The sequence below is a fragment of the Amycolatopsis arida genome (assembly GCF_900115565.1).
In the GTDB taxonomy this organism is placed as follows: Bacteria; Actinomycetota; Actinomycetes; order Mycobacteriales; family Pseudonocardiaceae; genus Yuhushiella; species Yuhushiella arida.
Genome location: NZ_FOWW01000003.1, coordinates 392,500 through 617,816 on the forward strand (window position 1 = coordinate 392,500; position 225,317 = coordinate 617,816).

The 225,317-nt window shown below is 72.2% G+C and carries 218 protein-coding genes and 1 tRNA gene (2 of these 219 only partly in view); 109 read left to right on the forward strand and 110 right to left on the reverse strand.

Annotated elements, in window-relative coordinates; translation table 11 throughout:
* From BM051_RS11315 to BM051_RS11350, 8 genes are all read right to left on the reverse strand, one after another.
* Positions 1-1,984: the 5' portion of an MFS transporter gene (locus tag BM051_RS11315; RefSeq protein ID WP_092530027.1), read on the reverse strand. It extends 548 nt beyond the left edge of the window; only the first 1,984 of its 2,532 coding nucleotides appear in the window; its start codon is at positions 1,982-1,984; its stop codon lies off the left edge, out of view.
* Complete coding sequence (locus tag BM051_RS11320; protein WP_092530028.1) at positions 1,981-2,514, reverse strand: MarR family winged helix-turn-helix transcriptional regulator; 534 nt, start codon at positions 2,512-2,514, stop codon at positions 1,981-1,983. The genes BM051_RS11315 and BM051_RS11320 overlap by 4 nt, the downstream gene beginning before the upstream one ends.
* Positions 2,515-3,679: 1,165 nt before the next feature.
* On the reverse strand, positions 3,680-4,426 hold the full coding sequence (locus BM051_RS11325) for an SDR family oxidoreductase (protein WP_092530029.1): 747 nt from the start codon (positions 4,424-4,426) through the stop codon (positions 3,680-3,682).
* Positions 4,423-5,058 (reverse strand): nucleoside/nucleotide kinase family protein, encoded by a 636-nt coding sequence (locus tag BM051_RS11330; protein WP_092530030.1) that lies wholly within the window; start codon positions 5,056-5,058, stop codon positions 4,423-4,425. The genes BM051_RS11325 and BM051_RS11330 overlap by 4 nt, the downstream gene beginning before the upstream one ends.
* The gene (locus tag BM051_RS11335) at positions 5,055-5,891 is read right to left on the reverse strand and encodes a PfkB family carbohydrate kinase (protein ID WP_092530031.1); all 837 of its coding nucleotides are present in this window, start codon (positions 5,889-5,891) and stop codon (positions 5,055-5,057) included. The genes BM051_RS11330 and BM051_RS11335 overlap by 4 nt, the downstream gene beginning before the upstream one ends.
* Positions 5,888-6,715 (reverse strand): ATP-binding cassette domain-containing protein, encoded by an 828-nt coding sequence (locus BM051_RS11340; RefSeq protein ID WP_092530032.1) that lies wholly within the window; start codon positions 6,713-6,715, stop codon positions 5,888-5,890. The genes BM051_RS11335 and BM051_RS11340 overlap by 4 nt, the downstream gene beginning before the upstream one ends.
* Entirely contained in the window at positions 6,712-7,695 is a 984-nt protein-coding gene (locus tag BM051_RS11345; protein ID WP_092530033.1) for an ABC transporter permease, read from the reverse strand. The genes BM051_RS11340 and BM051_RS11345 overlap by 4 nt, the downstream gene beginning before the upstream one ends.
* A complete protein-coding gene (locus BM051_RS11350; protein WP_092530034.1) occupies positions 7,692-8,699 on the reverse strand; it encodes a substrate-binding domain-containing protein in 1,008 nt (335 codons plus the stop codon). Before BM051_RS11350 ends, BM051_RS11345 begins: the two co-directional genes overlap by 4 nt.
* A 112-nt stretch (positions 8,700-8,811) precedes the next feature.
* On the opposite strand from BM051_RS11350, the gene BM051_RS11355 reads away from it, so the two are divergent.
* A complete protein-coding gene (locus BM051_RS11355) occupies positions 8,812-9,861 on the forward strand; it encodes a LacI family DNA-binding transcriptional regulator (protein WP_092530035.1) in 1,050 nt (349 codons plus the stop codon).
* A gap of 150 nt (positions 9,862-10,011) precedes the next feature.
* Positions 10,012-10,857 carry a substrate-binding domain-containing protein gene (locus BM051_RS11360; protein ID WP_092530036.1) on the forward strand — a complete coding sequence of 282 codons (846 nt, stop codon included), beginning with the start codon at positions 10,012-10,014 and terminating at the stop codon, positions 10,855-10,857.
* A gap of 831 nt (positions 10,858-11,688) precedes the next feature.
* Here BM051_RS11360 and BM051_RS11365 read toward each other — a convergent pair.
* From BM051_RS11365 to BM051_RS11420, 13 genes are all read right to left on the reverse strand, one after another.
* Positions 11,689-12,726 carry a glycoside hydrolase family 76 protein gene (locus tag BM051_RS11365; protein ID WP_092530037.1) on the reverse strand — a complete coding sequence of 346 codons (1,038 nt, stop codon included), beginning with the start codon at positions 12,724-12,726 and terminating at the stop codon, positions 11,689-11,691.
* 122 nt (positions 12,727-12,848) lie between these two features.
* Positions 12,849-13,502 carry a TrmH family RNA methyltransferase gene (locus BM051_RS11370; protein WP_092530038.1) on the reverse strand — a complete coding sequence of 218 codons (654 nt, stop codon included), beginning with the start codon at positions 13,500-13,502 and terminating at the stop codon, positions 12,849-12,851.
* Between the two features lie 98 nt (positions 13,503-13,600).
* The gene (locus tag BM051_RS11375) at positions 13,601-13,990 is read right to left on the reverse strand and encodes a DUF2784 domain-containing protein (protein WP_092530039.1); all 390 of its coding nucleotides are present in this window, start codon (positions 13,988-13,990) and stop codon (positions 13,601-13,603) included.
* Positions 13,991-14,981: 991 nt separating this feature from the next.
* A complete protein-coding gene (locus BM051_RS11385; RefSeq protein ID WP_092530041.1) occupies positions 14,982-15,551 on the reverse strand; it encodes an alkaline shock response membrane anchor protein AmaP in 570 nt (189 codons plus the stop codon).
* A complete protein-coding gene (locus BM051_RS11390) occupies positions 15,548-16,078 on the reverse strand; it encodes a DUF6286 domain-containing protein (protein WP_092530042.1) in 531 nt (176 codons plus the stop codon). The genes BM051_RS11385 and BM051_RS11390 overlap by 4 nt, the downstream gene beginning before the upstream one ends.
* Entirely contained in the window at positions 16,075-16,452 is a 378-nt protein-coding gene (locus BM051_RS11395; RefSeq protein ID WP_092530043.1) for an Asp23/Gls24 family envelope stress response protein, read from the reverse strand. Before BM051_RS11395 ends, BM051_RS11390 begins: the two co-directional genes overlap by 4 nt.
* Positions 16,449-16,637, reverse strand: a complete 189-nt coding sequence (locus BM051_RS11400; RefSeq protein ID WP_092530044.1) for a hypothetical protein — start codon at positions 16,635-16,637, stop codon at positions 16,449-16,451. The genes BM051_RS11395 and BM051_RS11400 overlap by 4 nt, the downstream gene beginning before the upstream one ends.
* 52 nt (positions 16,638-16,689) lie before the next feature.
* The gene (locus BM051_RS11405) at positions 16,690-17,142 is read right to left on the reverse strand and encodes an Asp23/Gls24 family envelope stress response protein (protein WP_092530045.1); all 453 of its coding nucleotides are present in this window, start codon (positions 17,140-17,142) and stop codon (positions 16,690-16,692) included.
* Between the two features lie 105 nt (positions 17,143-17,247).
* A complete protein-coding gene (locus BM051_RS28995; protein ID WP_166677669.1) occupies positions 17,248-17,400 on the reverse strand; it encodes a hypothetical protein in 153 nt (50 codons plus the stop codon).
* Between the two features lie 125 nt (positions 17,401-17,525).
* Positions 17,526-17,663 (reverse strand): hypothetical protein, encoded by a 138-nt coding sequence (locus BM051_RS28445; protein ID WP_166677668.1) that lies wholly within the window; start codon positions 17,661-17,663, stop codon positions 17,526-17,528.
* On the reverse strand, positions 17,660-17,899 hold the full coding sequence (locus BM051_RS11410) for an RNA polymerase sigma factor (protein WP_092530046.1): 240 nt from the start codon (positions 17,897-17,899) through the stop codon (positions 17,660-17,662). Before BM051_RS11410 ends, BM051_RS28445 begins: the two co-directional genes overlap by 4 nt.
* A gap of 90 nt (positions 17,900-17,989) precedes the next feature.
* Entirely contained in the window at positions 17,990-18,553 is a 564-nt protein-coding gene (pyrE, locus tag BM051_RS11415; protein WP_092530047.1) for an orotate phosphoribosyltransferase, read from the reverse strand.
* Between the two features lie 55 nt (positions 18,554-18,608).
* The gene (locus tag BM051_RS11420) at positions 18,609-19,382 is read right to left on the reverse strand and encodes an SDR family NAD(P)-dependent oxidoreductase (RefSeq protein WP_092530048.1); all 774 of its coding nucleotides are present in this window, start codon (positions 19,380-19,382) and stop codon (positions 18,609-18,611) included.
* 116 nt (positions 19,383-19,498) lie between these two features.
* Between BM051_RS11420 and BM051_RS11425 the strand changes: the two genes are divergently transcribed.
* The gene (locus BM051_RS11425; protein ID WP_092530049.1) at positions 19,499-19,777 is read left to right on the forward strand and encodes a hypothetical protein; all 279 of its coding nucleotides are present in this window, start codon (positions 19,499-19,501) and stop codon (positions 19,775-19,777) included.
* Between the two features lie 111 nt (positions 19,778-19,888).
* Here BM051_RS11425 and BM051_RS11430 read toward each other — a convergent pair whose 3' ends face one another.
* Both BM051_RS11430 and clpB read right to left on the reverse strand, forming a co-directional pair.
* Positions 19,889-20,614 (reverse strand): type III secretion system chaperone family protein, encoded by a 726-nt coding sequence (locus BM051_RS11430; protein ID WP_092530050.1) that lies wholly within the window; start codon positions 20,612-20,614, stop codon positions 19,889-19,891.
* A 172-nt stretch (positions 20,615-20,786) separates the two neighbouring features.
* Positions 20,787-23,390 (reverse strand): ATP-dependent chaperone ClpB, encoded by a 2,604-nt coding sequence (clpB, locus tag BM051_RS11435; RefSeq protein ID WP_092530051.1) that lies wholly within the window; start codon positions 23,388-23,390, stop codon positions 20,787-20,789.
* Between the two features lie 272 nt (positions 23,391-23,662).
* Between clpB and BM051_RS11440 the strand changes: the two genes are divergently transcribed.
* The 3 genes from BM051_RS11440 (at position 23,663) to BM051_RS11450 (ending at position 27,732) form a co-directional block, all read left to right on the forward strand.
* Positions 23,663-25,270, forward strand: coding sequence for an alanine/glycine:cation symporter family protein (locus tag BM051_RS11440; protein WP_092530052.1), 1,608 nt, complete (start codon positions 23,663-23,665; stop codon positions 25,268-25,270).
* A gap of 496 nt (positions 25,271-25,766) precedes the next feature.
* On the forward strand, positions 25,767-26,942 hold the full coding sequence (locus BM051_RS11445) for a globin domain-containing protein (protein ID WP_177216915.1): 1,176 nt from the start codon (positions 25,767-25,769) through the stop codon (positions 26,940-26,942).
* Between the two features lie 40 nt (positions 26,943-26,982).
* Entirely contained in the window at positions 26,983-27,732 is a 750-nt protein-coding gene (locus BM051_RS11450) for a dienelactone hydrolase family protein (protein ID WP_092530054.1), read from the forward strand.
* Positions 27,733-27,997: 265 nt separating this feature from the next.
* Here BM051_RS11450 and BM051_RS30490 read toward each other — a convergent pair whose 3' ends face one another.
* Positions 27,998-28,189, reverse strand: a complete 192-nt coding sequence (locus tag BM051_RS30490) for a hypothetical protein (RefSeq protein ID WP_092530055.1) — start codon at positions 28,187-28,189, stop codon at positions 27,998-28,000.
* A gap of 340 nt (positions 28,190-28,529) precedes the next feature.
* On the opposite strand from BM051_RS30490, the gene BM051_RS11465 reads away from it, so the two are divergent.
* Positions 28,530-28,853, forward strand: a complete 324-nt coding sequence (locus tag BM051_RS11465) for an aminotransferase-like domain-containing protein (protein ID WP_092530057.1) — start codon at positions 28,530-28,532, stop codon at positions 28,851-28,853.
* Positions 28,854-28,905: 52 nt separating this feature from the next.
* On the opposite strand, the gene BM051_RS11470 is transcribed toward BM051_RS11465, so the two are convergent.
* The 5 genes from BM051_RS11470 to BM051_RS11490 form a co-directional block, all read right to left on the reverse strand.
* Positions 28,906-29,349, reverse strand: a complete 444-nt coding sequence (locus tag BM051_RS11470; protein WP_092530058.1) for a heat shock protein transcriptional repressor HspR — start codon at positions 29,347-29,349, stop codon at positions 28,906-28,908.
* Positions 29,349-30,530 carry a molecular chaperone DnaJ gene (dnaJ, locus tag BM051_RS11475; RefSeq protein WP_092530059.1) on the reverse strand — a complete coding sequence of 394 codons (1,182 nt, stop codon included), beginning with the start codon at positions 30,528-30,530 and terminating at the stop codon, positions 29,349-29,351. Before dnaJ ends, BM051_RS11470 begins: the two co-directional genes overlap by 1 nt.
* 32 nt (positions 30,531-30,562) lie before the next feature.
* Positions 30,563-31,234 carry a nucleotide exchange factor GrpE gene (gene grpE / locus BM051_RS11480; RefSeq protein ID WP_243859448.1) on the reverse strand — a complete coding sequence of 224 codons (672 nt, stop codon included), beginning with the start codon at positions 31,232-31,234 and terminating at the stop codon, positions 30,563-30,565.
* A 53-nt stretch (positions 31,235-31,287) separates the two neighbouring features.
* Positions 31,288-33,159 (reverse strand): molecular chaperone DnaK, encoded by a 1,872-nt coding sequence (dnaK, locus tag BM051_RS11485; protein ID WP_092530060.1) that lies wholly within the window; start codon positions 33,157-33,159, stop codon positions 31,288-31,290.
* A gap of 397 nt (positions 33,160-33,556) precedes the next feature.
* Positions 33,557-34,273, reverse strand: coding sequence for a DUF4097 family beta strand repeat-containing protein (locus BM051_RS11490; protein ID WP_092530061.1), 717 nt, complete (start codon positions 34,271-34,273; stop codon positions 33,557-33,559).
* A gap of 194 nt (positions 34,274-34,467) precedes the next feature.
* Between BM051_RS11490 and BM051_RS11495 the strand changes: the two genes are divergently transcribed.
* Positions 34,468-35,007 carry a YbhB/YbcL family Raf kinase inhibitor-like protein gene (locus BM051_RS11495; protein WP_092530062.1) on the forward strand — a complete coding sequence of 180 codons (540 nt, stop codon included), beginning with the start codon at positions 34,468-34,470 and terminating at the stop codon, positions 35,005-35,007.
* Between the two features lie 89 nt (positions 35,008-35,096).
* Here the strand turns inward: BM051_RS11495 and BM051_RS11500 are convergent, their stop codons facing one another.
* Positions 35,097-35,657 carry a TetR/AcrR family transcriptional regulator gene (locus BM051_RS11500; RefSeq protein WP_092530063.1) on the reverse strand — a complete coding sequence of 187 codons (561 nt, stop codon included), beginning with the start codon at positions 35,655-35,657 and terminating at the stop codon, positions 35,097-35,099.
* Between the two features lie 151 nt (positions 35,658-35,808).
* Between BM051_RS11500 and BM051_RS11505 the strand changes: the two genes are divergently transcribed.
* Positions 35,809-38,127 carry a (Fe-S)-binding protein gene (locus BM051_RS11505; RefSeq protein ID WP_092530064.1) on the forward strand — a complete coding sequence of 773 codons (2,319 nt, stop codon included), beginning with the start codon at positions 35,809-35,811 and terminating at the stop codon, positions 38,125-38,127.
* Between the two features lie 116 nt (positions 38,128-38,243).
* Positions 38,244-38,498 carry a PDDEXK family nuclease gene (locus BM051_RS11510; RefSeq protein WP_092530065.1) on the forward strand — a complete coding sequence of 85 codons (255 nt, stop codon included), beginning with the start codon at positions 38,244-38,246 and terminating at the stop codon, positions 38,496-38,498.
* A gap of 166 nt (positions 38,499-38,664) precedes the next feature.
* Here the strand turns inward: BM051_RS11510 and BM051_RS11515 are convergent, their stop codons facing one another.
* A complete protein-coding gene (locus BM051_RS11515) occupies positions 38,665-38,871 on the reverse strand; it encodes a hypothetical protein (protein ID WP_092530066.1) in 207 nt (68 codons plus the stop codon).
* A gap of 73 nt (positions 38,872-38,944) precedes the next feature.
* Here BM051_RS11515 and BM051_RS11520 point away from each other — a divergent pair, with 73 nt between their 5' ends.
* The 7 genes from BM051_RS11520 (at position 38,945) to BM051_RS11550 (ending at position 45,570) form a co-directional block, all read left to right on the forward strand.
* Positions 38,945-39,856 (forward strand): LysR family transcriptional regulator, encoded by a 912-nt coding sequence (locus tag BM051_RS11520; protein ID WP_092530067.1) that lies wholly within the window; start codon positions 38,945-38,947, stop codon positions 39,854-39,856.
* 62 nt (positions 39,857-39,918) lie between these two features.
* Positions 39,919-40,521 carry a TetR/AcrR family transcriptional regulator gene (locus BM051_RS11525; RefSeq protein WP_092530068.1) on the forward strand — a complete coding sequence of 201 codons (603 nt, stop codon included), beginning with the start codon at positions 39,919-39,921 and terminating at the stop codon, positions 40,519-40,521.
* Positions 40,514-42,145, forward strand: a complete 1,632-nt coding sequence (locus BM051_RS11530) for an acyl-CoA dehydrogenase family protein (RefSeq protein ID WP_092530069.1) — start codon at positions 40,514-40,516, stop codon at positions 42,143-42,145. Before BM051_RS11525 ends, BM051_RS11530 begins: the two co-directional genes overlap by 8 nt.
* Entirely contained in the window at positions 42,142-42,978 is an 837-nt protein-coding gene (locus BM051_RS11535; protein WP_092530070.1) for a crotonase/enoyl-CoA hydratase family protein, read from the forward strand. Before BM051_RS11530 ends, BM051_RS11535 begins: the two co-directional genes overlap by 4 nt.
* A 2-nt stretch (positions 42,979-42,980) precedes the next feature.
* Positions 42,981-43,742 carry a crotonase/enoyl-CoA hydratase family protein gene (locus BM051_RS11540; protein WP_092530071.1) on the forward strand — a complete coding sequence of 254 codons (762 nt, stop codon included), beginning with the start codon at positions 42,981-42,983 and terminating at the stop codon, positions 43,740-43,742.
* Positions 43,743-43,822: 80 nt separating this feature from the next.
* The gene (locus BM051_RS11545) at positions 43,823-44,434 is read left to right on the forward strand and encodes a hypothetical protein (RefSeq protein ID WP_092530072.1); all 612 of its coding nucleotides are present in this window, start codon (positions 43,823-43,825) and stop codon (positions 44,432-44,434) included.
* Entirely contained in the window at positions 44,431-45,570 is a 1,140-nt protein-coding gene (locus tag BM051_RS11550) for a helix-turn-helix domain-containing protein (protein WP_134046074.1), read from the forward strand. The genes BM051_RS11545 and BM051_RS11550 overlap by 4 nt, the downstream gene beginning before the upstream one ends.
* Here the strand turns inward: BM051_RS11550 and BM051_RS11555 are convergent.
* The 4 genes from BM051_RS11555 to BM051_RS11570 all read right to left on the reverse strand — a co-directional run bounded on the left by BM051_RS11555 (position 45,567) and on the right by BM051_RS11570 (position 48,848).
* Positions 45,567-46,337: a CAP domain-containing protein gene (locus BM051_RS11555; RefSeq protein WP_243859447.1), complete on the reverse strand. Its 771-nt coding sequence runs from the start codon at positions 46,335-46,337 to the stop codon at positions 45,567-45,569. The genes BM051_RS11550 and BM051_RS11555 overlap by 4 nt on opposite strands.
* Positions 46,338-46,448: 111 nt before the next feature.
* Positions 46,449-46,916, reverse strand: coding sequence for a MarR family winged helix-turn-helix transcriptional regulator (locus tag BM051_RS11560; RefSeq protein ID WP_092530074.1), 468 nt, complete (start codon positions 46,914-46,916; stop codon positions 46,449-46,451).
* Positions 46,917-47,008: 92 nt separating this feature from the next.
* Positions 47,009-47,596, reverse strand: a complete 588-nt coding sequence (gene dcd, locus BM051_RS11565) for a dCTP deaminase (protein ID WP_092530075.1) — start codon at positions 47,594-47,596, stop codon at positions 47,009-47,011.
* Positions 47,597-47,618: 22 nt separating this feature from the next.
* Complete coding sequence (locus BM051_RS11570; protein WP_092530076.1) at positions 47,619-48,848, reverse strand: oxygenase MpaB family protein; 1,230 nt, start codon at positions 48,846-48,848, stop codon at positions 47,619-47,621.
* 114 nt (positions 48,849-48,962) lie between these two features.
* On the opposite strand from BM051_RS11570, the gene BM051_RS11575 reads away from it, so the two are divergent.
* Positions 48,963-49,033, forward strand: a tRNA-Gly gene (locus BM051_RS11575).
* A gap of 662 nt (positions 49,034-49,695) precedes the next feature.
* Here BM051_RS11575 and BM051_RS11580 read toward each other — a convergent pair.
* Both BM051_RS11580 and BM051_RS11585 read right to left on the reverse strand, forming a co-directional pair.
* Positions 49,696-49,941: a hypothetical protein gene (locus BM051_RS11580; protein WP_092530077.1), complete on the reverse strand. Its 246-nt coding sequence runs from the start codon at positions 49,939-49,941 to the stop codon at positions 49,696-49,698.
* A gap of 10 nt (positions 49,942-49,951) precedes the next feature.
* Positions 49,952-50,644, reverse strand: coding sequence for a class I SAM-dependent DNA methyltransferase (locus BM051_RS11585; protein ID WP_177216916.1), 693 nt, complete (start codon positions 50,642-50,644; stop codon positions 49,952-49,954).
* A gap of 21 nt (positions 50,645-50,665) precedes the next feature.
* On the opposite strand from BM051_RS11585, the gene BM051_RS11590 reads away from it, so the two are divergent.
* The 3 genes from BM051_RS11590 to BM051_RS11600 all read left to right on the forward strand — a co-directional run bounded on the left by BM051_RS11590 (position 50,666) and on the right by BM051_RS11600 (position 51,728).
* A complete protein-coding gene (locus tag BM051_RS11590) occupies positions 50,666-51,127 on the forward strand; it encodes a protein-tyrosine phosphatase family protein (protein ID WP_177216917.1) in 462 nt (153 codons plus the stop codon).
* Between the two features lie 62 nt (positions 51,128-51,189).
* Positions 51,190-51,468, forward strand: a complete 279-nt coding sequence (locus tag BM051_RS11595; protein WP_243859445.1) for a type II toxin-antitoxin system Phd/YefM family antitoxin — start codon at positions 51,190-51,192, stop codon at positions 51,466-51,468.
* On the forward strand, positions 51,465-51,728 hold the full coding sequence (locus BM051_RS11600; protein ID WP_092530079.1) for a type II toxin-antitoxin system RelE family toxin: 264 nt from the start codon (positions 51,465-51,467) through the stop codon (positions 51,726-51,728). Before BM051_RS11595 ends, BM051_RS11600 begins: the two co-directional genes overlap by 4 nt.
* A 425-nt stretch (positions 51,729-52,153) precedes the next feature.
* On the opposite strand, the gene BM051_RS11610 is transcribed toward BM051_RS11600, so the two are convergent.
* The 4 genes from BM051_RS11610 to BM051_RS11625 all read right to left on the reverse strand — a co-directional run bounded on the left by BM051_RS11610 (position 52,154) and on the right by BM051_RS11625 (position 55,218).
* Complete coding sequence (locus BM051_RS11610) at positions 52,154-52,678, reverse strand: GNAT family N-acetyltransferase (protein WP_092530080.1); 525 nt, start codon at positions 52,676-52,678, stop codon at positions 52,154-52,156.
* Positions 52,672-53,184, reverse strand: coding sequence for a RidA family protein (locus BM051_RS11615; protein ID WP_243859443.1), 513 nt, complete (start codon positions 53,182-53,184; stop codon positions 52,672-52,674). Before BM051_RS11615 ends, BM051_RS11610 begins: the two co-directional genes overlap by 7 nt.
* Before the next feature lie 110 nt (positions 53,185-53,294).
* Positions 53,295-53,951 carry a response regulator gene (locus tag BM051_RS11620; RefSeq protein ID WP_092530082.1) on the reverse strand — a complete coding sequence of 219 codons (657 nt, stop codon included), beginning with the start codon at positions 53,949-53,951 and terminating at the stop codon, positions 53,295-53,297.
* A 61-nt stretch (positions 53,952-54,012) separates the two neighbouring features.
* A complete protein-coding gene (locus tag BM051_RS11625) occupies positions 54,013-55,218 on the reverse strand; it encodes a sensor histidine kinase (protein WP_424923271.1) in 1,206 nt (401 codons plus the stop codon).
* 149 nt (positions 55,219-55,367) lie between these two features.
* On the opposite strand from BM051_RS11625, the gene BM051_RS11630 reads away from it, so the two are divergent.
* From BM051_RS11630 to BM051_RS11660, 7 genes are all read left to right on the forward strand, one after another.
* Positions 55,368-56,942, forward strand: coding sequence for a dynamin family protein (locus BM051_RS11630; RefSeq protein ID WP_092530083.1), 1,575 nt, complete (start codon positions 55,368-55,370; stop codon positions 56,940-56,942).
* A gap of 2 nt (positions 56,943-56,944) precedes the next feature.
* Entirely contained in the window at positions 56,945-57,439 is a 495-nt protein-coding gene (locus BM051_RS11635) for a nucleotide exchange factor GrpE (RefSeq protein ID WP_092530084.1), read from the forward strand.
* Positions 57,440-57,497: 58 nt separating this feature from the next.
* Complete coding sequence (locus BM051_RS11640) at positions 57,498-59,348, forward strand: dynamin family protein (RefSeq protein WP_092530085.1); 1,851 nt, start codon at positions 57,498-57,500, stop codon at positions 59,346-59,348.
* A gap of 130 nt (positions 59,349-59,478) precedes the next feature.
* Positions 59,479-60,174, forward strand: a complete 696-nt coding sequence (locus BM051_RS11645; RefSeq protein ID WP_092530086.1) for a hypothetical protein — start codon at positions 59,479-59,481, stop codon at positions 60,172-60,174.
* Positions 60,175-60,568: 394 nt separating this feature from the next.
* On the forward strand, positions 60,569-62,419 hold the full coding sequence (locus BM051_RS11650) for a phosphoenolpyruvate carboxykinase (GTP) (RefSeq protein WP_092530087.1): 1,851 nt from the start codon (positions 60,569-60,571) through the stop codon (positions 62,417-62,419).
* A gap of 93 nt (positions 62,420-62,512) precedes the next feature.
* On the forward strand, positions 62,513-63,118 hold the full coding sequence (locus tag BM051_RS11655) for an ABC transporter ATP-binding protein (RefSeq protein ID WP_092530088.1): 606 nt from the start codon (positions 62,513-62,515) through the stop codon (positions 63,116-63,118).
* A gap of 103 nt (positions 63,119-63,221) precedes the next feature.
* Positions 63,222-64,427, forward strand: coding sequence for a DUF6297 family protein (locus BM051_RS11660; protein ID WP_243859441.1), 1,206 nt, complete (start codon positions 63,222-63,224; stop codon positions 64,425-64,427).
* A gap of 340 nt (positions 64,428-64,767) precedes the next feature.
* Here the strand turns inward: BM051_RS11660 and BM051_RS11665 are convergent, their stop codons facing one another.
* A complete protein-coding gene (locus tag BM051_RS11665) occupies positions 64,768-66,057 on the reverse strand; it encodes an Nramp family divalent metal transporter (protein WP_092530089.1) in 1,290 nt (429 codons plus the stop codon).
* A gap of 63 nt (positions 66,058-66,120) precedes the next feature.
* Positions 66,121-66,420, reverse strand: a complete 300-nt coding sequence (locus tag BM051_RS11670; RefSeq protein ID WP_092530090.1) for a helix-turn-helix domain-containing protein — start codon at positions 66,418-66,420, stop codon at positions 66,121-66,123.
* Positions 66,421-66,974: 554 nt separating this feature from the next.
* On the opposite strand from BM051_RS11670, the gene BM051_RS11675 reads away from it, so the two are divergent.
* The 5 genes from BM051_RS11675 to BM051_RS11695 all read left to right on the forward strand — a co-directional run bounded on the left by BM051_RS11675 (position 66,975) and on the right by BM051_RS11695 (position 70,704).
* Positions 66,975-67,517 (forward strand): SigE family RNA polymerase sigma factor, encoded by a 543-nt coding sequence (locus BM051_RS11675; RefSeq protein ID WP_092530091.1) that lies wholly within the window; start codon positions 66,975-66,977, stop codon positions 67,515-67,517.
* A 5-nt stretch (positions 67,518-67,522) separates the two neighbouring features.
* On the forward strand, positions 67,523-68,020 hold the full coding sequence (locus BM051_RS11680) for a hypothetical protein (protein WP_092530092.1): 498 nt from the start codon (positions 67,523-67,525) through the stop codon (positions 68,018-68,020).
* Positions 68,021-68,141: 121 nt separating this feature from the next.
* A complete protein-coding gene (locus tag BM051_RS11685; protein ID WP_166677665.1) occupies positions 68,142-69,797 on the forward strand; it encodes an EndoU domain-containing protein in 1,656 nt (551 codons plus the stop codon).
* Between the two features lie 7 nt (positions 69,798-69,804).
* On the forward strand, positions 69,805-70,098 hold the full coding sequence (locus BM051_RS11690; protein ID WP_092530094.1) for a MafI family immunity protein: 294 nt from the start codon (positions 69,805-69,807) through the stop codon (positions 70,096-70,098).
* 24 nt (positions 70,099-70,122) lie between these two features.
* Positions 70,123-70,704 carry an EndoU domain-containing protein gene (locus tag BM051_RS11695; protein WP_092530095.1) on the forward strand — a complete coding sequence of 194 codons (582 nt, stop codon included), beginning with the start codon at positions 70,123-70,125 and terminating at the stop codon, positions 70,702-70,704.
* Between the two features lie 63 nt (positions 70,705-70,767).
* On the opposite strand, the gene BM051_RS11700 is transcribed toward BM051_RS11695, so the two are convergent.
* On the reverse strand, positions 70,768-72,393 hold the full coding sequence (locus BM051_RS11700) for an alpha/beta hydrolase (RefSeq protein ID WP_092530096.1): 1,626 nt from the start codon (positions 72,391-72,393) through the stop codon (positions 70,768-70,770).
* 110 nt (positions 72,394-72,503) lie between these two features.
* A complete protein-coding gene (locus BM051_RS11705) occupies positions 72,504-73,358 on the reverse strand; it encodes a septum formation family protein (RefSeq protein ID WP_092530387.1) in 855 nt (284 codons plus the stop codon).
* A 151-nt stretch (positions 73,359-73,509) separates the two neighbouring features.
* Between BM051_RS11705 and BM051_RS11710 the strand changes: the two genes are divergently transcribed.
* Both BM051_RS11710 and mctP read left to right on the forward strand, forming a co-directional pair.
* The gene (locus BM051_RS11710; RefSeq protein ID WP_092530097.1) at positions 73,510-73,791 is read left to right on the forward strand and encodes a DUF3311 domain-containing protein; all 282 of its coding nucleotides are present in this window, start codon (positions 73,510-73,512) and stop codon (positions 73,789-73,791) included.
* Positions 73,791-75,425 carry a monocarboxylate uptake permease MctP gene (gene mctP, locus BM051_RS11715; protein ID WP_092530098.1) on the forward strand — a complete coding sequence of 545 codons (1,635 nt, stop codon included), beginning with the start codon at positions 73,791-73,793 and terminating at the stop codon, positions 75,423-75,425. Before BM051_RS11710 ends, mctP begins: the two co-directional genes overlap by 1 nt.
* Before the next feature lie 218 nt (positions 75,426-75,643).
* Here the strand turns inward: mctP and BM051_RS11720 are convergent, their stop codons facing one another.
* The 3 genes from BM051_RS11720 to BM051_RS11730 are packed head-to-tail and all read right to left on the reverse strand — an operon-like array spanning position 75,644 to position 77,822.
* Positions 75,644-76,216, reverse strand: a complete 573-nt coding sequence (locus BM051_RS11720) for a DUF6886 family protein (RefSeq protein WP_092530099.1) — start codon at positions 76,214-76,216, stop codon at positions 75,644-75,646.
* A gap of 2 nt (positions 76,217-76,218) precedes the next feature.
* The gene (locus BM051_RS11725; RefSeq protein ID WP_092530100.1) at positions 76,219-77,457 is read right to left on the reverse strand and encodes an RNA polymerase sigma factor; all 1,239 of its coding nucleotides are present in this window, start codon (positions 77,455-77,457) and stop codon (positions 76,219-76,221) included.
* A gap of 8 nt (positions 77,458-77,465) precedes the next feature.
* The gene (locus BM051_RS11730; RefSeq protein ID WP_092530101.1) at positions 77,466-77,822 is read right to left on the reverse strand and encodes a YciI family protein; all 357 of its coding nucleotides are present in this window, start codon (positions 77,820-77,822) and stop codon (positions 77,466-77,468) included.
* Positions 77,823-77,900: 78 nt separating this feature from the next.
* Here BM051_RS11730 and BM051_RS11735 point away from each other — a divergent pair, with 78 nt between their 5' ends.
* From BM051_RS11735 to BM051_RS11745, 3 genes are read left to right on the forward strand one after another with little or no spacing between them, the layout of a single operon-like run.
* Complete coding sequence (locus BM051_RS11735) at positions 77,901-78,206, forward strand: hypothetical protein (RefSeq protein WP_092530102.1); 306 nt, start codon at positions 77,901-77,903, stop codon at positions 78,204-78,206.
* A complete protein-coding gene (locus BM051_RS11740; protein ID WP_092530103.1) occupies positions 78,191-78,757 on the forward strand; it encodes a peroxidase-related enzyme in 567 nt (188 codons plus the stop codon). Before BM051_RS11735 ends, BM051_RS11740 begins: the two co-directional genes overlap by 16 nt.
* A 59-nt stretch (positions 78,758-78,816) precedes the next feature.
* On the forward strand, positions 78,817-79,035 hold the full coding sequence (locus BM051_RS11745; protein ID WP_092530104.1) for a DUF3072 domain-containing protein: 219 nt from the start codon (positions 78,817-78,819) through the stop codon (positions 79,033-79,035).
* A gap of 42 nt (positions 79,036-79,077) precedes the next feature.
* Here BM051_RS11745 and BM051_RS11750 read toward each other — a convergent pair whose 3' ends face one another.
* The 4 genes from BM051_RS11750 to BM051_RS11760 all read right to left on the reverse strand — a co-directional run bounded on the left by BM051_RS11750 (position 79,078) and on the right by BM051_RS11760 (position 83,246).
* A complete protein-coding gene (locus BM051_RS11750; RefSeq protein ID WP_092530105.1) occupies positions 79,078-80,001 on the reverse strand; it encodes a bifunctional helix-turn-helix transcriptional regulator/GNAT family N-acetyltransferase in 924 nt (307 codons plus the stop codon).
* A gap of 260 nt (positions 80,002-80,261) precedes the next feature.
* A complete protein-coding gene (locus BM051_RS29000) occupies positions 80,262-80,411 on the reverse strand; it encodes a hypothetical protein (RefSeq protein WP_166677664.1) in 150 nt (49 codons plus the stop codon).
* Between the two features lie 361 nt (positions 80,412-80,772).
* Positions 80,773-81,969 carry an ATP-binding protein gene (locus BM051_RS11755; RefSeq protein WP_092530106.1) on the reverse strand — a complete coding sequence of 399 codons (1,197 nt, stop codon included), beginning with the start codon at positions 81,967-81,969 and terminating at the stop codon, positions 80,773-80,775.
* Between the two features lie 521 nt (positions 81,970-82,490).
* The gene (locus BM051_RS11760; RefSeq protein WP_092530107.1) at positions 82,491-83,246 is read right to left on the reverse strand and encodes a MerR family transcriptional regulator; all 756 of its coding nucleotides are present in this window, start codon (positions 83,244-83,246) and stop codon (positions 82,491-82,493) included.
* 111 nt (positions 83,247-83,357) lie between these two features.
* On the opposite strand from BM051_RS11760, the gene BM051_RS11765 reads away from it, so the two are divergent.
* Positions 83,358-84,407: a glycerophosphodiester phosphodiesterase family protein gene (locus BM051_RS11765; RefSeq protein ID WP_092530108.1), complete on the forward strand. Its 1,050-nt coding sequence runs from the start codon at positions 83,358-83,360 to the stop codon at positions 84,405-84,407.
* Between the two features lie 119 nt (positions 84,408-84,526).
* Complete coding sequence (locus BM051_RS11770) at positions 84,527-85,111, forward strand: DoxX family membrane protein (protein WP_092530109.1); 585 nt, start codon at positions 84,527-84,529, stop codon at positions 85,109-85,111.
* Positions 85,112-85,249: 138 nt separating this feature from the next.
* On the opposite strand, the gene BM051_RS11775 is transcribed toward BM051_RS11770, so the two are convergent.
* The 3 genes from BM051_RS11775 to BM051_RS11785 all read right to left on the reverse strand — a co-directional run bounded on the left by BM051_RS11775 (position 85,250) and on the right by BM051_RS11785 (position 88,564).
* Positions 85,250-86,065: an ABC transporter permease gene (locus tag BM051_RS11775; protein WP_092530110.1), complete on the reverse strand. Its 816-nt coding sequence runs from the start codon at positions 86,063-86,065 to the stop codon at positions 85,250-85,252.
* Positions 86,062-87,039, reverse strand: a complete 978-nt coding sequence (locus tag BM051_RS11780) for an ATP-binding cassette domain-containing protein (protein ID WP_092530111.1) — start codon at positions 87,037-87,039, stop codon at positions 86,062-86,064. The genes BM051_RS11775 and BM051_RS11780 overlap by 4 nt, the downstream gene beginning before the upstream one ends.
* Before the next feature lie 157 nt (positions 87,040-87,196).
* Entirely contained in the window at positions 87,197-88,564 is a 1,368-nt protein-coding gene (locus tag BM051_RS11785) for an acetyl-CoA C-acetyltransferase (protein ID WP_092530112.1), read from the reverse strand.
* Positions 88,565-88,695: 131 nt separating this feature from the next.
* Here BM051_RS11785 and BM051_RS11790 point away from each other — a divergent pair, with 131 nt between their 5' ends.
* Together BM051_RS11790 and BM051_RS11795 are read left to right on the forward strand one after the other, a co-directional pair.
* The gene (locus BM051_RS11790) at positions 88,696-90,036 is read left to right on the forward strand and encodes a 3-oxoacyl-ACP reductase (protein ID WP_092530113.1); all 1,341 of its coding nucleotides are present in this window, start codon (positions 88,696-88,698) and stop codon (positions 90,034-90,036) included.
* Positions 90,037-90,041: 5 nt separating this feature from the next.
* On the forward strand, positions 90,042-90,920 hold the full coding sequence (locus tag BM051_RS11795) for a MaoC family dehydratase (protein ID WP_092530114.1): 879 nt from the start codon (positions 90,042-90,044) through the stop codon (positions 90,918-90,920).
* A 3-nt stretch (positions 90,921-90,923) separates the two neighbouring features.
* Here BM051_RS11795 and BM051_RS11800 read toward each other — a convergent pair whose 3' ends face one another.
* Entirely contained in the window at positions 90,924-91,580 is a 657-nt protein-coding gene (locus tag BM051_RS11800) for a TetR/AcrR family transcriptional regulator (protein ID WP_092530115.1), read from the reverse strand.
* A 120-nt stretch (positions 91,581-91,700) separates the two neighbouring features.
* On the opposite strand from BM051_RS11800, the gene BM051_RS11805 reads away from it, so the two are divergent.
* Both BM051_RS11805 and BM051_RS11810 read left to right on the forward strand, forming a co-directional pair.
* Positions 91,701-92,138: an SCP2 sterol-binding domain-containing protein gene (locus tag BM051_RS11805; RefSeq protein WP_092530116.1), complete on the forward strand. Its 438-nt coding sequence runs from the start codon at positions 91,701-91,703 to the stop codon at positions 92,136-92,138.
* A gap of 41 nt (positions 92,139-92,179) precedes the next feature.
* Positions 92,180-92,776 carry an SCP2 sterol-binding domain-containing protein gene (locus BM051_RS11810; protein WP_243859485.1) on the forward strand — a complete coding sequence of 199 codons (597 nt, stop codon included), beginning with the start codon at positions 92,180-92,182 and terminating at the stop codon, positions 92,774-92,776.
* A gap of 20 nt (positions 92,777-92,796) precedes the next feature.
* Here the strand turns inward: BM051_RS11810 and BM051_RS11815 are convergent, their stop codons facing one another.
* Positions 92,797-93,279, reverse strand: a complete 483-nt coding sequence (locus BM051_RS11815) for an FxsA family protein (RefSeq protein WP_092530389.1) — start codon at positions 93,277-93,279, stop codon at positions 92,797-92,799.
* Between the two features lie 7 nt (positions 93,280-93,286).
* On the reverse strand, positions 93,287-93,952 hold the full coding sequence (locus BM051_RS11820; protein ID WP_092530117.1) for a TetR/AcrR family transcriptional regulator: 666 nt from the start codon (positions 93,950-93,952) through the stop codon (positions 93,287-93,289).
* Positions 93,953-94,021: 69 nt separating this feature from the next.
* Between BM051_RS11820 and BM051_RS11825 the strand changes: the two genes are divergently transcribed.
* Positions 94,022-95,509: a hypothetical protein gene (locus tag BM051_RS11825; protein WP_092530118.1), complete on the forward strand. Its 1,488-nt coding sequence runs from the start codon at positions 94,022-94,024 to the stop codon at positions 95,507-95,509.
* 197 nt (positions 95,510-95,706) lie between these two features.
* Here BM051_RS11825 and BM051_RS11830 read toward each other — a convergent pair whose 3' ends face one another.
* From BM051_RS11830 to BM051_RS11840, 3 genes are read right to left on the reverse strand one after another with little or no spacing between them, the layout of a single operon-like run.
* Complete coding sequence (locus BM051_RS11830; RefSeq protein WP_092530119.1) at positions 95,707-97,110, reverse strand: dihydrolipoamide acetyltransferase family protein; 1,404 nt, start codon at positions 97,108-97,110, stop codon at positions 95,707-95,709.
* A 9-nt stretch (positions 97,111-97,119) separates the two neighbouring features.
* Complete coding sequence (locus BM051_RS11835; protein WP_092530120.1) at positions 97,120-98,154, reverse strand: alpha-ketoacid dehydrogenase subunit beta; 1,035 nt, start codon at positions 98,152-98,154, stop codon at positions 97,120-97,122.
* Positions 98,154-99,386 (reverse strand): thiamine pyrophosphate-dependent dehydrogenase E1 component subunit alpha, encoded by a 1,233-nt coding sequence (locus BM051_RS11840; protein WP_092530121.1) that lies wholly within the window; start codon positions 99,384-99,386, stop codon positions 98,154-98,156. Before BM051_RS11840 ends, BM051_RS11835 begins: the two co-directional genes overlap by 1 nt.
* A gap of 366 nt (positions 99,387-99,752) precedes the next feature.
* Here BM051_RS11840 and BM051_RS11845 point away from each other — a divergent pair, with 366 nt between their 5' ends.
* Positions 99,753-101,168: a M20/M25/M40 family metallo-hydrolase gene (locus BM051_RS11845; RefSeq protein ID WP_092530122.1), complete on the forward strand. Its 1,416-nt coding sequence runs from the start codon at positions 99,753-99,755 to the stop codon at positions 101,166-101,168.
* Between the two features lie 79 nt (positions 101,169-101,247).
* Here BM051_RS11845 and BM051_RS11850 read toward each other — a convergent pair whose 3' ends face one another.
* From BM051_RS11850 to BM051_RS11860, 3 genes are read right to left on the reverse strand one after another with little or no spacing between them, the layout of a single operon-like run.
* Entirely contained in the window at positions 101,248-102,528 is a 1,281-nt protein-coding gene (locus tag BM051_RS11850; RefSeq protein WP_243859439.1) for an ABC transporter substrate-binding protein, read from the reverse strand.
* 26 nt (positions 102,529-102,554) lie between these two features.
* Positions 102,555-103,652 (reverse strand): branched-chain amino acid ABC transporter permease, encoded by a 1,098-nt coding sequence (locus BM051_RS11855; RefSeq protein ID WP_092530123.1) that lies wholly within the window; start codon positions 103,650-103,652, stop codon positions 102,555-102,557.
* Complete coding sequence (locus tag BM051_RS11860) at positions 103,652-104,548, reverse strand: branched-chain amino acid ABC transporter permease (protein WP_092530124.1); 897 nt, start codon at positions 104,546-104,548, stop codon at positions 103,652-103,654. The genes BM051_RS11855 and BM051_RS11860 overlap by 1 nt, the downstream gene beginning before the upstream one ends.
* A gap of 98 nt (positions 104,549-104,646) precedes the next feature.
* Here BM051_RS11860 and BM051_RS11865 point away from each other — a divergent pair, with 98 nt between their 5' ends.
* The gene (locus BM051_RS11865; RefSeq protein ID WP_134046069.1) at positions 104,647-105,156 is read left to right on the forward strand and encodes a hypothetical protein; all 510 of its coding nucleotides are present in this window, start codon (positions 104,647-104,649) and stop codon (positions 105,154-105,156) included.
* Positions 105,157-106,010: 854 nt separating this feature from the next.
* On the opposite strand, the gene BM051_RS11870 is transcribed toward BM051_RS11865, so the two are convergent.
* The 3 genes from BM051_RS11870 to BM051_RS11880 are packed head-to-tail and all read right to left on the reverse strand — an operon-like array spanning position 106,011 to position 109,530.
* A complete protein-coding gene (locus tag BM051_RS11870) occupies positions 106,011-107,825 on the reverse strand; it encodes an AMP-dependent synthetase/ligase (RefSeq protein ID WP_092530126.1) in 1,815 nt (604 codons plus the stop codon).
* Positions 107,822-108,751, reverse strand: coding sequence for an ABC transporter ATP-binding protein (locus BM051_RS11875; RefSeq protein ID WP_092530127.1), 930 nt, complete (start codon positions 108,749-108,751; stop codon positions 107,822-107,824). Before BM051_RS11875 ends, BM051_RS11870 begins: the two co-directional genes overlap by 4 nt.
* Positions 108,739-109,530, reverse strand: coding sequence for an ABC transporter ATP-binding protein (locus tag BM051_RS11880; RefSeq protein WP_092530128.1), 792 nt, complete (start codon positions 109,528-109,530; stop codon positions 108,739-108,741). The genes BM051_RS11875 and BM051_RS11880 overlap by 13 nt, the downstream gene beginning before the upstream one ends.
* Positions 109,531-109,789: 259 nt before the next feature.
* Between BM051_RS11880 and BM051_RS11885 the strand changes: the two genes are divergently transcribed.
* Complete coding sequence (locus BM051_RS11885) at positions 109,790-110,890, forward strand: acyltransferase family protein (protein ID WP_092530129.1); 1,101 nt, start codon at positions 109,790-109,792, stop codon at positions 110,888-110,890.
* Positions 110,887-111,978: a sensor histidine kinase gene (locus BM051_RS11890; RefSeq protein WP_092530130.1), complete on the forward strand. Its 1,092-nt coding sequence runs from the start codon at positions 110,887-110,889 to the stop codon at positions 111,976-111,978. Before BM051_RS11885 ends, BM051_RS11890 begins: the two co-directional genes overlap by 4 nt.
* Here the strand turns inward: BM051_RS11890 and BM051_RS11895 are convergent.
* The gene (locus BM051_RS11895; protein ID WP_092530131.1) at positions 111,960-112,619 is read right to left on the reverse strand and encodes a response regulator transcription factor; all 660 of its coding nucleotides are present in this window, start codon (positions 112,617-112,619) and stop codon (positions 111,960-111,962) included. The two genes, BM051_RS11890 and BM051_RS11895, sit on opposite strands and share 19 nt — an antisense overlap.
* 58 nt (positions 112,620-112,677) lie before the next feature.
* Between BM051_RS11895 and BM051_RS11900 the strand changes: the two genes are divergently transcribed.
* A complete protein-coding gene (locus BM051_RS11900; RefSeq protein WP_243859436.1) occupies positions 112,678-114,120 on the forward strand; it encodes a M20/M25/M40 family metallo-hydrolase in 1,443 nt (480 codons plus the stop codon).
* A gap of 137 nt (positions 114,121-114,257) precedes the next feature.
* On the opposite strand, the gene BM051_RS11905 is transcribed toward BM051_RS11900, so the two are convergent.
* Positions 114,258-115,247 (reverse strand): ABC transporter substrate-binding protein, encoded by a 990-nt coding sequence (locus BM051_RS11905; RefSeq protein WP_243859434.1) that lies wholly within the window; start codon positions 115,245-115,247, stop codon positions 114,258-114,260.
* Positions 115,248-115,298: 51 nt separating this feature from the next.
* On the opposite strand from BM051_RS11905, the gene BM051_RS11910 reads away from it, so the two are divergent.
* Complete coding sequence (locus BM051_RS11910; RefSeq protein ID WP_092530133.1) at positions 115,299-116,297, forward strand: FecCD family ABC transporter permease; 999 nt, start codon at positions 115,299-115,301, stop codon at positions 116,295-116,297.
* A complete protein-coding gene (locus BM051_RS11915; protein ID WP_092530134.1) occupies positions 116,294-117,286 on the forward strand; it encodes a FecCD family ABC transporter permease in 993 nt (330 codons plus the stop codon). The genes BM051_RS11910 and BM051_RS11915 overlap by 4 nt, the downstream gene beginning before the upstream one ends.
* A 2-nt stretch (positions 117,287-117,288) precedes the next feature.
* Here BM051_RS11915 and BM051_RS11920 read toward each other — a convergent pair whose 3' ends face one another.
* Genes BM051_RS11920 through BM051_RS11940 form a run of 5 tightly spaced genes read right to left on the reverse strand, consistent with a single transcriptional unit; the run spans position 117,289 to position 122,885 of the window.
* Positions 117,289-118,179, reverse strand: a complete 891-nt coding sequence (locus BM051_RS11920; protein ID WP_243859433.1) for a transglutaminase family protein — start codon at positions 118,177-118,179, stop codon at positions 117,289-117,291.
* Complete coding sequence (locus BM051_RS11925) at positions 118,176-119,126, reverse strand: alpha-E domain-containing protein (RefSeq protein WP_092530135.1); 951 nt, start codon at positions 119,124-119,126, stop codon at positions 118,176-118,178. The genes BM051_RS11920 and BM051_RS11925 overlap by 4 nt, the downstream gene beginning before the upstream one ends.
* A 13-nt stretch (positions 119,127-119,139) precedes the next feature.
* A complete protein-coding gene (locus tag BM051_RS11930; protein ID WP_092530136.1) occupies positions 119,140-120,798 on the reverse strand; it encodes a circularly permuted type 2 ATP-grasp protein in 1,659 nt (552 codons plus the stop codon).
* Positions 120,799-120,836: 38 nt separating this feature from the next.
* On the reverse strand, positions 120,837-122,420 hold the full coding sequence (locus BM051_RS29005) for a hypothetical protein (RefSeq protein ID WP_092530137.1): 1,584 nt from the start codon (positions 122,418-122,420) through the stop codon (positions 120,837-120,839).
* A gap of 48 nt (positions 122,421-122,468) precedes the next feature.
* Positions 122,469-122,885: a hypothetical protein gene (locus BM051_RS11940; RefSeq protein WP_092530138.1), complete on the reverse strand. Its 417-nt coding sequence runs from the start codon at positions 122,883-122,885 to the stop codon at positions 122,469-122,471.
* A 213-nt stretch (positions 122,886-123,098) separates the two neighbouring features.
* On the opposite strand from BM051_RS11940, the gene BM051_RS11945 reads away from it, so the two are divergent.
* The 8 genes from BM051_RS11945 to BM051_RS11980 all read left to right on the forward strand — a co-directional run bounded on the left by BM051_RS11945 (position 123,099) and on the right by BM051_RS11980 (position 131,657).
* Positions 123,099-123,920, forward strand: coding sequence for a basic amino acid ABC transporter substrate-binding protein (locus tag BM051_RS11945; protein ID WP_092530139.1), 822 nt, complete (start codon positions 123,099-123,101; stop codon positions 123,918-123,920).
* 79 nt (positions 123,921-123,999) lie between these two features.
* Positions 124,000-124,809: an amino acid ABC transporter permease gene (locus tag BM051_RS11950; RefSeq protein ID WP_092530140.1), complete on the forward strand. Its 810-nt coding sequence runs from the start codon at positions 124,000-124,002 to the stop codon at positions 124,807-124,809.
* Positions 124,806-125,573, forward strand: coding sequence for an amino acid ABC transporter ATP-binding protein (locus tag BM051_RS11955; protein ID WP_092530141.1), 768 nt, complete (start codon positions 124,806-124,808; stop codon positions 125,571-125,573). Before BM051_RS11950 ends, BM051_RS11955 begins: the two co-directional genes overlap by 4 nt.
* Before the next feature lie 192 nt (positions 125,574-125,765).
* Complete coding sequence (locus BM051_RS11960; RefSeq protein ID WP_092530142.1) at positions 125,766-127,058, forward strand: extracellular solute-binding protein; 1,293 nt, start codon at positions 125,766-125,768, stop codon at positions 127,056-127,058.
* Positions 127,059-127,278: 220 nt separating this feature from the next.
* The gene (locus BM051_RS11965) at positions 127,279-128,166 is read left to right on the forward strand and encodes a carbohydrate ABC transporter permease (RefSeq protein ID WP_177216926.1); all 888 of its coding nucleotides are present in this window, start codon (positions 127,279-127,281) and stop codon (positions 128,164-128,166) included.
* Positions 128,163-129,005: a sugar ABC transporter permease gene (locus BM051_RS11970; RefSeq protein WP_092530144.1), complete on the forward strand. Its 843-nt coding sequence runs from the start codon at positions 128,163-128,165 to the stop codon at positions 129,003-129,005. The genes BM051_RS11965 and BM051_RS11970 overlap by 4 nt, the downstream gene beginning before the upstream one ends.
* 19 nt (positions 129,006-129,024) lie before the next feature.
* Positions 129,025-130,620 carry a glycoside hydrolase family 13 protein gene (locus BM051_RS11975; RefSeq protein WP_092530145.1) on the forward strand — a complete coding sequence of 532 codons (1,596 nt, stop codon included), beginning with the start codon at positions 129,025-129,027 and terminating at the stop codon, positions 130,618-130,620.
* The gene (locus BM051_RS11980; RefSeq protein ID WP_092530393.1) at positions 130,617-131,657 is read left to right on the forward strand and encodes a LacI family DNA-binding transcriptional regulator; all 1,041 of its coding nucleotides are present in this window, start codon (positions 130,617-130,619) and stop codon (positions 131,655-131,657) included. Before BM051_RS11975 ends, BM051_RS11980 begins: the two co-directional genes overlap by 4 nt.
* Positions 131,658-131,725: 68 nt before the next feature.
* Here the strand turns inward: BM051_RS11980 and BM051_RS11985 are convergent, their stop codons facing one another.
* From BM051_RS11985 to BM051_RS11995, 3 genes are all read right to left on the reverse strand, one after another.
* Positions 131,726-132,010: a putative quinol monooxygenase gene (locus BM051_RS11985; RefSeq protein WP_092530146.1), complete on the reverse strand. Its 285-nt coding sequence runs from the start codon at positions 132,008-132,010 to the stop codon at positions 131,726-131,728.
* A 423-nt stretch (positions 132,011-132,433) separates the two neighbouring features.
* On the reverse strand, positions 132,434-132,763 hold the full coding sequence (locus BM051_RS30335) for a DUF397 domain-containing protein (RefSeq protein ID WP_092530147.1): 330 nt from the start codon (positions 132,761-132,763) through the stop codon (positions 132,434-132,436).
* 16 nt (positions 132,764-132,779) lie between these two features.
* On the reverse strand, positions 132,780-133,613 hold the full coding sequence (locus BM051_RS11995) for a helix-turn-helix domain-containing protein (RefSeq protein ID WP_166677663.1): 834 nt from the start codon (positions 133,611-133,613) through the stop codon (positions 132,780-132,782).
* A gap of 87 nt (positions 133,614-133,700) precedes the next feature.
* Here BM051_RS11995 and BM051_RS12000 point away from each other — a divergent pair, with 87 nt between their 5' ends.
* Both BM051_RS12000 and BM051_RS12005 read left to right on the forward strand, forming a co-directional pair.
* Entirely contained in the window at positions 133,701-134,051 is a 351-nt protein-coding gene (locus BM051_RS12000) for a hypothetical protein (RefSeq protein WP_166677662.1), read from the forward strand.
* A complete protein-coding gene (locus tag BM051_RS12005; RefSeq protein WP_134046061.1) occupies positions 134,048-134,608 on the forward strand; it encodes a hypothetical protein in 561 nt (186 codons plus the stop codon). The genes BM051_RS12000 and BM051_RS12005 overlap by 4 nt, the downstream gene beginning before the upstream one ends.
* A 5-nt stretch (positions 134,609-134,613) precedes the next feature.
* On the opposite strand, the gene BM051_RS12010 is transcribed toward BM051_RS12005, so the two are convergent.
* Genes BM051_RS12010 through BM051_RS12025 form a run of 4 tightly spaced genes read right to left on the reverse strand, consistent with a single transcriptional unit; the run spans position 134,614 to position 137,675 of the window.
* Positions 134,614-135,354: an ESX secretion-associated protein EspG gene (locus BM051_RS12010; RefSeq protein WP_092530151.1), complete on the reverse strand. Its 741-nt coding sequence runs from the start codon at positions 135,352-135,354 to the stop codon at positions 134,614-134,616.
* A gap of 39 nt (positions 135,355-135,393) precedes the next feature.
* On the reverse strand, positions 135,394-136,659 hold the full coding sequence (locus tag BM051_RS12015; protein ID WP_092530152.1) for a hypothetical protein: 1,266 nt from the start codon (positions 136,657-136,659) through the stop codon (positions 135,394-135,396).
* A 1-nt stretch (position 136,660) separates the two neighbouring features.
* Positions 136,661-137,335: a DUF3558 family protein gene (locus BM051_RS12020; RefSeq protein WP_092530153.1), complete on the reverse strand. Its 675-nt coding sequence runs from the start codon at positions 137,333-137,335 to the stop codon at positions 136,661-136,663.
* The gene (locus BM051_RS12025) at positions 137,268-137,675 is read right to left on the reverse strand and encodes a hypothetical protein (protein WP_134046059.1); all 408 of its coding nucleotides are present in this window, start codon (positions 137,673-137,675) and stop codon (positions 137,268-137,270) included. Before BM051_RS12025 ends, BM051_RS12020 begins: the two co-directional genes overlap by 68 nt.
* 291 nt (positions 137,676-137,966) lie before the next feature.
* On the opposite strand from BM051_RS12025, the gene BM051_RS12030 reads away from it, so the two are divergent.
* The 7 genes from BM051_RS12030 to BM051_RS12060 all read left to right on the forward strand — a co-directional run bounded on the left by BM051_RS12030 (position 137,967) and on the right by BM051_RS12060 (position 146,427).
* On the forward strand, positions 137,967-140,330 hold the full coding sequence (locus tag BM051_RS12030) for an oxidoreductase (protein ID WP_092530394.1): 2,364 nt from the start codon (positions 137,967-137,969) through the stop codon (positions 140,328-140,330).
* Between the two features lie 330 nt (positions 140,331-140,660).
* A complete protein-coding gene (locus BM051_RS12035; RefSeq protein WP_166677660.1) occupies positions 140,661-141,140 on the forward strand; it encodes an SRPBCC family protein in 480 nt (159 codons plus the stop codon).
* Between the two features lie 94 nt (positions 141,141-141,234).
* Positions 141,235-141,417, forward strand: coding sequence for a hypothetical protein (locus tag BM051_RS12040; RefSeq protein ID WP_092530155.1), 183 nt, complete (start codon positions 141,235-141,237; stop codon positions 141,415-141,417).
* Positions 141,418-141,460: 43 nt separating this feature from the next.
* Complete coding sequence (locus tag BM051_RS12045) at positions 141,461-143,302, forward strand: NHL domain-containing thioredoxin family protein (protein WP_092530156.1); 1,842 nt, start codon at positions 141,461-141,463, stop codon at positions 143,300-143,302.
* A gap of 30 nt (positions 143,303-143,332) precedes the next feature.
* Positions 143,333-143,686: a GroES family chaperonin gene (locus BM051_RS12050; RefSeq protein ID WP_092530157.1), complete on the forward strand. Its 354-nt coding sequence runs from the start codon at positions 143,333-143,335 to the stop codon at positions 143,684-143,686.
* A gap of 21 nt (positions 143,687-143,707) precedes the next feature.
* On the forward strand, positions 143,708-145,936 hold the full coding sequence (locus tag BM051_RS12055) for a VanW family protein (protein WP_243859428.1): 2,229 nt from the start codon (positions 143,708-143,710) through the stop codon (positions 145,934-145,936).
* 95 nt (positions 145,937-146,031) lie between these two features.
* Positions 146,032-146,427: a hypothetical protein gene (locus BM051_RS12060; RefSeq protein WP_092530158.1), complete on the forward strand. Its 396-nt coding sequence runs from the start codon at positions 146,032-146,034 to the stop codon at positions 146,425-146,427.
* A 137-nt stretch (positions 146,428-146,564) separates the two neighbouring features.
* Here BM051_RS12060 and BM051_RS12065 read toward each other — a convergent pair whose 3' ends face one another.
* The 7 genes from BM051_RS12065 to BM051_RS12095 form a co-directional block, all read right to left on the reverse strand.
* A complete protein-coding gene (locus BM051_RS12065; RefSeq protein WP_092530159.1) occupies positions 146,565-146,861 on the reverse strand; it encodes a GlsB/YeaQ/YmgE family stress response membrane protein in 297 nt (98 codons plus the stop codon).
* Between the two features lie 112 nt (positions 146,862-146,973).
* The gene (locus BM051_RS12070; protein ID WP_092530160.1) at positions 146,974-147,249 is read right to left on the reverse strand and encodes a GlsB/YeaQ/YmgE family stress response membrane protein; all 276 of its coding nucleotides are present in this window, start codon (positions 147,247-147,249) and stop codon (positions 146,974-146,976) included.
* A 111-nt stretch (positions 147,250-147,360) separates the two neighbouring features.
* Positions 147,361-148,224 (reverse strand): alpha/beta fold hydrolase, encoded by an 864-nt coding sequence (locus BM051_RS12075; protein ID WP_092530161.1) that lies wholly within the window; start codon positions 148,222-148,224, stop codon positions 147,361-147,363.
* A gap of 162 nt (positions 148,225-148,386) precedes the next feature.
* On the reverse strand, positions 148,387-150,231 hold the full coding sequence (locus BM051_RS12080) for an acyl-CoA dehydrogenase (protein ID WP_092530162.1): 1,845 nt from the start codon (positions 150,229-150,231) through the stop codon (positions 148,387-148,389).
* Positions 150,232-150,376: 145 nt separating this feature from the next.
* Positions 150,377-151,228, reverse strand: coding sequence for a LuxR C-terminal-related transcriptional regulator (locus BM051_RS12085; RefSeq protein ID WP_092530163.1), 852 nt, complete (start codon positions 151,226-151,228; stop codon positions 150,377-150,379).
* A 213-nt stretch (positions 151,229-151,441) separates the two neighbouring features.
* Complete coding sequence (gene mug / locus BM051_RS12090; protein WP_092530164.1) at positions 151,442-151,987, reverse strand: G/U mismatch-specific DNA glycosylase; 546 nt, start codon at positions 151,985-151,987, stop codon at positions 151,442-151,444.
* A gap of 199 nt (positions 151,988-152,186) precedes the next feature.
* Entirely contained in the window at positions 152,187-152,918 is a 732-nt protein-coding gene (locus tag BM051_RS12095) for a VanZ family protein (RefSeq protein WP_341770786.1), read from the reverse strand.
* A gap of 223 nt (positions 152,919-153,141) precedes the next feature.
* On the opposite strand from BM051_RS12095, the gene BM051_RS12100 reads away from it, so the two are divergent.
* The 8 genes from BM051_RS12100 to trmB all read left to right on the forward strand — a co-directional run bounded on the left by BM051_RS12100 (position 153,142) and on the right by trmB (position 161,151).
* Positions 153,142-154,836 (forward strand): bifunctional metallophosphatase/5'-nucleotidase, encoded by a 1,695-nt coding sequence (locus BM051_RS12100; RefSeq protein ID WP_092530166.1) that lies wholly within the window; start codon positions 153,142-153,144, stop codon positions 154,834-154,836.
* 118 nt (positions 154,837-154,954) lie between these two features.
* Entirely contained in the window at positions 154,955-155,308 is a 354-nt protein-coding gene (locus tag BM051_RS12105) for an MmcQ/YjbR family DNA-binding protein (RefSeq protein ID WP_092530167.1), read from the forward strand.
* Between the two features lie 52 nt (positions 155,309-155,360).
* Positions 155,361-155,942, forward strand: coding sequence for a pyridoxamine 5'-phosphate oxidase family protein (locus BM051_RS12110; protein WP_092530168.1), 582 nt, complete (start codon positions 155,361-155,363; stop codon positions 155,940-155,942).
* A 72-nt stretch (positions 155,943-156,014) separates the two neighbouring features.
* The gene (locus BM051_RS12115) at positions 156,015-156,578 is read left to right on the forward strand and encodes a dihydrofolate reductase family protein (protein ID WP_092530169.1); all 564 of its coding nucleotides are present in this window, start codon (positions 156,015-156,017) and stop codon (positions 156,576-156,578) included.
* 321 nt (positions 156,579-156,899) lie between these two features.
* Positions 156,900-157,844: an ABC transporter ATP-binding protein gene (locus BM051_RS12120; RefSeq protein WP_092530397.1), complete on the forward strand. Its 945-nt coding sequence runs from the start codon at positions 156,900-156,902 to the stop codon at positions 157,842-157,844.
* 37 nt (positions 157,845-157,881) lie between these two features.
* A complete protein-coding gene (locus BM051_RS12125) occupies positions 157,882-158,637 on the forward strand; it encodes a hypothetical protein (RefSeq protein ID WP_092530170.1) in 756 nt (251 codons plus the stop codon).
* 1,257 nt (positions 158,638-159,894) lie between these two features.
* Positions 159,895-160,389 (forward strand): hypothetical protein, encoded by a 495-nt coding sequence (locus BM051_RS12130; RefSeq protein WP_177216927.1) that lies wholly within the window; start codon positions 159,895-159,897, stop codon positions 160,387-160,389.
* 33 nt (positions 160,390-160,422) lie between these two features.
* Positions 160,423-161,151, forward strand: coding sequence for a tRNA (guanosine(46)-N7)-methyltransferase TrmB (gene trmB, locus BM051_RS12135; RefSeq protein WP_092530171.1), 729 nt, complete (start codon positions 160,423-160,425; stop codon positions 161,149-161,151).
* Here the strand turns inward: trmB and BM051_RS12140 are convergent.
* From BM051_RS12140 to BM051_RS12150, 3 genes are all read right to left on the reverse strand, one after another.
* A complete protein-coding gene (locus BM051_RS12140) occupies positions 161,118-161,297 on the reverse strand; it encodes a hypothetical protein (protein WP_092530172.1) in 180 nt (59 codons plus the stop codon). The two genes, trmB and BM051_RS12140, sit on opposite strands and share 34 nt — an antisense overlap.
* Before the next feature lie 188 nt (positions 161,298-161,485).
* Positions 161,486-163,720 (reverse strand): FtsX-like permease family protein, encoded by a 2,235-nt coding sequence (locus tag BM051_RS12145; RefSeq protein ID WP_092530173.1) that lies wholly within the window; start codon positions 163,718-163,720, stop codon positions 161,486-161,488.
* Positions 163,717-164,385, reverse strand: coding sequence for an ABC transporter ATP-binding protein (locus BM051_RS12150; protein WP_092530399.1), 669 nt, complete (start codon positions 164,383-164,385; stop codon positions 163,717-163,719). Before BM051_RS12150 ends, BM051_RS12145 begins: the two co-directional genes overlap by 4 nt.
* A gap of 225 nt (positions 164,386-164,610) precedes the next feature.
* On the opposite strand from BM051_RS12150, the gene BM051_RS12155 reads away from it, so the two are divergent.
* Genes BM051_RS12155 through BM051_RS12165 form a run of 3 tightly spaced genes read left to right on the forward strand, consistent with a single transcriptional unit; the run spans position 164,611 to position 168,336 of the window.
* Positions 164,611-166,374: a sensor histidine kinase gene (locus BM051_RS12155; RefSeq protein WP_243859427.1), complete on the forward strand. Its 1,764-nt coding sequence runs from the start codon at positions 164,611-164,613 to the stop codon at positions 166,372-166,374.
* The gene (locus BM051_RS12160; RefSeq protein ID WP_092530175.1) at positions 166,371-167,021 is read left to right on the forward strand and encodes a response regulator; all 651 of its coding nucleotides are present in this window, start codon (positions 166,371-166,373) and stop codon (positions 167,019-167,021) included. The genes BM051_RS12155 and BM051_RS12160 overlap by 4 nt, the downstream gene beginning before the upstream one ends.
* Positions 167,022-167,025: 4 nt before the next feature.
* Complete coding sequence (locus BM051_RS12165) at positions 167,026-168,336, forward strand: amidohydrolase family protein (protein WP_092530176.1); 1,311 nt, start codon at positions 167,026-167,028, stop codon at positions 168,334-168,336.
* Positions 168,337-169,153: 817 nt separating this feature from the next.
* Here BM051_RS12165 and BM051_RS12170 read toward each other — a convergent pair.
* Entirely contained in the window at positions 169,154-169,870 is a 717-nt protein-coding gene (locus BM051_RS12170; RefSeq protein WP_092530177.1) for an SDR family oxidoreductase, read from the reverse strand.
* An 85-nt stretch (positions 169,871-169,955) separates the two neighbouring features.
* On the opposite strand from BM051_RS12170, the gene BM051_RS12175 reads away from it, so the two are divergent.
* On the forward strand, positions 169,956-170,345 hold the full coding sequence (locus BM051_RS12175) for a hypothetical protein (RefSeq protein ID WP_092530178.1): 390 nt from the start codon (positions 169,956-169,958) through the stop codon (positions 170,343-170,345).
* A gap of 3 nt (positions 170,346-170,348) precedes the next feature.
* On the opposite strand, the gene BM051_RS12180 is transcribed toward BM051_RS12175, so the two are convergent.
* The 6 genes from BM051_RS12180 to BM051_RS12205 all read right to left on the reverse strand — a co-directional run bounded on the left by BM051_RS12180 (position 170,349) and on the right by BM051_RS12205 (position 179,006).
* Entirely contained in the window at positions 170,349-172,433 is a 2,085-nt protein-coding gene (locus tag BM051_RS12180; RefSeq protein ID WP_092530179.1) for a PhoX family protein, read from the reverse strand.
* Between the two features lie 105 nt (positions 172,434-172,538).
* The gene (locus tag BM051_RS12185) at positions 172,539-174,596 is read right to left on the reverse strand and encodes a PhoX family protein (protein WP_243859425.1); all 2,058 of its coding nucleotides are present in this window, start codon (positions 174,594-174,596) and stop codon (positions 172,539-172,541) included.
* Positions 174,597-174,683: 87 nt separating this feature from the next.
* Complete coding sequence (locus tag BM051_RS12190; RefSeq protein WP_092530180.1) at positions 174,684-175,892, reverse strand: MFS transporter; 1,209 nt, start codon at positions 175,890-175,892, stop codon at positions 174,684-174,686.
* A gap of 850 nt (positions 175,893-176,742) precedes the next feature.
* Positions 176,743-177,183, reverse strand: coding sequence for a permease-like cell division protein FtsX (locus BM051_RS29830; protein ID WP_134046057.1), 441 nt, complete (start codon positions 177,181-177,183; stop codon positions 176,743-176,745).
* A gap of 81 nt (positions 177,184-177,264) precedes the next feature.
* Positions 177,265-178,356: an inositol-3-phosphate synthase gene (locus tag BM051_RS12200; protein ID WP_092530182.1), complete on the reverse strand. Its 1,092-nt coding sequence runs from the start codon at positions 178,354-178,356 to the stop codon at positions 177,265-177,267.
* An 11-nt stretch (positions 178,357-178,367) separates the two neighbouring features.
* Entirely contained in the window at positions 178,368-179,006 is a 639-nt protein-coding gene (locus BM051_RS12205) for a PadR family transcriptional regulator (protein ID WP_092530183.1), read from the reverse strand.
* A gap of 320 nt (positions 179,007-179,326) precedes the next feature.
* Between BM051_RS12205 and BM051_RS12210 the strand changes: the two genes are divergently transcribed.
* From BM051_RS12210 to BM051_RS12220, 3 genes are all read left to right on the forward strand, one after another.
* Positions 179,327-179,725 (forward strand): DUF5318 domain-containing protein, encoded by a 399-nt coding sequence (locus BM051_RS12210; RefSeq protein ID WP_092530401.1) that lies wholly within the window; start codon positions 179,327-179,329, stop codon positions 179,723-179,725.
* 520 nt (positions 179,726-180,245) lie between these two features.
* Complete coding sequence (locus BM051_RS12215) at positions 180,246-182,600, forward strand: transglycosylase domain-containing protein (RefSeq protein ID WP_243859483.1); 2,355 nt, start codon at positions 180,246-180,248, stop codon at positions 182,598-182,600.
* 93 nt (positions 182,601-182,693) lie between these two features.
* Entirely contained in the window at positions 182,694-184,304 is a 1,611-nt protein-coding gene (locus BM051_RS12220) for a glycosyltransferase family 87 protein (protein WP_177216918.1), read from the forward strand.
* Between the two features lie 67 nt (positions 184,305-184,371).
* Here BM051_RS12220 and BM051_RS12225 read toward each other — a convergent pair whose 3' ends face one another.
* Together BM051_RS12225 and BM051_RS12230 are read right to left on the reverse strand one after the other, a co-directional pair.
* Positions 184,372-185,715, reverse strand: a complete 1,344-nt coding sequence (locus tag BM051_RS12225) for a glycosyltransferase family 87 protein (RefSeq protein ID WP_092530185.1) — start codon at positions 185,713-185,715, stop codon at positions 184,372-184,374.
* Between the two features lie 13 nt (positions 185,716-185,728).
* The gene (locus BM051_RS12230; RefSeq protein WP_092530186.1) at positions 185,729-186,499 is read right to left on the reverse strand and encodes a deoxyribonuclease IV; all 771 of its coding nucleotides are present in this window, start codon (positions 186,497-186,499) and stop codon (positions 185,729-185,731) included.
* 121 nt (positions 186,500-186,620) lie between these two features.
* Here BM051_RS12230 and BM051_RS12235 point away from each other — a divergent pair, with 121 nt between their 5' ends.
* The 13 genes from BM051_RS12235 to BM051_RS12295 all read left to right on the forward strand — a co-directional run bounded on the left by BM051_RS12235 (position 186,621) and on the right by BM051_RS12295 (position 198,236).
* Positions 186,621-187,469, forward strand: coding sequence for a hypothetical protein (locus BM051_RS12235; RefSeq protein ID WP_134046055.1), 849 nt, complete (start codon positions 186,621-186,623; stop codon positions 187,467-187,469).
* A gap of 115 nt (positions 187,470-187,584) precedes the next feature.
* A complete protein-coding gene (locus tag BM051_RS12240; RefSeq protein ID WP_092530188.1) occupies positions 187,585-188,457 on the forward strand; it encodes a hypothetical protein in 873 nt (290 codons plus the stop codon).
* 809 nt (positions 188,458-189,266) lie between these two features.
* Positions 189,267-190,145 carry a hypothetical protein gene (locus BM051_RS12245; RefSeq protein WP_092530189.1) on the forward strand — a complete coding sequence of 293 codons (879 nt, stop codon included), beginning with the start codon at positions 189,267-189,269 and terminating at the stop codon, positions 190,143-190,145.
* Positions 190,146-190,225: 80 nt separating this feature from the next.
* Complete coding sequence (rpsF, locus tag BM051_RS12250; protein ID WP_092530190.1) at positions 190,226-190,555, forward strand: 30S ribosomal protein S6; 330 nt, start codon at positions 190,226-190,228, stop codon at positions 190,553-190,555.
* A gap of 10 nt (positions 190,556-190,565) precedes the next feature.
* A complete protein-coding gene (locus tag BM051_RS12255) occupies positions 190,566-191,057 on the forward strand; it encodes a single-stranded DNA-binding protein (protein WP_092530191.1) in 492 nt (163 codons plus the stop codon).
* Positions 191,058-191,093: 36 nt separating this feature from the next.
* Complete coding sequence (rpsR, locus tag BM051_RS12260; RefSeq protein ID WP_092530192.1) at positions 191,094-191,342, forward strand: 30S ribosomal protein S18; 249 nt, start codon at positions 191,094-191,096, stop codon at positions 191,340-191,342.
* 15 nt (positions 191,343-191,357) lie between these two features.
* Positions 191,358-191,816, forward strand: coding sequence for a 50S ribosomal protein L9 (rplI, locus tag BM051_RS12265; protein WP_092530193.1), 459 nt, complete (start codon positions 191,358-191,360; stop codon positions 191,814-191,816).
* A gap of 200 nt (positions 191,817-192,016) precedes the next feature.
* Positions 192,017-192,436 (forward strand): hypothetical protein, encoded by a 420-nt coding sequence (locus BM051_RS12270; protein WP_243859424.1) that lies wholly within the window; start codon positions 192,017-192,019, stop codon positions 192,434-192,436.
* Complete coding sequence (locus tag BM051_RS12275) at positions 192,433-193,041, forward strand: DUF3558 domain-containing protein (RefSeq protein WP_092530194.1); 609 nt, start codon at positions 192,433-192,435, stop codon at positions 193,039-193,041. The genes BM051_RS12270 and BM051_RS12275 overlap by 4 nt, the downstream gene beginning before the upstream one ends.
* A gap of 5 nt (positions 193,042-193,046) precedes the next feature.
* Positions 193,047-194,390 carry a PPE domain-containing protein gene (locus BM051_RS12280; protein WP_092530195.1) on the forward strand — a complete coding sequence of 448 codons (1,344 nt, stop codon included), beginning with the start codon at positions 193,047-193,049 and terminating at the stop codon, positions 194,388-194,390.
* 99 nt (positions 194,391-194,489) lie between these two features.
* Entirely contained in the window at positions 194,490-195,284 is a 795-nt protein-coding gene (locus BM051_RS12285) for an ESX secretion-associated protein EspG (RefSeq protein ID WP_092530196.1), read from the forward strand.
* Positions 195,285-195,967: 683 nt separating this feature from the next.
* A complete protein-coding gene (gene dnaB / locus BM051_RS12290) occupies positions 195,968-197,359 on the forward strand; it encodes a replicative DNA helicase (RefSeq protein ID WP_092530197.1) in 1,392 nt (463 codons plus the stop codon).
* Between the two features lie 361 nt (positions 197,360-197,720).
* Complete coding sequence (locus tag BM051_RS12295; RefSeq protein WP_092530198.1) at positions 197,721-198,236, forward strand: GNAT family N-acetyltransferase; 516 nt, start codon at positions 197,721-197,723, stop codon at positions 198,234-198,236.
* Positions 198,237-198,400: 164 nt separating this feature from the next.
* On the opposite strand, the gene BM051_RS12300 is transcribed toward BM051_RS12295, so the two are convergent.
* On the reverse strand, positions 198,401-198,856 hold the full coding sequence (locus tag BM051_RS12300; RefSeq protein WP_341770784.1) for a MarR family winged helix-turn-helix transcriptional regulator: 456 nt from the start codon (positions 198,854-198,856) through the stop codon (positions 198,401-198,403).
* Positions 198,857-198,923: 67 nt separating this feature from the next.
* On the opposite strand from BM051_RS12300, the gene BM051_RS12305 reads away from it, so the two are divergent.
* Together BM051_RS12305 and BM051_RS12310 are read left to right on the forward strand one after the other, a co-directional pair.
* Positions 198,924-199,400: a MarR family winged helix-turn-helix transcriptional regulator gene (locus BM051_RS12305; protein WP_092530200.1), complete on the forward strand. Its 477-nt coding sequence runs from the start codon at positions 198,924-198,926 to the stop codon at positions 199,398-199,400.
* 23 nt (positions 199,401-199,423) lie between these two features.
* Positions 199,424-200,203, forward strand: coding sequence for a dioxygenase family protein (locus BM051_RS12310; RefSeq protein ID WP_092530201.1), 780 nt, complete (start codon positions 199,424-199,426; stop codon positions 200,201-200,203).
* A 160-nt stretch (positions 200,204-200,363) separates the two neighbouring features.
* On the opposite strand, the gene BM051_RS12315 is transcribed toward BM051_RS12310, so the two are convergent.
* The gene (locus BM051_RS12315) at positions 200,364-203,276 is read right to left on the reverse strand and encodes a beta strand repeat-containing protein (protein ID WP_092530202.1); all 2,913 of its coding nucleotides are present in this window, start codon (positions 203,274-203,276) and stop codon (positions 200,364-200,366) included.
* Positions 203,277-203,478: 202 nt separating this feature from the next.
* Positions 203,479-204,609 carry a hypothetical protein gene (locus BM051_RS12320; RefSeq protein WP_134046053.1) on the reverse strand — a complete coding sequence of 377 codons (1,131 nt, stop codon included), beginning with the start codon at positions 204,607-204,609 and terminating at the stop codon, positions 203,479-203,481.
* Between the two features lie 497 nt (positions 204,610-205,106).
* On the opposite strand from BM051_RS12320, the gene BM051_RS12325 reads away from it, so the two are divergent.
* The 5 genes from BM051_RS12325 (at position 205,107) to BM051_RS12345 (ending at position 209,635) form a co-directional block, all read left to right on the forward strand.
* A complete protein-coding gene (locus tag BM051_RS12325; RefSeq protein WP_243859481.1) occupies positions 205,107-206,276 on the forward strand; it encodes an AI-2E family transporter in 1,170 nt (389 codons plus the stop codon).
* A complete protein-coding gene (macS, locus tag BM051_RS12330) occupies positions 206,273-207,442 on the forward strand; it encodes a MacS family sensor histidine kinase (protein WP_092530205.1) in 1,170 nt (389 codons plus the stop codon). The genes BM051_RS12325 and macS overlap by 4 nt, the downstream gene beginning before the upstream one ends.
* Positions 207,443-207,496: 54 nt before the next feature.
* Positions 207,497-208,153 (forward strand): response regulator, encoded by a 657-nt coding sequence (locus tag BM051_RS12335; protein ID WP_092530206.1) that lies wholly within the window; start codon positions 207,497-207,499, stop codon positions 208,151-208,153.
* Positions 208,150-208,365, forward strand: coding sequence for a hypothetical protein (locus tag BM051_RS12340; protein ID WP_092530207.1), 216 nt, complete (start codon positions 208,150-208,152; stop codon positions 208,363-208,365). Before BM051_RS12335 ends, BM051_RS12340 begins: the two co-directional genes overlap by 4 nt.
* A gap of 301 nt (positions 208,366-208,666) precedes the next feature.
* The gene (locus BM051_RS12345; RefSeq protein ID WP_425319715.1) at positions 208,667-209,635 is read left to right on the forward strand and encodes a DUF1707 SHOCT-like domain-containing protein; all 969 of its coding nucleotides are present in this window, start codon (positions 208,667-208,669) and stop codon (positions 209,633-209,635) included.
* Here BM051_RS12345 and ptsP read toward each other — a convergent pair.
* Positions 209,592-211,256 carry a phosphoenolpyruvate--protein phosphotransferase gene (gene ptsP / locus BM051_RS12350; RefSeq protein ID WP_092530208.1) on the reverse strand — a complete coding sequence of 555 codons (1,665 nt, stop codon included), beginning with the start codon at positions 211,254-211,256 and terminating at the stop codon, positions 209,592-209,594. The two genes, BM051_RS12345 and ptsP, sit on opposite strands and share 44 nt — an antisense overlap.
* Before the next feature lie 3 nt (positions 211,257-211,259).
* Positions 211,260-212,213, reverse strand: coding sequence for a ribokinase (locus BM051_RS12355; RefSeq protein ID WP_092530209.1), 954 nt, complete (start codon positions 212,211-212,213; stop codon positions 211,260-211,262).
* Positions 212,214-212,714: 501 nt separating this feature from the next.
* Here BM051_RS12355 and BM051_RS12360 point away from each other — a divergent pair.
* Together BM051_RS12360 and BM051_RS12365 are read left to right on the forward strand one after the other, a co-directional pair.
* Positions 212,715-213,059, forward strand: a complete 345-nt coding sequence (locus tag BM051_RS12360) for a hypothetical protein (RefSeq protein ID WP_092530210.1) — start codon at positions 212,715-212,717, stop codon at positions 213,057-213,059.
* Between the two features lie 45 nt (positions 213,060-213,104).
* The gene (locus tag BM051_RS12365) at positions 213,105-213,836 is read left to right on the forward strand and encodes a TetR/AcrR family transcriptional regulator (RefSeq protein ID WP_092530211.1); all 732 of its coding nucleotides are present in this window, start codon (positions 213,105-213,107) and stop codon (positions 213,834-213,836) included.
* Between the two features lie 4 nt (positions 213,837-213,840).
* Here the strand turns inward: BM051_RS12365 and leuS are convergent, their stop codons facing one another.
* Together leuS and BM051_RS12375 are read right to left on the reverse strand one after the other, a co-directional pair.
* Positions 213,841-216,693, reverse strand: a complete 2,853-nt coding sequence (gene leuS / locus BM051_RS12370; protein ID WP_092530212.1) for a leucine--tRNA ligase — start codon at positions 216,691-216,693, stop codon at positions 213,841-213,843.
* Between the two features lie 152 nt (positions 216,694-216,845).
* Positions 216,846-218,018 carry an esterase-like activity of phytase family protein gene (locus BM051_RS12375; protein ID WP_092530213.1) on the reverse strand — a complete coding sequence of 391 codons (1,173 nt, stop codon included), beginning with the start codon at positions 218,016-218,018 and terminating at the stop codon, positions 216,846-216,848.
* A gap of 182 nt (positions 218,019-218,200) precedes the next feature.
* Between BM051_RS12375 and BM051_RS12380 the strand changes: the two genes are divergently transcribed.
* Positions 218,201-218,614: an SdpI family protein gene (locus BM051_RS12380; RefSeq protein WP_092530214.1), complete on the forward strand. Its 414-nt coding sequence runs from the start codon at positions 218,201-218,203 to the stop codon at positions 218,612-218,614.
* A gap of 133 nt (positions 218,615-218,747) precedes the next feature.
* Here BM051_RS12380 and BM051_RS12385 read toward each other — a convergent pair whose 3' ends face one another.
* Complete coding sequence (locus BM051_RS12385) at positions 218,748-219,320, reverse strand: YqgE/AlgH family protein (protein ID WP_092530215.1); 573 nt, start codon at positions 219,318-219,320, stop codon at positions 218,748-218,750.
* Between the two features lie 350 nt (positions 219,321-219,670).
* Between BM051_RS12385 and BM051_RS12390 the strand changes: the two genes are divergently transcribed.
* Complete coding sequence (locus BM051_RS12390; protein WP_092530216.1) at positions 219,671-221,599, forward strand: TNT domain-containing protein; 1,929 nt, start codon at positions 219,671-219,673, stop codon at positions 221,597-221,599.
* A 157-nt stretch (positions 221,600-221,756) separates the two neighbouring features.
* Here the strand turns inward: BM051_RS12390 and BM051_RS12395 are convergent, their stop codons facing one another.
* Together BM051_RS12395 and BM051_RS12400 are read right to left on the reverse strand one after the other, a co-directional pair.
* On the reverse strand, positions 221,757-223,079 hold the full coding sequence (locus tag BM051_RS12395; RefSeq protein WP_092530217.1) for a sensor histidine kinase: 1,323 nt from the start codon (positions 223,077-223,079) through the stop codon (positions 221,757-221,759).
* A 111-nt stretch (positions 223,080-223,190) separates the two neighbouring features.
* Positions 223,191-224,681, reverse strand: a complete 1,491-nt coding sequence (locus BM051_RS12400; protein WP_424923270.1) for a CCA tRNA nucleotidyltransferase — start codon at positions 224,679-224,681, stop codon at positions 223,191-223,193.
* Between the two features lie 230 nt (positions 224,682-224,911).
* On the opposite strand from BM051_RS12400, the gene BM051_RS12405 reads away from it, so the two are divergent.
* Positions 224,912-225,317, forward strand: partial view of an NUDIX hydrolase gene (locus tag BM051_RS12405; protein WP_092530218.1) — the 5' portion only. It continues 110 nt past the right edge of the window; 406 of the gene's 516 nt are visible here — the first part of the coding sequence; the start codon lies at positions 224,912-224,914; the stop codon falls past the right edge of the window.

Consider the following 225,317-nt stretch of genomic DNA (forward strand, 5'->3'; position numbering starts at 1 on the left):
GCGTGAGGTCCACCGTGGCCGGCTGGCCGGCGATGGTGACGCTGGACGCCTCCGGCTGGTGCCCGGCGGCGGCCACGATCAGCACGTAACCGCCGGAGCCGGGGGCGGTGAGCCGGTACGTGCCGTCGGCCCGCCCGAAGCCGCGGCCGACCTGCCGGCCGTGCTGGTCGATGAGGGTCAGCGCGGCGCGGGGCACCGGGGCGCCGTCCTGCCGACGGACGTGGCCGGTGATCGGGGTGCCGGTGGCGGGCTGGTGGTCGCCGTGCCCGTTCGCCGAGGGGCGGTCACCGTTGCCGGAAGGGGCCCAGTGCCGCCCGGTCCCGACCCCGTCGGTGTTCTCGGTCCCGGCCGTCCCGTCCTCGTCGAGCAGTGCCTCGGCACCCTCGACCGGGGCGGCCGGGCCGGTGGCGGCCAGCGGGATCTCCCGCATGAACCACAGCACCACGAACGCCAGTGCCGCGACCCCGGCGCCGATGTAGAACACCGTGGTCACCGACTCGGTGAAGCCGATGAGGAACGGCTTGGCGACCTCGGTGGGCAGGTCGTTGAGGAACGACGAGTCCTGCATGATGTCGCCGCTGGCGTTCATCGCGCCGGCCGGGAGGCCCGCGTCGGCGAAGGCGCGCCCGATGTTGCCGGTGAGCGTGCTGAACAGGATCGACAGGAACACCGCCGTGCCGATCGTGCCGCCGATCTGCCGGAAGAACGTGGCCGACGCCGTGGACACGCCCATGTCGCGGCGCGGGCCGGCGTTCTGCACGGCGATGATCAGGGTCTGCATGCAGCCGCCGAGGCCGAGGCCGATCACCAGCATGAACAGCAGCGGCTGCCAGATCGGGCTGTTCCACTCGACCTGCGCGAACAACAGCATGCCGACGGTCATCAGCGCGGTGCCGACCAGCGGGAAGACCTTGTAGCGGCCGGTGCGGCCGGTGACCTGCCCGGAGATCACCGAGGCGGACATGATGCCGACCATGAGCGGCAGCATCAGCAGGCCGGACTCGGTGGGGGTGTAGCCCTGGACGATCTGCAGGTACTGCGGGATCAGCATGATCGTGCCGAACATCGCGACACCGACGATGACACCGCCGAGGATGGCGAAGCTGAACGTGGAGTTGCGGAACAACCGCAGCGGGATCAGCGCCGCGTCCCGCATGCGGGCCTCGATGGCGAGGAACAGCACCAGGCCGACCGCGCCGATGCCGTAGCAGATCAGCGCGCGGTCGGAGCCCCAGCCCCACTCGCGGCCCTGCTCGGCGATGAGCAGCAGCGGCACCAGGCAGATGACCAGGGCGAGTCCGCCCCACCAGTCGATGCGGTGGTCGTGGCGTTCGTGCGGGACGTTGAGCACCTTGGCGACGACGAACAGGGCGATCGCGCCGAGCGGGACGTTCACCAGGAACACCCAGCGCCAGCCCTCGACGGTGAGGAAGGAGTCCATGCCGGCGAAGAAGCCGCCGAGCACCGGGCCGAGCACCGTGGACGTGCCGAACACGGCGAGGAAGAAGCCCTGGTAGCGGGCGCGTTCCCGGGGCGGGACGATGTCGCCGAGGATGGTCAGCGCGAGTGACATCAGCCCGCCGGCGCCGAGGCCCTGGATCGCCCGGAAGGCGGCCAGCTGGTACATCGACTGGGCGAAGGAGGCGGCCACCGAGCCGAGCACGAAGATCGTGATGGCGGCGAGATAGAACGGCTTGCGCCCGTAGATGTCGGAGAGCTTGCCGTAGATCGGCGTGGCGATCGTGGCGGTGATCAGGTAGGCGGTGGTGATCCACGCCTGCAGGCTCAGGCCGTTGAGGTCGTCGGCGATGGTGCGGATGGCGGTGCCGACGATGGTCTGGTCGAGCGCGGCGAGGAACATGCCCGTCATCAGCCCGATCAGGATGACGACGATCTGCCGGTGGGTGAGGTTCGGTGCCGCGACGTCCGCGGGCCGGGGCGCCGGCGGGCTGCCGGCGACCGATGTGGTGGTGGTGCTGCTCACGCTTGGTGGTCCCCCTTGCAGTGCTGGTTGGTGCCCGGCGCGGCCAGCTCGGGGCTGCGCGCCTCGATGCCGGAGTTGAACCGGTCGATCAGGACGGTGAGGGTTCGGCGGTCGGCGTCCGGCCAGTCGGCGAGGAGGGTGGCCAACCAGCGGTTGCGGAGCTGGCGGTTCTCCTCGAAGACGCGGATCCCCTCCGGGGTGGGGGCGAGCAGGCTGGCCCTGCCGTCCTCCGGGTCGGCGTGGCGCTCGACCAGGCCGTGCTGGACGAGGGCGCTGCTCTGCCGGCTGATCGTGGAGATGTCGGAGTGCAGGGTCTCGGCGAGCTGGCCGGTGCGCTGGGGGCCTTCGTGGATCAGGGTGAAGAGGATCGCGAAGGCCGCGCGCTCGAGGCCGTCCGGGCCGCGCTTGGCCACCTGGGCCTTGGCCTTGGTCATCAGCCGCATGAGGCGGACGAGCTGGTGACCGAGCTCGTCGGCGGTGGCCAGCTCGGCCTCGGTGAAGTGGGCGAGACCCGTGGTGGCAGGAGTCATGGTGGCGCTTTCGGTGGGTTCGGAGCTTTGGGTAGGCAATGTCTTAATTGACGGGTACAACTAGTTGCCTACCGCAAGGATGCGCCGAGATGGTTGGTTGCGCAAGCGAAATATCTCGGTGTGTGGGCGAGGCCACCTCGGCTCGATCACCCGGGCCGGCTCGGCCCCCGCGCGCGTCGCCCGTCGCGATCACGGCCGCTCAACGGGATCCCGGGCGCAGCGGCCCCCGTTCTCACGCTTCGCCGGCAGTGGTCCCCGGGAGCCGTTCCACCGGCAGAGCCCAGCCGCTCAGTAGGGTGTCCGGGACCGTGCCACGCCACCCCACCCCGTTCGCCCGCTTCAGTGGCAGCAGCCCATCGAAGTCCCCGCCGGGAGCGCCGTCGCCGGAATCGGCAGGGAGCAGCTGCCAACGCCGCTCGACCGCGGTCCCTCGACAACGGTCCCTTTGACAACGGTCCCTGGCGCCGACCGAGGAGCCGAACCGAGCACCACCAGCACGAACACCGCTGCCACGACGGCAACTCCGCGTCTCCGCCCAGAGCGAACGCCCCCGCTGACCGAACCGACCCCCCGCCGAGCCCACCCTCCCATCGGGGGGTGTGGCCCCTGGGTTCAGTTTATCGGCCGGTGGTGACGAGATCGGCGGGAAGCGCTTGCCGCGGGGGCGCTGTCCACATCGGGCGAGCCCTGTGGACGGCATGGAAGCGGCGGGAGTTCCCTGCTGGACGGCCTCGCGGCCCGGCTCTCACGTACCCCGGCCGTCACCTACCTCGGTGAACCTCGGGACGCTCAGGGGAACTTCGGGCACCACGCCGCGGAGTCGCACGTCCCGACCGGCAGCGCCTCCCGCGCTACCGGCCCCCACCTACGGCTGGACCACCCGGCCCACTGGCGCCTGACCCAGCCCTCCGGCCCCGTCGGCGGCAAGCCACACCGCCCACCGCTGCGCGACCCAGCCCCACCGACGGCCAAAGCACACGACGTACCGCCAACGCGACCCGGCCCTACCGAGCCCCGACGACAGCTGAACCGCGCGGCCACCGCCAGCCCGAACCAGCCCCACCGACCTCGCGGACGGCCAAGCCACCCGACCCACCGCCAACGCGAGCCAGCCCTACCGACCCCAGCGACAGCTGAACCACACGGCCGGCAACCCGAGCCAGCCCTACCGGCCCCCACCGACGGTGAGGACACTGCCGACGGCGTACGACGCCGCGTCGGACAGCAGCCACAACACCGCCTCGGCGATCTCCTCCGGGCGGCCGGCGCGGCCGAGCGGGATCGACGGCGCCAGCCGGCGCGGCCGGTCCGGCATCCCGGCCGCCGCGTGCAGCCCGGTCTCCACCGTCCCCGGCGCGACCGCGTTGACCCGCACGCCCTCCCGGGCCACCTCGTGCGCCAGCCCCACGGTCAACGTCTCCACAGCCGCCTTGCTCGCCGCGTAGTGCACCCACTCCCCGGCCGAGCCGGTGCGCGCCGCGGTCGACGACACGTTCACGATCGCCCCACCGGCGCCTCCGTACCGGGTGGACATCAGCCGCACCGCCTCCCGCGCGCACAGGAACACCCCGACCACGTTCACGTCGAGCACCCGGCGCACCGTCCCCACCGCCTGCTCGTCGAGCCGGCCCGGGGTGTCGCCGGTGATCGCCGCGTTGTTCACCAGCCCGGTGAGCGGCCCCAGCTCCGCGGCCGCGGCGAACAGCGCCCGCACGTCGTCCTCACCGGACACGTCGGCGCGTACCGCGACCGCCCGGCCGCCCCGCTCGCATACCCGCGCGACCACCGACCACGCGGCGGCCGCGTCGGCGGCGTAGTTCACCACCACCGCGTACCCGCGCGCCGCCGCGAGCTCGCACACCGCGGCGCCGATTCCCCTGCCGCCGCCGGTGACGATCAGGACCTCGGTCACAGCGAGAAGTTCGCCAGTTGCATGTCGGTCACCACCAGGTCCGCCCGCTCGGCGGTGGTGGCGATCAGGTCGGCGTTGCGTTGGTCGGACCCCAGCGCCCGCTGCTGCGCCTCCACCAGCGAGCGCCCGTAGTGCCGGTGCCGGGTGACCAGCCGCTCCAACCGTTCCTCCTCGTCCGGGGCCAGGTACCACACCTCGTCGAGCAGCGACCGCAGCCGGCTCCACGGCTCGGTGTCCAGCAGCAGATAGTTGCCCTCGGTGATGACCACCTGCACCTCGGGCGGCACCGGCACCGCGCCGGCGATCGGCTCCTCGATCTCCCGGCGGAACTCCGGCGCGTACACCGTCTCGGTGCCCTCGCGCAGCCGGCGCACCAGGTGTACGTAGCCGTGCGCGTCGAAGGTGTCCGGCGCGCCCTTGCGGTCGGTCCGGCCGAGCCGGGCCAGCTCCACCTGCGCCAGGTGGAAGCCGTCCATGCCCACCACCGCCGTCCTGGTCCCGAGGCCCTCGGCGATCCGCCAGGCCAACGTCGTCTTCCCCGACGCGGGCGCGCCGACGATGCCGAGCACCGTGCGCCTTTCCTTGGCGGCCAGCGCTTCCGCCCTGCGCAGCAGGTCGTCGAAGGACGTCATCTCACTCCCATCCTCGCCCGGACCGGGCGGATCCAACTTCTCGGCCCGACGTGCCGCACCCGCTCCGCGGCCACCTCGTTGGCGAACGCGATCAGCTCCGGCACCGGCAGCCGCGACACCCCAGCGACCAGGGCACCATGCCACACGTCTCCCGCCGCCAGGGTGTCGCGCGCCTCGACGGCCGGCACCGGCACCTCGCCCGCGCCGGTGGCCGTGCGCCAGCGCACCGGCTCCGGCCCCGCGGTGGTGATCACCGTCGGCACCGCGTCCAGCGCACCGTCGGGCGCGGTGAAGTGCGCCGAGCAGGCCGCGATGTCGACCAGTGGCAGCAGCCGGGCGAGCACCGGCTTCCAGCTGCCCGCGTCGAGCACGACCGGCAGGCCACTGGCCCGCGCCGCCTCGGCCACGGCCAGCGCGAGATCCGGGTGGTGCCCGTCGACCAGCACCGCCCGCACTCCGTCCAGGTCCGGCCGGACCCGCACCGCCGGCATCGCCGCGGCGTTGTGCGACACCACGGTCCGCTCGCCGTCCCGCTCGCGCACGGCGACCGCGCTCACCGCGGGCGGGTCCGGGTGGTCCGGCGCGGCGTCGACCACGGTGACGCCGCACGCGTCGAGGTCGGCGCGGGCCAGTCCGGCGAGCGGGTGCGCGCCGAGCACGGTCAGCAACCGCGCCCGCTCGCCCAGCGCGGCCACCGTCACCGCCGCGTTGGTCGCCGGCCCACCCGCCGCCACCGCCACCGACGTGGACTGCGCCTTCTCCCCGGGCGCCGGCAGCTCGACCACCCGCTGCACGACGTCCACAGTGCACAGTCCGGCCAGCAGCACGCTCATGGCGACAGTCCGGTGTGGACCGCGGAGGCCACCTCCTCCACGGTGCCGTCCTCGGTGAGCCGGAGCGCACCGGTGATCAGGCCAACCACCTGGTTCATGGTGTGCGTCCGCGGCGAGACCACGGCGACCCGGCGGCCCAGCCGGTGCACGTGGATCCGGTCGGCGATCTCGAACACGTGCGGCATGTTGTGGCTGATCAGCACCACCGGCAGGCCGCGGCCGCGGATCCGGTCGATCAGCGCCAGCACCTTGCCCGCCTCGGCCACACCCAGCGCCGCGGTCGGCTCGTCCATGATCACCGCCTTGCTGCCGAACGCCGCGGCGCGGGCCACCGCGACGCCCTGCCGTTGCCCGCCGGACAGCGTCTCCACCGGCTGGGTGATCGACTTGACCTTGATGCCGAGCTCGTCCAGCACGCGCTGCGCCTCCGCGCGCATCCGCCCGGCGTCCAGCGTGCGGAACCACCGGCCGAACGGCCCCCCGCGCCGCCGCTCCCTGCCGAGGAACATGTTCGACGCGATGTCCAGCGCCGGGGCCACCGCCAGATCCTGGTACACCGTCTCGATCCCGAACCGGCGCGCGTCCAGCGGGCCGCGGAAGTGCACCGCGCGGCCGTCCACCCGGACTTCCCCCGCGTCCGGCACCAGCGCCCCGGACAGCGCCTTGATCAGGCTCGACTTGCCGGCGCCGTTGTCGCCGACCACGGCGAGCACCTCACCGGGCAGTAGGTCGAAGTCGGCGCCGTCGAGGGCGGTCACCCGGCCGTAGCGCTTGACCAGCCCACGGGCGGACAGCACGGGCTCGGGCGGGTCCGTTTCGGTCACGACGTCCTCCTCGCGAACCGGTCGAGCGCCACCGCGGCGATCACCAACGCGCCGGTGGCGACGTCCTGGTACAGCGCGTCCACGCCGAGCTGGGTCAGCCCGGAGCGCAGCACCGCCACGATCAGCGCCCCCATCATCGTGCCCAGCACGGAGCCGCGGCCGCCGAACAGGCTGGTGCCGCCGAGCACCACCGCCGTGATCGACTCCAGGTTGCCGAGCTGGTAGGCGTTCGGGTCCGCGTTGGGCACCCGGCCGAGCGCCTGCCACGCGGCGATGCCGTAGACGAGGCCGGCGACGACGTAGACCGACAGCACGGTGCGCTTGACCTTGATGCCGGACAGCCGCGCCGACTCCGGCGCGTTGCCCACCGCGTAGACGTGCTTGCCCCACGCCGTGCGGGTGAGCGCGTACCACATGCCCAGGTACATCAGCAGCGCGAGCGTCATCCCGTAGGTGACCTCGATGCCGCCGAACAGATAGCGCCGCGTGCCCAACCAGGTGAGCAGCTCGTCGGCCACCGGCACCGCCTCGCCGCCGGCGTAGATGCGGCCCGCCGCGGCGAGGATCGTGAGCATGCCCAGCGTGACGATGAACGGGGGCAGCCGCACCCGCGTCACCAGCGACCCCACCACCGCGCCGATCACCACGGCCGCCGCGATTCCGACCAGCAGCGCGAAGAGTCCGCTCGTGCCGCCGGCGGCGAGCTTGGCCATGATCAGCGTCGCGAGCACCATGGCCGCGGCATTGGCGAGGTCGATGCCGGCGGTGAGGATGATCAGCGTCTGCCCCAGCGCCAGCGTGCCGATCACCAGGGACTGCTGCACCACCAGCGACAGGTTGTCGAGGTTGAGGAACGTGTCGGTGGACAGTGAGAAGACGACGATCGCGGCGAGCAGCGCCAGCGCCGGGCCGACCGCCGGCGCGCGCAGGAAGAACTCGCCGACGCTCGGCCGGTCCTCGAGGGTGGTGGTCGTGGTCACGCGTCCCCCCAGCAGTGCTCGAGCCCCCACGCGGTGTCCTGGCTCTCCACCCCCGGCACGGGCCGGTCGGTGATCACCACCGATCCCGTGTCGATGAAGCCGGACGGCTTGGCGCCGGTCCGCCCGTACTCCACCGCCGCGGCGACGCCCTGCTCGGCCATCTTCGCCGGGAACTGCATCACCGTGGCGTCGAACATCCCGTCCCGCACGTTGCGCACGCCCTCGCAACCACCGTCGATCGAGCCCATCACCACCTGGTCGGTCAACCCGCGCCCGCGCAGCGCGGCGTGCGCGCCACGAGCGGTCGGCTCGTTCATCGTGTACACGGCGTTGACGTCGGTGGTTCGCTGCAGCAGGTTCTCCACCTTCTGCTGGGCGGTGTGCTGGTCCCCGTTGGCCGGCTCCCTGCCGCGGATCGCCGGGTCGCCGTCGGTGAGCCCGATGCCCTCCAGGAAGCCGTTGTGCCGGAACGTGTCGACGGTGCTTCCGGGCGTTCCGTCGATCATGAACAACCTGGCCGGGGTCGCGCCGAGGGCGGCCCTGACGTAGGCACCCTGCTTGCGGCCGGCCTCGAGGTTGTTGGTGGCGATCGTGGCGTCGACCGCGTCGGCCGGCTCGGTGGCGGTGTCCAGCGCGAGGACCAGGATGCCGGCCCCGCGCGCCCGGTCGATCGCGTCGAGCACGCCGGTCGACGAGCTCGGGGTGATCAGGATGGTGTCCACGCCTCGCTGCATCAGGTTCTCGATGGCGCGCACCTGGCCGTCGTTGTCGCCGTCGAACTGGCCGGCGAGCGCGGTGAGCTCCGCGCCGTGCGCGGCCGCGGCGGCACTCGCGGCGTCTCGCAGGGAGATGAAGAAGGGATTGGTGTCGGTCTTGGTGACCAGCCCGATCGTGACCGGACCGTCCCCGGCGCCGGTGCTGCCGCCCCAGTGCCGCTCGACCGTGCAGCCCGTGCCGAGCACCGTCAGCAGGACGGCGCCGATGGCCAGACCCCGGATTCGCATCACGTCCTCCGCGACGAGGATCGGTCAAGGATGTCGGGGACGGTAGCTCCGGCTATGCTGCGCCCGCAATCGTTTGCGCAAACGCTTGCGCTGTCGCTGGTGGAGGTGCTCCGTGCCACGGTCCCGATCGTCCCGACCGACCCAGCGGGACATCGCGGAGCTGGCCGGTGTCTCGATCACCACGGTCTCGCACGTGGTGAACGGGACGCGCGGGGTCGCACCGGAGACCAGGGCGGCCGTGCTCGCGGCGATCGAGCGGACCGGGTACACCGGCGACGTCATCGCCCGCTCGCTGGTCACCGGGGGCACCCGGTCGATCGGCGTGGCCATCTCGCTGCTGGCCAACCCGTACTTCGCGGTGCTGATGCAGGCCATCGAGCGGGAGGCCGCGGCGGCCGGGTACACGGTGTTGCTGGCCGACACGCACGAGACGGTCACCACCGAGCAGGCGACGGTGCGCGCGCTGCGGGCGCGCCGGGTGGAGGGGCTGCTGCTCACCCCCGCGCCCGGCGACGGCGCCGTGATCAGCGAGCTGGTGTCGCTGGGAATGCCGGTGGTGCTGGTCGACCGGCTCACCACGCGGACCGACGTCGACCAGGTGGGCGCGGAGAACATCCAGGCCACGTCGGCGCTGACCGAGCACCTCGCGCGGCTCGGGCACCGGCGGATCGGGCTGGTGTCCGGGGCGCCGGGACTGACCACCAGCGAGGAGCGGGTGCTCGGGTACCGGCTCGGGCTGGGGCGCGGCGGGCGGAGCTGGGCGGCCGAGTTGGTGGCCTGCGGGCACTCCGCGCGCGACGGCGGGGCGGCCGCGCTGGCGGCGTTGCTCGACCTGCCCGACCCGCCGTCGGGCGTGGTGGTGGCCAACGACGTGATGATGGTCGGGGTGCTGCACGAGGCGCGGCGGCGCGGGCTGCGGGTGGGGCGGGACCTCGCGGTCGTCGGCTACGACGACGTGGAGTGGGCCGACCTGGTGGATCCGCCGCTGACAACGATGGCCCAGCCGGTGGAGGAGATCGGGCGGCGCGCGGTGCGGCTGCTGCTCGCCCGGATCGCCGACCCCGAGCGGGAGCCGGAGACGGTGCGACTGCCGCCGGCGTTGCGGCACCGGGAGTCGTGCGGGTGCCCGCCGGCGCTCCCGTCCGAAATGTCACCCAATTAGTTGAATCTGGCACGATCTACGCTTTACCCGGCAGGATGTCACTCGAATCGGGGCTACCGTCTCTCGTCGACCGCTTCACGAAAGAGGCCGCCCCGGCCGCGCGATCGCGGTCGGGCGCGATATCGCAACGAGTACCGAGGGCCGAGGAAGATGACCGCACTGTCGGACGTGTTCCCCCTGTGGGGGGCACCCGTCACCCATCGGTTCGGACTGGCGATGGCGATGGACACCACTCCGTACTCGGCTGACCTGCGGCATGCGATCGAGCAGTCGGCCGCCGCGGCGGGCTGCGCGGTGACGTGCACCGACACCGGGCACCGGGTCGCGGACGAGCGGGCGGCGGTGCGCGCCCTGCTGGCGCAGGGCATCGACGGGCTGCTGCTCACCCCGACCGCGGGGGACGACGGAGTGATCAACGAGCTGGTGCAGCTGGGGACGCCGACGGTGCTGGTGGACCGGATGTCCGCGCGAGGTGACGTGGACCAGGTGGGCGCGGAGAACATCGACGCGACCGGGGAGCTGGTGCGGCACCTGGCCGAGCACGGGCACCGGCGGATCGGGTTCGTCGCCGGGCTGCCGGGAGTGGCCACGGAGGACGAGCGCGCGTTGGGGTTCCGGCTCGGGATGGCGCAGGCGGGGCTGCGGTGGAACGCGGACCTGGTGGCGTGCGGGAAGTGCACCGCGGGCGGGGCGGCCGAGGCGGTGGGGCAGCTGCTCGACCGACCGGCCGCGCCGACGGCGCTGGTGGTGGCCGGGCAGACGATGATGGTCGGGGCGCGGTACGAGCTGCACCGGCGGGGGTTGCCGGACTTCCCCGTGGTCGGGTACGGGGAGCTGACGTGGACCCGGGACGTGACCGTGATGGCGCCGCCGGTCACCGAGATCGGCCGGCGGGCGGTGGATTTGCTCCTGGCGCGGATCGCCCACCCCGAGCGGCCGCCGAGGGCCGTCCGCCTCGCGCCCCGCCTGCTGTGCGCCGCTTCCTGCGGCTGCTGAGGCCGTGCGCGTTCTCCCGACCCGCTCGACCGCTACGGCTCAGCCACTCCTGGGTTGAGCCCCGACCGGCACGGAACCGAGCGGTCGTCACCCGAGCCGAACTCCGTCCACGGCGCGCCTCGAACGTCGACCGTCACGCACCAGCGCCACCGCTCACCAAGCCATCGCGCACCAAGGTCGCCGGAACCAGGGCCGCTGAACCCAGGGCCGCTGAACCCACGCTCCTGGGCAGCGAGCTCACTGGAACACGCCGCGAAGCAAGACCGCCGACCACCGACCGCCGACCGCCGACTGCCGGGCACCGGGCACCGGGCACCGGGCACCGGGCACCGGGCACCGGGCACCGGAGAACGCGAAATCTCGTCACGATTGTCGGCCACCGGTGGGGACGGCCCCACCCACTCCGGGGTTCCGGGTCCCAGTTCCAGTCTATCCGGGGTGGGGCGTGGAAACGGGGGGCGACGGAATCTGTGGATGGATGGGATCGATGTGGACGGTTGTGCGTGGGGTTCAACGCCGCCGAGGTGGGCCGGCGCTGGTGGGCGGGGCGCGCCGGCGGGTTGGTCGTACCGCACAGTTCGTTCCGGCCGAACGCCCCATCGGTGCCGTGCCTCGCTGGGGAGGTTCATCCGGCAACAACCACCGCACCAACGATCTGCCCGATCGCTTTGTCGACTCGCTGAAGCTCGCCATCGGGTGGGCACGGCGACGAGCGCGAGGCGCGACCGAACCGCCACGTGCCAGGGCGCCGCGGCCGCTCAGCCGCAGGTCATCGGCGGGGCGCCAGCGTAGGCGCCCTTCAGCTTCAGCGCGCCACGTCGTCGCGGCCGCTCAACCGCGGGTCATGGTGGCGGCCGCTTCCAGGAGCATCCACGCGCCGACCTGCACGGAGAGGTCCCTGGCGGGGTCGGTGGCCACCGCGGGCAGTGACGGCGCCGGCTCCGCCCACTCCGCGCCGAACAGCGGCCCGCCCGGCGCGTCGGTCGCCCCGGACCAGCACGCCTCCGCCGAGCCGAGCACCAGCTCCCGGGCCGTCGCCGCCGCCGGGTCGGGCAGTCGCGGCACGGCCAGCGCCAGGTACCGCGCGAGGATCCCGGCGAACAGCCCACCGTCGCCCCCGTCCTGACCGCGCAGCACACCACCGGGGGCACAATGCCCCGCCACGGCGACGACCGTCCGCTCCGCCCTTCCCACCGCCGAACCGTCCACTCCGGACAGTTCGAGGCAAGCGCCGAGGAAGACGCCTTGGCAGTACGTGTAGACCTGCCGCTCCAGCTCCCCGCTGCCGGCGCGCACGCCGTCCCACACCAGGCCGGTCACGGGATCGACCAGGGTCGCCTCCAGCCACCCCAGGATCGCGGCGGCCCGGTCGAGCTCGCCGGCGCGCGCGTGGGCGATGGCCGCCGGCCCGTTGGCCGGCGCGTTCTTGAAGTCGTCCCCGCGCCGCCACCAGATGCCACCCCCCGCGTCCGGCGTCCACGCCCCGCGTAGCTCGTCCAGGAGCACCCGCAGCGCCGCCCGCCACCGCCTGCCGGTCACCGCGCCGGCGCGCTGCAACGCTAGCGCCAGCCACGCCATGTCGTCGAAGTAGTCGTTGCGCCATCCGCACCGGTTGCGCAACCACACGGACCGGGCCAGCCGGCGGATCGTCCGTCGACGATCCGCGGCGGGGGCGCGGAGCTCGGCGTCGACGAGGCAGTCCAGCAGATGCGCCTGCCACCAGTAGTTCCACGGCCGGTGCCACAGTTCGCCGGGAGTCGGCGGCCAGCCGCTCCGGCCGAGGACCGTCCCGGGCAAACCCCACAGCCGGCGCAGGTGCCGCTCGGCGACGGCCGCCTCGGCCCGGCCGGCCCGCTCCGCCCACGTCATACCGCCCATCCTGCGCCCCGAACGGCCAACCCGCCGCCGCGGGCGGCAAACACAGCGACGCGGGCGGCGAACACGCGTGCGCGGAACGCGGACGCGTCCGGCCCGAAGGTGGCTTCTCGGGGTTACCAGGACTGGGTCAGGTCTGCGTGCTGCCGGATCCAGGTGTGCATCACGATGCCGGCGGCGACGCCGGCGTTGATCGAGCGGGTGGAGCCGAACTGGGCGATCGACACGACGAGCGTCGCCACGCGGGCGGCCTCCGTGGTGAGGCCGGGGCCCTCCTGTCCGAACAACAGCACGCACTCCCGGGGCAGCTCGGTGGTCTCGATCGGCCGCGCGCCGGGCAGGTTGTCCACCGCAACGACGGCCAGCCCCTCCGCCACGGCGAACTCCGCCAGTGAGGTGACATCCGGGTGGTGCCTCAGGTGCTGGTAGCGGTCGGTGACCATCGCGCCCCGTCGGTTCCACCGGCGCCGCCCCACGATGTGCACCGCCGCCGCGGCGAACGCGTTTGCGGTGCGCACCACGGTGCCGATGTTGTGGTCGTGTTGGAAGTTCTCGATCGCGATGTGGAAAGGGTGCCGGCGGCGGTCCAGATCGGACACGATCGCCTCCCGACGCCAGTACCGGTAGCCGTCCACGACGTTGCGCCGGTCGCCGTGGCGGAGCAGCTCCGGGTCGTAGCGCTCGTCGTCGGGCCACGGCCCCGCCCAGGGACCGACGCCCACCTCGCCGCCGGCGGGGACCCACTCGGTTGGCCCGGTCTCGTCGCTCACGCCCTCCTCGCTAGCGCTCGTCGGCCGCGTTCGCCCAGGCTGCTGTGTTGAATGGTTCACTCGCAAGCTCGCTCACGCCGAAGACGATAGCCAGCGGCTCAGCAGGCCCGGACCCGGCGTCGCGGCACGTCCTGGTCCTGCCGGCTGCGCCACCGCTGGTAGGCGCCCACGTACGAGACCGCCAGCACCCCCACCGCGACGACGCCGGCCACCGGCAGCAGTTCGCGCGGCACGATCACGTCGTAGATGTAGTACTCGTTGAACCCGCCGGGCAGCGGGCCGAGCCCCTGCAGGCCGCGCAGGTGGTCCTCGGCGACGGTGAGCGGGCACGGCAGCGGCAGCGCCAGCACCAGGAAGCCCCACGCCGCGAAGAACACGTGCACGAAGATGCTTCTCGGCCACCGCCAGGCGAGGAACCCGCCGAGACCGATGTAGAGCAGCGCGGCGAAGTGCACCGCCGCGGTCACGCCCGCCAGAAACCCCGCCACCGTGCGCTCCCCTCCGAGCCCCCTTCACCCCAGCTTCACGCCCACGGTACTCCGAAGGAGGGACAAAGAAGCGCGAATTATCAGGAAAGAGCAGGTCAGGAGGGACCGCGGCAGAGGGTGACCGCGGCGGGCTCCGCCACCGAACCGCCCTGAACCCCACTCCTGAGGGGAGAAGAATGCGGCACGAGGAGACCGCGGTGCGGCGGCCGTGCACGGGATCCGCCGGCGGTCGAGACACGCCCGGCACCAGTCGGACGAAGGATCAAGAGCCCGGAGCCGAGTTGCCAGAGCAGGAGCCCGGAGACGAGTTGTCCACAGGAAGTGCGCGATGTGGACAACGGGCTGGGCGAAAGCGCTTACCGGCAGAACTGTCAGTAGCCACCGATATACTGGAGGTGGGGCCAGCCCCCGGAGAGGGTGGGGGATGTCCCCGAGGTGTCGCGCGCGTGCGGGGCTTGGTCAGAGCGCGGCACAGCCATGGTTGGCCTGCCAGTCGACCATCCCGGGATAGGCGGTGGCGGTGGGTCGTGCGCTGGATGGGGGCGGGTCACGTGGGGCGATGCAGGTGCTTCGTCGTGGTGGCGGGCGGCGGGTGGCCGCCGATGGAGACGGGGAGTGGGGCGGCGGTGTCACACACCGAGGCTCGCCGGCTCGGGCAGGGTCATCGCCTCACGAACCCATGCTCGCGAGGGTCGAGGTAACCGGGACCGTTGCCTCACGTCAATCCAGCTGGTGTACCGGCCGGTGGTGGACGGGACTCCGGGCCGGACAGCACTGGGCCAGCAGCGCGAGGGCACACGACTCGAGGACCCAGCCGACACCGACCCGATCACGAGCAGGAACACCAGGCCAAGCAGCACCAAGCCCAACACCACCCAGCAACCCGAAATCACACCACTCGAACACCCCAGCCGACACCGACCCGATCACGAGCAGGAACACCAGGCCAAGCAGCACCAAGCCCAACACCACGACGACCGGCAGCGCGAGGTCACACGGCTCGGGGGCCGCGGCTGCCGGTGAGGCGGAACTCCACCGCCGCGGGTAGCCCGTCCAGGTCGAGCGCCTGCCGCAGCCGGGGCAGCGCGTCCTCCTCGATCCTGCGCCGGATGGCGACCAGGTCGGCGTCCCGCTCGGCGCCCACCGCCAGGTGCAGCTCCGGCGCGTCCCGACCACCGGCGAGCGTGGCCGACGCGTCGTGCACCCCGCGGATGGACTCGATCTCCTCCACCAGCGGCTCGACCACCACACCCGGGTCGAGCCGGGTCACGCCCCGCTCCTGGCGCAGCTCCCAGGTCTCCGTTCGCGGCCGCCGTACCGCCTGGGCGACCAGCCACCGCAACGCCAGCAGGCCGAGCAACACCGCGCCCGCCGCCACCACGTAGGGCACCCACGCCGGCGGCCGCCCGGTGCCGGGAACCAGCGGCGCCGCCGGGTCGAGCAGCCGCAGCCACCCGGCGTGCGTGGCCACCGCGAACGCGCCGGCCGCCAGCAGCAGCACCCCGAGCAGCGCGAGCAACGCGCGGTTCAGCCGCGCCGGCCGGTTCGAGCTGGTGTTCATCGAGCGCTCCTCACCCGTACCCGCGGCCTCGGTCGAACCGCGAAGTCGATCTGGTCCAGCCGCCGCTCGACGGCGTCCCGCACGGCCTCGGCGAGGCCCTCGTCCCGCGCACGGTTCGTGCGCACCCGCACGGCGACCTTCCTCGGCCGCAGCCGCACCCGCGCGGCGGCCACCCCGTCCACCGCGGCCACCGCGTCGTGCAGGCTCGCCCGCAGGCCGCGCCGGGTGGCCCCGGCGTCGGCCTCGACCCCCTCCGGGGTGGCCAGCGGCAGCACCACCGGCCGGCCCGGCAGCACCGCGGCCAGCACCAGCGCCAGCCCGAGCAACCCGACCACGCCGCCGGCGACGGCGACCGGCCACTCGTTCCAGTGGGTGCCGTGCAGGGCGCTCGCCACGGCGTCGTAATCGACCAGCGGTGGCCGGTCGAGCATTAGCTGGACGGCCGAGACGGCGACGACCACCGCACCGGCCAGCACGGCCACCGCCACCAGCGCCGCCGGGACGGCACGGCGCGGCCGGCGGATCACCGCACCCGCCTTCCGACGGGGGCGTCCCGCCGCAGCACGGCGACCTCCACGTCGATCCGCCGCACCGCCAGCCCGGTCAGCTCACCGACCCTTCGCACCAGGTGCGCCCGAGCCCGCTCGGTGGTCGCGGCAACCGACGCGGGGTAGGCCACCGCGAGCCGAACGTCCAGCGTGGCGTCGTCGCCGTCGACCCTGGCGCTGACCCTGGGCGCCGAGTCCCCCTCGCCCACGGTCACGCCCAGCACTCGGCGGGCCACACCACGCACGCCGGCCACTTCGGACAGGGCGTGCGCGGCGAGCCGCTCCACGGCCTTCGGTTCGAGGGTGGTGCGCCCACGGTCGGCGAGCCCGGCGTCCAGCGCGACCGCCGTCATCGCCGCCCCCGGTCCCGCGCCGAGCCGACGAGCGCGGACAGGTCCAGCTCGCCGTCCAGCCAGCGGCCGACCAGCAGGCCGAGCGCGCCGAGGACCAGCACGACGACGAACGCGCCGAACCCACCGAACGCGACGGCGAAGCCGAGCGCGAGCCCGGCGACGAGACCCAGCGGTGTGGCGTTCATGGTTCCTCCTGTGCTCGTCGCGACCGGCCAGCGGCCGCGGAGGCGCGGCCGATCACCGCACGCGGTCGTTCGACTCGGACTCGTCGTCCTCGCCGGGGATGTGCACGTCGTTGACGTTGATGTTGACCTCGACCACCTCGAGGCCGGTCATCTGCTCGATCGCGCGGATGACGTTCTTGCGCACCGAGCGGGCGAGGTCGGCGATGCTCACTCCGTACTCGACCAGGATCTGCAGGTCCACGGCGGCCTGCTTCTCGCCGACCTCCACCGACACGCCCTGCCCCGCGCTCGCGCTGGCGCCGGGGATCCGCTCGCGCAGCGCACCGAACGCCCTGGCGGCGCCGCCGCCGAGGGCGTGCACGCCGCTCACCTCGCGCGCGGCGAGGCCGGCGATCTTCTGGACGACCGTGTCGGCGATGTGCGTCACGCCCTGCTTGGTCACCAGCGCGCCGTCGCCCTCACCGGTGGCCTTGTTGACGGTCTTCTCCGCGGTCGCGTTGGTCATCGGGGTCTCCCTCGTGAAGTGGTTGCTCCTCACGGGCTTTACTGCCCACTACCGGGAAGGGCGCCGCGCCGGGGAGCACGTCACGACCGGATCGTGTGACAGCGCTCACCCGAGTGGGCACGCGCCGCCGTCGACGTCGGTGACCTCCAGCCGCACCCGCGCGCCCGCCCACGCAGTGTCGGCCAGCACGGCGCGCACGGTGTCGGCGGCCGCACGCAGCCGCGGCGGCGGTGGGAGCGCGGTAACGACCAGCGTCACCGGGCCACCTGGATGTCGAGCATGGACACGCGGCCCTCGGTGACCGCCAGCCCGGTGCGCTCGACCAGCGCGGCGCGCACCCGGCGCCGCACCGCCCCGGCCGACCGCGGCGGCCTCGGTCGCCGTCATGCGTCGGTTCCCTCCCCGACCCCTGCGATGTCCACCCTGACCAGCCGCGTCCCGATCCGCCCCGCCGCGGCCGCGTCGACCCACTGGCGCACCTCGCGCAGCGCCTCCTCCAGCGACTCGCCGCGGTAGGTCACCGCGAGGGCGAGTTCGACCTCGGCGAGGCTCTCCCCGGCCTCGCCGACACCGACCACGCGGTGAGGAAGACGTACTGGGTGACGTCCTCGGCGTCGCCCCGGTTGCCGAGCATCCGCAGCCCCAGCCGGTAGATCGGGCCCTGGTAGCGCAGCACGAGCCGCTCGTACGCCCGCACGTCGCCGTCCCTGGCGCTGCTCACCAGCGTCACGCCGTCCACCCGCACCGAGGTCGTCATCGCTCCTCCCGCGGGCTGGGACACGCGGAAGGGCGGGTATGTCACGCCGGCGCGGTGAACAGCACCCGGTCAGGCGAGGCCGAGCGGGGATCAGCTGAGGCCGAGGTCGTCCAGGTCGAGCAGGTAGCGGTAGGGCAGGCCCTCCTTCTCGATGACCTCCCGCGCGCCGGTGTCCCGGTCGACGACCGTGGCCACCCCGACGACCGTGGCGTCGGCCTCGTACAGCGCCTCGACCGCGGTGAGCACGCTGCCACCCGTGGTGGAGGTGTCCTCGACGGCGAGCACCCGCTGGCCGGCCACCTCCATGCCCTCGATGCGGCGCTGCATGCCGTGCTCCTTGACCGACTTGCGCACCACGAACGCGTCGAGCACCATCCCGTCGGCCGCCGCCGAGTGCAGCATGGCCGTGGCCACGGGATCGGCGCCGAGGGTGAGCCCGCCGACCGCCACGTAGTCCCAGTCGGCGGTGAGCTGGCGCAGCAGCCGGCCGATCAGCGGCGCCGCGGCGTGGTGCAGCGTGGCCCGGCGCAGGTCGATGTAGTAGTCGGCCTCCTTCCCGGAGGCGAGCGTGACCCTGCCGTGCACGACGGAGAGCTCGGTCACCAACCTGGCCAGCTCGAGCTTGGCCGTCTGATCCAACCCGGGGTGCGCCACGGCTGGGAGTCTGGCACACGGCGCGGCCGGGAGAGCGGCCGAGGGGAGCCGCCGGTCAGGTGCGGCCGCGGCCGGCGACGCGGGCACCGAGCCGGTGCACCAGCCCGTGCGGCAGCAGCCGGCCCACCGCCACGACCAGCTTGTACTGTGGGCTGGGGACGGAGATCACCTTCCCGCGACGCAGGTCCGCCAGCCCCTCGCGGACCACCCGGCGCGGGGTGAGCCAGAACGCCTTCGGCCCGGGCTTGTCCAGGCCGGCCCGCTGGTGGAACTCCGTGTGGGTGAAGCCGGGGCAGAGCGCCATCATCCGTACGCCGGTGCCGGCCAGTCCGCCGGCGATGCCCACCGAGAACGACGTCACCCAGCTCTTGCTCGCGGTGTAGGTGGAGCCGCGGCCGGAGAAGAAGCCGGCCACGCTGGAAACGTTGACGATGTCCCCGCGGCCGCGCTCCAGCATCACCGGCAGCACGGCCCTGGTGAGCCGGAGCACGGCGGTGACGTTGACGTCGAGCTGGGCCTGCAAGTCGGCCACGTCCGCGGTCCAGAGCTCGCCGGCGAGGCCGAGCCCGGCGTTGTTGACCAGCATGTCGATCGGCCGGTCCCGGTCGGCGAGTCGCCGCTCGACGGTGGCCCTGCCGTCGACGGTGGCGAGGTCGGCTGGCAACGGCTCGGCGCGGACCCCGTGGCGCTCGGTCAGCGTCGTGCCCAGCTCGGTGAGGCGGCGCTCGTCGCGGGCCACCAGCACCACGTCGTATCCCTCGGCGGCGAGCGTGCTGGCGAACTCGGCGCCGATCCCGGCGGTCGCTCCGGTGATCACTGCGGTCGGCATGTACCGACAGTACCCAACCCCTCCCTCGTGTAGGTGACCCAGCGTGCTCGGGTAAACCGTAGGGAGGTGCCCGGGGGCGACCCGGGGTGGCGGCCCTCGACGCAGGACGACCTCCTATGAGCGATGCACACGGCGGCAGCGACTACCTCTGGTTCCTAAGCGGCTTCGCGGCGGGAATGGACGGAGGCGATCCCGGCGGCGGTGACGACACCGTCGAGGTGCCGGACGCCTATGCCCGGGGCCTCGCCGTGGGCCGCAACGGCCACGAGACCCACCAGACGGTCGCCCGCTACCTCGACCTGACGGCGACCAACCCGGGCCTCGGCAAGCCCATTCCCTTCGAGCAGGACGGGCGCGGCTCGTTCCGCGGCACCCTCGACCTCGGCGACCTGTGACCCACGCCCCCGGCACCGCCGTGTCCGCGCGTTGTGAACACGTGTCCGCGCCGCACGACGCAAACACGCGTACACAGAGCGCGGACACGTGTACGTAGGGCGCGGACACGGTCAGAAAGGGTGCTGGCGGGTGCCGAGCTCGTCGTCCTCGGCCACCCTCGGCTCGCTCGGCCGCCAGTGCCGGCCGGGGGCGACGTCCTCGTCGTCGAAGGGGTCCACGACGTCGGCGATCTCACCGAGGTCGCGCAGCAGCCGCTCCAGCCGGGACGGCCCGGCGTTGGGGGCGACGCTGGCCAGCACCCACTCGCCCTCCAGCCAGACCACGCCGACGTCGCCGCCGAGCGCGTCGGCCGCGTCGACCAGCTCCTGGGTGATCATGCCGCGGGCGCCGTTGATGTCGTCGGCGAACGCGTAGCGCTGGCCGACCGGGCCGAGCAGCTCGGGCATCTCCGCGCGCTGGAACGGCACGCTGGCCAGCCACAGCTCGAGCAGCACCGCGTGCTGCCGGTTGCACCGCACCGCCACGATCACCGCGGGGATCACCCCGTCGGCCTCGATGTCGAACACGAACACCGAGCGCCGCCCGTCCGAGGTGAACGTGGAGCCGGCCACCACGTTGACCGCGGCCTCCGCGCCGAAGTACCCGATGGCGCCGCCGGACCACTGTTGCGGCAGCCGCTCGTCCTCCTCGACGAACTGCCATCCGCGCAGGTCGGCCCACCGGGCTCGCTCCCGGTTGCGGGATCCCTCCTTGGCACGGTCGACGGCGAGCAACGCCAGCCCCGCCACCAGTGCGACGGCCGCGATGACGAACCAGATCCACGCTGGAATACCCACGCACTCAGGGTATCCCCCGGCGGTTCGACACCAAGATCAGCGGGCCGTGTCGGAGTCACTCGTTCAGGTGCCGCGACTCGGCGACAGCCAACCAGCCGAAGGCAGCTCTCATGCCATGAAGGCCACCTTCGTCGCGTTCAGCGCGATGAAGGTGGCTTCATGGCTTCGGCGGCTACTCCGCGCGGATGACGCTGAGGCCGCCGCCGGTGTCCAGCTCGGGCAGGTCGACCCGCACGGTGTCGCCGTCCCGGATCTCGCCGGCCAGCAGCTTCCGCGCGAGCTGGTCGCCGATCGCCGACTGCACCAGCCGGCGCAGCGGCCGGGCACCGTAGATCGGGTCGAACCCGTTGATCGCCAGCCACTCCCTGGCAGCCGGGGTGACGTCCAGGGTGAGCCGGCGTTGCGCCAGCCGCTCGGCCAGCCGCCCCACCTGGATGTCCACGATGGACGCGAGCTGCTCGGTGTCCAGCGCGTGGAACACGACGATGTCGTCGAGCCGGTTGAGGAACTCCGGCTTGAAGTGCCGCTGCACCACGCCGAGCACGGCGTCCTTGCGCTGCCGCTCGTCCAGCGCCGCGTCGGCGATGGCCTGTGAGCCGAGGTTGGAGGTGAGCACCAGGATCGTGTTGCGGAAGTCCACGGTGCGCCCCTGGCCGTCGGTGAGCCGGCCGTCGTCGAGCACCTGCAGCAGCACGTCGAACACGTCCGGGTGGGCCTTCTCCACCTCGTCGAGCAGCACCACCGTGTAGGGCCGGCGGCGCACCGACTCGGTGAGCTGGCCGCCCTGGTCGTAGCCCACGTAACCGGGCGGGGCGCCCACGAGACGCGCCACGCTGTGCTTCTCGCTGTACTCGCTCATGTCGATGCGGGTCATCGCCCGCTCGTCGTCGAAGAGGAACTCGGCCAGCGCCTTGGCCAGCTCGGTCTTGCCCACGCCGGTGGGGCCGAGGAACAGGAACGACCCGGTGGGCCGATCGGGGTCGGCGACGCCGGCCCTGCTGCGGCGCACCGCGTCGGACACGGCCTCGACCGCCTCTTCCTGGCCGACCACGCGCCGGCTCAGCTCCTCCTCCATCCGGAGCAGCTTGCCGGTCTCGCCCTCCAGCAGCCGGCCGGCCGGGATGCCGGTCCACGCGCTCACCACGTCGGCGACGTCGTCCGCGCCGACCTCCTCCTTGAGCATGACCTCGCCCCCGGACTCGGGAGCCTCGGTGGCCTTCGTCGCCGCCTCGAGCTCCTTCTCCAGCGAAGGGATCCGGCCGTAGCGCAGCTCGGCGGCCCGGCCGAGGTCGCCGTCGCGCTCGGCCCGATCGGCCTCGCCGCGCAGCTGCTCCAGCTGCTCCTTGAGCTGGCGCACCCGCTCGATGGAGCCCTTCTCGTTCTGCCAGCGCGCGGTGAGCTGGTGCAACTGCTCGCGCTTCTCGGCCAGCTCGGCGCGCAGCGAGGCGAGCCGCTCCTTGGAGGCGGGGTCGTCCTCCTTGGCCAGCGCCATCTCCTCGATCTCCATCCGGCGCACGGCCCGCTCGACCTCGTCGATCTCCACCGGCCGGGAGTCGATCTCCATCCGCAGCCGGGACGCGGCCTCGTCGACCAGGTCGATGGCCTTGTCGGGGAGGAAGCGGGCGGTGATGTAGCGGTCGGACAGCGTGGCGGCGGCGACCAGCGCGGCGTCGGTGATCCGCACGCCGTGGTGCACCTCGTAGCGCTCCTTGAGGCCGCGCAGGATGCCGATGGTGTCCTCCACCGAGGGCTCGCCGACCAGCACCTGCTGGAAGCGCCGTTCCAGCGCGGCGTCCTTCTCGATGCGCTCGCGGTACTCGTCGAGCGTGGTCGCGCCGACCATGCGCAGCTCACCGCGGGCGAGCATCGGTTTGATCATGTTGCCGGCGTCCATGGCGCCCTCGCCGGTGGCGCCCGCGCCCACGATGGTGTGCAGCTCGTCGATGAACGTGATGACCTGGCCGGCCGACTCGGTGATCTCCTTGAGCACGGCCTTGAGCCGCTCCTCGAACTCGCCGCGGTACTTCGCGCCGGCGACCATCGAGCCGAGGTCGAGCGCGACCACCCGCTTGCCGCGCAGCGACTCGGGCACGTCGCCGGCCACGATCCGCTGGGCGAGGCCCTCGACGATGGCCGTCTTGCCGACGCCGGGCTCGCCGATCAGCACCGGGTTGTTCTTGGTCCGCCGGGACAGCACCTGCACCACCCTGCGGATCTCGGTGTCCCGGCCGATCACCGGGTCGAGCTCGCCGGCGCGGGCGCGGGCGGTGAGGTCCACGCCGTACTTGTCCAGCGCCTGGTAGGTGCCCTCGGGGTCGGGGCTGGTGACCCGCGCCGAGCCGCGCACCTCGGTGAACGCCTCGCGCAGCGCGTCCGGGGTGGCGCCGTGCCGCTGGAGCAGGGCGGCCACCTCGCCGCCCTCCTTCGCCAGGCCGACCAGCACGTGCTCGGTGGAGACGTACTCGTCGCCGAGCTCGGTGGCGAGCTTCTGGGCGAAGGTCAGTGACTTGACCGCCTGCGCGTTGAACTGCGGGCTCGACACCGTCGCCCCGGTGGCCGCGGGCAGCCCCTGGATGATCGGGTCGAGCTCCTTGTGCACCTGCTCGGGATCGGCCCCGACCGCGGTCAGCAGCGGCTGGGCGAGCCCGTCACTCTGGGCGAGCAGGGCGCCGAGCAGGTGGGCCGCGGAGATCTCCGGGTTGCCCGCCATCGTCGCGGCCTGCGCCGCCGACGAGATGGCCTGCTGGGTCTTCGTGGTCGGGTTGAAAGCGTCCATCCCCTCACCTCACGTCGTCCGCACGTCGTCCGCGGTGCTGCGAACAGGGTCTCGTACCTGCCGTCGCTATGCACAACGTCAGGAAAGTTGAGTCTGTTCCACTCAAGCCAGGGTTTTCGCCGGTAGCGGATCCGCGGATGGACACGGACGGTGCCAGCGCGGACACGAAAGGTGGAGAAGGACCGGCCGAAAAAGACCGGTACGCTCGAACAGGTAACGAGATTGCCGGAAACTCTTGTGTTCCCCCACCGTTTTCGGTGCACTACCCAACCATGTCTAGCATCTCGAGCGTTACTGCCGCGTGGGCGGCCACGAGCTCACCACCGGATACCGCCACCCATGTCCTCGCCGCGGAGAGCGGCACCCTCGCCTCCATCGAGGCATGGATCAACAGCTTCTTCACCCCGTTGTCCGCCTGGCTCGGCGACGTGGTGCTCGGCGAGATCACCCTCTTCGGCATCACGTTCAAGTGGATCGTCGCCTGGCTCGTCATCGCGGCGACCTTCTTCACCCTGTACTTCGGGTTCGTCCAGTTCCGGAACTTCAAGCTGGCGCTGGAACTGGTGCGCGGGAAGTACAGCCGCAAGGACGACCCGGGCGAGATCACCCATTTCCAGGCACTGAGCTCGGCGGTGTCCGGCACCGTCGGGCTCGGCAACATCGCCGGTGTCGGTGTCGCGGTGACCATCGGCGGCGCCGGCGCGACCTTCTGGATGATCGTCGCCGGCCTGCTCGGCATGTGCACGAAGTTCGTCGAGTGCACCCTCGGCGTGAAGTATCGCGAATACCACGCGGACGGCACCGTGTCCGGCGGCCCGATGCACTACCTGCGCAAAGGGCTCGCCGAGCGGATCCCGAACGGATTCGGCCGCGTGCTGGGCAAGGTCCTCGCCGTGCTCGCCGCGATCATGATCCTGTTCTTCGCGCTGTCCGGCGGCAACATGTTCCAGGCAAACCAGACGTTCGCCCAGGCGCGGGACATCACCGGTGGCGACGACGGTTTCCTCGGCAGCGACGGCGCCGCGCTGATCTTCGGCATCATCCTGGCCCTGGTGGTCGGTTCGGTGATCATCGGCGGCATCAAGGCGATCGGCAAGGTGACCAGCCGGCTGGTGCCGTCGATGGCGCTCGTCTACATCGCCGCGTGCCTCATCGTCATCCTGGTGAACATCACCGACGTGCCGGCGGCCTTCGGCGAGATCATCTCCGGCGCGTTCACCGCGGAGGGCGTCACCGGCGGTGCCATCGGCGCGTTGATCGTCGGCTTCCAGCGGGCGGCGTTCTCCAACGAGGCCGGTCTCGGCTCGGCGCCGATCGCGCACTCGGCGGTGAAGACCCGGCACCCGGTGACCGAGGGCTACGTGGCGCTGCTCGAGCCGTTCATCGACACCGTGGTCATCTGCACCATGACCGCGCTGACCATCATCATCGCGCGGACCCAGTTCTGGACCGACGCCAAGGCGAGCGTCTTCGCCGGCGGCGAGGTGCCGGACGGCGTGACCGTGACCTCGAACTCGTTCGCGACCGTGCTGCCGTGGTTCCCCTACGTGCTCACCGTGGCGGTGGCGCTGTTCGCGCTGTCCACGCTGATCACCTGGAGCTACTACGGGCAGAAGGCGTGGACCTTCCTGTTCGGCAAGTCGAAGACCAGCGAGCGGGTCTACCAGGCGGTCTTCCTGGCGTTCATCGTCGCCGGCTCGGTGCTCACCCTCGGCACCGTGATCGACTTCGCCGACGCCGTCCTGTTCATGCTCGCGCTGTTCAACATCATCGGCCTCTACATCCTGGTGCCGGTGGTCAAGCGCGAGGCACAGAACTTCCGGGAGAAGCTGCGCAGCGGCGAGATCCGGAAGACCGCGGACGAAGAAGTCACCAAGTAGTCCGAACGACCCCTCGGCCCGGGTGCCCGCGTACGTGCGTGGGCACTCGGGCCCTACTCTTTTCCGGCCCCTGTCGTCCCACCCGGCCGACCCGACTCCTCGCCCACCTGTTCGGGCCGGCCCGACGCGCGAGGGTGAGCTCGTCACGCTCCGTCCGCGCGACGGCAGCGAAGAACCACGGCGCGGTGAGCGGGGTCACTCCTCCGCGACTCCGGCACCACCCGTCCGGAGCAACTCGCACGGACAACCTGAGCAGCGGCTACCGCCCGAGCGGTGAGCAACATATCGTTGCAGAGTGCGCCGTCCGGAGGGTGGAGTATTCATGAACTTTCAAGATTCGCGGTGGCCGCTTGACCGGCCTACGCTGGACAAACGACCACCCTCACCCGTTCGTGAATAATCGGACGACGGGCGGAGCGGCCGGCCAGGTGGCCCACGCGCGTTGGGCCGAACGCGTGGCCACGCCCCGAACGGAGCGACACGGGACCGGAGAGCGATGACAGCAGAAGCCGTCAGCCCCGTCCCGCGCTACGCCGTGCCGCGAGAGCCACCACCCGCCGTCACCGCGATGGTGCGGCTCATCCGCGAGACCTGGGCCATGGCCGAGCCTTACATCGCGGAGATCTCGCAGTTCTTCTACGGCATGCTCTTCACCCTCGCGCCGGCCACCCGCGACTTCTTCCCGATCAACATGGAGGTCCAGCGCGGCCGGCTGGTCCGCGCGCTGGTGCACATCGTGCAGATGGTCGACCGGCCCGACGACCTGGTCCCGTTCCTCCGCCAGCTCGGCCGCGACCACCGGAAGTTCGGCGTGCTGCCCAAGCACTACGAGGCCGTCGGCACCGCGCTGCTCGCGGCGCTGAAGCGGCACCTCGGCACCGCGTGGACGCCGGAGGTGGAGCGGGCCTGGGCGGAGGCGTACACGGTCATCGCCCGAGCCATGCAGGACGCCGCGGCGGCCGATGACAATCCACCGTTCTGGCACGCGACGGTGGCCGAGCACCGCCGGCTCAGCTGGGACATCGCGCTGGTGCGGGTGGAGCCCGAGCAGCCGGTGCCGTACCAGCCCGGCCAGTACCTGAGCGTCGAGGTGCCGCAACGGCCCCGGCTGTGGCGTTACCTCTCGCCGGCCAACGCGCCGCGGGAGGACGGGTCGCTGGAGTTCCACGTCCGGGCGGTCGACGGCGGCTGGGTGTCGCGGGCGATCGTGAGCCACACGCAGAGCGGCGACGTGTGGCGGGTCGGCCCGCCGATGGGCCGGATGGCGGTGAACCGGGAGAAGGGCAGCGACGTGCTGATGGTCGCCGGCGGCACCGGGGTCGCGCCGCTTCGGGCGATCCTGGACGACCTGGCGCGGTGGGGCGAGAACCCGAAGGTGACGCTGTTCTACGGCGGGCAGACCCGCGAGGACCTCTACGACCTGGAGCAGCTCCGGCTCCTCGCCTCCGCCAACCCCTGGCTGACCGTGGTGCCCGTCGTGGAGCGCGGTGCCGGGCTGCCGGGCTGCGAGCACGGCACCCTGGCCGAGGCGGTGACCCGGCACGGCGCCTGGCCTGGTCACGACGTGCTGGTGTCCGGCTCACCGGCGATGATCCGGGCGACGGTGTCCCGCATGCTCGTCGCCGGCACCGCGCTGGACCAGATCTGTTACGACCCCTTCACGGTGGACTGAACACTGGCTCCGATAGCTACTGGCCGGTAGGATCCCGCACGTGCGGACGCGGATTCCCACCCAGGACGGCGCGATCGACGGCTACCTCGCCCAGCCCGAGGGCAGCGGCCCCTGGCCAGGGGTCGTCGTCGTGCACGACGCGCTGGGGCTCGGCCAGGACATCCGGAACATCGCCGACCGCTTCGCCGGGGCCGGGTACCTGGCGATCGTACCCGACCTGTACTCCAGGGGCGGGCGGTTGCGCTGCGTCAAGGCTGTGTTCCAGCAGCTCATGGCCGGGCACGGCCGGGCGTTCGACGACCTCGACGCCGCGCGGCAGTGCCTGATGGGCCGCACTCCTCCCGGCTCCGCTCCTCCCTCGCCAGGGGCTCGGTCGATGCTCGCCGGGCGGGCCGACTGCACCGGCAAGGTCGGCGTGGTGGGCTTCTGCATGGGCGGCGGCTTCGCGCTCGCCGCGGCGTCCCGGGAGTTCGCCGCGTCCGCGCCGTACTACGGGCAGCTGCCGAACGACCTGTCCCTTCTGGACGGTGCGTGCCCGGTGGTGGCCAGCTTCGGCCGGAAGGACCCCACGCTGCGCGGCGCGGCGGCCCAGCTGGAGGACGCGCTGCGCGAGCGGGACGTCCCGCACGACGTCAAGGAGTACCCGGACGCCGGGCACAGCTTCGCCAACCACCTGCCGTTCGGACCGCTCAACGTGCTCGCCAGGGTCTCCGGGTTCGGCTACCACCACGAGTCCAGTGAGGACGCCTGGCGCCGGGTGCTGGCGTTCTTCGGCGAGCACCTGTCCTGACCGGTTCCCCGCGCGGCCGCCGGGCGCGGCCGGGTCCGCTCGGCCCAGCGCGGCCGGCCCGGGCGCCGCACCGACCGCGAGGAACAGTCCACCGAGGACGAGCCAGCCGGCCGTGCCGCCGCCCAGCACCGGCGTGGTGAGCGGCAGCGGGCCGACCATCCTGGCGATCGCGACACCCATCCCGGAGAACCCCTGGTACTGGCCGTGCCGGTCGGCCGGCGCCAGGCCGAAGCTCGGCTCCCAGGACCCCGCGGCCTGCGCCAGCTCACCGCGCCACCAACCAGGCCGGTGCCGCGGTGTGCCGCGCGATCCACAGTGGCAGCACCAGGCTGAGCAGCGGCATGTAGCGCAGCATCACCGTGTCGAGCAGGGTGAGCAGGGTGTACGGCCGGTCGCGCGGCACCGCCAGCGCCGGCTCGCCGGGCCGGGCGGGCACCGGCGGCACGGCCGGCAGCACCAGCGCGGCGACGACGGGGCGTGCCGATGTCCCCGCGGCGGCGCGCCCAGCTGCTCGGCTGGGCCGAGCGGCGCGGCGGGGTGATCGTGGAGGACGACTACGACACCGGGTTTCGCTTCTCCGGACGGCCGCTGGAGCCGTTGCAGAGCCTGGACCGGGCCGGGCGGGTGATCTGCGTCGGATCGTTCTCGAAGACGTTGCTGCCGGCGCTGCGGATGGGCTTCCTCGTCGCGCCGGCGTCGGTGCGGCCGGCGCTGCTGCGGACCAGGCAGCTCGCCGACTGGCACGGCGACCCGGCGGCGCTGGCCCGCTTCCTCGACGAGGGGCGGTTGACCGGCACGTGCGCAGGGCGACCCGGGTGTACGCCGAGCGCAGGGACCGGATCCGTGCGCTGCCGCGCCGGGACCTCGCCCGGTGGCCGCGGGTCGTGCCGTCGGCCGCCGGGTCGCCCGTGTGCGCCCGGATCGCCGACGGCGTGGCCGTCGACGTGGGCGAGGTGGTCGCCGGCGCCGCGCGGGCCGGCGTGGCGGTCGAGCCGCTGGGCCGGTACTGCGCCGCGGCGCCCCGACCCGGCCTGGTCCTCGGCTACGGCGCGATCGACACCGCCCGGATCGAGGCCGGCCTTGCCCGGCTCGCCGGCTGCCTCGCCGCGGCCACCGGCTGACCCGCCGGCGAGGCCGGCGCGCGGGCACGAGTCCGGAGTGCGGGCCAGCCGTTCAGCGGCGGTGCGGCCGCCACACCACGAGCGCCTGCTGCTGCCGGCGCACCGGCACCAGCTCCCTGCGGTACGAGGCGTGCACCGCCGCGGCGGCCTGCTCGGCGGCGGCGTAGGCGCTGGCCAGCTCCTCGGTCAGCTCGGCGACCCTGGCGCGCAACGCCTCGACCTCGTTCTCCAGGTCGATGATCCGCTTGATGCCGGCCAGGTTCACGCCCTCCTCCTGGGAGAGCCGCTGCACCTCGCGCAGCATCGCGATGTCCCGCATGGAGTACCGCCGCCCGCCGCCGGCGGTGCGGCCTGGGGAGACCAGACCCAGCCGGTCGTACGACCGCAGCGTCTGCGCGTGCAGGCCGGACAGCTGCGCGGCCACCGAGATCACGAACATCGGGGTGTCCTCGTCCGCCCCGTGGGGCAGCCCACCCGGCAGTCCCGCTCCGAGCATCACCCACCTCGCTCCCGCACCATCGCCGTGATGTGGGGCCGCGGATCCTCGTCAGCCACCGCGTCGCGGTAGCTCTCCAGCGCGGCCCTGGCCTTGCCGTTCAGGTTGCCGGGAATCACGACCTGCAGGGTGACCAGCAGGTCGCCCCGGGTGCCGTCGCGCTTGTGCACGCCCTTGCCGCGCACCCGCAGGGTCCGGGCGTTCGCGGTGCCGGCCGGCACCTTCACCGAGACCTTGCCGTCCAGGGTCGGCACGGTGATCGTGTTGCCGAGCACCAGCTCGGTGAACTCCACCGGAACGGTGATCGTGATGTCGTTGCCGGACCGGCCGAACACCGGGTGCGGTGCCACGTGCACCCGCACGTACAGGTCGCCGGACGACGCGCCGCCCCGGCCCGGCTCGCCCTGCCCGGCCAGCCGGATCCGCTGCCCGTCCTCCACGCCCGGCGGGACGCGCACGTTCAGCGTCCTGGTCCGGGTGCTGACCCCCTCGCCGAGGCACTCGGGACATGGGTCGTCCACGATGGACCCGCGGCCGCGGCAGTCGCGGCACGGCTCGGAGAACGCGAACGCGCCCTGGCTGCGGCTGACCAACCCCGCGCCGCCGCAGGTGAGGCACACCCGCGGCGACGTGCCCGGCTTCGCGCCGCTGCCGCCGCAGGTGGCGCAGGTGGCCGGGCTGGAAAGGCGCAGTGGGAGGGTGGCGCCGCGCACCGACTCGGCGAAGTCGATCCGCACGTCGGTCTCCACGTCCGCGCCCCGTTGCGCGCGGGCGCCGGCGGCACCGGCACCGGCACGGCGGCCGAACAGGTTGCCGAGCATGTCGCCCAGCCCGCCGAGCCCGCCACCGGCCTGCCCGGCGCCGGCGAAGATGTCGCCGAAGTCGAAGCCGCCGGGGGCACCGGCGCCGCCGGGGAAGCCGAAGCCGCCCGGCCCGCCGCCGCCGCCGAACAGCTGGCGGGCCTCGTCGTACTCCTTGCGCTTGGCCGGGTCGGACAGCACACCGTAGGCCTCCGACACGGCCTTGAACTTCTTCTCCGCCTCGGCGTTGCCCGGGTTGGCGTCCGGGTGGTTCTCCCTGGCCAGCTTCCGGTACGCCTTCTTGATCTCCTCCTGGGTCGCGTCGGAGGAGACGCCCAACTCACGATAGAAGTCCTTGCCGATCCACTCTCTCGCGCTCATCGGACGTCCCCTCCCTTCGCGCTGACCGTTTCCTACTGTTGTGCCTGCTCATCGGACCGCTGCCCGACCACGTCCTCGACGGGCAGCTCGCCGCCCACCGGGCGGTCCTCCGGTCCGGCCGGCTCGTGGTCGGTCACCCCGACCAGCGCCGGGCGCAGCACCCGGTCGCCGAACTGGTAGCCGCGCCGCAGCACCGAGGTCACCGTCGGCCCGGACACGTCCGCCGAGGTGCTGTGCTGCACGGCCTCGTGCACGCTCGGGTCGAAGGGGTCGCCCTCCTTGCCGAACGACTCGAGCCCGGCCCGCTCCAGCGCGGTCACCAGCTTGTCGGCGACCGCCTTGAACGCGCCGGTGAGGTCGCCGTGCGCCTCGGCCCGCTCCAGGTCGTCGAGCAGCGGCAGCAGGTCGTTGACCACCGACGCCTTGCCGGCATGGGCGACCAGCTCCCGGTCCCGCTCGACCCGCTTGCGGTAGTTGGCGTACTCGGCCTGCACCCGCTGCAGGTCGGCGGTGCGCTCGGCGAGCTGCTGCTCGACGTCCGACGCCGGGGCCACCGCGTCGTCCACAGTGGACTCTCCGGCGGAGGGGCCGGTGGAGGGGCCGCCGGTGCCCATGACCGGCGGCACCTCCTGGGCCTCCTCCTCCGACGCCGGCCGGCGCAGCTCCCCGGTCTCCGGGTCGATCTTGCGACGGTCCCGGACCACGACTCGCGGCTCCTCCGTTTCGTTTCCGGCCGAGTTCTCGCGATTCACCTCGGTCACTTCTTCTCGTCCTCGTCCACGATCTCGGCGTCCACCACGTCGTCGGCCTTGCCCGAGCCGGTGTCACCACCGGCGGCCCCGCCAGCGGCACCCGCACCGGTGGCTCCCTCGGCACCGGCCTGCGCGCCGGTGTTCGCGTACAGCGCGGTGGCCAGCTCCTGCGAGGCGGAGTTCAGCTTCTCCATGGACTCCTTGATCCGGCCGGTGTCGCTGCCCTTGAGGGCCTCGTTCGCCTCCTCGATGGCCGACTTGACCTTGCCCTTGAGCTCCTCGGGCAGCTTCTCGTCGTTGTCCTTGACGAACTTCTCGGTCTGGTAGACCAGCGTCTCGGCCTGGTTGCGGGTCTCGGCCTCCTCGCGGCGCTTGCGGTCCTCCTCCGCGTGGGCCTCGGCGTCCTTGACCATCCGGTCGATGTCCTCCTTCGGGAGGGCAGAACCGCCGGTGATCTTGATGGACTGCTCCTTGCCGGTGCCCAGGTCCTTTGCGGTCACGTGCACGATGCCGTTGGCGTCGATGTCGAAGGTGACCTCGATCTGCGGCACGCCCCGCGGTGCCGGTGGGATGCCGGTCAGCTCGAAGCTGCCGAGCTTCTTGTTGTGCGCGGCGATCTCCCGCTCACCCTGGAACACCTGGATCATCACCGACGGCTGGTTGTCGTCGGCGGTGGAGAAGATCTCCGAGCGCTTGGTCGGGATCGTGGTGTTGCGCTCGATGAGCTTGGTGAACACGCCGCCCTTGGTCTCGATGCCCAACGACAGCGGGGTCACGTCGAGCAGCAGGACGTCCTTCACCTCGCCCTTGAGCACACCGGCCTGCAGCGCCGCGCCGACCGCGACGACCTCGTCCGGGTTCACACCCTTGTTCGGCTCCTTGCCGCCGGTGAGCTCCTTCACCAGGTCGGCCACCGCGGGCATCCGGGTCGACCCGCCGACGAGCACCACGTGGTCGATGTCGCCGACCGAGATGCTGGCGTCGCGAATGACGTTGTTGAACGGCGCCTTGGTCCGGTCGAGCAGGTCGGAGGTGATCCGCTGGAACTCCGCGCGGGACAGCGTCTCGTCCAGGAACAGCGGGTTCTTGTCCGCGTCGACCGTGATGTAGGGCAGGTTGATGTTGGCCGTGGTGGAGCTGGACAGCTCGATCTTGGCCTTCTCCGCGGCCTCCTTGATGCGCTGCAGCGCCATCCGGTCCTTGGTCAGGTCGATGCCGTGCGACGCCTTGAACTTGTCCACCAGCCAGTCGACGATGCGCTGGTCCCAGTCGTCACCGCCGAGGTGGTTGTCGCCGCTGGTCGCCCGAACCTCGACGACGCCCTCACCGATCTCCAGTAGCGAGACGTCGAAGGTGCCGCCACCGAGGTCGAAGACCAGGATGGTCTGCTCCTTCTCGCCCTTGTCCAGGCCGTAGGCCAGCGCCGCCGCGGTGGGCTCGTTGACGATCCGCAGCACGTTCAGCCCGGCGATCTGCCCGGCCTCCTTGGTGGCCTGCCGCTGGGCGTCCTCGAAGTAGGCGGGGACGGTGATCACCGCGTCGGTGATCTCCTCACCCAGGTAGGACTCGGCGTCCCGCTTGAGCTTCATCAGCACCCGCGCGCTGATCTCCTGCGGGGTGTAGTGCTTGCCGTCGATCTCGGTCTTCCAGTCGGTGCCCATGTGCCGCTTCACCGACCGGATCGTCCGGTCGACGTTGGTCACCGCCTGGTTCTTCGCGGGCTGACCCACCAGCACCTCGCCGTTCTTGGCGAAGGCGACGACGGACGGCGTCGTCCGCGAACCTTCCGAGTTGGCGATGACCGTCGGTTCGCCGCCCTCCAGGACGGCGACGACCGAGTTGGTCGTCCCGAGGTCGATGCCGACCGCTCGCGCCATTGCTGGTCCCTCCTATGTCTGCGTCCAGCTGCGTCCAGCCGCACTGTCACGTCTGTGTTGTCACGTTTGCGTTGTCACGTCTGTGTTGAGCGCACTCAGCTCAAGTTCTAGCCCGAGCCTCCCCGACCCGTCAAACCAGACTTGAGCCGGGATCACTCAACATTCCTGTGCGGACAACGCTGGGGAGTCCGTCGGTGTTCCCGAGTCCGACCGGCAGGTTGCTGTGCGCACGGTCACATCTCCCGCCGACGCCTAGAGCTCCAGCACGTACCCCGCCTTCGGCACCTGGGCCCCGCGTTCGCCTCGACGTTCACCCGATAGGCGTCACTGGGACCGGCCAGCACCCGGCGTTCCGTCGTCCCCATGGATGTCCCCGCTCCCGTGTCATTCCCGCTGATCAGCGGGTGTGCGCGCGGATCTCGCCGCTGGAGGCGTCCAGCCGGAGCACCCGCGGCGCGGCCGGGTCGTGCACCACGTCGATGCGCCGGTCCTCGTCGCGGGACGCCCCCTCGACCCGGTAGGGCACGTCGGGCACGGCCGCCTCGATGTCCCCGCTGCTGGTCCGCACCCGCACGTCGACCGGCTCGGTCACCTCCAGCCGCACCTCGCCGGACGAGGCCCGCACGTCCACCGGGCCACGCAGGCCCGTCCCGGCGAGGTCCCCCGAGCTGAGCCGCGCCCGGACCGGTCCGGCGACGTCGCGCAGGGTCAGCTCGCCGGAGGACGCCTCGACGTCCACCTCCGCGACGCCCTCGGCGATGAGCTCGCCGGAGCCGAGCCGACCAGCGATCTTCGTGCCGCGGGGCACCTCGACGTCGTAGTCCACCGAGCACCACCGGCCGCAGTCGCCGAGCCGCAACTCGCCCTCGCGCACCTCGTAGGAGGTGTCCGGCCGGCCGAACCGGTAGGAGAACCGCGTGGTGACCCTGGCACTGGGCACGTCCGCGGCGCGGATCGCGACCTCGCCGGAGCCGTTGTCGATCGCCACCCGGCCGAACGGCTCCGACACCGTCGCGGTGGCCTCGGCCGTGGAGGGCCAGACCCACCCGAACGCGAGGGCCGCCCCCAGCCCGATCATCGCCACCCCGCCGATCGCCAGCCCGGCCCTTCCCATCGGCTTCGTCCCCTCCGCTCAACTTTCCACCGCCGCGAACGCTAAGGCCCGGCCGTGGCCAGGGCATCAGGGCGAACCCCCCATTCCTCCCTGAGGCTTCCCCTACCCTCCCGGCGGTCCGCCTGTTGCCCGGTCGGGAGTCCGGCCGCACTAGCCTTGGCCGCGCACGCTTTCGCCAGTCGACAGGAGGATCGATGGCCCAGGCACCCAACCCCTACGACTTCCTGCCCCCGGTGCCCAGCTTCACGCTGCGCAGCAACGACGTCGCCGACGGGGAGACGCTGCCGACGGCGCAGCTCTCCGGCATCTTCGGGGCCGGAGGGGAGGACCGCTCGCCGCACCTGGCGTGGGAGGGCTTCCCGGCCGACACCAAGAGCTTCGCGGTGACCTGTTTCGACCCGGACGCGCCCACCGCGAGCGGCTTCTGGCACTGGGCGGTGTTCGACATCCCCGCGTCGGTCACCGAGCTGCCGTCCGGCGCCGGCGACGCGAGCGGCTCCGGGTTGCCCGAGGGTGCGGTCACCCTCAGGGGAGACGGCGGGGTCCGCCAGTTCCTCGGCGCCGCGCCGCCGCCGGGGCACGGCCCGCACCGGTACTTCTTCGCGGTGCACGCCCTCGATGTCGACACGCTGGACGTCGACGCCGACGCGACACCGGCGTTCCTCGGCTTCAACATGTTCGGGCACACCCTGGCCAGGGCGCTGCTCGTGCCGGTCTACGAGAACAAGGGCTGAGCCGCCGGGCCCGCGCGGTCGCGGGGCCGCGCGGGTCGGCCTCGCTCCCAGCCTCCGGCAGCACTGGAACACCGGAGCGAGGCGGCGGGTCAGCGGGGGCGGAGGAGGTAGTCCACCACCGGGCGCAGCTCCTCGGCGGTCGGCGGCTCGTCGTCGATCAGGCCCTGGATCAGCAGCCCGTCGATGCCGGCGAGGAACACCCGGAAGGCCACCTCGTCGTCGTGCCGCACCATCGAGGTCAGCACGTCCAGCCAGCGGCGGGCGGCGGGGCGCAGCTCGGGCCGGCGCGAGGCCAGCAGGTACAGCTCGTACTCGGCCATCGTCCGGCCCCGGCGCGGGCCGAGTGCCTCGGCCAGCAGGTTGGCCACCTCGGCGGCGCCGCCGCTGCCGCGCGAGCGGGCCCGGTCGATCATCCAGTAGACCTCGGTGGCCATGTCCCTGGCGCAGCTGATGAGCGTGGCGATGAGCAGGTCGTCGAGGTCGGCGAAGTGGTAGGTGGTGGAGGTGGTCGGCACGCCGGCCTCCCTGGCCACCGTCCGGTGCGTCACGCCGGCCACGCCGTCCCGCTCGATCACCCGGAGCGTGGCGGCGATGATCTCGGCGCGGCGCTTCTCCCCGCGGACCCGGCGCCCGTCCGGCTGTGGCTTCATCCGAGCCAGATTACCGGAACGATCGTCCCAGTAGTTGCCGAGTCGTGCACCACATCAGGGGGACTTAGGCTTCGCTCATCGGTTACTCATCAGTAGGACGGGTTAGGCTCCCGAACACCACCGCGAAGCCCCGAACGGAAAGGCCCCGATCATGGGCGCTCTGGAGATCACGCTCGGCGTGATCAGCGTGCTGCTCACCGCCGTCGCCGTGGTCATGGTGACGCGCACCGTCCGCCACATGCTCCGCTCCATCCGGCTCGGCCAGCCGGACGGCAGCCGCAAGGGCCCGTTCGGCGCCCGCTTCGGCACCATGCTGAAGGAGATCGGGCTGCACACGAAGATGCTGAAGCTCACCCACGTGGGCATCGCGCACTGGCTGGTGATGGTCGGCTTCATCGGTCTGTCGCTCAGCGTCCTCGAGGCCTACGGCGAGGTGTTCTACCCGCCGTTCCACTTCCCGATCATCGGTGGGTGGGCGCTGTGGAACCTGGTGGTGGAGTTCCTCGGCCTGGCCACGATCGTCGCGGGTGTCGCGCTGGTGATCATCCGGCAGCTGAACCACCCGCGCCGGGCCGAGCGGCAGTCGCGGTTCGCCGGCTCGAACTTCTGGCAGGCGTACTTCGTCGAGGCGGTGGTGATCCTCGAGGGCGTCGGCATCGTGGGGCTGCGGGCGTTCAAGCAGTCGTCCGGGATGCTCGACGTGCCGGCGTGGGCGGCGCCGGTCACCCACCTGCTCGGCGGGGTGCTGCCGGCCAGCTACGCCGCGGTGTCGCTGTTCGCGTTCTTCAAGATCGTCAGCGCGATGGTGTGGGTCATCGTGATCGCCTCGAACATCAACATGGGCGTCGCGTGGCACCGGTTCACCGCGTTCTTCAACATCTACTTCAAGCGGGAGGCCGACGGCGGCCCCGCACTGGGCAAGCTCAAGCCGATGATGAGCGGCGGCGAGCCCATCGACTTCGAGGAGGCCGACCCGGAGAAGGACGTCTTCGGTGCCGGCAGGGTCGAGGACTTCAGCTGGAAGGGCTGGCTGGACTTCACCACCTGCACCGAGTGCGGGCGCTGCCAGTCGCAGTGCCCGGCGTGGAACACCGGCAAGCCACTGTCTCCCAAGCTGGTGATCACCCAGCTGCGGGACCACGCCTACGCCAAGGCGCCGTACCTGCTGGCCGGCGGGAAGAAGGACATGACCGGCGAGGAGGTCGGCCTCACCGGCGACGACCCGCACGCCGGGATCGACGTGCTCGCGCTGGCCGAGGCCGAGCGCCCGCTGGTGGGCGGGCCCGAGGAGAACGGGGTGATCGACCCCGAGGTGCTGTGGTCGTGCACGACGTGCGGCGCGTGCGTCGAGCAGTGCCCGGTGGACATCGAGCACGTCGACCACATCGTCGACATGCGCCGGTACCAGGTGATGATCGAGTCGAACTTCCCGACCGAGCTGAACGGGATGTTCAAGAACCTGGAGAACAAGGGCAACCCGTGGGGGCAGAACGCCAAGGACCGGCTGGCCTGGGCCGACGACCTGGACTTCGAGGTCCCGGTCTTCGACGGTGAGCTGGGCGACGCCGAGTACCTGTTCTGGGTCGGCTGCGCGGGCGCGTTCGAGGACCGAGCCAAGAAGACCACCCGCGCGGTGGCCGAGCTGCTGCACATCGCCGGGGTGAAGTACGTCGTGCTCGGGCCGGAGGAGACCTGCTCCGGCGACCCGGCGCGGCGGGCCGGCAACGAGTTCCTCTTCCAGATGCTCGCGCAGCAGAACGTCGAGGTGCTGAACTCGGTGTTCGAGGACCGACCGGCGCGCGAGCGCAAGATCGTGGTGACCTGCGCGCACTGCTTCAACACGCTGGCCAACGAGTACCCCGAGCTGGGTGGGACCTACCAGGTGGTGCACCACACCCAGCTGCTCAACCGCCTGGTGCGGGAGAAGCGGCTGGTGCCGGTGGCGCCGATCGCCGACGACGTCACCTACCACGACCCGTGCTACCTGGGGCGGCACAACAAGATCTACGAGGCGCCGCGCGAGCTGGTGGGTGCCTCCGGCGCGCAGTTCCGCGAGATGCCGCGGCACGCCGACCGCTCCTTCTGCTGTGGCGCCGGCGGGGCGCGGATGTGGATGGAGGAGAAGATCGGCAAGCGGATCAACGTCGAGCGCGTGGACGAGGCGCTCGGCACCGCGCCGTCGAAGATCGCCACCGGGTGCCCGTTCTGCCGGGTGATGCTCACCGACGGCGTGACCGCGCGGCAGAACGACGGCAAGGCCAGCGAGAACGTCGAGGTGGTCGACGTGTCGCAGCTGTTGCTGTCGGCGGTCAAGCGGGCGCCGCGGCAGCCGGTCGCCGTGGCGGCCGGGGCGCCCTCGGTGGAGGACGGCCCGGCCGAGATCGGCGGCGAGGCGGAGGCCGACGGCCGCGCCGACGTGCCGACCGACACGGTGCCCAGCGGCACCCCACAGGCCGAAGAGGAGAAGTAGCCACTCGACAACGGAAGGCCACCTCGCGCGCGATCGACGCGGGCGAGGTGGCCTTCCCGCGTCAGCGGCGGGCGGAGGCGGGCCCCTGTTCCGCTTTTCCGGCCGAGAAGGTGCTGATGCCGGTCGAGCTGGTCTCGCCATCGTCACGCCGGCGAGACCGGTTGGACAAGCCCACCCTGGCCGCCGCCGCCGGCATTCCCTACTACATGCGGGTGGAGATCATGCGGCGGCTCAACACCGCGGAAGTGCATCTGTACGAGCTGAAGGGCACCGAGTACCGACCTCTCGCGTCGGCCATGGCGGGTGAGAGCTTCCGAATCGAGCGGCCGTTCGCCCTGTCGTTCGACCCGATCGAGCTCCTGGAGCCCTGATCCGTCGCGACGGCCACCGCTTGTGCCCAATCGCGTGCAGGACGGCCGCGCCGACGTGCCGACCGACAGGGGTCCAGCGGCACCCCCAGGCCACCGAGGAGACGTCGGCATCTCCTCGACACGGGGAAGGCCGCCTCGCCGACCCGCGAGGCGGCCTTCTCCGTGCTCAATGGCCCGCGGGGCAGGCTTGCGGCGGGCGGCTGCGGGCCATGATGTGCATCCCGGTCTCGTCCACGGAACGCACCTGGGAGGACCCGCAGCCGCAGCGGGTCCACACCGTCTCTCCCTCGGCCGTCCGGTGCCGGGACACGACCCGGAACGGCTCCGCGTCCGGCCATCCGCAGTAGGGGCAGTTGCTCGTCAGCTGGATCATGTCTCCAGGGTGCGGGCGTAAATCATCCAGGTCCAGGTTGGATTTCTGGACTTCATCGTGAAGAATCGGCTACATGATCGATCTACGCCGGCTCCACGTGCTGCGCGCGGTGGCCCACTACGGCACGGTCACCGCGGCCGCCCAGTCGCTGCACCTCACCCCGTCGGCGGCCTCCCAGCAGGTCCGCCAACTCGGCCGCGAGCTCGGGGTGACCCTGCTCGAACCGCAGGGCCGCCGGGTGCGGCTGACCTCCGCCGCGCGGGCGCTGCTCACCCACGCCCACGCCATCGAGGAGCGCTGGCGCCAGGCCGAGACCGAGCTGCGCGCGTGCGACGGCAGCCCCACCGGCGTGCTGCGCATGGCGAGCTTCCCGACGGCCATCGCCGCCGTCCTGGCCCCGACGGCCGCGCGGCTGCACGCCGAGCACCCGGGGCTCACCGTCGAGATGCACGAGGGCGAGGTCAGCGACTGCGTCGACCTGCTCTTCGACGGCGGCGCCGAACTCGCCGTGCTCGAAGCCGTCGCGGACGGCCCGGCGACGACCGACCCACGGTTCGAGCAGCACCCCCTGCTCGACGACCCGTTCGACCTGATGGTCGCCGCCGACCATCCGCTGGCCGGTAGGACCTCCGTGGAGCTGGTCGAGCTGGCCACCGAGCGGTGGATCGTGCCCACCCCGCCGTGCGCCTCCCGGCAACACGTGCTCGCCGCGTGCAGCGCGGCCGGGTTCACTCCCGCCGCCGCGCACCACATCGGCGACATTCGCGCCGCCGCGGCGCTGGTCGAGCAGGGACTGGGCATCGCGATGGTGCCGAGGATCGCCGGGCTGCAGACCAACCGCCACGTGGCGCGGCTACCGATCACCGGGCCCGCCATCCCGGCCCGCAAGCTGGTCACCGCCGTCCGACGGGGCACCGGGACCTCCCCGGCGGTCTCCACCGCCCTGCGGGCACTGCACGACCAGGCGGACCGCCTGCGCCGGTAGGCGCGGCCGCCCTCGAGAACGGCTCTTGTGTGAAGCAATGAATCAATGCTTCACTTCTTGCCATGCCCTATCGTCGCACACCGAAGGTGCAGGCCCGGCTGGACGGCCAGCGGGTGGCGATCCTCGACGCCGCCATCGAGCAGCTCGCCGAGCACGGCTACGCCGGCTGCTCCGTGGCCGCGGTCGCCACCAGAGCGGGCGTCGCCACCGGCAGCGTCTACAAGCACTTCCCCGGCAAGGCCGAGCTGGTCGCCGAGCTGTTCCGGGAGGTGGTGAGCCGGGAGGTGGCCGCTGTCGACGCGGCCTCGCGGCGGCCCGGCGCCATCCCCGAGCGGATCCTCGCGGTCATCGAGACCTTCGCCAACCGCGCGCTGAAGGCCCCGCGGCTGGCCTACGCGCTGCTCGCCGAGCCGGTCGACGCGCCGGTCGAAGTGGAGCGCCTGCGGTTCCGCAAGGCGTTCCGCGACATCGTCGCCACCCGGATCGCCGACGGCGTCGCCGCGGGCGTGCTGCCCGCACAGGACGCCCACATCACCGCCGCCGCGCTGGTCGGCGCCGCGGCCGAGGTGCTGATCGGCCCGCTCACCGCGGAGAGCGCCGACACCGATGCCATCCCCACGCTGTGCAGGTTCACGCTGCGCGCCCTAGGAGGTCCCGATGCCTGACACCCACGAGGTCACCAACCAGGTGCCGCCGCTGGTCGACCACGACCTCGCCGCCGACCCCGCCCTGCTCGCCGGCCTGCACCGGGAGGGCGCCGGGTGGGCCGAGCCGGAGCTGCGCGAGCTCGGCCGGCTCGCCGGCACCCAGCGGGCGCAGGACTGGGGCAGGGTGGCCAACGAGAACCCACCGGTGCTGCGCACCCACGACCGCTACGGGCACCGCGTCGACGAGGTCGAGTTCCACCCGTACTGGCACGAGTTGATGCGGGTGGCCGTCGGCAACGGGATCCACGCGGCGCCGTGGCGGGACGACCGGCCCGGCGCGCACGTCGCCAGGGCGGCCAAGGCCTACGTCTGGATGCAGGTCGAGCCGGGGCACATGTGCCCGATCTCGATGACCTACGCGGCCGTGCCGGCACTGCGACACAACCCGGAGCTGGCCGAGCGGTACGAGCCGCTGCTCGCCGCCCCGGAGTACGACTACGGGCTGCGCGAGCCGAGCGGCAAGCGCGGGCTCATCGCGGGCATGTCGATGACCGAGAAGCAGGGTGGCTCGGACGTGCGCGCCAACACCACCACCGCCGAGCCCACCGCCGAGGGCGCCTACGTCATCACCGGGCACAAGTGGTTCACCTCGGCGCCGATGTCCGACGTGTTCCTCACCCTCGCCAAGGCGCCCGGCGGCCTGTCCTGCTTCCTGCTGCCCCGCGTGCTGCCGGACGGCACCCGCAACCGGATCCGGCTGCAGCGGCTCAAGGACAAGCTGGGCAACCGGTCCAACGCCTCGGCGGAGATCGAGTACGACGGCGCGCTCGGCTGGCTCGTCGGCGAGGAGGGCCGCGGTGTGCGGACCATCATCGAGATGGTCAACAACACCCGGCTGGACTGCGCGATCGGCAGCGCGGCCGGCATGCGCTGGGGCGCGGTGCAGGCGGTGCACCACGCGACCCACCGCAGGGCCTTCGGCGACCGGCTGGTCGACCAGCCACTGATGGCGAACGTCCTGGCCGACCTGGTGGTCGAGGCCGAGGCCGCCACCACGGTGGCCCTGCGACTGGCCGGCGCGAGCGACCGGGCCGACGCCGGTGACCGGTCGGAGGAGCCGTTCCGCCGGCTCGGGCTCGCGGTGACCAAGTACTGGGTGTGCAAGCGCGGCCCGGCGCACGCCGCCGAGGCGTTGGAGTGCCTCGGCGGCAACGGCTACGTCGAGGAGTCCGGCATGCCACGGCTGTACCGGGAGGCGCCGCTCGCGTCGATCTGGGAGGGGTCGGGCAACGTGGCCGCGCTGGACGCCTTGCGCGCGATGGCGAAGCAGCCGGAGTCGGTCGAGGCGTTCTTCTCCGAGGTCGACCGAGTCGCCGGCGCCGACGCGCGGCTGGACGACGCGGTCGCCCGGCTGCGCAAGGAGCTGACCGACCTCGCCGACATCCAGTACCGGGCCCGTCGGGTGGTGGAGCAGTTCGCGCTGGTGCTGCAGGGGTCGCTGCTGGTGCGGCACGGCGAACCGGCCGTCGCCGACGCCTTCTGCGCCACCCGGCTCGGCGGGGACACCGGTCTGGTGTTCGGCACCCTGCCCGCCGGCATGGACACGGCGGCGATCGTCGACAGGGCTCGGGTGGACCGGTGAGCGGGCCGATCCGCACGGAGACCGCCGACGGGGTGCGGTCGATCGTCCTGGCCCGACCGGAGCGGTACAACACGATCACCCCGGAGCTGCGCGACGCGCTGGCCGCGGCGATCGACGAGGCCGACGCCGACCCCGAGGTGCGGGTGATGCTGCTGCGCGCCGACGGGCCGGCGTTCTGCGCGGGCTACGGGCTGGACTGGTCGACCGAGTTCCAGGCCACCGCGGAGTCGGACTGGGACTCGGCGATGGACTACCGGGTGATGTCCAGCTTCGTCGACACCTACCTGAAGCTGTGGTACGCGGCGAAGCCCACCATCGCCGCGGTGCAGGGCTGGTGCGTCGCCGGCGGGACCGACATGGTGCTGTGCGCCGACCTCGTCGTCGCGGCGGAGAACGCGGTGTTCGGCTACCCGCCTTCCCGCGTGTGGGGCACCCCGACCACGGCGATGTGGGTGTACCGGATGGGCTTCGAGAAGGCCAAGCGCTACCTGCTCACCGGCGACGAGATCCCGGCGCGCACGGCCGCGGAGATCGGGCTGATCGGCGAGTGCGTGCCGGACGACCGACTGACCGAGCACGCGTTCGGCCTCGCCAGGCGGATGGCCATGCTGCCCGGCAACCAGCTGGAGATGCTGAAGCTGTTGTGCAACCAGACCGTGGAGAACATGGGTTTCGCCTCGTCCCGGACGCTCGGCACGTTTCTCGACGGCGTCGCCCGGCACACGAAGGAGGGGCGGGCGTTCGTCGGCAGGGCGATGGAGGCCGGGTTCCGGCAGGCCGTGCGCGAGCGCGACGCGCCCTTCGGCGACTACGGCTCGCGGCGGAAGGAGTGACGATGTCCGTTCGGGTGGAGCGCGAAGGAGCCGTCACCACGGTGATCCTGTCGCGGCCGGAGCGGCGCAACGCCGTCGACGGCTCGACGGCCGCGGCGCTGGCGGCGGCGTTTCGCGAGTTCGACGCCGACGACACGGCCGCCGTGGCGGTGCTCTGGGGCGAGGGCGGCACGTTCTGCGCCGGTGCCGACCTCAAGGCCGTCGGCACCCCGGACGGCAACCGGCTGGCCGAGGACGGCGACGGGCCGATGGGGCCGAGCCGGCTGCGGCTGGGCAAGCCGGTGATCGCCGCGATTCCCGGGCACGCCGTGGCCGGCGGGCTGGAGCTGGCGATCTGGTGCGACCTGCGGGTGGCCGAGGACGACGCCGTGCTCGGCGTGTTCTGCCGCCGGTGGGGGGTGCCGCTCATCGACGGCGGCACGGTGCGGCTGCCCCGGCTGATCGGCACCGGCCGCGCACTGGACCTGATCCTCACCGGGCGGCCGGTGTCCGCCGCCGAGGCGCTGGAGATGGGGCTGGTCAACCGCGTGGTGCCGAAGGGCGGGGCGCGGCAGGCGGCCGAGGAGCTGGCCGCCGAGCTGGCTCGCTTCCCGCAGACCTGCCTGCGCCGGGACCGGTTGTCGGTGCTGGAGCAGGACGGGCTGGACGAGCGGACGGCGCTGGGGAACGAGTTCCGGCACGGGCTGGTGTCGCTGTCGGCCGACAGCCTCGCCGGCGCGCAGCGCTTCGCCGCCGGCGCCGGCAGGCACGGCGAGTTCGACTGAGCCGGCCCTGCTTCACCCGGCGCGCGACACGCCCCGTGGAAGCCCAACCGGAGGTGAAAAGCCGCGCCATAATATGCCGCATGGTGAGCTACCGGCAGGCCGTCGAGGCCCTTCAACCCGTCATTCCCCAGCTGTTCGACGCTGTGTCGGAGGGCTTGGAACACGCCGTCCGGTACCACGCTGACGAGGAGTACCAGCGCCAGGACGACGCCCACTTCTTCCCGACCGTGGCACGCCGGAAGGTGCTCGACCGGCTGTACCGAGCTGGCCTGATCGCGCGGCATCCGAAGGGAGACCGCCCACTGCTGTCCATGTCCGGACTGCTGGTGCCGTACGAGAACGTGGTGATCTGGGTGCGCAAGATGCGCAAGGTCAGGTCGGATCCTGTCGAGCACGAGATCCCGCTCCCGCAATCGCGGCGGCAGCGGCAGTTCTGGCGGCAGGAACCCGTGCTCGATCTGCCCGGGTTGCCCACGGACAACCTGCTGTTGCTGTGGTCGGAGGACCATGGTGTGCTGGACCCCGCCATGACCCTGGTGCGCCCCCTCGGCGGCGACCACCGGCGGGATAACCTCCGGTACGAGTGGGCCGGCCCGCTGCGCCGGGAGATGGCCACGTTCAGCGCCGCCGACCTGGACGAGCTCCGGCCGGCGCCACGACAGTCGACGCTCTGGGAAGAAGACACGGGATGATCTACGGGCAACGGGTTCGGCGGCTCCGTCTCATGCACGGGATGACGCAGGCCGAACTCGCCCACCGGGTGCTGACGACCCAGGACCGCGTCTCCCGGATCGAGAAGGACGAGGCGCGCTGCGACGCCGAGCTCGAGCAGATGCTCGCCGTCGAGCTCGGCGTCACCAGCGACTGCCTGCGACGCGCCCCGGCGGCGCCGCTCCAGGCCCTGTCGCCACAGTTCCGGGCCCGGAGCCGGGTGTCCCAGCGGGACCGTTCCGTGGCGCTCGAATGGGCCAACCTGGTCAACGAGGAGTACCAGCGGCTCACCGAGACCGCCGCCGCCCTCCCCACCCGACTGAGCAGGGAGGACGGCGAGGGCCCGGCCGACGCGGCCCGCCGGGTCCGCCACCTGCTGGGCTTCAACCAGCGGGAACCCCTGCCGTACCTCGTCCTCGCCGTGGAACGTCTCGGCGTCCGCGTGCTGGGACTGCCGATCACGCTGTCCACGATGGACGGTTTCAGCGCCTGGCACGGGGACACCCCGATCATCGGGCTGATGACGGGTGTCCCCGCCGACCGGGTGCGGTTCACCGTCGCCCACGAACTCGGGCACCTCGTGCTGCACCGTCCGGGGCAGGCCGGCAGGGAGATCGAAGCCGAGGCCGACGCGTTCGCGGCCGAGCTCCTCACCCCGAGGGACAGCATCGTCACCGCCCTGCCGAGCAACCCGACGCTCAACAGCCTGACCATGGTGAAGACCCGGTGGGGCGTCTCGGTCAAGGCACTGGTCCGCCGAGCCCGGGAGCTCGGCGTGATCGACGCCGACCGGTCGCTCAGCCTGTACAAGCAGCTCAGCAAGCGTGGCTGGAACCGGCAGGAACCGGGATTCGTGCCGGAGGAGAAGCCCCGCGGCTTCCGCAAACTCGCCGAGATCGCCTACGGCGCGGGGCCGAACACCGAGCGGCTCGCCCAGGACGCGGGCTGGTCGGAGGAGCTCGCGCTCACCGTCCTCCGGCAGTACGCGAGGAGTGACGAGTTGCCGCGCAAGGTCGCCCGGAGCGGGTCCGCCGAGACGCGAGCCGACAACGTGGTGCGCTTCCCGGCGCACCGGCGCGCGACGTCCCGGGCGTCGACCGAACAGCCGGCACCCTAGTAGCCGAAGTTCTGGGTCCAGTACCAGCCGGCGGTGGTGACGCCGACGCCGATGGCCCGGAACGAGCAGTTGAGGATGTTCCGCCGGTGGCCGTCGGAGCTCATCCACATCCGCATGACCTGCTCGGCGCTCCGCGCGCCCCTGGCGATGTTCTCCCCACCCGGTCGCGGGTAGCCGGCCGCGCGGACGCGCTCGGCGAACGTGACGCCCTCGGGTGTGGTGTGCGAGAAGTAGCCGCGGGCGGACATGTCGTCACTGTGGCCCTGCGCGGCCTTCGTCAGCCGGGCGTCGACGCGCAGCGAACCGCAACCGGCCGAGGACCTGGCCTGGTTCACCAGCTCCACCACTCGGTCGGCGTGGGAACCGGAACGCGCCGGCGGGTCGCTGCTGGGGGGCGGTGCCGGCGCGCGACGCGGCTCGCTGGTCGTGTCGCCGCGCGGCGCGGCACCAGCCGGGGTGCCGGTCGAGGTGCCGGACGGCGCCGACTCGCCGGACGTCTCCTCGGCCTCCGTGGTGGTGGTCTCGGCCGGGTCGGCGGTGCCCTCCGGATCGTCGGTGTCCGAGGTCGGCGGGGTGGTCACGGCGCTGCCACCGCCGTCGACACCGGCGCCGGCCGGCTCCTCTCCCGCGCCGAACGCCCCGCCCCGAGGCAGGGACGCGGCGAGGGTGGGCGCCCCGGCGAGGTCCGGGTGGTCGGAGGGCCAGTCCCGCAGGACGAGCTGGCTGCTGGCCGCGAGCGCGACGCCGACCAGCACACTCAGCGCCACCAGCAACGGCTTACGATTCCGTCTCGGAGCGGACACGGTGCCGTAAATTACCACTAACGGGTGAGGCTGAGAACCCGTCCTCGGTACTTTCCGTTGATCACCTCGGGGCGATCAACCCTCTTTCGGGGACTCGGTGATCCGCGCCGCCGAGTCATGGGTGTGCCGGGTGGCCAAGTCGAGGAACTGGACGATCGCCCGCAACTCGTCGTCGGAGAACCGCTTGCACACGTCGGTGAGCCGCGCGATGAGGAACTCCCACGGCGACTCGTCCACCGGGCGCGGGGCCAGCTCGACGAGCACCCGGCGCCGGTCGGCGGGGTGCGGGCGGCGCCGGACGAAGCCCTTGCGCTCCAACCGGTCGATCAGCGCCGTGACGGACGCGGGCGCCAGCCCGGAGTGCTCGACGAGCTCCTTCGGGGTGAGCGGGCCGAGGCGCTCCAGGTAGTCGGCCGTCTTCATCTCCACCGGCGACAGCCCGACCCGCTCGGCGATGGCGGTGTGGAACATGACCGTCGCCGTGGACAGCTCGCGGCCGCCGCTCAGGACCTGCTCGATCAGCTTCGCGCGCTCGCTGGACACGCCCCGATCCTATTTCGGCAGCCCAAAAGAACCAAACAGGCGAGACGTTCGCGTGCTCGAAGCTCGCCCCCGCGCGCTCCGCCGTCGTGGCGTTACCGGCGGCGGGTGTCCACGCGGTCGAAGTTGAGGTGGGCGCGGCTCTGCGTGGGTCCGCGCTGGCCCTGGTAACGCGACCCCGCATGGGACGAGCCATAGGGGTGCTCGGCCGCGCTGGTGAGCCGGAACAGGCAGAGCTGGCCGATCTTCATGCCCGGCCACAGGGTGATCGGGAGGTTGGCGACGTTGGACAGCTCCAGGGTGATGTGGCCGGAGAATCCGGGGTCGATGAAGCCCGCGGTGGAGTGGGTGAGCAGGCCGAGCCGGCCGAGCGACGACTTGCCCTCGAGCCGGCCGGCGAGGTCGTCGGGCAGGGTCACCAGCTCGTAGGTGGAGCCCAGCACGAACTCGCCGGGGTGCAGCACGAACGGGTCCTCGTCGCCCTCCTTCTCGACCAGCGACGTCAGCTCGTCCTGCTGAAGGGAGGGGTCGATGTGGGTGTACTTGGTGTTGTCGAACACCCGGAAGAAGCGGTCGAGCCTGATGTCGATGCTGGACGGTTGCAGCGCCTTGGGGCTGAACGGATCCACCCCGAGACGCCCGGAGTCGAGCTCGTTGCGGAGGTCCCGGTCACTGAGCAGCACCCGGACACCCTAACCACGCGGGTCAGGCGGCGGTCGAGGGCGTGCCGCGCATGTGCCGCGCGTAGGTGGTGTCGGGGTGGAAGATCCGGCCGAGGTGGGCGACGTAGTGGTGGCGGCCGGCGCGGCCGAGGCGCTCCTGCAGCGCGGTGGCGCCGGGCACGCGGCGGCGCACGGTCTCGGCGGCGAAGTTGGCCGCGGCGGCGGTGAGCACCGCGGCCTGGGCCACGCGGTCGTTGGGAAGGCCCAGGTAGTCCGCGTTGGCCTTGCCGAGCACCAGGCGGCTGATCGAGGAGTGGACGCGGACCGAGACGTGCGACAGCACCTTGCCGAGCGCGCCGCGGCCCTCGCCGACCGCGGCGTGGGAGCGCAGCAGCGCGGCGGCGAGGCGGCGGGAGTCGGCGTCCGGGATGAACTCGGTGGCGGCGAGCAGCCAGAGCAGGCGCCACGCGTCGACCTCGGTGGCCGGCAGCAGCTCGTCGGCGACGCCGAGGAGCCAGCCGACGTAGCGCCAGAGGTGCAGGATGTCGGCGCGCTCGCGAGCGGTGTAGCGGATGCCGAGCAGCTGGGTGCCGAGGACGTAGACCAGGGAGAAGAGGAGCAGGGTGCCGGCGGTCTGGACCTGGTTGACCGGGCGGTCCCATGCGGCGTAGTCCCAGTCGTCGCGGCGGTTCATCGCGGCGCGGACGTGGGCGTGGACGACGCGGACGCGCAGGGCGGAGGCGTAGCCGAGGGCGCCGGGGCGGAGCGCGCCGGGGGTGGTGACGTGGATCCACCAGGTGGCGGTCTCGACGAGGCGTCGGGTGGCGTCGTACTCGATGGCGCCCGTGCCGACGAGCGACTTCGTCGCGCGGGAGGCGAGGTAGCCGCCCATGAGGGACATGTCGCCGAGCGGGAAGAGGCCGAGCAGGCCGGCGCGGGTGATGGCGCGGGCGCCGCGGTCGAGGCGGACCGGGTCGACCCAGTACGGGGTGGCCTCGACGGCGCGGCAGAAGGCGGCCAGCCGCGGTGGCGGGTCGTCGACGGCGTCGATGCCCTCGGTGAGGGCCTGTTCGAAGAGCGCGCGGTCGACCCTCGCGGCGACGAGGTCGTCGGCGAGCGGGTCCTGGACCTCGGCGAACTCGCGGAGGCGGCGGAGTTGGCGCTCGTCGACGTGGACGCGACGGGGGACGTCGTCGGGGATCAGGAACCGGGCGGCCAGCCGGAGCCCGCCGTGTCGGAAGAGCTCCGGATCCGCCAAGGGCTGGTTCGACATGCCGCTCACCTCGGCCTCACAGGGGAGTCGACAACAAGTGTTGTCACTTGGGAGGGGTGGCGTCAAGGGTGCCGCGCGGCCGCGCCGAGCGGTCTAGTATGCTGGCGTCGCGCTGCGGATGTAGTTCAATGGTAGAACATCAGCTTCCCAAGCTGAGAACGCGGGTTCGATTCCCGTCATCCGCTCTTCAGACGAAGGCCCAGGTCAGCAGATGTCTACTGTGGACCTGGGCCTTGGTGCTTCTCAGGCCACCGCGGCGGCGCGGTGTCCTGGCGGGGCCGGCGGCAGCGGTGCGCGGGGTGGGGTCTCGGGCGGGACAGGCCCCCGCAGGCGCGGAGGTCCAGGGATCATCGCCCGATTCGAGAGTGCGCCTCGTTCCGGAAGGCTGCACCTCAGCCACCCGGGCTGAGGCACGTCCATGGGACAAGGGCCGTCATCCATTCCCCCTCCCCACCCGATCCGAAGCCGCTGTGCGGTCGGCGGTGCCGTGTCAAGGCACGCTTTCCCGCCTTGACACGGTGCCGACGACCGTCAACACAATCAGGTTTCGGGGTGGGGACCACACTCCCCGACGACACGACAACCCCGGCACGGGATGCACCCGCAGCGGGTACGCGAGGAGGACCCTCCCGGCGCAGCACACGACGCTGTGCACCCGTCGGTTGTTCCCATCCCCCGAAAGGGATCCACGGATTTCGCGGGCACCGTCGCAACCTCCCGGGCGCCGATACGCTGGAGCGGCCGCCGACCCCCGGGGTGGGCGGGGCGCGCCCCGTCCCGTTCTGAAGGCCCGTGGTGTCCGACGTGCTGACGAGCGCACCGCCAGATCGGAGCTACCGCACCCGGGTCACCGACGCTCGGCATCGGTCGGGGGGTCGCCGGGGGAGGGGGCCGGGGCGCGGTGCTCGGCCTGGATCTCGATGTCGAGGCGGGCCCGGTAGCCGGCCGGGTGCCAGATCTCGTCGAAGGGGCCCAGGAAGCCGATGCCGGCACCGCGTCGCCGGACCTGTGCCGCCACCCACACCAGGCCGTTCAGGACGAAGCCGAAGATGGCCAGGATGACGAGGATCGCGACGACACCGTTTACGTCCATGCGACCGAGACTACGGCCGCTCCTCGGTTTGCTTGCGGGCCAGCAGGTACGCCTGCGGCGTGCTCTCCGGGAATCGCCCGTCGTCGTCGGGTTCGCGCAGCGTGCGGGTGCGGACCTCGAACCCCGCTCGGCGCAACAGCTCCGTGACGCGGTCCGGCTGCCGGCGGTGGAAGTCGAGCGAGATGGTGTGGCCCGCGACCTCCGTCCAGTGCGCCACCTCGTCGCCCGCCTGGAACGCGAGCTGCAGGTACCCTCCTGGCGCCAGCACCCGGTGGAACTCGACGAAGACCCGCGGAAGCTCCTCCTCCGGCACGTGGATCACCGAGTACCATGCCACGATTCCGCCCAGCGAGCCGTCGCGCAGGGCCAGCTCGGTCATCGACCCCTCGGCGAACCGCAGGTCCGGGTACAACCGCCGGGCGATCGCCACCATCCGGGGCGACAGGTCGATCCCGAACACGTCCACCCCGAGGTCGTGCAGGAACGCGCTCATCCGACCGGGACCGCAGCCGATGTCGGCGACCGGCCCACCGTCGCCGGCTCGGACCAGCTCGGCGAACGCCGTGAGCAACGCCCGGTCGAGCGGCCTGGCGGCCAGCTCGTCGGTGATCCAGTCGGTGTAGTCGGCGGCGAGGGTGTCGTACGAGGCGCGGGTGCGGGCGAGGAAGTCGGTCACGCCGGGCACGCTATCGAAGCCCGGCATGGAGCGAGGGAGAATCCCAGTATGGAAGGAACTCTGGTCGGCGCGATCGCCCTGCCCGACGGCACGATGGTCCGCGGCCGCGGGCTGGGCCGCCCGGTACCCGGCGGGCCGCGCCCCGACTTCGGCCTCTACCTCGGCTCGGCCCGGCTGCGCCGCCGACACCAGGGGGCGCTGGACTGGCCGCACGAGTGGATCACCTGGCCGGACTTCCTCCTGCCGACCGACTGGGCCCTCGCCGCGACCCGCATCGTCGGGCTGCTCGACCTCGCCCGCGCCGGCGCCGCGGTGGAGGTCGCCTGCCACGGCGGGATCGGCCGCACCGGGACCGTGCTGGCCTGCCTCGCCACGGCGACCGGGCTGCCGCCGGAGGAAGCCGTCACCTGGGTCCGCGCCCACCACGACAAGCGGGCCGTCGAGACCCCGTGGCAACGCACGTGGGTCACCTGGTTCGCCCGGCACACCCAGTCCTGTCAAGCCGGCTGACGGGAACCCGGACGTAGCCGGCCACATTTGCCCGCATAATGTACTAGATGTACATTATGTACATGAGTGCCATGCCCGATCGCGAGATTCCCGTGACGGAGGCACGCGGGCAACTCCCCGCGCTGCTCGACACCGACGTCCGGGACGGAGGCGTCGTCTACCTGACCCGACACGGCCGGCGAGTGGGCGCCATCGTCCCCGCGGATGTCGCCGAGCGGCTGGACGAGCTCGAGGACGCGTACTGGTCACGCAGGGCGAATGAGGTCCTGCAGGCCGGGGAACCCACGATCCCCTGGGACGAAGCGGTCGCGCTGTTGGAGTCCGAGGCCGCTGATCAGTGACCTACCGAATCGAGATCACCCGTAGCGCCTTGAGGGCGCTCGCCAAACTCGACAAGCCGATCAGGCGGCGCCTCCAACATCGCATCGACCAGCTCGCCGAAGATCCACGACCACATGGCGCGATCGCCCTGCAGGGCCTTTCCGGTGCCTACCGGGTCAGAGCTGGCGACTACCGCGTGATCTACACGATCGAAGACGACCGTCTGCTCGTGGTGGTGATCGACCTCGGCCATCGTCGCGACAGCTATCGCGGCCGGTAACGACACAACCGCCGCTTCGGGACGGGTCGCGCCCCGACTTCGGCTGCGCCGCCGGCACCAGGGGGCATCGGACTGGCCGCACGAGTGGATCACCTGGCCGGACTTCCTCCTCCCGACCGACTGGGTCCTCGCCGCGCCCCGGTTGATCGGCTCGGCACCTCCGCCTGAAGGTCGGAACCGGCGCGCCAAACGGTGACGCCGCGTAGCCAGCGCAGCCCGGTTTGGTGGCTGGCACCGCTGCTTCATCCACGGCAGGCTGACTCGTGCCGACAACGGAAAGGGGGCAGCGAATGGCACGCACCGACAGGGATTTCTAGTCGCCAACCTCACAGCCAATGCTCACTCTGGGTGACGGCGGCCGCCTCGGCTCGAGGAACTGGTCGTCGTCACCCAGGGCGGGCGCCCCGGTTTACGAGGGCCGGAGGTCAGGTGAGTTCCCCTTCCAGGAGGCTCATCAGGAGTTCGTCGTGCCAGCGGCCCGCGCCGCGGAAGGACTCCCGGTGCCGGCCGTCCACCCGGAACCCGACCTTCTCGTAGGCCCGCACGGCCGCCGCGTTCTCCGCGACCACCCACAGCGCGATCGAGTGCAGCCGCATCATCTCGAACCCGTACCGGCACAGTGTCCGCGTCGCGTCGGTGCCGAACCCGCCGCCCCAGTGGTCCTTCTCACCGATGTAGAGGTCGAACCAGGCCCGCGCCGTCTCCGGCGACGCGTCCCGCAGCGTGCAGCTGCCGATCAGCCTGCCCTCGGCGAGGGTCTCGATGCCGAACGCCACGTTCGAGTACGTGTTCGGCCCGCGCTCGGCGAACCGCCGGCGGATCTGCGCCAGCGACTCGTCGTAGTCGGCCACCAGCCACCGGACCACGTCCGGGTCGTTGTGCCAGCGCCAGAAGGCGTCGGCGTCCTCCGGTTCGAGCGGCCGCAGCCGGACGAGCTCCCCTGTCACCATGTGCCCTCCGAGAGACGTGGCTGTGAGCGGGTGACGGCGATGGCCTCGACCTCGACGAGCTGGTCGTCGTAGCCCAGGGCGGCGACGCCGAGCAGCGTGCTGGGCGGGTCGTGGTCGCCGAACGCGTCGCGGACCACCTCCCAGGCCGCCACCAGGTCGTCCTGCTTCGCGGAAACCACGAACACCGTCGTCTTCACCACGTCGGTCAGCTCCGCCCCCGCCTCGCGCAGCGCGGTCCGCAGGTTCGCCATCACCTGCCGGGCCTGGCCGGCGTAGTCCCCCACGGCCACCGTCGCGCCGTTCTCGTCCAGCGGGCACGCGCCCGCGGCGAACACGAACCGCGCGGGCGCCTCGACCACTGCGGCGTAGGCGTACTCGGCGACGTCCGACAGCTCGGCGCCGCGCACCAACCGCACACCGTTGCGAGCGCCCCCTCCTCGCTGGCGCTTGTCAGCGGCGTTCGCCGAGGCTGCCGTGTCGAAGGGTTCGCTCGCACGCTCGCTCACGCCCCCTCCTCGCTGGCGCTCGTCAGCGGCGTTCGCCGAGCCTGCCGTGTCGAAGGGTTCGCTCGCACGCTCGCTCACGCCCGCACGCTACCGCCGCCGGCAACCGATATTCACCGCGCGCCCGGCCGGGCCAACCCCGTCTCGTAGGCCAACACCACCGCCTGCACCCGGTCCCGCAGCGCCAGCTTCGACAGGATCCGCCCCACGTGCGTCTTCACCGTCGCCTCGGAGAGGAACAGCTTCCCGGCGATCTCCAGGTTCGACAGCCCCTTCGCGATCAGGACCAGCACCTCGCGCTCCCGGTCGGTCAGCACGTCGAGCACCGCCGCGTCGCGCACCGGCGGCCCCCCGCTGCCGATGAACCGGTCCAGCAGCCGCCGGGTCACGCTCGGCGACACCACCGCGTCCCCGGCCGCCACCGACCGCAGCGCCGTCACCAGGTGGTCCGGCGGCGTGTCCTTCAGCAGGAACCCGCTCGCCCCGCCCTGCAGCGCCGCGTACACGTACTCGTCCAGGTCGAACGTCGTCATCACCAGCACTCGGGAGGTGCCGGCGGCGACGATCCGCTTGGTGGCCTCCACCCCGTCCAGCACCGGCATCCGCACGTCCATCAGCACGACGTTCGGCCGCAGCCGCTCGGCCAGCTCCACCGCCTGCGCCCCGTCGCCGGCCTCGCCCGCCACCTCGATGTCGGACTGCGCGCCCAGCACCATGCGGAAGCCGACGCGCATCAGCTCCTGGTCGTCGACGAGCACCACGGAGATCACGGCGCCAACCTACAGTGTTGGTAGATGCCAATCCGACCGAAAGTCGGCCGTTGGGGTCGGATCAGTCCGTCGCCGTGCGGTGCCAACTTTCGGTCTCCTTGACAAGCGGCAAACTCGCCCGCACCCGCCAGCCCCCACCCGGCGCCGGCCCGACGTCCAACGTCCCGCCCAGCACGTTCGCCCGCTCGCGCATCCCGATCAACCCGTTCCCGCCCGGCACCGCGGTCGCTCCCTCCGGCACCAGCGCCCGCGCCCGGCCCGCGCCGTCGTCGCTGACGTCCACCTCCACCACGTCGTCGCGACGGCACACCCGCACGGTCGTCGCGGCGTCCCGCCCGGCGTGTTTCAGCGTGTTGGTGAGCGACTCCTGCACGATCCGGTAGATGCCCAGCGACACCCCGGCCGGCAGGTCGCCGAGGTCACCGTCCACGTCCAGCCGCACCGGGAGGCCGGCCGCGCGCACCCGGTCGGCCAGCTCGGCCAGCGCGTCCGCGCCCGGCTGCGGCACCCGCGGCTGCCCGCCGGAGTCCCCCGAGCCGTCGTCACGCAGCACCTCCAGCAGCCGGCGCAGCTCGGCCAGCGCCGCCCGCCCGGTCGCCGAGATCGTCCGCACCGCGCGTTCGGCCACGTCGGGGTCGCTGCGCAGCGTGTACGACGCGCCGTCGGCCTGCACCACGATCACGCTCACCGCGTGCGCCACCACGTCGTGCAACTCGCGGGCGATCCGGCCGCGCTCCTCCGCCACCGCGATCCGGGTCGCCTGGTCCCGCTCGGTCTCCAGCAGGTGCAGCCGCGCCTCGACCTCCGCCTGGTAGGCCCGCCGCGCGCCGACGAACTCGCCGAGCAGCCAGCAGAACGCGATCAGCAGCACGGTGGAAATCGCCAGGGCCAGCCAGTCTTCGCGGAACTGCAGCAGCAGGTGCACCGCGCTCACGACGAGCACCACCGTGACGAACAGCGCCGCCGGCCGCCGGCGCGCGTACACGACGACGCTGTAGACGGCGATGCCACTGGTGAACACGCTGGCGAAGCCGAGCTCCAGCGCGGCGTGCACCGCGCCGGTGAGCAGCGCCGCGTATCCCGCCCACAACGGGTGCTTCCGGCGGAACACCACCGGCAGCACCACCGCGATGTCGACGGGAACCGCGACGTACCACGGTGGCATGGCCCCTGTCGGATCGAACCGCGCGGCGACCAGGATGGTCAGGTCCATGAGCAGGAGGTGCACCGCGATCAGGCTGTCCCCGACCACCGGATGCGCCCGCATCCACAAGCTGAGCCGCCGCACCCGACAACAGTAGGCGCGGCGCGAGCGGATCCGCGTCGCCCAGCGGTAGCACCTTCGATGCGACCCGGGAATGACGCGTGGCACGATTCCGGGCAGCGCTCGTGGCGGCACCGGAAGGGGAGGGCGGCGTGACGGCACCGACGGAGCAGCGGCGGCTCGCCGGCCCGCTGTCGACCTCGGTGGCCAACCTCTGCCGCCGGCTGCAGCCGCAGGTCTCCGCGCGCACCGCCGCCGGGTTCGCCGAGGTGCTCCGCCGGCTCGACGCGCCGCTGCAGGTCGCCGTGGCCGGGCGGATCAAGTCCGGCAAGTCCACACTGGTCAACGCCCTGATCGGGCGGCGGGTGGCGCCCACCGACGTCGGCGAGTGCACCCGGCTGGTCACCCGCTTCCAGTACGGCACGGTGGACCGGATCGAGGTGGTGTTCACCGACGGCCGCAAGCAGGTGCTGCCGTTCGCCGCGGACGGCATGATCCCGGCCGAGCTTGGCGTGGACATCGAGCTGGTGTCGCACCTCGAGGCCTACCTGACCAACGCCGTGCTGCAGCACATGACGGTGATCGACACCCCGGGTCTGGGGTCGCTGGACGCCGCGTCGGTGTCCCGGACGGAGCAGCTGCTCGGCGCCCCCGAGCGGGAACAGCCGGAAGGCCCCGGGGACACCGACGAGCTGGACGAGACCTCGCGCAACGCCGTCGCCGGCGCCGAGGCCGTGCTGTACGTCGTCACCCAGGGCATCCGCGCCGACGACCAGCAGGCGCTGGCCGCGTTCACCGCCGCCACCGCGAGCCGCGAGGCCGGGCCGGTGAACGCGATCGCCGTGCTGAACAAGGCCGACACCATCGCCCCGGAGTCGGTGCAGGGCGCCGACGGCGACGTGTGGAGGGCCGCGACACTGCTGGCCGAGAAGCAGGCCGCGCTGCTCAAGCCACGGGTGGCCGACGTGCTGCCGGTGATCGGCCTGCTCGCGGAGTCGGCCGAGTCGGGCAACTTCACCTCCGCCGACGCCGACGCCCTCCGCCAGCTGTCCACACTGGACGACGACGTGCTGGAGACCATGCTGATCTCGGCCGACATCTTCACCAGCTGGGAGTGCGAGGTCCCCAGTGGGATTCGGCTGCGGCTGCTGGAGAAGCTCGACCTCCACGGCGTGCGGTGCGCGGTGGACGCCATCCGCGCCGACCCGGACATCACCGCGGGCGCGCTGCGCCGGACGCTGCTGGAGGCCTCCGGGCTCGCGGCGGTGCGCTCCCGGCTCGACGTCGTGTTCGCCGCCCGCGCCGACGGCATCAAGGCGGCCGCCGCGCTGGCGTCGGTCACCGCGCTCGCGCACGCCTCCGGCGACCCGGCGGAGCGCCAGCGGGTGCACGACGCCATCGAGGTGTTGCTGGCCAAGCCGGAGGCGCACCAGCTCCGCCTGCTCGAGGCGCTCACCCTGGTGGCCGCCGGCGCGGTGGACATGCCGGACGACCTCGCCGAGGAGGTGCTCAGGGTGGGCAGCAACGCCGACGTGGGCGCCCAGCTCGGCATGCCCGGCGCGAACAGGGCCGACCTGGCGGCGCACGCGCTGGAACGGGCCGGGTGGTGGCGCTCGTTCGCGTCGTTCGGTGCGACCCCGGCGCAGAGCCGCGTCGCGCACGTCGTGCACCGCGCGTACTTCCTGATCTGGCAGCAACTGCGGCAGAGTCCCGGCCGAGGAGGGTGACGATGGCGTGGTTTCGCAAGGGCGAGGACGACCAGGCCGAAGGTACCGAGGGAACCGAGTGCGCCGACGCGGGCGGCACCGACGACCCGACCGGTCGGATCGCGGCCGATGTCATCGCCGAGGCGGACGGCGGAACCGGGCCGGTGCCGGCCGCGTCGAAGCCGGACGTGGAGCCCGTGACCACGGCCGCGCCGACCGAGTTGGAACAGGCGCTCGCCGACCGCCGCGCCCTGATCCAGCTGTGCCTCTACGCCATGGACCGCGCCCGCAGCGGCGGTGTCGCCGAGCGGCTGGAGCAGGGCCTCGCCGCGGTCGGGGTGACCGCACTGCGGCCGGACGGCCAGCGCTTCGACCCCGCCGTCCACGAGGCGGGCGGCGCGGTGCCCACCGACGACGTCACCCTCGAGGGCACGGTCGCGGAGACCGAGGTGGTCGGCTTCGTGGACCGCGACCGGCTGCTGCGCGCCCCGGTTGTCACCGTGTACACCCGCCGCTGAGCGCCGCGCCGGTAGAGTCCGGCTCGCGCGACGGAAGGGCCAGGAAGCAGGTGGGGCGGTGACGGCATCCTCGCTCGGCGGCGGGCCGAGCCTGCCGGCGCAGGTGAAGCAGGCACGGGAGGCGCTGCTGTCGTTGCTGCGCGAGCTGGACCCGCACGCCGCGAAGTGGGTGGACGACCAGCGCCGGTCCCGACCGAAGAACCCGTCGGTGGTGGTGGTCGGCGAGACCAACCGCGGCAAGAGCTCGCTGGTCAACGCCCTGCTCGCCACGCCCAACCTGTCCCCCGTGGACGCGGACGTCGCCACCGGCACCTACCTGGTCTTCACGCACGCCGGAGAGTGGGCGGCGCAGGCCTGCTACCCCGGGCAGCTCGCCCCGGTGGCGATCGAGCCGGACGAACTGGTCCGCTGGGTGTCCGCGGGGCACGAGCTGCCGGAGGGCCAGCTGCCGCCGCGCCACGTCGAGGTCGCCGGCCCGGTGCCGCTGCTGGAACGGCTCACCGTGGTGGACACCCCGGGCGTCGGGGGGCTGGAGGCCGCGCACGCCGAGCTGGCGATGGAGGCCGCGGCGAACGCCACCGCGCTGCTGTTCGTGGTGGACGCCTCGTCCCCGTTCACCGCGAGCGAGCTGCGGTTCCTGCGGGAGATGGCCGAGCGGGTGGAGACCGTGCTGTTCGCGCTGTCCAAGACCGACCAGTTCCGCGGCTGGCGGGAGATCCTCGAGGCGGACCGGGAGTTGCTCGGCGAGCACGCGCCCCGGTTCGCCGACGCGCCGTTCCACCCGGTGTCCGCGCGGATGTTCGAGCTGGCGGCCAGGGCCCCGAACGAGCAGGCCGCGGCGATGCTGCGGGAGAAGTCGGGGGTCGCCGAGCTGCAGACGGCGCTGCAGGAGCTGCTGGTCGGCCGGTCGGCGATGCTGGCCGAGGCGAACACGCTGCGCGCGCTGGCCAGCGCGCTCGGCGAGCAGAACGCGAAACTGCAGGCCGAGCGGCGGGCGCTGTCCGCGGGCGCGGCCGAGGCCGAGGCGCTGCGGGCCCGGCGCGACCAGCTCACCGCCGAGCGCCGGTCGTCCACCCGCGGTTGGCAGGTGCGGCTGCGCGGCGAGGTGCAGCGCACCAGGGTGGAGATGGGCCACGAGGCCAGCCGGCAGATGCGGGACGCCCAGTCGTACTTCCGGCAGCGGATCGACGCGGCCACCCGTGAGCAGCTCGCCGAGCTGCCCCGGCAGGTGGACGCCACGCTGCAGGCCGTGTCGCAGCGGATCTCGGCACTGCTCGCGCACCGGTTGAACCAGGTGACCGACGCGGTGCTGGCGGAGCTGTTCTCCGCGGAGGAGCTCGACGTGCTCCGCGCGCAGTTCGCCAGGGCCGGGGGACCGCCGGTGGTGCTGCGGCCGCCGGACCGGCGGCCGCCCACCGCCGAGGACAAGCTGCTGGTGTTCATGGGCATGTCCGGCGGGATCGGCGCCGGCAAGCTGGCCGCGGCGCCGCTGGCCGGGCTCGCCCTGGTCAACCCGCTCACCGTGGTGCTGCCGGTGACCATCGTGATCGGGCTCGGCGCCGGCTGGTGGATGGCCCGCACCCGCCGGCACGCCGCCGACAAGCAGCACCTCAAGCAGTGGCTGGTCGAGTCGATCGCGGACGCCCGCTCGACGCTGGACCAGCTCGTGGCCGAGCAGCTGATCGAGGCCGAGCAGCAGCTGTCGCTGGCCCTCGACGACGCGCTGAGCCGGCGGATCGAGGCCATCGAGGCGGAGCTGAAGGACATCGACAAGACGATCAAGATGGGCACGCAGGAGCGGTCCCGCCAGCTCGCGCTGGTGAACAGGCGGATCAAGGACGTCACCGAGGGCCGGGAGCGGGCGGAGTCCTTCCTCGCCCGGATCCGCGCCCTGCGTGACCGGGGCTGATCCCGCCGGTCCCGACAGGGACTCTGTTGTGCCGCGGAACCGAACGGGCCTACGGTGAGTCTCAACCCTGCAGACGGCACCAGCCCTGACCTCCCGGCACGACGGCCGGCAACCAGAGGGGGAGTTCGCAGTGTGGGTCGACGAGAGCGGCGGAACGGACACCACCGGCACGACCGGCAGCCAGGATGAGCTGACCGTCACCGTCGACGGCGAGGAGTACACCGCCGAGGTGAACCTCGACATCGACGAGGACGGGGTGCGGGACACCGCGGTGATCGAGCACGCCGACGGCACCACCCAGGCGTTCGTCGACGAGGACGGCGACGGGGACGCCGACCAGTACATCCAGCTCGACGCCGACGGCGAGGTGGTCACGCACGCCGCGTACGACGAGTCCACCGGCGACTGGGTGGCGGTCGACCCCGGCTCGACCGGCGACTCCGGGGAGAGCCAGACCGGCTCGCAGGGCGGCATGACCGCCGAGTTGCCGAACGGCGAGGTCGAGGTCGGGCCGGCCACGGTGGACACCAACCACGACGGCGTCGACGACACCGCGGTGGCGCAGGACGACGCGGGGAACACCATCGGGTTCACCGACGTGGACGGCGACGGGGACGCCGACGTCGCGGTGGTCATCGACCCGAGCGGCCAGGCGACCACCTACGAGCACACCGGCGACGGCCAGTGGACCGAGGTCGACAGCACCAGCCGTGCGGTGGGCGACGCCGGCGACACCTCCGACTCCGCCTGGGGCGGCGGCACGGACACCGTGGAGGGGGTCGCGAAGATCGACTCGGTCACCGGGCAGTGGATCAGCCAGAACTGAGCTTCCGACCCCGACAACGGCACGCGACGAGCGCCGTAAAGCACAACGAACACACAAGTGAGGGCCCGGCGCGGGTGGCGCCGGGCCCTTCCGTTGTCCGCCGGCTGTCGTCGCGTACCCGCGCGCGCTCGGAAATGACCCCGCCACGCCCGCCGGAAACCCTTCCCCGATACGCCGATCCAGCGACAACTGAATCGATTCCCTTATCGTTCTTGTGAGAGAACCGACAGGTCAGGGCTCGGTTGCCGGTGGTTGACCCCGCTACTCTCGGGAAATCCCCAGACAACAGCACGCCGGCCGCCCCGGTGTGCGTCAGCCATTCGGTCGCCGGCAAGGGAGCCCGCGCCGAACTTCGGTTCGGTGTGGGCTCTCGTCGTCGGAGTCAGGAGAAGAGATGACTGCAGTTGCCATTCCCGGACTGGACGCCGCGCCGACCACACACAGCGGGGTGCTGTCCTGGGTGCGGGAGGTCGCTGAGCTGACCACACCGGACCGAGTGGTGTGGGTCGACGGGTCCGACGAGGAGGCCGAGCGGATCAACGCCGAGCTGGTCGCCAACGGCACGTTCGTGCCGCTGAAGGCCAAGCCGAACTCGTACTGGGCCGCCTCCGACCCCAGCGACGTCGCCCGCGTCGAGGAGCGCACCTTCATCTGCTCGCGGCGCGAGGAGGACGCCGGGCCGACCAACAACTGGGTCCATCCGGACGAGATGAAGGCCACCATGACCGAGCTCTACCGGGGCTGTATGCGGGGCCGGACGATGTACGTCATCCCGTTCTGCATGGGCCCGCTCGGCGACGACAACCCGAAGCTCGGGATCGAGATCACCGACTTCGCCTACGTCGTCGCCTCGATGCGGGTGATGACCCGGATGGGCACGAAGGCGCTGGAGAAGTTCGTCGCCCCGGACGGCACCGAGCGCCCGTTCGTGCCCGCGCTGCACTCCGTGGGTGCCCCGCTCGAGCCCGGCCAGCAGGACGTGCCGTGGCCGTGCAACGACACCAAGTACATCACCCACTTTCCCGAGGAGCGGATGATCTGGAGCTACGGCTCCGGCTACGGCGGCAACTCGCTGCTCGGCAAGAAGTGCTACTCGCTGCGGATCGCCTCGGTGATGGCCCGCGACGAGGGCTGGCTCGCCGAGCACATGCTGATCCTCAAGCTCATCTCGCCGGAGAACAAGGCGTACTACGTCGCCGCCGCGTTCCCCAGCGCCTGCGGCAAGACCAACCTCGCGATGCTGCAGCCCACCATTCCCGGCTGGCGGGTGGAGACCCTCGGCGACGACATCGCGTGGATGCGGTTCGGCGAGGACGGCCGGCTGTACGCGGTGAACCCGGAGTTCGGCTTCTTCGGCGTCGCGCCCGGCACCAACTGGAAGACCAACCCGGTCGCCATGCGCACGATCGAGCAGGGCAACTCCGTCTTCACCAACGTCGCGCTCACCGACGACGGCGACGTGTGGTGGGAAGGCATGGAGAACGAGCCGGCGCACGCCACGTCGTGGAAGAAGCAGGACTGGACGCCGGAGCCCGGCGAGCCGGCCGCGCACCCGAACTCGCGGTACTGCACCCCGATGGCGCAGTGCCCGATCCTCGCGCCCGAGTGGGACGACCCGAAGGGCGTGCCGATCTCGGCGATCCTGTTCGGCGGCCGCAGGGCCACCACCGTCCCGCTGGTGAACGAGGCGCGCAGCTGGGAGCACGGCGTGTTCATGGGCGCCACGATGTCGTCGGAGAAGACCGCGGCGGCCGCCGGCAAGGTCGGCGAGGTGCGCCGCGACCCGATGGCCATGCTGCCGTTCCTCGGCTACCACGTGGGTGACTACCTGAAGCACTGGCTGGAGCTCGGCAAGAACGCCGACGGCGCCAAGCTGCCGCGGGTCTTCTACGTCAACTGGTTCCGTCGCGGCGACGCTGAGACTGATGCGGGACACCCGCGCCCGGGGCGCTTCCTGTGGCCGGGCTTCGGGGAGAACTCCCGGGTACTCAAGTGGATCGTCGAGCGGATCGAGGGCAAGGCCGGCGCGCGGGAGACCCCGATCGGCTTCGTGCCCACCGCCGACGACCTCGACCTGGCCGGCATCGAGGAGCCGAAGTCCGACGTCGAGGCCGCGCTCGCGGTGGACGCCGACGAGTGGCGCCAGGAGCTCCCGCTGATCGAGGAGTGGTTCGCCAAGATCGACGGCAGGGTCCCGTCGACCCTGCGTGACGAGCTGGAGGCCCTCCGCCAGCGCCTCGGCTGAGTGTGACCGAGGGGCCCGGTGCCGGACCACTCCGGTACCGGGCCCTTCGCCGTGTCCGGACGTGGTAGGCGCCGTTTCGGTAGCCTCGGTCGGGTGATCGAGGTGGACGGTCTTGGCGTCCGCGTGGGGGACGAGTGGCTGTTCCGGGGACTCGACCTTCGGTTGGCCGCCGGAGAGTGTCTCGCGCTGGTCGGGCCCAACGGGAGCGGCAAGTCAACCCTGCTGCGCTGCCTCTACGGCATGCAGGTACCGACCGAGGGCACGGCGCGGGTGGCCGACCGGCGGCCGGACGAGCGGGACCGGGACTTCCGCCGGCGGGTGTCCGTGCTGCTGGACGACGCGGACTTCTTCGCCGAGCTCACCCCGGTGCAGCACCTGGAGCTGCTGGCCGGGTCGTTCGGCGACATGTCGGACGACCCCGCCGAGTTGCTCGCCGACGCGGGGCTGGCCGAGCGGGCCCAGGTGACCGCCGGGTCGTTCTCCGCGGGGCAGCGGCGCCGGCTGCTGCTGCTCGGCGCCACCGCGCGCCCGTTCGACGTGCTGCTGCTGGACGAGCCGGAGCGCGCGCTCGACGCGGCGGGCAAGAAGTGGCTGGACACGCTGGTGGGCAGGGCGGTGGCCGGCGGGGCCGCGGTGGTGCTGGCCACCCACCACCCGCCGCTGCTCGACTCGGCAGACCACGTGCTCGACCTGACGTGAGCGGTCCCGCCATGACCGCGGCGGCATCGCGCACCCGGCCGGCGAGCACGCGTGCGTTCGCGGACCCCCCATCCGGCGGAGCGCGGCCCGGCGGGGAGGGGCCGTGAGCGCCCGGCTTCCCGGGCGGCCGTGGTTCGCCGGGATCTTCACCGGTGACACACCGACGCTGGTGGCGCTGTTCGCCGTTGGGATCCTGATCACCGCGTTCCACCGGCTCGACTTCTGGCGCGACCTGCTGCTGGCCGGGTCGGCGGTGCCGGCGGGTGCGGTGCTCGGGCTGGTGATGGCGGCCTGGGCGCTCGGCTCGGTGTCGCTGCTGCGGCGGAGCTTCGTGTGGGCCGAACCGGCCGCGCTGACCTGGCTGGACTTCGCCGACGGCGACCGGGTGCGGACGGTGTCCGGTCGGCTGTGGCGGATGTGGTCGGCACGGCTGCTCGCGATCGGCTACGTCGGGGCGCTGCTGGCCGCGGTGAACACGCTGCCGCCGGTGGCGTGGCACGCGGGTGCGGCGCTGCTCGTCGCCGGGGCGGTGCCGGTGCTGCTGGCCGCCGCCGGGGTCGGGTGGCCGTGGTCGCCGCTGCGGGTGCCGGTGGCGGTGCGAGCCGGGCGGCAGCGGCTGGTGGACGGCTGGGCCGAACGGGTCGTCCGGGCCGTCGCGGTGACGTTCCTCGACCCGATGCTCATGTTGCCCGCCGCGCGGCCGGTGGGCGGCCGATCGCTGCGCGGGGCGACGGTGGTGCGGCTGGCGTGGCTGGGAGTGCTCGGCCGGGCGCGGTACGTCGGGCCGGCGGTGCTGGTCGCGGTCACCGTGGGGGTGGCGCACGTGGCGTTGCCCGGACTGCCGGACGCGGTGCTGGTGGCGCTCGGCGGGTTCGCTGCGCTGATGCCGTTCGGCGGCGGGCTCGGCGAGCTGTGGCGGTCGCCGGGGCTGCGGCGGTGGGTGGACGGGTCGGACCGGGCGCTGCGGGTGCGGTTCGCCGTGGTGATCGGGGCGCTCGCCGCCGGGTGGGCCCTCGTGCTCGGGGTCGTGGTGGCGGCGCTGGGTGCGCCGTTGGCCGGCACGGCGTGGCTGGCGGTGCCGCTGGCCGCCGGCACCGTGCTGCGCGCGGCGACGCGGCGGCCGCTGAACTACGCGAACGTCGGCGCCACCGACACTCCGCTGGGGCAGCTGCCGGTGGGCCTGGCGGCGCAGGCGGTGCGCGGTCCCGACCTGGGGATCGTCGGGGTGTTGCTGCTGGCCGTGCTGCCCTTCGGCTGGCCCGCGCTGGTCGTCGCCGCCGTCCTCACCGCCTGGTGCGTGCTGTTCTAGCGGATCGACCGCTCACCTGACGGGAACGGCCAACACGCGTACGGGAACGGCCAACACGCGTACGGGAACGGCGAACACGGTGGCGGGAGCGGCGAACACGCCGACGTGATCTGTCCACATCACCCGGTAGTGATCCACAGATTTCGGCACACCCCGTTTGGCGCCCCCACAGGCGATAAACTGGAACAGGGCGCCGGCCCCCGAAGGGTGGGTGGGTTCTGCCGTAGGCGCCGCTTCTCAGCTTGTCAAGGGTTCGGTGTGCACCGCGCCACCTGGCGGTCTCGCGTCGCCGCGGTGTCGGGCCGCCGGTCGCTCGGCGGCCCGACACCGCGGCTGCTGACTAGAACAGCTCGACGATCTCGTTCACCGCGAGGTAGGCGAACATGATCAGGCAGATCGTCAGCAGTCCGTTGGACAGCCAGCGGGACCGGTACTCCGCCGGCACCCGGCGGGAGTTCAGCAGCACCAGCAGCGTCCCGGCGAGGAACGGCATGAACAGCGCGCCGAGCACGCCGTAGGTCACGGTGAGCTGGAACGGCCGATCGAGGAAGAGCAGCGCCATCGGCGGGAACGTCAGCCACAGCACGTAACCGCGGTACGCCGTGCTGCGCAGCCCGGCCTTGCGCTCGTAGTCCTCGAAGCTCTCCTCCGGCGCGGAGGCCGGCAGCCGCCAGGTGCGCCACCAGTCCGCGAAGAGCAGGCTCACCCCGTTCCACACGCCGACCAGCGAGCTGAACGCCACGGCGAAGAACCCGATCAGGAACGGGATCCGCGCCCACTGGCCGTAGTCCGCGGCCAGCGTGTCGCCCAGCATCAGCAGGCCCTTGTCACCGCCGACGATCTTCTCGCCCAGCAGGATCTCCGACCCCACGATCAACATCGCCACCACGAAGATGCCGGTGGTGACGTAGCCGACCGCGTTGTCCAGCCGCATCATCGACAGCCAGCGCGCCGAGCGCCAGCCCTTCGCCATCGTCCAGTAGCCGTACGCGGCCATGGTGATCGTGCCGCCCACGCCGCCGATCAGCCCGAGAACGTAGACGAACGACCCGTCCGGGAGCCTCGGGACGAAACCCTTGCCGACCTCCAGCAGGTTCGGCGCGACCAGGATCGCGGTGCCGACGACCGTCACGAACATGACGCCGACGAACACCGTCATGACCTTCTCGATCAGCGCGTACCGGCTGAACCACACCAGCACGAACCCGAGCAGGCCGCACAGGATGGCCCAGTACCGCACCGAGATCTCCGGGAACAGCGCGTTCAGCGGCAGCCCGGAGGCCGACATGGCGGTGGCGCCGTAGACGAAGCCCCAGATCACGGCGTAGACGCCGAAGTACACCAGCACCCACCGGCCCAGCGTGCGCCAGCCTGCCAGCAGCGTTCGCCCGGACGTCAGATGCCAGCGACCGACCGCCTCGGCCAGCACGATCTTGAAGATCGTGCCCACGATCACCGCCCACAGCAGCACGTAGCCGAACCGGGCGCCGGCGACCATCGTGGCGACCAGGTCGCCCGCGCCGACGCCGGTGGCCGCCGCCATGATGCCGGGACCGACCTGCCGCAGCCGCGCCCGCCACCCCACGGGCGGCGGTGCGGTCACCTCACTGTGACTCACTTCGCTCGACATGGCAGGCAACGTAACCCGACGCACACCTCGCAGAAAGCGGGCAAAGCGGAAATTAACCGGGCATTAGGAAACGGCTCGGCAACGGTGCGCCGGACCGGCGGCGCCGGCGGCGTCGTCGACAGGGCTGTCCACAGCCGACACCAGCTCGTCGAGTCCGAGCCCGACCGCCTCCGCCACCGCGGTGACGGTGAAGAAGGCCGGGGTGGGAATCCGGCCGGTCTCGATCTTGCGCAGGGTCTCCACCGAGATGCCGGCCTCCGCCGCGACGTCGACCATGCTGCGGGGGCCGCGGGCCGCGCGCAGCGCGGCACCGAGCCGCTCGCCGCGGGCGCGCTCGGCCTCGCTCAACGGGACTCGGACCATGGTGCCGATGGTACCGGTCGGGGTTCATCCACAGCTCGTTGTCCACAGCCTGTGGACGAACCTGTTCACAGGCTGTGGACCAAACTCGCCGGCATCGGATGCAACCCGGGACGCGGCTCGAGGCATGTGTACCCGTGCCAGGCACCGTCGACCCGCGGCGGTGCCCCGAGAGCAGGGAGCGGTATGCGTACCCGACTGATCGTGTCGGCGGTGGCCGTGGTGGTCGCGGCCGGAGTGGGAGTCCCGCTGGTGGCCAACGCGATGACCCCGCCCGAGCCACCGGCGACGGTGCAACCTCCCGCACCCCAGCCACCGGCAACGGTGCAACCCCCCGCACCCCAGCCACCGGCAACGGTGCAACCCCCCGCACCCCAGCCACCCGCAACGGGGCAACCCCCCGCACCCCAGCCACCGGCAACGGTGCAACCCCCCGCACCCCAGCCGCCGGAGACCACGCCGGCGGCGCCGCGACCGCCGGAGACCACGCCGGCGGCGCCGCGACCGGCGGTCACCGGTGTGCCCACCGACATCCCCGCCGGCGGGCACCCCTGACGGTGGCCCCTGCCCGATCGCCGTGGGACGGCGAGTTCAGCCAGTACTTCGCCGCGCGGGCGCACATGCTGCGCTCGACGGCGTACCTGCTGTGCGGTGACTGGCATCGCGCCGAGGACATCGCGCAGACGGCGCTGGTGAAGCTGTACGTGGCCTGGCCACGGCTGAGCCGCCACGACGCGCTCGACGCTTACGCGCGGCGCGTCGTGGTGCGCACCTTCCTGGCCGAGAACCGGCGGCTGTGGCGGCGGCGCGAGCAGCTGACCGGGGAGCCGCCGGAGCTGCCGGCCGCGGCCGGCGGCGACACCGGCGCGCGGATGGTGCTGTCCGCCGCGCTGGCCGCGGTGCCACCGAAACAGCGGGCGGTGCTGGTGTTGCGGTACTGGGAGGACCTCGGCGTCGAGGAGACGGCCGCGGTGCTGGGCTGCTCGACGGGGACGGTGAAGAGCCAGGCCGCGCGGGGGCTGGTGGCGTTGCGCCGGCTGTTGGGCCCACAGTTCCCACAGTTCGGTGAGTCGGCCATGACCGGTGAGACGAGGAGGTGACGGCCATGCGGGACGACGACATCCGCGCGCTGTTCGCCGAGCTGGACGCGGCCGGGCCACCGTTGCGGCTCGACGCTGACGAGATCATCCGCACCGGAGCCAGGGTCCGCCGGCGCGGCCGGAGGATGGCCATCGCCGCGACGGCGCTGGCCACCGCGGTGGTTGTGGTGTTGATCGGCGCCGCCACCCGGTTCGGAACCGGCGGTGCGCAGGTGCCGGCCGGCCCCGGCGGGTCCGTGGTCGGCCCGACGTCACCCGAACCGGAACCGCCGTCGCGGGCACCGGCGCCGGAGCAGCCGCCCTCGGCCCCGGTGGGCTCCCCCACGCCTTACCCGACCCGCTCGACGGCGCGGCCGCCGGCCCCGGTCGACCCGCGACCGGGCACCCCGGGTCACACGGTCGGAGCCCCCGTCCCGCCGACCGCGGAGAGCGCCCACGCCCGCCCGCCTGCGCAGTCCCCCGTCACGGCACCGTCCGCCGGCGCGGCACCGCCAGCCGATTGACCCGCGACGGCCTCGCTGCCGTGCGAACGCCCTTGGTCTCCACCGCTCAGCGGATGCCCGTGGTGCACCCCACTGTTACCGTCGGCATCGGGAGATCCGCCGAACGTGAGGGGACGTGGGGGTGGCCTTCATCAAGGTCTCGTTCGGCGCGTTGCGGGAGCAGCACGACGCACTGGGTGGTGTCGGCGGTGTGTGGGACGAGCTGCTCGTCCAGCTGGACGAGGCCGTCGCCCCGTTGCGCGCCACCTGGGACGGCGAGGCGTCCCAGGCTTACGAGCAGCGACGCGCGGAGTGGCTGAGCGCGGCCGACGAGCTGCGGGACGTGCTGCGCCAGGTCCGTCAGCGTTCTACCACGATCCAGGACAACTACGGCCGGGCCGCGGGCTCGGCGGTGCGGCTGTGGGGCGGCGGTGGCGCCGTCGGTGGCTCGGATGCTGGTGACTTCGAGATCGCTCTCGACGACGTGCGGCTGACGGTGCGGGAGATCGCCGACATTCAGGCGCGCTTGCTCGACGCGGTCGAGGTGGCGTCGGCAGAGCTGCGCGGCATCACCGGGATGGCCGGTCCCGACTCGTGCCTGGCCCGGTGGCGGGACGGCTACGACGTCTGCCGGGGACCGGTCGCCGACGCGGTGGCCGAGGTGGTGAGCGTCCTCGGCGACGTGTCGATGGCGCTGAAGGACACCGGGAACACGTTCGCCGAGGCGGAGGAGGCCTCCGGCGGTGGGCCGGTGGACCGGATCCCGTTTCCCGGGGTCAAGGTGGACTACGTGCTGACCTGGCCGCCCACCACCGGTGGACCGGGCAAGGAAGCCGTTGTTCCCGACGAGGTCACGAGGTACTGGCCGAACGCGTGGGAGGAGCGGCTGCACGCGGCGGCGGACACCTGGAGCGCCCTGGCTCGGGCGCTCGCCGACGCGAACACCGCGGCGACGCAGGACGTGCTCGCCATGGTCGACAACAACAGCGGAGCGGTCTTCAGCGTCATCCGTGACTACTGGTCCGGCCTGTGCAGTGGTGACATCTGCGCGCAGGACGCGCCGTTCGACCGCACGTACGCGGCGGTGCAGGCGATGTCGTCCGCGTGCCGCTCACTGGCGATGGCGATCGAGTGGCAGCGGGCACGGGTGGAGGACGCGGTCGCGCTGGCAGGCGCGGTGCTGGAATCGATCGAACCGTTCACCGCCGTGCTGGACACGTTCCTGACGCGCGGGCTGTCCCGAACCGCGGCGGTAGTCGCCGCCGCACTCGCGGTCGGGCTCGACGTCCTGCCCGACGACCGGTACCTCACCCGGATCGAGGAAGCGGTCGAACTGCTGCCAAGCCGCCACCTGGACGCGCTCGGCCGCTTCACCGCGTCCGGTGGTCCCGGTGGCTCGGAAGCCACGACGTTGAGCGAGGTCAAGGACGTGGTCGGCGGCGAGCTCGCCGGCAAGTGGAACCAGGTGCACGGCCCGCACCCCCGACCGGACCAGATCCACATCCCCCCGGAGCGGGTGACGCATATTCTTGACGGGGACAAGACCGGCGGTGGCCATCGAGCAGGAAGCAACAACAAGAAGAGCCATTTTCCTGCAGGATGGACGGACGAGACAACCATCTCGAAAATCGAGAGTGTTGCTCGAAACCCTGACTCCATCGAGCCGAATCATCACGGCCGATGGAAGGCGACGGGGACGAGGGATGGCGTGCTCATCGAAGTGATAGTGAACCCTGACGGCACGATCAGAACGGCATGGCCAGTCTCCGGCCCAGGCGTACGACCGCAGGTGAAGTGAGAAGCATATGGATTACGACGAGTTCGACCAGCGGTCGCGAGAGCTACTGGACCGACTGAAGGGCCGCTTGTCCGAACAGCGCTGGAACGAAGCGGACAACTACTGGGGTCATGGCGAGTGGGACCTCCTCACCGAGACCGTGCTGGAATCACTGATAGAGGATCGAGTCAGGATATCCAATCCAGAGTACGCACTCATCTCGAGAATGGTGAAACATTTCGATCCAGACAAGTTTGTGCCCTTCACATTGAAGCCCGAAGAATATCTGGGAAGGCTTGTTGTAGCCAATGACGAGGCGTGAGTTCGGAAGCACGGGAGTGTACTGATGGGTGGCGGGCACGCGCCGGGGACGGGGCGGCGTGGAACGAGTGAGTTCCCGGCGAGCTGGGACCGGGACCGCATCATGGCGACGATCCTCGACGTCGCCAAGCGCCCCGACGAGCGGCCGCGCCGGCTGCCCAACGGGCGGTGGCGCACGGCGGGGACGCGCGACGGCGTCGACGTCGTGGTCCTGCTCGACGCGGCGGGGGAGGTCTTCACCGCCTACCCCACCGGCGGTCCCGGGGTCACCCGCAACCCGGACACCGCGGCCGACCCCGCCAACCCGACCCTGGCCGACCTCGTCGCCGGGGGCGTCGGCCACTTCGCGGCCGCGCTGCTCGACAGCCTCGCCGACCGGCTCGACGCCGCCGATCTCGCGCACTACCGCGAACTGCACTGGTCCGGGGAGTGGGAGGAGCTCGCCGACGAGCTCGCCGCGCACCTCACCGCTCGACCGTTCCCGCTGGACGCCGACGAACGAGACCACCTCCGGCGGCTGCTGACCGGCTTCGACACCCCGCTGGCCGGCCACCCCTACCTCAACGACCGCGACCGCGTGCTGGCCGCGGTCACGCCACCGGCCTGACGCCCAGGAGCAGCGAGAAGCCCCGCCGGCCGGGGTGGGCGGCCGGCGGGACCTGGGCGAACGTCAGGCGCCGGGCGGCACCGGCAGCGGCATGCCCGGGCAACTCGTGTCGTCGGGCACGACGCCGTCCACCAGGAAGCGCTCCACGACATCGTCGGCGCACGCGTTGCCACCGGCGTAGATCCCGTGGTCTCCCTCATCGGTGATGGTCAACATCCGCGAGTTCGCGAAGGCCCGGTGCGCCCGCCGCGCGCCCTCGATCGGCGTCGCTGGGTCGTGCACCGACTGCACGATCAGCACCGGCGGCACACCCCTGCCGTCCACCACCGGCAGCTCGATCGGCTTGTGCTTCCAGAAGACGCACGGTTGGATCAGCCACCCCCAGCCCAACAACGGGTACTGCCGGCCCAACCGCTCCGACTGCCTGACCACCGAGCTTCGGTTGCCGAACCACGGACCCTCATTACAGGGGATGGTCCAGAAGCTCGCGTCGAAGGCGTCGTCGTAGTCGGTGGGCACCCTCAGCGGCTGCGGCCCGGTCACCCCGCTGTCGCTGACGTTCGCCGCCCGCACCCGCTCGGCCGCCGCGGCCCGCTGCTCGGCGGTCGCGTAACCCTCGACCAGCGTGCGCAGGTTCACCAGCGTCTCGGCGAGGCCGGGGAAGGCCCGCTTGTTGTACAGCGCGCCGGCGATCTGGGAGTCCAGCTCGTTGGGCCCGACCCGCTCGCCGTCGAGCTCCACCGGGCGCACGCCGAGCGCGGCGCGCAGCCGCTCGTAGCTCTGCCGGGCCTCCTCACCGGTCGTGCCGAAGTGGTAGACCGAGTCGTACTTCGCCATCCACGGCAGGAAGTCCTGCCGCCAGCGGCGCTCGAAGCCCATCGGCTGCCAGTCGAACGACTTCTGCCACCTCGTGGTGAATTCGGTGGCCGAGTCGAGCACGAACCGGCCGGTCCGCTCCGGGAACGTGGTCGCGTAGTGCGCGCCCATCCACGTCCCGGCCGAGTAACCCACCCAGTTGATCCTGTCCCGGCCCAGCAGCACCCGGAGCAGGTCGATGTCCCGAACGGTCTGGTAGGTGTTGATCAGCGGGCCGAGCTCCCCCGACTTCACCTGACAGGAGTGCGCGGTGTAGCGGGTGGCGTCCAGGATCAGGTTGAGGTTGGGCCGGTCGCGGTCCCGCGGGTCGAGCGAGCTGCCGGTGCCGATCGCGCCGCCGCAGGTGATGTTCGAGCTCTTCCCGGTGCCCCGCGAGTCGAAACCAATGATGTCCTGGTGCTCCCGCAGCTTGTGCTGGTTGCGCAGCCGCGCTGGGAACCCGCGCCCCGGCGCGCCGGGGCCGCCGGGGTTGGTGAGGACGCTCGCGGTCGCCTCGCCGCCGGTCGCCCTGAGCCGGCTGACCGCGATGGTGAGGTCGATCCGGTCGTCGGGACGGTCCCAGTTGCGCGGGGTGGCGAACGTCGCGCACTCGATGCCCTCGGCGCCGGGCGGCGGTGGGCTGGGCAACTCATCCGAGGTGCAGGGGTGCCAGTCGAGGGCCTGGTTGGCGTACCGGGCGGGGATGCCGGTGGAGTTCAGTTCGGCGGGCTTCCGCCCTGCCTCCGCGGGCTGCTCCGCGACGGCCGGAAGGGTCCCGGCCAGCATCAGGCCCGCCATCGCCGGGATCCCCACGGCGCGGCGCAGTCGATTCATGTAGTCGTCCCTCGTCGTCGATCTTCCGGGCCCACGGCCCGGGACCGGTCATTGATAACCGGTGACCACGGGATGGGCAACACTCCTTCGTCGGCCAACGGGGTGATCTCCTACCGCGGTAGTGGGGCGTCACCGATCCCGCGCAACGGGCGGGTCACCGGCTCGGCCGTCTCGGCGTAGCAGACCACGTTGGTGAAGCCCTCCCGCCAGGACGACTCGTCCGGCCAGCGCCACGAGGCGAACACGTCGTCACGCTGCGCGCCGAGATAGGTGTGCACCATCTCGGTGCACCGCGGACGGGCCTCCGCCTCGAACGCCTCCCTGGTCGGCACCGGGTCACTCGGCTGGCCCATCGGCACCACCCCGATCGCCTCGCCGACGTGCGGCCCATCGCACGGCACCTGCCGTACCCGACTGCGGGACGGCAGCTCGGCGGAGCAGAGCTGGAAGTCGTACAGGCCGGCACCGGCGAGCGCACCCTGCACCGACCCGGTTCGCGACTCGGGCTCGCCGTCCGCGTCGAGCTGGGCCACCCCGCACCGGTACCACCGGTCACCGCGCTGCCAGTCCTCCTCGCCGGCCCAGAGCAGCCAGGCACCCAGCGTGGTGGCGTCGTAGCCGGTGTTGCCGAGGTAGCTGCCCACCTCGGCGCGGCACTCCGGCAACACGGCACGGAAGATCTCCACCCGCTCCTTCCGCACGTCGGCGTCCAGCATGCCGGCCTTGACGATCTCCACGGTGTGCGGTTGGGCGCAGTCGAGCACCGTGGTGTTCCGCGGCGGCGTCACGCACTGGCCCGGCGCGGGCCGCGGGTCCGGACCGGCTTGGCCGGTCGGCCGGCTGGCCGTGCTCGGTGGCGCGGCGCCGGGCACGGCCGTGCCCGGAACCTCCGTGGTGCACGCGCTCGTGCCGGTCACGGTCAGCACCGCGGCCGCGACCAGCGTGAAGCCCTTCCGCCTGCCCATCGCCACCCCCGCGCTGACGCTACCGGCCCGGAACCGCCCACCCCGGACCACCCTGATCGAATCGATACCCGACCCGCGTGACGAGACCGTACCGAGGACTTAGGGTCTACGCCTGCCCCCGCGCCGCAGGTACGAGTGAAAGGCGAGGCGCATGTCCGCTGGCAAGGCCGACCGGAGGGTGAGCGGGCTGGTCCTCAGCCCGTGGAACCTCCTGCTGATCCTCCCGTTCTGGATCCTGCTCACCCCGCTGTACAACCGGGTGGACCCAGTCCTGTTCGGCATGCCGTTCTTCTACTGGTTCCAGTTCGTCGGCATCGCCGTCGGCGTGGTGTGCACGGCGACCGTGTACCGGATGACCCGGAGGAAGCCCTCGGTGCCGGCGCGAGGCGCGCCGCGGGACGTCGACGAGCTGGACGAGGGGAGCGACCGGTAATGCAGTGGATCGAGCTCATCGTCTTCGGCGCGCTGTTCCTGCTGGTCACCGTGCTGGGGTTCGTCGCGTCCCGATGGCGGAGGGCGGCGACGCTGGACCACCTGGACGAGTGGGGGCTCGGCGGGCGGAAGTTCGGCTCGTGGATCACCTGGTTCCTGATCGGCGGTGACCTGTACACGGCCTACACCTTCGTCGCGGTGCCGGCGCTGTTGTTCGGCGCGGGCGCCATGGGGTTCTTCGCCATGCCGTACACGGTGATCGCGTACCCGCTGGTGTTCCTGCCGCTGCTGCGGTTGTGGTCGGTGTCCCGGGCGCGCGGCTACGTCACCCCGGCCGACTTCGTGCGCGGGCGGTACGGCTCGACCGTGCTGGCGACGCTGGTGGCGATCACCGGCATCGTGGCGACGATGCCGTACATCGCGCTGCAGCTCGTCGGCCTCGAGGCGGTACTGCGCACGATGGGCTTCAACGGGGCCGGGTTCCTCGGGCACCTGCCGCTGCTCATCGCGTTCGTGATCCTCGCGTTGTACACGTACCAGTCGGGGCTGCGGGCGCCGGCGCTGATCGCGTTCGTCAAGGACGTGCTGATCTACGTCGTGATCCTGGTGGCGGTGATCTACCTGCCGATCAGGCTCGGCGGGTGGAGCGAGATCTTCGGCGCGGCGCGGGCGAAGTTCGAGGCCACGCCGTCGCCGGCGGACGGCGTGCTGCTCGGCCCGAACAACCAGTTGCAGTACGCCACGCTGGCGCTGGGCTCGGCGCTGGCGCTGTTCCTGTACCCGCACGCGGCCACCGGGGTGCTCGCGTCGCGCGGCCGGGACGTGCTCAAGCGCAACATGTCCGCGCTGCCGGCGTACTCGGTGCTGCTCGGGTTGCTGGCGCTGCTCGGGTTCGCCGCGATCGCCGCGGGGACGCAGGCGATCACGAACAACGCGACCGGGAGGCCGGACGGCAACACGATCGTGCCAAAGCTGTTCAGCGACATGTTCCCGTCGTGGTTCGCGGGGCTGGCCTACGCGGCCATCGGGATCGGCGCGCTGGTGCCGGCGGCGATCATGTCGATCGCCGCGGCGAACCTGTGGACGCGCAACGTGTACAAGGAGTTCATCCGGCGCGACGCCACGCCGCGGGACGAGGCCAAGCAGGCGAAGCTGGCCTCGCTGGTGGTGAAGTTCGGCGCGGTGGCGTTCATCGTGTTCATCGACCCGCAGTACGCGATCGACCTGCAGCTCATCGGCGGGGTGATCATCCTGCAGACGCTGCCGGCCGTGGCGATCGCGCTGTACACGCGGTGGCTGCACCGGTGGGGGCTGATCGCCGGGTGGACGGTCGGGATGGCGTGGGGGCTGTACCTGCTGTACACGATCCCGAACCCGGTGGCCGGGAAGGAGCACTTCGGTGGCTCGGCACTGGCGCTGGAGAAGCTGAGCATCCTCGGGTGGGAGCCGTTCGCCGGGTCGCAGGTGCAGATCTACGTGGGGATCGTGGCGTTGGTGGCGAACCTGCTGGTGGCCGTGGCGGTGACCCTGGTCGCGCGGCGGTTCAAGGCGTTCAACGGCGTCGACGACACCAACGGGCCCGACTACCACGTCGACGAGCACGACAAGAGCCTCCGCCCGATCGGCGCGCACTGACCCGGGCCCGGGGACGGCGGAATGCGACTGGGTAACCCATCGGAGGGACATCAGACCCGAGAGCTCCATTGGCGCGCTCCCACCGCCCCCAGCTGTCCACAGTTTCCCGTGGCCCCCCCACGCGCCTCCCCGCACCGATAGACTGGACACAGGGCCGCCCCCCGGGAACGGGTGGGGGATGCACGACTACCAGGCGGAATGCCGCGACTGAAGCGCTTTCACCCGATGGGGCCAAGCGGTGGCGACGCTCCTTCGCCCCAGCGGGGTTGGGCGTTGCGAAGGCGGATGCCGCTGAACCCCAGGGTGCTGGCGACCACCGCGTCCCAGAACGACCACAGGTTCGGCAGCACACGCAGCTGGATGTCCGCTTCCTCGTGTGACCGGAGCAGGTCGCCCACCGGCTCGGGTGGGCCGAGCGGCGTCACCGGCTCGGTCGCCACGTGCGCGGAAGGCTCCGGCGACCCGAACGGGGTGAACGGCTCGGCCGGCAACCGGTACGCGAACAGCCGCGCCGTGCGCAGCCGGTCCAGCCACCGGTACTCGATCGCGTGCACCCGCTCCCCACCACCCGGGCCGAGAATTCGCTCCCGATCCGACGGATCACTCGCCAGCGTCAGCCACGCCAGCACCCTCGGACACTGCCGCGGGAACCAGTAGGCCGGCGCCCGCGCCGCGTCCACCGCCCACACGTACGCGTCCCGCTGCCGCGCGGTCGCCGCCACGTGCGGCACGAACCGCGTGATCGTCGGGTCCTCGGAGAAGTGCAGGACCTCGCCGGGTTCCGGCCGCACGGCTACCCGCACTCCGCCAGCCGCCGGCGCAGGAACCGGTGCTGCGGCGCCGACACCGGCAGCTCCAACGCCCGCCGGTAGTGCTCGGCCGCGAGGTCCGGTCGGCCGGCGCGCGACCACAGCGCCCCCAACGCAGCCGGGAGCTGCGGGTACTCCCGCAGCCGCGGCTCCGCCCCGAGCCGCTCCAGCTCGGCGATCCCCGCCTCCGGACCGTCCACCATGGCCAGTGCGATCGCCCGGTTCAACCGGGTCACCGGCGACGGCCGCAGCGTCAACAGTTGGTCGTAGAGCTCCACAATCCGCGGCCAGTCGGTGTCCCCCGGCTTCTCCGCCGCCGCGTGGCACAACGCGATCGCCGCCTCCACGTGGTAGGCCGACCGCTCGGCGCCCACGCACGCGGCGGCGAACATGCGCGTCCCCTCCGCGATCATCGACCGGTCCCACCGCCCGCGGTCCTGCTCGTCGAACAGCAGCAGGTCACCGCGCTCGTCCACCCGCGCGGGCAACCGGCTCGCCTGCAGCAGCATCAGCGCCAGCAATGCCCTGGCCCTCGGCACATCGGTCCGCCGGTCGGTGAGCAGCAGGCGGGACAGCCGGATCGCCTCGCCGCACAGCTCCGCGCGCACCGCGGCTTCCCCGGACGTGGCGCCGTAGCCCTCGTTGAACAGCAGGTACAGCACCGACAGCACGGTGTCCACCCGCGCCGGCACGGCCTCCGGCGGCGGCAGCTCCAGCGGCTGCCCCGAGTTCCGCAACCACCGCTTCGCCCTGGTCAGCCGCTGCGCCACGGTCGCCGGCTTGGTGAGCAACGCCGCCGCGATCTCCCGCACCCCGAGCCCGCCCACCGTGCGCAACGTCAGCGCGACCTGCGCCGGCACCGGGAGGTCGGGATGGCAGCACAGCAGCATCATGGCCAACTCGTCGTCCTGGCCGGAGTCGCCGTCGAGCGCGGCGTGGTCCAGCTCGACCAGCGCGGGCAGCTTGTCCCGCAGCGACCGCTCCCGGCGCAACAGGTCGACGGCCCGGTTGCGGGCCGCGCGGAACAGCCATCCACGCGGGTTGTTCGGCACCCCGCTGTGCGGCCACGTGCGCAACGCCTGCTCGAGCGCGTCCGCGACCGCCTCCTCGGCCAGGTCCAGCCGGTCCGGGCCGAGGAGGCGGGCCAACGTCGCGATCAGCCGACCGGAGCTGTGCCGGAACAGGTGCTCCACCACTCCAGTCGGCTGAGCTACCGACGGCATCGCGATCCTCAGTCCTCGCAGCCGCGCTCGCCGATCTTGCGCACCTCGATCGGGCCGAACCGCAGGTGCGGGTGGGTGCCGAAGATCTTCTCCGCCTGGTCGAGGTCGGCTGCCTCGATCACCAGGAACCCGCCGACGATCTCCTTCGCCTCGGTGTGCGGCCCGTCGGTGGACACCAGCTCGGCACCCTCGGCGCGCAACACCCGCCCGCCGCGCGACAGGCCGCCACCGGTCAGCAGCGTGCCGGCCTTCTCGAGCTCCTCGCTCCACGCCAGGTACCGCTCCAGCGTCCGCTGCATCTCGTCCGGGCCCAGGTCGGCGACCACCGTGCGGTCGTTGCGCAGGAATCCCACGTACTGGGGCATCTGAATCCCTCCTCGGGTCGATCGGACGCCACGGAGACGAACGGCGGCGGCCGGAATCGACACGACTACCGCGACTCTATGCCCGATCCGTCCACGGACCTGCTCGACGAGCTCGAGCGGCTGCGCCGGGGCCGGCACGCCGCGGACATCCGGCGGCTGGCCGGGCCGCGGCTGCGGCCCCGTGACATCAAGCCCAGTGACATCAAGCAGGACATCGCGGGGCTCGCCTCGGCGTCCCGGGCGGTCGTCGGCGGGGCGTTCCGGATGCCGCGGGCCGACGGCGTGACCAGCACGGGCCGGCGGAAGGTCACCGTGCACCGGCCGGGCGACTGGCCCCCGAACCGGGCCCGGAGCGCTAGCGTGGGGTCATGGACGAACGGGTGAGCCGGTTCGGGGTGGTGGAGCCGGAGGAGCTGCCGGAGGACCTGCGGGAACGGATCGGGGTGATCGCGGAGAAGTCCGGCTTCGTGCCGAACATCTTCCGCGCGCTCGGCCACCGGCCGGCCGAGCTGCGGGCGTTCCTCGACTACCACGACGCGCTGATGGACCGCGCCGAAGGGCTGAGCAAGGCCGAGCGGGAGCTGGTCGTGGTCGCCACCTCCGGGGCGAACCACTGCACGTACTGCGTGGTGGCGCACGGCGCCATCCTGCGAATCCGGTCGAAGGACCCCGAGTTGGCCGACCGGGTGTCGAGCAACCCGTGGCAGGTGGAGCTGGACACGCGGCAGCGGGCGATCGTGGACCTCGCGCTGGCGCTGACCCGCGACTCGGCCCGGTTCGGCGAGGAGCACCTGCGTGACGCCCGGGCGGCGGGGTTGACCGACGACGAGATCTGGGACGTCGGGGCCATCACCGCGCTGTTCGCCATGTCGAACCGGCTCGCGCACCTGACGGCGCTGCGCCCCAACCCCGAGTTCTACGGCATGGGCCGCTGACCGTGCGACTGTCGGAGGTGCCGGCTACCGTCGAACTGGTGGTCGAGAAAGGAGGACGGATGGCCGATTCCCCCGACACGGACGACGTGACGCCCCGGCCGGAGAAGGATCCCGAGGACTGGGTCACCGGCGACGAGCCGATGACCGGGCCGCAGGAGTCCTACCTGCACACGCTCGCCCAGGAGGCCGGCGAGGAGGTGCCCGAGGGGCTGACCAAGGTGGAGGCGTCCAAGCTGATCGACGAGCTGCAGCGGCGCACCGGCCGCGGCGCGGACTGAACGGCTTGCGCACCGGCCGGGTGCCCGCCGACGCGCGCCGGCCTAGAGCCGCATCCGCCAGGTCTCGCCGACCAGGCCCTGCCCCCAGCGGTCATGCGGCTCGCGGTCGACCAGCTCGAACCCGACCGCCTGGTAGATCCGCCGCGCCGCGGTGAGCACGTCGTTGGTCCACAGCTCGATGGCCGCGTAGCCGGCACCGCGGGCGAACGCGACGCATTCCTCGACCAGCCGGCGACCCACCCCGCGACCCCGGGCCCTCGGCTCGACCAGGAGCAGCCGGAGCTTGGCGGTGTCCGGGGCGGAGCCGCGCGTGCAGAGCACGGCTCCGACCGGCTCGCCGTCGAGCTCGGCGATCCAGCCGGCCTGCCTCGGGTCGTCCCAGTTGTCCAGGAAGTCGGCGGCGACACTGGCGACCAGTGCCTCGTAGGGCGCGCCCCAGCCGTACTCCTGGGCGTACCGGACGCCGTTGCGGTGCACGATCCAGCCGAGGTCGCCGGGCCGCGGCGGGCGGAGCACCAGCGGGGCGTCCCGGCGCGGTTCGTCGAGCAGCCGGGTGATGGTGTCCATCGCGCCGAGCAGGCGCCGCTGGTCGTCTTCGGGAAGCCGGCCGAGCAGGTCGCCGAAGTCCTCCTCGGCGCGCCGCTCCAGCACGGCCTGCTCGACGCGGCCGACGTCGGTGATCGTGACGACCTGCCGGCGGGCGTCGCTGTCGGAGCGTTCGCGGACGACGAGGCCGCGCGACTCCAGCCGGGCGAGCAGCCGGCTGGTGTACCCGGCGTCGAGGTCCAGGCGTTTGCGCAGGTCGGCAACCTCCCGGACCCCTTCCTGGGCCAGCTCGTAGAGCACCCGCGCCTCGGTGAGGGAGAACCTGCTGCCGTGCAGTCCTTCGTCGAGGACGCCGATCAGCTCGGTGTAGAACCGGTTGAACCGCCGCACGCGGGCGACCCGCTCGCTCCGTGTCTCCATTGACCACTCCAACTGATTCGTTGACTCAGTCAATGGTATGGGCAGAGGGGGTGAAGCACGACCTTCTCAGGAGGCCGCGAGGGGGGACGCGCTGGAAGAGGGCCGGGAAACGTGGAAACCCCGTGATGCTGCCAGGTCGGGGGTCCGCCAGCATCACGGGGTCATCCGGGGTATCGACGCGACCCGCGGTCGCGTTACACCCCGCGCCTACTGTGTCCTACATCACTCTTTTGGGTGAATCTTGGGGCCCAGGTCCGCCGTCAGCGCAGGTGGTTCTGCCGAGCCTGCGCGATCGCGATCAGCTCCTGCCGCATGGTGGCGGTGGCGGCGTTGTCGATCGCGCGGTTCAGCGCCCGGCGGGTCCGCGCCTCGGCGCGACGAGCTCGAAGCTTGGCGGCGATGTTCGGCATAGTTCAGCACTCCCTCGACAGTCCCACGACGACCTTGCCCCTCCAGTATGCACCTTTTTTCACAAAGTCTCCACCGATTCTCCGGTGAACTAGCCCACTTGCCGATGAATCTCCGGCAACCTGCGGGTAATCTCAAGAGCTTCTTCGTGGTGCTGGTCACGTTTCGGTAACGCCAGTCCGTGTCGGGACGACTATCGGAAAAACCCTAGACAGCGCTAGAAGGCGGTAGCCCCGGAAGTCAGGACATCGGGAGGGGCGCTCGGGCGGGGTTGCCCACCATCGCCCCGACGCGCCGAAGAGCACCCCAGGTCGGGCGGGCGCCGGGAGGCCCTGGCACTCGTTCACACCCGGCGCCGGTGCGTCAGTCCTCGGTGCGGCTGAGCAGGTAGTTGCCGAAGTGCGGCACGGTGAACGCGATGTGCCCCCGCTCGGCGGAGTACACCAGGCCCTTCTTCATCAGGCTGTCCCGCGCGGGCGACAGCGACGACGGCTTCCGGCCGAGGAAGACGGCGACGTCCGAGGTGCCGGCGCTCTCGTCGCGGCCCTGGGTCAGCTCGGCCATGGCCAGCAGGTACTCGCGTTCCGCCGGGGTGGCCCGCTCGTAGCGGGAGCCGAAGAAGCCGACCGCCAGCTCGGACTCGGCCTCAGGGGCGGCGACCCGCACGTCCTCGTCCGTGATCGGGTCGGCGGGAGCGGCGTCCCACGCGGCCTTGGCATAGGCCTGGATGAAGTAGGGATAGCCGCCGGAGGCCGCGAACAGCGCGTCGAGCGCGGCCGGTGCGATCCCGGCGCCCTCGCGCTCCACCGGGGCGAGGATGGCCCGGTCGGCCTCGGCGCGCTCCAGCCGATCGATGCGGGCATAGCGGAACAGCCGCTCGGAGTACGACTTCGACGCCGAGAGCACGGCGGGCACGTGTGGCAGCCCCGCGCCGACCACCACGAGCGGCGCGCCGGACTGCGACAGCTCGTGGCAGGCGGCGCACAGGGCGGACACGTCCGGCGGGCGGAGGTCCTGGATCTCGTCGATCAGCAGCGCGACGCCGGTGCCGACGTCGGCGGCGAGTTCGGCCACGTCGGTGAACAGCTCGACGAGGTCGATCTCGATGTCGCCGGAGTCGGCGCGGCCGGTGGCCGCGGGCACGTCGATGCCGGGTTGCCAGCGGTCCCGCAGCTTGGCGTCGGACTTGTTGGCGCGGAGGGCGAAGGCCTTGAGCACCGCGAGCACGTCGTCGACCCGGTCGGGGGCACGGTGCTTCACCGCGAGGTCCCGGACGGCCCGGTGCAACGCCGCCGACAGCGGGCGGCGCAGGTCGGCGTCGGGCCGGGCCTCGATCTTGCCGGCGCCCCAGCCGCGACGCAGCGCCATCGAGCGCAGCTCACCGAGCAGAACGGTCTTGCCGACGCCGCGCAGGCCGGTGAGCACGAGACTGCGCTCCGGCCGCCCCCGCGCGACGCGTTCCAGCACCACCTCGAAGGCCGTCAGCTCGCGCTCCCGCCCGGCGAGCTCGGGCGGCCGCTGACCGGCACCGGGCGCGAACGGGTTGCGGACCGGATCCATCATGTCAATCTATTGGCTTCTCTAGCTTGGACCCGATATTGGTGCAGAAACCGGTAGGGCGTGTCGCGGCTCACGGCTACGAGCGGTTCGCCGCCAGAGCAGGGCACCGGCCTGTGCGCCAGGACCCCGAGGGCCCGCCTGGAACGAACCCGCGAGAGGCGGGCTTCGGGTGTTGGGCCCACCCCGAAGCCCGATCGTGTCGACGGTCGTCGGCACGGTGTCAAGGCGGGAAAGCGTGCCTTGACACGGCACCGCCGACCGCAAGGCGGCTTCGGATCGGGGTGGGGAGGGGAATGGCTGGAGCTTGCAACCCGCGGGGTGGGGCGCGCCCCGACCCGGCGTGGGAACGGCCGGGCCGCGCTTGGTGCGGCGCCCGCGCCCGCCGAGGGTGCGTTCCCCGAGCAGCACTACCGGGAACCTCGGCAGGGTGGTGGCTGGGTGACCGATCGACACAGCGGCGCCAGCGCCTCCATGAGAAGTGGTGGGCGGGTCTGCAGCCCCGCCCACCGGATCGGCCCGAATCAGAGGTTCCGTTCCGCGTAGACCTTCATCGCGTCGCGGATGAAGGCGGCCGTGCCTTCACCGTGCCGGTCGTAGTTCGCGGTGAACCTGGGATCGTCCACGTACATCTGGCCCAGGCCCGCGAACTGCTCCGCGTTCGGCCGCGCACCCTGCCAGCCGACCGTGATCCAGTCGTACTGGCGTCGGGCGATCGCCTGGACCTCGTCGCTGTCCGCGGCCTTGCCCTCCTGGTGCGCCCGCGCGAAGTCCCGCGCGATGTCCAGCTGGTCCTGCTGGAACGCCTTCTTCTCGGCGTCGCCGAGCGAGCGCCACCAGCGGTCGCCCCGCTCGTACGCCTCGCGACCCCAGCGCTCGGTCACCTCCTGCTCGTACTTCGTGTGGTCGAACCCGTCGAACACCTCGTCCGCCATGAGTTCCTCACCTCCTTCCGTCTTGCGCAACGTCGTTCGCACCGACTCGATCTGCCGCCCGATCCGCTCCCGCTCCTGCTCGAGCAGCTTCAGGTGGGTACGCAGCGCCGCCGCCGTGTCCCGCTCCCCGTCCAGGATCTGCGCGATCGTGGGAAGGCCGAGACCCAACTCGCGGAGCAGCAGGATCCGCTGCAACCGCACCAGGCAGCCCTGGTCGTAGTAGCGGTAGCCGTTGTGCCCCACCCGGCTGGGCCGGAGCAGCCCGAGTTCGTCGTAGTGCCGCAACGTCCGGCTGGTCGTCCCGGCCGAACGGGCGACCTCCTGGATCGACCACTCCTTCGACATGCGCGACTGCCTCCCCCGATCTCGTCGGTGATGTCCACCGTAGAAGTTGACGCAGCGTCAAGGTCAAGCCGGCGTCTTCTGTTCTTCACCCGACCGTGGAAGCCTTCGGGGATGCGCTCACTTCTCCGCACCGCGACGGCGCTCGCGATCACCGTCGGCCTGCTCGGCTCCGGCCTCGGCACCGCGCAGGCGAAACCCCGACCCGAGTTCGACATCCAGGCCCACCGCGGCGGCCTCGGCCTCACCGTCGAGAGCACCCTCGCCGCGTTCAGTCGTGCCATGGAGCTCGGCGTGACCACACTCGAGCTGGACATCCAGATCACCGAGGACGGCCGGGACGTCGTCACCCACGACCGCAGGATCAACCCGGCCAAGTGCGCCGACACCGCGCCCGCGTTCCCGGACGACCCCGAGTTCCCCTACGCCGGCAAGTACGTCAAGAACCTCACGTTCGCCCAGGTGCGGACGATGGACTGCGGCTCGCAGCGGCTGCCGAACCACCCCGACCAGCAGCTCTCGCCGGGCGCGACGATGCCCACGCTGGCCGAGGTGTTCGACCTGGCGCGCCGGCACCACGCGTGGGGCATCCGGTTCAACGTCGAGACGAAGGTGGAGGCGGCCGCGCCACACGAGACGGCGCCGCGGGAGCAGTTCGTCCGCCGCGCGGCGTGGGAGGTGACCCGCTCCGGGTTCGCGCACAACACCACCATCCAGAGCTTCGACTGGGGCGCGCTGATGCTCATGCGCCGCACCGCGCCGTGGCTGAGGACGGTGGCCCTGACCCAGCCCGAGTTCCTCCAGGTCGGCCAGCCGGGGAAGTCGCCGTGGCTGGGCGGGCTCGACATCGACGACTTCGACGGCAGCCCGGTGCGCGCGGTCCGCACGTTCGGGGCCAGCGCGCTGTCGCCGGTGCACGGCAACCCGCAGGGTGGCAGCGTCACCGACCCCGACTACGTCCCGTTCACCACCAAAGCGCTGGTCGACGAGGCACACCGGGCCGGGCTGCGGGTCGTCCCGTGGACGATCAACGACAAGGCCACCATGCACAAGCTGATCGACGACGGGGTGGACGGGATCATCACCGACTACCCGGACCGGCTGCGCGAGGTGGCCGAGGAGCGCGGCTTCCGCCTGCCCCGGTCGTACCCGCTCCGCCGCTAACACTCTCTACAGATTTCTAGCATCAAAACTAGACAGACGTAGAAAGCGCTCGATGCGTGAAGTGCGCCGCGAATGGGTAGTTCGCCACGAGTGTTCGACCAAGGAGGAGGGCGACGACCGTGATTCTGCGTCGAGTGGCACGTCCACTGCTCGCGGCCATCTTCATCTCTGGCGGGATCAACGCGCTGCGCAACGCCGAGGGGCACGCGCAGGCCGCCAAGCCGTTCCTCGACCGAACGGTGCGCGCCAAGGCCGACGCACTGCCGGCCTCGGTGCCCACCGACCCGGTCTCCCTGGTGAAGCTCGACGCGGCGGTGAAGATCGGCGCCGGTACCGCGCTGGCGTTCGGCAAACTCCCCCGGCTGTCCGCGCTGCTGCTGCTCGGCAGCCTGGTGCCGACCACCGCGGCCTCGCACGCGTTCTGGGAGGAGAAGGACGAGGCGCGCAAGCAGGAGCAGCTGATCCACTTCCTGAAGAACGCCGGGCTGGCCGGCGGGCTGCTGCTGGCCGCCGGCGACACGGGAGGTCGACCTTCGCTCGGCTGGCGGGCCCGCCGGGCCGCGCGGAAGGCGGGCAAGCGCGTGCACGACACCCGTGAGGCCGCGCTGGAGACCGTGCACGACACCCGCGTGCGGGCCGGGACGAAGGCGGGCATGCTGGCCGGCCGGGCGTCCAAGACGCTGGAGTCGGCGCTGCCGCACTGACGCCGGCGGGGCGCCCCGGCGATCCACGGTCCGTGCTCCACGGGCCACGGATCGCCGGGGTGCCGCACGTCCAACTCGCCGTCCCGAACGCGTCGAACTCGCCGTCCTGAACGTCGAACTCGCGGTCCGGGCGGCCGGTTACTTGCTGGCGACCTTGCGGTAGCGGGCGGCGGCCAGCGGCGCGAAGATCGCGATGATCACCACGCAGCTGAGGACCGCGTACAGCGCGGCGTTCTCCGCCGGCCAGCCGGTCGGCTCGGGGAAGCCCGCCGGTGCGTTGTTGCCGAACAGGTCCCGCGTCGCGTTCACCGCCGCGGTGAACGGGTTCCAGTCGGCGATGGTGTTGAGCACCCCGGGCAGGCTCTCCTGCGGCACGAACGCCGAGGAGATGAACGTCAGCGGGAACATCCACATCAGTCCCGCGCTGTTGGCCACCTCCACGCTGCGCGCCACCAGCCCGATGTAGGCGCCGACCCAGGACAACGCGAACGCGAACATCAGGATCACCAGATAACCCAGCACCGCGTCGAACACACTGCCCCGGATCCGCCAGCCGATCAGCAACCCGCACACGGTCATCACGACCAGCACGATGAGGCTCAGCACCTGGTCGGCGGTGGTCCGCCCGACGATCACCGCGAACCGCGACATCGGCAGCGACCGGAACCGGTCGATGATGCCCCGCTGCAGGTCACTGGCGAAGCCGACCACCGTGTACGAGGAGTTGAACGCGACGGTCTGCGCGAAGATGCCGGCGATCAGGAACTCCCGGTACTGCGCGCTGTCGCCGCCGGGTCCGCCGATGGCGCCGCCGAACACGTAGGCGAACATCAGCACGAACATGATCGGGAACAGCGTCGCGCCGAGCAGCCACTCCGGGTTGCGACGCACGTTCATCAGGTTGCGCCAGGTGACCACTCCGCTGTCGGAGAAGGTCCGCAGCACCCCGTTCACGCCGCCACCTCCGGCTTCTCCTCGGCGCCGTGCCCGGTGAGCGCCAGGAACACGTCGTCGAGCGTGGGCCGGTGCAGTGCCACGTCCTGCACCGCGACGCTCCGCGCGTCGAGCCGGCGCAGCGCCTCGACCAGCGCCTTCGGTCCGGTGTCCACCAGCACGTCCACCCGCCGGGTGTGCTCGTCGACGTTCGGCTCGCCGGAGCCCACCTCGGCGAGCACCCACGCGGTGTCGGCCAGGTCCTCGGCCGACACCACGACCAACTCCAGCCGCTCCCCGCCGATCTGGCCCTTGAGCTGGTCGGCGGTGCCCTGCGCGATGACCCGACCCTTGTCGATCACCACGATGTCGTCGGCGAGCTGGTCGGCCTCCTCCAGGTACTGCGTGGTGAGCAGGACGGTGGTGCCGTCGGCGACCAGCTCCTTGATGACCTCCCAGGTCTCGATCCGGCCGCGCGGGTCCAGCCCGGTGGTCGGCTCGTCGAGCACCACCACCGTCGGCTCGGCCACCAGCGCGCCGGCGAGGTCGAGCCGCCGGCGCATGCCGCCGGAATAGCCCTTCGCCGGCCGGTCCGCGGCCTCCTCGAGGCGGAACCGGGCGAGCAGCTCGCGGGCCCGCTGCCTGGCGGCCGCGCGCCGCTTGCCGTACAGCCGGCCGACCATGTAGAGGTTCTCGAACCCGGTGAGGTTCTCGTCCACCGCGGCGTACTGCCCGGAAAGGCCGATCGAGCGGCGGACCGCGTCGGGCTCGGCCAGCACGTCGTGCCCGGCCACCCACGCCTGGCCGGAGTCCGGCTTCAGCAGCGTGGTGAGGATGCGCACGGTGGTGGTCTTCCCGGCGCCGTTGGGGCCGAGCAGGCCGAGCACCTTGCCGGCATGGATGGTCAGGTCGATCCCGTCGAGCGCGCGGGTGGAACCGTACGTCTTGACCAAGCCTTGTGTACGCACAGCGACGGTTCTGTCGGATTCGGACATCTTGCTCCCCTGTTCGGACTACTGGCTCCGATGCTAGGAGTAGTCACCGACAAAGTCGCAAGATTTACCGACAAGCGAACCCCCGACGCCATGAAGGCCACCTTCACCGCGCTCGACGCAACGAAGGTGGCCTTCATGGCATGGCAGACCGGCGGCGCTACCGCTCGAGGATGGCCGTGACGCCCTGGCCGCCGGCGGCGCACACGGAGATCAGCCCGCGGCCGGAGCCCTTCTCGTTCAGCAGCTTGGCCAACGTCGCCACGATCCGCCCTCCGGTCGCGGCGAACGGGTGCCCCGCGGCGATCGACGAGCCGTTGACGTTGAGCTTCGCCCTGTCGATCGAGCCGAGCGGGGCGTCCAGGCCGAGCCGCTCCTTGGCGAAGTCCGCGTCCTCCCACGCCTTGAGCGTGGCCAGGACCTGGGAGGCGAACGCCTCGTGGATCTCGTAGAAGTCGAAGTCCTGCAGGGACAGCCCGGCCCGACCGAGCATCCGCGGCACCGCGTAGGCGGGCGCCATCAGCAGGCCCTCGTCGCCGTGCACGTAGTCGACCGCGGCGGTCTGCGCGAACGTCAGGTACGCCAGCACCGGCAGCCGCCGCTCCTTGGCCCACTCCTCGGTAACCAGCAGCACGGTCGAGGCGCCGTCGGTCAACGGTGTGGAGTTGCCGGCGGTCATCGTGCCCTCCGGCCCGCCGAACGCCGGCTTGAGCTTTGCCAGCTTCTCCGCCGAGGTGTCCGGCCGCAGGTTTTGGTCCCTGGTCAACCCGAGGTACGGGGTGAGCAGGTCGTCGAAGAAGCCGCGCTCGTAGGCCGCGGCCAGCCGCTGGTGACTGGTGGCGGCGAACTCGTCCTGCTCCTCGCGGCCGATGCCCCACTCGCGCGCGGTGATCGAGGCGTGCTCGCCCATCGACAGCCCGGTACGCGGCTCGGCGTTGCGCGGGATGTCCGGCACGATGTGCCCCGGCCGGACCTTGGCGAGCAGCTTGAGCCGCTCGCCGAACGACTTCGCGGCGTTGAGCCGCACCAGCAGCCGGCGCAGCTCGTCGTTCACCGCGAGCGGCGCGTCGCTGGTGGTGTCCACCCCGCCGGCGATCGCCGAGTCGAGCTGCCCGAGGGCGATCTTGTTGGCCACGTTGACGATCGCCTGCAACCCGGTGCCACACGCCATCTGCACGTCGGACGCCGGCGTCTCCGGCGCCAGCCGGCTGCCCAGCACGCACTCCCTGGCGAGGTTGAAGTCCCTGGCGTGCTTGAGCACCGCGCCGGCGGCCACCTCGCCAATCCGCTCACCCTGCAGCGAGAACCGGCTCACCAGGCCGTCCAGCGCGGCGGTGAGCATGTCCTGATTGGACGCGTTGGCGTAGGGGCCGTTCGAGCGGGCGAACGGGATCCGGTTGGCGCCGACGATGGCGACCTTCCGGACGCCGGAGCGCGCCCTGCCAGTGCTCTTGGCCGCGCTGGTGCTCTTGGCCGTGCTCTTGCCCGAGCGAGCCCGACCGCTCGCCGGCTTCTCAGCTGCGCTCATGTTTTCCTCCAGCGCCCAATGGCTACTCGTCCATGATGTCACCCGCGGTGACAGTGTAACCTACCCGCGAGTAGGTTAGGCTGAACGGTGACGCCCACGCGGCGAGGCGCGATGACCCTGGAGGCTCTGCCATGGCGGACAGGTACCAGAAGTTCACCAAGACACCGATCGGCAGGTTCGTGGTACCCAAACTGGGCCTACCCAACCCGCCCACGCTGCGCCGCTACCAACCGGGTCAGCCTCCCCTCGATGGTCCCGCACTCCTGGGCGCCGCGCCGAACGGGCGGCTGGAGAAGCCGCTGCGCACCCAGCTCGACGCCGCGGGGATCGAGGTGCTCACCGCGCCGGTCGACGACCAGCGGTACGGCGCGCTCGTGTTCGACGCCAGCGGCATCACCGACCCCGCGGACCTGCGCGAGCTGCACCGTTTCTTCTCCCCGGTGATCAGGAAGGTGGGCGCGTCCGGCCGGGTGGTGGTGCTCGGCACGCCGCCGGAGCACGTTGAGGGCCGGGAACGGATCGCGCAGCGCGCGCTGGAGGGCTTCACCCGCTCGGTCGGCAAGGAGCTCAAGCGCGGTGCCACGTCCCAGCTGGTCTACGTGGCCAGGGGCGCCGAGGAGGCCACCGAGTCCACCATGCGCTTCCTGCTCTCCGCCAAGTCCGCGTTCGTCGACGGCCAGGTGATCCGGATCGGCACGCACGGCAAGACCTCCTCCGCGCCGGAGAGCTGGGACCGGCCGCTGGCCGGCAGGATCGCGCTGGTCACCGGCGCGTCCCGGGGCATCGGCGCGGCCATCGCCAGGGTGCTGGCCAGGGACGGCGCGCACGTCGTCGCGCTGGACATTCCGGCGCAGGGCGCCGACCTGGCCAAGGTAACCAACGACGTCGGCGGCTCAGCGCTGCAGCTCGACATCACCGCCCCGGACGCGCCGGACCGCCTCGCCGGCTACCTCACCGAGCGCCACGGCGGGGTGGACGTGGTGGTGCACAACGCCGGCATCACCCGGGACAAGACGCTCGCCAACCTCACCGAGAGTGCCTGGTCGGCCGTGCTCACCGTGAACCTGGTCGCGCAGCTCGCGGTGAACGACAAGCTGCTGGCGGACAAGGTGCTGCGCGACAACGGCCGGATCGTCGGGGTGTCCTCGATCGCCGGCATCGCCGGCAACGTGGGCCAGACCAACTACGCCACCAGCAAGGCGGGCGTGATCGGCATGGTGAACGACGGCGCGCCGACGCTCGCGGAGCGCGGCGGCACCATCAACGCGGTGGCACCGGGCTTCATCGAGACGAAGATGACCGCCGCCGTGCCGCTGTTCATCCGGGAGGCCGGCCGGCGGATGTCCAGCCTGACCCAGGGTGGCCTCCCGGTGGACGTGGCCGAGACCATCGCCTGGTACGCCAACCCGGCGTCGGCCGCGGTCAACGGCAACGTCGTGCGGGTGTGCGGCCAGGCGCTGATCGGAGCGTGAGGGTCATGGCCGTCAAGGAACTGCACTCGGCGCCGCGGCTGTCGGCGCTGTATCCCAAGGCGCTGCTCGGTGGGTTGCGGACGGGTGGTCGCGAAGCCGGCGGCGCGCTGCCCGCCACCGAGTACGTGCGCGGCGACGTCGTGGTGGACCCGGCGCAGCTCGCCGCCTACAACCAGGTGTGCGGCTTCCGGCTGACCGACGAGCTGCCCGCGACCTACCAGCACATCCTGGCGTTCCCGCTGCAGATGGCGCTGATGACGGAGAAGGACTTCCCCTTCCCGGTGCTGGGCATGGTGCACGTCGCCAACCGGATCACCCAGACCCGGCCGGTGCGCCTCGACGAGCCGTTCACCCTGCGGGTTCGTGCGGAGAACCTGCGCCCGCACGAGAAGGGCACCCAGTTCGACGTCGTCAGTGAGCTCGTGCCGAACGCCTCCGCCGAGCACCACGATCCGATTTGGACGGACGTGAGCACGTACCTGCGGCGGGGCGGGGGCTCGGGCGGGGACCGGTCGAAGGGGGCCAGGGAGCAACTCGCCCCGCCGGCGCCGAGCGCGATCTGGCGGGTGCCCGGCGACATCGGCCGCCGCTACGCCGAGGTCTCCGGTGACCGCAACCCGATCCACCTGCACCCGCTGACCGCGCGGCTGTTCGGCTTCCGCTCGGCGATCGCGCACGGCATGTGGACCAAGGCACGCTGCCTGGCCGCGTTCGAGGGCCGGCTGCCGGAGGCGTTCACCATCGACGTGCGGTTCAAGCTGCCGGTGTTCCTGCCGGCGAAGGTGGCGTTCACGTCGTGGCGCACCGAGGAGGGGTGGGCCGCGGAGCTGTGGGACGCGCGGCGACCCAAGCCGCACCTCGACGCGACGATCACCGCCGGGTAGCGGCTACTGCCGCGGCTTCCAGACCTCGCCCTCGACGAGGTCGTTGAAGCCCAGCCACACCAGGTTCATCAGCCAGGACGCGAGCACGCCGTCGGTGACCTCGCTGTGGTCCAACCACCAGTCGGCCAGCGACTCGGCGGCGCCGACGAGCGCCGCGGCCAAGCCCTCGCCCGACTTCTCCACCTGCGAGGCCAATCCCTTTCGACTGCCGGCGGAGACGACCAGCGCGGCGACCAGCTCGATGGCCCTGCCGCGCATCGCGGTGATCTCCTCGGCGAACGAGCCGCCGACGACGAGCGCCTGCCGGTGCAGCACCGTCCACGACTCGCGGTAGTCGGCGACGAACCGGTAGAACGAGCGCAGGCCGTGCCAGAGCTGCATGTCCGGCGGCACGTCCGGCTGCACGCCGGCCTGCACCGCCTCCAGCAGGCGGGTGGCCTCGCGGCGGATGCAGTGCGCGAACAGGTCTTCCTTGGACCCCAGATACGTGTAGATCATCGGCTTGGACACCCCGGCGACCTCGGAGATCTCGTCCATCGACGCCGAGTGGTAGCCGTAGCGCGAGAACACCTGGACCGCCGCGTCCAGAATCTGCCGTTCGCGCACCGCTCGCGGTAGGCGCTTGGCCCGTTCGGGCGCGCGCTGCACTTCCTCCGACACGCATACCTCCTGTTCTCTTGAACGCTACAGGTTCGTTGCCGAGGGGTGGGATTTCGGCACGCTTGCCGGGCCTTCTACTCGCACGTAACCTTACGCGCGAGTAGGGAGAGAGGGTCGCCCATGACCGAGCAGGCCGGCACCGGCACGACCGATCTCGTCGCTCGACTCGATGTCCTCGCCAGGGAGCCGGATACCCCGGCGGAGTCCCGGACCCGGCTGCTGGACGCGTTGTTCGACCGGATGGCGGCGCGGCTGCGGCCCGGCCGGGCGGCGGCCGTGGACGCGGCGGTGTGCTGGCGATTTCCCGGCGGCACCGGGGACGGCGGCTTCGACCGGTACGAGATGGTCATCCGCGACGGCCGGTGCACGGTCGGCAGGGACCTCCGCGAGCCGCGGCGCCGGGTCACCGTCACGCTCGACCCCGGCGACCTCGGCGCGCTGCTCACCGGCGGGGCCACCCCGGTCGTCCTGTTCGTGACCGGGCGGATCAGGGTGCGCGGGGACCTGGCGTTCGCCGCCGGGCTGCTCGGCTTCTTCGACCTTCCCGAGAAGGGCTGAGCGTGCCCGCGGCGGGAAGGGGCGCGCGGCGCCGACTGCGGGTGGTACGGCCGCCGGCCCAACCCGAGCCCGTTCGGCCCGCGCCAGAGGAGGAGCACCCGGTCAACGCGTTCGCCCGGCGGATCGACGTGGCGGCGCTGACCCCGGCGCAGTTCGTCCAGCTCCTGGAGACGCTGCGCATGCTGGGCACGGCGGGGGCGGGGGTGGAGATCGGCGCGCTGTCCACGGAGGTGCTGGTCGACATCGTGCGGCGGGCGCCGAAGGAGCACATCCGGGCGCTGGCCGAGCATCCGGAGCTGCGCGCGGTGTTCCTCGACGAGGTGTTCCGCCGGATGACGGAGCTGTTCGTGCCCGAGCGGGCGCGGCACGTCGACCTGGTGGTGGCGTGGCGGTTCCCGGTCGGGGACGGGGACGAGTACGAGCGGTTCCAAACGGTGATCGAGGAAGGCACGTGCGTGTCCGGCGCGGAGCTGGGCTGCACGCCGGACACGACCGTCACCGTCGCGGCGGACGACTTCATCCGGATGGCCACCGGCTGCGTGCCGGTCGCGGCGATGTTCGTGACCGGGAAGGTGAAGGTCAAGGGCGAGTACGCGCCGGTGGTACGGCTGATCGGCTACTTCGACCTACCCGGCTGAAGCGCCGGGACCGCCCGGGCTCAGTGCGGGTCGATGACCGGCCGGGACGCCGGCCGCGGCTCGCGGTCGGTGTTGACGACCTCGCTGTCCACCACGATGACGCCGGGGTGAGTGCCGGGATGAGTGCCGGGGTGCGCGCCCGGCTGGGTCAGCGGCGCGCGGCGGGCCAGCCGGCGCAGCCAGGCCCGGCGGATCACGGCCCGGGTGGGCGGCAGCAGGAGGAGCAGGCCGGCGACGTCGCTGACGAAGCCGGGCAGCAGGATCAGCACACCACCGAAGGCGACCAGCATGCCGTCGGTGAGCTCGGCGTGCGCGGGCCGCCCCGCGCCGGCGGCGGCGAGGAACGCGCGGGCCGCCTTGCCGCCCTCGCGGCGGGCCAGCCACGAGCCGACGAACGCGCCGGCGAGCAGCAGGCCGATGGTCGCCAGCACGCCGACGGCCGAGCCGACGGCCCACACGGCGGCCACCTCGGCGACGACGTAGAGCAGCGACACGACAGCCATGTCCATGTCAACGCCGCGGCGGGCCGGATCGTTCCACGGGCGGCCGCCGGCCGATCAGCTGCTCGGCCGCGGCGGAGACGCGCGACCGCAACCCCTCGGCGTCCGGCAGGCCGACGGCCCGGGCCAGGTGGTCGCCGAACAGCAGCCAGCCCAGCACCAGCGCCCCGGTGACCGCCGCCGCCTCGCGGTGCCCTTCGGCCGGCTCGCCGCCCGCGAGCAGGTCGAGGAACATCGCCGCGGCCGGGAAGCCGGTGGGTTCGCCGAGCTCACCGGGGTGGCCGGGTCCGTGGGGCTCGGCGGGCTCGCCGGACTCGCCGGGCGCGTCGGGGCGGCCGAAGAGATCCGGCGTGTCGAGCACGGTTCTGGCCAGCGCCCGCCAGTAGTACGGGTACTGGTCGAGCAGCCGCAGGGCCGCGGGCACCCCGAGCTCCGGCAGTGTCGCCGCGGCCTCGCCGATCGCTCGCGACCGCCTGCGCAGCACCGTCCGCAACAGCTCGTCCTTGGTGCCGAAGTGCCGGTGCACCAGGGCGTGGTTGATCTCGGCTCGTTGGGCGATGTCGCGGATGGAGACCGCCGCCGGGCCCCGCTCGGCCAGCAACTCCACGGTCGCCCGCTCCACCGCGGACATGACCTCGTCCCGCCCCCGAGGGCGGGTGTCCTGGAAACTGCTCATTGACAGCAGTGTAGACAGTTGGTTACCTGTGTGACCAACTGTCTACACCGCGGCGGAGAGGAGTCGACGATGGCGTCGACGAGGTCGCTCCTGGTGCTGGCGGTCGTGGGCGCCATGGTGCTGGGCGGCGCCCCGGCCGCGTCCGCGTCGCTCGTCGTGCCGATTCCGCCGGGGCCGGGCGACCCGCTCGTGCCCGCGTTCGTGGGCGCGCCGGCCACGGCACGGCCCTACCCCGGCTTTCCCGTGCCGCGGCACCCGTTCATGGCGCCCAACGGCAGCAGCAACATGCACAACGACGCCTATGCCACCGATGCCTACGAAACACCGGGCCCGCTGGGTCGCGACCCTCGGGTCACCTCGGCCACCTACGGCATCCAGGAGTGCGCGACTCAGACGTTCGACGCGGCCGGCCGGATCGTCGCGCTGTGCGGGGGCCTGCTCGACCGGCAGCTCAAGCTCATCGAGCGGCGGACGTTGCGCGTGCTCGCGACCTACGACCTGCCGCCGCCCCGGCCGCGGCCAGGGCAGTCCCCGCTGACCGATGTCTGCGGTGGCGCCTACTTCTACCTGGACGATGCCGACCGTGCGGTGGTGGCCACCACGAACGGGCAGGTCAGGGTCATCGCGCAGACGTCGGCACCGGGGTTCGCCGAGCAGCGCCGCCACGACCTGGCCGAGCACCTCCCCGCCGACGACTGCCTGATCGCGTTGAACCCCGACTGGTCGGGCCGGATCTGGTTCGTCACCGGCGGCGGTGGCGTCGGCACCATCGCCCCGGACACCGGAATCGCGCGGGTGCACCGGCTGCCCGGCGAGCGCATCGCCAACTCGTTCGCCGTCGACGAGACCGGCGGGGTGTTCGTCGTGTCCGACCACGCGCTGTACCGCTTCGACGCGGGAGCGGACGGCGCGCCGGTGGTCAGCTGGCGGCGGCCGTACGACCGGGGCAGCCGGGTCAAGCCGGGGCAGCTCTCGCAGGGGTCGGGCACCACGCCAACCCTCATCGGCGCGGATCTGGTGGCGATCACCGACAACGCCGAGCCACGGATGAACGTGCTCGTCTACCCCCGCGGCCGCGCCGACGGTGGACGGCCGGCCAGCTGCCGTACACCCGTGCTGCCCCCAGGGTCCAGCGCCACCGAGAACAGCATGGTGGCGGTGGGCCGCTCGGTGATCGTGGAGAACAACTACGGCTACACCGGCCCGGCCTCGACGTTGCTCGGCAACACCACCGCGCCGGGCATCGAGAAGGTGGACATCCATGGCGACGGTTGCTCGTCGGCGTGGCGCAGCGAGGAGGTGGCGCCGACGTCGGTGCCGAAGGCCTCGCTGGCCTCCGGGCTGCTCTACGTCTACACCAAGCCGGCGAACCGCGTGGGCATCGCGGCCTGGTACTTCACGGCGATCGACCTGCGCACCGGCCGCACCGTCTACCAGCGGCTCACCGGCACGGGCGTCCAGTGGAACAACCACTACGCGGCGATCTACCTGGGGCCGGACAACGCGGCCTACCTCGCGACGATCGCGGGCATGGTCCGCATCGCCGACAGCGAGTGAGCACGGGACGGCCTGCCGATCCTCGGCCGGCCACCGCAGGGATCAGCCCCGCGGCGCGGCCAGGCACAGCTCCGCCTCGCGTGGCGAGCACGGCATCAACTCACCCGCGCTCCCTCCACCCCGATCCGAAGCCGTGACACCCGGCCGGGGGTGCCGGGTCAAGGCATCGTTCGCCCTGACCCGGCAACCGCGACCGGTCAGAAGGTGAACGCCACCGACGGGTCGGCGAGCAGCGCGCCGACGTCGGCGAGGAACTGCGAGCCCTGCTGGCCGTCAACGACCCGGTGGTCGAAGCTCAGCGCCAGCTGCAGCACCTTGCGCACCGTGATCTCGCCGTCCACCACCCACGGGGTGTCCCGGATCGCGCCGAACGCCAGGATCGCCGTCTCACCCGGGTTGATGATCGGCGTCCCGGTGTCCACCCCGAACACGCCGACGTTGGTGATCGTGATCGTGCCGTTGACCATGTCGCCCGGCGGAGTCTTCCCCTCACGCGCGGTGGTGGTGAGCTCGTCCAGCGCGCGGGCCAGCTCGACCAGCGACATCGAGTCCGCGTCGCGGATCTTCGGCACGATCAGCCCACGCGGTGTGGCCGCGGCGATGCCGAGGTGCACGTAGTCCTTGTAGACGATCTCGCCCGTGTCCTCGTCCCACTCGGCGTTGACGTCCGGCGTCCGCTTCACCGCCAGGCACACCGCCTTGGCCGCGAACGCCAGCGGGGTGAGCCGCACCCCGGCGAAGGCCGGGCTCCGCTTGAGCCGCTCCCGCATCTCCATCATCGGCGTGACGTCGACGGTGAGGAACTCGGTGACGTGCGGTGCGCTGAACGCGCTCTGCACCATCGCCGTCGCGGTCGCCTTCCGCACGCCCTTGACCGGCACCCGGCGCTCCCGGGCGGCCGGGTCGAGGACCGGCTCGGCGACCGGCTCCGCGGCGGCCGGCTCGGGGGCCGCGCCCTCGGCCGCCCGCTGGACGTCCTCCCGGGTGATCACGCCGTCCACCCGCTGGGCCAGGTCCCGCAGGTCGACCCCGAGCTCCTTGGCGAGCTTGCGCACCGGCGGCTTGGCCAGCGGCACGTACCCGCCCGCCGGGGCCGTCCCGTTCGTCGCGGGCGCCGGAGCCGCCGGCGCCGGCGGTTCCGGCGCCTTGGGCGGCGCGTTGACCGCCCCCGACGGCCCGTCCGAGGCGGTGGCGGCGGCCGGCTTGCGCGGCCGGCGCTTCGCCGCCGCCTTCTTGGAGCCGTAGCCGACCAGCGGCTTCATCTCCTCCTCGGCTGGCGCCTCTGCCGTTTCCGAAGTGGACGGAGCGGCCGGCGCCGAGCCGTTCGCCCCGCCGGCGGCCGGCGCCTTCCCCCGCGGGTCGATGTCGAGGGTCAGCAGCGGCGCGCCGACCTCGACCGTCTGTCCCGGCTCCGCGTGCAGCTCGGTGACCACCCCGGACCACGGGATCGGCAGCTCGACGGCCGCCTTCGCGGTCTCGACCTCGACCACGATCTGGTTGACCTGCACCTCGTCGCCCGGCTGCACGTGCCAGTTGAGGATCTCGGCCTCGGTCAGCCCCTCCGCGGTGTCGGCGAGGGGAAACTGCTTGTAGTCAGGCATCGGTCCCCCTCACCAGTCCAGCGCGCGGTCGACGGCGTGCAGGATCCGGTCGAGGTCCGGCAGGTAGTGCTCCTCGAGCTTGCTCGGCGGGTACGGGGTGTCGAACCCGGTCACCCGCAGCACCGGCGCCTCCAGCGAGTAGAAGCACTCCTGCTGCACCCGCGCGGCGATCTCCGAGGTGATCGAGGACTCCGCGGGGGCCTCGCTCACCGCGATCAGCCGGCCGGTGCGCCGCACCGACTCGAACACCGGATCCAGGTCCAGTGGGGAGAGCGTGCGCAGGTCGATCACGTCGAGCTCGATGCCCTCCTCGGCCGCCGCGGTCGCGGCGTCGAGGCACACCTTCATCGAGGGGCCGTACGCCACCACCGTGGCCCGCGCGCCCCGCGCCTGCCGTACCACCCTGGACGCGAACAGCGGGTCGGGCGCGGCGGCGGTGTCCACCGGCGCCTTCACCGCGCCCGAGTGGTAGAGCCGCTTCGGCTCGAAGAACAGCACCGGGTCGTCGCACCGGATGGCCTGCTGGATCATCCAGTACGCGTCGGCGGGGTTCGAGCAGGACACCACCTTGAGCCCGCCGATGTGCGCGAACAGCGACTCCGGCGACTCGGAGTGGTGCTCCACCGCGCCGATCCCGCCGCCGAACGGCACCCGCACGACGACCGGCACCTTCACGCCGCCCTGCGTCCGGTAGTGCAGCTTGGCGAGCTGGCTGGAGATCTGGTCGAACCCGGGGAAGATGAACCCCTCGAACTGGATCTCGCACACCGGGCGGAACCCGCGCACGGCCAAACCCACGGCGGTGCCGATGATGCCGGACTCGGCCAGCGGGGTGTCCAGCACGCGCTGCTCGCCGAAGTCCTTCTGCAGGCCGTCGGTGATCCGGAAGACGCCGCCGAGCTTGCCGACGTCCTCGCCCATCACGATGACCTTGTCGTCGGCCTCCATCGCCGCCCGCAGGCCGAGGTTGAGGGCCTTGCCGATGGTCAGGGTCTGCACGCTCGAGGTCGCGCTGTCCGCGACCGCCTTCGTCGGTGCCGCCATCATCGCTCACCCGCCTCTACGAAACCGCCGAGGTAGGCCAGGTACTCCTCGCGCTGCGCGTCGAGCACCGGCGAGGGCTCGGCGTAGACGTTGGAGAAGATCCGCTCGGGCGGTGGATCGGGCATGTTGAAGCAGAAGTCCCGCAGCTCGGCGGCGAACGCGTCGGCGTCGGCCTGCACCTGGTCGAAGAAGTCCTGCTCGATGCCGTGCCGCCGGGTCAGGTGCGCCCGCACCCGCTCGATCGGGTCCTTGAGCTTCCACTCCTCCAGCTCGTCGGAGAGCCGGTAGCGGGTGGGGTCGTCGGTGGTGGTGTGCGCGTCCATCCGGTAGGTGAACGCCTCGATCAGCACCGGGCCGTTGCCGTGCCGGCACTCCTCCAGCGCCCACCGGGTGACCGCGAGGCAGCCGAGGACGTCGTTGCCGTCCACCCGGATGCCGGGGAAGCCGTAGCCGCGGGCCCGCTGGTACAGCGGCAGGCGCGACTGGCGCTCGGTCGGCTCGGAGATCGCCCACTGGTTGTTCTGGCAGAAGAACACCACCGGCGCGTCGTACACCGCCGCCCACACGAAGCCCTCGTGCACGTCGCCCTGGCTGGTGGCGCCGTCGCCGAAGTAGACGATCGTGGCCTCGTCGGTGCTCGAAGGCCGGCCGTCACCGTCGGTGTTTCCTACCTTGCCCTCGAACTTCTGCCCCATGGCGTAGCCGGTGGCGTTGAGGACCTGGTTGCCGATGACGATCGTGTACGGGTGGAAGCCGTGGCGCTGGAAGTCCCAGCCGCTCTGGTCGGTGCACCGGAAGATGCCGAGCAGCTCCTTGAAGTCGACGCCGCGGGTGAAGGCGACGCCGTGCTCGCGGTAGCTGGGGAAGGCCATGTCCCCGGGCTTCAGCGCCCTGCCGGAGCCGATCTGGGCGGCCTCCTGGCCGAGCAGCGGGACCCAGATGCCGAGCTGGCCCTGCCGCTGCATGTGGTTGGCCTCCCGATCACCGCGGCGCACCAGCACCATGTCGCGGTAGAGGCCGCACAGGACGTCGATGTCGACGTCGGCCACGTACGGGTCGAACTGCTCCGAGGGCACTCGCTCGCCCTCGGGGGTGAGCAGCTGGGTGAGTTCGGGACCACCTTCGGTCGTTGCTCGCAAACCCGCTTTCACCTGTTCCGGAGTCGGTTCCGCCGCGGTGGCGGCTGGTCCGGCGCCAGGCTCCGGGCGCGTCCACTGTTCGGGGGACGACATGCGCTTGTCTCCTCGGGTCGATGCCGCGCGGCCGCTTGTGGCGGCCACCACGACTCGCCGGCGGCCACCCGCGCACCGGGTCCGAGCGCTGGGGTCACCGTCGGCGGTGACGGTTCACGCGCACATCCTGGCATGAAATCCCCGGGTGTCGTGAGTCCTCGAAGCCGATTTGTTGTCCGCGCAGGGTTGCTGAGCTGCGGAAACGCTAGGGAGCCCGATGGTGGGGATGCCGAAGGTAGGCCCCTCGCGCGCACCACGCGACCAGCCCGTTCGTGGCCGACCCCGAGCGCCGGAGCGGCCCGGGCGGGCGCGCGATCTCGCGCTAGTGTGACGTGAGACACAGCGAATGCGTGTCAAGATCGGGGCATGGACCAGCGAGCCGTGCGCGAGACGGTCCGGCACCTGTGGGCCGGCGACGCGCTGCGCAGCCTCTCCCATTTCGTGGCGATCCCCGCGCTGTCCCCGGCGTTCGACGTGCGCTGGGCGACCACCCGGCACCTGCACGACGCCGTGACGCACGTGCGGACGTGGCTGGACGAGCGGCCGCTGCCGGGCGCGACCACCGAGGTCGTCGAGCTCCCCGGCCGCACCCCGCTGCTCCTGCTGGACGTGCCGGCGGCCGGGACCACGGGTGCGGAGACCGTGGTGGTCTACGGGCACCTGGACAAGCAGCCCGCGGCCGGTGAGTGGTCACCGGGCCTGGGACCGTGGACACCGGTGGTCCGCGACGGCCGGCTCTACGGCCGAGGCGCCGGCGACGACGGCTACGCCGGGTACGCGGCGGCGACCGCGCTGGCCGCCCTGCACGCGGCCGGCGGCCGGCACGCCCGGACGGTCGTGCTGCTCGAGACGGGCGAGGAGTCCGGCAGCCCGGACCTCGCCGCGTACCTCGACCACCTGGCCGAGCGGATCGGCCCGGTGGGGCTGGTGGTGTGCCTGAACACCGCCGGCGGCGACTACGACGCGCTGTGGCTGGCCACCTCGCTGCGCGGCATCGCGTTCCTCGACGTCACCGTGCGGGTGCTGGAGACCGGCGTGCACTCGGGGCACGCCAGCGGCCTGGTGGCCAGCTCGTTCCGGGTGTTGCGGGAGCTGCTCGACCGGATCGAGGACCCGCGCACCGGGCGGATCCTGCTGCCCGAGCTGGCCACCGAGGTGCCGGCGGAGCGGCTGGCCGAGGTGCGCGCGGCGGTGGCCCGCGGGTACCGGCCGGCGCCGCTGCCATTGGTGGACGGCGTGCGGCTGGTCGACGACGACCCCGTGCAGCTGATCCTGAACAACACCTGGCGGCCGACGCTGTCGGTGACCGGCGCCGACGGGCTGCCACCGGTGGCCGACGCCGGCAACGTGCTGCGCCCGGCCACCACGCTGAAGCTCAGCTTCCGGCTGCCGCCGACGGTCGACGCCGGCGCCGCGCTGCGGGCCGTCGAGCGGGCGCTGACCACGGACGTGCCGTTCGACGCCGACGTGCGGATCGCCCGGCCGGAGGCCGCCGACGGGTGGAACGCGCCGCCGATGGCGCCGTGGTTGCGCTCCGCGCTGGACACCGTGGGCGCGGACGTGTTCGGCCGCCCGTGGCAGGCCATCGGGCTGGGTGGCTCAATCCCGTTCCTCGGGTTGTTCGCGCGGGCCTACCCGGACGCGCAGTTCGTGGTCACCGGCCCGCGCGGACCGGGGAACAACGCCCACGTGCCCGACGAGTGGTTGCACCTGGAGCAGACCGCGCGGGTCACCGAGGCGGTGGCGCACCTGCTGCACGCGCACGCCACCGCACCCGGCTGACCCGCCGTGTTCGCCGCTCCCGTCACCGTGTTCGCGGCTCGCGTCGGCGTGTTGACGGCTCCCGGCGCCGGCCGGGTCGTCAGTTGTCGGCCTTGCGGAACTGGAACTCCTGCGCGGCCGACGAGGTGACGCCGTACTTCAGCGTGGCCAGGCCGAACGGCTTGGCCGGGTCGACCCGGAACAGGGTGGTCGAGCGCGGTGGGTTGCGCTGCTCGGCGGGACCGTAGGTGTAGTCGCCGGTGAGCCCGTCGAAGCTGACCACGCCGAGCTGCTTCGACGCCTCGAGGATGCCCTGCCGGGAGAGGTCGCCGAGCTCGACGGCCTTCTCCAGCACCGCGGTCATCGCCCGGCCCTGGTTGTAGCCGAACGCGAAGTAGAAGTCCGGCTGCTGCTGCGGCGCGAACTCCGCCACCCGGTCGACCATGTCCCTCATGCCCGGCACCGACTCGTCGCCCCACTCGGTGCCCTCGCTGGCGATGATCACGTTCTGCTCCAGGTAGGGCGCCACCGGCGACTGCGCCAGCGCGCCGACCCAGCTCGGCGACTGCGCGTACCACTTCGGCGTGAACCGGGCCTGTGCCGCGGTGCCCCAGATCTTGCCCGCGTCGGTGGGCGTGGCGGTGAGGAACACCATCTCGCAGCCGGCGCCGGCGAGCGCGCCGATCTGCCCGGCGTAGTTCTCCGTGTTGACCTTGAACCGCTGGGTGTTGGTGACGGTGAAGCCGTACCTCTCCGCGGCGAAGTCGATGCCCTGCTGGCCGGCCTCGCCGTACACGTCGTCCTGCACCATCGTGCAGATCCGCGACCGCGTGCCGCCGCCGCCCTCGCCGAGGTAGTGGTCCATCGCGTTGATCGCCTGGATCTGGTACGGAGCGCCGACCGGCAGCAGGTGGTCCTCCCGCACCCACAGGGCGTCGAGCGAGGCCGGCGCGGCGAGGACGTTGTCGGCGCGCAGCTGCGGTAGCACGGCGAGGGTCGGCGCGGTGCCGAGCACCTGGGTGAACGCCACGACGTCGCCCTTGATCTTGTTGTACTGCTGTACGGTGACGTCGGACTTGTACTGGGTGTCCTCCTGCAGCAGCTCCACCTTGTACTTGCCGGCGATGCCGCCCTGGGCGTTGACGTGGTCGAACCACACCTTGTTGCCGGAGGTCAGCGGTTGGCCGATCACGGCGATCGGACCGGACAGCGGGCTGAGCACGCCGAGCTTGATGGTGGTGCCGTCGAAGCCGGGGGTGGCCGCGGGCGCGCCGGCCTCGCCACCGTCGGACCCGCCGTTGTCGCCGGCGCCACCGCAGCCGGCGGCGACCAGCGCCGCCGCGGCGAGCACCGCCGCGAGTCGAGATCGTTGCACCTGCATGGTGACGCTCCTTGCCGCTCGTAGGACTAGTAGGAGAAGGGCCAGGCCTTGAAGTAGTTCTTGACCCGCAGCCAGATGCCGGCCAGCCCGCGTGGTTCCAGCACCAGGAACAGGACGATGAGCAGGCCGAAGATCGCCTGGTTGAGGGCGAAGACGCTGATGAGGCCGTCGCCGCCGACGCTGGTTCGCACGCCGGGGATGGCCGCGCTGTACCGGTCGATCAGCGCGGGCAGCGCGCCGACGAAGATCGCGCCGAGGACGGAGCCGAACACGGTGCCCAGACCGCCGACGATCACGATCGCGATGTACTGGATGGACAGCAGCAGGTTCCACTCGTCAGGGCTGACGAACTGCTGGTAGGCCCCGAACAGCGCACCGGCCGTGGACGCGATGGCGCTGGAGAGCACGAACGCGCCGATCTTGTAGCGGCCGGCCCGCACGCCGATCACCTCGGCGGCCTGGTCGCGGTCGCGGACGGCCTGCAGGGCGCGGCCGGGGCGGGTGCGCACCAGGTTCTTCGCCAGCAGCGCGACCAGCCCGACCAGCCCCCAGACCAGCCAGAACCAGCCCTGGTTGCGCGAGTAGCTCTCGCCGGCGATGGTCAGCGCGGAGAAGTCGACCGGGCCGAGGGTCGCCGGCGCGGTGACCGAGGTGCCGGAGTTGCCCCCGGTGAGGCCGGTGAGGTTCCGCCACAGGTGCTCGCCGACGAAGATCAGGCCGAGGGTGACGATCGCCAGGTAGTGGCCGCGCAGCCGCAGCGCGAACGGGCCGATCAGGCCGCCGAGCACGGCGCCGGTGAGCGCCGCGGCGAGCAGCCACAGCGGCAGCGGGAGGTCGAGGTCGCCACCGACCCTGGCGGTGACGTAGGCGCCGGCGCCGATGAAGAACGCGTGGCCGAGCGAGATCTGTCCACAGTAGCCGGTGAGCAGGTTCAGCCCGATCGCGCCGACCGCGGTGATGCCGACGTAGACGAGCACCGACAGCCAGAAGTCGTCCCGCACCACCGCGGGCAGGACCAGGAAGCCGGCGACCATCGCGACCAGGCCGGCCCTGGCCCACGGGCCGCCGAACAGGCGTAGCTCGGTGGCGTAGGAGCGGACCAGGTTGCGGTGCGGTCGTGCCATCAGATCCGCCTCACTTCCTTGGTGCCCAGCAGGCCGTACGGTCGGATCAGCAGGATCACGATCATCAGCAGGTACGGCACGATCACCGAGACGTTGTCGCCGGCCCAGGAGAACAGCTCGTCCTGGTAGCCGCGGGTGAGCGCCTCGGCGAGGCCGATGATCAGTCCACCGAGGACGGCGCCGGCGGGGGAGTCGAGACCGCCGAGGATCATCGCCGGGAACGCGGCGAGCGCGATGAACCCGATCGAGGGGGAGAGCCCGCCGGGGCCGGCGGCCATGGTGATGCCGGCGAGCGCGGCCAGCGCGGCGGCGATGGCCCAGGAGATCGCGTAGACGCGGCGGGCGCTGATGCCCTGCGCGAGCGCGGCCTCCGGGTCGAAGGCGGTGACCCGCATGGCCAGGCCGAGGGAGCTGAACCGGAAGAAGAGGAAGAACGCAACGACGGCCGCGGCGGTGAGGCCGATGGTCCACAGGTCCCGGACGCCGAAGACCAGCCCGCCGGCCTCGACGGTCCGGATGTTCCACGGGTTGGGCACCTGGCGGTGCTCGAAGCCCCACACCGCGGTGATCAGCGGCTCGAGGACGAACAGCAGCCCGATGGTGATCATGATGACCGCGAACGGGGGCTGGCCGACCATCCGGCGCAGCACGATGCGCTCGAAGCCGGCACCGACCAGCGCGGCGGCCGCGCACCCCAGCACGACGGCGAGGCCGAAGGCGAGCGCCAGGGTGTCGGCGAAGGTGTAGCCGAGGTAGGCGCCGAGCGCGAGCAGCCCGCCCTGGGCAAAGTTGATCACGCCGGTGGACTTGTAGATCACCACGAACCCGAGCGCGACCAGGGCGTAGGTGGAGCCGAGCGCCAGCCCCGCGAAGCAGTTCTGCAGAAACGTGATCACGTCGCCACCACCCAGGGGGAGAGCCCGGCGCCGCCGGCTCGGGCGCCCTGGTGCCGCGCACGGCGGAGCCACTCGCTCCGGCGACCCTGGCGGCCTCCGTGAACGTGATGACCTTCGCGAGCCTGGCGAACCCGGTGGCTTCCGTGAGCGTGGTGAGTACCGCGAACCTGCTGGCTTCCGTAATGCCGGCGCGCTCCACGAACCCCGCGCACCCGGAGCGCGGCACCAGCCCACTGAGCTCCGCACGCCTGGCGGACTCGGCGAACCACGCGAGCTCCGCGAACCGAACCGGCGCCGCGAACCCCGCAAGCTCCACAAGTTTGATGGACCGCGCGAGCCCCGCCACCCCGGAGCGCTCCTCGAACCCCGTGATCTCCGCCATCCCGACGGGCGCCGCGAACACCACAAGCTCCACAAACCTGATGGACCGCGCGAGCCCCGCCACCCCGGAGCGCTCCCCGAACCCTGTTACCTCCGCCATCCCGGTGGCCACGAACCCCGTGAACTCCGCGAACTCGATGGGCGCCACGAACCTCGTGCGGTTCACCTACTCGGTGAATCCCGCGAACCTGGTGAACGCCACGTACCTGGTGAGTTCCGCGACATGAGCCGCCATCGGAAACGACGAGAGCCGCCGGAATCGAGCGGGCCACACGAACCGGGTTGGCCCCGCGAGTCTCGTACGCTGGGTGTGAGTGGGGCGCTGCCGCCGCGAAAGCCCCATTCGGTTCGCGATTTCCTCGCGCGCGCGGTGGGGTGCGCCCGCCCATCCCAAGGGGGCCGTCCCAGCTCCAGTCTACCGGGGATGGGGGTGCGCAAGGGGGCACTCGCGAAATCTGTGGACAACCGAGACCGATGTGGACAATTCGGAGGGCCGGGGTGTCGGTGGGCGCGACCTCCTGCTCGGCCAGCGCCTCGATATCCGCACCGGCCGACGGCCCACCCTCCTCACCCGCCAGCACCTCAACACCCGTATGTGCCAGCAGCCCAATCTCACCAGCCAACAGGTCAACACCCGCACCGACGGGCGGCTCGACCTCCTCACCAACCCGCGCGTCAACACCCGTACCCGCCAGCAGCGCAACCTCACCGGTCAACGGGTCAACACCCGCACCGACCGGCGGCCCACCCTCCTCACCAACCCGCGCGTCAACACCCGCACCAGTCGGCTGTTCAACCTTCCGCCCGCGCCGGGTCGGCAGCTCCTCCGTTCGGATCGTCTTCCCGGCCGGCCGACGGGGCGCTGCCGTCACGCGCACCGCCTTCCGCGCCACGACGACCCCGACCACCCGCAACGCGACCCGCGCCACCACGACCCGCGCCCCAGTCAGCCACACCGCCTTCCGCGCCCCCACGACCCGTGCCCTGGGCACCCGGAGCGCGACCCGCGGCGGCCCGGGCGGTGGCTCGGTCGTCCGGTTGGGCGCACCAGCCGTCGAGGCCGGGCTCATCGGTGCCGGGCTCATCGGTACATCGCCTCGATCTCGTCGGCGAAGCGTTCGGCGATCGCCCTTCGCTTGACCTTCTGGGTGGCGGTCAGCTCGCCGTCCTCGTGGTCCAGCTCCTTGTCCAGCAACGTGAAGCGCTTGACGTGCTCCACCGCGGCCAGCTCCCGGTTCACCTCGGTGACCACGCTCTGCACCAGGCTGCGCACCTCCGGCTTGCCCGCCAGGTCCGCGTACGTCGTGTACGCGAGGCCGCGCCGAGTGGCCCAGTCGCCCACGGTGTCCTGCTCGATGCCGACCAACGCGGTCAGGTACTTCCGCCGGTCGCCGACCACCACCGCCTCCCGGATGTACGGCGACACCTTGAGTCGGTTCTCGATCTCCGACGGCGAGACGTTCTTGCCGCCCGCGGTGATGATGATGTCCTTCTTCCGGTCGGTGATCCGCAGGAAGCCGTCGGCGTCGAGCTCGCCGACGTCGCCGGTGTGCAGCCACCCGTCCGCGTCGACCGTCGCCGCGGTGGCCTCCGAGTCGTTCAGGTAGCCCTGGAACACCCCGGTCGACCGGGTGAGGATCTCCCCGTCCGGCGCGATCCGCAGCTCCACCCCGGGCAGCGGCACCCCGACCGCGCCCAGCCGCACGTCACCGGCCGGGGTGAGCGTGCAGATCGCCGTGTTCTCGGTCTGCCCGTACCCCTCCCGCACCGGCACCCCGATGGCCCACAGGTACTCCAGCACCTGCGGTGCGATCGGCGCCGCCCCACTGACCGCGACCCGTACCCGCACCATGCCGAGCTTCTCCCGCAGCGGCCGGAACACCAGCGCCTCGCACACCGCGAGCACGAGCCGGTCGGTCGGCGTCGCGCGGCCGGTCATCCGCCGCGGCGCGATCCGCCGCCCCTGCCGCAGGCACGCCCGGTACACCGCCCGCTTGAGCCGGGACGCGTCGGCCATCCGGATCTGCACCGCCGCCAGCATCTTCTCCCACACCCGCGGCACGCCGAGGAACACCGTCGGCTGCACGTCGCGCAGGTCCTGCTGGAACGACGGCCCGCCCTCGCCGAAGTTGACCACCGACCCGGCCCACACGGCATCCACCACCGAGATCAGCCGCTCGGCGATGTGGCACAGCGGCAGGTAGCTGAGCACCTCGTCGTCCGGCTCGCCGCCTAGCGCCTCGACGAACACCCGCGCCGAGGCCACCAGGTTGGCGTGCGAGATCATCGCGCCCTTCGGGGGCCCGGTCGTGCCGGATGTGTAGACCAGGATCGCGGTCTCCTCCGGGTCCAGCCGCGCCACCGACGCCGCGTACTCGCGCTCGGCCCCTTCGACGTCACCGAGCCGCTCCAGGTCGGCGAAGGTGAGCAGCCCCGGCACGCCGTCCAGCCGCACCCCGCGCGGGTCGACCACCACGAGGTGGGTCAGCTCGGGCAGTCGCTCCCGCACGGCGAGCGCCTTGTCGAGCTGCTCCTCGTCCTCGGCGATGAGCACCCTGCTGCGGGAGTGCCCGAGCAGGTACTCCACCTCCATCTCCGGGGAGGTTGGGTACACGCCGACGCACTGCGCGCCGAGCCCCTGGATCGCCAGGTCGGCGATCACCCACTCCGGCCGGTTCTCACTGTGGATCGCCACCCGGTCGCCCGCCCCGACGCCGAGCGCGCGCAGCCCGGCGGCCACCCTGGCCACCCGCCCCGCGTACTCCGCCCAGGTCCACTCGCGCCAGCGACCGCGGTGCTTCCGCCGCAGCGCGACATCCCCGCCACGCCGCTCGGCCAGCTCGAGCAGCCGGGCCGGGAGTGTGTCCACCGTGGGTGGCGCGGCGACGGCCGTCATGACGCGCCCCCGGTGTCCCGCGGGTCACCCGCACCCCGTCGGCCTTCGTGATCGTGGGGAAAGGCGTGGGAAAGGGTGTGGGGAAGGGCGTGGGAAAGGGCACTGTCGCTCACGAAGCCTCCCAGGTATGCCTCGATCACCTTGGGGTCCCGCTGGATGCGCTCGGGTGGGCCGGTGGCGATGGCGACGCCGAAGTCGAGCGCCAGCACGCGGTCGGCCAGGTCCATCACCAGCCGCATGTCGTGCTCCACCAGGATCATCGCCACGCCCAGGTCGCGGCGGACCTCGAGCAGGTAGCGGGCCATGTCCTCGGTCTCCTCGAGGTTCATCCCGGCCACCGGCTCGTCGAGCAGCAGCAACCGGGGGCGCATCGCCAGCGCCCGACCCAGCTCGGCCCGCTTGGCCACGCCGTAGGGCAGCATCCCGGCCGGCATCGCCCGGTACGGCTCCAGCTCGAGCAGCTCGATGATCTCCTCGACCGCCGCCCGATGCTCGATCTCCTCCCGCCGGGCGCGGCCCCACCACACCATCCCGGACAGGAACCCGGTGCGCATCAGGTGGTGTCGGCCCAGCATCAGGTTGTCGACCAGCGACAGGTGCCCGAACAGCCCGAGGTTCTGGAAGGTGCGGGCCACGCCCAGCGCCGCGATCGCCGCGGGCGGGCGGCCCACCAGCGACTCCCCGCCGAGCTCGATGCTGCCGGACTGCGGGCGGTAGACACCGTTGAGGCAGTTGAAGATCGACGTCTTGCCGGCGCCGTTCGGCCCGATCACCGCGAACAGCTCACTCCCACAGACGGAGAAGCTCACCCCGTCGAGCGCGGTGACGCCGCCGAAGCGCAGGGTCAGGTCCCGCACGTCGAGCAGCGGCGTGGCGGTTGCCGAGTCGGGTGAGGCGCGGCTGGGCACCTCGGTCAGGCGCTCCATCGCTTCTTCCTCCGGTAGCTCTTGACCTCGGCCAGCGACCGGCGGCCCTCCTCGGCGGTCGCGCCCAGGTAGAACTCGCGAATGTCCTCGTCGGCGAGCAGCTCCGCGCTCGGGCCGTCCTTGACGACCTTGCCGGTCTCCAGCACGTATCCGGAGCCGGCGATGGACAGCGCCATCACGGCGTTCTGCTCGACCAGCAGCACGCTCGTGCCCTGGCGGTTGATCTGCACGACGATGTCGCGCACCTGCTCGACGAGCTTGGGGGCCAGTCCCAGCGAGGGCTCGTCGAGCAGCAGCAGCCGGGGTGCCGCCATCAACGCCCTGCCGATCGCGAGCATCTGCTGCTCGCCACCGGAGAGGTATCCGGCGACGGAGCGCCGGCGGCGCGCCAGCACCGGGAACAGGTCCAGCACCCTGGCGTAGGACTCGCGCACCTCGGCCCGGGACCGCCGGGTGTACGCACCGGCCCGCAGGTTCTCGTCGACGGTGATCTCGGCGAAGATCCGCCGGCCCTCCATCACCTGCGCGATGCCGAGGCGGACGACGTCGGCGGGGTCGGCGCCGGTGATGTCGGTGCCGTCGACCCGCACGGTGCCCTTGGTGATCCGGCCGCGGTGCGGCATCAGCAGGCCGGTGACCGCGCGGAGCAGCGTGGTCTTGCCCGCGCCGTTGGCACCGAGCAGCGCCACGATCGAGCCGGTGGGCACGTCCAGGCTCACGCCGCGCAGCACGAGCACGACGTCCTCGTAGACCACCTCGAGGTTGCTCACGGACAGCATCGGCGTCGCCCGCGCCGTCTTCGGTGCTGACACAGCGTTGTCCCCGTTCGTCGTCGAACCGAGCAAACCGCCTCAAACAACAGTGATCCGGATCACGGTGGGTAGTGAAGGTAGTCGCCGTGCCGGCAGTGATCAATAGCGCTGCCGAACCGTGACCTGCCCGGAACCCGCGCCAACGGTAAGCCTCGGCGGTTGACCTAAAGGATCGATAAAGAAGACGTTTACCCGGCCGAGCCGCTCCGCTCGATAGAACGAGCACATGGTGGACGCGCCACGTTCCGGCCGGGCCGGAAGCCACCCGATCGGGCGGCTCGACCACTCCGCCTACCTGGCCATGCCCCGGCTGCCGGGGCTGGACGGGTTGCGCGCCCTCGCGGCACTGGCCGTGGTGTTCTTCCACTTCGGCGGCCCCACATGGGACCGGTTGCAGGGCTGGATCGGGGTGCAGTTGTTCTTCACCCTGTCCGGCTTCCTCATCACCACCCTGTTGCTGCGGGAGGAGCGGGACCTCGGCCGGATCCGGCTGCGCGCGTTCTACCTGCGCCGGGTTTTCCGCATTCTGCCGGTGTATTTCCTGCTGCTCGGGCTGACCGTGGTTTTCGTGTCGATCGGGGGCAACCTCACCGACAGCCGGCTGGCCGACGCCCTCCCGCTGTACCTGGTTTTCGGCAACGAGCTGGTCGACTACAACACGCCGTTCGGCGTTTCCTGGTCGCTCGGGGTGGAGGAGAAGTTCTACCTCGCCTGGCCGGCGCTGCTCCTGCTCACCGCGGCCGTGGCCCGGCGCTTCACCCTCCGGCTCGGCCTGGTGCTCGCGGGGATCGCGGTCCTGCTGGTCGGCGCCCGGTGGAGCTCGCTCACCCTGCACTACGCGTCGATTCTCGCCGGCTGCCTGCTCGCGCTGGTGCTGCACCAGCCACGTGGGTTCGCGGTGCTGCGGCCGCTGACCCGGCCGGCCGTGGCGGTGCTGGTCGCGCTGGGATTCGTGGCGCTCCAGCTCACGATCGTGCCGCTGCGGGACGCCCTCGGCGGCGGCTGGCGGGCGATCGTCCCGGTCTACGCGGTCGCGGTGGCGCTGCTGCTGGTGGCGGTCGTCGCGCCCGGACCGGTGCGCCGGGCGCTGGAGAGCCGTCCGATGGTGTTCCTCGGCCGGCGCTCGTACTCGCTCTACCTCAGCCAGTCGATGGCCGCGTCCGCGGTGAGCACGGTGATCCCCGGGCCGAGCACGGTCCAGGCCGTCGCGGTGTCGCTGTTCGCGCTGGGCATGGCCTGCGCGCTGTACCGCTGGGTGGAGCGACCGGCCATTCGGCACGGCCGCCGGCTGGCGGAACCGCGGGGGACGGCTACGGTCCCGGCATGACCAGGTCCGGGCAGAGCTCGCCGGCGCCGTCGTTGCGCGGCCGGATCGCCCTGCTGTGCGGTGCCGTCTTCGCCGGCGGTGTCCTCGTCGGAGCCTTCGGGCTGTACGTCCTGCGCGGCTCGCCGACCATCTCCGACAGCGTCCGCATGCTGCGGCTGTACTACCTCGATCCCGACCGTCTCGACTCGTGGTGGCCGGTGCTCGGCCTGCTCGCGCTCGCCCCGCTGGTCGCCGCCGGCTGCTGGCTCCTGCTTCGCGGCATGCTGCGACCGCTGGGCACGGTCACCGCGGCGGTGCGCCGCTGCGCGCCACCGGACCTCGGCCGGCGGGTCCGGCTCGAGCGGGCGCCCCGGGAACTGGACGAGCTGGCGCTGGCCATCGACGACATGCTGGACCGACTCGCCGCCGGCTACGACGCCCAGCGCCGGTTCGCCGCCAACGCCTCGCACGAGCTGCGCACCCCGCTGGCCGCGCAACGCGCGCTGCTCGAGGTGGCGCTGGAGGACCCCGCCGCGAGCACTGACCTGCGCCGGGTCGGCACGACCCTGCTGGCCGTCAACGAGCGCACCGAGGGCCTGGTCGAGGGCCTGCTCACCCTGGTGGAGGCCGACCGCAGACTCGCCGGCACCGAGCCGGTGCGGCTGGACGAGCTGGTGCGGCGAGTGGTCGACTCCCACGGCGACCTGGCCGCGCGGCACGACGTGAGGGCGACCGTCCACATCGAGCGGTGTGTGGTGCCGGGGGAGCCGGTGCTGCTGGAACGGCTGGTGACCAATCTGGTCCGCAACGCGATCCTGCACAACACGCCCGGCGGCCGGCTGGACGTCGCCCTCTCCGCGGACGGGCTGCTGACCGTGCGCAACACGGGCGAGTGGGTACCGGCGGAGCTGGTGCCCGTGCTGTTCGAGCCGTTCCGTCGCGGAGGCGCCGACCGGACCGCGCACCGGGGCGGTGCGGGGCTCGGCCTCGCCATCGCCCGCTCGATCACCACCGCGCACGGCGGCACGATCGAGGCGGCACCGAACGCCGGTGCGGGCGGGCTGACCGTGCGGGTTCGGCTACCGGTCGGTCAGCCGACGAACCGGTAACCGGCACCGACCACGGTCTCGATCACCGGCGGCTCGCCCAGCTTGCGACGCAGCGTCCCGACCGTCACCCGCACCGAGTTGGTGAACGGGTCGGCGTGCTCGTCCCACGCCTTCTCCAGCAGCTGCTCCGCGCTCACCACCGCGCCGTCGGCCCGCAGCAACACCTCCAGCACCGCGAACTCCTTGGGCGAGAGCCGCAGCAGCCGGCCGTCCCGGGACGCCGAGTGCCGGGGCAGGTCGAGCCGCACCCCGGCACGTTCCAGCACCGGCGGCAGCGCGGGTCGCGCCCGCCGGCCCAGCGCCTGCACCCTGGCGACCAGCTCGGCGAACGCGAAGGGCTTGGTGAGGTAGTCGTCGGCACCGAGGCCGAGCCCGTCGACCTTGTCCCGGATCCCGGCCGCCGCGGTGAGCATGAGCACCCGGGTCTCCGCGCCCGCGTCGACCACCCGCCGGCACACCTCGTCGCCGGGCACCCCGGGGAGATCGCGGTCCAGCACCACCACGTCGTACCGGTGGACACCGACCCGCTCCAGTGCCGCCGCGCCGTCGTAGCAGACGTCGACCGCCATCGCGTGCCGACGCAGCCCTTCGGCGACGGCGTCGGCGATCACCGCCTCGTCCTCGACCACCAGCACCCGCACGGCCCGCAGTGTCGCAGCGACACGGTGGACCGCGCGGGCAGGGTGGCAGGATGACGGTGTGGAGCAGAACGTGGACCAGTACCTGGATCAGAACGTCGTGCACGAGACCGTCCGTGGGCTGTGGGCGAACGATGTCCTGCCCAGCCTGTCCGGCCTGGTGGAGATCCCCGCCCTCTCGCCGGTCTTCGACACCGAGTGGCAGCGCTCCGGCCACCTCGACGCGGCCGTCGAGCACGTGCGCCGCTGGCTGAGCGCACGGGACATCCCCGGTGCCGAGGTCGACGTGGTGCGGCTGGAGGGGCGCAGCCCGGTGCTGCTGCTCGACGTGCCCGCCACGCCGGGCGCGGAGGACCGGGGCACCGTGCTGCTGTACGGGCACCTGGACAAGCAGCCCCCGGTCGGCGGCTGGTCGGACGGGCTCGGCCCGTGGACGCCGGTGCTGCGTGGCGACCGGCTGTACGGCCGGGGCTCGGCCGACGACGGCTACGCCGGGTACGCCGCCACCGCGGCGCTGGAGGCGGTGCGCGCGGCCGGCGGCGGGCACGCGCGCGCGGTGGTGCTGCTGGAGACCGGCGAGGAGTCGGGCAGCCCGGACCTGCCGGCATACCTGGCCCACCTCGGCGAGCGGCTCGGCCCGGTGAGCTTCGTGGTGTGCCTGGACTCGGGCGGCAACGACTACGAGCGGCTGTGGCTGACCACCAGCCTGCGTGGGATGGCCCAGGTGCGGGTCACCGTGCGGGTGCTCGAGTCGGCCCAGCACTCCGGGCTGGCCAGTGGGGTGGTGCCCGACTCGTTCCGGATCCTGCGCTCCCTGCTCGACCGGGTGGAGGACCCGGCGACCGGGCGGATCCTGATCAACGAGTGCACCGTGGACATCCCGGAGAACCGTCGCGCGGAGGCCGCGGCCAGTGCCGCGGCGGCACCGGGCGCGCTCGCCGGGGCGTTCCCACGGCACGGCAGCACCCGGCCGGTCAACGAGGACGACGTGGAGCTGCTGCTGAACAACAGCTGGCGGCCCACGCTTTCGGTGATCGGCGCGGCCGGGCTGCCCGAGCCCGCGCACGCCGGCAACGTGCTGCGGACCTCGACCACGCTCGCGCTGAGCTTCCGGCTACCCCCCACCGCCGACTCCGCCGCCGCGCTGACCGCCATCGAGAAGGCGCTCAGCAGCGACGTGCCCTACGGCGCGACCGTGGAGTTGACCGGGGTGGAGCACGCGAACGGGTGGAACGCGCCGGACAGCGCGCCGTGGCTGAGCGCGGCGCTGCAGCGGGTGAGCGACCAGGTGTTCGGCGCGCCGAGCCGCAGCATCGGCCTCGGCGGCTCGATCCCGTTCATGGGCCTGCTCGCCGAGAGGTACCCGGCGGCACAGTTCCTGGTCACCGGCGCGCTCGGCCCGGACTCCAACGCGCACGTGCCCGACGAGTGGCTGCACGTGCCGCACGCCCAGCGGGTCACCGAGGCGGTGGCGCACATCCTGCACGCTCACGCCCGCGGCTGACCCGCACCGCGCACACCCGTGTCCGCGCCCCGTGCCCGCGTGTTCGCCGGCTGTGTCCCCGTGTTCGCGCCGTGCGACGCCAACACGGCGACGTGGAGCGCAAACACGGTGACGGGAGGGCCGAACACGCCGGGGGGTCAGGTGCGGAGGTGGTCGGTGAGGTGGGTGAGCTCGGTGGCCAGCGCGCGGTAGCTGAACGGCAGCTCCATGTTCCAGCTGATCACCCGGCCGGCGCGCACGGCCGGCAGCCGCGCCCAGGTGGGGAACGCGGCGAGGTCGTCGGCCTGCAGGTTGCCCTCCCGGGAGTCCAGCAGGATCACGTCGACCGGGTACTTGCCGGCGTTCTCCCAGCTCAGCGCCTCCCAGTAGCCGCTGTCGGTGGTCTGCTCCGGGACCACCAACGGCATGCCCCGCTGCATCAGGTGCTTCACGGAGGGGAAGGCGTTGGGCTCGCCGACGTAGAGGTGGTCCTGGGTGGCCGAGGTGACCAGCACCCGCTGACCGGACAGCCGCTCGCGCACCACCGCGGCGAACTCCTGGTCGGCCCGCTCGAACGCGGCCTTCGCGTCGGTCACCGCGGGAGTCTGGACGTCGGCGCCGAGCGCCGCGGCGAGGTCGGCGAACTCGCCGATCGCGTCGAGCATCGGCACCCCGGCGAGGTTCACCCCCACGGTCGGCGCGGCACGCTCCACCTGGTCCACCTGCTCGGCCGGGACGTACCACAGCTCGTCGTTCTGGTAGACGACGCTGACCAGCAGCTCCGGCCGCAGCCCGACGTAGGCGTCGAAGTCGAACTCGCCCCACACGTTGCCCAGGGAGGTCACCGACGCCACGTCCACCGCACCGGCCTGCGAGGTGGGCCGCCCGTCGGGCAGCGTGGCCGGGCCGAAGATCCCGACCGGGCGGACGCCGAACTCCCACAGTGCCGCGGCGGCGGTCACCTGTGCCACGATCCGGGTGGGCCGCGGCCCGTCGAGCACCCGGCCGCGGTCGTCGGTGTAGGTCCAGGTGGCGCCGGTCCCGGACGGGGCCTCCTCCCGGTAGCCGCAGGCGGCGAGCCCGCCGACGAGGCCGAGGGCGGCCATCCCGCCGAGGAACCCGCGGCGGCTGAGTGATCTCCGTGGCATCGATCGAGCGACCATAGCCCGTAAGGCTAGCCTTGCCTTACCGTGTCCGCCATGGTGATGATCGCCGCAGCGCCCGCGCGCACCCGGCGCCCGCTCGTGCTGCTCGGCGCGGTCGTGGCGCTGGTGGCGGTCCTCCTGCTGTCCGTCGCGCTCGGTGCGAACCGGCTCGGCCTCGACGCGGTGCTGCACGCGCTGTTCGCCTACGACGGTCGCTACGACGACGTGGTGGTGCGGGACAGCCGGCTGCCGCGCACGCTGCTCGGCGTGCTGGTCGGCGCCGCGCTCGGCCTGGCCGGCGCGCTCATGCAGGCGGTCACCCGCAACCCGATCGCCGACCCCGGGCTGCTCGGGGTGAACTACGGAGCCGCGGCGGCGAACGCGCTGGCCAACGCCGCGCTCGGGCTCACCGCGCCGGACGGGTTGGTCTGGTTCGCCTTCGCCGGCGCGGTGGCCGGCACCGCGCTGGTGTACGCGATCGGCGGCGGCCGCAGCCCGGTGCGGCTGGCGCTGGCCGGGGTGGCCGTACAGGCCCTGTGTGTCGGGGTCACCCAGGGCATGCAGGTGATCAACACCCACGCGCTCGACCGGATGCGGTTCTGGCTGGTCGGGTCGCTGGCCAACCGGGACCTCGCCGCGCTCGACGGCCTGCTGCCGTTCTTCGCCGCCGGCCTGCTCGGCGCGCTGCTGCTCGGTCGATCGCTCAACGCGGTCGCGCTGGGCGACGCCGCCGCCCACGGGCTCGGCGCGAACCCCCGGCTGGTGCGGCTGGCGAGCATGGTGGTCGTCGGGCTGCTCTGCGGGGCGGCGACCGCGGCGTGCGGGCCGATCGCGTTCGTCGGGCTGATGGTGCCGCACCTGGTACGCGGGTTGGTCGGCCAGGACGAGCGCTGGGTGTTGGGGCTGTCCGTGCTGCTCGCACCGGTGCTGCTGCTCGGCTGCGACGTGCTCGGCCGGGTGCTCGGCAGTCCCGGTGAGCTGGAGGTCGGCGTGGTCACCGACGTCGTGGGCGGCCTCGCGTTCGTGTACCTCGTCCGGAGGTTGCGGCTGTGAGCGCGCCGGCAGGGGTCTCCCGGCGGGCCGGTGCCGTGGTCGGCGGGCTGGTGCTGGGCATCGCCGCGCTCGCGGTGCTGGTCATCGGCACCGGCGATCTGGCGCTGTCGCCGGGGACGGTGGTGCGCACCCTGCTCGGGCAGGGCACCAAGTTCGAGTACCTGGTGGTCACCGAGCAGCGGCTGCCCAGGGTGCTGGTGGCGGTGCTGATCGGCGCGGCGCTCGGGTTGGCCGGCACGGTGTTCCAGACGCTGACCCGCAACCCGCTGGGCAGCCCCGACATCATCGGGTTCACCGTCGGCTCGGCCACCGGCGGGTTGCTCGCCATCCTGGTGTTCGGCGCCGGCGCGCTGGCCACGGCCGGTGGTGCGCTCGCCGGCGGGTTGGGCACCGCACTGCTGGTCGGCGCGCTGTGTGGGTGGCGGGGCCTGCACAGCAACCGGTTGGTGCTGATCGGGGTCGGGATCGCCACGGTGCTGGCCGGGGTCAACGCGTACCTGCTCACCCGGGCGCGGATCGAGGACGCCGGCAAGGCGGCCACCTGGCTGGTCGGCAACCTCGCCGGGCGGAGCTGGGGACATCTGGTGCCGCTGGCCGCCGCGATGCTGGTGCTGGTGCCCGCGCTGCTGGTGCTGCGCCGGCCGCTGGGGATGCTGGAGCTGGGCGAGGAGACCGCGGTGGGTGTCGGGGTGCCGGTGCACCAGGTGCGGCCGGCGCTGTTCGGCCTTGCCATCGCGCTCACCGCGGTGGCCACGGCGACCGCGGGGCCGGTGCCGTTCGTCGCGCTGGCCGCGCCGCAGATCGTGCGCCGGCTGACCCGGCTGCCCGGGCCGAACCTGGTGCCGTCGGCCGTGCTGGGGGCGCTGCTGATGCTGGCCGCGGACTTCGTCGGCCAGCGGCTGCTGCCGGCGTCGCTGCTCCCGGTGGGCGTGGTGACCGGCGCCCTCGGCGGCGGCTATCTGTGCTGGCTCCTCCTCCGCCGCCGGTGACGTCAGGCCAGGCGGGTGAGTTGGACGGAGACGTCGAGAGTGGAGCCGGCACCGCCGGTGAAGATGCCCTTTAGCGGGGCCACGTCGGCGTAGTCGCGGCCGGTGGCGACCCACACGTGGCGGGGGCCGACCAGCATCGCGTTGGTCGGGTCGTACGCCCACCAGCCGCCGGTCCACACGTCCACCCAGGCGTGGCTCTCACCGGCCACCGTCTCACCGAGCGCGGCGTCCGGGCGGGTGTGCAGGTAGCCGGAGACGTACCGGGCCGGGATGCCGATCGCCCGCAGCATGACCAGCGTGACGTGCGCGTAGTCCTGGCACACTCCTTCCCTGGCCCGCCACGCGTCGGTCGCCGTGCTGTGCACCCCGGTGCTGCCGGGCCGGTAGGTGAGCTGCTCGTGCACCCACCCGGCGACGGCCAGCACGGTGTCGGTCGGGTCGTTGCCCTTCCGCAGCCGCCGGGCCACCGTCGCCAGCTCCCGGTCCCGCGGCGTGTACTTCGTCGGCCGCAGGAACTCGTCGTGCTCGTCGAGCACCGGCTCGGAGCGCAGGTCCTTCCAGGTGGCCTCGCGCACCGGCGGCACCGCCTCGACGGTCTCCACCACCGACGTGGCCACCACGGTGAACTCGATGTGCGGCGCGTGCAGGTCGAACGACGTGACCTCGGTGCCCCAGTAGTCGGTGTACCGGTAGGCGCGGGTGGCCGGGGTGGTCTCGATCCTGGTCGCCAGCACGTCCTGCCGGCGGTCCGACCGCGGGGTCAGCCTGGCCTCGTTGTACGACTGGGTGGCCGGCGACGCGTAGTGGTAGCCGGTGCTGTGCACCACGCGCAGCTGCCAGCCCCGGTCCGGCGGCGGCGCCGGCGACGCGGCGGTGGACAAGGTCTCCGTCACAACGACACCTCCGCGCCGCGCCAGGCCACCCACGGGGCCGAATGGAAGTACTGCACCGACACGGCCTCCCCGATCTCCCGGATCGTGCTCTGCAACCCGCCGAGCCGCCGGGGCAGCTCGTCGAGCAGATCGGACGGCCGGAGGAACTCCAGCTCGCTGCGGGCCCTGCCGAGCTGGCGCAGCGCCTCGGCCTTCTCGTTGGTCCGCACATTGGTGCGCCGCCGGTCCAGCTGATCGAGGCAGTCCTCGGCCTGCCGCAGCGCGTGGAACACCGAGCGCGGGAACAGCGCGTCGCGCAACAGGAACTGCACCACCCGCGCGGCGTCCAGCGCGCCGCGGTAGGTGCGCAGGTAGGTGTCCTGGGCGCCGGCGGCGCGCAGCACCGTGACCCAGCCGGGCGAGGACGCCGGGTCGTGCACCCTGGACAGCAGCAGCCGCAGCACCATGTCGGCCCGCTCGATCGAGCGGCCGAGCACCAGGAACAGCCAGCCCTCGTCGCGGCTCATCGTGGAGTCGGCGAGTCCGGCGAACATCGCGGCGCGCTCCTCGACGAACACGAGGAACGAGTGCGGGCCGACCCTCCGGGCGTAGCGCTGCCGCTCGGGCACCGCGTTCCAGGTCGCGTTCAGGCACTCCCACAGCTCGGTGGACACCACCTCACGGGCGCCCCGGGTGTTCTCCCGCGCCGCGTTGATCGAGCCGACGATCGAGCCGGCGTTGTCCTTCGCGTAGGCCACCAGCTCGGTCAGCCGCCACACGTCCAGCTCGCCCGGAGCGTCCGGGGCGAGGCCGAGCACCGCGAGCAGCTGCCGGCTCGCGAAGTCGGGGTCGACGCTGGCGTCCTCCAGCAGCTGGTGCACCGACACGTCGAGGATGCGCGCGGTGTCGTCGGCACGCTCCACGTACCGGCCGATCCAGAACAGGGACTCGGCGTTGCGGGCCAGCATCGGCGCCTCCTCGCTAGGACTGCTGCTGTTGTAGCTGCTGGAGGGTGGTCAGCTCGGGGCCCTGCTCCGCGGCCAGCCCGTCCACCTTGGAGCCGGGGGCGAGCGCGGGCGAGGCCAGCTCCCGCTCCGCGGAGGACGAGCGGGCGGCGAGCACCCAGGTGTCCTTCGACCCTCCGCCCTGCGAGGAGTTCACCACGAGGCTGCCCTCGGGCAGCGCGACCCTGGTCAGCCCGCCGGGCTGCACGAAGACCTCCTTGCCGTCGTTGACCGCGAACGGGCGCAGGTCGACGTGTCGTGGCACGAGCTGGCCGTCCACCTTGGACGGCACGGTGGACAGCTGCACCACCGGCTGGGCGATCCAGCCGCGCCGGTCGGCCCTGATCCTGCGGCGCAGGTTCGCCAGCTCCTTGGCGCTGGCCTGCGGCCCGAACACGATGCCGTAGCCGCCGGAGCCCTCCACCGGCTTGATCACCAGCTCGTCGAGGTGGGCGAGCACGTGGTCCAGCTCGTCCGGCAGCCAGCACCGGTAGGTGTCCACATTGGGCAGCACCGGCTTCTCGTCGAGGTAGTACCGGATCATCTCCGGCACGTACGTGTAGACCAGCTTGTCGTCGCCGACGCCGTTGCCCACGGCGTTGGCGATCACCACGTTGCCGGCGCGGGCCGCGTTGAGCACGCCGGCCACGCCGAGCACCGAGTCGGGGCGGAAGTGGACGGGGTCGAGGAAGGTGTCGTCGATCCTGCGGTAGATCACGTCCACCGGCAGCTCACCCTCGGTGGTGCGCAGGTACACCACGTTGTCCCGGCAGAACATGTCCCTGCCCTCGACCAGCTCCACGCCCATGAGCCGGGCGAGCAGCGAGTGCTCGAAGTACGCCGAGTTGTGCACGCCGGGAGTGAGGACCACGACCACCGGGTCGGCGACGTTGGGCGCGGCCGCCGCGCGCAGCGCCCGCAGCAGGTGCGCCGGGTAGTCGCCGACGGGGCGCACCCGGTGCTTGGCGAACAGGTCGGGGAACACCCTGGTCATCGTCCGCCGGTTCTCCATCACGTACGACACCCCGGACGGGTTGCGCAGGTTGTCCTCCAGCACCCGGAAGGTGCCCTCGTCGTCACGCACCAGGTCGATGCCGGCGACGTGGATGCGCACGCCGTTGGGCGGGTTGACGCCGAACGCCTCCCGGTGGAAGTGCCGGCACGAGGTGATCAGCCGGCGGGGCAGCACCCGGTCGCGCAGGATCTGCGCCTCGCCGTAGACGTCGGCGAGGAACGCCTCCAGCGCGCGGACCCGCTGCACCACGCCGCGTTCCAGCCGGGACCACTCGGCCGCGGCGATCACCCTGGGTACCAGGTCGAGCGGGATCGGCCGCTCGTGCCCGGACAGCGAGAACGTGATGCCCTGGTCGACCAGCGCGCGGTCCAGCGCCTCGGCCCGCGCGTTGAGGTCGCCGATGCCGAGGCTGGCGATCGACTCGTACAGCGTGCGGTACGGCGGGCGGACCTTCCCCTCGGCGTCGAACATCTCGTCGTAGGCGCCGGGGTGCGGGCGGCTCGGCGCGAGGTACCCGTCGAACTGCGCGCCGGGCCGGCCGTTGGTCCTGGCCCGGCCGCTGCGGGCGCGACGCCCCGACGGCGGCAGCTGCAGCGCGGCGTTGGCGTTCATGGGCCACATGGTCGCTCACCGGCCACCCGCGGTGACGCACCGGGCGGTCAGCCGGGGGCCGGCGGCACCCGGTACAGCGCGCCGCCACGGGCCACGACGACGATCACGCGCGGCGCGGCGGGCGCGGCGACCGCCCGGAACCCGGCGTCGCCGACCCCGCCCGCGGCGGCGCCGGCGTCCGACCGGGCCACGCCGGTGATGCCGCCGCCGCTGACCGTGCCCCGCTCGTCGACGACCAGCACGCAGTCGACCGGCGCGCCGACCACCACCGCCCAGCCGGACAGCAGCGTGTCGCCGCGCACGGGTACGGTGTCGACCGTCCCGCCAGCGGAGGGCAGGCCGGCGACGTCGATCCGGTCACCGAGCTCCCGACCGGCGCAGCCGAGGGTGAAGTCGGTGGTGAACGGGTAGGCGCCGAGCGCCCGCGCGGCCGGCACGACCGCGGGCTCGACGCTCACCTCGCGCAGCGCGGCGGGGGCGGCCACCCGCAGGGCGACCGGCACCACGCCCAACCCGTCGTACCCGGAGCGCACCTCGATCGCTTTGTCGATACCGAGCGTGAAGGCGAGCACCGCGGGCAGCAGCACCAGGGGCGCGACGTGCCGGGCTCGCGGCCGGTGCAGCACGCCGAGCACCAGCAGCGCACCGGCGGCCAGCCCGCCGACCACCGCGTACCGGCTGATCGTGCCCACGTTCACCCCGACCTCGCCCGCGGTGGTCCGGCCGAGCGCGACCAGCGCCGCCAGCGCCAGTGCGTAACCGACGACGCCCACCCACCCGGCCAGCTCGGGCCGCCGGGTCCGATCCGTCATCCCCCGGGCGAGGGCCAGGACCGCGAGGCCAGCCACGACGGTGCCGGCGAGCACCGCGACCGGGGCGGGGCCGGGCGACCACGGCGCGCCGAGCACGGCGAGGAACGCGGCCAGCCGCCGGTCGGGTTCGGCCGCCGAGGTGGCGAGCGCGTGGTCGCCCTCGGGGCGGGTCAGCAGCCAGCCACCGACCACCAGCACACCGAGCGTCGCCGCGGTGACCACTCGCCACGAGGGTGCGCCGCGCAGCCACGCGACCGTCGCGACGAGGAAGAACGCCGGCAACGCGGCACCGAAGCACAGGACGGCGAGCCCGGCGGCGGCGAGCGCGGACCAGAACCGGTCGCGGTGGGCCAGGAACACCGCGAGCACCGTGCCGGACAGCGCGGGCACCCAGCTGATGCCGTTGGTCGACTGCAGCCACAGCTCGGCGGCGTGCGGCGCGAGCAGGAGGAACGCCAGTGCCGCGGTGAGCGCCGCCCGGCGGGCTGGACCGAGGTCGGCCGGCAGCATCCCGCGCAGCAGCAGCACGGTGCCGGCCAGCAGGGCGACGGTGAGCAGGGTGAGCACGCGGTTGTCCGCGCCGAGCAGGGCCGCGTCGACCCAGAACAGCAGCGAGGGAACCACGAACGGCTGGTCGAGGTGGTAGTCGAGCAGCATCGCCGGCAGCAGCCGGCCGGTGTCGTCGGTGACCTCGGCCAGCACGTGCCAGTAGTCGAGCAGCAGGTGCGCCCGCGGCGCGCGAGCCGCCTGGACGGCGGCCAGCAGCACGGGAACGACCGCGAGGCCGTGCAGCAGGCGCGGGGCCCAGCGGGCGCTCATGCGCGGGAGCGTAATCGCCCTGCTGGTCGTGGCGAGGTGGGTCGCCGGTTACCGCGGCCGATCGGCACGCCATTCCAGGTCAGCGGATGGAGCCTCGGAGTTCAGTGGTTCCGACGGGGCTCGACGGTGCCAGAAGAACTCCACTTCTCCGCTGATGACCCGCCGCACCCCCACGGCGGTCGTCCGGTTCTCGCCGACCCCTGCCGTCAGGGCCTCCTCCAGATGGACCTCGGTCAACGACAACGCGCCCAGCCCGCCAGTGACCGCCGGGTCGTCACCCATCTCGTCCAGGTACTCGGTCAGCAGGTCGTCGGGCAGGCTCAGCCGGGGCCGAAGCGGCATCGGTTCGCCGTCGTATGCGGTCACCCGATAGTCGCCGGGCCGCTCCCCCGCTTCGACTGTGAACCCGCGCGCTCGGAGATAACGCACGAGCGCCATCTCCGGGCCGGGCTGGTCAACGGACATCGAACGATGCTCGCCAACACAACGGCACTACACGGGACACGTGACGAAGGGTAGCCAGGCGAGACGCGCTCAGCGCGGCAGCGCCAGGTTGCCAGGGAAACCACCCAGCAGGGCGGGTCGCAACGGCCTTGTGACGCGGCGATGCTGGGCACCACGGTCGAGAGATGGCAGGATGCGGGCACTCGACCTGGCTGGACTACGAGGAGTGACATCGTGGCACGACGATCCACCCGCAGGCTGCTCACCCTGCTGCCCGCGCTGGCCCTGGCCGCCACCGCGGCGGGCTGTGCCGAGAAGGTCAACACCGGCGGCGACACGGAGGCCGGCGGCGAGATCAACCTGATGAAGCCGGGCAAGCTGGTCACCTGCACCCACCTGCCGTACCCGCCCTTCCAGTTCAAGCAGGACGGCAAGACCGTGGGCTTCGACGTCGACATCGTCGACCTCGTCGCCGAGGACCTGGGCGTCGAGCAGGAGATCTTCGACACCTCGTTCGAGGGCATCGAGTCCGGCGCTTCCTTCGAGACCGGGCAGTGCGACCTCGCGGCGGCGGCCATCACCATCAACGAGGAGCGCAAGAAGGTGATGGACTTCTCCAACGGCTACTTCGACGCCAACCAGGCGCTGCTGGTGCGCACGGGTTCCGGCATCACCGGGCTGCACGACCTCGGCGGCAAGACGTTGGGTGTGCAGCTGGGCACCACGGGTGAGGACTACGCGACCGAGCACAAGGACGAGCACGGCTACGAGATCCGGCAGTTCGAGGACCTCGCGCTGATGCAGACCGCGGTGAAGACCGGGCAGGTCGACGCGGCGATCAACGACAACAGCGTGCTCTACGACTTCGTGAAGCAGAACCCGGACACCGAGGTCACCGAGGAGTTCGAGACCGGCGAGGAGTACGGCATCGCGGTGCGCAAGGGCAACGGCGCGCTGCTCGCCAAGATCAACGAGGTGCTGGCGAAGGCGAAGAGCGACGGCACCTACGACCAGATCTACGAGAAGTGGTTCGGTAAGAAGCCGGAGAGCAAGTAGTACGTCTCGGCCGCCGGTCCGGGTGCCACCCCACCCCGGCCGGCGGCCGAGGCCGGCCATTTCTCGAGGAGACCCCTTCATGGCGATGTCCCGGCGCAAACGCGCCCAAGTGGTCCGCGGCGTGCAGTACGCGGTGCTGGTGCTGGTGATCCTGGCACTGGCGTTCGCGGCCGACTGGACGACGATCAGGCAACAGTTCTTCAACCTGGACGCCGCGTCGGCGCAGATCCCGGAGATCTTCACCGTCGCGCTGGTCAACACGGCCATCTACACCGTGCTCGGCTTCGGCCTCGGGCTGGCGATCGGCCTCGTGCTGGCCCTGATGAAGCTGTCGACGGTGGGGCCGTACCGGTGGATCGCCACCGCCTACATCGAGTTCTTCCGCGGCGTGCCGGCGCTGCTGGTGTTCATCGCGTTCGGCTTCGGCGTGCCGTTGGCGTTCAACATCCGGTTCGACATCTACTCCACGGTGGCGATCTCGCTGGGCCTGGTCGGCTCGGCCTACATCGCCGAGACGTTGCGTGCCGGCATCCAGGCGGTGCCGAAGGGGCAGATCGAGGCCGCCCGCTCGCTCGGCATGTCCTCGGGGCGGACGATGGCCACCATCGTGATCCCGCAGGCGTTCCGGATCATCCTGCCGCCGCTGACCAACGAGCTGATCCTGCTGACCAAGGACTCGTCGCTGGTGTACCTGCTCGGCCTGCTCCGGGAGGACTTCGAGCTGGCGAAGTTCGGCCGGGAGGGGCTGAACACGACGCAGTCGATGACGCCGTTGCTGATCGCTGGGCTCTGCTACCTGATCATCACGATCCCGCTCGGGTACCTCTCGCGGTACCTCGAGGGCAGGACCGGCCGCAAGCAGGACCAAGGGTTGAAGGTGACGGCGTGAACCAGGCCACCAACGAGGTGATCGTCGAGATCACCGACCTGCACAAGGCGTTCGGCCAGCTGGAGGTGCTCAGGGGCATCGACCTGAGCGTGCGCCGCGGCGAGGTCGTCTGCGTCATCGGGCCGTCCGGCTCGGGCAAGTCGACGCTGCTGCGCTGCGTGAACCTGCTGGAGGTGCCGAACAGCGGGACGATCGTGGTCAACGGGTTCGAGATCACCGACCCGGACGTCGACATCGACCGCGCCCGCCAGGGCATCGGGATGGTGTTCCAGTCGTTCAACCTGTTCGCCCACCTGACCGTGCTGGAGAACCTGACGATCGCGCAGCGGAAGGTGCTCAAGCGCGGCAAGGCCGAGGCCGAGCGGGTCGCGCGGGAGAACCTGGAGCGGGTGGGACTCGCCGAGAAGGCGGGGTCGCTGCCCGCGCAGCTCTCCGGCGGCCAGCAGCAGCGCGCGGCGATCGCTCGGTCGCTGTCGATGGACCCCCAGGTCATGCTGTTCGACGAGCCGACCTCGGCGCTGGATCCCGAGCTGGTCGGCGACGTGCTGAGCGTGATGCGCCAGCTCGCCGAGGAAGGCATGACGATGCTCGTGGTGACCCACGAGATGCAGTTCGCCCGCGAGGTGGCCGACAAGGTGCTGTTCATGGACGAGGGCGTGGTGGTCGAGCAGGGCGCGCCGACCCAGGTGATCGGCGACCCACGGGAGGAGCGCACGAAGTCCTTCCTGTCCCGCGTCCTCAACCCGATCCACGCCCAGGGCTGACCCACCCCACCGACTCGCGAGCCGTACCCGCCGCGCTCCACAAGGCCCCCGTGGTCGCACTGAACGCGACCACGGGGGCCTTGGCACGCACTCAGCAGGCGCGTAGAAAGTTTCTGCAATCTCTTGCAAGAGGTTGCGGAGCTGGCCTACTGTTCCCGGCATTCCCCGGATGGTCCCCACCCAGGAGTGCCCATGAACCGAGGCAGCACCGTCGCCGCCCTGCTCGCCACCGCCGCGCTCACCCTCGCCGCCTGCGGCGGGGGTGGCGTCGACACCGATCCGGGTGCCGCCGCGGCCGACCCGAACACCGTCTCCGGCACCATCACCTGGTGGGACACCTCGGACGCGACCAACGAGGCGCCCGCCTTCCGTGAACTGGTCCGCCGGTTCGAGGAGAAGTACCCGAAGATCGACGTCGAGTACGCCAACGTGCCGTTCGACGGCGCCGACGACAAGTTCCGCACGGCCGCGCAGAACGGCAACGGCGCGCCGGACGTGATGCGCGCCGACATCGGCTGGACCCCCACCTTCGCCAAGCTCGGCTACCTGTACCCGCTGGACGGCACCCCCGCGCTGGCCGGCGCCGAGGACTACCTCCCGGTCGCGGCCGAGAGCACCAAGCTGGACGGCAGGACCTACGGCGTCCCGCAGGTCACCGACACGCTCGGGCTGATGTACAACGAGGAGCACTTCGCGAAGGCCGGGATCACCGAGCCGCCGCGCACCTGGGACGAGCTGAGGACCGTGGCGCTCCGGTTGAAGGACGCCAACCCGGGCGGCACCGGCCTGTTCCTGCACGCCGACTCCTACTACCTGCTGCCGTTCGTCTACGGCGAGGGCGGCGACTACGTCGACATGGCCGGCAAGCGGATCACCCTGGACAGCGAGCCGGTGCGGAAGGCGATCGCCACCGTCCAGGACCTGATGGCCGCGGGCGCGGTGACCACCGACACCAGCGCCAACGGCTACACCAACATGCAGAACGCGTTCAAGAGCGGCACCGCGAGCATGGTGCTCAACGGCCCGTGGTCGGTGGCCGACTACCTGACCGGCCAGGCGTTCACCGACCCGGCGAACCTCGGGGTCGCCCCGGTGCCGGCCGGCCCGCACGGGCAGGGCGGCCCGGTCGGCGGGCACAACCTGGTGGTCTACGCCGGGTCGCCGAACGTGGCCGCCGCGCTCCTGTTCGTCGAGTTCGTGAACTCGGCGGAGAGCCAGCGCTACGTCGCCGAGCAGAACAACACCATGCCGACCCGCCAGTCGGTGTATGACACCCCGGAGGTGGCCGGCAACTCGACCATCACCGCGTTCCAGGAGCCGCTGCGGGGCGCCGAGCCGCGCCCGGGCGCACCGGGTGCCGGCGACCTCTACGACCTGTTCACCCCGTTCTACCAGCAGATCCTCGGCGGCCAGGCCAGCGTGCCGGACGCGCTGGGCCAGGCGCAGCGCAAGGCCGCCGACGCGGTGCCGGGATTCGACTCCTGATGACTCCGACGGCTCCGACGGCTCCACTGTGCACCGCCGGGTGGTCCGTACGGGCCACCCGGCGGTCGGGAAGGAGTACCCGGTGACCTCCACGCCGACCACGCCGACCGCCCCGGGCACCGCGGCGGCACCGCTGGGGCCGCCGCCGACCCCGCCGCGCACCCCGCCCCGGCGCCGCCGCCTCGCCGGCTTCTTCGGCCGGCACTACTACGCCTGGGCGATGGTGGCTCCCGTGGTGCTGGTGCTCGCCGTGCTCGTGCTGTACCCCCTGGCCAGGGGCGTCTTCCTGTCGCTGACCAACGCCACGGAGATGAACAGCGGCGGCACGATCGGGGTCAACGAGATCCCGGCGACCTACGAGTTCGTCGGGCTGCGCAACTACATCGAGGTGCTCTCCGGCGCCGACGGCACCTTCTACCCGCGGCTGCTGTGGACACTGCAGTGGACGGTCATCTGCGTAACCCTGCACTACTCGCTCGGGCTCGGGCTGGCGGTGCTGCTCAACCGCGCGCTGCGCGGGCGCACCCTGTACCGGATGCTGCTCATCCTGCCGTGGGCGGTGCCGCCGTTCGTCGCGGCGTTCGGCTGGCGGCTGATCCTCAACAACGAGGGCGGCCTGCTCAACGCCGTGCTCGGCATGGTCGGCGTTCCCGGCGTGGACTGGCTCGGCCAGCCGCTGGCGGCCAAGGTCTCGGTGATCATGGTGAACGTCTGGCTCGGCGTGCCGTTCATGATGGTCGCGCTGCTCGGCGGCCTGCAGACCGTGCCGAGGGAGTTGTACGAGGCCGCCGAGATGGACGGGGCCACCCCGTGGCAGCGGTTCCGCGCGGTGACGCTGCCCGGCCTGCGCCCGGTGTCCGGCACGGTGATCCTGCTCGGCACGATCTGGACGTTCAACCAGTTCCCGGTGATCGCGTTGCTCACCGGCGGCGGACCGGGCGGAGCCACCGACATCCTGGTCACCGAGGCCTACTACCAGGCGTTCCAGGGCATCCGCGACTACGCCGGCGCGGCGACCTACGGCGCGATCATCGCCTCGATGCTGATCGTGTTCGCCTTCTTCTACCGACGCTGGCTGGCCCGCACCGCGAACGAGGTGTTCGGATGACGGCGGCCAGGACCCCGGTACGTAGCCCACTCCGCTCGACCGCGCTGCACGTGCTGCTGGTCGGGGCCAGCGTCGCCGCGGTGTTCCCGGTGGCGTGGGTGGTGCTGACGTCGGTGAAGACCGACCGGGACACCTGGGCCCGCCCCGGCAGCCTCGGCGCGCTGGGCCTGGAGAACTACCGGCAGGTGCTGGTCGACACGCAGTTCGGGCGGTGGTTCGCGAACTCGTTGATCGTGGCCGGCGGCACCACGCTGCTGGCGGTGCTCATCGCGGCCACCGCGGGCTACGCGGCGTCACGGATGCGGTTCCCCGGGCACCGGCCGCTGATGTGGATGTTCCTGGTGGTGCAGATGTTCCCGGCGGCGGTGCTGATCGTGCCGCTGTACAACGTGCTGGCCGACCTGGGTCTGCTGAACACCTACGGCGGGCTGATCCTCGCGCAGTGCACGGTCGCCGTGCCGTACTGCGCGTGGATGCTCAAGGGGTACTTCGACACCATCCCGGTGTCGATCGACGAGGCCGGCCGGATCGACGGGCTCAGCCCGTTCGGCACGTTCTGGCGGTTGATCGTGCCGCTGTCCCGGCCGGGGATCGCGGTGACCGTCTTCTACTCGTTCATCACGGCGTGGGGCGAGGTGGCGTTCGCCAGCGTGTTCATGCAGAGCGAGGACCGCTACCCGCTGCCGGTGGGGATGGCGACCTTCGTCAGCGACTGGACCTCGGAGTGGGGGCTGCTCACCGCGAGCTCGGTGCTGGTGATGGTGCCGGCGGCGGTGGTGTTCTTCCTCGTCCAGCGCCATCTGGTCGCCGGCCTCACCGCCGGCGGCGTCAAGGGTTGAGAGCAAGCGAGAGGAATCGATGACACAGCAGTGGTGGCGCGACGCGGTGATCTACCAGGTGTACGTGCGCAGCTTCGCCGACAGCACCGGCAACGGCATCGGGGACCTCCCCGGGGTGCGCGCCCGCCTCGGCCACATCGCGTCGCTCGGGGTGGACGCCCTGTGGCTGACGCCGTTCTACCCCTCGCCGCAGGCCGACGGGGGCTACGACGTGGCCGACTACCGGGACGTCGACCCGCTGTTCGGCACGTTGGCCGACATGGAAGGACTGATCGCCGACGCGCACGCGGCCGGGTTGCGAGTGCTGGTCGACGTGGTGCCGAACCACACCTCCGACCAGCACCCGTGGTTCGCGGCGGCGCTGGCCGAGGGCCCGGGCTGCGCGGCCAGGGAGCGGTACGTGTTCCGCGACGGGCGCGGGCCGAACGGCGAGCGGCCGCCGAACGACTGGGAGTCGGTGTTCGGCGGACCGGCGTGGACCCGGGTGGCGGACGGGCAGTGGTACCTGCACCTGTTCGACGCCGCGCAGCCGGACCTGAACTGGGAGAACCCGGAGGTGCGCGCCGAGTTCGAGGACGTCCTGCGGTTCTGGCTGGACCGCGGGGTGGACGGGTTCCGGATCGACGTCGCGCACGGGCTGGTCAAGGCACCGGGGCTGCCGGACGTCGGCCGGCCCCGGCAGATCGAGCTCGAGGGCGTGGCCCCGCTGCCCTACTTCGACCAGGACGGCGTGCACGAGATCTACCGGTCGTGGCGGAAGATCCTCGACTCCTATCCGGGTGGGCGGATCGGGGTGGCCGAGGCGTGGGTGCCGAACGCGCACCGCCGCGCGCTGTACCTGCGCCGGGACGAGCTGCACCAGGCGTTCAACTTCCACTACGTGAAGGCGGGCTGGTCGGCCGCGGACTTCCGGCGGGTGGTCGACGAGTCGCTCGCCGCCGTGGCGGAGGTCGACGCGCCGAGCACGTGGGTGCTGTCCAACCACGACATCGAGCGGCACGTCACCCGGTTCGGCGGCGGGGAGGTGGGGCTGCGCCGGGCGCGGGCGGCGGCGCTGCTCACCTTCGCGCTGCCCGGGTCGGTGTACGTGTACCAGGGTGAGGAGCTGGGGCTGCCGGAGGTGACCGACCTGCCGGACGAGGTGCTCGTGGACCCGAAGTGGGAGCGGTCCGGGCGCACCGACCGCGGGCGGGACGGCTGCCGGGTGCCGCTGCCGTGGTCGGGGGAGGCGCCACCGTTCGGGTTCACGACGGGCCCGTCGACGTGGTTGCCGCAGCCGGCGTCGTGGGCGGGGGTGACCGCCGAGGCGCAGGAGGCCGACCCCGACTCGACGCTGGCGCTGTACCGGGCGGCGCTGCGGCTTCGACGGGGGTTGGGCCCGCGTGGGGAGCTGCGCTGGCGGGATCTGGGGCCGGACCTGCTGGTGTTCGAGCGGGGGCCCGGGTTCGTGTGCGTGGTCAACTTCGGCTCGTCGGCGGTGCCGGTGCCGGTGGCCGGCGAGCTAGTGTTGACCAGTGCCCCGCGGAGCGAGTTCGCCGTCGCCGGGGACCACGTGACCATGCCGCCGGACAGCGCTGCCTGGTGGACGACCGCCGCACCGGAGAGCACCGCATGACCCAGCAGCACGCCGAGCAGGCCGTGCGCCTCGCCGACATCGCCGAGCGGGCGGGGGTGAGCGAGGCGACGGTCAGCAGGGTGCTGAACGGCAAGGCGGGGGTGGCGGCGGCGACCCGGCAGGCGGTGCTCACCGCGATGGACCTGCTGGGCTACGAGCGGCCGGCGCGGGCGCGGCAGCGCAGCGCGGGGTTGATCGGGCTCATCATCCCGGAATTGGACAACCCGATCTTCCCGGCGTTCGCGCAGGTGATCGAGCGGACGCTGGCGATGCACGGGTACACGTCGGTGCTGTGCACGCACACGCCGGGCGGGGCGAGCGAGGACGAGTTCGTCGAGGCGCTGACCGGGCGGGGCGTGGCTGGCATCGTGTTCGTGTCCGGGGCGCACTCCGACACCACCGCCAGCCACGACCGGTACGTGCGGCTGGTCGAGCGGGGGATGCCGATGGTGTTCCTCAACGGGTACGCGCCGGGGGTGCGGGCGCCGTTCTTCTCGACCGACGACGGCGCGGCGGTGGAGCTGGCGATCGGTCACCTGCGGGAGCTGGGGCACGAGCGGATCGGGTTGGCGGTGGGACCGGACCGGTTCGTGCCGGCGCAGCGGAAGGCGGCGGCGTTCCGGCGGCTGATGGAGCCGGTGGTGGGGGCCGAGGAGGCCGACCGGCTGGTGGTGCACTCGCTGTTCTCGGTGGAGGGCGGCCACTCGGCGGGGTGGGCGCTGCTGGAGCGGGGCTGCACGGCGGTGGTGTGCGGGAGCGACCTGATGGCGCTCGGCGCGATCCGGGTGGCGCGGCGGCGGGGGCTCGCGGTGCCGAGGGACTTCTCGGTGGTGGGCTTCGACGACTCGCTGCTGATCGCGTTCACCGACCCGCCGCTGACCACGATCCGGCAGCCGGTGCCGGCGATGGCGACGGCCGCCGTACGGACTCTGCTGGAGGAGACCCGCGGGGTGGCTCCACCCAGCGGGGAGTACCTGTTCGCCCCGGAGCTGCTGGTGCGTGGCTCGACCGCGGCCCGCCCGCCCGCACGGGGCTGACGGGCCCGGGTCGCGCCGGATCCGGCGGGCTCGGTGGCCGGGCCGTTCTCGGGCTCCGGACGGCCTGACTACGCGGCTTCCGTGGCGGAGATCCGGTAACGGGCCACCTGGGCGTCGCGGATCGCGGCGCTCTGTTCCGGTGCCGGACCCGATCCGCGGAACCGCTCGAGGTGCTCGTCGGAGTCCCACCGCTCGTACACGTTGATCCGGCCGGGTTCGAGCAGATCGGGCGACAGGGCGAAGTCGAGGCACCCCGGCGCACGGCGAGCCTGCTCCACGACGGCGCGGCATCCGGCCAGGTACCCGTCCCGCTCAGCCGGATCCACCTCGACCCAGCCGGACACGGTGATCATGTCGTCCCCTCCCTGCTCACCGGGAGGCTACCGAGCGACACCGACAAGACGGGATCGTCGCCGGCCACGGACACCCCGAGCCGTCGCCGCGAAGCGCGGATCCGCCCTCACCGTCGGACAGAACTCGTAGGCTCGACCCCCGAGATCGGCCAACCCGACCCCACCCCGGACCGAAATATCGACAAATCCACGATTTAGGCCTCTCTAGACCCTCCCCCGCCCTCTCCGGGGGACCGGCCCCGCTTCCAGCCTATCGACTCTCGGGGCGCGGGACGGGGGTCGCGGAAATCTGTGGATCACTGATGGGTGATGTGGACAACTCGGCCTTGGGCGGGGGTGGTCGGTGGCGCGCTGAGGCTTGATGTGGTATCGAGCGCGGCTTTCGTACGGGGTCGCCTGGGTGGTTCGGGCCGCGTGGGTGGTTCAGCGAAGGTGGTCGAGCAGCGCCACGAAGGACGGCTCGGAGAGGACGAGCAGCGGGCTGGCGTCGCCAAGCTTGCCGTCCCGCACCGCCCACTGGCCGGTGGCCCGCCCGACCTCCACGCAAGCCTCCCCGCTGTCGCTATGAGAAGGCTTCCGCACGCTTCGCGGGTCGGGCACCCCCGCGACTTCCACGCAGTTCTCAGCACCATCGCTCTGCGAGGACTTTCGCATGGATCCCGGGCTGGGAACCGGCGCGACTTCGACGCAGTTCTCGCCACCGCCGCTGTAGGAGGACTTCCGCCAACTGATGCTCTCCAAGACGGGCATCATCGGCGGCGACCTCCTACTACAACTCGGCGATCCTCCGGACAACCAGGTCGATCGTCTGCCGCTCGCTCAGCGCGGCTACCCGTAGTTTGTCATACGCCAGGTTGTAGGCGCGGGTGTGTTCTCGCCCCAGGTAGTCCGAGCCGGTCAGGCTCTCGACGTAGACGATGCCGGGCCTACCTTCGAAGAGATTGACGATGGTGAAAGCCACACCGTGGGAGGCGTGAGCACCTCCATCGAAGGGGATCACCTGCACGGTGATGTTCGGCCGAGCCGCCAACTCTTTCACCCGCTCCAACTGCTTGCGCAGCACCTTCGGACCGCCGATTTGCCGGTACAACGCGGCTTCGTCGAGAACGAGCCAGAGCCGAGCCTCGCCAGACAAGAAGCGCTCGGCACGCGCGGCTCGCTCCTCGGCCATCCGGTCCAGCTCGGCTGGCGAGAACATCACCGCCTCCGCCAACAGCGCGTAGGCATAGTCGTACGTCTGCAACGTTCCGGGAATGACGTCGATGTTGAAGATCTTCACCTCGTGGGCTGCGGCCAGGAGGTTGACGTACTTGACCGCCCAGTCGGGCACCCGCGCCGGCGGTAGCCTGCGCCGCGCCTCGACCGCGAGCTCCCGCAGCCGGCCGGCGCGGTCGTCCACGATCCCGTAGACCTTGATCGCCTTGGCCAGGTCCTTGTCGGTCACCTTGGCGTCACCCTGCTCGATCTTGGACAACTTGCCCGCATACCAGCCGAGCGCCTTCGTCGCGTCGGCCGTGGAGAGGCCCGCCGCCTCGCGGGCGTCGCGCAGCTCCGCGCCGAGAAGGATCCGCTGGACGACAGGGCCGGGGTCAGTGCCACTCATGCGGCCATCTTCCCGCAAGTTGGATCGGGCATGCGTCATCCTATTGGGTGGATGTGTAACTAGAAATTCTAGTTTAGATTTCTTCCCATGGACGACGAGAGCCAGGGACACCTCGCTGCGATCGCGCGAACCTGCCAGCGCGGGTTCCGGTTCGTGCATCTGCGCCGGAACGGCGAGGTGGCCGCGATCCACGGGCAGCGCTGGCGAGCCGGTGCCGTGGACACCTACCTGGTACTGGGTCCGGACGAGGCCGTGGGCGCGCGGTACCGCGCGGAGGACTACGGCATGGCCGGCCGCGCCCCGCTGTGGCAGACCACCGGCTCCGTCGCCGACGTGATCGCCGAGCTGCTCGCCCTGCCGCCGCACGGCGCGCCGGGTGCGCCCCGGCTGGCCGTCCGCCCGGCCAGCGCGCTGTGGATTCCGGGGAGGGTGTTGTGAGGGTGGTCGTGCTGGTCGGCGCGCTGGCCGTCGTGCTGTCGGGTTGCGGCGGCGAGGAAGCGCCGCGGGCGTCGGGCCCGCCCAGCATGCCGCCACCGAGCACGCAACGACCGGTCGGAGAGCTGGACCGGCTGCCGAACCTGGCCTCGGTGCTCACCGCCGACCGGGTGACCGAACTGCTCGGCGGGCCGGCTCGCCCCCTCTCCAGCCCGCGGAGCACCCCGCACTCGCTGCGGCTGGCGGTGTGCAATCCGGACTTCACCGCGACGCTCACGCTGTCCGCCGACGCGGTGCGGTCGGCTGGCGGGTCGTCGGTGGACCTGGCCGGGCGGATGTTCCGGGACGGGCTGATCCCGCCGGAGCGGTTCCGGGCGGTGAGCGTCCGCGGCGCGGACGAGGCGGCGCTGAAGCTCGAGGAGGGCGCGGTCCGGGTCACCACCCGGACGGGCAATGTGCTGATCGACCTCCGGCACGTCGGCGACGCACCGGCCGAGGCCCTGCGGGACCGGGTGGTCCGGCTGGCCACCGACCTGGTCGCGCTGCTCCCGAGGAGCTGACCGTGCTACCGGTCGCGCAGCTCCGCCTCCAACCGGCGCAGCCGGTCCGCGATGTCCTGCTCGGTCGCCCCGGCGACGGTGAGCCACCCCGCGCCGTCCACGCCGCCGACGAGACGACCGTGTTCCGTGTCGATCCAGAACGGCGGTCTGCTGGTGAGCCGCCGGGTGCCGGCGGAGTCGCGGACGGCGGCGTAGAGGTGGCCGACGTGTACGCGCGGCGCGGTGAGCCAGCGGACGATCTGCCGCGCGTCGCGGGCGCTGCCGCCGTCGGACGGGGACTCGCCGGCCCGCAACGCCTCGTAGTCCGCCGCGGCGCAGGACATCGAGTGCACCCGCGCGGGCGGGGTGTCCGGCAGCTGGCGGGCGAGGACCTCGGGGGCGCGCTCCGGTTCGGCTGGCCAGAGGAAGAGGGTGTCGTCGTTGGCGATGGCGAGCACCCCCTCCCTGCCGCTGCGGGCGGTACGCACGGTGATGTTGGTGCCGTTGATGCTGGCCCAGGTGAAGTACTCGGTGCCGGGGCGTTGCAGAACCTGCACGGTGTCGAGGAAGTCGGCGGTGATCCGGCCGCGTTGGGCGAGGCCGAGCTTCTCCAGCTCGGCGTTGGCGTCCTCGCGCAGCCGCCGGCGCTCGTCGGGCGGGTACCACTTCTCCCCGCCGGCGAGCGTGATGTGTGGTTCGCCGAGGTTGTGCTCCTCCAGCATCGCCTTGTACGTGCGGAGGCTGATCTCGACGTGGTCGTGCAGCATGTCCCCCCTCCACCGACCCGCTACCGGGTCGAGCCGTGCTCAGCCCCCGATCGTGGGTGGCGTGGTCTTGCCGAGCTGGCCGCGAAAGACCTGCTCCGGGTCCTCGCCGGGCACCTGGATCTTGCGCTGGTGCTCCTCGTCCTCCGCGCCCTTGCCGCGACCTCCCCCGGCCGCGCCCATCGGGGCACCCATCGGAGCGCCGCCGCGGCCGGTCGCACCCGGTGCGCCCGCGGCGCCCGGACGGGCGGCACCGGGTTCGCCGGGCATCCCCACGCCGGAGCCGCGGCCGGGGGCGGGCGGGGCGCCGGGTGCTCCTGGATTGCCGCCGATCGGGCCGAAGCCGCGACCGGGCGCGGCACCGTACCCACCGCCACCCGCGCGTGGCGCGCCACCGGTCGGGCCGTACCCGCCGGTGCGCGGACCGGGCGAGGTGCCCGTGCCACCACCGGTCGGTCCGTACCCGGGGCCGAAGCCGGGGTTCGGGCGCGGCGGGGGAGTGCCTCCCTGGCCGGGAGGCGGCCGGTAGCCGGTGCCACCGCCCGGGGTGCGTGGCGGCGGCGCGGTCCGCGACGGGGCGGTGGCGTCGCCGGGCTGCCGGGTCGGCGAGGTCCAAGTGGCGGCCGGCGCCTGCGGTTGCGGGGTTGGCGCGGGGGCGTTGACCTGCGGCGGAGGCGCGACGGCACCACCCGTGCCGCCACGGTAGCCGCTCGTGGTGGTCGGGCCGTCGTAGGCACTGCCACCACGCACGTTCGGCGAGGTGCCACCGGGGTGGTCGACGGAACTGGCCGGTGTGGTCGTGTCGACGCTGCCGCCGGGCGCGAGGCCGGCCGGTTGGTAGTCGAAGGCCAGCCGGGAGCGATTGGCCTCGGTGGCCGCGGAGTAGGCCTCGTACCGCGCGATGTTGTTCTGGTTGTCCGCCACCCACCGCGTGGCCACCTCGACCGGATTGCCGAGCACCACGTCGTTGAAGTCGAACTGCGGACGCTCGGTCTCGAGCGGGCGCAACGCACCACGGGTCTCGTGGAAGGCCGAGTTCTGCTCGTACATCGACTCCCGCGCGGCCTGCAGCTTCGCGGCCGCGTCGACACTGGTCTCGATCAGCGGAACGAGCCCGGCGGAGGCGGACTCCGCACCGCCGCCCTTCCAGAACTGGAGCAGCTCCATCTGCCCGCGCCCGAGCGTAACCGCCATCTGCTGGTGGGTGACCTCCAACCGGTGCGAGGCCTGCTGTGCGGCGTCGAGCTTCTCCGTGGTCGCGGCGTTGGCGTTCATGAGCCAGAAGATCTCCGCACCCGAGTAGGCCATGTCACTGCACCTCCTTCAGCCGCTGGACCGCTAATTCCGCCACCTTCGTCACTGCCCCACAAGGATTCGCATAATGCGGGCTACCGGGATCTATGATGCCGATGAAAAGATACTGCTGGTCATTCCGAACCCCTACGGCCAGCGAGCAGCGGCCGTCACTCTTTGGCGCAGTGGTTCGATAGACCACCGCAGGGTAACCTGCAATTTCCGGCACCGGTGTGAAAAGCGGGATCTTCCCCTGCGCATGTTTCTCATACAGGGTATCGAGCCCGCCGGCGAAGTCTTCACTGTTCAATCCTGCGCTGATACTGCTCGTACGATCCAGAAAAATATCACACGTAGTACTTCTCTGCGCGGCGCTGTCGCTACGCAAGCTTTCCACCTGAAGCCCTACTGCTTCAAGTTGCTCCTTGGGTACGAAGTCGCAGGGAGCAGCCTCGACCTGGGCAGTGTTCAGCGGATTGGCAACCAGGGGCGCACCATGCTGTGGAGCATCGCCATCGATTCCGGACGTAGGCGGCGCCGGTGACGCCGTACCACTCGTGCCTCCACGGTCACACGCGCCCGCCACGGTGAGAGCGACAAACGAAACGCCAACGACAAGGGCTCTAGGACGCATCGCCAGCCTTTCCCCGCAATGCCTCCAATGCCGCCTCATCCTGGCGCGAATAGGCATCTCGAACTTCTTTTAGCGTGTCTATGTAGGCAGTCAAGAAAGTCCTGTTCTGCTCAAAGACTCCTTTCCAGGACTCACCAGACCGGTTCGCATCCGCTACGTACGACTCGCTCACCAGCTCGTGGCCGGGTGGATCGATCCCGGTCACGTAGCCTGCATCCCGTTCCAACCGCAGAATGTCGTTACGTATCACGTCTTCGAGATAGCGGATGACGCTGTCCATGGCGTCCGGGTCGAACTCCCAGGCGCCGCCGGCCGAGGCGGACCCGAAGTCGATCTTCGCCTGGGCGGCACCCAGAGCCGCGTAGTCCGGCGCCGCCTTTCCCTCGACGACCTCCACGCCACCCCCGGGCGCTGGTTCGCCTCCCACGAGCATGCCCTCCCTCGCACGTCGTTCCCGTGGCACCCCCGCGCCACGCGTGTTCAACGGCTCACCGTCCGTTGCAGGGGCCGATTCTGCCACAGGCAACGCCCCGCAAATAGCCGTTCCGAAAGGAACCGAACGCGTAGGGTGACCGTCTCAGTACCGCAGCCGATACACCCGGCCACTACTCCGTCAGGTCGCTTGCGAACGCTGTTCATGATCGGCTTCGCTGGGAGCGCCGGGTGCACCGAAGCGGAGGAGACCGACATGCCCTTTCTTCGCGGTGGCCGCGAGGCGGGGGACCCCGACGACGCGCCCGCCGTCCTCACCGAGTCGTCCCGCCCCCGGTTCGACCCGTTCCGGCCCGACCCCGACCCGGCCTTTGAGGTCGACGCCGCCGACCTGCTGCGCCCCCTGCTCGAACCCGGCCCCGGCGGCCTGCTCCGCTGGCGCAAGCAGTCCACCAACGCGCCGATCGTGCATGTCGAGGACGCCTACATCATTGGAAGGCTCGACCTGCGCGCCGCCGACCTGCGCTTCCTCTTCCGCTTCGAACGCTGCCGCTTCGAGCACCCGCCGGACGTCCGCGAGGCGAATCTCCTCGGCCTGGTCTTCCGCCAGTGCTGGCTGCCCGGGCTCAAGGCCCGCAACCTTCGCAGCCGCAACGACGTCCGGCTCATCCGCAGCTGGGTGGAGGTGGACGACAGCGGTCGCGTCGACAACGAGACCACCGTCCGTCGCGCCCGCGACGTCGACCGTGGAGTGCCGGACGCCGCGGTGAACCTCACCGACGCCGTCATCGAGGGCTCGCTCATCCTCACCCGCACCCGCATCGAGCACCCCCGCGCCAAGGCCGTCCAGGCCGACCGCCTGGTCGTCACCGGCGCGCTGCTGGCCTACCGCCTGGAAGCCGTCGGCGAGGTTCGCATCCCCGGCCTGCGCGCCGGCGGTAACGTCAACCTTTCCGGAGCCACGCTGCACAACCCCGACGGCTTCGCGCTCAACGGCAACGGCGTGCACATCGGGGGCAGCCTGCTCTGCGAGATCGACACCTACAGCCGGGAGCCCGAGAGCCGCCCGTTCTCCGCCAACGGCGTGCTCTTCCTGCCCAGCGCGAAGGTCGACAGTGACATCGTGCTGCGCGGCGCCAAGCTCGAGGTCGACCAGACCGGACCGATCTGCGTCGACGCCTGGACCACCGGGGACCCGTACGTCGACCCCCGACCGGCGCTGATCGCCGACCGGCTCCGGGTGGACGGCAACGTCGAGCTGTCCGACCAGCTCGACGTCGTCGGCACGATCCGCATGGTCAACGCGCACATCGGCGGGTCGCTGCGGCTCGCCGGGGCGCGGATCAGGGTCCGTCGCGGGGAGGTGGAGCCCTACTACGACCGCGCGCTGCACCTCGACGGCACCGAGATCAACGGTGACGTGCAGGCCACCGGTTTGCGGGTCGACGGCATGCTGCGGCTGGCCGACGTGACCATCGGCGGCAACGTGCTCGCCTGGAACGCTCGGCTGCGGCACCCCGACCGGGACGTCCTGTCCGCCCGCCGCTCCCGGATCACCGGAAACCTGCACCTGATCAACACGACGCTGACCGGCACGCTGCGGCTGCAGGGCCTGGACGTCGGCGGCAGCATCGTCCTGCAGGGCACGCAGCTCAGCGAGCCGTTCACGTTGAGCTCCAGCAGCTACTCCGTCGACCTGCGCACGGTGCGGGTCGGCCGGGACGTGGCGATGAACGCCTACCGGGAGCGGGCGTTCCACGCCGAGGGCGGGGTGACGATGGATGGCGCCACCGTCGGGCGGCGGGTGGGCCTCGATGGGGCGGTGCTGACCTCGACCGACGCCCACCGGATCGCGCTCGACGCGGGCGGGGTGACCGCCGACGAGTTCGTGCTCACGCTCGCCGAGCCGCCGCGCGGCCGGGTACTGCTGGGCGGTGCGCGGTGCGGCACGCTGACCGACAACGAGGAGCTGTGGCGCGCCCGCGACGGCATCGAGTTGGAGGACTTCCGGTACGACGCGCTGTCCGAGTCGGTGCCGCTCGGCGGCGACAGCATCATCGACCGGCGCATCGAGCTGCTCGGCCAGGCGATGGGTGGTTACCGGCCGGGGCCGTACGACCAGCTGGCCAGCATGCTCCGCGCGTGCGGCAACGAGGAGCACGCCGACACGGTGCTGCTCCGCAAGCAGCAGTACCGGTACGAGTCGCTGGCGCGGGGCTACCGCTTTCTCGGGCCCGGCGTGCGGCTGTGGAGTTGGCTGCAGCGGTGGATGGTGGGTTACGGCTACCGGCCGGTGCGCGCGCTCGCGTGGCTGCTGATGCTGCTGGTCGCGGGGAGCCTGTGGTTCGGCCTCGGCTCGGACGACTGCGTGCGGGACGACCGGCTGCACGCCATCGACAACGAGCGGTGCGTGGTCAACGAGGACGACACCGGGCTGGAGTGGAACCCGGTGCTCTACACCGTCGACCTGCTGGTGCCGATCGTCGACTTCGGCAACAAGGGCCGGTGGTACATGGGCGGCGCGGACAAGTGGGTCGCCGTCGGGTTCACCGCGATGGGGTGGGTCCTGGCGACCACGGTGGCCGCCGGCGTGACCCGGACGCTGCGCCGCAACAGCTGACCGCTCGGCCCCGCGGTAGCACCACGTCCCAGGATGCGCCAACGTTCGCCCCTGCGGCAGGGATGCCAAGGAAGCCGACAATTCCGAAAAAGCCGACACGCGCCGCCCAGGTACCCCACCCCCCACCCGCACCTTGGGGGCGGCCCCGCTTCCAGTGTATCGAGGGTATCCGAGAGGCTTTGCCGGAAAGCGCTTTCTTCCAGGAGTTGTCCACACTCCGGCGGGCCTGTGGACAAGTGTTTCCGCGCGGGATGGACGTGGCGCACGACGGCGACCTGTCCGGCTCGACGCATACCGTACTGTTGGTATGTCGACTGCGAGGAGAGCGAGATGACTCTGGGTCAGCCCAGTGCCAGTGGCACGATCGAGATCGGCGCCTCGGCCGACGAGGTGTACCGGATCGTCAGCGATCCCGGGGCGATGGCGGACCTCGCCGACGAGTACTCCAGCTTCCGCTGGCTCGGCGACGCCAGCACGCCGCGGGTGGGCGCCCGGTTCCGCGGCCGCAACCGTCGCGGGGCACGCCGGTGGAGCACCGTCGCCACCATCACCGACGCCGAGCCCGGCGTGCGCTTCGCCTTCGACGTCACCTTCGCCCGGCTGCCCGTCTCCCGCTGGCAGTACGACATCCGGTCCACTTCGGACGGCTGCGGGGTGACCGAGAGCACCTGGGAACGCCGCCCCGCCTGGTTGAAGGTGCTCACCTCCACGGCCACCGGCGTCTGGCGCCGTGCCGAGCAGAACCAGCACAACATCACCACCACCCTGCGTCGCCTGAAAGAGCGAGTGGAATCCGCGCGAGCGCGGTAACGGTTTTCCCGGCCCCCGCGATCTACGTCCTGTCACGGCACGTCACCGCCGACTTCCACCCAGCGACCACGTAGAGAGCACGGGCCTTCCACACATGCGACTGATGCGTTCCCTCGCCGTCCTCGCGACGGCCGGCTGCCTCACCGCCACCCTGGTCGGCTGCACCGCCCAGCGGCCGGGCGCCCCCGACCGGACCGGCACGGTCGACAAGATCTACGACATCGAGAAGACGGTGACCAAGACCCCCGAGGCCACCGGCGTCGCCCCCAACAGCTGAGCCGAGCGGAACAGCCGGCGCACCCGGTTGGTTGAGTCGGGACGTGGCTACCGTCCGACCTGTACGACCCTCCGCCCGAGTACGCGCCCCCGAGCTCACCGGCGACCGTTGGCTCAACACCGGCGGCCGCCCGCTCCGGCTCGCCGAGTTGCGCGGCCGGATCGTCCTGCTCGACTTCTGGACCTCGGGCTGCATCAACTGCCTGCACGCGCTGGACGAGCTGCGCCCGCTCGAGCGCGAGTTCGCCGACGTCCTGGTCACCATCGGGGTGCACTCGCCGAAGTTCCGCCACGAGGGCGAGGCCGCGGCGATCGACGCCGCGGTGCGCCGGCACGACGTGCACCACCCGGTGCTCAACGACCCCGACCTCACCACCTGGCAGCAGTACGCCGTCAAGGCCTGGCCCACTCTCGTGCTCGTCGACCCCGAGGGCTACGTCGTGCACGTCGCCGCCGGCGAGGGCCACGCCGACGCGCTGCGCCGGGTGATCACCGAGCTGGTCGCCGAGCACGAGCGCCGCGGGACACTCCGCAGGGGCGGGAGCCCGTACGTCGCCACCCGGGACGACAGCACCGAGCTGCGCTTCCCGAGCAAGGCCGTGCCCACCGCCGAGGGCACCCTGCTGGTCGCCGACACCGGTCACCACCGCGTCGTCGAGCTGGCCGCCGACGGCCGGACCGTGCTCCGCGCCTTCGGCGACGGCACCCGGGGCGACACCGACGGCCTCGCTCCCCGCTTCGCCGAGCCGTCCGGCATCGCCGTGCTCCCACCGGAGGTGGCCGTCCGGGTCGGCTACTCGGTGGTGGTGGCCGACACCGCCGGCCACCGGCTGCGCGGGATCGACCTGGCCACCGGCACCGTCACCACGGTCGCCGGGACCGGCCGGCAGTGGCGTACCGGACCGGACGCCGGCCCCGCCCGCGACGTCGACCTCACCAGTCCCTGGGACGTCGCCTGGTGGCAGCCCGCCGGCGGCGTGGTGGTCGCCATGGCCGGCAACCACACCCTCGGCCTCTTCGACCCCGTCGCCGACACGGTCGCCCGGTTCGCCGGCACGACCGTCGAGGGTCTGCGCGACGGCGCCGCCGGCAGTGCGTTCTTCGCCCAGACGTCGGGCCTGGCGGCGACCGACGACCGGCTCTGGCTGGTCGACGCCGAGACCTCCGCACTGCGCTGGATGCGGCCGGGCGACGGTGCCCAGGGCGGGTTCACCGTGCACACCGCCGTCGGCACGGACCTGTTCACCTTCGGCCACGCCGACGGGCCCGCGGACGCGGCGCTGCTGCAGCACCCGCTCGGCGTCGCCGTGCTGCCGGACGGCTCGGTCGCGATCGCCGACACCTACAACGGCGCCGTTCGCCGGTACGACCCCGCCACCAACACCGTCAACACCCTCGCCCGCGACCTGGCGGAGCCCAGCGGGCTGGTGGTGCGCGACGGCGAGCTGCTCGTAGTCGAGTCGGCCGCGCACCAAATCCGCCCGGTGCCCACCGGCGACACCGCCGTGATCGACGGGCAACGGCAGGTCGTGCGGCGCCCGCCAACCGTGCTCGCCCCTGGCGAGCTCGACCTCACCGTGGTCTTCGTGCCGCCGCCGGGCGAGAAGCTGGACGACCGCTACGGGCCGGCGACCCGGCTGGAGGTGACCGCGGCACCGCCCGAGCTGCTGGTCGAGGGCGCGGGCGGCGGCACCGAGCTGACCCGCCGGCTCCGGCTCGCCGGTGACGTCCGCGAGGGCGTGCTGCAGGTCGTCGCGCAGGCGGCCAGCTGCGACGTCACCGCCGAGCACCCGGCATGCCGGGTGACCAGGCAGGACTGGGGCGTACCGGTGCGGATCGAGCCCGGCGGCGCCCCGGTGCTGGAGCTCGTGATGGCGGGCTCGTGACGGCCGGACCCGAGAAAGGCGACGGTTACCATGGCGGCTGTGCCCGACAACGAAGAGACAGCCGGAACGGACGTGAAGCTCGAGATCCAGATGCTGCACGACCGGGTTCTGGTCCGCACGCCGACCGACGAGGGGGAGAGGCGCAGCAGCGGCGGCATCGTGATCCCGGCGACCGCGCAAGTGGCTCGCCGACTCACGTGGGGCGATGTACTGGGGGTGGGCAATAATGTGCGCAACGTGAAGGTGGGAGACCGGGTGCTCTTCAACCCGGAGGACCAGTTCGAGGTGGAGATCCACGGTGCGGGGTACCTGGTGATGCGGGAACGGGACATCCACGCGCTGGCGACCGAGCGCACCGAGCACGGCACGGGGCTGTACTTGTAACACCCGGTTCGGGAGGGGCGAGTGGCCGACGAACACGACTGGCCGGAGCAGGACTCCGAACCCGCCGACCAGGCCGCGGTGACCCTGCACGCCCAGCCACCCGGCACCACCGACGGCCTGACTCCCTACTCCCGGGACTACCCGAGCGCGCCGGACGCTCCGGGCGGGACGGCCGACCCGGGCACCGAGAACACCGCGGGTACCGAGGCCGGCCCGGCCACCGCGCACACCCCGGGGCCGGTGCACGGTCCAGCCCTGGCGGACATCCGGGGCGAGACGAGCGGCCCGGACACCACCCGCGTCCCAGAGGTCACGGTCGACCCGGACCACGAGGACACCGTCGTCATCCCGGACGCCGTGGAGACCTCGGTCGTCCCGGCGATCCCGGATGCCGACGAGATGACCGCACCCGGCATCGAGCAACCCGGCATCGAGCAACCCGACACCGAACAGGCCGACACCGAACAGGCCGACGACCCGGAGCTGGTCGACGAGCTCATGGCGGCCGGCAGCGGCGTCGCTCCGCCTCCGGCCACCCCCACCCGGCGGCTGCGTCGCGGGGTCGGTGTGGCGCTGATGATCGCCGGAGGCACCCTCGCCCTGCTCGCCGTGCTCTACACCGCCGACCTCCTGCTCAGCGTGGGCCGCGTCCCGCGCGGGGTCACCGTCGCCGGGGTGGCGGTCGGCGGGATGAAGCGCGCGGACGCCGAGCAGACCCTGCGCCGCGAGCTGGAGCCCCGGCTGATCGAGCCGGTGATTATCCGCGGCGGCGACGTCACCACACAGCTCGACCCGGTGACCGCCGGGCTCGGCCTCGACTGGCACGGCACCGTGCAGCGCGCCGGCAGCCAGCCGCTCAGCCCGCTCACCCGGCTGTGGTCCTTCTTCACCACCCGCGAGGTGGGCGTGGTGACCAGCACGCGCTGGCCGATGCTGACCCGGGCGGTCCACGAGCTCGCCGAGTCTCGGCTCAACCATCCGATGACCGAGGGCGGCATCGGCTTCACGACGATCCCCGGCACCGACGGCGAGGTGTCGGCGTTCGCCATCGAGCCCCGGCAGGCCCAGGAGCTCACCGACGTCGAGGGGGCCGCCCGGCGGATCGACGAGGAGTGGCTCGGCGCACCCGTGGTCGAGCTGCCGCTGTCGACCACCCCGCCCAAGGTCACCCTCGCCGGTGTGCACGCCGCGCTGGACCGGATCGTCCGGCCGGCGGTGGCCGAGCCGGTCGTGGTCCACGGCGACGGGACCGACGGGGTGCTCCGGCCGCGGGACGTCGCGAACGCGCTGCGGTTCGCCCCCGCCGGCGACGGCGGGCTCCAGGTGAAGGTCGAGCAGTCCCCGCTGCGCGAGGCGCTGGCTCCCCAGCTCGCGGAGACCGAGCGGAAGGGGGTGAACGCGAAGGTCGTGTTCACCGGCGACCGGCCGACCGTGGAGCCCTCCACCGAGGGTCGCGTCATCGACTGGGCCAGGACCCTCGCACCGTTCTTCGAGGTCGCCACCCGCGCGGAGGCGCGCGAGCTGCCGGTGGTCTACGCCACCCGCCAGCCGGAGGTCACCACCGAGGAGGCGCACGCGCTCGGCATCCACGAGGTCGTCGGCGAGTTCACCACCACCGGCATGGTGGGCGAGGTGGCGCACAACGTCGCCGTGCTCGCCGAGCAGGTGACCGGCACGATCGTGCGGCCGGGCGACACGTTCAGTCTCGACGGGCACACCGGCCCGCGCACCGCCTCACAGGGCTACGTGGTGGCGCCGCTGCACGAGGACGGCACCGGCCCGCTGGTGATCGGCGGTGGGGTCGGGCAGTTCACCACCACGCTCTACAACGCGATGTACTTCGCCGGCCTGAAGGACGCCGGGCACACCGAGCATCCCTACTACTTCGACCGCTACCCGGTGGGGCGGGACGCGCGGTCGCTGGACGAGGACGGCTCCCGGGTCGACATGGCGTTCACCAACGACGCCCCGACCGGGGTGGCGATCCAGGCGTTCGCCGACGGCGGCTCGGTCACCGTGCGGATCTGGGGTACCAAGCGCTACCGGGTGGAGAGCGCGACCGGGGAGCGCAGCGGCTTCGAGCCACCCCCGGTGCGGCGCGGCCCGCCGGACAACTGCCGGCCCTCCCTCGGCACGCCGGGGTTCACCACCTCGGACACGAGGGTGCTCTACGACCTCGAGTCCGGCGCGGAGGTGCGCCGGGAGACGAGGAGCGTCCGGTACGGCCCGAAGCCGATGCTCGTGTGCTGACAGTGACGAGGCGCCAGCCGGTCGGGTACTGACCGTGACGCTCCCCGGGCCGCTACGTTCGAGGTGTCCCGCTGGTCACCCGCTTCGGAGGTTCGGTGACAACCCTTTCGCCCAAACGCTTCTTCGTCGTCGCGGCGGCGCTGGCCGTCCTCGCTGGTGTTCCCGCCACGGCCGCCGCCGACCCGTCCAGCGACGGCGCCGCCGAGCCGGCACTGGTGCACGCGACCGAGAACAACGGCTGCAAGCTGAACGTCCGCGCCGCGGCCGGCACGTCGGCACCGATCCTGGTCACGCTGAGCTGCGTCAACTACACCACGTGCGGCCACGCCGAGCCGGGCGCGGCGCCCTGCGCGCCCTACGTGGTCGGGGAGAAGTACGGCTGCGTGGGTCCGGACGGCACGCAGGTCACCGACGACCGGTGGGCCGCGGTGGCCTGGCGGGCGCCGGAACCGGCCTATGTCGCGGTGGCCTGCGCCGCGTTCCGGCGGTGAGCTGTCCGTCCACATCATCCGGTCAGTGTGATCGAGCACTGTGATCGAGCACGGCGGACGGAGAGATCCGAAGGACGGCGGTGGGGCCGGGGCGCGCGACGCGCCCCGGCCCCACCGTCCGATATGCGGTTGTTCGGTCAGGTCCTGCTGGCCGACCGGCCGCCGGCCACCTTCGGGTACACCGCCGCGGCGGCGAGCACACCGAGCACCGCGGCGCCGACCTGGAAGGCGTGCCGCCACCAGTCAATGCCGGGGGTGTCCTCGACGCCGACCACGCCGGCCAGCCAGTTGCCGATGAACGCGGCGATGACACCGACCACGATCGTCAGCCACAGGGGGATCTTCTGGTCACCCGGAGCCAGCAGCCGGCCGATGACACCAAGGATCAGGCCGACCACGATCGCCGTGATGATGCCCCAGATTCCACCAAGCACTTCGTCTCCTCGAGCTCGTCGGAACCGGATGTCCCGGATGTCGCAGGGTGGCACTGTCTCCGGCGGACCGCTCGTTCATTCCCGCCACCGGGTGAACTCCCGCGGGGGACGGCTACCTCGAGACCGAGCGGCGACCGTACATGCCGGCGGCCAGCGTGACGCCGAGCCCGGCCAGCACGATCTGGGTGATCAGCTCCAGCCAGTCGAAGCCGGCGGTGTCGGCGTAGCCGAGGCCGCGCGCGATGGCCGTGCCGATCAGCGCGGCCACGATGCCCACGACGATGGTCAGCCAGATCGGGATGTTCTGCTTTCCTGGAGCCACCAACCGCCCCAGGACGCCAATGATGAGGCCGACCACGAGCGCGGTGATGATTCCGGTGACAGTCATCATCTCTCCCTATGGGTGGTGTCCGGCCGACCCTCCGGTGACCGGCCGGTGTTCGCTGGGGAAGTACCTCCGGGAGAGAGAAACGAAACGCCGCGTGGGGTAGGCCACCGCTCAGTACAGCCGGACGTGCACCGTTCGCAGCACGTCCACCGCGTGCGTCCAGAGCAGTGCGCCGCCGGCGGTGTCCACCACGTGCCGCCGCGCCGCCGGCATCCGGGCGGCGAGGGTGGCGCCGAGATCCGGCGAGTGCACCGGGCTCGCGTCGAGCCGGCCGTACCACAGGTCAACCGGCACGGTGACCTGCGCGGGGTCGAACGGCCACCGGCGCATGCTCAACAGCGTGTCCCGCGCGTAGCCGGCCGGCCCCTGCCGGAACCCCTCGGCCAGCGCCCGGCGGAAGGCGCGGGCGAAGCCGGGTTCGGTGTAGACCGCCCGGTCCACCTCGGAGCTGCCGGCCACGATCATCTCCTCCAGCCGCTCGGCGTCGCCGAACTCGGCGAACACCGCCTCGGCGCGGGCGGGGTCGGCCGCCGCCAGCTCGACCAGGCCGCGCACCTCGGCGTCCAACCTGTCCGCCAGTCGCGGGTCGGCCAGCTCGTCACCGCACACCACGGCGGCGGCCGCCGCCACGCCGCGGGCGGCGCACGCCAGCGCGAACGGCACGCCCTGGGAGTACCCGACCACGGCCGGTGCGCCGAGCCCTCGCGCCCGCGCGAGGTGGCGGACGTCGGCCGCCCAGTCGTCGAGGGTGCGGCCGGGCGCGGGGTCGGAGGCGCCGAGACCGGGCCGGTCCACGGACACCAGCCGTATCCCGAGGTCGGCGAGGACGCCGGCACCGAACCCGAGTGACCGGCTCGTGCCCGCCCCAGGGCAGAGCACGACGGGACGGCCGCCGGGCGGGCCCCACTCCGCCCAGCCCAGGGCGCGGCCGTCGGGCAGCGTCGTCGTGCCGAGGCGGGCCGGCTCGGTGATCATCACACTTCCGAGTATCCGACCGCGGCCAAGCCGTTTTCGCCGCCCTTTTCCGACGCGGACCACCTGCGGCCGGAACGGCGAAGCCCCCCGCTGGACATCGCCAGCGGGGGGCTTCGCGGCACCGCCGCGGGATGACGGAGCTCGTGGTGTCGGGTCAGAACGTCAGAACGCGCTCTCGTCGAGCTCCATCAGGTCGTTGTCCGCCGCCTCGACGATGGCCCGCCGGGCGGTGAGCTCCGGGAGCACGGTCTTGGCGAAGAACGACGCGACCGCGATCTTGCCCTGGTAGAACGGCACGTCCCTGGCCGAGGCGCCGGCGTCCAGCTTGGCCAGCGCGACCTCGGCCTGCCTGAGCAGCTGCCAGCCGACCAGCAGGTCGCCCGCGGACATCAGCAGCCGCACGGTGTGCTGGCCGACCTTGTAGACGTTCTTCGGGTCCTCCTGCGCCGAGGTCAGGAAGCCGATCATCGCGCCGAGCATGCCCTGGGTGTCCTCGAGGGCCTGCTTGAGCAGCGCGCGCTCGGCCTTGAGCCGGCCGTTGCCGGCCTCGGACTCGATGAACCTGGTGATCTCCCCGGCGACGTACCCCAGCGCCTGGCCCTTGTCCCGAACGATCTTCCGGAAGAAGAAGTCCATCGACTGGATCGCCGTGGTGCCCTCGTACAGCGAGTCGATCTTGGCGTCGCGGATGTACTGCTCGATCGGGTAGTCCTGCAGGAAGCCGGAGCCGCCCAGGGTCTGCAGGGACTGCACCAGCTGCTCGGTGGCGCGCTCGGAGCCGACGCCCTTCACGATCGGCAGCAACAGGTCGTTGACCCGCTCGGCGAGGTCGAGCGACTTCTCGTCACCCTCCTGGGTCCACACCTGGTCCTGGAACGACGCGGTGTACAGGTAGACCGCGCGCAGGCCCTCGGCGTAGGCCTTCTGCAGCATCAGCGAGCGCCGCACGTCCGGGTGGTAGGTGATGGTCACCTTCGGCGCGGTCTTGTCGGTCATCCGGGTCAGGTCCGGGCCCTGCACGCGCTCCTTGGCGAACTCCAGCGCGTTGAGGTAGCCGGTGGACAGCGTGGCGATGGCCTTGGTGCCGACCATCATCCGGGCGTACTCGATGACCTGGAACATCTGCGCGATGCCGTCGTGCACGTCGCCGAGCAGCCAGCCCTTCGCCGGGATGCCGTGCTGGCCGAAGGTCAGCTCGCAGGTGGTGGACACCTTGATGCCCATCTTGTGCTCGACGTTGGTCACGAAGGCGCCGTTGCGCTCGCCGAGCTCACCGGTCTCGGAGTCGAAGTGGAACTTCGGCACCAGGAACAGCGACAGGCCCTTGGTGCCCGGCTTCGGCTCGATGCCCGGCCCCTCGGGACGGGCCAGCACCAGGTGCATGATGTTCTCGGTCATGTCCTGCTCGGCCGACGTGATGAACCGCTTCACACCCTCGAGGTGCCAGGAGCCGTCCTCCTGCAGGATCGCCTTGGTGCGGCCGGCGCCCACGTCGGAGCCGGCGTCCGGCTCGGTGAGCACCATGGTGGCGCCCCACGCGCGGTCGATCATGATGCGCCCCCAGCGCTTCTGCTCCTCAGTCCCGTTGCGGTCGAGGATCATCGCGAAGTTCGGCCCGGCCAGGTACATGAACAGCGCCGGGTTCGCGCCGAGGATCAGCTCCGCGGCGGCCCACTGGACGGTGGGCGGGAGGCCGAGGCCGCCGAGGTGGTTGGGCAGGCCCAGCCGCCACCACTCGCCGTCCCACAGCTGCTGGTAGTTCTTCTTGAACGACTCGGGCAGGGTCACCGAGAACGTCTTGGGGTCGTACACCGGCGGGTTGCGGTCGGCGTCGGCGAAGGACTCGGCCAGCGGGCCGACCGCCAGGTTGTTCAGCTCGGCCAGCGCACCACGCGCGGTGTCCTCGTCGGACTCCTCCAGCACGCCCTTGCCGAGGCGGTCCTGGACGTTCAGCATCTCGAAGAGGTTGAACTCCAGGTCACGCACATTGCTCTTGTAGTGGCCCATGTCGTCTCCGTCGTGTTCGGGTGTCCGGCTGGGCACGTGGTTCCCCTACTGGCCGGTAACATCAGGATATTACCTGTCGGTAACCGGCGGCAAGGCGTTCGTGCACGTTTGTGACGTGACGTGCACACATCTGGGGTGAGCCAGATCACTCCAGGGCGCGGGCCCAGGCGGCGGCTGGCCCGGGGCCGGCGGATCGCGGACCGGCGTCGCCGGCGGTGTCGCCCGTGTTGCCCGCGTTGCCGGTGCTGCCGGTGCTGCCGGTGCCGGTGCCGCCGGCGCTGTCCTCGGGGTGGACGACGAGGATGCCGGAGCGGAACGCCACGGCGACCGCGTGCGTGCGGTCCCGGGCGGGGAGCTTGCGGAGGATGCTCTTGACGTGGGTGCGGACCGTCTCCACGGACAGGTAGAGCGTCTTCGCGATCGCCGAGTTCTCCATGCCCTCGGCCAGCAACTGGAGGACCTGGTACTCGCGGCGGGACAGCGGCAGTCGCGGTCGCGCCACGGGCCCGGCGCCGGGGCGGGTCGATCCCACCGTGGCCAGCGCGGTCAGCGACGGGTCGACGAAGCGACGGTCGGTGTGGGCGCGGTGGATGCCCTCGGCCAGCCGCCGCGGCTCCGCGGAGCGGGGCAGCGCGGCATGCGCACCGGCGGCGAAGACGTCCCCGAGGTAGCGGGCGCTGCGCTGGGCGTCGCGGACCAGCACGACGACGGTGGGCGCGGTCGACTCACCGGCGGCGAGCAACCGGACCAGGTGGCCCCGCGGGTCGAGACCGGAGTCGACGAGCACCACATCGGGGCGTAGTTGTTCACACATCTGGAGTGACGAATGATGCGTGCTCGCGTGGCCCAGCCAGTGCAGGCCGGGAGCCCGGTGCACGACCGCGCACAGCCCCTCGCGGAAGATCGGGGCCGCCTCGACGGCCGCGACACCGAGCTGCCGCGGCCCCGGCTGCGGCACCCCGGGCTGACCTCTGTTCGTGCCGATACCCTGCACCATTCGCTCTCCGTCCCTCCGCACAGCCGGGCTGGGTGGGTCGGCGTGGCCGACGTCCCACGCCCGTCCCGCCGGCCGGTGCCCGGCCGTCTCCCCTGGGACCGAGCGTCCTCCGGCCCGTGACACTTTTGACGGGCATTCATGAGGTCCGTGACGAAGAATCCCCCAACCGGGTGGGTTGTGGGTAAACTCCTGATGTTTTGTTAACACCGAGAGTTAACAAGCCGCCTCGCGCAGGCGACGGAACTCCTCCGCCAGGGTGGTCGGCGTCCAGTGTGCGTTCAGTCCGCTGGGATTCGGCAACACCCACACCGGCGCGCCGCCGATTCGCTCGTCCCGCGGGCCGACGTCGGCCTTCGGCTGGCCGAAGGCGGTGCGGTAGGCGGTGATCCCCACCACGGCCAGCCAGGCGGGGCGGTACCGGGCGACCTTCGCGGCCAGCGCGGCACCGCCGGCGCGCAGCTCGTCCGAGGTGAGCTCGTCGGCGCGCGCGGTGGCCCTGGCCACCAGGTTGGTGACGCCGAGGCCGTAGCGGAGCAACTCGTGCTGCTCGCCGGGGCGCAGCACACGCGGCGTGAAGCCGGCGGCGTGCAGTGCCGGCCAGAACCGGTTGCCGGGCCGGGCGAAGTGGTGGCCGGTCGCGCCGGAGTACAGGCCCGGGTTGATGCCGCAGAACAGCACGCGCAACCCGGGCGCGATCACGTCCTCGATGGTCCGGCCGTGCGCCGCCGCGAGCTCGGCCTTGGTCGGTCGGTATGCCACCCGGCCAAGTCTGCCCGGCCCCGGCAACCTCGTCCTGTCCCGCTCAGCGGCGCCCGCCCCCGGGGTGGCCAATTCGGCCGGATTCCGCGTACCCTGTGTGATCCGCCGCACAACGCCGGCGCAGCCAAGGAACGGTGGCAAGGGGGCCGCGTGCAGATTCCCGAGCTGGTGGTGGTCATCGGTCTCGTCCTGCTGCTGCTCATCGCCGCGGCGGCCACGGTCGCGCGGGAGGACCGGCGGGCCGAGCGGCGAGCGGCGCTGCGTAGGCGGGCACGGTTGGCCCGACTCGGCGAGGAGCCGCCACGGCTGTCGGCACCGGAACGGTATCCCTGGCGCTGACGTCCCGCGCCGTGCTCGCGCCGCGGCGCAGCAGCAGGTAGAGCGTCGCGAGCACCCAGCCGAGCAGCGCGCCCGTGGTGTTGGACATCAGGTCGTCCACGTCGAAGATCCGGTAGGGCCGCACCATGCCGAAGTTGCCGGTGAGCTGGGTGACCTCGATCGCGAGCGACGCGGCGAACCCGAGCAGCAGAGTGCCCCGCGCCCCGCGACGCAGCAGGGTCCTCGCGATGATCCCGAGCGGCACGAACAGCAGCACGTTCATCGCCAGCTGCTGCAACGCCGAGGTGGCCAGCGGGTCCCCGTAGCGTCCGGCCTCCCGCGCCACGTCGGCCACCCACCGCAACGGCACGAGCTGCACCGGCTGGGGCAGCGGCGACGTTCCGGGGCCGGGCAGTGGCAGCAACACCACCGCCACCGCCAGGCAGGCGTACAGCGTCACCAGCCCCGAGACGATCAGGCCACGCGGCCGGACGCGGCCGTACCGTGCGTGCTGGAGCAGCAGCTGCGGGACGAGCACCGTGCCCCACACCGCGAGGAAGCCGATGAGTCCGTACTCGAGCGCGATCGCCTGTGCCCGGGTCATACCAGTCATACCGCGACGTTATGACTGGTAGCGGCCGCGTCGGCTCGGTCGAAGGGTCACCGCTGGCCGCGCGCATCGGCCAGCTGGCCGATGGCCGAACGGCGGCGGTCAACCGGACGCAAGGCCACGGTTGCCTATCGGACACCGGAACACCCTGGTCCCCGGAACCGGCAGCGGGCAGACTCCACCGCCGACGCCCGCGGGGGTAGCGGGCGTCAGATGCGGAGGAACCATGACCACGTCCACCCGGCTCCGGCGCGCCGTCGCGATCGTGGCCGCCGCGTTGGCGGCGCTGACGCTCGGCGGTACCCAGGCGAGCGCGGCGCCCGCGCCCACCGTCGACGTGCGGCTGATCGGCTTCAACGACCTGCACGGCAACCTCGAGCCGCCGGCTGGCTCGTCCGGGCGGATCCGGCTGCCCGACGGCTCGACCGTCGACGCCGGTGGCGCCGCCTACCTCGCCACCCACGTCGAGCGGCTGCGGAAGGAGGCACGGCACTCCGTCGTGGTGTCCGCGGGCGACAGCATCGGCGCGTCGCCGATCATCTCCGCCCTGTTCCACGACGAGCCGACGATCGAGTTCCTCAACCAGCTCGGGGTGCGCGCGCACGTGGTGGGCAACCACGAGTTCGACGAGGGCTACGCCGAGCTGCGCCGCATGCAGTTCGGCGGCTGCCACCCCGAGGACGGCTGCCAGTTCCGTGACCGGTTTCGCGGCGCGCGGTTCCCGTTCCTCGGCGCCAACGTGTACTTCGACAACGGCGCGCCGGCCGTGCTGCCGTTCACCGTCGAGCTGGCCGGCGGGGTGCCGATCGGGATCATCGGCGCCACACTGGAGGATCTGCCGACGGTGGTCACGCCGGAGGCGATCGAGGGGCTGAGGTTCGGCGACGAGGTCGAGGCCATCGACCGCACCGCGCGGCTGCTGGCGTCGTGGGGGGTGCGCGCGCAGGTGGTGCTGCTGCACCAGGGCGACAACACCGAGGGCGGCGGGCCGGACGACTGCCGGGTGACGCCGGGGCCGGCCACCCGGATCGCCGAGGCGGTGTCGCCCGAGGTGGACGCCATCTTCACCGGGCACAGCCACCAGCAGTACAGCTGCTCGATCGTCGACCCTGCGGGCAACCCGCGGCCCGTGCTGCAGGGTGCGTCGTTCGGCCGGCTGCTGTCGGTGGTCGACCTGCGGATCGACCGGCGGAGCCGGGACGTCGTGCGGGCCGCGACCACGGCGCGCAACGAGATCGTGACCAGGGACGTGCCGGCGGAGGCCCGGGTGGAGCGGCTGGTCGAGGAGGCGAAGGCCAAGTCAGGGCCGATCGCCGACCGGCCGGTCGGGACGATCACCGCGGACCTGCCGCGCGCCGGCGCCGCGTCCGGCGAGTCGCCGTTGGGGTCGGTCATCGCCGACGCGCAGCTCGCCGCCACCACCGGCAACGGGGCGCGGGTCGCGATGACCAACCCGGGCGGGATCCGCGCGGACCTGGTGTACGCGTCGTCGGAGCGCGGCGAGGGCGACGGGGTGGTGACCTACGGCGAGGCGTTCACCGTGCAGCCGTTCGGGAACATCCTGCAGACGATCACGCTGACCGGCGCGCAGCTGAAGGCGGTGCTGGAGCAGCAGTGGCAGCCGGGTGGGCCGCGCATCCTGCAGATCTCGTCGACGCTGCGGTACGCCTACTCGACATCGGCGCCGGTCGGGTCGAAGGTGTCGGACCTGCGGGTGGCGGGGACACCGGTGGATCCCGCGGCCGAGTACCGGGTGACGGTGAACAACTTCCTCGCCGGCGGCGGGGACGGGTTCACCGAGCTGACCAAGGGCACGAACGTCACCGGCGGACCGGTGGACCTCGACGCCCTGCTGGCGTACTTCGCCGCGAACCCCGGGGTGTCGCCGCCGCCGGCGGACCGGATCACCGTGCTGCCGTAGTCCTGGGCGCCGGCCGGAGTGGTCGGCGCCCGGCGTGCCGCGGGCCGTCCGGCCGGGTGCCGGGCGGCCCGCGGCGTTCGGTGTTCTCGCACCGGTGTTCCCTGCGACAATTGCCGGCATGCCCACCTGGGAGGACGTGCTCGCGATCGCCGGCGCGCTGCCGGAGGTCGAGGAGTCGACGTGGTTCCGGACGCCGTCGCTGAAGGTGGCCGGCAAGAGCTTCGCCCGGTTGCGCACCGAGGCGGAGGGCGGGTTGGTGCTGATGTGCGGGCTGGACGAGAAGGAGGCCCTGCTCTCCTCCGGGGACCCGGCGTTCTACACCACCCCGCACTACGACGGCTACGGAGCCATCCTGGTCGACCTGGAGCGGGTGGACCCCGACCAGCTCGCCGAGCTGGTCACCGAGGCCTGGCGCCGCAAGGCCCCCGCCCGCCTCCGCAAGGTGTTCGACCAGGGCCGGCCTCAACGCTGAGCCGTGCCGACGACCGGCTCGATCCGGGCGACCAGCGGTGGATACTGCGGGCATGGGGAAGACCTACGACGGCATCACGCCGCGGCTGCGGTCGTTCATCACCGAGCAACCGGTGTTCTTCGTGGCGACGGCGCCGCTGTCCGCCGAAGGGCACGTGAACCTCTCACCGAAGGGCCGCTCCGGGTCGCTGGCCGTGCTGGACCAGCGGACGCTCGCCTACCTGGACTTCGGCGGCAGCCACGCCGAAACCCTCGCGCACCTGCGGGAGAACGGTCGCATCACGCTGATGTGGTGTGCCTTCGCCGGCCCGCCGAGGATCCTGCGCGTGCACGGCACCGGCACGCCGGTGTTCCGCGACGACCCCCGCTGGGCCGAGCTGATCGGCCACTTCGCCGCCGTGGACGGCCCCGGTGTGCGGGCGATCATCGCGATCACCGCCACGCTGGTCAGCGACAGCTGCGGCTTCGCCGTGCCACTGCTCGACTACCAGGGCGAACGGACCCTGCACGCCGAGCACTTCGGCCGCAAGAGCGACGCCGAGTTCACCGAGTACTGCGCCGGCAAGCCGCACAACGGCACGAGCATCGACGGGTTGCCCGCCCTCCCGTTGCCGCTTCCGCCGCGGACCGACTGAGCGGTTCGCCGAAACCGTCGTAGCCGGACGGCACCCTTGCCGCGTACCCGCCATCCACCGAGGGGGAGCGACATGCGGAACCTGATCGTGCAGGAGCTGGTCACCGTCGACGGGTTCGTCGCCGGGCGCGACGGCGGCCTCGACTTCTTCGACACGGTCGCCGACTACGGCGAGGTGGACCAGGACAATCTCCGACTCCTGGCCGACGTCGACACGGTCCTGCTCGGCGCAGCGACGTACCGGCTGTTCGTGGACTACTGGCCCACGGCGAAGGACGAGCCGGTCGCCCACGTGGTGAACACCGTTCCCAAGATCGTGTTCTCCACCGGCCTCACCCACGCTCCGTGGGGCGAATGGCCCGAGGCGCGGGTGGTCCACGGCAACCCGGTGGACGAGGTCACCGCGCTCAAACAGCAGCCGGGCAAGGACATCCTGGTATGGGGCAGCCTGACGCTGGCCCGGTCACTGCTGGCCGCGAGGCTGGTCGACGAGCTCCAGTTGCGGGTGTGCCCGGTCGCCATCGGCACCGGCCGCACCCTCTTCCCCACCGATGGTGATCTCCACCTCGAGCTCGTCGAGGCCACGGCCTACCGCTCCGGCATCCTCGCCACCCGCTACCGGCCACGGCGAGCCTGACCCAGGCGCTCCACACGGGACGGAAGGTTCCCGTAGCCGTTCCCCGGGGTCGGGGTTCAGGGTGGATTCAGGGTCATCACCGATCGCCAGGGACGCCCGGCACGCGCGAACCTACTACCGCAGTCGGGCGGCGATCTCGGTCTCGAGGATGACGCGGCGGGACGGACGGTTCGGGAAGCATGGTTGACGTCGCGAAAGGGCCGGGCGCTGGCGGAATCCACCGCGAACCCAGCGCACTGCAGCACGAACTGACGCCGACCGGCCGAAGAACAGCGTGGAACGACACGTTCACGTCCGGTGGGCAGGACCCGAGGAGGAATGATGATCGAGGCGAAAGGCCTCACCAAACGGTACGGCAAGACGCTCGCGGTCGACGACCTGTCCTTCAGCGTCGAGCCCGGCCGGGTCACCGGCTTCCTCGGCCCGAACGGTGCGGGCAAGTCCACCACCATGCGGATGATCCTCGGCCTGGACAACCCCACCGCGGGCCAGGTCACCGTCGGCGGCAAGCGGTACACCGAGCTGCACCATCCACTCCGGACGGTCGGCGCCCTGCTCGACGCCAAGTGGGTGCACCCCAACCGCTCCGCGCGGGCCCACCTGATGTGGATGGCGAAGTCCAACAAGATCCCGGCCCGCCGGGTCGACGAGGTGTTGGACATCGTCGGGTTGACCGCGGTGGCCGGCAAGCGCGCCGGCGGTTTCTCGCTCGGGATGTCCCAGCGGCTGGGCATCGCCGGCGCCCTGCTCGGCGACCCGGAGGTGCTGCTGTTCGACGAGCCGGTGAACGGCCTGGACCCGGAGGGCATCCTCTGGATCCGCAAGTTCATGCACCGGCTGGCCGACGAGGGCCGCACGGTGTTCGTCTCCAGCCACCTGCTCTCCGAGATGGCGCTCACCGCCAGCGAGCTCGTGGTGATCGGCAAGGGTCGACTCATCACGCAGAGCAGCACCGAGGAGTTCGTCGCCCGCGCCGCGGAGAGCACGGTGAAGGTACGGACCCCGCAGCTGGACAAGCTGCGCGCGCTGCTCGCGCAGGCCAGCGCGACCGTCGACATCGAGGGCGACGGGCTCATCGTGTCCGGAATGGAGAGCGAGAAGATCGGCGAGACGGCGGCCAACCACGGGGTCGTGCTGCACGAGCTGAGTCCGCAGCAGGGCTCGCTGGAGCAGGCCTTCATGCAGATCACCGGCGACTCGGTCGAGTACCACGCGGCGCTGGAGGCCGAGGCGCGGCACGCCCTCGCCGGCCAGGACGTTCGCTGACCACCACCCGACTTCACCCCAAGGATTCGAGACGACCATGACACTGCTCGCTGTCGAACGCATCAAGTTGTTCACCACCCGATCGCCGTGGTGGTGCTCGGCGGTCACCCTGGCGGTCACCATCGGGTTCGCCGCGCTGATCGTCGGCACGGCCGGCGACGAGATCCCGATCACCGTGCGGGTCACCCAGTTCGGGTACAGCTTCGGGCTGGCCGTGGTGATGGTGCTGGCCGCGCTCGCGGTGACCACGGAGTACCGGTTCGGCACCATCCGCACCACCTTCCAGGCCGTGCCCAACCGCACGGCGGCGCTGCTGGCCAAGACCGGGGTGGTCGCGCTGCTGGCGCTGGCGCTCGGTGAGATCGCGGCGTTCGGATCGTGGGCGCTGGCGAACGTGATCCGCCCGCAGGACGACCTCGCGCTGAACACCGTCGCCGAGTGGACCAACGTCGCCGGCGTCGGCCCGGTGTACGCGCTGACCGCCGTGATCGCCGTCGCGGTGGGCATCCTCGTCCGGCACAGCGCCGGGGCGATCTCCATCCTGCTGATCTACACCCTGGCCGCCGAGAGCCTGGTGCAGCTGATCCCCAACGTCGGCGACGACATCCACAAGTGGCTGCCGTTCAACGTGGCCGACAAGTTCCTCACCGGCGGCATGGCGGGCGCCGGCGGGGAGGGGCCGCCGGTGTCCACCTCCGCGCTGAGCGCGGGCTGGGCGCTGGCGTACTTCGCCGGCTTCGCGCTGGTCATGCTCGTGATCGCGCTCACGACCGCCAACAAGCGCGACGCCTGACCGTCGCGAGAACGACCACCACAGGGAGAGCCGGCGGGCACCGCGGATTCGGGGCCACGGACCCGCCGGACGCAAAGGGGAGAAAGAGAGGCCCGGGTCGCCTTCGGGGGGCGACCCGGGCCTCGCCCTGCCGGCCCCCAGGGCCGGCCAGTTCATGTCCCAAGCACCGAGCCCCTCAGGCGTGGCGCGCCACCCGTCGGTTACGCCCGGCTCGAGGCGCGCCTCACCCAGGCGCGGGGCACCCGCCATTCCATGCCGGCTCGGGCACGCCTTACCAGGCGCGGGGTACCGGCCGTTCCACGCCGGCTCAGGGCACGCCTCACCACGCGCGGGGCAGCAGCCTTCCCCACCCGGCTCGAGGCACGCCCCACTAGGCAAGGGGCAACACCCATCCCCTTCCCCACCCCGATCCGAAGCCGCTGTGCGGTCGGCGGTGCCGTGTCAAGGCACTCTTTCCCGCCTTGACACGGTGCCGACGACCGTCAACACAATCAGGCTTCGGGGTGGGGACCCACCACCCGCGACCCGGCAACCCCGACACGGGATGCACCCCCAGCGGGTATGCGGGGTGTGCCCCGCGGCGCGACACACCCCGCCGTGAACCCGTCGAGTTGTCCCCATCCCCCGAAAGGGATCCACAGATTTCGCGCACCCCGTCCCAGCACTCCGGGCGGCGATACGCTGGAGCGGCTCGGCGACCCCGGGGTGGGCGGGGCCGCACCTCCGCGCGGGGTGGGCGGGGGGCACCCTCCCGCGTCCCCTTCTGGGAAGCCGGCAGTGTCTGACGGGGTGGGGCTCGCGTCAAGGGCGCCTTCGGCGTCGCTGCGCGATTCGCTTCGCTCACCCTTGACCCGAGCCCCACCCCGCACAGGACCGGCACGGACGAAGGGGACGGGGGCAAACCAAGGCCACGCCACGCCCCGGGTGATGCCTGGCGCTCCACTGTCCCCGCCCAGGCCCCAGCCGCGCGGGCGTCAGTCACGCACAGACAACCCCTTGTAACGAAACGTCGTCGGTAACCGATGTATTACGCGGCCCGGCGGCGTGTGTCGCAACACAGTCAGGCGCATTAAGACGACGTTAACCAACTATGGCGTCCCTCACAGCCAACGGACGGGGCGCCGCTGACCAGGTGCTATGGAGCTACACCCGTCACGCACCCCTTGGAGGTGACCCTTGACGGTGGTCGAGATCGGTGACGTACCCACCCCGCGGACCCCCGCCCCCCGAGCCGTGGCCCCACCCCGGTTGGAAGCCATGCCGGGCCTGGAGTGGTCGAACGCCATCGAGCTGCCGCGGGTGGTCACCTCCGCCGGCAAACCCGCGGAGCTGCGCCGCGCCTGGGTGCACCGCGCGCCCGAGCAGCAGGTGCTCGCGCTCTACCGCGCCGCGTGCGCCGAGGGCGAGCCGGTGCCCTCCCCGTGGTGGCTGCGGGCCGTGGCGGCCGGCACCCTGCCGTCCAGAGAGGATGGTTTCCGGATCGAGGATCGGATCGCCCAGCTGCTCGGCCGTCGCCCCGGGTGGGAGTTCGTGCCATGGGCCGCCGACGGTGAGTCCGGCTACTGGGAGTTCCTCCCCTCGGAGGGCGGACCCAGGGCCCTCCGCATCCCCACGACCCTGCTCACCACCGACCGGCACACCGGCTGGATCGACGTGCTGCCCGCACACAGTGGACCGGCCCCGCAGCCGATCGCGGTCGCCGGGCTGGCCGGGCTGCGGGCCCGGCTGGGCGAGTTCGAAGCCGTGCGCTGACCGGCCGGTGACCGGCCGCTAGGCTGGCCCGTCGTGGAGAGTGAACGGCAACCTCGGCTGCGCAGCGTGGTCAGCTACGTGCAGCGTGGCGGCCGGATGACCGTCGGGCAGGAGCGGGCCTGGTCGCGGCACTGGCCGGAGCTCGGCCGCTCGGTGTCCGAACTGGACCCCGGCCCGATCGACTTCGCCGCCTGGTTCGGCCGCCCGGCGCCGGTGCTGTTGGAAATCGGCTCCGGAATGGGTGAGACCACCGCCGAGCTGGCCGCCGCCGAACCGGAGGTCAACTACGTCGCCGTGGAGGTCTACAAGGCCGGCCTCGGCCAGCTGATGCTCCGCGCCGACAAGCTCGGGCTGCGCAACCTGCGGCTGCTGCACGGCGACGCCGTCGTGCTGCTCACCGAGCACGTCGCCCCCGCGACCCTCGCCGGCGTGCGGATCTTCTTCCCGGATCCGTGGCCGAAGAAGCGCCACCACAAGCGGCGGCTCGTCCAGCCGAGCTTCGTCGCGCTGGTGGCCTCCCGGATCGCGCCCGGCGGCGCCCTCCACCTGGCCACCGACTGGGAGAACTACGCCGAGCAGATGCTCGAGGTGTGCTCGGCGGAGCCCCTGCTGTGCAACCGCTTCCCCGACTGGGCGCCGCGGCCACCCTGGCGCCCCGTGACGAAGTTCGAGCGGCGGGCCCGCGAGGAGGGCCGGATCAGCCGCGACCTCATCTTCGAACGGATTCCTCAGGCCGGCCAAGCCGCTGTCGGGACGCGCTGACCGGCGGCCCGACCACTCCGACCACTCACGGTCCGGCGCACCGGCCCCGACGCCCGGTCGTTCAGCTCGACCAGCGCCGGCGCGACCGCCGCGAGCAGCAGCACGACCACGCCCGCCGCGACCCCGATCGTCTCGATGATCCCCATGACATCCTCCCGGAACCCCGGGCCGCCCGGCGCGACCCGCTGAGTCCAGCCTGCGGCATCCCCGCAGGTCAGCGAATCGGCCGGGCGGCCGGCCCACCCCGGCCGACCGGCCATTCCTCCCCCGCCGATCGGCCGAGCCACGCCCGCCGTCCTCCCCCCGACGGAGGGCGGCGGGCACGCACCCCCGGTTACTCGTCGGCCAGCGGCTCGGCCTGCACCCGCCGCAGCGCGGGCCGGCACACCGACGCGGCGAGCGCGGCCACCCCGATCCCGAGCACGACCGGCGCCAGGCTCCACGGACTGAGCACCACCCCGTCCCGGTCGATCAGGGACAGCAGCCCGACGGCGACGAACACCCCGGCGGCGCCGGCCCCGACCGTGGCCACCAGCGCCGGCATCGCCGCCTCCGCGCGCAACGCCCTGGCCAGCACCCGCACCGGAGTACCGGCGGCGATCAGCGCCCCGAACGTGCGCCGCCGGTCCATCACCGATCCGGCCGTGGCGATGGCCGCGCTGCACCCCGCGAGCACCGCGGCCGCCACCAACCCGATCACCGTGACCCGGCGCAGGTCGGCGAGCTGGGTCTGCTGCCCCTCCAACCGCAGCTCCCGGCTCTCCACCTGGGCTCCGCCCGCCGCGCCGACCAGTGCGGTGCGCACCACCTCCCGGTTCTCCGGCGTGGTCGGCACCGCCACGGTCACCCGCTCCGGCACCACCCCGGCCGGCAGCACCGCCGGGTCGACCACGATCGAGCCGGAGACGTCGCCGTCGGTGGCGACCACCGGACGGAACGGCACGCCGGCGGGCAGCGGCGTGGTCGGGGAACCGGGACCGGTCTCGATTCCCAACCCGCTGGTGTTGACCCGCTGGTCGCTGTAGATCGCCGGCCCACCCGCGCAGGCGCCGGCCATGTCGAACCGGGTCAGCTCGTCGGCGACCGCGCAGCCGGCCACCAGCGCCGACCGGGTCGAGCCGGCGGCGTCCACCAGGTACACCATGCCGACGGCGACCGCGCGCTCCACCTGGCCGTAGCGGGCGAGCTCGGCGTTGGCGCCGGCCAGCACCCGCTCCGCCCCCTCGGCGTCGGTCTCCACGTAGAGCACCGAGTCCTCGAACGACCGGCCGCCGCCGGCCATGGCCTCGAAGCTCGGCAGCAGGGTCAGCGCCATCGACCCGGCGAACACCGCCAGCACCACCCCGGCCGAGGACCGGTAGGCGCCGCGCGGGTCGTCCCGCAGCCGCCGCCCGGCCAGCAGCACCGCCGGCCGGCGCCAGCCGCGGACGAACAGCCCGCCGATCGCCGAGGTGATCCACGGCCCGACGACGGCGGCCGAGCCGACGACGAACGCCAACGCCAGGAACACCAGCAGCAGGCCGCCGCCCTCGTCGGCCGTGGTGATCACGTAGAAGAAGAACAGCCCGGCCGCCGGCAGCACGAGCAGCCGCCACCAGTGCAACGGCTTGCGCGAGTGGCCACCGGTCGCGCTGAGCGGGGAGGTGACGACCCGCCGCAGCCCGAGCACCGCGGCGAGCAGCACGAGCAGCGGCATCGCGACCACGATCACCGCGCTCAGCCCGATCGGCAGCACGAAGTCGCCCGGCTGCCAGGTGCCGCCGTCCCATGGCACCAGCGCCGCGAGCCGGAACAGCAGCGGGCTCACCGCGAGCCCGAGCAGCGCGCCGCCGGCCGCGGCGATCGTCGTCTCCGCGGCGACCATCGCGGTGACCTGGCCGGGGGTGGCGCCGGACAGCCGCAGCGCGGCCAGCCGGCGTTCCCGGCGGGCGGCGGTCAGCCGGGCGGCCGAGGCGACCAGCACCAGGCTGGGCACCAGCAGCACCACGACGCCGACCCCGGCGAGCAGTTGGAGCAGTGGGTCCACCTGGCCATCGCCGAGGTCGAAGCCGGTCATCGGGACCGCGGTGGCGGTCATCTCCCCGGGAGCGTGGCCGACGAGCGCGACCAGCTGCTCGGGATACCGCAACCCGTCCGACCCGATCGTGCCCACGATGTTGGGGCCGAACCGGTCGCCGAGCTGCGCGGCCGGCGACGTCCGGACCTTCTCGAACAGCGCGGGGGAGAGCAGCACCTCGCCCGGCCCCGGCAGCCGCGGCACGCCCGGTGGCAGCCGCAGCGCGGCCGGGTCGCCGGTGACGGCCACGTCCACCCGGGTGATCTTGTCCGTGCCGGTGTAGTCGCCGCTGCTGGCGAGCAGCAGCGGCGCCCCGGCCGCGTCGGGGGCCACGGCGTGGTTCGGCTGCTGCCACGACGCCCGCTCCGCCCTGGCCTGGGTGGCGAACGGCAACCCGACCAGCAGCAGCACCAGCCCGGTCGCCACCGCCACGCCGACGGCGGTGAGGATCGTCGAGGTGCGGGTCCTGCGGTCCACCCGCAGCACCCGCAGCGCGAGTCCGAAGGCGGTCACGCGGCGGCTCCCACGGTGTCGATCCGACCGTCCCGAATGGCGACCCGGCTCGGCACGGAGTCGGCCAGCTCCCGGTCGTGCGTCACCACGAGCACCGCGGCGCCGGTCTCGGCGGCCGCGGCGAGCAGCGCACCCATCGTGTCCCGCCCGGTGCGACTGTCCAGCGCGCCGGTGGGCTCGTCGGCGAAGATCACCTTCGGCCGGTGCGCCAGCGACCGCGCGATCGCCACCCGCTGCGCCTCGCCACCGGAGAGCTCACCCGGCCGGCGCCGCTCCTTGCCGCGCAGGCCGAGCCGGTCCAGCCACTCCCTGGCCGCGGTCAGCGCGGCGCGCCGGCTCGCCCCGCCGAGCAGCAGCGGCAGCGCGGCGTTCTCCTCCGCGGTCAGCTCCGCGACCAGCATTCCGGACTGGAACACGAACCCGAACTCGGTGCGCCGCAGCTCGCTGCGCCGGGTCTCGCCGAGCTGGTCGATCCTGGTCCCACCGAGGTGGATCGCGCCCGCGTCGGCCCGGACGATCCCCGCCAGCACGTGCAACAAGGTGGTCTTGCCGGAACCGGACGGGCCCACGATCGCGACCGCGTCGCCCGCCCGGACGTCGATGTCCACTCCGGCCAGTGCGTGCTGGTCGCCGTAACGCTTCGCCAGTCCTCGTCCGGAGAGCACCGGCGCGGCCGTGCCGGCCGGCCGGGGCAGATCCGTGGTGTGCGGATGCACGAGTCGTCTCCTTGCGTCGTTCGCGTTTCCTCGCCGAGCACACTGGCCGGTCGGGGCGGTGGGGCGCGTCGTACGGACGGCCAGCGTCGGAGCGCCCGGATCGGCCGATCGGCCGACCGACGGGTGGCTGGTCGGCCAAAGTGCGAGCGCCGCGGGATCCTCTACCGTCGCTACGTGCCCGAGGTACCACCTGCCCGCCGGACCGCGGCGGACGTCCTGCACCGCATCGGTTTGCCCGGCGTCGTCCTGCTCTCGGCGCTGCTGGCCGACGTGGTGATCATCGCGGCGGCGAGCGTCGACTCGCTCGGCCCGCGCGGAACGGACCTGATCATGCTCCCGGGCATCCTCGGCATGACGGCGTGCGGCCTGTGGGCCCGCCGGGAACCGGCCGTCTCGGCGTTCGCCGGCGCCGGCGTGCTGGTCACCTCGTCGGTGCTGATCCGGCTGAGCGAGGCGGCGCCGTACTCGACGTTGCTCACCCACATCTCGTTCGCCGAGACGGTCGCCGGGTTCGTGCTCGTCTACTTCTGCGCCCGCGACGCATCGGGCGGCATCGCGTTCGCCGCCGTCTCGTCGCTGGTCGTGGCGGCGCTCATCGCGGTGGCCGGCCGGGCACCGCTGGGGTCGGCGGGCGGCGACGAGCTGATGCAGACGTTGCTGCTCGGCGGGACCATCCTGGCCGTGGCCGTCGTCGCCGGCCTCTCCGGCCGCGGCCCGGTGCGGCGGCGCGCGCGATCCGGCCCGGTCATGGAGGTGCTCACCCAGCACTGGGCGCTCGTCGGCGCGCTGTCCCTGCTGCTGTTCTTCGAGCTGGCGGCCACGCTCGACCGGGGCCCCTACGTCGCGCCGATCATCACCTTCTCCGTCGCGGCGGCCGTGCTGGCGGTGCTCGCCACCCGCCGCCCGGTGGTCGCCGGGGTGGCGCTGGCCGGTGTCGTGCTCGTGTCCGGGCTGTTGTTCCAGGTGGGCCACCGCTACAACGCGATGGTGGGTGGGCTGACGCTCACCCAGGTCGCCGCCGGCATGATCGTCGCCGGCTTCCTGGTCCGGACCGAGCGGCCGGCCCGGGCGTGGCCGGTGATCGGCCTGCTCAGCGCCGCGGTCGCGGTGGTCGCCACGGCGTTCGTCCTGCGCTACGACGACCCGCTCAGGATGCTGTCCGAGCTGCGCCAGCTGTTCGTGATGGCCCTGCTGATGCTCGGCATCGCCGTGGCCTCCGGGCTGTACCTGCGCTCCAGGGACACCCAGCGCAATCAGGCGCTGCGGACCGCGGTGCACGACGCGCAGACCGCCGAGCGGATGGCGCTGGCCAGGGAGCTGCACGACGTGGTGGCCCACCATGTCACCGGGATCGTGGTGCAGGCGCAGGCGGCGAAGATGCTGGCCGAGCGCGACCCGCGGGTGGTGGTGGACGCCCTCGGCCGGATCGAGACAGCCGGCACCGAGGCGATGGTCGCGATGCGCCGGTTGGTGCGCAGCATGCGGGGTGACGCGCCGGCCGGCAACAGCGAGTTCAGCGAGCAGGCGACCACCGACCTCGCCGCGGACCTGCGCCGGCTGGTGGAGACCGCCAACCACGGCGTGCCCACCGATGTCGAGCTCGACCTGCCGAAGGATCTGCCGCACGAGGTGGCCCGCTCGGCGCTGCGGCTGGTGCAGGAGTCGCTGACCAACGTCGGCAAGCACGCGCACGGCGCGACCCGGGCCACGGTGTCGGCACGGGTGGTCGACGGCGAGCTGTATCTGCGGGTGGCCGACGACGGTCGGGCCTCCGGCCCGCGGCCCGGGGGAGACGACGGCGGCTGGCGCGACGGTGGATACGGTTTGGTCGGCATGCGCGAGCGGGTCGAGCTGCTGCACGGCCGGTTGACCGCCGGGCGGGCGCCGGACGGCGGCTGGGTCGTGGAGGCCCGGCTGCCACTCGAGGGAGACGAATGATCCGGGTACTGATCGCCGACGACCAGGACATGGTGCGGATCGGCTTCCGGATGATCCTGGACGCCCAGGACGACATCGAGGTGGTCGCCGACGTGCCGAACGGCGTCGACGCGGTGCGCAGGGCGCGGGAGCTGCGCCCGGACGTCTGCCTGCTGGACATCCGGATGCCCGGCATGGACGGCCTCGAGGTGACCAGGCAGCTCGCCGGGCCGGACGTGACCGACCCGATCAAGGTGGTCGTGGTGACCACGTTCGACCTGGACGAGTACGTGCACACCGCGCTGCGCAACGGAGCCAGCGGCTTCCTGCTCAAGGACGCCGGCCCCGCGCTGCTGGTGGAGGCGGTGCGGGCGGCGCACCGGGGTGACGCGCTGGTGTCGCCGCAGATCACGGTCCGGCTGCTGAGGCACTTCGACGGCGGCGCCGTGAAGCGGGACGTCGAGCAGCCCGCCGAGCCGCTCACCCCGCGCGAGGTGGACGTGGTGAAGGCCGCCGCGCGGGGGCTCACCAACACCGAGATCGGCGCCGAGCTGTTCCTGTCGCTGTCCACGGTGAAGACCCACCTGGCGTCGGCGCAGGCCAAGATCGGGGCGCGCAACCGGGTGGAGACCGCCGCCTGGGCCTGGCGCTCGGGTCTGATGGAATAGGAGCATGGCACCCCGCCGGTTCACCGCTCCCGTCGTCCTGCCCGCCGACCCGTCCTGTTCCGTGCTGCGCGACGGGGTCGTCGATGTCGACGCCGCGGGCCGGATCGCCCACTGCGGGCCGGCCGCCGGGGCGCCCCCGTTCGAGGGGCCGGTGACCGCGCTGCCCGGCATCCTGCTGCCCGGCCTGGTGAACGCGCACGCGCACAGCCCGATGGTGCTGTTCCGCGGGCAGGGCGGCGACCTGCCGCTGCTGCGCTGGCTGCACGAGGTGATCTGGCCGGCCGAGGCCCGACTGCGCCCGGACGACGTGCGGACCGGGATGATGCTGGGCTCGGTGGAGATGCTCCGGCACGGCGTCACCACCAGCGCGGAGATGTACTTCCACGGTGAGCAGCTCGCCGACGCGGTGCTGACCACTGGGGCTCGGGTACTGCTCGGCGCGCCGATCATCGAGCTGCCGGCCACGGACTGGCGGGCGATGACCACCGCGGTCGACCGGTGGATCGACGCCGATGGGCTGCGGTTCGGGCCGGGTCAGCGGATCGAGCTCGGGTACGGGCCACACTCGGCGTACATGCTGCCGGAGAAGGCGCTGCGGGCGATCACCGAGTCGGCGGTCGCGCGGGGCGCGCTGGTGCAGATCCACGTCGCCGAGGCGGCCGCCGAGGACGCGGCGCAGCGCGCGGAGTACGGGTCGGTGCCGCGGCTGCTGGCCGAGATCGGGATGCTGGACGGCCGGGTGATCGCGGCGCACGCCGTGCATCTGTCCGATGAGGACATCGTGCTGCTGGCCGCGCACGGCGCCGGGGTGGCGCACTGCCCCGGGTCGAACGCGAAGCTCGCCTCCGGTACCGCCCGGCTGGCCGAGTTGCGCGCCGCGGCGGTTGCGGTCGGGCTGGGCACCGACGGCCCGGCCAGCAACGACGACCTCGACCTGTGGCAGGAGGCGCAGCTCGCCGCCCTGCTCGCCCGGCTGTCCGCGTCGGACTGCACGGCGCTGACCGCGGCGGACGCGCTGCTGCTGGCCACCCGCGGCGGTGCGGCCGCACTGGGCCGGGACGACCTCGGCGCGCTCGAGCCGGGGCGGTGGGCCGACCTCGTGCACGTCGACGTCGACGACCCAGCGTTCGCCACCGGGCTGGACGTGCCGGACGAGCAGTTGCTGGCCAACCTGGTCTGGGCGGCGGGCTCGCGCCGGGTGCGCGACGTGTGGGTCGCCGGTGAGCAGGTGGTCGCCGGCGGCGAGCCGACCAGGGTGGACCGCCGCGCCACCCAGGCCGCCGTCGCCGAAGCGGCGACGCGACTCCGCGGCTGACTCCCCGCGCGTTCACCGCTCCCGTCGCCGTGTTCGCCCTTCCCGTCGCCGTGTTCGCCGTTCCCGTCGCCGTGTTCGCCGTTCCCGTCGCCGCGTTGGCCGTTCCCGTCGCCGCGTTGGTTGTTCCGTCGCCGTGTTCGCCGTTCGCGTCACCGTGTTCGCCGTTCGCGTCACCGTGTTGGCTGTTGCCGTCGCCGCGATGGTTGTTCCCGTCAGCGCGTTTGCCGTTCCGGTCGCCTGTCGGCCGTTTCCGTCGCTGTACCGGCCGTCCCGGTCGCCGTCGGTGTTGTGGTCGCCGTGCTGGCGTTCGCCGCCGTGTGGGCCGTTCGGGTCAGACGTGTGCCGCCGCGAAGGCAAGTTGTCCACATCACCCGAAAGGTATCCACAGATTTCCGCGACCCCCCTCCACTGCCCCTACCATCGGTAGACTGGAAGCGGGGCCGGCCCCCGGAGCGGGTGGGGGATGCTTAAGTGGGGTCTGGCAAATCTTTGTGAAGCGCGAGTTTCGTTCCTGGCGGCTGTGGGTACGGGTCCGCGTCCTGTGGGGGCGCTGGCAGCAGGACGACGCGAGCCTCGCCAAGTGGGCCGGAACGGCCTCGCGGTGAGCAGTACGCGGAGCACGCCCCCGCGCGTGGGGCGCCGAGCGGGCCGGAGTGGCCGCGCAGTGAGCAGTACGCGGAGCACGCCCCCGCGGGCGTGGCGCAGTGAGCAGTACGCGGAGCATGGCGACGCCCGTGGGGCCCCGAGCGGCCGGGATGATGCCGCCGCTGGCTCGAGAGTGGTGGCTGCCGCGGGAGGTACCGGCCCGGCCGCTGACTCAGAGGGTGGGGCGGAGGATCAGCTCGGTGAGGTGCGCGTCGGGGGTGGCCAGCACGGCGGTGCGCACCGCGGCGGCCACCGACTCCGGGCGGAGGAAACGCCTCGGGTCGTACTCGCCGCCCTCGCCGGCCACGACCGCCCGCTGCATCTCCGTGTCCGTACGACCCGGGTACACCGACGTGACCCGCAGCCCGTTCGGCTCCTCCTCGGCGCGCAGCGCGTCGGCGAACCCGCGCACCGCGAACTTGCTCGCCGCGTACGGCCCCCAGCCGGGCCGCGCGTTCCGCCCGCCGCCGGAGTTGATCACCACGACGTGGCCCCGAGCGGCGCGCAGCGCGGGCAGCAGCAGTCGGGTCAGCTCCACCACCGCGAGCAGGTTCACCTCGAGGTTGCGCCGCCACGCCGACGGCGCGGCCTCCTCGACCGTGCCCAACTCGGCCACCCCGGCGGAGTGCACCAGCACGTCCAACCGCTCGATCTCGGCCACCGCGGCTCGCAGCGCCGCGGGGTCGGTCACGTCCACCGGCCACGCCCGTGCGCCGGGCAGTTTTGCGGTGCGCGCGGCGAGCGCACCGGCGTCCCGCCCACCGAGCAGGAGCCGGTGGGTGGGCTGGAGCGCGGTGGCGACCGCGGCGCCGATACCGCGCGAGGCGCCGGTGGCCAGCGCGAGCGGTCGCTCGGCCGTGGCGGGTTCGGATCCGGGTTGAGCAGCCATGGCTCCACGGTAGAAGTGCCGCCACGGGCCCATCGAGACACCCCGACGAGTGACACGGGTCACATGGCCGGCGTACGGTCGAGGCATGGACCACTGGCTCACCCTGGAGGTGTTCGACGCCGAGGTCCCGGCGAGCGCATGGCGCCGAGCGCACGGCGACGCGCTCACCGAGGCCGCGGTCACCCACGGCGCCGTGCGGTGGGACTGGCACGAGCACCGTTGGGGCGTGGTGCTGGAACTGGAGTTCGACGACGACGAACGGCGGGACGCCTTCCGGTCACTGCCCGCGGTGCTGGCGGCGCTGGACGCCGTCCCCGACCCCGCGCACGGGCTGCTGGTCTACCCCGGGCGCGGCGGTGGCGCCGGCAGCCCGGTACCGAGGGGACCACGTCCCCACCCGAGCGCCGACGCCGCCGCGCGACCCGTCCCGCGCGAGCCGCAACACGCGCGCCTCGCCGCGCCGTTCCCGCCGTAGCGGTCAGCGGCCGATCTTGCCCGGGCGGCCGAAGCGACCCTTCTTCCACACCGCGACCACCGACGGCCGCGGCTGCGCGTCGCCGCCGTCCGGCCAGTGCGACACGGGCTCGGCCGAGCTGGGCGCGTCCTCGCCGGGATGCTGCACCGCGACCAGCACGAGGTCCTCGGTCACCACCGGACCGCACGCCTCCGCCCCGATCGGCACGGTGAGGAACTGCTTCACGTGGCCGCGCTCGGGCCCTTCGACCGGCACGGAGAACAGGCCGTCGTTGGAGCCGAGCGTGTTGCCGTCCGTGGAGATCCACAGGTTGCCGTACCCGTCGAACGCCACGTTGTCCGGGCACGAGATCGGCGACACCTGGTCCTTCGGGAAGCCGCCGAAGTAGGTGTCCGCCGCGGCCGGGTCGCCGCAGACCAGCAGCACCCGCCAGGAGAACGTCGTCTCCCCGGTCTCCTCCCACTCGATCACGTGTCCGTTGCGGTTGCCGGTGCGCGGGTTGGCCTCGTCGGCGGCCGCCTTGCCGGCCTTGCCGCGGTCGGTGTTGTTCGTCAGCGCCGCGTAGATCCGCCCGTTCACCGGGTTGACCTCGATGTCCTCGGGCCGGTCCATCTTCGTGGCGCCGACCCGGTCCGCGGCGAGGCGAGTGAAGACGTACACCTCCTCGGCGCTCATACCGTCTACAAAGGACCTGTTGCCACTGGCCAGCGGGATCCACTCGCCGGTGCCGTCGAACTCCCCGTCGCTCGGCAGCCGGCCGGAGCCGTCGATCTCCCCGGCGGGCGAGTTCCCGGTGAACCGGGCGACGTAGAGCGTGCCGTCGTCGAGCAGGCCCATGTTGTGCCGGCGAGCCCGTGCGCTGGTGCCCTTCTTGTACCTGCCCTTGGAGACGTACTTGTAGATGTAGTCGAAGCGCTCGTCGTCGCCGGAGTACACCGCCACCCTGCCGTCGGGCTGGATCGTGACGTTGGCGGCCTCGTGCTTGAACCGGCCGAGCGCGGTGTGCTTGACCGGGGTGGAGTGCGGGTCGTGCGGGTCGATCTCCACCACCCAGCCGAACCGGTTGGACTCGTTGGGCTCCTTGGCGACGTCCCAGCGCGGGTCGAACCGCTCCCACCTGCGACGGCTCCCCCCGCCGCGCAGGCCGTAGCGGGCCAGCCGCTCCCGCCGCACCGGGTCGGTCACCGCGTCGGCGTTGGCGAAGTACTGGTTGAAGTTCTCCTCGCCGGACAGCACCGTGCCCCACGGGGTCACCCCGCCGGCGCAGTTGTTCTGCGTGCCGAGCGCCTTCCGGCCGGTCGGGTCGGCCGAGGTCCTGAGCAGGTCGCTGCCCGCGGCCGGTCCGCGCAACTCGAACTCCGTGGTGATGGTGATCCGCCGGTTGTACCAGCTCGGCACCACGCGCAGCCCGCCGCGCGGGTCGCGCAGCGCCTGCACCACGCTCATCCCGTGCGCGGCCCACGCGATCCGCACCTGCTCCTCGGTGGGGTTCTCCGGGTCGTACTGGTCGGCCGGGAACATGTGCGTCTCGGTGGTGTACTCGTGGTTGACCACCAGCAGGTTGCGCAGGCCCAGCCCGTCCTGCGGGATCAGCCCGACGAAGTCGTTGTTGTAGCCGAACTGCCGCTCCTGCGCGGCCACGGTCTGCCGGCGGAAGTCGAACCGGGGCGCGCCGGGCAGCACCGGGTCGCCCCAGCGGATCACCACGGCCTGCTCGTAACCCTCCGGCACCACGACGGCGTCGGCGGTGTTCGGCGCCACCGGCTCGAAGTCGGTGCCCGGCACGGTGCGGCCGGGACGGCCATGGCGGCCGGTGGTGGCGACCGGCAGAGTCCTCTCAGCTGTGGCGGCGGCGGTACCGGACAGCGCGGCGAACCCGGTCGCGGTCGCGCCGAGCACCGCGGCGGCCCGCAGCGCGCCGCGCCGGGACACCACGTCCTTCACCACGTCGCCGAAGTAGGCGTTGTCCGAGGTGTTGGGTGCGGGGTGGGCGCACGCGTTGCCGCAGCGGTACTCGCAGGTGACCGCGGATCGGCCACCGGGGTGGGATGTCGACAAGGGCAGCAGCCGCCGGGGCTCGAAGGACACGTCGCCTCCAGGTCACTCAGTCAGGGGAACGACCGAGACGTTAGGTCGGCTAAGAGATGGCCTCCGGAAGTCCAGGTGAACAGCGCGCGAACGGCAGCCCCGAGGTCACGACCCGATGTCGGCCAGCCCCCACCGCCCCGGCTTCCACACGGCCACCACCGACGGCCGCGGCGGGGTGTCGCCGCCGTCCGGCCAGTGCGAGGCCGGGTCGTCCGCGCTGGCGCCGTCCAGCTCGCCCGGGTGCTGCACGCACACGGTGACCACCTTGTCCCCGATGACCGGCCCGCAGGCCTCGGCCCCGCGTGGCACGGTGAGGAACAGCTTGAGGTGCCCGCGGCTGCGGCCCTCCAGTGGCACGACGTAGAGCCCGTCGTTGATGCCGAGAACCTCGCCGGAGTCGGTGGAGATCCACAGGTTGCCGTGCCGGTCGAACGCCACGTTGTCCGGGCTGCTGATCGGGCTGACCTGGTCCTTCGGGAAGCCGGCGAAGTAGGTGTCGGGGGAGGCCGGGTCGCCGCAGACGAGCAACAGCCGCCAGGTGAACCGCAGCGCCAGGGCGTCTCCGCGCTCCTCCTCGAACTCGAGAACCTGGCCGTGCCGGTTCTCGTGCCGCGGGTTCGCCTCGTCGGCCATCGCCCTGCCACCGGGGCCGCGCTGCGTGTTGTTGGTCAGCGCGCAGTACACCCGCCCGGTGCGCGGGTGCGGCTCGATGTCCTCGGGCCGGTCCATCTTGGTCGCGCCCACCTTGTCCGCCGCCTCGCGGGTGAAGACGTAGACCTCCTCGGCGGTCATCCCGTCCACAAAGGACGTGTCACCGCTGACCAGCGGGATCCACTCGCCGGTGCCGTCGAACTCACCGTCGCTCGGGAGCCGCCCGGAGCCGTCGATCTCGGCCGCCGGCGAGTCGCCGGTGAGCCGCGCGACGTAGAGCGTGCCGGAGTCGAGCAGCGTCATGTTGTGTCGGCGGGCGGCGCGCCCGTGGCCCCGCTTCATCCGGCGGTCGGAGACGAACTTGTAGATGTACTCGAAGCGCTCGTCGTCGCCGGAGTAGGCGACCACCCGGCCGTCCGGGGTGACCCGCACGTTGGCGCACTCGTGCTTGAACCGGCCGAGCGCGGTGTGCTTGACCGGGGTGGAGTGCGGGTCGTGCGGGTCGATCTCCACCACCCAGCCGAACCGGTTGGCCTCGTTCGGGTGTCGCGCCACGTCCCAGCGCGGGTCGAACCGCTCCCACTTGCGAGTCGTCGCGCCGCCCCGCACGCCGTAGCGGGCGAGCCTGGCGCGCCGCACCGGGTCGGTCACCGCGTCGGCGTTGGCGTAGTACTGGTTGAAGTTCTCCTCGCCGGACAGGATCGTCCCCCAGGGCGTCACCCCGCCGGCGCAGTTGTTCATCGTGCCCAGGACGTGGGTTCCGGTCGGGTCGGCCGGGGTCTTCAGCAGGTCGCTGCCCGCGGCCGGGCCGGTCATCCGGAACGGCGTGGTGAGCGTGATCCGCCGGTTGAACCACGACATCCGCGGCGTGTACCGGCCGGAGTGCATCGGCCTGGCGATCATCACCACGCTCAGGCCGTGCGCGGCCCAGGCGATGCGAACCTGCTCCTCGGTGGGGTTGTCCGGGTCGTAGCCGCGGAACATGTACTTCTCGCTGGTGTACTCGTGGTTGGTCACCAGCAGCCCGGTGAGCCCGAGCGGGTCCAGCGGCAGGATTGCGGCGAAGTCGCAGTTGAAGCCGAACTGCCGCTCCTGCGCGGTGGCGGTCTGGTCGTCGAAGTCGAACTCCGGGGCGCCGGGCAGCACCGGGTCGCCCCAGCGGATCACCACGGCCTGCTCGTAGCCCTCGGGCACCACCACCTCGTCGAGGAGGTTGGGCGTCACCCGGGTGAAGTCGGTGCCCGGCGCGGGCTTCGGTGGGTGGGCGCTCGGCCGGGCGGCGGCGCCAGGTGTGGCGAGCCCGTTCGTGGCGGCCAGCGCGCCACCGGACAGCGCCACCACCGCGCCGGCCCGCAGCGCGCCACGGCGGGAGATCACCTCGCCGACGATGTCGCCGAAGTAGGGGTTGGCCGAGGTGTTCGGCGCTTCATGGAAGCAGGCGTCGCCGCAGCGGTACTCGCAGGTGACGGCGGCGCGGCGGGTGGTGAGCAGGGGAAGCAGTCGGCGGGACAACGCGGACCTCCGGCGGCTCGGTTCGGGGCCCTGACACTAAGCGGAGGAACCACCGAAAGGGAACCCGCTGTTCGCCAAAAGTTAACCTCAGAGTTCCTCGCCGACCAGCGCGGCGCCGGGCGGCACGGCGTGCGGGTCCGATGCCCGGTGCCGGACGGCGAGCAGGGCGCCGGCGAGCACGCACAGCACCGCCGCGACGAGGAACGGTGCCCTGGCGGAGCCGAACCACTCGGCCACGTGCCCGACCAGGGTCGCGGCCAGCGCCCCGCCGAGCCAGCGGCAGAAGTTGTAGCCGGCGCTGGCGACCGGGCGCGGCGCCGGGCTGATCGACATGGCGGTGCCGGTGAACAGGGTGTTGAGCAGCCCGGACACCAAGCCGCTCACGACGATCCCGGCCACCAGGACCGGCGTGCTCGGCACGGTCATCAACGCCAGGAGCGCCGCGTAACCGAGGACGGCCAGCACCGTGGCGTGCCGCGCACCGAGGCGGGCGGCCAGCCGAGGCGCGAGCACCACCCCGGCGACGGCGACGCAGAGGCCCCAGCCGAAGAACACCGCGCCGACGGCGAGCGCGCCCCATCCGAGCACGAACGGCGACCAGGCCAGGACGGCGAAGAACGCCGCGGTGTAGAGCGCCGAGCCGATCGAGGTGCGGAGCAGGCCGACGTGGCCGAGGGCCCGCAACGGGTCGAGCAACCGGACGCCGGGGCGGGGGCGGTGCGCGTCGGTGCGCAGGAACACCGCACAGAGCAGGAGGGCTGCGGCCATCAGCACCGCGGTGCCGAGGAAAGGACCCCGCCAGGAGACGCTGCCGAGCACGGCGCCGAGCAGCGGGCCGACGGAGAGCCCGAGGCCGAGCGCGGCCTCGTAGAGCAGGATCGCGCCGGCCTGGCCGCCGGTGGCCGCGCCGACGATCACCGACAGCGCGGTGGCGATGAAGAAGGCGTTGCCGAGGCCCCACACCGCGCGCAGCCCGACGAGCTGGTCAATCGAGCCGGCCGCGGCGCACAGCGCGGTGGCCACCACGATCAGCGACAGTCCGAGTAGGACGGTGCGCTTCGCGCCGAACCGGGCGCTGGCGGCGCCGGTGACCAGCATCGCCACGACCTGGACGCCGAGGTAGGCGGAGAACAGCAGGGTCACCTGCGACGGCGCGGCGTGCAGCCCCTCGGCGATGGACAGCAGGATCGGGTCGACCAGGCCGATTCCCATGAACGCGATCACCGCGGCGAACGCCGTGATCCACACCTGCCGGGGTTGCCCCTTCACCACGGTGAGCAACCCGGTCGCACTCATCGGCACCCTCCCTACTCCGCACTCCGCATTCGCTTAGCAATGCTAAGCAATATCCTCGGGAGGAGGCGACGTAATCCGGCTCACGGCGGGTGCCAGCCAGCGGCCCGCCCCGCGGCGGGTTTCCACTCACGGCGGGCGCACCGGGTCGGCGCAGCCGACTCGCCGCGGTGCGACCGCCGCCAGCCTCGGCGCGTCCGACGTCTGCCGGCCCGCCGGACTCCCTCGACTCACCGGGCGCTCGCTGAACCGTCCACCCGGCGAGGTGCCACCGCGGCCGGCCCTGCCCACCGAGCAACCCCTGTGCCCACGGACTCACCGGGCACCGTCTCCAGCCGCCGGCCCATCCAGCGGCCCTCCACCTCCACCCGCCGGGTGCCGGCTCGGCCCGCCCGACTCCGGGCGCCCGCCCGTCGACCCGGCTACCCGCCAGCCGCCCGCGAATCCGCTACCCCCACGGGAACTCCCAGTGCCACCAGTCCGCCAGGCCGAGTTGTTCACATCACCCAGTAGTGATCCACAGATTTCCGCACACCCCGTTCAGCACCCCCAGAAGCGATAAACTGGACGAGGGCACCGGCCCCCGATGGGTGGGCGGGTACTGCTATGGGGGTTTGGCGGGTTTGTCAAGCCGCGTGTCGGTCCTTCGTTCGTGTGGGCTCTCCAGCCGGGTTGGTTCTGGGGCCTGTGCCGAGCCGTCCTCGGGGAACCGGGCGCGGGTTTCGGGCATCGGCGGACCGGGCGCGGGTTCGCGCGTCGGGGGACGTGCGAGGGTGTCGGGGGACGTGCGCGGGGTGTCGGGCGCGGGGCGAGTCGAGTGGAGCGGTGCGCGAGGTCGCCGTTACGACAGCGCTCAGGTCGGCGGGGCCGGTGCCCAGAAGCAGTCGAGCGCGTCGACCTCGTCGGCCATCGGCAGCTGTGCGCGCAGCGCGGCCACCAGCCCGTCCCGGTCCGCGCTCACCGTCGGCAACACCGTGATCGACGCCGGCAGCGCCTCCGGGCGCGCGATCTCCAGCAGGTCGGGGCGGTCCTTGAAGATCTCCCGAAACCGCTCGTACGCCTGCTGCTGGGTCTCGGTGGCCACCGACTCGACGTCCACGATCCCGGCGACCCGCTCGGCCCCGGCGAACATGTCGGCGTCGGTCCGGAAGGAGACCACCACTTCGCGCGGGCAGGGAATCGGGCCGGCCGCGCCGCGTACCCGCCGCTCACCACCCCACACCCAGGCCCCGGCGACCACCGCGACGAGCACCAGACCCAGGGCCAGCACCAGGGGGAGACGTCGACCGGTCACCAACCCAGCCTGGCACGGAAAGCGGCCGCCGTGGGGCGGAACTCCCCACGGCGGCCGCAACAGGTCATCGGCACCCGGCCGTCAGCGGTCCACCTCGCCGTGGATGAACTTCTCCACCGCGTCCCGAGCCTCCGAGTCCGAGTACTGCACCGGCGGCGACTTCATGAAGTACGACGACGCCGACAGGATCGGCCCGCCGATGCCCCGGTCCTTGGCGATCTTCGCCGCGCGCACCGCGTCGATGATGATCCCCGCGGAGTTCGGCGAGTCCCAGACCTCCAGCTTGTACTCCAGGTTGAGCGGCACGTCACCGAACGCGCGACCCTCCAGCCGGACATAGGCCCACTTCCGGTCGTCGAGCCACGCCACGTAGTCCGAAGGTCCGATGTGGACGTTGCCCTTGCCGAGTTCCCGGTCGACCTGCGACGTCACCGCCTGCGTCTTCGACAGCTTCTTGGACTCCAGCCGCTCGAGCTCCTTCATGTTCAGGAAGTCCATGTTGCCGCCCACGTTCAGCTGCATGGTGCGGTCGAGCTGGACTCCGCGGTCCTCGAACAGCTTCGCCAGCACCCGGTGGGTGATGGTCGCGCCGACCTGGGACTTGATGTCGTCACCGACGATCGGCACCCCGGCCCGCTCGAACCTGGCCGCCCACTCCGGGTCGGAGGCGATGAACACCGGCAGCGCGTTGACGAACGCGACGTTCGCGTCGATCGCCGCCTGCGCGTAGAACTTGTCGGCCTCCTCGGAGCCCACCGGCAGGTAGGAGACGAGCACGTCCGCCTTCGCCTCGCGCAACGCGGCGACGACGTCCACCGGCTGCTCGTCGGCCTCCTCGATCGTCTCCCGGTAGAACCGGCCGAGCCCGTCGTAGGTGTGCCCGCGCTGAACGGTCACCCCGAGCGGCGGCACCTCCGCGATCTTGATGGTGTTGTTCTCGCTGGCCACGATGGCCTCGGAGAGGTCGCGACCGACCTTCTTGGCGTCCACGTCGAACGCGGCGACGAACTCGATGTCGCCCACGTGGTACTCGCCGAACCGCACGTGCATCAAGCCGGGCACGCGCGAGTCAGGGTCGGCGTCGCGGTAGTACTGGACGCCCTGCACCAGGGATGCCGCGCAGTTGCCAACGCCGACGATGGCCACCCGCACCTTGCGGCGGTTCTCGCCCATGCCGGTTCTCCTCACTCGTGATTCCGTCGTAGGTCCTCCCGAGCCGCGGCCGGTCTCGACTGCTGACCGCGTTGCTCGGCTTGCTCGTGCGCGATCAGCTCGTTGAGCCAGCGCACCTCCCGCTCACTGGTCTCCAGCCCGAGTCGGTGCAGCTCGCGGGTGTAGCGGTCGATCCTCTCCTCGGCCCTGGCCATGGCGGCGCGGATGCCTTCGCGGCGTTCCTCCACCCGGCGGCGTCGCCCCTCCAGGATGCGCATCCTGACGTCGGCCGGTGTCCGGGAGAAGAACGTCAGGTGCACGCCGAAGCCCTCGTCGTCCCAGGTCTGCGGCCCGGCGTCGGCGAGCAGCTCGGCGAACCGCTCCTTCCCTTCGGCGGTGAGCTTGTAGACCCGCCTGGCCCGACGTCCCCAGCCGTTCCTGGCCGGGGCCCGGCCGGTCGCCGTCGACCGGCCCGGATCGCTCTCGCCCGCGCCGACTCCGTCCGGTTCCTCGACGATCCATCCGGCCCGCTGCAGCCGACGCAGCGTCGGGTACAGCGAGCCGTACGAGAACGTGCGGAACATGCCCAGCGTCTCGTGCAGCCGCTTGCGCAGCACGTAACCGTGCATGGGCGCCTCGTGCAGCAGCCCGAGGATGGCGAACTCCAGCACGATGCACCCCCTTCCGGGAACAAGCGGCGCCGCCGGCGGTTACCGCGGTCGTACCGCCGGTCGACCACCACACCCCGTCGACCGGGGGAGCGGGGACGGAGGCGGTAGGAGCGGGCACGACCGTCAACCTACCGAGCCATTATATCGAGCCGATACATCGAAGTGGTGCATCTAACGCTGCCGATCACCCGATGAGATACCCAAGGCACCCCGAAACGTAACCAGACAGTTATGAGACCGTCGGCGTGTCCCGCTCGTGTCGTCGGTCACTAGGCAGAACGGGCCATCGCGGGCACATCCGCAGCACGTACTCTGTTGTGGTGCGAAACCAGCGGCAGGTCGTCGACTACGCGTTGCAGCGCCGTGCCCTGCTCGCCGAGGTCTACTCGGGGCGGGTGAGCACGATGGACGTCTGCGACGCCAGCCCGTACCTGCTCAGGGCGGCGAAGTTCCACGGCCAACCCAGCGACGCGAGCTGTCCGCTGTGCCGCAAGGAGGCGGTGACCCTGGTCTCCTGGGTCTACGGTGACGAGCTCCGGCACGCGGCCGGCTCGGCCCGCACGCCCGAGGAACTCGAGCGAATGGCCAACCTCTTCGCCGAGTTCACCGTCTATGTCGTGGAGGTATGCCGGTCGTGCAGCTGGAACCACCTGGTGCAGTCGTACGTCCTGGGGACCGGAGACCCGCAACCGCGCCCGCGCCGGACCGCGAGCCGGTGAGCGCGCACCTGGCAGTCAGCGAGCACGGAACGGCGACCTCGGAGACGAACCGGACGCCGGTCTGGGAGGCCCACCCGTGAACGACCACCACAATCGTCGCTGGCCGGAGCAGGACCCCGGCGACGGCCGGAACCACCCGTGGCCGGCCGGTGACGAAGGTGCCCCCCGCTGGCCGAGCGGGGACGAACCGCCACGAGCACCGCGACCGCCGCAGCCACCACGGCCGCCGCGCGGGGCCCGTCCGGTGCCGCCGGCCCAGCCGCAGTGGCCGACCGGGGACGAGGCGCCGCGCTGGCCCGGCGGGGGCGACCCCGACCTCACCCGGCGACCCGTCCCGCCACCGGGTCGCCCGCTGCCCCCTCCTGGCGGTCATCCCGGCCAGCGCCCCGGGCCGCCGCCGGGTACCCGACCACCGGGCGCGCCCGGCGCGCCCGGCCCCAGGCAGGGCCACCCGCCCGGCGCCCGGCGCCCGGTGCCGCCCCCACCCGGCCGCCGCCACCCCGCGGAGCAGCCCACCGGCATGGTCGGTGGTCCGGTGGGTCCCACCGACCGCGAGCCCGAGTTGCTCACCCACCACACGCACAACGGCACCACGTACAACGGCACCGGGAGCGGTGCGGGCTGGCCGAACGAGGACGAGCAACGGTTCGCCGAGCCCGGGTACGGGGACCCCACGGACTACGCGGACGAGGACTTCGACGAGCCCGGCACCGGGGAGGGCGACACGCCACCGCTGACCCCGGCACAGCGCAAGAAGCGGCGCTGGCAGCGGATCCGGCGCACGCTCTACGCGATGGTCGGGCTGTTCTTCGTGCTGCCGGCGCTGGCGTTCACCATCGCGTACTTCCTGGTGGACGTGCCCACCCCGGAGCAGGTCGCCGCGCAGCAGAACAAGGTGGTGACCTACTTCTACGGCGACGGGACGGAGATGGGCAAGGACGTCCCACCAGGCGGCAACCGCATCCTGCTCAAGTCCGAGGACATCCCCGACGTCGTCAAGAAAGCGGTCTACGCCACCGAGGACAACACGTTCGAGACCAACCCCGGCTTCGACATCACCGGCCTGATGCGCGCGGTGTGGAACCAGGTCACCGACGGCGTCGGTGGTGGCTCCACGATCAGCCAGCAGTACATCAAGGTGTCCACCGGTGACGACGACTACACGATCACCCGGAAGGCCCTGGAGCTGGTCAAGGCCTTCAAGATGAACAACGAGCAGGACAAGCGGGACATCATCACCGCCTACCTGAACACCATCTACTTCGGACGCGGCGCGTACGGCGTCGAGACCGCGGCGCGCGCCTACTACGGCAAGTCGGCCAAGGAGCTGGACTTCTCCGAGGCCGCGCTGCTCGCCGGGCTGATCCAGCAGCCGGGCCGGTCGGAGAACCGCGAGGTGGCCGAGAAGCGCTGGAACACCGCGCTGGACCGCATGGTGGCCAACGGTTGGCTGTCCAAGGCCGAACGGGACAGCGCGCAGTTCCCGGAGATGATCCCGCTGGAGCAGAGCCGCCCGGAGACGCTCACCGGTCCGGCGGCGTTCGTCAAGCAGCGGGTCATGGAGGAGCTGGAGCGCCGCGGCTACCCGGAGGAGCGGATCCAGTCCGGCGGCTACAAGGTCTACACCACGATCGACAAGAAGGCGCAGGAGCTCGCCGAGAAGGCCGTCAACGACGTGATGAAGGGCGAGCCCGACGAGCTCAGGGAGGCGCTGGTCGCGGTGGACCCCAAGACCGGCGGGGTGCTCGCCTACTACGGCGGGCCGAACGTCCCCAAGGTCGACGAGACGGACTGGGCCGACGCCCAGCGCAACCCCGGATCGTCGTTCAAGCCGTTCGACCTGGTGGCCCTGCTGCAGCGGAACAAGGGCCTCGGCGAGGTGTACGACGGCAGCTCGCCGCGGAAGTTCGGCGACACCGTGGTGCGCAACTCGGAGAACCAGCAGTGTCCCCGGTGCACCGTCGCCGAGGCGATGGAGCGGTCGATCAACACCGTGTTCTACGACATGGTGCTCAACGACGTCGGCGTGCAGGGCGTGGTGGACGCGGCCAAGGCGGCCGGCATCCCGGAGGAGGTCGACGGCAAGCCGACCATGGCCAACCCGGACGGCAACATCTCCATCGGCGGTGGGACCATCCACGTCACCCCGGCCAACATGGCCAGCGCCTACGCCACCTTCGCCGCCAACGGCGTCTATCGCGAGCAGCACTTCGTGACGAAGGTCGAGGAGTCCGACGGCACGCTGGTGTTCGAGACCCCGGTGGAGGAGCGGCCGGCGTTCAACGCCAGTGACCCGGAGAAGAACAAGCAGATCGCCGGCAACGTCACCAAGGCGCTGGAACCGGTGCTGCCCCATTCCAGGCTGGACTGCGCGGACGGCAGGGACTGCGCCGGCAAGACCGGCACCCACCAGTACGACCCCGGTAAGGGCAAGGTCTCCGACGACAACGCGCAGGCGTGGATGGTCGGCTACACGCCCTCGGTCTCGACGTCGGTGTGGGTGGGCACCGGCTACAACAAGCCGATCAAGACCGCCAGCGGGAAGCGGATCTACGGCAGCGGCCTGCCCGGAGAGATCTGGAAGAAGTTCATGGACGCCTACCTCCAGGGCAAGCCGAAGGAGAAGTTCCCCGACGTCAAGCTGATCGGCAAGCCGGTGCAGAAGCAGCAGTCGACCAGGCAGACCCGGACCAGGACCGCGGATACGTCGACCACGTCGTCCACCGAGCCGACGACCAGCTCCGAACCGTCGGACAAGCCGGACCCCTCGGACCGGACGAGCACGCCCCGCCGGCCACCGGGCTGGCCGACCCGGACGCAGGAGCCGCCGGACTCGGGGATCGGGCTGTTACCCCGACCCACCGGCGAGCAGTGACCACGGCCGGGCCCACGCGCCGTGGGCCCGGCCGCCGCTCGTCCGGTCTCCACCTGAAGGCGGCTTGACAGCGGGCCGACTAGGCTGCCGCGCGTGCCACGCTCGTCCGAACCGCCCATCCGCCCCTCGGCCGAGCCGGTGTCCCTGGACGCCGACCAACGGGTGATCCCCAGCCGGACGGACCCGTTCGCCGCGGCGCTCACCCGACCGATCGGTGGCCCGCTCGGCGAGCACGCGGTGGTCGGCCGGCACTGGTTCTGGTCCCCACTGCGGGTCGCGCTGCTGCTGGCGGTGCTGGCGCTCACCGTCGGGTGGTTCGGCAAGGCCGCGTGCATCCAGCAGTACACCACCGGGGACGGGCAGGTGGAGCTCGACTGGCGGTCGGGACGGCCGTACGTCGCGCTGTGCTACTCCGACATCGTGCCGCTGTACGGCGCCGAGCGGCTGGACGAGCCGGACACCTTCCCGTACGCGACGAGCTGGGTGGAGAACGAGGGCGAGCCGAGCGAGCAGGTCCGGTACATGGAGTACCCGGTGCTCACCGGGTTGTTCCAGTGGGTCAACGCCAAGCTCACCCACGCCTGGGTGGACCTCGCCGACACCGGCTGGCTACCGGGCGCGCTGCCGGTGGTGGTCTACTTCGACATCACCGCCCTGTTCCTGGCGCTGGCGTGGCTGCTCACCGTGTGGGCGGTGACCAGATCCTCGCCCCGCCGGCCGTGGGACGCCGCGATCGTCGCCGCCTCACCGCTGGTGATGGTGCACGCGTTCACCAACTTCGACACGCTGTCGACCGCGCTGGCCGCCACCGGGCTGCTGGCCTGGTCCCGGCGGCGACACGGGTTGGCCGGACTGCTGTTCGGGCTGGGCGCCGCGGTGAAGCTGTACCCGCTGTTCCTGCTCGGGCCCCTGCTGGTGCTGTGCGTGCGGGCGGGCAAGCTGCGGGCGTGGGTCACCACGACCGCCACCGCGGCGGGTGCGTGGGCGGCGGTGAACCTGCCGTTCATCGTGTACCTGCGGGAGGGCTGGGCGGAGTTCTTCCGGCTCAACTCGCAGCGCGGCATGGACCCCGACTCGCTCTACAACGTGGTCTCCTACTTCACGGGGTGGACGGGCTTCGACGGTGAGCTGGTACGCGGGCAGACCCCGGTGTGGTTGAACACGGTGAGCGGCGGCCTGTTCCTGCTCGGCTGCGCCGGGATCGCCTACCTCGCGCTCGCCGCGCCGGTGCGACCCCGGCTGGCGCAGCTGTGCTTCCTGGTGGTCGCGGTGTTCCTGCTGACCAACAAGGTGTGGAGCCCGCAGTACTCGCTGTGGTTGGTGCCACTGGCGGCGCTGGCCATCCCGCGCTGGCGGCTGCTGCTCGGGTGGATGGTGATCGACGCACTGGTGTGGGCGCCGCGGATGTTCTACTACCTGGGCACCGACAACCGTGGCCTGCCCGAGGGCTGGTTCCTCGGCGCCGTCGTCCTGCGGGACCTCGCGGTGATCGGGCTGTGCGTCCTGGTGGTGCGGGAGATCCTCCGACCGGCGGAGGACCTGGTGCGGCGGGGCGGCGACGACGACCCGCTGGGCGGCGTGCTGGACCGCGCGCTAGACGTCCGGGTGCTCCGAGCACGGAAGCGAGCGGGCGGGGGGAAGCGTGCTCCCGCCCGACCCGACCCGTTGGTGGGGGCAGCGCCACCCGGCGGCCCGGCGGGCTGAGCCAGCACGTCAGCCGGGCCGCGGCCAGCCGAGCCCCGGCGACTCGAGGATGGTCCCGGCGCCGACGTCACCGCGGGTCGAGACCGTCCGGCACGGCGTGGACGTCCCGGAGGGAGCTCACCGGCACGGCCGGGCGGGCGGACAGGAACGCCACGAACAACCCGGCCAGCAGCGCTGCCCTGCCCCACACCCCGATCATCACCGCCTGCGCGGTGAAACCCTCGTAGATCGCCGCGCCACCGCTGGCGAGCAACCCGTACCAGTGGAAGATCCCGATGCCCAGTGCCAGGTCGGCGAGGAGGTAGCCGAGCACCCAGCCCCAGCGCACCCGCAGCAGGACGAACATCGGCAGCAGCCACAGCGTGTACTGCGGCGAGTGGACCTTGTGCAGCAGGAGGAACCCGCACAGCATCGCGGCCGACACACCCAGCAGCGGGAACGAGCCCTCCCGCCGGTAGCGGTGCCAGCCAACAGCGAGCGCCACGCCGAACGCGGCGAGCACGAGTGCTGGCGAGAGCACCCCGACCAGGCGCTGGAAGCCCTCGTTGTCTCCCTCCGAGATCGGCCGGAAGCCCCAGTACCAGATCGAGTTCGTGGTGACGTCGACCTTGCGCTCGGCCTGGAACCGGAACGACGCCCACCAACCGGGAAATCCGGCGAGCGCGAACGGCAGGTTCACCACCGCGGCCGTTCCCACGGCGGCGCCCACCACCCGCAGCGCGCCCCGTGGATCCCACCCGTGCCGGCCGTCGGGACCACCGGTGAGGACGTAGGCCGCCAGCGGCAGGACGAACATCGCCGGGTAGACCTTGAGCGCGAAGCCGAGCCCGAGCAGGACGGCCGCCCACGTCCCGCGGGTCCGCAGCGTCCCACGGCCGAGGAACACGACGGCGAACGCGGCGACGGTCGCGGCCACGGCCGGCAGGTCCCAGTTGTGGAAGGCGTAGAGCACCAGCGGCGGGCCGACCGCCCACAGCAGCGCCCGCCACCCGCTGAGCCGGCCCAGCAACCAGGCGGCGAGCAGGCCGAACGGGGCCAGCAGCAGGGCCGACGCCAGCAGGAACCCCGCGTCGGTGCTGGCGAAGTGCCCCGCCGTCCACATGAGCAGCCCGGTGAGCACCGGGTACTCCAGCGCGCCGCCGACCAGCTGGCCGTCCACCAGCTCGCCGTGCACGTAGGGGAAGGTGTGCCGGTCGATGTGCCGGCCGAGCCAGAGGAACTGGATGTCCGAGTAGCACGCGTCGGCGAAGGTGCGCTCGGCGTAGCCCGGGGTGCTGCGGCCCCGCTCGTCGAACTCCGGGCCGGTGCAACGGTCCTTGTTCGCGAAGCCGAGCAGGAGGGTCAGCCCGCACAGCAGCACCAGCACGACCGGCACGACGCGGGTGCGTGCCGAGGCGAGCGTGTCCGGCATCGCGAGCCTCGCGCTACGCCCTGCCGCGCAGGAACTCGATGTCCTTCGCCTGCCCCTCCGCCGGGGTCTCGACGATCACCGGCGCGCCGGCCGCGGCGGCGACCTCGGCCAGCGCCTCCGCCGCGATCGTGCCGTCGCCGCCGACGACGTTGGCGTGCCGGTCGCGGGCCGAGCCGAACGGATCCCGCGAGTTGTTCAGGTGCACCAGGTCGATCCGGCCGGTGATGGCCCTGACCCGGTCCACCACACCGTCGAGCTCCCACCCCGCGGCGAAGGCGTGGCAGGTGTCCAGGCAGAAGCCGGGGCCGAACTCGCCGACGGCGTCCCACAGCCGGGCCAGCATGTCCAGACTCCTGGCCATCGCGTTGTCACCCGATGCGGTGTTCTCGATCAGCAGCGGCACCGCGAATCCGCCCTGCTCGGCCTGGCGCTCGAACAGCTTGCGCCAGTTCGCGATGCCCGCCTCCGGGTCCTCCCCCTGGCGGACGTGCCCGCCGTGCACGACGACGCCCTTCGCGCCGACCTCCGCGGCACCGCTGATGTGCTGGGCGAGCGTCTTGCGGGACGGAATGCGGATGCGGTTGTTCAGCGAGGCGACGTTCACCAGGTACGGCGAGTGGATGTAGACGTCCACGTCCGCCGCCGCCAGCTCGTCGGCCAGCGCGTGCCGGGGCGGCGCCTTCCACGTCTGCGGGTCGCAGAGGAAGAACTGCACCGCGTCCGCGCCGCGTTCCCTGGCGGCGGCCAGCGGGTCGTCGTCGCGCACATGAGCGCCGATCAGCATTCGGCGAGGGTACCGGCGGGCCCGGGGAGGTCGGCGCACGGCCATCCAGTACGGTGGCCGCGTCCGGAAGCATCTCACCGGAACCTCACAGGCGACACTTCACCGGGGAAGGGCACTGTTCATGGGGACTGCTCGACAGCGGCGTTGGCCCTGCTCCGCCATCGCGATCTCCGGAGCACTGGCACTGCTGGTGGCCTGCCCGGGCATCGCCGCGGCCGGCGGTGACGCGCTGCGCGGCGACTGCGCCGCGACCGTGCACGACGAGGACGGTGCCCCGTTGACGCTCGACGCCGGCGCTCCGGTGGGCCGGCCCGGCGAGCTCACCGTTGGCCTGAGCAGTGCGGGCGAGCAGGATGCCCCGACGGTCGGGCTGCCGGTGGCCGAGGCCGTGGACGCCCTGGGCGTGAACAAGGTGGCCGGGGTGAACGACGTCGCCACCGCGGGCTGCACCGGCGCGCGGGACCTGGGCAACGGGCTCAGCGGCGTGACGTCCTCGTTGCTCGGCAAGGACGACGGTGGCGAGCCCGGTCCGACCCCGCCCGGCCCGGGTGCCCCCGGACCGGGGAAGCCGAGCAAGCCGGGGAAGCCGGGCAAGCCGGGCAAGCCGGGGGAGCCAGGCAAGCCAGTAGAGCCGGAGAGGTCGGAGACGCCGAGCTTCCCGCGTTTCGGGCTGGTGGGCGCTGGTGGACTTGCCGCCCTGCTGGCCACGGTTCGCGGCCGCCTGCTCCAGGAGCTCGGTCCGCTCGGCGCCCGGATCGGGCCCGTCGCACCGCCGGTGAAGGCGCCTGACCTGGGCGTTCCGCGGCCGGGGACGGTGCCGGACGTCGTCGCTGAGAACTCCGGCACCGCGAAGGCACTGCCGGAGTCGTCGGCGCCGGCGCGGCCGCCGCTGCTGCTCGCGGTGCTGGCCGTCGTGCTGGTGGGCGCGCTGCTGGCCCGCACCTGGTTGCGTCGCCGCGCTCCCGCCTGAGCACGGGGAGTAGCGGGCTCCGCCGCGAATCCACCCGAAAGCGCCGGTCACCCCGTCACCGACGTGGGTTAGCGTCGTTGTACTCCGACGAGGATCGACGCGGGAGGGCCAGCGTATGCAAGGGCGACACCGCAGAACGGCGGCCGTCGGAGCCGCCGCGTTCGTGCTGGCCGGGTCGGCCGCGCTGGCGATGCCGGGTACGGCCGTGGCCGAGACCAAGCACGTGCCGTGCGGCGGCTCGGTGACCGCGAACCCGGGTGACCGCGTGTACGGAACCACCCCGCTGCTCGGGCTGCCGCTCGACCTCGGCGTCGTCACCGAGGCCACGTCCGTGCTGACCGGCACCATCAACGCCCTGCTCGGCCAGGTGTGCCGGGTGACCGTCACCGTGGTGGACACGGTGGTCAAGCCGGTGCCGGTGGTCGGTGAGCCGGCCGCGAGCGCGATCAACCAGGGCGTGAGCGGTGCGACGGGAGCCGCCGGGAACATCACCGGCGGATCGCCACCGCAGCGGAGCGGGCCCGAGCCGGCGCCGGAGAGCCCCGGCGACGAGCCGGGCCGCACGGGTGGCGGCCCGCCCGGGAGGGAGAGCGGAGCGCCGCCGCCGGTTCCGGAGTCGAACAGCCCGGTGGTCGGGGGTGCCGCGCTGCCCGGGTTCACCTACCTGCCGACGAGCTTCGGCAGCGGCTACGCGGCGATGCGGAACTACTCGGGCATCCCGATAGCGACCGCCGGCCTGTTCGCGCCGTCGCCAGGGGTGCGCTACGGCGGGCAGGTGCCGGGGTACGCGCCGGAGTTCGGCATCCTCGGGGCCGCCGACGCGCCGCCGGACGACGGGGTGCGCAACGCCGGCAGGGCGGAGGCACTGCCCGGCGGCGGCAGCGGTGATCGCGGGAACCTGCCGATGCTGCTCGCCGTGCTCGCGCTGTCCGGGGTGTCCGCCGCGCTGGTGCGCACCTGGGTGCTACGCAAGGCCACCGCGAGCTGACCGAGTACGCCACCATCAAGGCGTCGGGCCCGTGATCGAGCACCCCACCAAGTCCGGCCCGTTGAGGGCGTCGCGCGGCCGCCCACGAGAACGGCGGAGTCGAAGCGGTCACTGACGAAACAACCGAATCGGCTGGGCCGACCACCCCAGCCGGAGCCGGCCCGTCCACACCGTTGCATCCCCGAACGGGCCGTCCGCGCCGCCGCGTTCCCTCCCGAACGGGCCCGCCAGCGCGACCGCTTGCGTCGAATCGACCCCGTCCGGACCACCCGGGCGCCCCGATCCGTCATCCCCACCGCCGCGCTCCCGAGCGGGTCCCGTCAGCACCACGTGTGCGCCGATCGACCCGGTCCGCGCTGCCGCGATCCCTCCCTGAACGAGCCCCGTCAGTGCGGCCGCACGCACCGAGCCACCCGTCCCCACCGTCCGAACGGCTCGATCGCACATTCGCACCATTCGCACCATTCGCACCGCCCAACCGTCCCGAACGGCCCGTTCGCCCCACCAGAACGCCGCATCTGTCCACAGATTTCCGGAGACCCGATGGCAGCCCCCGATCCCAGGTAGACTGGGCTGGGGACGGCCCCCCGGGGTTCAGGGTGGGGTCTACATTGGGGGAGCCGGCGACGAGTTTCGGGCCGGGTTCGACGTACCGGGCGTATCGGATCGACGGCGGTCGCTCGCGTCGCGGGAACCCGTATCCTGTGCCGGCGCGACTCGTTACACCTCGCGAACCTCCCTGCCCTCGCGACGGATGCGGAAGGACCCCACGCGTGCCAACACGAACTCGGCGGTCAGCTCGCGGCTCGGTGACCCGGACTTCGCGCAACGTGCTCACCGCCACGGCGATCGCGGCCGCGGTGACCGGCTTCTCTCTGCTTGGCGGCGGCACCGCCGCGGCCACCACCCTCGCCGGCTCCTGTTCCGGCACCGTCATCGGCCCCGCGGGTGAGGCCGTGGCGGTCGACTCCGCGCCGGTCGCCGACATCGTCCGCGCCGCGGCCAAGGAGAAGGCCCGCTTCCTCAACGGTGTCGACCCGGACAAGCTCGCCAACAAGGTCAACCGCGAAGGCGTGATCCCCGCGGGCACCATTCCCGGCGCGGGTGACGGCGCGTTCAGCGGCGCCCAGGTCGCCAAGATCGTCGGCACCCGGCTGGAGAAGGACGACGGCGACGGCCTCGGGCCGTGGGTCGACCTCACCGGCGTCAAGAAGGACACCCTCGAGCACATCAAGAGCAAGGTCTCCGGCCTGTGCGGGCTGACCCTCCGGGCCAAGGCCGAGCCGTCGAGCCAGCCCACCCCACCGCAGCAGGGCGGCACGGCGGGCACCCACGGCGGCACCCCGGCCCCCGGCGCCACCCCGCTCTCCGGCACCGGCGACGCCCGCGCGCCGCAGCGGGACTACTCCGGCATCCCCACCGCCTCCGCCGGCGTCGCGGTCCCGCCCGAGCTGCGCTACCCGCCGTCCAGCGGTGTCCCCGGGCAGGGCACGCCCGAGTTCGGCATCCTCGGCGCCGACCAGGGCACCGCCGACGGCACGGCCGACATCCGCAACGCCGGCAACGCCGACCCGTTGGCCGCCGGCGAGTCGCCGAACGACGTGCAGCTGCCCATGCTGCTCGCCGTGGTCGCGCTGGCCGGGGTCACCGCGGCGCTCGTCCGGACCTGGGTGCTCCGCCGCGTGTAGCGACCCGTAGACTGGCTCGCTGGCAAACCCTCCTGCCACGGACCGTCCGTGGCCGCGAAGCCCATAGGAGGTGAGTGGTTGTGTCACGCCATTACGAGGTAATGGTCATCCTGGATCCCAGCCTCGACGAGCGCACGGTCGCCCCGACGCTGGAGAACTTCCTGAAGGTGATCCGCAACTCCGGCGGCAGCGTCGAGAAGGTTGACGTGTGGGGCCGCCGGCGGTTGTCCTACGAGATCAAGAAGAACGCCGAGGGGATCTACGCCGTCCTCGACCTCAACACCACGCCCGACGCGGTGAAGGAGCTCGACCGGCAGCTGTCCCTGCAGGAGACCGTGCTGCGCACCAAGGTCGTGCGCCGCGAGGCCCCGCGTCCCGGTTCCCGAGTGGCCCGTAGGGCCAAGGTCTGAGGCGACGACCATGGCTGGAGACACCGTCATCACCGTCGTCGGGAACCTGACCGCCGACCCCGAGCTGCGGTTCACCCCGTCCGGCGCCGCGGTCGCGAACTTCACCGTCGCGTCCACCCCGCGCATCTTCGACCGGCAGTCCGGCGAGTGGAAGGACGGCGAGGCGCTGTTCCTGCGCTGCAACATCTGGCGGCAGGCCGCCGAGAACGTCGCGGAGTCGCTGACCAGGGGCGCCCGCGTCATCGTGCAGGGCCGGCTCAAGCAGCGTTCGTTCGAGACCAAGGAAGGCGAGAAGCGCACCGTGGTCGAGCTCGAGGTCGACGAGATCGGCCCCTCGCTGCGGTATGCCACCGCCAAGGTGAACAAGGTCAGCCGCGGCAGCGGTGGTGGCGGCGGCTACGGCGGTGGCGGCGGGGCGCCCGCCGACGACCCGTGGGGCTCCGCGCCGGCGGCGAGCGGCAGCTCGGCCGGCGGCGGCTTCGCCGACGAGCCTCCCTTCTAAGACAACCACTGATCGTTCTTTCCCCAGGAGTACACCGTGGCCAAGCCACCCATTCGCAAGCCCAAGAAGAAGGTCTGCGTCTTCTGCAAGGACGCCAGGAAGGGCCGTGCGGAACTGATCGACTACAAGGACACCAACCTGCTGCGGAAGTACATCTCCGACCGCGGCAAGATCCGGGCCCGCCGGGTCACCGGGAACTGCAGCCAGCACCAGCGCGACGTGGCCACCGCGGTCAAGAACGCCCGCGAGATGGCGCTGTTGCCCTACACCTCGACCGCTCGCTAGAAAGGGGGGAGTTCCATGGCGAAGATCATCCTGACCACCGACGTGGCGAACCTCGGTGGTCCTGGCGACATCGTCGAGGTCAAGGACGGCTACGCGCGCAACTACCTGTTGCCGCGGGGCTACGCCATCCGGGCCACCAAGGGCGCCGAGAAGAACGTGCAGACGATCCGCAGGACCCAGGAGTCCAAGCGGATCCGCGACCTCGACCACGCCAAGGAGATCAAGGCGACGCTCGAGGGTCTCGGCGCGGTTCCGCTGTCGGCCAAGGCCGCCGAGGGCTCGAAGAAGCTGTTCGGCTCGGTCACCGCGACCGACGTGGTGAACGCGATCAAGTCCGCCGGTGGGCCGCAGCTCGACAAGCGGGTCATCGAGCTGCGCGAGCACATCAAGACGCTGGGCCGGCACCAGGTCACCGCCCGGCTGCACCCGGACGTGCGGGCCGACGTCCAGCTCGAGGTCACCGCGACGAAGTAGCCGATCGGGTCGTGGCACCGGGGCCGTTCCTCAACCGAGGAGCGGCCCCGTTCTCGTTCGGGGAACCGGCTCGTCACCCCGCGCGTCGATAGCGATGTGGCTGCTTGACGGCGCGTCCCGGCCACCAGGAAACTTGACCCGCACTCCAGAGCGGCTCGAGCCGGGGTGCGTCCATGGGGAGTGAAGGGGACCTACAGCGCATGACAGGACCCATCGACAGGATGCCGGCGATGCCGGCGATGCCGGCGGTGCTCGTCGGCAAGGCCGCGGCGGGTGGGGCGCCGATGCCCGGGGGAGGCGCGTCCGGCGGGTACCGGTTCGACGAGACGCAGATCGACGGCATCATCCAGCAGTGGGAGGACCTGCTGGCCGACCTCGAGGCCGACGAGCGCGACGCGGAGAGCCTCGCGAAGGTCAAGGCCCCCGGCCGGGAGTTCGCCAGCGGCGACTTCGTCTCCCGCGCCAACCCCTCGGGCAAGGCGTTCCTCGAGCAGTCCGACCGCATGCGCAAGTACGTCCAGCAGTACCTCGACGCGCTGAAGAACGCCAAGAAGGCCACCGCGACGACCGAAGAGAACGCCGAGGCGGACATCCGGGCGACGGGAGCGGGGCAGGCATGAGGACGCTGCGGGCGCTCGGCCTCGGCGCCGCCGTGCTGGCCACCGCGGGCCTGCTCGCCGCGTGCGGTGGCACGGAGGGCGGTACGCCGACCGCCGGGCCCGGCCCGACGACCACCACCACGGGCGGGCAGAACGGCGGCTCCGGATCGGCGCCGAAGGTGGCCGACCCGCTGGACCCGCAACCGCTGGTCACCGACCCGTGCGGTCTGGTCACCGACGGACAGCTCGCCGAGCTGGGTCTGGAGAAGGAGCGCGAGCGCGACACCGCCACCGGCGAGAAGGAGTGCGTCTGGCGGCAGACCGCGCAGCCGGAGAACACGATCGCTGTCTCCGCGTTCAGGTCGAACCCCAACGGCCTCGGCGACATCTATGACCAGCGGAACGAGCAGGAGTACTTCGACGAGGTGACCATCGGCGGGTACCCGGCGGTGTTCGCCTCCGAGCTCGACCGCCGCGACGACGGGCGCTGCGCGCTGTGGATCGGCGTCACCGACCAGGTCGTCACCTCCATCCAGACCCAGCTCGACGAAGGACCGGACGTGACCGCACCGTGCCCGGTGGCGGAGCGGACCGGGCGAGCCGTGATCGACACCCTGGGGGGTTGACTGCCATGCCGTTCTTTCTCGTGCCGATCGTGGCCGGGGCCGCCGCCTACGGAGCGGCGACGCAGGAGCACGCCGACGAGCACCAGTCCCAGCACGGCGAGCGGACGATCGACGCCTACCAGATCTGGCAGCAGATCACGTCCGGTCCCGGCGCCGGCTCCATCCAGGACGGCCACCAGTCGGCCGAGACGCTGAAGGGGCGCTACGAGACCCGGATGGAGAAGATCCGCCAGCTCAGCAAGGCGATGGACGCCGCGTGGCAGGGCGATGCCGGATCGGCGGTGAACTCGGGTGCCCATCCGCTCAAGATCTGGATGGAGGACTCCCAGACGAACCTCGGCTCCACCAGCACGGCGCTGGAGGGCCAGAACACGGCGTTCACCACGGTGCGGAGCAAGGTGCAGGAGGTGCCGCCGAAGCCGCCGGAGAGCGGCTTCCTGAACACCGTCACGCCGTGGGAGACCGACACCGACCGGGCGATCAAGGACTACAACACCAAGGCGCAGGTCAACGTCGACGCCTTCAACGCGTACTTCACCTCCAGTCAGGAGAACGCCAAGACCATGCCGACGTACAAGGCGGTCGACGGCGAGTTCGGCGACATCGAGGTGGACCCCGACGGCGGCGACAAGGGCAGGGGCGACACGAGGCAGCCGCCCGGCACGGGGGACCGGCCCGGGAACGGGTTCCCACCCGGGGGCACGCCGCCCGGTGGGAACCAACCCGGCGGCGTGCCGCCGGGGGGCTACCAGCCCGGTGGGGTACCGCCGGGGGGCTACCAGCCGGGAGGCACCCCACCCGGGGGTTACCAGCCCGGTGGGACGCCGCCCGGTGGCTACCAGCCCGGCGGAGTGCCGCCGGGGAGCTACCGGCCCGGCGGGGACTACCCGGGGTGGAACGACGGCACCGACGCGGCCTCATACCAGCCCGGCAAGGTGCCGTCGGTCGACATCCCCAGCGCCACCGGCGGGTTCCCACCCGGCGGCGGTGGCGGCACCGGCGGTGGCACCGGTTCCGGCGGCATCGGTGGTGCCGGCGGGTTCGTGCCGGGTGGCGCGGGCGGCTTCGGCCCGGGTGGCGGCAGCGGTGCCGCGGCTCCGGGCGCGAGCTCCGGCACCGGTGCGCCCGGGTCGGGTGCCGGTGCGCTGCGCGGGGGCGCGGCGGCGGCCGGCGCGATCGGTGGAGGCCGCGGTGCCGGCATGATGGGCGGCATGCCCATGGGTGGTGCCGGTGGCCGCGGCAAGGGTTCCGAGGACGAGGAGCACCAGACGAAGTTCCTCATCGAGGAGGACCCGAACTCCCTGTTCGGCACCGACGAACTGACCGCGCCGCCAGTGATCGGCGAGTAAGGTCTCGCTGCGGGCCACCGTCGCGGCCGCTGCCGGCCGGACGGTGACGGGTGGGGCGCGCCGTCCGCGCCCGATTCGAACGGAGAACGAGGACCCACGGTGCTGGACAAGCAGGTCACGTTGACGACCGGCACCCTGCTCAACCTGATCCGGCGTCACGGCGCCGAGCCGCACACCGTGCTGGCGAGCACACCGACGTGGCTCAGCGACGAGGCACGCCGGGCGCAGGACGAGCGGGCCAACGCGGAACTGGCCGGGTACGGTCTGCTCGGTCCGCGCGGTGTCGACCCGGGGTTGCGGGCCACGCTGGACGCGGTCGCGCGGCCGGAGGTGGAGTTCTACGCCTGGATCCAGGGTGGCTACGAGGGCCAGCCGCTCAACTACACGGTGCTGGCCGGGAGCGCGGGCGGGGAAGGGTTCGTGCTGGCCCGCAACACCGACCACGAGGGGATCGTGCTGGTCTCCGTGCGGCCGAACGAGTTGCTGGAGAACTTCGTGGCGCAGCTCCCCGGGCTCGCGCCGGGTAAGGGCCAGCCGCTGTCCGTACCGAAGAGCGAGGCGACCGGGTCACGGGCGGCCCGCCACCCCGACGACGACGGGTACGCCGTGCTGCGCAGCGGGACGCCCAGCGCGGGCGGTCGGGCCGTCGAGGAACTGCGGCGCATCCTCGGGCTGCGCCGGCTGGGCGGTGGAGCCCTCTACGCGGCCGCGCGAACCCGCGGCGGCAGCCGGCAGCGGGTGGACCGGCCGGTGAACTACATCGACACGGTCGAGGGCCGCTGGTTGACCGAGGAGCGGCCGGGCAGCGGGGAGCCGATGATCGTGTTCACCCCGGCCACGCCCCAACTCCTCGCCGACCGGCTGCGCGGCGCGCGCGGCCGCCTGGGCGGCTGACCGCTGCCGCGCGCTGGGCACGCGGGACGAGCCGCCCGCCCGCCGGACCCGACCGGTGCTGTCCGGAGCCGTGGGCACGAGCGCCGCTTTCGCCGCCGAGCGATGACGGCCGTGTGTTCGGTGCCCGCCGGGACGGTCACCCGGCCGACAGCGGGACACCGCGTTCGCGTCTGCTCTCCGTGGTCGTCGCCGGGCGTGTCGTGTCCCCTCTCGCGGTGAGCCGATCGGCGCAACGAGCGGGCCGTCCACCCTCCGTGACATTCATCCACAGGCAGCCCTCCGACGGGGGCACAGCCATCCCCGCGACACGCCGAACACAGCTTCCCGGCGACACGCCGAGGCAACACCGAGAAAAGTTACCCACAGCTCATACACATAGTCTGACCTGCGCGTTTCTTCTTGGCGAATATCCTTGTCCCCAGGTTGTCCACAGGGTTCGAGGAGCTTGTGGCTCGTTGAGGGCAGCCATCCACAGCCTGTCCACAGGACGGTCCCCAAGCCGGTTTGCCTACCTCTGTTCAAGGGCCTTAGCGTGCCGCCGAACCGGTGGTGCCCCCACCGGCGCCCGCGCCCGACGAGCCGCCGAGAACCCCGCGAAACGCCGGGCGCGCCGACCCGACCCCCGTCCCCTGATCCGATATCCTCGAACGAGTGTTCGATGAGCGAGGGAGGTGCCTGCACCGGTGGCGATCACCGACGACCGCGGTCCCGCGTTCGCGTCGTCCGAGCCCGGCCCGCCGGCCGAGTTCGAGCGCCAGCCGCCGCAGGACATCGCCGCCGAGCAGTCCGTCCTGGGCGGCATGTTGCTGTCGAAGGATGCCATCGCCGACGTGGTCGAGGTGCTTCGGCCCGGCGACTTCTACCGCCCCGCGCACCAGGCCGTCTACGACTGCGTCCTCGACCTCTACGGGCGTGGCGAGCCGGCCGACCCGATCACCGTGTCGGCCGAGCTCGAGCGCAGGGGTGAGCTCGGCCGCGTCGGTGGGGCGCCGTACCTGCACACCCTGATCGCCACCGTGCCCACGGCGGCCAACGCCGCCTACTACGCGGAGATCGTCGCCGAGAAGGCCATCCTGCGGCGGCTGGTCGAGGCCGGTACCAGGATCGTCCAGTACGGCTACGGGGCGAACGCCAACGACCGCAGCGACATCAACGAGGTGGTCGACCGCGCCCAGGCCGCGATCTACGAGGTCACCGAGCGGCGCACGAGCGAGGACTACATCGCGCTGGAGGAGCTGCTCCAGCCGACCATGGACGAGATCGACGCGATCGCCTCCCGCGGCGGCACCGCACAGGGCGTGCCCACCGGGTTCATCGACCTGGACGAGGTCACCAACGGGCTGCACCCCGGTCAGATGGTCATCGTCGCTGCCCGACCCGGTGTCGGTAAGTCGACGCTCGGGCTCGACTTCGCCCGGTCGTGCTCGATCAGGCACGGCATGACCAGCGTGATCTTCTCCCTGGAGATGAGCCGCACCGAGATCGTGATGCGCATGCTGTCGGCGGAGGCGCGGATCCGGCTGCAGGACATGCGCAGCGGCCGCATGTCCGACGACGATTGGACGCGGCTGGCACGGCGGATGAGCGAGATCAGCGAGGCTCCGCTGTTCATCGACGACTCGCCGAACATGACGATGATGGAGATCCGAGCCAAGGCGCGGCGGCTGAAGCAGCGCAACGACCTCAAGCTGATCGTCGTCGACTACATGCAGCTGATGACGTCGGGCAAGCGGGTGGAGTCGCGGCAGCAGGAGGTCTCGGAGTTCTCCCGGCAGCTGAAGCTGCTGGCGAAGGAGCTCGAGGTGCCGGTGGTGGCGATCAGCCAGCTGAACCGCGGGCCGGAGCAGCGCACCGACAAGCGGCCGATGCTGTCGGACCTGCGGGAGTCGGGCTCGCTGGAGCAGGACGCCGACATCGTGCTGCTGATCAACCGCCCCGACGCATGGGAGCGCGACGACCCACGCGCCGGCGAGGCCGACCTGATCGTGGCCAAGCACCGTGCCGGTCCCACCAGCACGATCGTGGTGGCGCACCAGCTGCACTACAGCCGCTTCGCCGACCTGGCCCAGGGCTGACCCGCGCGGATGTAGGGTCTCAGATTACGTGGCCGAATCTCACGAACGGTGGCCAAGCGGTGGGCCGAACGGCCCTCGATCTGAGGCTCCTGGTCGGAGGGTCCACCCGTTCGGGTTTCTGGTCGCGAACGGGACCCATGGTCGGTTCCTCGGCAACGCGATCCGGACGTCCGCCTCCGACCGGAAACGCTTTGCCCCAGCCGGGGAGACGTTGTTACCGTCACGCCACCGCGAGAGGCGCGTGAGCACAGGACAGGGAGGTTGATGATTATGGCCGCCGTCGGCCGTCTTCAGCATGCCCTTGTCCGGTCCGCGCGTTAGCAGAGCGCGGTCCGGTCGTTCCAACGACCAGGGATGACACGTGACTTCCTCTTCTTCATCAGCCCGTGCTCGGCTGACCACCGACCGCCTTGTTCTTCGGCCATGGACCATGGCCGAGGCCACCGCGGTCCTCGGCAACACCAGGTCGGTCCACTGGGCCGACGACTTCCCCGCTGAAGGTGATCGCGTCGTCGCGGGCCTCTTCGACCAGAATCCTGCATGGCTCGGTGCACACGGCCACCGGCTGATCATCGAGCGCGACAGCGATCTGGTAGTGGGCTCGACAGGCCTGTTCTGGCCGCCCAGCGAGGGGACCCTCGAAATTGGATACGGCATCGTGGCTTCCCGTCACGGCCGGGGCTACGCCCCCGAGGCCGCCCGGGCTCTCGCCGAGTTCGCCCTCACAGTGACCGGTGTCCGTACCGTGTTCGCCACCGTGGAGCTGTCGAACCCGGCCTCCGTCCGCGTGCTGGAGAAAGCCGGCTTCCGCCGGTGGGCCACCGAGGAGAACCTGGCCCGCTTCAGGATCACGAGGTCGAGCTGCCACGAGCGGTGATTCGTGGGCCGGCGGTGTGCCCACGGCCGCACACTGCCGCGGAGCCGGGGCCAGCACCGTCGTCCCCGGCCAACGCGCTGACGCGAACGGCGAACACGGTGACGGGAGCGGCAAACACGCGGACGTAGAACGCGGACGCGTGGACGCGGCGTTTCGGGGCGGGGTCAGGGGAGGGTGGTGTAGGCGCGGGCGAAGCGGGTGAGGAGGTCGGCGAAGCGGGCGCGGTCGTCGGCCGACCAGTCGGCCATAGCCTCGGCGAACACCGACCGCCGGAAGGCATGCAGTTCGTCGAGATGGCGGCGGCCGGTGGGGGTGAGCTCGAGCAGGGTCCGCCGGCCGTCGCGCTGGTCGGCGGCCCTGCGGAGCAGCCCCTCGGTCACCGCCCTGGACACGAGGCGGCTCGCCCTCGGCTGGTCGACGCTCATGGCCTCCGCCACCACGCCGACCGTGCACCCGCCCTCCTCGTGCTCCTCCACGGCGTCGAGCACGGCGAACAACGTCGGGTCCAGCCGCGGGCCGCCGCGTTCCTTCGCCATCCGGGCCAGCCGCCGCCGGCCCTGACTCCGCCGGAGCGCCACCATCGCCCGCTCGACCTGGTTCACCGGGTCCCCGTTCAGCACTGTCCCACCTCCCCAATCCCATGTAATATTACATGTAGTTGCCAGAATGCATTCAAGGCGGGGCGCCATGGACACATCACCGGACAGGCCGATCGGCTACTGGCCGCGCCACGTGCACGAGCTGCTCGAGTCGACCATGACCGTACGGCTGGCGGACCAGCGACTGACCCGCCGGCACTGGCAGGCGCTGAACGCGGTCACCGAGACCGCGCCCATCGCCCCGGCCGAGCTCGCCGACCGGCTCGCCCCCTTCCACACCGCCGAGCCACCCACTCTGGACACCGCCCTCGCCGACCTCACCACCCGTGGCTGGCTGGGCACCGACACCGAAGGGCGGATCGTCCCGACTCCCGCGGGCAGGCAGGAACACGCGCGCGCCCGCGGGGCCATCGCCAACTACCGGAAGCGGACGGTCGAGGGCATCAGTCAGCGACAGTACGCCGACATGGTCGCCACGCTCCGCCGGATGGCGGACAACCTCGAACGGATGGCGGCCGAACAGGGAATACCGCCCGAGGCCGGGACACCCTATGCTAGTAGTTGAAGTTTCAATCGATTGGAGTCGTCATGACGGCCGCGTCTCGGGTGCCGGTGCTCTACCTCAGCCACGGCGCCCCGCCACTGGCCGACGACCCCACCTGGACCCGCCAGCTGGCCACGTGGTCGGCGCATCTCCCCAGGCCGACCGCGGTCCTCGTGGTGTCGGCCCACTGGGAGGAGGCGCCGGTCACCATCGGGGCCACCACGACCGTGCCGCTGGTGTACGACTTCTGGGGCTTCCCCGAGCGCTACTACGAGGTGACCTACTCCGCGCCGGGCGCTCCGGAGCTTGCCGAGAAGGTGCGCCGGCTGCTCGGCACCGGCGGGCACCCGGTGCACGAGGCACCCGACCGCGGGCTCGACCACGGCGCCTACGTCCCGCTGATGGAGATGTTCCCGGCCGCCGACGTGCCGGTGCTGCAGATCTCCATGCCCTCGCTCGACCCGCGGCGGCTGCTCCGGTTCGGCCGGCGGCTCGCCCCGCTGCGCGACGAGGGGGTGTTGATCGTCGGCAGTGGATTCTTCACGCACAACCTGAGCGCGATGCGGACCGTCCAGGAGCCCGACGGCGAGCCGCCCACCTGGTCGGCCGAGTTCGACCACTGGGGCGCCGAGGTGCTCGCCGCCGGTGACCTCGACGCCCTCCTCGACTTCGAGCACAAGGCCCCGGCCGCCGCGGTCGCGCACCCGCGTACCGAGCACTTCGCGCCGCTGTTCGTCGCGCTCGGCGCCGGGGGCGGCTCCGTACGGTCGGTCATCGACGGCTACTGGTACGGCTTGTCCAAGCGTTCGCTGCAACTTGACTGAAGCCGCGCGATGTCGCCCGCGCCATCCGACCCAGCGGGAAGGGTCTCCATCCGCGCCGCCGTGCCGGAGCCGACGAACAGGAACGGGCCCGGAAGCGTCTCGCTCCCGGGCCCGTTCACATCGGCATCGTGGTCTCGGCTCACCGAGTCCGCGGCGGCTCCTACCGGAGGTGGGAACCGCCACCGAGGCCGTCGAGCACCGCCTGGAACAGGCTCGTCGGGTTGTTGTCCAGCTGGGCGAGCGCCGGCACCTCGGCTTGCGGCATCACCTTGACCGAGTCCAACGACGGCAGGGTTCCGAGGTCGAGCCGTGGCAGCACGTCCTCGGCCGGGGTGAGCGCGTCCAGCGGCAGGCCGCTCACCCCCGGCAGCTCGGACCGCTCGGCCGGCCCGGCCAGCCCCGGCAGGTCCACCCGGTGCAGACCGCGCACCCCGCCGGTGAGGGGCAGGTCGGCGACGGGCAGCGAGGGCAGCCCGTCGATCGGCAGCTCGGAGCCGGTGACTGGCGGATCGAGCCGCGGCTCCTGATTGTCGACCGTGATGGTGGTCAGGTTGCTGGCCTGGCTCGTCGCCTCGCCCAACACCTCGATCGGCAGGTTCCAGACCTGCGCCACAATGACTACCGGTGTCTGGGTGTCGATGCCAGTGAAGGTGCTCAGGTCAGGTTGGCTCGTCGTGGTGATCCCACTGACCTTGCCCGTGGTGACGTTGTGCCCCACCGCGTCCGCGAGCCCGGCGATGGCGACCGAGTTTCCGAAGAACTGCGCTACCGCGGCCAGCGGCAGGTCGAAGATGTTGCCGGAGAAACCACCGTCGACGCCCGAGGTGGTGATGTCCCCACCCGAGGTCACGTCGGTCAGGTTCCGGCCCTCACCGGTCGCCTTCGCCACCACCGCGACCGCGTCCCCGAACGCCTGCGCGACGGGCATGCCCTGCGCGCTGATGACGTTGCCGGCCAGGTCGCCGCCCGCACCGTTGGTGATGCTGTCGCCACCGGCGGCGGCCACGACGTCATTGGTGCCCTTGCCGGACACCAGGGCGCCGAGGCCGGCCGACGCGTTGGAGACGGTACCCGCACCAGCGACCGGCGCCGCGAGGATATTGCCCGCCATCGCGCCGTTCACGCCGTCGGTGTCGGCGTTCCCACCCGCGATCGCGTCGGTGAGGTTGTCGCCCTCACCCGAGGCGGTCCCGACGAGTGACCCACCGAGCCCGTGTGCCTGCAGTGGTGCCGCCACCGGCACATGCCCGATGTTGCCGGCGAGGCCGGCCTCGCTGCCATTGGCGATGGCGTCGCCACCGGCTTCGGTGATGGTGTCGGCCACCGCCGAGCCGGTGCCCCGCCCGAGGTGTGAGAGTCCGACGCCGAACACCTGGGCCGGGATCGACAGCGGGGCGGCGAGCAGATTGGAGCTGCCGAAGCCGTCGTCGTCCGCGGTGTTGATCTTGTCGCCGGCCTTGATCCGCTTCACCTCGGTGGCCTCGCCGGTGCCCTGACCGAGGTAGGAGGCACCCACACCGAACATCTCGACGGGCACGGCCGCCGGAACCCCGACGAGATTGCCTCCCAGCGTCGAGTCGTCGCCGAGGGTGCCGTTGTAGCCACCGGCCTGCACGTGCTTCGCCTCGTGCGAGACGCCGGAGGCGTTGCCGATGTGCGAGACGCCGACGCCGAAGGTCTCGCCGGCCAGTGCCAGCGGCAGGTGTGCCCCGTTGCCGCCGATGAACGACTCGTTGCCGTTGGTGTAGGTGTCACTGCCGACCACCGCGACGGTGTTGCAGTCGTGCGCGGCATGCGCGTTGCCGATGTAGCTGCCACCGACACCGCAGGCCTCGACGGGCAACGCGATCGGAACGTCGGCGAGGTTTCCGCTGCCCATCGACTTGACGCCCGTGGTGCTGGACTGCCCACCCGCCTCGGCCGCACCGGAGGACCAGCCGTGCGACCCGGCCGAGCCCAACACGTGGCCGGTGGAGGCGTTGCCGATCCAGGACGCGGCGACACCGGCGATGTTCCCGGTCACCGCGCCCTGCGGCTGGGCGATGTTGCCCGCGACGAAAGCGTTCTTCCCACCGGTCTGGATGTAGCTCGGGACGTTGTTGATCCCCGGCTTCTTCGCGGTGCCGGCCTCGGCCTCGGCGGAGGCGCAGGAGACCGAGTCGGCGTCGGAGCCCCAGGCACTGGCGGCGTTGCCGTTGAGGCGCAACGGCAACGCGACCGGCGCGCCCACGACGTTGCCGGAGACACTGCCGCCGTCTCCGTTGGTGTAGATCCAGCCGCCCGACTCGCCCGCGGTGGCGGCGGTGTAGTCGCTGTAAGCGTTGGCCAGGATCCACGAGCCGGCGTTACCGGTGATCTGGATCGGGGTGGCGAACTGGCCCGCGAGAACGTTGCCGGAGGCGGCGGACCCGGTACCGCTCGTCGAGATGTTGCCGGTCTCGGTCACCTCCTGGCTGGCCGTTCCGTGGGTGTAGCCACTGCCGCCCACCAGACCGCCGGCGTTGCCCGAGACCTGGACGGGCAATGCCCAGTCGAACACGAGCGCGTTACCGGCGGTACCCGAGTGGTGGCCTTCGGTGACCGTGTCGTCGTGACTGTGGTAGGCCTGGCGGCAGTCGCTGCCGTCGACGGCGGCGTCGCCGACGACGCTGATGACGTTGCCACAGACTTGGATCGGGGCGACGATGTCGCCGTCGAGCTTGTTGCCCTTCAGAATGTCGTCGGTCGGTTCGAAGGAACCGCCGGAGGGCAGGTGTTCGGCGATTCCGGAGGTCTCGAGTGGGACCGTCGAAACAATCTCGCCGACCTTGGTCTTTCCGGTGGCTTCGTGCACTGGCTGGGTGACCGACTTGGTGCTGATGTCCTGCTCGTGCCCCGGCAGGTTCGCCTGTCCCAGTGGGGTTCCGACAGCGTTGTCGTGGAACTGGATCGGGATGCCGAGACTCAGGTCCACCGGGCTGAGGGGAGCGTCCGGATCGACCTTCTCGTCAGCGGAGGCGATACCCGTACCGAGCATCAACAAGCCACCCGTGACCAGCGCGGTCTGTAACCCGCGCTTCGCCCAGGTCTGCATGTGCAGATCTCCTTTTCGTTGAATTCCCTTACGGGTCTTTCGAGGTGTTCCACGGAGCCCACACTGCTGAAGGCGTGGAGCACTCGATGGGGCGGACACGCGTCGACGCGTGTCACAGGGGGAGGAACGGGAGAGCCACGAGGACGCGCGGCCGGGGAAGAGGACCGGCAGGGCGCGTCGGCTAACCCGCGAGGGTGGAACTTCAGTCGGGCGTGACGCCGGGCTGGGAACCCGGGGTCAGCGGCAGGTGCCGCACACCGGACCGGACGGTGCCGATCACGGTGCCGTCGACAGCGGCCAACGCACCGGCGACATCGCCGAGCATCAGGCCGTCGAGGTGGCCACCGCCGGTCGTCCCGCCGGGGGCGGCGGGCACGGTCGGCGGAGCCAGGGGAAGGCGCACCGGCTGCACCGGTGCACCGGTGTCACGGTCGCCGCCGAGGCGCCGTGGGGCGAAGTCCGCGTACCGAGGATCGGCCACGGCACCCAGCACGTGGTGGGTGGTGGCGGGAACCTTGACCGTGAAGACTTCCGTGTGATCAGCCGGTGGCACGGGCTGCGGGGGCACGACCGGCGAGGCGGTCCCGTCGCCCGGCCTGCCGAGTTCCGTGGGCAACTCGGGCAGGCGGACCGCGGGGAGCAGGCCGGCGGCCCGGTCCGGGCGCAGGAATCCCCACACCTCCGTACCGAGCTCGGCCGGCCGGGCGACCGCGCGCGCGATGACCTCCGGGGCGTCCTGGGGCTGGCGCACCATGTGCTCCAGTGAGTCGGCTGTGTCCCTGACCGGCCGGAGCACCGCGCGGTCGGTGAGTCCGTGAACCGCGGTGCGGAACTCGTCGACGGCCTCCTGGTCCACGGCGACCCGGCGGGCCGGACGGCGCTCCACCCGGACCTCGTCGTCGGCGGCGGCATGGGCGACCGCGCCGACGTCCCGCAGGCCGAGCACGGCCGCGTTGGTGACGGCGGCGATGCGCGACCGGTCGGCCCCGCGGGCCGGTCCGTCCCCGCCGTTCCGGGCGGAGCCGTTCCGGGCGGACCACCTGGCCTCGACGACCTCCGCGGAGGGCGCGCGCTCGACCGACCGCTCGCGGGCGTGCCGCCGCGTCTCCTCGGGCGACGGAGTCTCCGCGCGGCGGACGGGCTCGGTGTCGTGGTCGGCTCGTGCACTGTGGACAGACGGGGTGGCGGCGGGGACGGTGTCCGCGGCGGTGGCGGCGGTGCCGGCGAGGACCCAGGCGACGGCGGTGCCAGCGAGGGCACCACCGACGGCGACGAGGAGTCGGGCACACCAACGACCGGCGCGCGGCGCGCGTCGCTCCTTGGTTTCCGCCACCGTGTCCACCGTTCTCCCGAAGTCCTGGCCGGAACCGGATGCGCGGACATCCGTATCCCTGTCGAGACCAAAGCCCCCAAGCCCCGCGTGACGTCGACGTCGAGGCGCGAGGCCGAAAACCCGAGCCGCGGACCGCACGCGCCGCGGCACATTTCGCTGGGGTACCAGGAGATTGGCAGACCTCGCCGGCAGCGCGCATCCCTCGCGCCACTTGACCGCTCGATCGTGTGAAGAACACTGCGTGTTCTCGAACATGACGTTCGGTGATCGACGCAGCGAGCGTCCCCTCACCGGCCGCCCGCCGCCCGGAACGTGTCGATCGGCCCTCGGGTGTCCTGTGCGGCGGTGCCCTGGCTCGGATCCGCGCCGCCCATGTCGGCCTGGCCCGCTACGGTGTGGCCGTGAGCGATCGCGAGACGTCGGGCCGCGCCGCCGGACCGCGTGGAACCGCACCGGGCGGCACCGAGAACCCAGGCACCTCAACGGATGTCGCCGGGCTGATCCCGAGGGGGCTGCGCATCAGCGCCGCGCTCGCCTGGCGGTTCCTGGTGGTCGTCGCCGCCCTGTACGTCGTCATCTGGCTCGTCGGATACCTGTCCATGCTGGTCATCCCGCTGTCGATCGCGCTGCTGCTGACCGCGCTGATGGCGCCGGCCGTGCAGCGGCTGGTGCGAGTGCGGCTGCCCCGCAGTCTGGCCACCGGGATCGTCCTCGTCGCCGGGCTCGGCGTGGTGGGCGGGCTGCTCACGTTCGTGATCGTGCAGTTCACCGCCGGCCTGCCCGCGCTGACCCAGCAACTCAACGAAAGCCTGGTGCAGATCAGGGACTGGCTGGTCAACGGACCGCTGCACCTGCGGCACGACCAGATCCAGGACTTCATCGACCAGACGATCAACGTGCTGCAGGAGAACCAGGCCGCGCTCACCGACACCGCGATCACCACCGCGGGCACCGTGGGCTCGGTCCTCACCGGCTTCGCGCTGGTGCTGTTCATCCTGATCTTCTTCCTCTCCGGAGGTGAGCTGATCTGGGCGTTCCTGGTGCGCGGCGCTCCGCGCCAGGTGCGCGACCGGGTCGACGTCGCCGGGCGGCGCGGGTTCGCCTCGCTGGTCAGCTACGTCCGGGCCACCGCGCTGGTGGCGGTGGTGGACGCGGTCGGCATCGGCGTCGGCCTGTGGATCGTCGGTGTGCCGCTGGTGGTGCCGCTGGCCACGCTGGTGTTCCTCGGCGCGTTCGTGCCGATCATCGGTGCCGTGATCGCCGGCGCGGTCGCGGTGCTGGTCGCGCTGGTCACCAACGGTTTCATCACCGCGCTGATCGTCCTCGCCATCGTGATCGGCGTGCAGCAACTGGAGAGTCATGTGCTGCAGCCGCTGCTGCTCGGCAGGGCGGTGCAACTGCACCCGCTCGCGGTGGTGCTGGCCATCGCCGCCGGCCTCGTCGCGGCCGGGATCGCCGGCGCGTTGCTCTCCGTGCCCCTGCTGGCCGTCCTCAACGCCGGGATCCGCTCGCTGGTGAACGAGCGGGATCCCGACCCGTCCGAAGTGGACGTCCTGCGGGACCAGGACGCGCGGCCCAACGCCGAGTCGGCCGGGGACGCCCCGGACACCCCGGATACTGCTGCCCCGGAGGACGCCGTCGGCGACGCGCCGGCCGACAAGGCATGACGGGCGTGGACCCGCTCCGGCGCGACCCGGCGACGCCGCTGTGGTGGGGAACCATCGCGCTGCGGATCGTCACGCTCGTCTTCGCCGCCGGCACCGTCGCCGGCCACGCCACCGGCTACGCGCGCCCGTGGCTGGCCTGGACGGTGATCGGCGTCATGGCCGGGTGGACCGTGGTCACCTCGCTCCTCTACGCCCGGCAGGGGCTGCGCTGGGCCGGGCTGGTGGTCGCCGACGTCGTGGTGACCTGCGCGCTGATGCTCACCTCGCCGTGGGTGCTGTCGCCGGCGCAGTACGCCGCCTTCCACCCGCTGATCACCACCGTCTGGGCCGCGGTGGCGCCGATCGCGGCCGGAGTGCGGTTCGGTGCCGTGGGCGGGGTGCTGGCCGGGCTGGTGGTCGCGGTGGCCACCGGGTTCGCCCGCCAGGGCGTGGACCTCGACGTGGCACGGGACGGCGTGCTGCTCACCGCGAGCGGCCTGCTGATCGGGCTGACCGCCACCACCGCGCGTCGATCCCAGGCCGCGCTGGCGCAGGCCATGCGCACCGAGGCGGCCACCGCGGAACGGGAGCGGCTGGCCCGCTCGATTCACGACAGCGTCCTGCAGGTGCTGGCCCGGGTGCGCCGGCGCGGCGCGGAGATCGGCGGGGAGGCCGCCGAGCTCGCCCGGTTGGCCGGCGAGCAGGAGATCGCGCTGCGGTCGCTGGTCAGCACCGAGCCGGCGGGAACCAGCAGCGGCGACACCGCCGACCTGCGCGCCGCGCTGCAGGTGCAGGCCACGTCCCGGGTGCAGGTGTCCAGCCCCGCCGGCGAGGTGCGGCTGCCGGCGCACGTGGTCACCGAGCTGGCCGCGGCCGTGCGGGAGGCACTGACCAACGTCGAGCAACACGCCGGGCCCGACGCGCGGGCATGGGTGCTGCTCGAGGACCTCGGCGACGAGGTGGTGGTGACCGTGCGGGACGACGGCCCCGGCATCCCCGATGGCCGCCTCGCCGACGCCGCGGAACAGGGCCATCTGGGGGTGACGAAGTCGATTCGGGGCAGGGTCGCCGCGCTGGGTGGCACCATCTCCCTGGAGACCGCGCCGGGCGCGGGAACCGAGTGGGAGATGCGGGTGTCGAAACGCGGGGTGGGCGCGCGGAACGGCCGTTTCCCGCGCCGCGACTGAACGGGGACCGGTGGCCGGCGGACGAGGCCGGGGCGAGACGAGGAGGGCAGCGCGATGACCGAGACCCCGATCTCGGTGATGGTCGTCGACGACCATCCGATCTGGCGGGACGGCGTGGCCCGCGACCTCGCCGAGAACGGCTTCGACGTACGCGCCACCGCGCCCGACGGCGCGGCCGCCGTGCGCATCGCCCGCGCGGTGCGGCCGGACGTCGTGCTGATGGACCTCAACCTCGGCGAGACCGGCGGCTCGGGGGTGGCGGCCACCCGGTCGATCACGGCGGACCTGCCGAACACCCGGGTGCTCGTGCTCTCGGCCAGCGGGGAGCACAACGACGTGCTGGAGGCTGTCAAGGCGGGCGCGTCGGGGTACCTGGTGAAGTCGGCCTCGGCACAGGAGCTGGTCGACGCGGTCCGGCGCACCGCCGCGGGCGACCCGGTGTTCACCCCCGGGCTGGCCGGGCTGGTGCTGGGCGAGTACCGGCGGATGGCCGACGCACCGGACGAGGGCGAGCCGCCCCGGCTCACCGAGCGGGAGACGGAGGTGCTGCGCCTGGTGGCGAAGGGACTCACCGCGCGGCAGATCGCCGAGCGGCTGGTGATCTCGCACCGGACCGTGGAGAACCACGTGCAGTCCACCCTGCGGAAGCTGCAGCTGCACAACCGGGTCGAGCTGGCCCGCTACGCGATCGAGCACGGGCTGGACAAGTGACCGGGGCGAGTGCCCGGATCAGGGTGTTCGCCGGCCGGGACGTCGAGGAGCTCGCCTCGCCGCGACCGGCCGCTCCGGGACCTTCCGGCGGGGCGCGCGTCGAGTCGCGGACGCCGCGTCCGGGGGAGCTGGACATGCTCGCCGACACGTTGGTGGTCGCGCCCGGCGCCGGCGGACCGGCGGCGGTGCACGCCGGCGGCCTCTCGGTGTAGCCGCGGCATCGCCGCTCGGAGGTCGCCGGCGAGGTGACCGGGCCGGACGGGCGCGCAGTGAGCGGTGCACGCCCGGCTCGTCGGCGAGTCCGGCGACCGGGAGGAGGTCGTGCGGCTGCTGGGCCGCTGCTCGCCGGCTACGCGCGGGTGCCGGGCGCGGAGCATCCGGAGCCGCTCTCGGTGCGCCTGCAGTTGTGCACGGCACTCGACTGGCGGTGGGACCGCCCCTGGCACCCGGTTCCGGGTCCGGTCCGGGAATCTCCCGGATTCGGGACAACTCCGGCGGTCGTACGCTCGGCCCGTGAGCGAGCAACAGCGCGGCGAGCAGTCCCCGGTCGAGGCACCGGAGGAGCGGCCGGTCGAGCAGGCGCCGGCGGAAGTGCCTTCGGCGGAAGTCCCGCCGGCGCGGACGGCCGCACCGGTGGAGGTCCCGGTGGCCGGCTCCGCGCCGGCCGAGGCCGGAACGCCGGCACCACCCGGCTCCCCGACCACCGAGTCGCCGGAGTCGCCGGAGTCACCGGAGTCGGCGGAGTCGGCGGAACCCGACGAGCCGGACGCCGCCGGGAACGCCGATCCGGCGCCGACCATGTCCACGTCCGCCGAGCCCGCACCTGCCGAGACCGCGGCGAGCGCCGAACCGATGGATCCGGAGGTGCGGCGACAACGCAACCTGCGGGTCTCCGACCGCGAGCGGGAACACGTCATCGGGCTGCTGCAGAAGGCGATCGGCCGCGGGCTGCTCGACCTCGACGAGTTCACCGAGCGCACCGACGTCGCGCTGGCCGCCCGCACCCGCGGCGAGCTGAACACGGTGCTGATCGACCTGCCGGGCCTGGTGCACGCCGACGCGCCGGCACCGACGCCGGGTTACTCGGCGGCGCCCTCTCCGGTGGGGTCGGGAGAGCGGATGGTGCTGCAGGGCAAGGGCTCCACGATCGCCCGGCAGGGCCGCTGGGTGGTGCCCGCCGAGCTGCTCGTCCGTAACAAGTACGGCCAGACCAAGCTGGACTTCTCCGAGGCCGAGCTGACCAGCCCGGTGGTGCACCTCGAGCTGGACGTCAAGTGGGGCTCGGTGAGCATCGTGGTCCCGCCGTCAGGGGTGGTCGACACCAACGGCGTCGGCGAGCTCAAGTGGTCCACGCTCGACGACAAGACCGGCACCAACGGCAGGGCCGGCACCCCGCGCTTCGTGCTCACCGGCCGCGTCCAGGGCGGCACCGTGACCATCAGGAACCGGCGGGGCCTGTTCGGTCAGCACGGATGTTGCTGACCGCCGCCCGTGCGGCCGCCGGGTCGGGCGCGTCCACCGCCGCCCGTGCCGCGCGGACGCAGTCGTCGTAGGTCACGGCGGCCAACGCGGCACCCACGGCGCGCACCGCGGCCGCGTTCATCGACAGGCTGCTGATCCCCAGCCCGGTGAGCACCACGGCCAGCCGAGGGTCGGCCGCCGCCTCGCCGCACACCCCGGCCGGCTTGCCGGCGGCCCGCGCCGCCTCGCCGACCATCGCCACCAGCCGCAACAACGCCGGCTGCCACGGGTCGTTCAGCGCCGCGACCGCGCCGACCTGCCGGTCGGCGGCGAACGTGTACTGCGCCAGGTCGTTGGTACCGATCGAGACGAAGTCGACGGCGGCCAGGATCTCCCGCGCGGCCAGCGCGGCCGCGGGCACCTCGATCATCACCCCGGACCGCTCCAGCCTCGCCGCGCGCACCCGCTCGGCGAACCAGGCCGCCTCCTCGGCGGTGGCCACCATCGGCGCCATCACCGACACCTCGGCGCCCGAGTCGGCGGCGGCGCCGGCGATGGCGGCGAGCTGTCGGTCCAGCACGTCCGGCCGGTCCACGGCGACCCGTAGGCCCCGCACGCCGAGCGCGGGATTCGGCTCGGGCTCCGGCGCGAGGAACGCCAGCGGCTTGTCGGCGCCCGCGTCCAGGGTCCGCACGATCACCGGCTTGCCGCGGAACGGGGCCAGCACCTCCGCGTAGGCCGCCCGCTGCCGCTCGACGGAAGGCTCGGTGGCCGCGTCGAGATAGCAGAACTCGGTGCGGAACAGGCCCACCCCCTCGGCCCCGGCGTCGACGGCCGCGTGTGCGTCCGACGGCGCGCCGACGTTGCCGAGCACCTTCACCCCGTGGCCGTCGGCCGTGACGCCCTCGCCGGACCACTCCACCGCCGCGCGCGCCCGCGGGGCCACCACCGGGGCGTCCGGGTCGGCCACCTCGACCATGCCCGTGTCGCCGTCGACCACGAGCGCCGGGGCGCCGAGCGCCAGCAGCCCGCGCACCGCGACGACCGCCGGGATGCCCAGCGAGCGGGCCAGGATGGCGGTGTGGCTGGTCGGGCCGCCCTCCTCGGTGACGAGGGCGAGCACCTTGGCCGGGTCGAGACCGGCGGTGTCGGCCGGTGCGAGGTCACGGGCGACCAGCACGCTCGGCCGGCCCAGCTCGGGCACGCCGGGCGGGGCCATCCCCCGCAACTCGGCGACCAGCCGGTCGCGGACGTCCTCCACGTCACGCACCCGCTCCGCCAGGTAGCCGCCGGCGGCGACGAGCTGCTGCGCGAAGCCGGCCGCCGCCTCGTACACGGCGCGCGCCGCGGGCAGCCGCTCGGCGGTGACCAGCCGCTCGGCCTCGGCGACCAGCGCCGGGTCGGCGGCCATCGCCGCGGTGGTCTGCAGGATCGCCGCGGCCTCACCGGTGGCCTTCCCGGCGAGCTGCTCGAGCCGGTCGGCGACGACCCGCGCGGCGGGGGCGATGCGGGCGGCCTCGGCCTCCGGCTCGGTCGGGGGTGGGCCGCTGGCGGGCTCCCCGAGCGGTTCGGCGACACGGACCACGGGACCGCTCGCCCTGCCGGGGCTCACGGCGACTCCGGACAGCTGCCTGTTCGACATGGTCTAGACCATAGCTCCCGTGTCGGGCGGTGACCACCGGGCCACCTCGTCGGCGGTCGGGTAGGACGGCTGCGCGCCGGAGCGGGTCACCGAGAGCGCCGCCACCCGAGCGGCCCACTCGATGGCCCGGCGCAACTCGACGACGTGGTCCTGCTCGGTCCCGGTGTCGAGGGCCGTGGCGAGCGCCGTGGCGAGCGCGCCGGCGAAGGCGTCGCCGGCACCGGTGGTGTCCACGGCCTCCACCCGCGGCGCCGGCACCTCGAGCGGCCCGTCCTCGGTGACCAGGAGCGCGCCGCGGGCGCCGAGCGTCACCACGGCGGACCGGGGGCCACGGTCGAGCAACCCGGCGGGATCGATATTCGCGGGATCCTCCGCCCCGAGCAGCAGGGCGGCCTCGTGCTCGTTGACCAGCAGCAAGTCCACCCCCGCCAGGGTGGTCGGGGTGGTCAGGGTTGTCACAGCCAGCTCGGTCACCGGGGACAGGTTGAGGACCACGCGCGCACCGGCCGCGGCGGCCGCCGTGACCGCGTGCTCGACCGTCGGCAGCGGGACTTCCATCGACACCGCCACCACCTTCGCCCCGGCCGGGTCGATGTCGGCCGGCCGCAGCGCGGCGTTCGCGCCGGGGGAGACCAGGATCGAGTTCTCCCCGTCGGGCGTCACGGTGATGTAGGCGGCTCCGGTTGGCCGGTCCACCGTGCGCACCAGCTCCGTGCGCACCCCGGCGGAGCGCAGCGAGTCGAGCAGCAGCCGACCGTGCGGGTCGTCACCGACGGCACCGACCAGTGCGACGTCGGCCCCCAGCCGCGCGGCGGCCACCGCCGTGTTCGCGCCCTTGCCGCCGGGCAGCACCCTGGTGTCACCGCCGAGCACGGTCTCCCCACCACCGGGTCGACGGTCGGCGGCGACGACGAGGTCGGCGTTCGCCGAGCCGACCACCAGCACCTCAGCAGTCATGGCTCCACCCTGCCACGAGCGGAAATGCGCACGTCCGGTGGTGTCCTCGGCGCTGTGTGTATGCGTATGTGAAGAACTTTGTAACTTTCCGCCGCTTCGATGCGACAATCAGGGGAGCCTGCCCGGGAACCGCCGGCCCCGCGCCGAGGTTCACTCGATCGGGGTGGATCCGGAACGGAGCCGTCACGTCGAAGGGCAGGAGGGCTCTTCCAGTCACGCCGGTGCGTTCGCGCGCCGGTGTTGTTCGGCCCAGGTCCCCGGACCACCGGTCGAGCATCGGGTCGCCGGCATCGGTCACGTAGCCCCCCGAGTGATCGGTGCCGGCGGCGCCCGTCCCGCTCGGCGGGGTGTCCCCGCCGAGGTCGCGAACCGAGAGCGCGACCCGAGGCAGGGTTCCGAAGGCACGGTTCCGAAAGCAGGGTCCCGTAGGTGTGGTCCCCGAGCCCAGGATCCGGCACTGTCCCGATACCCGCGTGGGCGGCGAGCTCCTAGCGTTGGGGCATGTCGAAGTTCCCACCGATCCCGCTCGGTCGCGCCGACTGGGCGCGGGCGTGGCGCGGCCTGGCCGCGCCCGTCACCGCGGTGGCCCGCGGCCGCCGCCGGCCGCTCCGGCTCCTGGTGAGCGTGCCGGTCTTCCTGCTGTCCCTGCTGGTCTGGTACCTGGTCGCCCGGGTGGCCACCTACGGCCTGTTCTGGAACGCCGACACCGACCACGCCGAGTCGTGGGGTGGCCCGACGCTCGCCGGGGCGTGGCTGGTGCACGCCCTGATCGGGCTGGCGCTGGTGCTCGCCGCGCTGGGCCTGCTCCGCCCGCTGTCCCGCGTGCTGGCCCGGCCGACCACCTAGACTGCGCCTGGTCCGGGGACGGCAGGCAGGACAGGGGTTGCCGGCATGGAGAAGACCAGCCGCAGGGCCAGGGAGCGCACCGCGACCGAGCAGGACATCCGGCGCACCGCGCGGAGCCTGCTCGTCGAGCGCGGCCCCGAAGCGGTGACCCTGCGCGCCATCGCCCGCGAGCTGGGCATCACCGCACCCGCGCTGTACCGGTACTACGCCTCCCGCGACGACCTGATCGAGCAGCTCCGGCTCGACGTGATCTCCGACCTCGGCGCCGAGCTGGCCGAGCTGCGCGACGACGGCCCGGTGCAGCTGTTCGCGATCTGCAGGGGCTTCCGCCGATGGGCACTCACCCACACCCAGGAGTTCACCCTGGTGTTCGCCTCCCCGACCGGCGGCGTCGGCTCCGCCGAGGGCAGCGTGGCAACGCTGAAGCGGGTGACCGAGCCGTTCGGCCGGATCTTCCTCGCCGCGGCCGGCGAGGTGCTGGCGAAACACGAGCTGATGATGCCCGGCGAGGACGTGGTGCCCGCCGAGCTGCGCGAGGACCTCGCCGCCTATCGGGACGAGCTGCTGGCCATGGTGAACCGGTCCGGCCCGACCGTGCCGGCGGACCGGCTCGACCTCGGCACGACGTACCTGATGATCCAGTTCTGGGCCCGGCTCTACGGGCACGTCACGCTCGAGGTGTTCGGTAACTACCCCATCCCGGTGACCAAGCCGGACGCGCTGTTCGACGCCCTGCTGGCCGACCTGGCCAGGGAGATCGGACTGCGGCTCTCCTGACGCCTCACTTCACGACGTTCACCAGGCGGCCGGGCACCACGATCACCTTCCGCGGCTCGGCGCCGTCCAGCAGCGCGGCGATCTTCTCGTCGGCCAGCGCCGCCGAGCGCACCGCGTCGGTGTCGGCCTCGGCCGGCACCGTCATCCGCGACCGCACCTTGCCGTTGACCTGGATCGGGTACTCCACGGTCTCCTCGACCAGGTATCGCTCGTCGGGCACCGGGAACGGCCCGTGCGCCAGCGACGTCGGGTGGCCCAGCCGCTGCCACAGCTCCTCGGCGACGTGCGGGCACAGCGGTGCCAGCATCAGCACCAGCGGCTCGGCCAGCGCCCGGGGGGTCGCCGCCGCCGCGCCGTAGGTCTTGGTGAGGTGGTTGTTCAGCTCGATCAGCTTCGCGCCGGCCGTGTTGAACCGCAGGTTGGCGAAGTCCTCGCGAACCCCGGCGATGGTCCGGTGCAGCAGGCGCAGGTCGGCGTCGGTGGGCTCGGCGTCGGACACCCTGGGCTCACCGCTCCGCTCGTCCACCACCAGCCGCCACACGCGCTGCAGGAAGCGGTGCGCACCCACGACGTCCTTGGTGGCCCACGGCCGGGAGACCTCCAGCGGGCCCATCGCCATCTCGTAGAACCGGAACGTGTCGGCCCCGTAGTTGGCGGCCATCTCGTCCGGGGTGACGACGTTCTTCAGGCTCTTGCCCATCTTCCCGTACTCCTGCTTCACCTCCTCGCCGCGGTGGTAGAACTTCCCGTCCCGCTCCTCGACCTCCTCGACCGGCACGTAGACGCCGCGCGCGTCGGTGTAGGCGTAGGCCTGGATGTAGCCCTGGTTGAACAGTCGGCGGTAGGGCTCCTTCGACGAGACGTGGCCCAGGTCGTACAGCACCTTGTGCCAGAACCGCGAGTACAGCAGGTGCAGCACGGCGTGCTCCACCCCGCCGACGTACAGGTCGATGCCACCGGGGTCGTTCGCGCCGTGCTCGGCCGGCCGCGGGCCCATCCAGTACCGCTCGTTCTCCGGGTCGACGAACCGCTCGCCGTTCTCCGGGTCGACGTAGCGCAGCTGGTACCAGCACGACCCCGCCCACTGCGGCATCACGTTGGTGTCCCTGCGGTACTTCTTCGGCCCGTCCCCCAGGTCCAGCGTCACCTCGACCCAGTCGGTGGCCTTCGACAGCGGCGGCGACGGCTCGGCGTCGGCGTCCTCGGGGTCGAACGTCCGCGGCGAGTAGTCGTCGACCTCGGGCAGCTCGACCGGCAGCTGGTCCTCGGGCAGCGGGATCGGCAGGCCGTCCTCGTCGTAGACGATCGGGAACGGCTCGCCCCAGTAACGCTGCCGGGCGAACAGCCAGTCGCGCAGCTTGTACTGCACGGTGCCGTGGCCTTTGCCGTGCTCCTCCAGCCACTCGGTGATCGTCTTCTTGGCCTCGGCGATGTACATCCCGTCCAGGCTGAACCCGTCGTCCCGGCTCGAGTTGACGGACGGTCCGTCGCCGGTGAAGGCCTCGCCGTCGAAGCCGTCGTCCGGCCGCACGGTCCGCACGATCGGCAGCCCGTACTCGGTCGCGAAGTCCCAGTCGCGCTGATCCTCACCCGGCGCGATCCCGATCGCGCCGGTGCCGTAGCCCATCAGCACGTAGTCCGCGACGAACACCGGAACCCGCGCGCCGTTGACAGGGTTCGTGGCGTACGTGCCCGTGAACACCCCCGTCTTCTTCCGGGCCTCCTGGCGGTCCAGCTCGGACTTCTGCGCGGTGGCCCTGCGGTAGGCGGCGACGGCTTCGGCCGGGGTGGCGGCTCCGCCCTTCCAGCGCTCGTCGACATCGGCGGGCCACTCCGGCGCGGTCAACCTGTCCACCAACGGGTGTTCCGGCGCCAGCACCACGCCGACGTTGCCGAACAGGGTGTCCGGGCGGGTGGTGAACACCTCCACCGTCTCGTCGCCGCACGCGAACCGGACCAGCGCGCCGTAGGAGCGGCCGATCCAGTTGCGCTGCATCGACTTGATCTGCTCCGGCCAGTCCAGCAGGTCCAGGTCGTCCAGCAGCCGGTCGGCGTAGGCGGTGATCCGCATCATCCACTGCCGCAGGTTGCGGCGGAACACCGGGAAGTTGCCGCGCTCGGTGCGACCGTCCGGGGTCACCTCCTCGTTGGCCACCACGGTGCCCAGGCCGGGGGCCCAGTTCACCGGGGCCTCGGAGATGTAGACCAGTCGGTGCGAGTCGATGATCCTGCGCTGCTCCACGCGGGTCAGCTCGCACCAGCCGCGGCCGTCCGGGGTGGCGCGCCTGCCCTGTGCGTACTCCTTCTCCAGCTCGGCGATCGGCCGGGCCTTGTCCAGCTTCTCGTCGTAGTAGGAGTTGAAGATCTGCAGGAAGATCCACTGGGTCCAGCGGTAGTAGTCGACGTCGGTGGTGGCGATCCGGCGCCGCTCGTCGTGGCCCAGCCCCAGCCGGCGGATCTGGCTCAGATACCGCTGGATGTTGGCCTCGGTCGTGGTCCGTGGGTGGGTGCCGGTCTGCACGGCGTACTGCTCGGCGGGCAGGCCGAACGCGTCGAATCCCATGGTGTGCAGCACGTTGCGACCGGTCATCCGGTGGTAGCGGGCGAAGACGTCGGTGCCGATGAAGCCCAGCGGATGCCCGACGTGCAGGCCCGCCCCGGAGGGGTACGGGAACATGTCCTGCACGAACAGCTTGTCCGAGGGGATCCGCTCGTCCGTGGCGGCGAGCGCGCCAACGGGGTTCGGCGCGTGGTACGTGCCGTGGTCGGCCCAGTGTGCCTGCCAGCGCAGCTCGATCTGCCCGGCCAACTCCGCGTCGTACCGGTACGCGGGAGTGCCTTCGGTTGTCTCGCTCATCGCCGATCCTCCGTGTTCGCCCGCTCCGTCGCTTCCGTCCGTGCCCTGAACGGCAACGACCCCCCATGCCCGAGGGCGTGAGGGGTCGCCGCGCTGACCGGTGGTGGGTCAGCGCGGCCGGGTAAGGAGCAGGCCGACCGCGTTCATCCCACTCATGGTAGCCGCCGCGTCCCAGCCGTTCTCGGCACTGCCGCTTTCGCCACGGCCAGCGCCACGACCTGGGTCACCTGGGTCGGCGCGAAGTTGTCGTCACTGACCAGCAGGAGCGTCCGCTCCCCGGACCGCGGCCGCGGTCCCCACGTCATGCCCTCGATGTTGTCGGTGTCCAGTGGCAGGTCGGCGAGGTCGACCAGCAGCCGCTTGCGCATCGGTCGGACGTCGTCGGTGAGCGCGCGCATCCCGAGCACGTTCGTCGCGCCCGCCGTGTCGGCCAGGAAGATCCGCACGCGGTTGCCGGCGCCGGTGACGAACGACCGCTCCAGCACCAGGAAGCGGGTCGGGTCGGCGGGGTGCGCGGCGAGGATCGCCGAGACACCGGTGGTGGCGAATCCGTCGGGCGGCACGGGCGCGGCGAACAGCGGCTCCATCGGGTACGCGAACTGGGCGAGCACCGGGCCGGACCGACCCTGCACGGTGACCCGGGACAGCGCGCCGCGCTCGGTGGTGGCCTCCGGCCCGTCCTGCAGCAGCGGTCCCTCCAGCGCGCTCACCACCAACGTGCCGAACGCCGCGAAGGTCAACCCCTCCGGTCCGAGGTTGCGCCGAGGGCCGGCATCCGGCGTCATCCGGTTGGTCGCCGGGATGGGCAGGTCCCACACGTAACCGCCCGTGCGGGTGGCCTCGCGCACCGAGGGATGGGCGAGGACCTCCGCGGTCCGCTCGCCCTCCTGCGACCAGTAGTACCGCCCTGTCCACGGGTCCACCCGCAGGTCCTCGGGGTCCACCGACAGCGGCGGGTAGGGCGTGCCGTCGGGGCGGGTGAGCGGGGAGGTGCCGGTGAGCTCGACCGGCCCGAGCGCGTCGGCGGTCACGTCGATGCGGGCGGTGTAGAAGCGCGCCGGCTGGTGCCGCGAGCGGTCGTCGGAGACGAGGACGTACTCGCCGGTGCGCGGGTCGCGGTCGATGCCGGACAGTCCCCCGACGGTGGTGCCGGCGAAGTCGAGGCCGTGCGGCAGGGTCCGGACGCCGATCAGCCGGACGCCCTGTGCGGGGTCGGCCACGGCGGGCGCGGCCGGGAGCAGACCGATCGCGAGCACGGCGGCCAGCACGGACGGCAGGAGACGGTGCCGGGTTCGACACAGGGAGCGGGGCCTCGGACGGGACATGGGGCGGGGCGCTGGGCGGGACATGGGCGCAGCACAGCGCACCAGGGTGACGCCCGGGTTTCCGGCGGGTCACTGTTGGCCCACTCCCGCCCACCGGTCCACTCCCGCCCGCCGAGTGGCGGCGGGTCGCCCTTGCTACTTCCGGGTCGGGTCGGCGCCGGCCGGCCGGCTATCCTGGCCACGTGTTCGTGCTCGCGCTCCTCCCCGTCCTGCTCGGCGTCCTCGTCGGTTGGGGCGGTTATCTCGGCTGGCGGGAGCGGCTGCCCCGGGACCGCGGCGCCGGCGTACGAACCGCCGCCACCCTGCGCGGTGACGAGGCGTTCCGGGTGGCGAACAAGGTCGCCGGCCTGCCCACGATGGCCGCCGGCGGCATCGGCATCCTCGGTGGGCTGGCCGGGCTGCTGATGCCCGACACGGTCGGGCTGGTCATCGCGGTCGCGGTGGGTCTGGTCGGGATGTTGGCACTGGTCGCCGGTGGTGGGCTCCTCGGTCACCAGGCCGCGCTGGCCGTCCCGGAGCCGGCTCCGTCGTCGGCGTGCGGCGGCTGCGCCTGCTCCTCCGGCGGCTGCGGTGCCGGGGCGGCGGCCCGCGGCTGATCCGCTTGGTGCAGCGCCTAGGCAGGCGGGGCACTCCCGGCACCGCGCTGGTTCACGACCGACGTCACCAGCGCTCGCCCATGGTGCGGAGCTCGCACCGTGGGGTTTTGCGGGGGTCGCCCCCCGCAATGACTCAGTTGCGTTGCAGGTCTCCGGGGTGGGTGGCCAGCAGGGCGGTGGGCACGCCCTGGCGGCGGAGCACCTGGCCCCACAGGTCGCGTTTCGGGGTGGCCAGCACGTCGCTGGGGAGCGCGGGCACGATGAGCCAGTCGCCGCGCTCGATCTCGCCGGCCAGTTGCCCCGCGTCCCAGCCGGCGTAGCCGGCGAACACGCGCATCCCGCGCACCTTCGACTCCAGCAGGTCGGGGTCGGCGTCCAGGTCGACCAGCGCCACCGGGCCGCGCACGGCGATGACCCCGGGCACGTCCGCGGCGCGCTCCCCGGTGCGCAGCGCGGCGAGGCACAGCGCGGTCTTCTTCTCCACCGGCCCGCCGACGAACACCGCCTGCGGCTCCACCACGTGCGGCCCCCAGTTCGGCAGCACGTCGCCCACCGGCACGTCGCTCGGCCGGTTCAGCACGACACCGAGGGTGCCCTCCTCGCGGTGGTCGATCACGAACACCACTGTTCGGCGGAAGTTGGGGTCGAACATCGTGGGGGCAGCGACCAGCAGTGTTCCCGGCTCAACCTCGGCGTCCGCTCGCACTCACCCATGATCCCACCGCGCCTCGGGAACATCCGCCGCCCCTCACCCGTTGCACAGGTTGGCCGGCGCACTCCGTGTCCCCCGGGCCCACTAGAGAAATGCCTTTGTGGAATACCGTTCGGCTGGAGCCACACTGCGCCATGCCGCCGAGAGGCGACCAAGTGCGCCGGCCAACACACTTCGCGCGTTTCTCGCGCTCGTCCGATCGGGTGTATCTGCCCGCGCCCTCCCGTCACCTGTTGATGTGCCGGCGGGCGACCGACCCTCGCCGGTGCTTCCGGTCCGTCGGCGACCAGCGGCACGGTAGGTTTGGTTTCCGTCAAGTTCCGGGGACGAAGGGGGAGACACGCGTGCGGTACCGAGTCGAGGTGGCCGACCGCCCGGACGCCCTGTACGCGGTCTGGAACGGCCGGGTGTGCCGCGCGCAGCGGTCCACCGCCGACGGCACGGTCCTGCTCACCGCGCCGGCCGGCGACGCACCCGAGGAGTTCGACACCGAGGTGGCCGGCAGCCCCGCGAAGGTGGTCCCGGAGAGCGCCGTCACCTCACTGTTCAGCCTGCACACCCTGTGCCTCTTCGACGACGAGGTGTTCCGGATCGCCCCGCGGTCCACCGAGGGCGTGCTGACGCTGAACTGGACCGGCCAGGACGAGGCCGTGGCCCGCCAGCTCGGCCTCACCGACCTCACCACCACGACGTCCGACCCGGAGAGCATCACCGCCCTCTGGCAGGAGCGGCACGACCTCGCCCCGGCCGCCGCGCCGCGGCCGGAGCCCGGCGAGGGCGACACCCGTGCCCTGCTGCGCGCGATCGGGCGGACGATGGTCGGCACGCTGCCCAGCGGGTGGCAGCGGGTGGCCGCCCAGTTCCGCCAGGTCGGTGACTACGCGGAGCTCGAGGTGCGGGCCGTGGCCGACGACGCCGTCGTGTCGCTGCCCGCGCCGCCCGAGCTCGGTCAGCTCTTCGGCCGGCTGCGCGCCGCGATGTACCAGCCGAGCACCGGCACCTGGTTCCAGGGCACGTACACGCTCGACTCGTCGGCCAACTTCGACTTCGACTTCGACACCGAGTCCGAACCGCACTGGCGGCTCCCACCCGGCGCGGACGGCCGGGCCGGCCCGCGCGCGTACGACGCGGAGCTGGAGCACTACCCCCGCGACCGCAAGCAGGTGCCGCGCTGGCTGGCCGCCCGCGCCGGGCTGCCGCTGGACGTGATGCTGCGCCAGGCCCGCGTCGTCGACGCGCACACCGACGGTGAACCACCGGTGGTGAACCGGCAGCCGCTGCCGCCGGACGAGGTTCGGGCGGTGCTCGGCTACCTGTACCGGGCGCCGATCGCGTTGACCCGGCCGGGCACCCTGCCGGACATCTTCGCCCCGGCGAACCCGCCGGACGTACCGGACGCCTTCCACACCGACGGCACCTGGATCTGGCCCGCCGCGGTACCGCACTACCTGCGCAGGTACGGGCTGCCGCCGGAGCCGGAGCTGCTCGAGCACATCCGGGCCAACCAGCACCGACCGCCGTACGTCGACGCCACCCTGCGCGCCACCGCCGAGGCGGAGATCCTCGGCCGGCCACACCCGCCGCAGTCGCCGGCCGACCTGCCGGAGACCGGCGCGCAGCCGGTGATCGAGCGGGGCGGCGAGCCGCCCGCGAACCTGCGGGCCGCCGACGTGCTGGCCACCCTGCGCCGCCGGCTCGCCGAGCACGGTGTCCCGGAGAGCGCCTACCGGATCGGTGCGGCGGCCGAGGGGGCCTGGTCGCTGCGCCGGACCGAGCGGGGCTGGGAGGTGGGCCGCACGATGGACGGCGCGCTCGTCGACGCGCAGCACTTTCCGCGAATCGAGCCGGCCGCCCGCGCGTTGCTGGGCACCCTGCTGCTCTACCCGGGACGGGCCGCGCCACCGGAGGAGGCCGAGACCGCCGAGCCGGCCGCGCATGCCACCGACTGGCCGGTGTTGCCGCTGCGCGGGGAGCCGCCGCTCACCCTCTACCGCGGCAAGCGGATGGTGACCCTGCCGCCCGGCACGGCACTGGTCCGGTTCGGCACCGAGGCGGGCAACCTCGCCCACCCCGAGGGGACCCGGTTCGCCGAGACGTCGCTGTCCCAGGCCCGGGAGCTCGACCGGCACGGATACCGGGTGCGGCGGCCGCTGCGCGTGCTCACCGGCATCACCCTGCCGTGGGGCGGCATGCCTGGCGGCGCGGTGGCCTACCTGCTCCCCAGGGCGGTCGGCCACCACATCGAGACCGGTGCGGTGGAACGCCTCACCTGACCGCCACCAAGGCCACCGTCGGGCCCCGCTGCGCGGCGATGGCGGAGCCCGCCCGGTAGGGGAGCGTCGAGCAAGCACCGTGACGCGCGGCGTCTGGCGTTCGGGTGGTGGGGGAGACGGGTCGGCGCCATCAAGGGAGCCTTGGTGGCGCGTCCGGTCAGCGGGGGACCCAGAGGGTGACGCGGGTGCCGCTGCCGGGTGCGGACTCGACGGTCGCGCTGCCCCCGACCTCGGCCAGCCGGCCGACGATCGACTCGCTGATGCCGTAGCCCGCGGGGCGCCGTGCCGGGTTGAAACCGGTGCCGTGGTCGCGGATGATCGTGGCGATCCCGCCGTCTCGCTCCTCCACCCGCACCAGCACCTCGTCCGTGCCCGCGTGCTTGATGGTGTTGCGCAGCGCCTCCCGCACGGCGTCCCGCACCGCCGCCTGGCGCGCCTCCGGCAGTGTCTCTCCTGTCTCTCCTGTCTCTCTTGTCCCACCGGTCAGGTCGGCGATCACGAGCTGGGTGCGCAGCCCGTGCCGGGCCATCTCCGCGGCGAGCGCGGTCAGCTTCTCGCTGAGCGGGCGGGCGCTACCGGTGGAGTCCGCCTCGATCGCCGCCCGTAGCTCGGTGGCCTGGGTCCGCGCCATCCGGTGCAGCTTCTCGATGTCGGTCTGCAACGGCATCGCCTCGAGCGTCTGCAGCACTGTGTCGTGCAGCCGGCGGTGCTGGGCCGCCCGCTCGACCTGACGGCCCCTGGTGATGCCGTGGGCGAGCGCCAGCCTGGTGCCGAGCCCGGCCAGCAGCAGCGCGCCGGTGGCGGTGACCAGCACGCCAACGGTGGTGCCGAGCCCGTCCACCGCGGCGGCGGGGTCGAGTCGGCCGACGCTCACCCACTCCATGGCGACCCGCAGCGGCAGCGTGACCAGCACCAGCGTGGCCCCGTATCCCACTCCGAGCACGAGCGTGAGCAGCGCGATCGCGCCGAGCAGGTGCTTGCCGGGCACAACGGCGGCCGCGGGCAGCCCGGCCGGGGGCACCGCCGCCGCCACCGCGAGGTGCGCCAGCACGGCGAAGACGACGTCCAGGCCCAGCAACCGGGCGGCGGTGCGCCCGCGGAACCGGGCCCGCAGCAGCCAGCCCACCCCGTAGCCGCTGAGCAGCACCGAGCAGCCGGCGACCGCCAGCACCACCGCGACGCCCGCCCGTGGCCCGGTGGAGAGGAACGCGAGGACCGCGCCCGGCACCGCGAGGATCCGGTAGGCCAGCGGGATCAGCGCCACGAACCGGGCGGCGCGCAGCAGCAGGTCGTCCCGCGTGGCCGGGCCTTCCACCCGCTGGATGCGGCGCAGCGCGCGCAGGGCGTTCGCGTCACCGTCAGGGTCGTCCCTGCCGCCGGTGCCCTCGGTGTCGCCCAGCTCGGCCGGCGCGGTGGCGACCGCCGGCGCGCCGCCACGCAGCAACGTGAACAGGAAGTGGGGCCCGGGATGCGCGGACATGGACGCGAGTATCCGTCAGCGACGCGGCAGGACCCAGCGTTCACGGCGAACTCGACCAAAGCCCGGCCAGGAGCCGAGCAGGAGCCGAAGGCCCCGACCCGGACGGCCAGGTCAGTCCCCGGACTCGTCCGGCGGCGTGATGCCCTGCTCGGCCGCCCACTTGCGCAGCTCGGCCACCGCCTCGTCGTATCCCAGCGGGCCGCGGTCCAACCGCAGCTCCTTCAGGTGCTTCCACGCCTTGCCGACCAGCGGGCCCGGTTCCAGCCCGAGCAGCTCCATGATCTGCTCGCCGTTGAGGTCGGGGCGCACCCTGGCGAGGTCCTCCTCCGCGGCGATCCTGGCGATCCTGGCCTCCAGGTCGTCGTAGTTGCGCCGCAGCGCGATCGCCTTGCGCCGGTTGCGGGTGGTGCAGTCGGCGCGGACCAGCTTGTGCAGCCGGGGCAGCAGGTCGCCGGCGTCGGTGACGTACCGGCGCACGGCCGAGTCGGTCCACTCTCCCTTGCCGTAGCCGTGGAAGCGCAGGTGCAGGAACACCAGCTGGGCCACCTGCTCCACCACGTCCTTGCTGTACTTCAGCGCGCGCAAACGCTTGCGGGTCATCTTGGCACCCACCACCTCGTGGTGGTGGAAGCTCACCCCGCCGCCCTTCTCGAACCGCCGGGTGGCCGGCTTGCCGATGTCGTGCAGCAGCGCCGCCAGCCGCAGCACCAGGTCGGGACCGGAGGTCGGCTCGTGCCGGGTCTCCAGGTCGATCGCCTGCTCCAGCACGGTCAACGAGTGCTCGTAGACGTCCTTGTGCTGGTGGTGCTCGTCGATCGCCAGCCGCATGCCGGGCACCTCGGGCAGCACGTGGTCGGCCAGACCGGTGCGCACCATCAGCTCGATGCCGGCCCTCGGCCGCACGCCCAGCATCAGCTTGGTCAGCTCGGCCTGCACCCGCTCCGCGGTGATCCGCCGGATCTCGCCGGCCATCTCGGTCATCGCCGCCACCACCCGCGGCGCGGGCCGGAACTCCAACTGTGCGGCGAACCGGGCGGCGCGCAGCATCCGCAGCGGGTCGTCGGCGAACGACTCCTGCGGGGTGGCCGGGGTGTCCAGCACGCGGTCGGCCACCGCGCGCAGCCCGTCGAACGGGTCGATGAACCGCTTGGTCGACAGGTCGATGGCCATCGCGTTGGCGGTGAAGTCGCGGCGGACGAGGTCACCCTCGATCGTGTCGCCGAAGGTCACCTCGGGATTGCGGCTCACCCGGTCGTAGGAATCGGCGCGGAACGTGGTGATCTCCAACTGGATGCCGCCCTTGGTCGCGCCCACCGTGCCGAACGCGATCCCGACGTCCCACACCGCGTCCGCCCAATTCGCCAGCAGCCCCTGCACCTGCTCCGGCCGGGCGTCGGTAGTGAAGTCCAGGTCGGCGACCGGCTTGCCCTCGCCCTGCTCGCCACGCTCGCCGGCCGCGCCGGGCTCCGCGGTCACCAGCCGGCCCAGCAACGCGTCGCGCACGCTGCCGCCGACCAGGTAGAGCTGGTGCCCGGCGGCGGTGAACCGGGCGGCCAGCTCGTCGGCCACCGGCGCGACCCGCATCAGCTCCGCCACCGCGATCCGCTGCGCCCGCCGAGCCCGCTCCTCGGTTCCCGATCCGCTCGAACCGCCCGAGCTGCTCGCGCCGTTCGAGCCGTTCGAGCCATTGCCGCGGCGGGCGGGAATGTCGCCTTCGCTGCGCTCGTTCACGGGAAACCCACCGGGGACGGGGTGTACTTACTACACGGGCTGATCAACACGGACACGAGAAGCCAGCGTACCGGCGTGGCCGTTTGCTCTAGCATCGCAGCATGTCTGGATCGGCCGGTCGCTCCGGTGGCGCCAAGCCGGGACGCCGGTCCCGGCGCCGGCGCAGGAGGAGGCTGACCACGGTCGACGAGACGTCGGCCGGCGGCCTCGTGGTGGACCCCGAGCGCACCAGCGCGGTGCTGATCGGCAGGCTGGACCGGCAGGGCCGGCTGCTGTGGTCACTGCCCAAGGGACACATCGAGGACGGCGAGACCACCGAGCAGACCGCGGTGCGCGAGGTGAAGGAGGAGACCGGGATTTCCGCGCACGTGCTGCAGCCCCTCGGCACGATCGACTACTGGTTCGTCGCCGAGCGCCGCAGGGTGCACAAGACCGTGCACCACTTCCTGCTGGAGGCGTGGGGCGGCGAGCTGTCCGACGAGGACGTCGAGGTGACCGAGGTGGCCT

What these genes read in the sequence shown, in the direction of transcription:
- BM051_RS11320 (WP_092530028.1), bottom strand. Translation starts at nt 2,514, where the DNA reads ATGACTCCTGCCACCACGGGTCTCGCCCACTTCACCGAGGCCGAGCTG.
- BM051_RS11330 (WP_092530030.1), bottom strand. Translation starts at nt 5,058, where the DNA reads ATGACGTCCTTCGACGACCTGCTGCGCAGGGCGGAAGCGCTGGCCGCC.
- BM051_RS11335 (WP_092530031.1), bottom strand. Translation starts at nt 5,891, where the DNA reads ATGAGCGTGCTGCTGGCCGGACTGTGCACTGTGGACGTCGTGCAGCGG.
- BM051_RS11350 (WP_092530034.1), bottom strand. Translation starts at nt 8,699, where the DNA reads ATGCGAATCCGGGGTCTGGCCATCGGCGCCGTCCTGCTGACGGTGCTC.
- BM051_RS11360 (WP_092530036.1), top strand. Translation starts at nt 10,012, where the DNA reads ATGACCGCACTGTCGGACGTGTTCCCCCTGTGGGGGGCACCCGTCACC.
- BM051_RS11365 (WP_092530037.1), bottom strand. Translation starts at nt 12,726, where the DNA reads ATGACGTGGGCGGAGCGGGCCGGCCGGGCCGAGGCGGCCGTCGCCGAG.
- BM051_RS11385 (WP_092530041.1), bottom strand. Translation starts at nt 15,551, where the DNA reads ATGAACACCAGCTCGAACCGGCCGGCGCGGCTGAACCGCGCGTTGCTC.
- BM051_RS11395 (WP_092530043.1), bottom strand. Translation starts at nt 16,452, where the DNA reads ATGACGGCGGTCGCGCTGGACGCCGGGCTCGCCGACCGTGGGCGCACC.
- BM051_RS11400 (WP_092530044.1), bottom strand. Translation starts at nt 16,637, where the DNA reads ATGAACGCCACACCGCTGGGTCTCGTCGCCGGGCTCGCGCTCGGCTTC.
- BM051_RS11405 (WP_092530045.1), bottom strand. Translation starts at nt 17,142, where the DNA reads ATGACCAACGCGACCGCGGAGAAGACCGTCAACAAGGCCACCGGTGAG.
- BM051_RS11410 (WP_092530046.1), bottom strand. Translation starts at nt 17,899, where the DNA reads ATGACGACCTCGGTGCGGGTGGACGGCGTGACGCTGGTGAGCAGCGCC.
- BM051_RS11420 (WP_092530048.1), bottom strand. Translation starts at nt 19,382, where the DNA reads ATGCCGACCGCAGTGATCACCGGAGCGACCGCCGGGATCGGCGCCGAG.
- BM051_RS11425 (WP_092530049.1), top strand. Translation starts at nt 19,499, where the DNA reads ATGAGCGATGCACACGGCGGCAGCGACTACCTCTGGTTCCTAAGCGGC.
- clpB (WP_092530051.1), bottom strand. Translation starts at nt 23,390, where the DNA reads ATGGACGCTTTCAACCCGACCACGAAGACCCAGCAGGCCATCTCGTCG.
- BM051_RS11440 (WP_092530052.1), top strand. Translation starts at nt 23,663, where the DNA reads ATGTCTAGCATCTCGAGCGTTACTGCCGCGTGGGCGGCCACGAGCTCA.
- BM051_RS11445 (WP_177216915.1), top strand. Translation starts at nt 25,767, where the DNA reads ATGACAGCAGAAGCCGTCAGCCCCGTCCCGCGCTACGCCGTGCCGCGA.
- BM051_RS11470 (WP_092530058.1), bottom strand. Translation starts at nt 29,349, where the DNA reads ATGCTCGGAGCGGGACTGCCGGGTGGGCTGCCCCACGGGGCGGACGAG.
- dnaJ (WP_092530059.1), bottom strand. Translation starts at nt 30,530, where the DNA reads ATGAGCGCGAGAGAGTGGATCGGCAAGGACTTCTATCGTGAGTTGGGC.
- dnaK (WP_092530060.1), bottom strand. Translation starts at nt 33,159, where the DNA reads ATGGCGCGAGCGGTCGGCATCGACCTCGGGACGACCAACTCGGTCGTC.
- BM051_RS11490 (WP_092530061.1), bottom strand. Translation starts at nt 34,273, where the DNA reads ATGGGAAGGGCCGGGCTGGCGATCGGCGGGGTGGCGATGATCGGGCTG.
- BM051_RS11495 (WP_092530062.1), top strand. Translation starts at nt 34,468, where the DNA reads ATGGCCCAGGCACCCAACCCCTACGACTTCCTGCCCCCGGTGCCCAGC.
- BM051_RS11500 (WP_092530063.1), bottom strand. Translation starts at nt 35,657, where the DNA reads ATGAAGCCACAGCCGGACGGGCGCCGGGTCCGCGGGGAGAAGCGCCGC.
- BM051_RS11505 (WP_092530064.1), top strand. Translation starts at nt 35,809, where the DNA reads ATGGGCGCTCTGGAGATCACGCTCGGCGTGATCAGCGTGCTGCTCACC.
- BM051_RS11510 (WP_092530065.1), top strand. Translation starts at nt 38,244, where the DNA reads ATGCCGGTCGAGCTGGTCTCGCCATCGTCACGCCGGCGAGACCGGTTG.
- BM051_RS11515 (WP_092530066.1), bottom strand. Translation starts at nt 38,871, where the DNA reads ATGATCCAGCTGACGAGCAACTGCCCCTACTGCGGATGGCCGGACGCG.
- BM051_RS11520 (WP_092530067.1), top strand. Translation starts at nt 38,945, where the DNA reads ATGATCGATCTACGCCGGCTCCACGTGCTGCGCGCGGTGGCCCACTAC.
- BM051_RS11525 (WP_092530068.1), top strand. Translation starts at nt 39,919, where the DNA reads ATGCCCTATCGTCGCACACCGAAGGTGCAGGCCCGGCTGGACGGCCAG.
- BM051_RS11530 (WP_092530069.1), top strand. Translation starts at nt 40,514, where the DNA reads ATGCCTGACACCCACGAGGTCACCAACCAGGTGCCGCCGCTGGTCGAC.
- BM051_RS11540 (WP_092530071.1), top strand. Translation starts at nt 42,981, where the DNA reads ATGTCCGTTCGGGTGGAGCGCGAAGGAGCCGTCACCACGGTGATCCTG.
- BM051_RS11545 (WP_092530072.1), top strand. Translation starts at nt 43,823, where the DNA reads ATGGTGAGCTACCGGCAGGCCGTCGAGGCCCTTCAACCCGTCATTCCC.
- BM051_RS11550 (WP_134046074.1), top strand. Translation starts at nt 44,431, where the DNA reads ATGATCTACGGGCAACGGGTTCGGCGGCTCCGTCTCATGCACGGGATG.
- BM051_RS11570 (WP_092530076.1), bottom strand. Translation starts at nt 48,848, where the DNA reads ATGTCGAACCAGCCCTTGGCGGATCCGGAGCTCTTCCGACACGGCGGG.
- BM051_RS11580 (WP_092530077.1), bottom strand. Translation starts at nt 49,941, where the DNA reads ATGGACGTAAACGGTGTCGTCGCGATCCTCGTCATCCTGGCCATCTTC.
- BM051_RS11585 (WP_177216916.1), bottom strand. Translation starts at nt 50,644, where the DNA reads ATGCCGGGCTTCGATAGCGTGCCCGGCGTGACCGACTTCCTCGCCCGC.
- BM051_RS11590 (WP_177216917.1), top strand. Translation starts at nt 50,666, where the DNA reads ATGGAAGGAACTCTGGTCGGCGCGATCGCCCTGCCCGACGGCACGATG.
- BM051_RS11595 (WP_243859445.1), top strand. Translation starts at nt 51,190, where the DNA reads ATGAGTGCCATGCCCGATCGCGAGATTCCCGTGACGGAGGCACGCGGG.
- BM051_RS11610 (WP_092530080.1), bottom strand. Translation starts at nt 52,678, where the DNA reads ATGGTGACAGGGGAGCTCGTCCGGCTGCGGCCGCTCGAACCGGAGGAC.
- BM051_RS11625 (WP_424923271.1), bottom strand. Translation starts at nt 55,218, where the DNA reads ATGCGGGCGCATCCGGTGGTCGGGGACAGCCTGATCGCGGTGCACCTC.
- BM051_RS11635 (WP_092530084.1), top strand. Translation starts at nt 56,945, where the DNA reads ATGGCGTGGTTTCGCAAGGGCGAGGACGACCAGGCCGAAGGTACCGAG.
- BM051_RS11650 (WP_092530087.1), top strand. Translation starts at nt 60,569, where the DNA reads ATGACTGCAGTTGCCATTCCCGGACTGGACGCCGCGCCGACCACACAC.
- BM051_RS11665 (WP_092530089.1), bottom strand. Translation starts at nt 66,057, where the DNA reads ATGTCGAGCGAAGTGAGTCACAGTGAGGTGACCGCACCGCCGCCCGTG.
- BM051_RS11670 (WP_092530090.1), bottom strand. Translation starts at nt 66,420, where the DNA reads ATGGTCCGAGTCCCGTTGAGCGAGGCCGAGCGCGCCCGCGGCGAGCGG.
- BM051_RS11680 (WP_092530092.1), top strand. Translation starts at nt 67,523, where the DNA reads ATGCGGGACGACGACATCCGCGCGCTGTTCGCCGAGCTGGACGCGGCC.
- BM051_RS11690 (WP_092530094.1), top strand. Translation starts at nt 69,805, where the DNA reads ATGGATTACGACGAGTTCGACCAGCGGTCGCGAGAGCTACTGGACCGA.
- BM051_RS11695 (WP_092530095.1), top strand. Translation starts at nt 70,123, where the DNA reads ATGGGTGGCGGGCACGCGCCGGGGACGGGGCGGCGTGGAACGAGTGAG.
- BM051_RS11700 (WP_092530096.1), bottom strand. Translation starts at nt 72,393, where the DNA reads ATGAATCGACTGCGCCGCGCCGTGGGGATCCCGGCGATGGCGGGCCTG.
- BM051_RS11705 (WP_092530387.1), bottom strand. Translation starts at nt 73,358, where the DNA reads ATGGGCAGGCGGAAGGGCTTCACGCTGGTCGCGGCCGCGGTGCTGACC.
- BM051_RS11710 (WP_092530097.1), top strand. Translation starts at nt 73,510, where the DNA reads ATGTCCGCTGGCAAGGCCGACCGGAGGGTGAGCGGGCTGGTCCTCAGC.
- mctP (WP_092530098.1), top strand. Translation starts at nt 73,791, where the DNA reads ATGCAGTGGATCGAGCTCATCGTCTTCGGCGCGCTGTTCCTGCTGGTC.
- BM051_RS11725 (WP_092530100.1), bottom strand. Translation starts at nt 77,457, where the DNA reads ATGCCGTCGGTAGCTCAGCCGACTGGAGTGGTGGAGCACCTGTTCCGG.
- BM051_RS11730 (WP_092530101.1), bottom strand. Translation starts at nt 77,822, where the DNA reads ATGCCCCAGTACGTGGGATTCCTGCGCAACGACCGCACGGTGGTCGCC.
- BM051_RS11735 (WP_092530102.1), top strand. Translation starts at nt 77,901, where the DNA reads ATGCCCGATCCGTCCACGGACCTGCTCGACGAGCTCGAGCGGCTGCGC.
- BM051_RS11740 (WP_092530103.1), top strand. Translation starts at nt 78,191, where the DNA reads ATGGACGAACGGGTGAGCCGGTTCGGGGTGGTGGAGCCGGAGGAGCTG.
- BM051_RS11745 (WP_092530104.1), top strand. Translation starts at nt 78,817, where the DNA reads ATGGCCGATTCCCCCGACACGGACGACGTGACGCCCCGGCCGGAGAAG.
- BM051_RS11750 (WP_092530105.1), bottom strand. Translation starts at nt 80,001, where the DNA reads ATGGAGACACGGAGCGAGCGGGTCGCCCGCGTGCGGCGGTTCAACCGG.
- BM051_RS29000 (WP_166677664.1), bottom strand. Translation starts at nt 80,411, where the DNA reads ATGCCGAACATCGCCGCCAAGCTTCGAGCTCGTCGCGCCGAGGCGCGG.
- BM051_RS11755 (WP_092530106.1), bottom strand. Translation starts at nt 81,969, where the DNA reads ATGGATCCGGTCCGCAACCCGTTCGCGCCCGGTGCCGGTCAGCGGCCG.
- BM051_RS11760 (WP_092530107.1), bottom strand. Translation starts at nt 83,246, where the DNA reads ATGTCGAAGGAGTGGTCGATCCAGGAGGTCGCCCGTTCGGCCGGGACG.
- BM051_RS11765 (WP_092530108.1), top strand. Translation starts at nt 83,358, where the DNA reads ATGCGCTCACTTCTCCGCACCGCGACGGCGCTCGCGATCACCGTCGGC.
- BM051_RS11780 (WP_092530111.1), bottom strand. Translation starts at nt 87,039, where the DNA reads ATGTCCGAATCCGACAGAACCGTCGCTGTGCGTACACAAGGCTTGGTC.
- BM051_RS11785 (WP_092530112.1), bottom strand. Translation starts at nt 88,564, where the DNA reads ATGAGCGCAGCTGAGAAGCCGGCGAGCGGTCGGGCTCGCTCGGGCAAG.
- BM051_RS11790 (WP_092530113.1), top strand. Translation starts at nt 88,696, where the DNA reads ATGGCGGACAGGTACCAGAAGTTCACCAAGACACCGATCGGCAGGTTC.
- BM051_RS11795 (WP_092530114.1), top strand. Translation starts at nt 90,042, where the DNA reads ATGGCCGTCAAGGAACTGCACTCGGCGCCGCGGCTGTCGGCGCTGTAT.
- BM051_RS11805 (WP_092530116.1), top strand. Translation starts at nt 91,701, where the DNA reads ATGACCGAGCAGGCCGGCACCGGCACGACCGATCTCGTCGCTCGACTC.
- BM051_RS11815 (WP_092530389.1), bottom strand. Translation starts at nt 93,279, where the DNA reads ATGGCTGTCGTGTCGCTGCTCTACGTCGTCGCCGAGGTGGCCGCCGTG.
- BM051_RS11820 (WP_092530117.1), bottom strand. Translation starts at nt 93,952, where the DNA reads ATGAGCAGTTTCCAGGACACCCGCCCTCGGGGGCGGGACGAGGTCATG.
- BM051_RS11825 (WP_092530118.1), top strand. Translation starts at nt 94,022, where the DNA reads ATGGCGTCGACGAGGTCGCTCCTGGTGCTGGCGGTCGTGGGCGCCATG.
- BM051_RS11830 (WP_092530119.1), bottom strand. Translation starts at nt 97,110, where the DNA reads ATGCCTGACTACAAGCAGTTTCCCCTCGCCGACACCGCGGAGGGGCTG.
- BM051_RS11835 (WP_092530120.1), bottom strand. Translation starts at nt 98,154, where the DNA reads ATGGCGGCACCGACGAAGGCGGTCGCGGACAGCGCGACCTCGAGCGTG.
- BM051_RS11840 (WP_092530121.1), bottom strand. Translation starts at nt 99,386, where the DNA reads ATGTCGTCCCCCGAACAGTGGACGCGCCCGGAGCCTGGCGCCGGACCA.
- BM051_RS11845 (WP_092530122.1), top strand. Translation starts at nt 99,753, where the DNA reads ATGGACCAGCGAGCCGTGCGCGAGACGGTCCGGCACCTGTGGGCCGGC.
- BM051_RS11850 (WP_243859439.1), bottom strand. Translation starts at nt 102,528, where the DNA reads ATGCAGGTGCAACGATCTCGACTCGCGGCGGTGCTCGCCGCGGCGGCG.
- BM051_RS11855 (WP_092530123.1), bottom strand. Translation starts at nt 103,652, where the DNA reads ATGGCACGACCGCACCGCAACCTGGTCCGCTCCTACGCCACCGAGCTA.
- BM051_RS11870 (WP_092530126.1), bottom strand. Translation starts at nt 107,825, where the DNA reads ATGACGGCCGTCGCCGCGCCACCCACGGTGGACACACTCCCGGCCCGG.
- BM051_RS11875 (WP_092530127.1), bottom strand. Translation starts at nt 108,751, where the DNA reads ATGGAGCGCCTGACCGAGGTGCCCAGCCGCGCCTCACCCGACTCGGCA.
- BM051_RS11880 (WP_092530128.1), bottom strand. Translation starts at nt 109,530, where the DNA reads ATGCTGTCCGTGAGCAACCTCGAGGTGGTCTACGAGGACGTCGTGCTC.
- BM051_RS11885 (WP_092530129.1), top strand. Translation starts at nt 109,790, where the DNA reads ATGGTGGACGCGCCACGTTCCGGCCGGGCCGGAAGCCACCCGATCGGG.
- BM051_RS11890 (WP_092530130.1), top strand. Translation starts at nt 110,887, where the DNA reads ATGACCAGGTCCGGGCAGAGCTCGCCGGCGCCGTCGTTGCGCGGCCGG.
- BM051_RS11905 (WP_243859434.1), bottom strand. Translation starts at nt 115,247, where the DNA reads ATGCCACGGAGATCACTCAGCCGCCGCGGGTTCCTCGGCGGGATGGCC.
- BM051_RS11910 (WP_092530133.1), top strand. Translation starts at nt 115,299, where the DNA reads ATGGTGATGATCGCCGCAGCGCCCGCGCGCACCCGGCGCCCGCTCGTG.
- BM051_RS11925 (WP_092530135.1), bottom strand. Translation starts at nt 119,126, where the DNA reads ATGCTGGCCCGCAACGCCGAGTCCCTGTTCTGGATCGGCCGGTACGTG.
- BM051_RS11930 (WP_092530136.1), bottom strand. Translation starts at nt 120,798, where the DNA reads ATGTGGCCCATGAACGCCAACGCCGCGCTGCAGCTGCCGCCGTCGGGG.
- BM051_RS29005 (WP_092530137.1), bottom strand. Translation starts at nt 122,420, where the DNA reads ATGAGCGCCCGCTGGGCCCCGCGCCTGCTGCACGGCCTCGCGGTCGTT.
- BM051_RS11940 (WP_092530138.1), bottom strand. Translation starts at nt 122,885, where the DNA reads ATGTCCGTTGACCAGCCCGGCCCGGAGATGGCGCTCGTGCGTTATCTC.
- BM051_RS11950 (WP_092530140.1), top strand. Translation starts at nt 124,000, where the DNA reads ATGGCGATGTCCCGGCGCAAACGCGCCCAAGTGGTCCGCGGCGTGCAG.
- BM051_RS11960 (WP_092530142.1), top strand. Translation starts at nt 125,766, where the DNA reads ATGAACCGAGGCAGCACCGTCGCCGCCCTGCTCGCCACCGCCGCGCTC.
- BM051_RS11965 (WP_177216926.1), top strand. Translation starts at nt 127,279, where the DNA reads ATGGTGGCTCCCGTGGTGCTGGTGCTCGCCGTGCTCGTGCTGTACCCC.
- BM051_RS11970 (WP_092530144.1), top strand. Translation starts at nt 128,163, where the DNA reads ATGACGGCGGCCAGGACCCCGGTACGTAGCCCACTCCGCTCGACCGCG.
- BM051_RS11975 (WP_092530145.1), top strand. Translation starts at nt 129,025, where the DNA reads ATGACACAGCAGTGGTGGCGCGACGCGGTGATCTACCAGGTGTACGTG.
- BM051_RS11980 (WP_092530393.1), top strand. Translation starts at nt 130,617, where the DNA reads ATGACCCAGCAGCACGCCGAGCAGGCCGTGCGCCTCGCCGACATCGCC.
- BM051_RS11985 (WP_092530146.1), bottom strand. Translation starts at nt 132,010, where the DNA reads ATGATCACCGTGTCCGGCTGGGTCGAGGTGGATCCGGCTGAGCGGGAC.
- BM051_RS30335 (WP_092530147.1), bottom strand. Translation starts at nt 132,763, where the DNA reads ATGATGCCCGTCTTGGAGAGCATCAGTTGGCGGAAGTCCTCCTACAGC.
- BM051_RS11995 (WP_166677663.1), bottom strand. Translation starts at nt 133,613, where the DNA reads ATGAGTGGCACTGACCCCGGCCCTGTCGTCCAGCGGATCCTTCTCGGC.
- BM051_RS12000 (WP_166677662.1), top strand. Translation starts at nt 133,701, where the DNA reads ATGGACGACGAGAGCCAGGGACACCTCGCTGCGATCGCGCGAACCTGC.
- BM051_RS12010 (WP_092530151.1), bottom strand. Translation starts at nt 135,354, where the DNA reads ATGCTGCACGACCACGTCGAGATCAGCCTCCGCACGTACAAGGCGATG.
- BM051_RS12015 (WP_092530152.1), bottom strand. Translation starts at nt 136,659, where the DNA reads ATGGCCTACTCGGGTGCGGAGATCTTCTGGCTCATGAACGCCAACGCC.
- BM051_RS12020 (WP_092530153.1), bottom strand. Translation starts at nt 137,335, where the DNA reads ATGCCTATTCGCGCCAGGATGAGGCGGCATTGGAGGCATTGCGGGGAA.
- BM051_RS12030 (WP_092530394.1), top strand. Translation starts at nt 137,967, where the DNA reads ATGCCCTTTCTTCGCGGTGGCCGCGAGGCGGGGGACCCCGACGACGCG.
- BM051_RS12035 (WP_166677660.1), top strand. Translation starts at nt 140,661, where the DNA reads ATGACTCTGGGTCAGCCCAGTGCCAGTGGCACGATCGAGATCGGCGCC.
- BM051_RS12040 (WP_092530155.1), top strand. Translation starts at nt 141,235, where the DNA reads ATGCGACTGATGCGTTCCCTCGCCGTCCTCGCGACGGCCGGCTGCCTC.
- BM051_RS12050 (WP_092530157.1), top strand. Translation starts at nt 143,333, where the DNA reads ATGGCGGCTGTGCCCGACAACGAAGAGACAGCCGGAACGGACGTGAAG.
- BM051_RS12070 (WP_092530160.1), bottom strand. Translation starts at nt 147,249, where the DNA reads ATGACTGTCACCGGAATCATCACCGCGCTCGTGGTCGGCCTCATCATT.
- BM051_RS12075 (WP_092530161.1), bottom strand. Translation starts at nt 148,224, where the DNA reads ATGATCACCGAGCCGGCCCGCCTCGGCACGACGACGCTGCCCGACGGC.
- BM051_RS12080 (WP_092530162.1), bottom strand. Translation starts at nt 150,231, where the DNA reads ATGGGCCACTACAAGAGCAATGTGCGTGACCTGGAGTTCAACCTCTTC.
- BM051_RS12085 (WP_092530163.1), bottom strand. Translation starts at nt 151,228, where the DNA reads ATGGTGCAGGGTATCGGCACGAACAGAGGTCAGCCCGGGGTGCCGCAG.
- BM051_RS12095 (WP_341770786.1), bottom strand. Translation starts at nt 152,918, where the DNA reads ATGACTGGTATGACCCGGGCACAGGCGATCGCGCTCGAGTACGGACTC.
- BM051_RS12100 (WP_092530166.1), top strand. Translation starts at nt 153,142, where the DNA reads ATGACCACGTCCACCCGGCTCCGGCGCGCCGTCGCGATCGTGGCCGCC.
- BM051_RS12105 (WP_092530167.1), top strand. Translation starts at nt 154,955, where the DNA reads ATGCCCACCTGGGAGGACGTGCTCGCGATCGCCGGCGCGCTGCCGGAG.
- BM051_RS12110 (WP_092530168.1), top strand. Translation starts at nt 155,361, where the DNA reads ATGGGGAAGACCTACGACGGCATCACGCCGCGGCTGCGGTCGTTCATC.
- BM051_RS12115 (WP_092530169.1), top strand. Translation starts at nt 156,015, where the DNA reads ATGCGGAACCTGATCGTGCAGGAGCTGGTCACCGTCGACGGGTTCGTC.
- BM051_RS12120 (WP_092530397.1), top strand. Translation starts at nt 156,900, where the DNA reads ATGATCGAGGCGAAAGGCCTCACCAAACGGTACGGCAAGACGCTCGCG.
- BM051_RS12125 (WP_092530170.1), top strand. Translation starts at nt 157,882, where the DNA reads ATGACACTGCTCGCTGTCGAACGCATCAAGTTGTTCACCACCCGATCG.
- BM051_RS12130 (WP_177216927.1), top strand. Translation starts at nt 159,895, where the DNA reads ATGCCGGGCCTGGAGTGGTCGAACGCCATCGAGCTGCCGCGGGTGGTC.
- BM051_RS12140 (WP_092530172.1), bottom strand. Translation starts at nt 161,297, where the DNA reads ATGGGGATCATCGAGACGATCGGGGTCGCGGCGGGCGTGGTCGTGCTG.
- BM051_RS12160 (WP_092530175.1), top strand. Translation starts at nt 166,371, where the DNA reads ATGATCCGGGTACTGATCGCCGACGACCAGGACATGGTGCGGATCGGC.
- BM051_RS12165 (WP_092530176.1), top strand. Translation starts at nt 167,026, where the DNA reads ATGGCACCCCGCCGGTTCACCGCTCCCGTCGTCCTGCCCGCCGACCCG.
- BM051_RS12170 (WP_092530177.1), bottom strand. Translation starts at nt 169,870, where the DNA reads ATGGCTGCTCAACCCGGATCCGAACCCGCCACGGCCGAGCGACCGCTC.
- BM051_RS12175 (WP_092530178.1), top strand. Translation starts at nt 169,956, where the DNA reads ATGGACCACTGGCTCACCCTGGAGGTGTTCGACGCCGAGGTCCCGGCG.
- BM051_RS12190 (WP_092530180.1), bottom strand. Translation starts at nt 175,892, where the DNA reads ATGAGTGCGACCGGGTTGCTCACCGTGGTGAAGGGGCAACCCCGGCAG.
- BM051_RS12200 (WP_092530182.1), bottom strand. Translation starts at nt 178,356, where the DNA reads ATGGGCGAGAACCGCCGCAAGGTGCGGGTGGCCATCGTCGGCGTTGGC.
- BM051_RS12215 (WP_243859483.1), top strand. Translation starts at nt 180,246, where the DNA reads ATGGTCGGTGGTCCGGTGGGTCCCACCGACCGCGAGCCCGAGTTGCTC.
- BM051_RS12225 (WP_092530185.1), bottom strand. Translation starts at nt 185,715, where the DNA reads ATGCCGGACACGCTCGCCTCGGCACGCACCCGCGTCGTGCCGGTCGTG.
- BM051_RS12230 (WP_092530186.1), bottom strand. Translation starts at nt 186,499, where the DNA reads ATGCTGATCGGCGCTCATGTGCGCGACGACGACCCGCTGGCCGCCGCC.
- BM051_RS12235 (WP_134046055.1), top strand. Translation starts at nt 186,621, where the DNA reads ATGGGGACTGCTCGACAGCGGCGTTGGCCCTGCTCCGCCATCGCGATC.
- BM051_RS12240 (WP_092530188.1), top strand. Translation starts at nt 187,585, where the DNA reads ATGCAAGGGCGACACCGCAGAACGGCGGCCGTCGGAGCCGCCGCGTTC.
- BM051_RS12255 (WP_092530191.1), top strand. Translation starts at nt 190,566, where the DNA reads ATGGCTGGAGACACCGTCATCACCGTCGTCGGGAACCTGACCGCCGAC.
- rplI (WP_092530193.1), top strand. Translation starts at nt 191,358, where the DNA reads ATGGCGAAGATCATCCTGACCACCGACGTGGCGAACCTCGGTGGTCCT.
- BM051_RS12270 (WP_243859424.1), top strand. Translation starts at nt 192,017, where the DNA reads ATGACAGGACCCATCGACAGGATGCCGGCGATGCCGGCGATGCCGGCG.
- BM051_RS12275 (WP_092530194.1), top strand. Translation starts at nt 192,433, where the DNA reads ATGAGGACGCTGCGGGCGCTCGGCCTCGGCGCCGCCGTGCTGGCCACC.
- BM051_RS12280 (WP_092530195.1), top strand. Translation starts at nt 193,047, where the DNA reads ATGCCGTTCTTTCTCGTGCCGATCGTGGCCGGGGCCGCCGCCTACGGA.
- BM051_RS12305 (WP_092530200.1), top strand. Translation starts at nt 198,924, where the DNA reads ATGGACACATCACCGGACAGGCCGATCGGCTACTGGCCGCGCCACGTG.
- BM051_RS12310 (WP_092530201.1), top strand. Translation starts at nt 199,424, where the DNA reads ATGACGGCCGCGTCTCGGGTGCCGGTGCTCTACCTCAGCCACGGCGCC.
- BM051_RS12315 (WP_092530202.1), bottom strand. Translation starts at nt 203,276, where the DNA reads ATGCAGACCTGGGCGAAGCGCGGGTTACAGACCGCGCTGGTCACGGGT.
- macS (WP_092530205.1), top strand. Translation starts at nt 206,273, where the DNA reads ATGACGGGCGTGGACCCGCTCCGGCGCGACCCGGCGACGCCGCTGTGG.
- BM051_RS12335 (WP_092530206.1), top strand. Translation starts at nt 207,497, where the DNA reads ATGACCGAGACCCCGATCTCGGTGATGGTCGTCGACGACCATCCGATC.
- ptsP (WP_092530208.1), bottom strand. Translation starts at nt 211,256, where the DNA reads ATGTCGAACAGGCAGCTGTCCGGAGTCGCCGTGAGCCCCGGCAGGGCG.
- BM051_RS12355 (WP_092530209.1), bottom strand. Translation starts at nt 212,213, where the DNA reads ATGACTGCTGAGGTGCTGGTGGTCGGCTCGGCGAACGCCGACCTCGTC.
- BM051_RS12360 (WP_092530210.1), top strand. Translation starts at nt 212,715, where the DNA reads ATGTCGAAGTTCCCACCGATCCCGCTCGGTCGCGCCGACTGGGCGCGG.
- BM051_RS12365 (WP_092530211.1), top strand. Translation starts at nt 213,105, where the DNA reads ATGGAGAAGACCAGCCGCAGGGCCAGGGAGCGCACCGCGACCGAGCAG.
- leuS (WP_092530212.1), bottom strand. Translation starts at nt 216,693, where the DNA reads ATGAGCGAGACAACCGAAGGCACTCCCGCGTACCGGTACGACGCGGAG.
- BM051_RS12375 (WP_092530213.1), bottom strand. Translation starts at nt 218,018, where the DNA reads ATGTCCCGTCCGAGGCCCCGCTCCCTGTGTCGAACCCGGCACCGTCTC.
- BM051_RS12395 (WP_092530217.1), bottom strand. Translation starts at nt 223,079, where the DNA reads ATGTCCGCGCATCCCGGGCCCCACTTCCTGTTCACGTTGCTGCGTGGC.